Annotated in this window: 181 protein-coding genes, 2 tRNA genes, 1 other RNA gene and 9 pseudogenes (1 of these 193 cut by a window edge); 109 read left to right on the top strand and 84 right to left on the bottom strand. The window is 56.7% G+C overall.

Annotated elements, in window-relative coordinates:
• The 4 genes from ASD70_RS04680 to ASD70_RS04665 all read left to right on the top strand — a co-directional run.
• A protein-coding gene (locus ASD70_RS04680) for a DUF4879 domain-containing protein (protein ID WP_056845809.1) crosses the window boundary here: on the top strand, nucleotides 1-378 show its 3' portion. It extends 69 nt beyond the left edge of the window; the window shows 378 of its 447 coding nt (coding positions 70-447); the start codon falls outside the window, past its left edge; the stop codon is at nucleotides 376-378.
• 97 nt (nucleotides 379-475) lie between these two features.
• Nucleotides 476-1,000, top strand: coding sequence for a (2Fe-2S)-binding protein (locus tag ASD70_RS04675; protein WP_043048475.1), 525 nt, complete (start codon nucleotides 476-478; stop codon nucleotides 998-1,000).
• A complete protein-coding gene (locus tag ASD70_RS04670; protein WP_056845786.1) occupies nucleotides 997-1,986 on the top strand; it encodes an FAD binding domain-containing protein in 990 nt (329 codons plus the stop codon). The genes ASD70_RS04675 and ASD70_RS04670 overlap by 4 nt, the downstream gene beginning before the upstream one ends.
• On the top strand, nucleotides 1,983-4,166 hold the full coding sequence (locus tag ASD70_RS04665) for a xanthine dehydrogenase family protein molybdopterin-binding subunit (protein WP_056845785.1): 2,184 nt from the start codon (nucleotides 1,983-1,985) through the stop codon (nucleotides 4,164-4,166). The genes ASD70_RS04670 and ASD70_RS04665 overlap by 4 nt, the downstream gene beginning before the upstream one ends.
• A gap of 112 nt (nucleotides 4,167-4,278) precedes the next feature.
• Here the strand turns inward: ASD70_RS04665 and ASD70_RS04660 are convergent, their stop codons facing one another.
• Entirely contained in the window at nucleotides 4,279-5,529 is a 1,251-nt protein-coding gene (locus ASD70_RS04660) for an MFS transporter (protein WP_046069606.1), read from the bottom strand.
• Between the two features lie 317 nt (nucleotides 5,530-5,846).
• Here ASD70_RS04660 and ASD70_RS04655 point away from each other — a divergent pair, with 317 nt between their 5' ends.
• From ASD70_RS04655 to ASD70_RS28130, 3 genes are read left to right on the top strand one after another with little or no spacing between them, the layout of a single operon-like run.
• A complete protein-coding gene (locus ASD70_RS04655; protein ID WP_046069605.1) occupies nucleotides 5,847-7,286 on the top strand; it encodes a cytochrome ubiquinol oxidase subunit I in 1,440 nt (479 codons plus the stop codon).
• 1 nt (nucleotide 7,287) lies between these two features.
• A complete protein-coding gene (gene cydB / locus ASD70_RS04650; protein ID WP_046069604.1) occupies nucleotides 7,288-8,295 on the top strand; it encodes a cytochrome d ubiquinol oxidase subunit II in 1,008 nt (335 codons plus the stop codon).
• A gap of 12 nt (nucleotides 8,296-8,307) precedes the next feature.
• Nucleotides 8,308-8,475: a DUF2474 domain-containing protein gene (locus ASD70_RS28130; protein WP_068965453.1), complete on the top strand. Its 168-nt coding sequence runs from the start codon at nucleotides 8,308-8,310 to the stop codon at nucleotides 8,473-8,475.
• 83 nt (nucleotides 8,476-8,558) lie between these two features.
• Here the strand turns inward: ASD70_RS28130 and ASD70_RS04645 are convergent, their stop codons facing one another.
• Nucleotides 8,559-9,683 carry a methyltransferase gene (locus ASD70_RS04645; protein WP_046069603.1) on the bottom strand — a complete coding sequence of 375 codons (1,125 nt, stop codon included), beginning with the start codon at nucleotides 9,681-9,683 and terminating at the stop codon, nucleotides 8,559-8,561.
• Between the two features lie 141 nt (nucleotides 9,684-9,824).
• The gene (locus ASD70_RS04640; protein WP_046069602.1) at nucleotides 9,825-10,535 is read right to left on the bottom strand and encodes a LuxR family transcriptional regulator; all 711 of its coding nucleotides are present in this window, start codon (nucleotides 10,533-10,535) and stop codon (nucleotides 9,825-9,827) included.
• Between the two features lie 448 nt (nucleotides 10,536-10,983).
• Between ASD70_RS04640 and ASD70_RS04635 the strand changes: the two genes are divergently transcribed.
• The gene (locus tag ASD70_RS04635; RefSeq protein WP_046069601.1) at nucleotides 10,984-11,760 is read left to right on the top strand and encodes a ferredoxin--NADP reductase; all 777 of its coding nucleotides are present in this window, start codon (nucleotides 10,984-10,986) and stop codon (nucleotides 11,758-11,760) included.
• 43 nt (nucleotides 11,761-11,803) lie between these two features.
• Here ASD70_RS04635 and mscL read toward each other — a convergent pair whose 3' ends face one another.
• Nucleotides 11,804-12,220, bottom strand: a complete 417-nt coding sequence (gene mscL / locus ASD70_RS04630; protein WP_043048461.1) for a large-conductance mechanosensitive channel protein MscL — start codon at nucleotides 12,218-12,220, stop codon at nucleotides 11,804-11,806.
• 286 nt (nucleotides 12,221-12,506) lie between these two features.
• Here mscL and ASD70_RS04625 point away from each other — a divergent pair, with 286 nt between their 5' ends.
• Genes ASD70_RS04625 through radA form a run of 3 tightly spaced genes read left to right on the top strand, consistent with a single transcriptional unit; the run spans nucleotide 12,507 to nucleotide 16,049 of the window.
• Nucleotides 12,507-14,048: a catalase gene (locus ASD70_RS04625; protein ID WP_056845784.1), complete on the top strand. Its 1,542-nt coding sequence runs from the start codon at nucleotides 12,507-12,509 to the stop codon at nucleotides 14,046-14,048.
• 58 nt (nucleotides 14,049-14,106) lie between these two features.
• Nucleotides 14,107-14,646: an ankyrin repeat domain-containing protein gene (locus ASD70_RS04620; protein WP_046069599.1), complete on the top strand. Its 540-nt coding sequence runs from the start codon at nucleotides 14,107-14,109 to the stop codon at nucleotides 14,644-14,646.
• Nucleotides 14,647-14,681: 35 nt separating this feature from the next.
• Nucleotides 14,682-16,049, top strand: a complete 1,368-nt coding sequence (radA, locus tag ASD70_RS04615; RefSeq protein WP_046069598.1) for a DNA repair protein RadA — start codon at nucleotides 14,682-14,684, stop codon at nucleotides 16,047-16,049.
• Nucleotides 16,050-16,117: 68 nt separating this feature from the next.
• Here radA and ASD70_RS04610 read toward each other — a convergent pair whose 3' ends face one another.
• Nucleotides 16,118-16,486 (bottom strand): PilZ domain-containing protein, encoded by a 369-nt coding sequence (locus ASD70_RS04610; protein ID WP_046069597.1) that lies wholly within the window; start codon nucleotides 16,484-16,486, stop codon nucleotides 16,118-16,120.
• A gap of 175 nt (nucleotides 16,487-16,661) precedes the next feature.
• Here ASD70_RS04610 and ASD70_RS04605 point away from each other — a divergent pair, with 175 nt between their 5' ends.
• From ASD70_RS04605 to yjiA, 3 genes are all read left to right on the top strand, one after another.
• A complete protein-coding gene (locus ASD70_RS04605) occupies nucleotides 16,662-18,728 on the top strand; it encodes a carbon starvation CstA family protein (RefSeq protein WP_043048455.1) in 2,067 nt (688 codons plus the stop codon).
• 15 nt (nucleotides 18,729-18,743) lie between these two features.
• Nucleotides 18,744-18,941, top strand: coding sequence for a YbdD/YjiX family protein (locus tag ASD70_RS04600; protein WP_003194308.1), 198 nt, complete (start codon nucleotides 18,744-18,746; stop codon nucleotides 18,939-18,941).
• A gap of 154 nt (nucleotides 18,942-19,095) precedes the next feature.
• Nucleotides 19,096-20,055, top strand: a complete 960-nt coding sequence (gene yjiA, locus ASD70_RS04595; RefSeq protein ID WP_056845783.1) for a GTPase — start codon at nucleotides 19,096-19,098, stop codon at nucleotides 20,053-20,055.
• Nucleotides 20,056-20,181: 126 nt separating this feature from the next.
• Here yjiA and glyA read toward each other — a convergent pair whose 3' ends face one another.
• Together glyA and ASD70_RS04585 are read right to left on the bottom strand one after the other, a co-directional pair.
• On the bottom strand, nucleotides 20,182-21,435 hold the full coding sequence (gene glyA, locus ASD70_RS04590; RefSeq protein WP_056845782.1) for a serine hydroxymethyltransferase: 1,254 nt from the start codon (nucleotides 21,433-21,435) through the stop codon (nucleotides 20,182-20,184).
• Nucleotides 21,436-21,665: 230 nt separating this feature from the next.
• Entirely contained in the window at nucleotides 21,666-25,517 is a 3,852-nt protein-coding gene (locus tag ASD70_RS04585; RefSeq protein WP_056845808.1) for a sensor domain-containing protein, read from the bottom strand.
• 283 nt (nucleotides 25,518-25,800) lie between these two features.
• Between ASD70_RS04585 and ettA the strand changes: the two genes are divergently transcribed.
• Nucleotides 25,801-27,465 (top strand): energy-dependent translational throttle protein EttA, encoded by a 1,665-nt coding sequence (gene ettA / locus ASD70_RS04580; protein ID WP_046069594.1) that lies wholly within the window; start codon nucleotides 25,801-25,803, stop codon nucleotides 27,463-27,465.
• Between the two features lie 288 nt (nucleotides 27,466-27,753).
• A complete protein-coding gene (gene gdhA / locus ASD70_RS04575; RefSeq protein ID WP_046069593.1) occupies nucleotides 27,754-29,091 on the top strand; it encodes an NADP-specific glutamate dehydrogenase in 1,338 nt (445 codons plus the stop codon).
• Here gdhA and ASD70_RS04570 read toward each other — a convergent pair.
• The 6 genes from ASD70_RS04570 to ASD70_RS04545 all read right to left on the bottom strand — a co-directional run bounded on the left by ASD70_RS04570 (nucleotide 29,088) and on the right by ASD70_RS04545 (nucleotide 34,473).
• Entirely contained in the window at nucleotides 29,088-29,585 is a 498-nt protein-coding gene (locus tag ASD70_RS04570; protein ID WP_056845781.1) for a GreA/GreB family elongation factor, read from the bottom strand. The two genes, gdhA and ASD70_RS04570, sit on opposite strands and share 4 nt — an antisense overlap.
• A gap of 70 nt (nucleotides 29,586-29,655) precedes the next feature.
• On the bottom strand, nucleotides 29,656-30,012 hold the full coding sequence (locus ASD70_RS04565) for a hypothetical protein (protein ID WP_005791596.1): 357 nt from the start codon (nucleotides 30,010-30,012) through the stop codon (nucleotides 29,656-29,658).
• 241 nt (nucleotides 30,013-30,253) lie between these two features.
• Complete coding sequence (locus ASD70_RS04560) at nucleotides 30,254-31,339, bottom strand: type I restriction endonuclease (RefSeq protein WP_056845780.1); 1,086 nt, start codon at nucleotides 31,337-31,339, stop codon at nucleotides 30,254-30,256.
• Nucleotides 31,340-31,575: 236 nt separating this feature from the next.
• Nucleotides 31,576-31,887, bottom strand: coding sequence for a chorismate mutase (locus ASD70_RS04555; protein WP_056845779.1), 312 nt, complete (start codon nucleotides 31,885-31,887; stop codon nucleotides 31,576-31,578).
• 151 nt (nucleotides 31,888-32,038) lie between these two features.
• Nucleotides 32,039-33,892, bottom strand: coding sequence for an Lnb N-terminal periplasmic domain-containing protein (locus ASD70_RS04550; RefSeq protein ID WP_056845778.1), 1,854 nt, complete (start codon nucleotides 33,890-33,892; stop codon nucleotides 32,039-32,041).
• Nucleotides 33,893-33,984: 92 nt separating this feature from the next.
• Nucleotides 33,985-34,473 carry a DUF3015 domain-containing protein gene (locus ASD70_RS04545; protein WP_003194274.1) on the bottom strand — a complete coding sequence of 163 codons (489 nt, stop codon included), beginning with the start codon at nucleotides 34,471-34,473 and terminating at the stop codon, nucleotides 33,985-33,987.
• A gap of 265 nt (nucleotides 34,474-34,738) precedes the next feature.
• On the opposite strand from ASD70_RS04545, the gene ASD70_RS04540 reads away from it, so the two are divergent.
• Together ASD70_RS04540 and ASD70_RS04535 are read left to right on the top strand one after the other, a co-directional pair.
• On the top strand, nucleotides 34,739-37,177 hold the full coding sequence (locus ASD70_RS04540) for a Lon protease family protein (RefSeq protein WP_046069590.1): 2,439 nt from the start codon (nucleotides 34,739-34,741) through the stop codon (nucleotides 37,175-37,177).
• Nucleotides 37,178-37,474: 297 nt separating this feature from the next.
• Complete coding sequence (locus ASD70_RS04535; protein WP_046069589.1) at nucleotides 37,475-37,792, top strand: PA4575 family protein; 318 nt, start codon at nucleotides 37,475-37,477, stop codon at nucleotides 37,790-37,792.
• Nucleotides 37,793-37,798: 6 nt separating this feature from the next.
• Here the strand turns inward: ASD70_RS04535 and ASD70_RS04530 are convergent, their stop codons facing one another.
• The gene (locus tag ASD70_RS04530) at nucleotides 37,799-39,622 is read right to left on the bottom strand and encodes a hypothetical protein (protein ID WP_080944667.1); all 1,824 of its coding nucleotides are present in this window, start codon (nucleotides 39,620-39,622) and stop codon (nucleotides 37,799-37,801) included.
• Between the two features lie 162 nt (nucleotides 39,623-39,784).
• Between ASD70_RS04530 and ASD70_RS04525 the strand changes: the two genes are divergently transcribed.
• On the top strand, nucleotides 39,785-40,273 hold the full coding sequence (locus ASD70_RS04525; RefSeq protein ID WP_005791582.1) for a TIGR00645 family protein: 489 nt from the start codon (nucleotides 39,785-39,787) through the stop codon (nucleotides 40,271-40,273).
• Between the two features lie 15 nt (nucleotides 40,274-40,288).
• Here ASD70_RS04525 and ASD70_RS04520 read toward each other — a convergent pair whose 3' ends face one another.
• The 4 genes from ASD70_RS04520 to ASD70_RS04505 all read right to left on the bottom strand — a co-directional run bounded on the left by ASD70_RS04520 (nucleotide 40,289) and on the right by ASD70_RS04505 (nucleotide 44,086).
• Entirely contained in the window at nucleotides 40,289-41,722 is a 1,434-nt protein-coding gene (locus tag ASD70_RS04520; protein WP_056845777.1) for an ArnT family glycosyltransferase, read from the bottom strand.
• A gap of 116 nt (nucleotides 41,723-41,838) precedes the next feature.
• Nucleotides 41,839-42,864, bottom strand: coding sequence for a hypothetical protein (locus ASD70_RS04515; RefSeq protein WP_056845776.1), 1,026 nt, complete (start codon nucleotides 42,862-42,864; stop codon nucleotides 41,839-41,841).
• 106 nt (nucleotides 42,865-42,970) lie between these two features.
• Complete coding sequence (locus ASD70_RS04510) at nucleotides 42,971-43,225, bottom strand: DUF6124 family protein (protein WP_046069586.1); 255 nt, start codon at nucleotides 43,223-43,225, stop codon at nucleotides 42,971-42,973.
• A gap of 342 nt (nucleotides 43,226-43,567) precedes the next feature.
• Nucleotides 43,568-44,086, bottom strand: a complete 519-nt coding sequence (locus ASD70_RS04505; protein ID WP_056845775.1) for a cysteine hydrolase family protein — start codon at nucleotides 44,084-44,086, stop codon at nucleotides 43,568-43,570.
• 313 nt (nucleotides 44,087-44,399) lie between these two features.
• On the opposite strand from ASD70_RS04505, the gene ASD70_RS04500 reads away from it, so the two are divergent.
• Nucleotides 44,400-45,323, top strand: coding sequence for a phytanoyl-CoA dioxygenase family protein (locus ASD70_RS04500; protein ID WP_056845774.1), 924 nt, complete (start codon nucleotides 44,400-44,402; stop codon nucleotides 45,321-45,323).
• A 34-nt stretch (nucleotides 45,324-45,357) separates the two neighbouring features.
• Complete coding sequence (locus ASD70_RS04495) at nucleotides 45,358-46,317, top strand: DMT family transporter (RefSeq protein ID WP_056845773.1); 960 nt, start codon at nucleotides 45,358-45,360, stop codon at nucleotides 46,315-46,317.
• A gap of 55 nt (nucleotides 46,318-46,372) precedes the next feature.
• Here the strand turns inward: ASD70_RS04495 and ASD70_RS04490 are convergent, their stop codons facing one another.
• On the bottom strand, nucleotides 46,373-46,690 hold the full coding sequence (locus tag ASD70_RS04490) for a hypothetical protein (protein WP_056845772.1): 318 nt from the start codon (nucleotides 46,688-46,690) through the stop codon (nucleotides 46,373-46,375).
• Between the two features lie 1,126 nt (nucleotides 46,691-47,816).
• Here ASD70_RS04490 and ASD70_RS04485 point away from each other — a divergent pair.
• Nucleotides 47,817-48,554 (top strand): hypothetical protein, encoded by a 738-nt coding sequence (locus ASD70_RS04485; protein ID WP_148666880.1) that lies wholly within the window; start codon nucleotides 47,817-47,819, stop codon nucleotides 48,552-48,554.
• A 228-nt stretch (nucleotides 48,555-48,782) separates the two neighbouring features.
• Nucleotides 48,783-49,853 (top strand): hypothetical protein, encoded by a 1,071-nt coding sequence (locus tag ASD70_RS04480; RefSeq protein ID WP_056845771.1) that lies wholly within the window; start codon nucleotides 48,783-48,785, stop codon nucleotides 49,851-49,853.
• Between the two features lie 567 nt (nucleotides 49,854-50,420).
• Here ASD70_RS04480 and ASD70_RS29250 read toward each other — a convergent pair.
• Nucleotides 50,421-51,095 (bottom strand): TIR domain-containing protein, encoded by a 675-nt coding sequence (locus ASD70_RS29250; RefSeq protein ID WP_236708685.1) that lies wholly within the window; start codon nucleotides 51,093-51,095, stop codon nucleotides 50,421-50,423.
• On the opposite strand from ASD70_RS29250, the pseudogene ASD70_RS04465 reads away from it, so the two are divergent.
• The 3 genes and pseudogenes from ASD70_RS04465 (at nucleotide 51,094) to ASD70_RS28120 (ending at nucleotide 53,092) form a co-directional block, all read left to right on the top strand.
• Nucleotides 51,094-51,916, top strand: a pseudogene (locus ASD70_RS04465) (aldehyde dehydrogenase family protein). The gene ASD70_RS29250 and the pseudogene ASD70_RS04465 sit on opposite strands and share 2 nt — an antisense overlap.
• A gap of 419 nt (nucleotides 51,917-52,335) precedes the next feature.
• Nucleotides 52,336-52,401 carry a hypothetical protein gene (locus ASD70_RS29905; protein ID WP_236648095.1) on the top strand — a complete coding sequence of 22 codons (66 nt, stop codon included), beginning with the start codon at nucleotides 52,336-52,338 and terminating at the stop codon, nucleotides 52,399-52,401.
• Between the two features lie 241 nt (nucleotides 52,402-52,642).
• Complete coding sequence (locus ASD70_RS28120) at nucleotides 52,643-53,092, top strand: GNAT family N-acetyltransferase (RefSeq protein ID WP_082561403.1); 450 nt, start codon at nucleotides 52,643-52,645, stop codon at nucleotides 53,090-53,092.
• Nucleotides 53,093-53,809: 717 nt separating this feature from the next.
• On the opposite strand, the gene ASD70_RS04455 is transcribed toward ASD70_RS28120, so the two are convergent.
• Both ASD70_RS04455 and ASD70_RS04450 read right to left on the bottom strand, forming a co-directional pair.
• A complete protein-coding gene (locus tag ASD70_RS04455) occupies nucleotides 53,810-54,772 on the bottom strand; it encodes an AEC family transporter (RefSeq protein WP_056845769.1) in 963 nt (320 codons plus the stop codon).
• The gene (locus tag ASD70_RS04450; RefSeq protein WP_056845768.1) at nucleotides 54,733-55,506 is read right to left on the bottom strand and encodes an aminotransferase class I/II-fold pyridoxal phosphate-dependent enzyme; all 774 of its coding nucleotides are present in this window, start codon (nucleotides 55,504-55,506) and stop codon (nucleotides 54,733-54,735) included. Before ASD70_RS04450 ends, ASD70_RS04455 begins: the two co-directional genes overlap by 40 nt.
• Before the next feature lie 139 nt (nucleotides 55,507-55,645).
• Between ASD70_RS04450 and ASD70_RS28115 the strand changes: the two are divergent.
• A pseudogene (locus tag ASD70_RS28115) lies at nucleotides 55,646-55,972 on the top strand (hypothetical protein); the annotation flags it as partial.
• Between the two features lie 204 nt (nucleotides 55,973-56,176).
• On the opposite strand, the gene ASD70_RS04445 reads toward ASD70_RS28115, so the two are convergent.
• The 6 genes and pseudogenes from ASD70_RS04445 to ASD70_RS04430 all read right to left on the bottom strand — a co-directional run bounded on the left by ASD70_RS04445 (nucleotide 56,177) and on the right by ASD70_RS04430 (nucleotide 60,118).
• On the bottom strand, nucleotides 56,177-56,746 hold the full coding sequence (locus ASD70_RS04445; protein ID WP_056845767.1) for a GNAT family N-acetyltransferase: 570 nt from the start codon (nucleotides 56,744-56,746) through the stop codon (nucleotides 56,177-56,179).
• A 189-nt stretch (nucleotides 56,747-56,935) separates the two neighbouring features.
• Complete coding sequence (thiD, locus tag ASD70_RS04440) at nucleotides 56,936-57,733, bottom strand: bifunctional hydroxymethylpyrimidine kinase/phosphomethylpyrimidine kinase (protein WP_056845766.1); 798 nt, start codon at nucleotides 57,731-57,733, stop codon at nucleotides 56,936-56,938.
• A 636-nt stretch (nucleotides 57,734-58,369) separates the two neighbouring features.
• Entirely contained in the window at nucleotides 58,370-58,807 is a 438-nt protein-coding gene (locus ASD70_RS04435) for a GNAT family N-acetyltransferase (protein WP_032879426.1), read from the bottom strand.
• Between the two features lie 305 nt (nucleotides 58,808-59,112).
• Nucleotides 59,113-59,205, bottom strand: a pseudogene (locus ASD70_RS29900) (IS5/IS1182 family transposase); the annotation flags it as partial.
• A 24-nt stretch (nucleotides 59,206-59,229) separates the two neighbouring features.
• Nucleotides 59,230-59,421, bottom strand: a pseudogene (locus tag ASD70_RS29245) (phosphotransferase); the annotation flags it as partial.
• A 148-nt stretch (nucleotides 59,422-59,569) separates the two neighbouring features.
• Nucleotides 59,570-60,118 (bottom strand): GNAT family N-acetyltransferase, encoded by a 549-nt coding sequence (locus ASD70_RS04430; protein ID WP_032879428.1) that lies wholly within the window; start codon nucleotides 60,116-60,118, stop codon nucleotides 59,570-59,572.
• 157 nt (nucleotides 60,119-60,275) lie between these two features.
• On the opposite strand from ASD70_RS04430, the gene ASD70_RS04425 reads away from it, so the two are divergent.
• Entirely contained in the window at nucleotides 60,276-61,130 is an 855-nt protein-coding gene (locus tag ASD70_RS04425) for a helix-turn-helix domain-containing protein (RefSeq protein ID WP_056845765.1), read from the top strand.
• A gap of 98 nt (nucleotides 61,131-61,228) precedes the next feature.
• Here ASD70_RS04425 and ASD70_RS04420 read toward each other — a convergent pair whose 3' ends face one another.
• On the bottom strand, nucleotides 61,229-62,095 hold the full coding sequence (locus tag ASD70_RS04420; protein WP_032879430.1) for a LysR family transcriptional regulator: 867 nt from the start codon (nucleotides 62,093-62,095) through the stop codon (nucleotides 61,229-61,231).
• A 182-nt stretch (nucleotides 62,096-62,277) separates the two neighbouring features.
• Here ASD70_RS04420 and ASD70_RS04415 point away from each other — a divergent pair, with 182 nt between their 5' ends.
• Entirely contained in the window at nucleotides 62,278-62,994 is a 717-nt protein-coding gene (locus ASD70_RS04415; RefSeq protein ID WP_056845764.1) for an AzlC family ABC transporter permease, read from the top strand.
• Nucleotides 62,984-63,292, top strand: a complete 309-nt coding sequence (locus ASD70_RS04410) for an AzlD family protein (RefSeq protein WP_032879432.1) — start codon at nucleotides 62,984-62,986, stop codon at nucleotides 63,290-63,292. The genes ASD70_RS04415 and ASD70_RS04410 overlap by 11 nt, the downstream gene beginning before the upstream one ends.
• A gap of 201 nt (nucleotides 63,293-63,493) precedes the next feature.
• Here ASD70_RS04410 and ASD70_RS04405 read toward each other — a convergent pair whose 3' ends face one another.
• Both ASD70_RS04405 and ASD70_RS04400 read right to left on the bottom strand, forming a co-directional pair.
• Nucleotides 63,494-64,000: a tyrosine-type recombinase/integrase gene (locus tag ASD70_RS04405; protein ID WP_056845763.1), complete on the bottom strand. Its 507-nt coding sequence runs from the start codon at nucleotides 63,998-64,000 to the stop codon at nucleotides 63,494-63,496.
• Nucleotides 63,997-64,194, bottom strand: coding sequence for a hypothetical protein (locus ASD70_RS04400; protein WP_056845762.1), 198 nt, complete (start codon nucleotides 64,192-64,194; stop codon nucleotides 63,997-63,999). The genes ASD70_RS04405 and ASD70_RS04400 overlap by 4 nt, the downstream gene beginning before the upstream one ends.
• A 561-nt stretch (nucleotides 64,195-64,755) precedes the next feature.
• Here ASD70_RS04400 and mobI point away from each other — a divergent pair.
• Nucleotides 64,756-65,217 (top strand): conjugative transfer protein MobI(A/C), encoded by a 462-nt coding sequence (gene mobI, locus ASD70_RS04395; protein ID WP_056845761.1) that lies wholly within the window; start codon nucleotides 64,756-64,758, stop codon nucleotides 65,215-65,217.
• Nucleotides 65,218-65,596: 379 nt separating this feature from the next.
• Here the strand turns inward: mobI and ASD70_RS04390 are convergent, their stop codons facing one another.
• Nucleotides 65,597-65,962 carry a hypothetical protein gene (locus tag ASD70_RS04390; protein WP_056845760.1) on the bottom strand — a complete coding sequence of 122 codons (366 nt, stop codon included), beginning with the start codon at nucleotides 65,960-65,962 and terminating at the stop codon, nucleotides 65,597-65,599.
• Between the two features lie 541 nt (nucleotides 65,963-66,503).
• The gene (locus ASD70_RS04385; RefSeq protein ID WP_056845759.1) at nucleotides 66,504-67,472 is read right to left on the bottom strand and encodes a hypothetical protein; all 969 of its coding nucleotides are present in this window, start codon (nucleotides 67,470-67,472) and stop codon (nucleotides 66,504-66,506) included.
• Nucleotides 67,473-67,698: 226 nt separating this feature from the next.
• On the opposite strand from ASD70_RS04385, the pseudogene ASD70_RS29895 reads away from it, so the two are divergent.
• Both ASD70_RS29895 and ASD70_RS04375 read left to right on the top strand, forming a co-directional pair.
• Nucleotides 67,699-68,321, top strand: a pseudogene (locus ASD70_RS29895) (recombinase family protein).
• 247 nt (nucleotides 68,322-68,568) lie between these two features.
• On the top strand, nucleotides 68,569-72,927 hold the full coding sequence (locus tag ASD70_RS04375) for an NACHT domain-containing protein (protein ID WP_056845758.1): 4,359 nt from the start codon (nucleotides 68,569-68,571) through the stop codon (nucleotides 72,925-72,927).
• A gap of 162 nt (nucleotides 72,928-73,089) precedes the next feature.
• Here ASD70_RS04375 and ASD70_RS04370 read toward each other — a convergent pair whose 3' ends face one another.
• From ASD70_RS04370 to ASD70_RS04355, 4 genes are all read right to left on the bottom strand, one after another.
• The gene (locus ASD70_RS04370; RefSeq protein WP_056845757.1) at nucleotides 73,090-74,145 is read right to left on the bottom strand and encodes an AAA family ATPase; all 1,056 of its coding nucleotides are present in this window, start codon (nucleotides 74,143-74,145) and stop codon (nucleotides 73,090-73,092) included.
• A complete protein-coding gene (locus ASD70_RS04365; protein ID WP_056845756.1) occupies nucleotides 74,145-74,360 on the bottom strand; it encodes a helix-turn-helix transcriptional regulator in 216 nt (71 codons plus the stop codon). Before ASD70_RS04365 ends, ASD70_RS04370 begins: the two co-directional genes overlap by 1 nt.
• A 465-nt stretch (nucleotides 74,361-74,825) precedes the next feature.
• Nucleotides 74,826-76,031 carry a tyrosine-type recombinase/integrase gene (locus tag ASD70_RS04360; protein WP_056845755.1) on the bottom strand — a complete coding sequence of 402 codons (1,206 nt, stop codon included), beginning with the start codon at nucleotides 76,029-76,031 and terminating at the stop codon, nucleotides 74,826-74,828.
• 1,023 nt (nucleotides 76,032-77,054) lie between these two features.
• Nucleotides 77,055-77,924: a hypothetical protein gene (locus ASD70_RS04355; protein ID WP_056845754.1), complete on the bottom strand. Its 870-nt coding sequence runs from the start codon at nucleotides 77,922-77,924 to the stop codon at nucleotides 77,055-77,057.
• Between the two features lie 913 nt (nucleotides 77,925-78,837).
• Here ASD70_RS04355 and ASD70_RS04350 point away from each other — a divergent pair.
• The 12 genes from ASD70_RS04350 to ASD70_RS04295 all read left to right on the top strand — a co-directional run bounded on the left by ASD70_RS04350 (nucleotide 78,838) and on the right by ASD70_RS04295 (nucleotide 99,764).
• A complete protein-coding gene (locus ASD70_RS04350; protein WP_056845753.1) occupies nucleotides 78,838-79,494 on the top strand; it encodes an inovirus Gp2 family protein in 657 nt (218 codons plus the stop codon).
• A gap of 435 nt (nucleotides 79,495-79,929) precedes the next feature.
• On the top strand, nucleotides 79,930-80,130 hold the full coding sequence (locus ASD70_RS04345; protein ID WP_056845752.1) for a helix-turn-helix transcriptional regulator: 201 nt from the start codon (nucleotides 79,930-79,932) through the stop codon (nucleotides 80,128-80,130).
• Between the two features lie 456 nt (nucleotides 80,131-80,586).
• Nucleotides 80,587-82,779 (top strand): type I Zorya anti-phage system protein ZorA1, encoded by a 2,193-nt coding sequence (gene zorA1 / locus ASD70_RS04340; protein WP_056845751.1) that lies wholly within the window; start codon nucleotides 80,587-80,589, stop codon nucleotides 82,777-82,779.
• 13 nt (nucleotides 82,780-82,792) lie between these two features.
• Nucleotides 82,793-83,536, top strand: a complete 744-nt coding sequence (gene zorB1 / locus ASD70_RS04335; protein ID WP_056845750.1) for a type I Zorya anti-phage system protein ZorB1 — start codon at nucleotides 82,793-82,795, stop codon at nucleotides 83,534-83,536.
• Nucleotides 83,533-85,161, top strand: coding sequence for a type I Zorya anti-phage system protein ZorC (gene zorC / locus ASD70_RS04330; RefSeq protein WP_056845749.1), 1,629 nt, complete (start codon nucleotides 83,533-83,535; stop codon nucleotides 85,159-85,161). Before zorB1 ends, zorC begins: the two co-directional genes overlap by 4 nt.
• On the top strand, nucleotides 85,161-88,409 hold the full coding sequence (gene zorD, locus ASD70_RS04325) for a type I Zorya anti-phage system protein ZorD (protein WP_056845748.1): 3,249 nt from the start codon (nucleotides 85,161-85,163) through the stop codon (nucleotides 88,407-88,409). The genes zorC and zorD overlap by 1 nt, the downstream gene beginning before the upstream one ends.
• A gap of 457 nt (nucleotides 88,410-88,866) precedes the next feature.
• The gene (locus ASD70_RS04320; RefSeq protein WP_056845747.1) at nucleotides 88,867-91,350 is read left to right on the top strand and encodes an HsdM family class I SAM-dependent methyltransferase; all 2,484 of its coding nucleotides are present in this window, start codon (nucleotides 88,867-88,869) and stop codon (nucleotides 91,348-91,350) included.
• The gene (locus ASD70_RS04315) at nucleotides 91,341-92,504 is read left to right on the top strand and encodes a restriction endonuclease subunit S (RefSeq protein WP_056845746.1); all 1,164 of its coding nucleotides are present in this window, start codon (nucleotides 91,341-91,343) and stop codon (nucleotides 92,502-92,504) included. The genes ASD70_RS04320 and ASD70_RS04315 overlap by 10 nt, the downstream gene beginning before the upstream one ends.
• An 11-nt stretch (nucleotides 92,505-92,515) precedes the next feature.
• Nucleotides 92,516-93,910 carry a DUF262 domain-containing protein gene (locus ASD70_RS04310; RefSeq protein WP_236708684.1) on the top strand — a complete coding sequence of 465 codons (1,395 nt, stop codon included), beginning with the start codon at nucleotides 92,516-92,518 and terminating at the stop codon, nucleotides 93,908-93,910.
• Nucleotides 93,903-95,876 (top strand): DUF262 domain-containing protein, encoded by a 1,974-nt coding sequence (locus ASD70_RS04305; RefSeq protein WP_056845744.1) that lies wholly within the window; start codon nucleotides 93,903-93,905, stop codon nucleotides 95,874-95,876. The genes ASD70_RS04310 and ASD70_RS04305 overlap by 8 nt, the downstream gene beginning before the upstream one ends.
• A 19-nt stretch (nucleotides 95,877-95,895) precedes the next feature.
• Nucleotides 95,896-99,048: a type I restriction endonuclease subunit R gene (locus ASD70_RS04300; protein ID WP_056845743.1), complete on the top strand. Its 3,153-nt coding sequence runs from the start codon at nucleotides 95,896-95,898 to the stop codon at nucleotides 99,046-99,048.
• The gene (locus tag ASD70_RS04295) at nucleotides 99,048-99,764 is read left to right on the top strand and encodes a M48 family metallopeptidase (protein WP_056845742.1); all 717 of its coding nucleotides are present in this window, start codon (nucleotides 99,048-99,050) and stop codon (nucleotides 99,762-99,764) included. Before ASD70_RS04300 ends, ASD70_RS04295 begins: the two co-directional genes overlap by 1 nt.
• A 183-nt stretch (nucleotides 99,765-99,947) precedes the next feature.
• Here the strand turns inward: ASD70_RS04295 and radC are convergent, their stop codons facing one another.
• The 5 genes from radC to ASD70_RS28100 all read right to left on the bottom strand — a co-directional run bounded on the left by radC (nucleotide 99,948) and on the right by ASD70_RS28100 (nucleotide 103,978).
• Nucleotides 99,948-100,445 carry a RadC family protein gene (gene radC / locus ASD70_RS04290; RefSeq protein ID WP_056845741.1) on the bottom strand — a complete coding sequence of 166 codons (498 nt, stop codon included), beginning with the start codon at nucleotides 100,443-100,445 and terminating at the stop codon, nucleotides 99,948-99,950.
• A 52-nt stretch (nucleotides 100,446-100,497) separates the two neighbouring features.
• Nucleotides 100,498-101,418 (bottom strand): recombination directionality factor, encoded by a 921-nt coding sequence (locus ASD70_RS04285; protein ID WP_056845740.1) that lies wholly within the window; start codon nucleotides 101,416-101,418, stop codon nucleotides 100,498-100,500.
• Nucleotides 101,419-101,493: 75 nt separating this feature from the next.
• Entirely contained in the window at nucleotides 101,494-102,498 is a 1,005-nt protein-coding gene (locus ASD70_RS04280; protein WP_056845739.1) for a YqaJ viral recombinase family nuclease, read from the bottom strand.
• Between the two features lie 110 nt (nucleotides 102,499-102,608).
• The gene (locus tag ASD70_RS04275; protein ID WP_056845738.1) at nucleotides 102,609-103,577 is read right to left on the bottom strand and encodes a DUF932 domain-containing protein; all 969 of its coding nucleotides are present in this window, start codon (nucleotides 103,575-103,577) and stop codon (nucleotides 102,609-102,611) included.
• A gap of 71 nt (nucleotides 103,578-103,648) precedes the next feature.
• Nucleotides 103,649-103,978 (bottom strand): hypothetical protein, encoded by a 330-nt coding sequence (locus tag ASD70_RS28100; RefSeq protein WP_017528834.1) that lies wholly within the window; start codon nucleotides 103,976-103,978, stop codon nucleotides 103,649-103,651.
• A 249-nt stretch (nucleotides 103,979-104,227) separates the two neighbouring features.
• On the opposite strand from ASD70_RS28100, the pseudogene ASD70_RS29240 reads away from it, so the two are divergent.
• The 4 genes and pseudogenes from ASD70_RS29240 to recD form a co-directional block, all read left to right on the top strand.
• A pseudogene (locus ASD70_RS29240) lies at nucleotides 104,228-104,467 on the top strand (ATP-binding domain-containing protein); the annotation flags it as partial.
• 458 nt (nucleotides 104,468-104,925) lie between these two features.
• Nucleotides 104,926-108,396, top strand: a complete 3,471-nt coding sequence (gene recC / locus ASD70_RS04265) for an exodeoxyribonuclease V subunit gamma (protein WP_056845736.1) — start codon at nucleotides 104,926-104,928, stop codon at nucleotides 108,394-108,396.
• Entirely contained in the window at nucleotides 108,393-112,064 is a 3,672-nt protein-coding gene (gene recB, locus ASD70_RS04260) for an exodeoxyribonuclease V subunit beta (RefSeq protein WP_017528832.1), read from the top strand. The genes recC and recB overlap by 4 nt, the downstream gene beginning before the upstream one ends.
• Entirely contained in the window at nucleotides 112,061-114,154 is a 2,094-nt protein-coding gene (gene recD, locus ASD70_RS04255) for an exodeoxyribonuclease V subunit alpha (RefSeq protein WP_056845735.1), read from the top strand. The genes recB and recD overlap by 4 nt, the downstream gene beginning before the upstream one ends.
• Here the strand turns inward: recD and ASD70_RS29110 are convergent.
• The 3 genes from ASD70_RS29110 to ASD70_RS04245 form a co-directional block, all read right to left on the bottom strand.
• Nucleotides 114,142-114,306 (bottom strand): hypothetical protein, encoded by a 165-nt coding sequence (locus ASD70_RS29110; protein ID WP_017528830.1) that lies wholly within the window; start codon nucleotides 114,304-114,306, stop codon nucleotides 114,142-114,144. The two genes, recD and ASD70_RS29110, sit on opposite strands and share 13 nt — an antisense overlap.
• A 25-nt stretch (nucleotides 114,307-114,331) precedes the next feature.
• Nucleotides 114,332-115,006 (bottom strand): hypothetical protein, encoded by a 675-nt coding sequence (locus tag ASD70_RS04250; protein ID WP_017528829.1) that lies wholly within the window; start codon nucleotides 115,004-115,006, stop codon nucleotides 114,332-114,334.
• 145 nt (nucleotides 115,007-115,151) lie between these two features.
• Nucleotides 115,152-116,027, bottom strand: a complete 876-nt coding sequence (locus tag ASD70_RS04245) for a helix-turn-helix transcriptional regulator (protein ID WP_017528828.1) — start codon at nucleotides 116,025-116,027, stop codon at nucleotides 115,152-115,154.
• 102 nt (nucleotides 116,028-116,129) lie between these two features.
• Between ASD70_RS04245 and ASD70_RS04240 the strand changes: the two genes are divergently transcribed.
• The 6 genes from ASD70_RS04240 to ASD70_RS04215 all read left to right on the top strand — a co-directional run bounded on the left by ASD70_RS04240 (nucleotide 116,130) and on the right by ASD70_RS04215 (nucleotide 122,439).
• Entirely contained in the window at nucleotides 116,130-116,405 is a 276-nt protein-coding gene (locus ASD70_RS04240; protein WP_017528827.1) for a hypothetical protein, read from the top strand.
• 73 nt (nucleotides 116,406-116,478) lie between these two features.
• Entirely contained in the window at nucleotides 116,479-117,309 is an 831-nt protein-coding gene (locus tag ASD70_RS04235; RefSeq protein WP_017528826.1) for an HNH endonuclease, read from the top strand.
• A 155-nt stretch (nucleotides 117,310-117,464) separates the two neighbouring features.
• Entirely contained in the window at nucleotides 117,465-119,729 is a 2,265-nt protein-coding gene (locus tag ASD70_RS04230) for an McrB family protein (RefSeq protein ID WP_017528825.1), read from the top strand.
• A 3-nt stretch (nucleotides 119,730-119,732) separates the two neighbouring features.
• Nucleotides 119,733-121,331 (top strand): nuclease domain-containing protein, encoded by a 1,599-nt coding sequence (locus tag ASD70_RS04225; protein WP_056845734.1) that lies wholly within the window; start codon nucleotides 119,733-119,735, stop codon nucleotides 121,329-121,331.
• Between the two features lie 35 nt (nucleotides 121,332-121,366).
• The gene (locus tag ASD70_RS04220; RefSeq protein WP_056845733.1) at nucleotides 121,367-121,882 is read left to right on the top strand and encodes a hypothetical protein; all 516 of its coding nucleotides are present in this window, start codon (nucleotides 121,367-121,369) and stop codon (nucleotides 121,880-121,882) included.
• On the top strand, nucleotides 121,879-122,439 hold the full coding sequence (locus ASD70_RS04215) for a hypothetical protein (RefSeq protein ID WP_017528822.1): 561 nt from the start codon (nucleotides 121,879-121,881) through the stop codon (nucleotides 122,437-122,439). Before ASD70_RS04220 ends, ASD70_RS04215 begins: the two co-directional genes overlap by 4 nt.
• A gap of 550 nt (nucleotides 122,440-122,989) precedes the next feature.
• On the opposite strand, the gene ASD70_RS28850 is transcribed toward ASD70_RS04215, so the two are convergent.
• Nucleotides 122,990-123,157: a hypothetical protein gene (locus ASD70_RS28850; protein ID WP_017528820.1), complete on the bottom strand. Its 168-nt coding sequence runs from the start codon at nucleotides 123,155-123,157 to the stop codon at nucleotides 122,990-122,992.
• A 338-nt stretch (nucleotides 123,158-123,495) separates the two neighbouring features.
• Here ASD70_RS28850 and ASD70_RS04210 point away from each other — a divergent pair, with 338 nt between their 5' ends.
• Nucleotides 123,496-125,316, top strand: a complete 1,821-nt coding sequence (locus ASD70_RS04210) for a cold shock domain-containing protein (RefSeq protein WP_056845732.1) — start codon at nucleotides 123,496-123,498, stop codon at nucleotides 125,314-125,316.
• Between the two features lie 344 nt (nucleotides 125,317-125,660).
• On the opposite strand, the gene ASD70_RS04205 is transcribed toward ASD70_RS04210, so the two are convergent.
• The 5 genes from ASD70_RS04205 to ASD70_RS04185 all read right to left on the bottom strand — a co-directional run bounded on the left by ASD70_RS04205 (nucleotide 125,661) and on the right by ASD70_RS04185 (nucleotide 132,950).
• The gene (locus tag ASD70_RS04205) at nucleotides 125,661-126,692 is read right to left on the bottom strand and encodes a helix-turn-helix transcriptional regulator (protein ID WP_032883475.1); all 1,032 of its coding nucleotides are present in this window, start codon (nucleotides 126,690-126,692) and stop codon (nucleotides 125,661-125,663) included.
• Nucleotides 126,693-126,968: 276 nt separating this feature from the next.
• Entirely contained in the window at nucleotides 126,969-127,598 is a 630-nt protein-coding gene (locus ASD70_RS04200) for a hypothetical protein (RefSeq protein ID WP_056845731.1), read from the bottom strand.
• On the bottom strand, nucleotides 127,598-129,487 hold the full coding sequence (locus ASD70_RS04195) for a dynamin family protein (RefSeq protein WP_056845730.1): 1,890 nt from the start codon (nucleotides 129,485-129,487) through the stop codon (nucleotides 127,598-127,600). Before ASD70_RS04195 ends, ASD70_RS04200 begins: the two co-directional genes overlap by 1 nt.
• Complete coding sequence (locus tag ASD70_RS04190; RefSeq protein ID WP_056845729.1) at nucleotides 129,480-131,570, bottom strand: hypothetical protein; 2,091 nt, start codon at nucleotides 131,568-131,570, stop codon at nucleotides 129,480-129,482. Before ASD70_RS04190 ends, ASD70_RS04195 begins: the two co-directional genes overlap by 8 nt.
• 102 nt (nucleotides 131,571-131,672) lie before the next feature.
• Nucleotides 131,673-132,950 (bottom strand): DUF445 domain-containing protein, encoded by a 1,278-nt coding sequence (locus ASD70_RS04185; protein WP_056845728.1) that lies wholly within the window; start codon nucleotides 132,948-132,950, stop codon nucleotides 131,673-131,675.
• A gap of 187 nt (nucleotides 132,951-133,137) precedes the next feature.
• On the opposite strand from ASD70_RS04185, the gene ASD70_RS04180 reads away from it, so the two are divergent.
• Nucleotides 133,138-133,788 (top strand): HEPN domain-containing protein, encoded by a 651-nt coding sequence (locus ASD70_RS04180; RefSeq protein WP_017528813.1) that lies wholly within the window; start codon nucleotides 133,138-133,140, stop codon nucleotides 133,786-133,788.
• A 399-nt stretch (nucleotides 133,789-134,187) separates the two neighbouring features.
• Here the strand turns inward: ASD70_RS04180 and ASD70_RS04175 are convergent.
• The 4 genes and pseudogenes from ASD70_RS04175 to ASD70_RS04160 form a co-directional block, all read right to left on the bottom strand.
• Nucleotides 134,188-134,493, bottom strand: a pseudogene (locus ASD70_RS04175) (tyrosine-type recombinase/integrase); the annotation flags it as partial.
• A 44-nt stretch (nucleotides 134,494-134,537) separates the two neighbouring features.
• Complete coding sequence (locus ASD70_RS04170; protein ID WP_039615185.1) at nucleotides 134,538-136,076, bottom strand: IS3 family transposase; 1,539 nt, start codon at nucleotides 136,074-136,076, stop codon at nucleotides 134,538-134,540.
• A 46-nt stretch (nucleotides 136,077-136,122) separates the two neighbouring features.
• Nucleotides 136,123-136,482, bottom strand: a complete 360-nt coding sequence (locus ASD70_RS04165; protein WP_177342310.1) for a hypothetical protein — start codon at nucleotides 136,480-136,482, stop codon at nucleotides 136,123-136,125.
• A 255-nt stretch (nucleotides 136,483-136,737) separates the two neighbouring features.
• Nucleotides 136,738-137,808 carry a helix-turn-helix transcriptional regulator gene (locus ASD70_RS04160; RefSeq protein WP_056845726.1) on the bottom strand — a complete coding sequence of 357 codons (1,071 nt, stop codon included), beginning with the start codon at nucleotides 137,806-137,808 and terminating at the stop codon, nucleotides 136,738-136,740.
• 156 nt (nucleotides 137,809-137,964) lie between these two features.
• Between ASD70_RS04160 and ASD70_RS29105 the strand changes: the two genes are divergently transcribed.
• Complete coding sequence (locus ASD70_RS29105; RefSeq protein ID WP_056845725.1) at nucleotides 137,965-139,323, top strand: hypothetical protein; 1,359 nt, start codon at nucleotides 137,965-137,967, stop codon at nucleotides 139,321-139,323.
• Nucleotides 139,324-139,434: 111 nt separating this feature from the next.
• On the top strand, nucleotides 139,435-139,728 hold the full coding sequence (locus tag ASD70_RS04150) for a hypothetical protein (RefSeq protein ID WP_056845724.1): 294 nt from the start codon (nucleotides 139,435-139,437) through the stop codon (nucleotides 139,726-139,728).
• Between the two features lie 159 nt (nucleotides 139,729-139,887).
• On the opposite strand, the pseudogene ASD70_RS29235 reads toward ASD70_RS04150, so the two are convergent.
• Nucleotides 139,888-140,136, bottom strand: a pseudogene (locus ASD70_RS29235) (integrase); the annotation flags it as partial.
• Nucleotides 140,137-140,332: 196 nt separating this feature from the next.
• Nucleotides 140,333-141,208, bottom strand: coding sequence for a WYL domain-containing protein (locus ASD70_RS04145; protein WP_056845723.1), 876 nt, complete (start codon nucleotides 141,206-141,208; stop codon nucleotides 140,333-140,335).
• Nucleotides 141,209-141,327: 119 nt separating this feature from the next.
• On the opposite strand from ASD70_RS04145, the gene ASD70_RS04140 reads away from it, so the two are divergent.
• The 8 genes from ASD70_RS04140 to ASD70_RS04100 all read left to right on the top strand — a co-directional run bounded on the left by ASD70_RS04140 (nucleotide 141,328) and on the right by ASD70_RS04100 (nucleotide 152,846).
• A complete protein-coding gene (locus tag ASD70_RS04140; RefSeq protein WP_056845722.1) occupies nucleotides 141,328-141,585 on the top strand; it encodes a hypothetical protein in 258 nt (85 codons plus the stop codon).
• Between the two features lie 9 nt (nucleotides 141,586-141,594).
• A complete protein-coding gene (locus ASD70_RS04135) occupies nucleotides 141,595-142,647 on the top strand; it encodes an ADP-ribosylglycohydrolase family protein (protein WP_056845721.1) in 1,053 nt (350 codons plus the stop codon).
• Nucleotides 142,648-143,168: 521 nt separating this feature from the next.
• Nucleotides 143,169-145,364: a hypothetical protein gene (locus ASD70_RS04130; RefSeq protein ID WP_056845720.1), complete on the top strand. Its 2,196-nt coding sequence runs from the start codon at nucleotides 143,169-143,171 to the stop codon at nucleotides 145,362-145,364.
• 1 nt (nucleotide 145,365) lies between these two features.
• A complete protein-coding gene (locus ASD70_RS04125; protein WP_056845719.1) occupies nucleotides 145,366-147,318 on the top strand; it encodes a hypothetical protein in 1,953 nt (650 codons plus the stop codon).
• Between the two features lie 364 nt (nucleotides 147,319-147,682).
• Nucleotides 147,683-148,765, top strand: a 1,083-nt coding sequence (locus tag ASD70_RS04115; RefSeq protein ID WP_236708683.1) for a hypothetical protein, incomplete at its 5' end; no start/stop codon positions are given.
• Between the two features lie 215 nt (nucleotides 148,766-148,980).
• Nucleotides 148,981-149,931, top strand: coding sequence for a HamA C-terminal domain-containing protein (locus ASD70_RS04110; RefSeq protein WP_056845716.1), 951 nt, complete (start codon nucleotides 148,981-148,983; stop codon nucleotides 149,929-149,931).
• Nucleotides 149,928-152,528, top strand: a complete 2,601-nt coding sequence (locus ASD70_RS04105; RefSeq protein ID WP_056845715.1) for a DEAD/DEAH box helicase — start codon at nucleotides 149,928-149,930, stop codon at nucleotides 152,526-152,528. The genes ASD70_RS04110 and ASD70_RS04105 overlap by 4 nt, the downstream gene beginning before the upstream one ends.
• Before the next feature lie 21 nt (nucleotides 152,529-152,549).
• The gene (locus ASD70_RS04100) at nucleotides 152,550-152,846 is read left to right on the top strand and encodes a DCL family protein (RefSeq protein WP_056845714.1); all 297 of its coding nucleotides are present in this window, start codon (nucleotides 152,550-152,552) and stop codon (nucleotides 152,844-152,846) included.
• A 60-nt stretch (nucleotides 152,847-152,906) separates the two neighbouring features.
• Here the strand turns inward: ASD70_RS04100 and ASD70_RS04095 are convergent, their stop codons facing one another.
• From ASD70_RS04095 to ASD70_RS04080, 5 genes are all read right to left on the bottom strand, one after another.
• Nucleotides 152,907-154,163 (bottom strand): integrase domain-containing protein, encoded by a 1,257-nt coding sequence (locus tag ASD70_RS04095; protein WP_056845713.1) that lies wholly within the window; start codon nucleotides 154,161-154,163, stop codon nucleotides 152,907-152,909.
• Nucleotides 154,164-154,348: 185 nt separating this feature from the next.
• Nucleotides 154,349-154,746: a transfer-messenger RNA gene (ssrA, locus tag ASD70_RS28070) on the bottom strand.
• A 94-nt stretch (nucleotides 154,747-154,840) separates the two neighbouring features.
• The gene (locus tag ASD70_RS04090; RefSeq protein ID WP_046069562.1) at nucleotides 154,841-155,119 is read right to left on the bottom strand and encodes a hypothetical protein; all 279 of its coding nucleotides are present in this window, start codon (nucleotides 155,117-155,119) and stop codon (nucleotides 154,841-154,843) included.
• A gap of 136 nt (nucleotides 155,120-155,255) precedes the next feature.
• Nucleotides 155,256-158,066 carry an FAD-binding and (Fe-S)-binding domain-containing protein gene (locus ASD70_RS04085; RefSeq protein WP_056845712.1) on the bottom strand — a complete coding sequence of 937 codons (2,811 nt, stop codon included), beginning with the start codon at nucleotides 158,064-158,066 and terminating at the stop codon, nucleotides 155,256-155,258.
• Between the two features lie 70 nt (nucleotides 158,067-158,136).
• The gene (locus ASD70_RS04080) at nucleotides 158,137-159,831 is read right to left on the bottom strand and encodes a lactate permease LctP family transporter (RefSeq protein WP_056845711.1); all 1,695 of its coding nucleotides are present in this window, start codon (nucleotides 159,829-159,831) and stop codon (nucleotides 158,137-158,139) included.
• A 252-nt stretch (nucleotides 159,832-160,083) separates the two neighbouring features.
• Here ASD70_RS04080 and ASD70_RS04075 point away from each other — a divergent pair, with 252 nt between their 5' ends.
• Nucleotides 160,084-160,851: a GntR family transcriptional regulator gene (locus tag ASD70_RS04075; protein WP_034117836.1), complete on the top strand. Its 768-nt coding sequence runs from the start codon at nucleotides 160,084-160,086 to the stop codon at nucleotides 160,849-160,851.
• A 38-nt stretch (nucleotides 160,852-160,889) separates the two neighbouring features.
• Here the strand turns inward: ASD70_RS04075 and smpB are convergent, their stop codons facing one another.
• Entirely contained in the window at nucleotides 160,890-161,372 is a 483-nt protein-coding gene (smpB, locus tag ASD70_RS04070) for an SsrA-binding protein SmpB (RefSeq protein ID WP_014719962.1), read from the bottom strand.
• 168 nt (nucleotides 161,373-161,540) lie between these two features.
• Between smpB and ASD70_RS04065 the strand changes: the two genes are divergently transcribed.
• Together ASD70_RS04065 and ASD70_RS04060 are read left to right on the top strand one after the other, a co-directional pair.
• A complete protein-coding gene (locus ASD70_RS04065; RefSeq protein WP_005791512.1) occupies nucleotides 161,541-161,975 on the top strand; it encodes a type II toxin-antitoxin system RatA family toxin in 435 nt (144 codons plus the stop codon).
• Nucleotides 161,968-162,270, top strand: coding sequence for an RnfH family protein (locus ASD70_RS04060; RefSeq protein ID WP_046069559.1), 303 nt, complete (start codon nucleotides 161,968-161,970; stop codon nucleotides 162,268-162,270). Before ASD70_RS04065 ends, ASD70_RS04060 begins: the two co-directional genes overlap by 8 nt.
• 63 nt (nucleotides 162,271-162,333) lie before the next feature.
• Here ASD70_RS04060 and ASD70_RS04055 read toward each other — a convergent pair whose 3' ends face one another.
• Nucleotides 162,334-162,861, bottom strand: a complete 528-nt coding sequence (locus ASD70_RS04055) for an outer membrane protein assembly factor BamE (RefSeq protein WP_043048396.1) — start codon at nucleotides 162,859-162,861, stop codon at nucleotides 162,334-162,336.
• Nucleotides 162,862-162,959: 98 nt separating this feature from the next.
• On the opposite strand from ASD70_RS04055, the gene fur reads away from it, so the two are divergent.
• Complete coding sequence (fur, locus tag ASD70_RS04050) at nucleotides 162,960-163,364, top strand: ferric iron uptake transcriptional regulator (RefSeq protein ID WP_003194220.1); 405 nt, start codon at nucleotides 162,960-162,962, stop codon at nucleotides 163,362-163,364.
• Nucleotides 163,365-163,449: 85 nt separating this feature from the next.
• On the opposite strand, the gene recN is transcribed toward fur, so the two are convergent.
• A complete protein-coding gene (gene recN, locus ASD70_RS04045) occupies nucleotides 163,450-165,123 on the bottom strand; it encodes a DNA repair protein RecN (RefSeq protein WP_056845710.1) in 1,674 nt (557 codons plus the stop codon).
• Between the two features lie 254 nt (nucleotides 165,124-165,377).
• On the opposite strand from recN, the gene grpE reads away from it, so the two are divergent.
• From grpE to ASD70_RS04005, 8 genes are all read left to right on the top strand, one after another.
• A complete protein-coding gene (gene grpE / locus ASD70_RS04040) occupies nucleotides 165,378-165,947 on the top strand; it encodes a nucleotide exchange factor GrpE (RefSeq protein WP_056845709.1) in 570 nt (189 codons plus the stop codon).
• Nucleotides 165,948-166,049: 102 nt separating this feature from the next.
• Nucleotides 166,050-167,966, top strand: coding sequence for a molecular chaperone DnaK (gene dnaK, locus ASD70_RS04035; protein WP_046069556.1), 1,917 nt, complete (start codon nucleotides 166,050-166,052; stop codon nucleotides 167,964-167,966).
• 317 nt (nucleotides 167,967-168,283) lie between these two features.
• Nucleotides 168,284-169,408, top strand: coding sequence for a molecular chaperone DnaJ (gene dnaJ / locus ASD70_RS04030; RefSeq protein WP_056845708.1), 1,125 nt, complete (start codon nucleotides 168,284-168,286; stop codon nucleotides 169,406-169,408).
• Nucleotides 169,409-169,417: 9 nt separating this feature from the next.
• A complete protein-coding gene (gene dapB, locus ASD70_RS04025; protein ID WP_056845707.1) occupies nucleotides 169,418-170,224 on the top strand; it encodes a 4-hydroxy-tetrahydrodipicolinate reductase in 807 nt (268 codons plus the stop codon).
• A gap of 259 nt (nucleotides 170,225-170,483) precedes the next feature.
• Nucleotides 170,484-171,620 (top strand): glutamine-hydrolyzing carbamoyl-phosphate synthase small subunit, encoded by a 1,137-nt coding sequence (gene carA / locus ASD70_RS04020; RefSeq protein ID WP_003235052.1) that lies wholly within the window; start codon nucleotides 170,484-170,486, stop codon nucleotides 171,618-171,620.
• Nucleotides 171,621-171,725: 105 nt separating this feature from the next.
• Nucleotides 171,726-174,947, top strand: a complete 3,222-nt coding sequence (gene carB / locus ASD70_RS04015; RefSeq protein ID WP_043048389.1) for a carbamoyl-phosphate synthase large subunit — start codon at nucleotides 171,726-171,728, stop codon at nucleotides 174,945-174,947.
• Between the two features lie 2 nt (nucleotides 174,948-174,949).
• A complete protein-coding gene (gene greA / locus ASD70_RS04010; protein WP_043048492.1) occupies nucleotides 174,950-175,426 on the top strand; it encodes a transcription elongation factor GreA in 477 nt (158 codons plus the stop codon).
• Between the two features lie 28 nt (nucleotides 175,427-175,454).
• Nucleotides 175,455-175,859 (top strand): hypothetical protein, encoded by a 405-nt coding sequence (locus ASD70_RS04005; protein WP_043048387.1) that lies wholly within the window; start codon nucleotides 175,455-175,457, stop codon nucleotides 175,857-175,859.
• Between the two features lie 9 nt (nucleotides 175,860-175,868).
• Here ASD70_RS04005 and yhbY read toward each other — a convergent pair whose 3' ends face one another.
• Nucleotides 175,869-176,177, bottom strand: a complete 309-nt coding sequence (gene yhbY, locus ASD70_RS04000) for a ribosome assembly RNA-binding protein YhbY (RefSeq protein ID WP_043048386.1) — start codon at nucleotides 176,175-176,177, stop codon at nucleotides 175,869-175,871.
• Nucleotides 176,178-176,283: 106 nt separating this feature from the next.
• Here yhbY and rlmE point away from each other — a divergent pair, with 106 nt between their 5' ends.
• The 16 genes from rlmE to ASD70_RS03920 all read left to right on the top strand — a co-directional run bounded on the left by rlmE (nucleotide 176,284) and on the right by ASD70_RS03920 (nucleotide 192,499).
• Nucleotides 176,284-176,934, top strand: coding sequence for a 23S rRNA (uridine(2552)-2'-O)-methyltransferase RlmE (gene rlmE / locus ASD70_RS03995; RefSeq protein WP_034117848.1), 651 nt, complete (start codon nucleotides 176,284-176,286; stop codon nucleotides 176,932-176,934).
• A gap of 200 nt (nucleotides 176,935-177,134) precedes the next feature.
• Complete coding sequence (gene ftsH / locus ASD70_RS03990) at nucleotides 177,135-179,045, top strand: ATP-dependent zinc metalloprotease FtsH (protein WP_046069552.1); 1,911 nt, start codon at nucleotides 177,135-177,137, stop codon at nucleotides 179,043-179,045.
• An 8-nt stretch (nucleotides 179,046-179,053) separates the two neighbouring features.
• On the top strand, nucleotides 179,054-179,905 hold the full coding sequence (gene folP / locus ASD70_RS03985; RefSeq protein ID WP_046069551.1) for a dihydropteroate synthase: 852 nt from the start codon (nucleotides 179,054-179,056) through the stop codon (nucleotides 179,903-179,905).
• Between the two features lie 16 nt (nucleotides 179,906-179,921).
• Nucleotides 179,922-181,259 (top strand): phosphoglucosamine mutase, encoded by a 1,338-nt coding sequence (glmM, locus tag ASD70_RS03980; protein ID WP_043051840.1) that lies wholly within the window; start codon nucleotides 179,922-179,924, stop codon nucleotides 181,257-181,259.
• A gap of 66 nt (nucleotides 181,260-181,325) precedes the next feature.
• Nucleotides 181,326-182,081 carry a triose-phosphate isomerase gene (tpiA, locus tag ASD70_RS03975; RefSeq protein ID WP_056845706.1) on the top strand — a complete coding sequence of 252 codons (756 nt, stop codon included), beginning with the start codon at nucleotides 181,326-181,328 and terminating at the stop codon, nucleotides 182,079-182,081.
• A gap of 4 nt (nucleotides 182,082-182,085) precedes the next feature.
• Nucleotides 182,086-182,469 (top strand): preprotein translocase subunit SecG, encoded by a 384-nt coding sequence (gene secG / locus ASD70_RS03970; RefSeq protein ID WP_003194191.1) that lies wholly within the window; start codon nucleotides 182,086-182,088, stop codon nucleotides 182,467-182,469.
• A gap of 21 nt (nucleotides 182,470-182,490) precedes the next feature.
• Nucleotides 182,491-182,576 (top strand) — tRNA-Leu (locus tag ASD70_RS03965).
• Between the two features lie 96 nt (nucleotides 182,577-182,672).
• Nucleotides 182,673-182,749: transfer RNA gene (locus ASD70_RS03960), tRNA-Met, on the top strand.
• 140 nt (nucleotides 182,750-182,889) lie between these two features.
• The gene (rimP, locus tag ASD70_RS03955; RefSeq protein ID WP_032867412.1) at nucleotides 182,890-183,348 is read left to right on the top strand and encodes a ribosome maturation factor RimP; all 459 of its coding nucleotides are present in this window, start codon (nucleotides 182,890-182,892) and stop codon (nucleotides 183,346-183,348) included.
• 47 nt (nucleotides 183,349-183,395) lie between these two features.
• Nucleotides 183,396-184,877 carry a transcription termination factor NusA gene (nusA, locus tag ASD70_RS03950; RefSeq protein ID WP_043051766.1) on the top strand — a complete coding sequence of 494 codons (1,482 nt, stop codon included), beginning with the start codon at nucleotides 183,396-183,398 and terminating at the stop codon, nucleotides 184,875-184,877.
• A 27-nt stretch (nucleotides 184,878-184,904) separates the two neighbouring features.
• Nucleotides 184,905-187,421 (top strand): translation initiation factor IF-2, encoded by a 2,517-nt coding sequence (gene infB / locus ASD70_RS03945; protein WP_046069550.1) that lies wholly within the window; start codon nucleotides 184,905-184,907, stop codon nucleotides 187,419-187,421.
• A 159-nt stretch (nucleotides 187,422-187,580) separates the two neighbouring features.
• Nucleotides 187,581-187,976: a 30S ribosome-binding factor RbfA gene (rbfA, locus tag ASD70_RS03940; RefSeq protein ID WP_003176137.1), complete on the top strand. Its 396-nt coding sequence runs from the start codon at nucleotides 187,581-187,583 to the stop codon at nucleotides 187,974-187,976.
• Between the two features lie 3 nt (nucleotides 187,977-187,979).
• Entirely contained in the window at nucleotides 187,980-188,897 is a 918-nt protein-coding gene (truB, locus tag ASD70_RS03935) for a tRNA pseudouridine(55) synthase TruB (RefSeq protein ID WP_034117853.1), read from the top strand.
• A gap of 114 nt (nucleotides 188,898-189,011) precedes the next feature.
• On the top strand, nucleotides 189,012-189,281 hold the full coding sequence (rpsO, locus tag ASD70_RS03930; protein WP_003176135.1) for a 30S ribosomal protein S15: 270 nt from the start codon (nucleotides 189,012-189,014) through the stop codon (nucleotides 189,279-189,281).
• Nucleotides 189,282-189,477: 196 nt separating this feature from the next.
• Nucleotides 189,478-191,583 carry a polyribonucleotide nucleotidyltransferase gene (pnp, locus tag ASD70_RS03925; protein ID WP_005791474.1) on the top strand — a complete coding sequence of 702 codons (2,106 nt, stop codon included), beginning with the start codon at nucleotides 189,478-189,480 and terminating at the stop codon, nucleotides 191,581-191,583.
• A 295-nt stretch (nucleotides 191,584-191,878) separates the two neighbouring features.
• Nucleotides 191,879-192,499 (top strand): BON domain-containing protein, encoded by a 621-nt coding sequence (locus ASD70_RS03920; protein WP_043051762.1) that lies wholly within the window; start codon nucleotides 191,879-191,881, stop codon nucleotides 192,497-192,499.
• A 288-nt stretch (nucleotides 192,500-192,787) separates the two neighbouring features.
• Here the strand turns inward: ASD70_RS03920 and ASD70_RS03915 are convergent, their stop codons facing one another.
• The 14 genes from ASD70_RS03915 to dksA all read right to left on the bottom strand — a co-directional run bounded on the left by ASD70_RS03915 (nucleotide 192,788) and on the right by dksA (nucleotide 212,313).
• Nucleotides 192,788-195,721 carry a DUF748 domain-containing protein gene (locus tag ASD70_RS03915; protein WP_056845705.1) on the bottom strand — a complete coding sequence of 978 codons (2,934 nt, stop codon included), beginning with the start codon at nucleotides 195,719-195,721 and terminating at the stop codon, nucleotides 192,788-192,790.
• Nucleotides 195,722-195,808: 87 nt separating this feature from the next.
• Nucleotides 195,809-196,825 carry a class I SAM-dependent rRNA methyltransferase gene (locus ASD70_RS03910; protein ID WP_056845704.1) on the bottom strand — a complete coding sequence of 339 codons (1,017 nt, stop codon included), beginning with the start codon at nucleotides 196,823-196,825 and terminating at the stop codon, nucleotides 195,809-195,811.
• 68 nt (nucleotides 196,826-196,893) lie between these two features.
• Entirely contained in the window at nucleotides 196,894-197,763 is an 870-nt protein-coding gene (locus ASD70_RS03905; RefSeq protein ID WP_046069547.1) for an oxygenase MpaB family protein, read from the bottom strand.
• A gap of 16 nt (nucleotides 197,764-197,779) precedes the next feature.
• Nucleotides 197,780-199,717, bottom strand: a complete 1,938-nt coding sequence (gene acs / locus ASD70_RS03900) for an acetate--CoA ligase (RefSeq protein WP_056845703.1) — start codon at nucleotides 199,715-199,717, stop codon at nucleotides 197,780-197,782.
• A 103-nt stretch (nucleotides 199,718-199,820) separates the two neighbouring features.
• Complete coding sequence (gene pgi, locus ASD70_RS03895) at nucleotides 199,821-201,485, bottom strand: glucose-6-phosphate isomerase (protein WP_046069545.1); 1,665 nt, start codon at nucleotides 201,483-201,485, stop codon at nucleotides 199,821-199,823.
• A 226-nt stretch (nucleotides 201,486-201,711) separates the two neighbouring features.
• Nucleotides 201,712-202,563, bottom strand: coding sequence for a pantoate--beta-alanine ligase (gene panC / locus ASD70_RS03890; RefSeq protein ID WP_056845702.1), 852 nt, complete (start codon nucleotides 202,561-202,563; stop codon nucleotides 201,712-201,714).
• Nucleotides 202,560-203,360, bottom strand: a complete 801-nt coding sequence (panB, locus tag ASD70_RS03885; RefSeq protein WP_046069543.1) for a 3-methyl-2-oxobutanoate hydroxymethyltransferase — start codon at nucleotides 203,358-203,360, stop codon at nucleotides 202,560-202,562. The genes panC and panB overlap by 4 nt, the downstream gene beginning before the upstream one ends.
• Nucleotides 203,361-203,682: 322 nt before the next feature.
• Nucleotides 203,683-204,165: a 2-amino-4-hydroxy-6-hydroxymethyldihydropteridine diphosphokinase gene (gene folK / locus ASD70_RS03880; RefSeq protein ID WP_056845701.1), complete on the bottom strand. Its 483-nt coding sequence runs from the start codon at nucleotides 204,163-204,165 to the stop codon at nucleotides 203,683-203,685.
• Nucleotides 204,166-204,167: 2 nt separating this feature from the next.
• Nucleotides 204,168-205,571 carry a polynucleotide adenylyltransferase PcnB gene (locus tag ASD70_RS03875; RefSeq protein WP_056845700.1) on the bottom strand — a complete coding sequence of 468 codons (1,404 nt, stop codon included), beginning with the start codon at nucleotides 205,569-205,571 and terminating at the stop codon, nucleotides 204,168-204,170.
• 697 nt (nucleotides 205,572-206,268) lie between these two features.
• Nucleotides 206,269-207,708, bottom strand: coding sequence for a sigma-54-dependent transcriptional regulator (locus tag ASD70_RS03870; RefSeq protein WP_043050608.1), 1,440 nt, complete (start codon nucleotides 207,706-207,708; stop codon nucleotides 206,269-206,271).
• 22 nt (nucleotides 207,709-207,730) lie between these two features.
• On the bottom strand, nucleotides 207,731-210,685 hold the full coding sequence (locus ASD70_RS03865; protein WP_162252747.1) for a sensor histidine kinase: 2,955 nt from the start codon (nucleotides 210,683-210,685) through the stop codon (nucleotides 207,731-207,733).
• Entirely contained in the window at nucleotides 210,669-210,845 is a 177-nt protein-coding gene (locus ASD70_RS28845; protein ID WP_003176118.1) for a hypothetical protein, read from the bottom strand. The genes ASD70_RS03865 and ASD70_RS28845 overlap by 17 nt, the downstream gene beginning before the upstream one ends.
• 62 nt (nucleotides 210,846-210,907) lie before the next feature.
• Nucleotides 210,908-211,795: a tRNA glutamyl-Q(34) synthetase GluQRS gene (gene gluQRS, locus ASD70_RS03855; protein WP_056845698.1), complete on the bottom strand. Its 888-nt coding sequence runs from the start codon at nucleotides 211,793-211,795 to the stop codon at nucleotides 210,908-210,910.
• Nucleotides 211,796-211,878: 83 nt separating this feature from the next.
• Complete coding sequence (gene dksA, locus ASD70_RS03850; protein WP_005791430.1) at nucleotides 211,879-212,313, bottom strand: RNA polymerase-binding protein DksA; 435 nt, start codon at nucleotides 212,311-212,313, stop codon at nucleotides 211,879-211,881.
• A 320-nt stretch (nucleotides 212,314-212,633) separates the two neighbouring features.
• Between dksA and ASD70_RS03845 the strand changes: the two genes are divergently transcribed.
• Both ASD70_RS03845 and sfsA read left to right on the top strand, forming a co-directional pair.
• Nucleotides 212,634-213,806 (top strand): pyridoxal phosphate-dependent aminotransferase, encoded by a 1,173-nt coding sequence (locus ASD70_RS03845; protein WP_056845697.1) that lies wholly within the window; start codon nucleotides 212,634-212,636, stop codon nucleotides 213,804-213,806.
• Nucleotides 213,806-214,519: a DNA/RNA nuclease SfsA gene (sfsA, locus tag ASD70_RS03840; protein ID WP_056845696.1), complete on the top strand. Its 714-nt coding sequence runs from the start codon at nucleotides 213,806-213,808 to the stop codon at nucleotides 214,517-214,519. Before ASD70_RS03845 ends, sfsA begins: the two co-directional genes overlap by 1 nt.
• Here sfsA and ASD70_RS03835 read toward each other — a convergent pair.
• Nucleotides 214,516-214,833, bottom strand: coding sequence for a Rieske (2Fe-2S) protein (locus ASD70_RS03835; protein ID WP_056845695.1), 318 nt, complete (start codon nucleotides 214,831-214,833; stop codon nucleotides 214,516-214,518). The genes sfsA and ASD70_RS03835 overlap by 4 nt on opposite strands.
• A 155-nt stretch (nucleotides 214,834-214,988) precedes the next feature.
• Here ASD70_RS03835 and ASD70_RS03830 point away from each other — a divergent pair, with 155 nt between their 5' ends.
• The 3 genes and pseudogenes from ASD70_RS03830 to ASD70_RS03820 all read left to right on the top strand — a co-directional run.
• A complete protein-coding gene (locus ASD70_RS03830; RefSeq protein ID WP_056845694.1) occupies nucleotides 214,989-215,867 on the top strand; it encodes a heme/hemin ABC transporter substrate-binding protein in 879 nt (292 codons plus the stop codon).
• Complete coding sequence (locus ASD70_RS03825) at nucleotides 215,864-216,901, top strand: FecCD family ABC transporter permease (protein WP_046069535.1); 1,038 nt, start codon at nucleotides 215,864-215,866, stop codon at nucleotides 216,899-216,901. The genes ASD70_RS03830 and ASD70_RS03825 overlap by 4 nt, the downstream gene beginning before the upstream one ends.
• Nucleotides 216,902-216,948: 47 nt before the next feature.
• Nucleotides 216,949-217,668 (top strand): annotated as a pseudogene (locus ASD70_RS03820) (heme ABC transporter ATP-binding protein); the annotation flags it as partial.
• Between the two features lie 243 nt (nucleotides 217,669-217,911).
• Here ASD70_RS03820 and ASD70_RS03815 read toward each other — a convergent pair.
• The 3 genes from ASD70_RS03815 to ASD70_RS03805 all read right to left on the bottom strand — a co-directional run bounded on the left by ASD70_RS03815 (nucleotide 217,912) and on the right by ASD70_RS03805 (nucleotide 220,380).
• Nucleotides 217,912-218,184, bottom strand: coding sequence for a TfoX/Sxy family protein (locus ASD70_RS03815; RefSeq protein ID WP_046069533.1), 273 nt, complete (start codon nucleotides 218,182-218,184; stop codon nucleotides 217,912-217,914).
• A 202-nt stretch (nucleotides 218,185-218,386) separates the two neighbouring features.
• The gene (locus ASD70_RS03810; RefSeq protein WP_046069532.1) at nucleotides 218,387-218,731 is read right to left on the bottom strand and encodes a pentapeptide repeat-containing protein; all 345 of its coding nucleotides are present in this window, start codon (nucleotides 218,729-218,731) and stop codon (nucleotides 218,387-218,389) included.
• A gap of 92 nt (nucleotides 218,732-218,823) precedes the next feature.
• Nucleotides 218,824-220,380 carry a bifunctional aminoglycoside phosphotransferase/ATP-binding protein gene (locus ASD70_RS03805; RefSeq protein ID WP_056845692.1) on the bottom strand — a complete coding sequence of 519 codons (1,557 nt, stop codon included), beginning with the start codon at nucleotides 220,378-220,380 and terminating at the stop codon, nucleotides 218,824-218,826.
• A 118-nt stretch (nucleotides 220,381-220,498) separates the two neighbouring features.
• On the opposite strand from ASD70_RS03805, the gene mrcB reads away from it, so the two are divergent.
• From mrcB to msrQ, 9 genes are all read left to right on the top strand, one after another.
• Nucleotides 220,499-222,823 carry a penicillin-binding protein 1B gene (mrcB, locus tag ASD70_RS03800; RefSeq protein WP_056845691.1) on the top strand — a complete coding sequence of 775 codons (2,325 nt, stop codon included), beginning with the start codon at nucleotides 220,499-220,501 and terminating at the stop codon, nucleotides 222,821-222,823.
• A 16-nt stretch (nucleotides 222,824-222,839) separates the two neighbouring features.
• The gene (locus tag ASD70_RS03795) at nucleotides 222,840-223,574 is read left to right on the top strand and encodes a tetratricopeptide repeat protein (protein WP_056845690.1); all 735 of its coding nucleotides are present in this window, start codon (nucleotides 222,840-222,842) and stop codon (nucleotides 223,572-223,574) included.
• Nucleotides 223,574-223,903 (top strand): YqcC family protein, encoded by a 330-nt coding sequence (locus ASD70_RS03790; protein ID WP_056845689.1) that lies wholly within the window; start codon nucleotides 223,574-223,576, stop codon nucleotides 223,901-223,903. Before ASD70_RS03795 ends, ASD70_RS03790 begins: the two co-directional genes overlap by 1 nt.
• A gap of 431 nt (nucleotides 223,904-224,334) precedes the next feature.
• The gene (locus ASD70_RS03785; protein WP_056845807.1) at nucleotides 224,335-226,059 is read left to right on the top strand and encodes an acetolactate synthase 3 large subunit; all 1,725 of its coding nucleotides are present in this window, start codon (nucleotides 224,335-224,337) and stop codon (nucleotides 226,057-226,059) included.
• Between the two features lie 2 nt (nucleotides 226,060-226,061).
• Nucleotides 226,062-226,553: an acetolactate synthase small subunit gene (gene ilvN, locus ASD70_RS03780; RefSeq protein WP_003176102.1), complete on the top strand. Its 492-nt coding sequence runs from the start codon at nucleotides 226,062-226,064 to the stop codon at nucleotides 226,551-226,553.
• Between the two features lie 47 nt (nucleotides 226,554-226,600).
• On the top strand, nucleotides 226,601-227,617 hold the full coding sequence (gene ilvC / locus ASD70_RS03775; protein WP_003176099.1) for a ketol-acid reductoisomerase: 1,017 nt from the start codon (nucleotides 226,601-226,603) through the stop codon (nucleotides 227,615-227,617).
• Between the two features lie 145 nt (nucleotides 227,618-227,762).
• The gene (gene pssA, locus ASD70_RS03770; protein ID WP_043050593.1) at nucleotides 227,763-228,620 is read left to right on the top strand and encodes a CDP-diacylglycerol--serine O-phosphatidyltransferase; all 858 of its coding nucleotides are present in this window, start codon (nucleotides 227,763-227,765) and stop codon (nucleotides 228,618-228,620) included.
• Nucleotides 228,621-228,683: 63 nt separating this feature from the next.
• Nucleotides 228,684-229,697, top strand: a complete 1,014-nt coding sequence (gene msrP / locus ASD70_RS03765; RefSeq protein ID WP_046069527.1) for a protein-methionine-sulfoxide reductase catalytic subunit MsrP — start codon at nucleotides 228,684-228,686, stop codon at nucleotides 229,695-229,697.
• Nucleotides 229,697-230,317: a protein-methionine-sulfoxide reductase heme-binding subunit MsrQ gene (gene msrQ, locus ASD70_RS03760; protein WP_046069526.1), complete on the top strand. Its 621-nt coding sequence runs from the start codon at nucleotides 229,697-229,699 to the stop codon at nucleotides 230,315-230,317. The genes msrP and msrQ overlap by 1 nt, the downstream gene beginning before the upstream one ends.
• Nucleotides 230,318-230,686 lie beyond the last annotated feature (369 nt).

The following is a 230,686-nucleotide window of genomic DNA, read 5'->3' as shown; positions in this document are numbered from 1 at the left end:
GCGTGGGGCGCGGCTGCACCGGCCTTGAGCGAGGTGCGGGTGTTCAAGGTGGAATCGGCCAAGTGCAGCGAAGCGATCCCGGAACGGGTCAACACCACCCAGATGTGCGAGCACCGCGGGCCCACCAAGGTTTCGGTCATGGAAGTCGGCCTGGGCAACAGCCCGATGGGGCGCTTCAACGGCGCAGAGTTGAACGGGCAACGCACGGCGGTGTGCCAGGTCGGCAACATCAGTGAGGCCTGCAACGGCGTGGGCACATTGATGGGCTACATCTATGTGTTCGACCTGAATGTGCAGGCCCAGGGCTGGTTCGAATTCACCAACACCTCGATCAACCCGCCGCAAAACACCTTGAAAGCCCAGCTCAATATCCGCTGATCAATCATCTTGAACGCTCAAAACCCCGGGAAGTCGTACCCCTGAGACGGCGATTTTCCTGAACGCCGCGGATGTACACCAACCCGTGAGGTGTTTTATGAGCGCGACCCCTAATGGCGCGGCGGCCCAACCGTTCGTCGCCCACTCGATTCGATTGACCCTCAATGGCCAGGATCGCCAATTGGACGTGCTGCCCTGGACCACCTTGCTGGACCTGTTGCGCGAACAACTGGACCTGGTTGGCAGCAAAAAAGGCTGCGACCACGGCCAATGTGGCGCCTGCACGGTATTACGCGATGGCAAGCGCGTGAATGCCTGCCTGACCCTCGCCGTGATGTGCGATGGCGCCGAGCTGACCACCATCGAAGGCTTGGCCGAAGGCGACCAACTGCACCCCATGCAGCAAGCCTTTATCAAACACGATGCCTTCCAGTGCGGCTACTGCACCCCCGGGCAGATCTGTTCCGCCGTGGGCCTGGCCAATGAAGGCCGCGCCCATGACAGTGCCCAGATCCAGGAATTGATGAGCGGCAACCTCTGCCGTTGCGGCGCCTACACCAATATCCGTGATGCCATCGAAGAGGCGCTGCCAGCGTGCCGCACCACGGGAGGTGAGCAATGAACCCTTTCCAGTACAGCAAACCTGCCGATGTGCACGAAGCGGTGCAGTCGAGCAGTGCGGTATCGCGCTTCATTGCTGGCGGCACCAACCTGTTGGATTTGATGAAAGAAAACATCAGCCGCCCCGAGCACCTGATCGATATCACTGGCCTGCCACTGCATGGGATTGAAGAAACTGCCGAGGGCGGTGTGCGTATCGGCGCGCTGGTGAGCAATGCCGACCTGGCCTGGCACCCGCTGATTGAACAGCGCTACCCGTTGCTGTCCCAGGCGATCCTGGCCGGGGCTTCGCCGCAACTGCGCAACATGGCCAGTACCGGCGGCAACCTGTTGCAGCGCACCCGTTGCTACTATTTCTATGACGCGACGGTGCCGTGCAACAAGCGCGAGCCCGGCAGCGGTTGCCCGGCGCGCAGCGGTTTGAATCGCATCCATGCGATCCTGGGCGCCAGCGAGCACTGCGTGGCCACCCATCCTTCGGACATGTGCGTGGCCCTGGCGGCGCTGGAGGCGCGGGTACATGTCGAGGGGCGCGGCGGTGCGCGAGTCATCGAGTTTGCCGACTTCCACCGCCTGCCCGGTGATGCGCCGCAGCGCGATAACCAGTTGGCCGACGACGAGTTGATCACCGCCATCGAGTTGCCCGCCGACCATCTGGCCCGGCACAGCCATTACCTGAAAATCCGCGATCGGGCGTCCTACGCTTTTGCTTTGGTGTCGGTCGCCGCAGCCCTTGAGCTTGATGGCGAGACCATCATCGATGCGCGCCTGGCCCTGGGTGGTGTGGCGCACAAACCCTGGCGTGACCGTGCGGTAGAAACTTCATTGATCGGCCAGGTCGTCAGCCGCGAAACCTTCAGCAACGCCGCCGACGCCCTGCTGCAAGATGCCGAGCCGCTTGAACACAACGGCTTCAAGGTCAAGTTGGCGCGTCGCGCAATCATTCGTGCCCTGAGCGATGCAGCGGTCGCAGGAGAACAGCCATGAGTGCCATCGGTAAACCCCTGGACCGTGTCGACGGCCTGCTTAAAGTCACTGGACAAGCGCGTTATGCCGGTGAGTTTCCCGAACATGGCCTGCTGCATGGCAGCGTGGTCTCCAGCACGATCGCCAAGGGCCGGGTCGTCAGCATTGATACTGCCAAGGCCCTGGCGTTGCCGGGCGTGGTGGCGGTGATCCATCACCTCAATCGACCGAAGATCGCCAGTTACGACGATGCCTTTGCCGATGACGATGCCGCCGATGGCTCGCCGTTTCGCCCGCTCTACAACGATCGTGTGCTCTACAGCGGCCAGCCCCTGGCCCTGGTGATCGCCGATAACCTGGAACTGGCGCGGCATGCCGGCTCACTGGTGCAGATCGAGTACGAACGCGAAAGCTTCGAGACGGATTTGCTCACCCAACAGGAGCAGGCCCACCCCTCGCCACAGACGCCGCCCAAGCCACGCGGCAACTTCCAGGCCGAATGGGCGGGCGCCGCGGTCAGCCTCGACTTGCACTACAGCACCCCCATCGAGCACCACAACCCGATGGAACCCCATGCCAGCACCGTGCTGTATCAGCCGGACGGCACTTTGCATATCCACGACAAGACCCAGGGCCCGCAGAACTGCCAGGCCTATGTGCAAAAAGTCTTCGGCCTGGATAAAACCCAGGTGCGCATTTTCGCTGCGTTCGTAGGTGGCGCCTTTGGTTCGGGCCTGCGTCCGCAGTATCAATTGCCACTGGCCGTCATGGCATCCCTGGCACTCAAGCGTTCAGTGCGCGTCACCCTGACTCGCCAGCAGATGTTCACCTTCGGCTATCGCCCGCGCACTTTGCAGCGTTTGCAGATGGGCGCCGCCGCCAACGGGCGCTTGCTGGCCCTGGGGCATACCGCGATTGGCCAGACTTCGCGCTTCGACGATTTCAGCGAGCACGTGGTGGAATGGAGCGGCATGCTCTACCACTGCGACAACGTGCAACTGACCTACAAGTTGGCGCCGCTGGATGTGTTCACGCCTTTGGATATGCGTGCCCCCGGCGCCGCGTTAGGCGTGATCGGCCTGGAATGCGCCATGGATGAACTGGCCTGCGCCCTGGCTATCGATCCGGTGCAACTGCGCCTGATCAACTACGCCGAGCGCAACCAGAACGAAGACAAGCCCTGGTCGAGCAAGGCTCTGCGTGAGTGTTACAGCGAGGGCGCCGAACGCTTCGGATGGAGCCAGCGCAACCCGGAACCGCGTAGCATGCGCGACGGCCGCCAGTTGATCGGCTGGGGCATGGCCGGCGGCGTGTGGGAAGCCATGCAGATGAAGGCCAGCGCCAAGGCGCGCATCGACGCCGATGGCAAGCTCACGGTCAGCAGCGCTACCACGGATATCGGCACGGGCACCTACACGGTGATGACCCAGATCGCGGCACAGGCCAGTGGCGTGGCGCTGGCCGATATCAATTTCCTGTTGGGTGATTCCTCCCTACCCACGGCGCCGCTGCAGGGTGGTTCGTTTACCGTGTCCTCCGTCGGCACCGCCGTGCAGCAAGCGTGCGAAGCGCTGAACGCCAAATTGCTGAAAATCGCCCGGCAGACTTATCCGGTGTTCAAGGATGTCGAATCCGTAAGGTTCGAGGACGGCAAGCTGCATGCCGGTGACGTGAGTGTGGCGTTGGCCCAGCTCGTCAAGGACAGTGGTGAGGACGTCCTGGAGGTGCAGGTCGACAGTGAGCCCGACAAGAAGCGCGAGGGTTATGCCACCGCCACCCACTCTGCGGTATTTGTCGAGGTGCAGGTGGATGAGGACCTGGGCACTATCAAGGTCAGCCGTGTCGTCAGCGCGATTGCCGCCGGGCGCGTGGTCAACCCGAAGATGGCCCGCAGCCAGATACTCGGCGGCGTGGTATGGGGCATCGGCATGGCCCTGCATGAAGAGACCCAGGTCGATCACCAACTGGGGCGCTACATGAACCACAGCCTGGCCGAGTACCACATCCCGGTGAATGCCGATATCGGCGAGATTGACGTGGTGTTTGTCGAAGAGCACGACGAGATCGTCAATGCCCTGGGGTCCAAGGGGGTGGGAGAGATCGGGATCGTCGGGGTGGCGGCGGCGGTAGCGAATGCGATTTACCACGCCACCGGCAAGCGGGTGCGGGAGTTTCCGATCACCCTGGACAAGGTGCTTTAAAAAAACACCTCATCACCCATGTAGGAGGGGGCTTGCCCCCGATGGCGTCAGGTCAGTCACGGCATCGTCGCCTGACACTCCGCTATCGGGGGCAAGCCCCCTCCCACATTAGCTATGCGGTAGTTTTTTGAATGGGCTCTTCCACCGGCACATGCATACGGTCGCGATTAGCCAGGGTCGGGAACAGCTTGATCCACACTCCAGTCACCACCAGCGTGCCGATACCACCCATGACCACCGCCGGCACAGTGCCGAACCAATGAGCAGTAATCCCGGATTCGAACTCGCCCAACTGGTTCGATGCGCCGATAAACAGGCCATTGACCGCACTGACCCGCCCGCGCATTTCATCCGGCGTTTCCAGCTGCACGAACGACGCGCGGATCACCATGCTGATCATGTCCGCCGCGCCGAGTACCACCAACACTGCCAGGGAGAACCAGAACGAGGTCGACAGACCGAAGGCGATGGTTGCCACGCCAAATACGCCGACGGCGGTAAACATCACGCGGCCGACCTGGCGGTCGACCGAGAACCGCGCCAACCACAATGACATCAACAACGCCCCCACCGCCGGTGCCGAACGCAGCAGGCCCAGGCCCCAGGCGCCGGTCAACAGGATGTCCTTGGCGAACACCGGCAACAGCGCGGTGGCGCCGCCTAGCAGTACGGCGAACAAATCCAGGGAAATGGCGCCGAGGATGTCCGGACGGCTGCGGATAAAACGAATGCCGGCCAGCAACGAATCCAGGGTGGCCTTGCCTTTGTTCAGCGGGGTCTGGCGGGCGGGCAGGTTCAGGGTCAGCACACAAGCGATCAGGTACAGCGCCACGGTCGGGCCGTACACCCACACACTGCCAAACGCATAGAGCAAACCGCCAAGGGCAGGGGCGACGATGGTCGCCAATTGCTGCGCCGATTGCGAGGAGGCCACGGCCCGCGGGAACAGGGCGCTGGGTACGATGCTCGGCAACAGCGCCTGGGTAGTAGGCATTTCAAATGAACGCGCCGCGCCCAGCAGGAACGCGAGAATAAAGATCATCTCGCGGGTCACGTTGCCGGTCAGGCCGCCGATGGCCAGGGACAAGGCAATCAGCGCCTGCAGGGTCTGGCAGATGGCGGCGACTTTGCGTCGCTCATAGCGATCAGCCACATGCCCGGTGTGCAGCATGAACAGCACACGCGGTACGAACTCCACCAGACCCACCAAGCCCAGGTCCAGCACATTGCCGGTCAGTTGGTAGAGGTTCCAGCCGATAGCCACGGTGAGCATCTGGAAGCCGCTGGCAGTAAAGATGCGCGCCAGCCAGAACGCGATGAAAGGGCGGTGGTGACGTAACAATAACGCGGGTTCACTGGGCATCGGGAACTCAGGTCAGGTTGTGGGAATGGCGAGATTAGCACCAAGCTGTAACAAATAGTTGCGAGAACAGGACTGAGGCAAGCTGTCACGCGGCAAAAGACCACACAGTCCTAACGCGAAAATGAGACTACTCTTTTGAGCAATGCTTGATCCAGATCAAAACCTGCCCCGGGATTGTTCTGGCGGTCGCAAGACCAGATTCCCCGCGAGATGGGTAAAAAAAGAAACGAATTGAAATTCGCCACACTCCATATCCGTGGGGGCAGTGGTTGCAGGCTCCCAGCCAGCGGCCGGTATTACCTGACAGAGGAAGACTTATGTTCGGTTTGGAGGCGCTAGATCTCGCCCGAATTCAATTCGCGTTCACCATCTCGTTTCACATCCTGTTCCCGGCGATCACCATCGGCCTGGCCAGTTACCTTGCGGTGCTGGAAGGCTTGTGGCTCAAGACCCACAACGACACCTACCGTGATCTCTACCATTTCTGGTCGAAGATCTTTGCGGTCAACTTCGGCATGGGTGTGGTCTCGGGCCTGGTCATGGCTTATCAGTTCGGCACCAACTGGAGTCGCTTCTCCGACTTCGCCGGCGCCGTCACCGGGCCGTTACTGACGTATGAAGTGCTCACGGCCTTCTTCCTCGAGGCCGGCTTCCTCGGCGTGATGCTGTTCGGCTGGAACAAGGTGGGGCGCAAGCTGCACTTTTTCTCCACGGTAATGGTGGCCGTCGGTACATTGATTTCCACCTTCTGGATTCTCTCGTCCAACAGCTGGATGCAGACGCCCCAGGGCTTTGAAATCATTGACGGTCGCGTGATTCCTACCGATTGGTTCGCGGTCGTCTTCAACCCTTCGTTCCCCTATCGCCTGGCGCACATGGCCACGGCGGCCTTCGTGGCGACCGCATTCTTTGTCGGCTCCTCGGCGGCCTGGCATTTGCTGCGTGGCAAAGACAACCCAGCTATTCGAAAAATGCTGTCGATGGCGATGTGGATGGCCCTGATCGTCGCGCCCATCCAGGCGGTGATCGGTGACTTCCATGGCCTCAATACTCTCAAGCATCAACCGGCAAAAATCGCCGCGATTGAAGGCCACTGGGAAAACATCGGCAACGAGCCGACGCCACTGATCCTGTTCGGCTGGCCGGACATGAAGGCCGAGAAAACCAAATACGCTGTCGAGATCCCGTACCTGGGCAGCTTGATCCTGACTCATTCCCTGGACAAGCAGGTGCCGGCCCTCAAGGAGTTCCCGCCTGAGGACCGCCCCAACTCGACCATTGTGTTCTGGTCGTTCCGGGTCATGGTCGGCCTGGGCTTCCTGATGATCTTCACCGGTCTGTTCAGCCTGTGGCTGCGCCGTGGCGACAAGATGTACACGTCCAGGCCGTTCCTGTACCTGGCGTTGTGGATGGGCCCATCCGGCCTGATTGCGATTCTCGCCGGCTGGTTCACCACCGAAATCGGTCGCCAGCCTTGGGTGGTCTACGGGCTGATGCGTACGGCAGATGCTTCGTCCGGGCATAGCCTGGCGCAAATGACCATTACCCTGGTGTTGTTCGTGGTGGTGTACTTCGCGTTGTTCGGGGCCGGTTTGGGCTACATGATGCGCCTGGTGCGCAAAGGGCCTCAGACTCACGAAGGTTCCGAGCCTACCCACGGTGGACCTGGGCAGAAACGCACCCCGGCGCGGCCGTTGTCTGCCGCCGACGATGGCAGCGATAACGACCACGACCACATCCAGCACAAGGGGAATTGAGATGGGTATTGATCTTCCGCTGATCTGGGCCGTGATCATCATCTTCGGCATCATGATGTACGTGGTCATGGACGGCTTCGACCTGGGTATCGGCATCCTTTTCCCGTTTATCCCGGGCAAGGTCGATCGCGACGTCATGATGAACACCGTTGCCCCAGTTTGGGACGGTAACGAAACATGGTTGGTACTCGGCGGCGCGGCGTTGTTTGGCGCGTTCCCGCTGGCGTATTCGGTGGTGTTGTCGGCGTTGTACCTGCCGTTGATCCTGATGCTGATCGGGTTGATCTTCCGTGGCGTGGCCTTCGAGTTCCGCTTCAAGGCCAAGGACCACAAGCGCCATCTGTGGGATAAGGCGTTTATCGGCGGCTCGCTGGCGGCGACCTTCTTTCAGGGCGTGGCGCTGGGCGCCTTCATCGACGGCATTCCGGTGGTCAACCGTCAGTTTGCCGGTGGCTCACTGGACTGGCTCACACCCTTCACGATGTTCTGCGGTGTGGCGTTGATCGTGGCCTATGCCTTGCTCGGCTGCACCTGGCTGATCATGAAGACCGAAGGCAAGTTGCAGGAGCAGATGCATAACCTGGCGCGGCCGTTGGCTTTCGTGGTGTTGGCGGTGATCGGTATCGTCAGCCTCTGGACGCCGTTGACCCACCCGGAAATCGCCTCGCGCTGGTTTACCCTGCCGAACCTGTTCTGGTTCCTGCCAGTGCCGATCCTGGTGCTGGTGACCATGTACGGGTTGTTTCGCGCCGTGGCCCGCCATGCGCACTACACGCCGTTCCTGCTGACGCTGGTGTTGATTTTCCTCGGCTACAGCGGCCTGGGTATCAGCCTGTGGCCGAATATCATCCCGCCGTCCGTGTCGATCTGGGATGCCGCCGCGCCGCCGCAAAGCCAGGGCTTCATGCTGGTGGGAACGTTATTCATCATCCCGTTCATCCTGGGCTACACCTTCTGGAGCTACTACGTGTTCCGTGGCAAGGTCACCCACGAAGACGGCTATCACTAGGAGGGTCGAAACATGTCCGGCAAACCTACGTTGCACGAGATTGAACAGGCCGAGAAGCAGCCGTTGTGGCGGCGCCTGGGTTGGCTGGCGATGATCTGGACCGCCAGCGTGGTGGCCCTGTTCATTGTGGCCAGCCTGATGCGCATGTTCATGAATGCCGCCGGCCTGACCACCCACTGACATCCCCATCCGGGCTTTGCAGCCCGCTGCCTGCTGACTTGAGGGGCAAGCCCTGCTTTTCTTTTTGGAAGGGCAGGGCTTTTTTATTTGCGTGCCTTGAGAATCACGAACTTCGGCGTGGCCGCCACTTGCTCGACACCGCGGAACAAACGCGCCAGCTTGCTGTGGTAGCCCAGGTGACGGTTACCGACGATATACAAGGCGCCGCCGACGACCAGGGCTTCTCGTGCCTGCTGGAACATGCGCCAGGCGAGGAAGTCACCGACAACCTGTTGCTGGTGGAACGGTGGGTTGCACAGCACCACGTCCAGCGATTGTGGCTCCTGGCCGGCCAGTCCATCGTCGGCGCGCACCTGCACGTCACGCGCGCCTAGGGCGGCTTGCCAGTTTTCAGCGGCGGACTGCACGGCCATGTAGGACTCATCTACCAGGGTGTAGTGAGCGTCGGGGTTTTGCAGGGCGCTGGCAATCGCCAGCACGCCATTGCCGCAGCCCAGGTCCGCCACGCGGGCACTGCCGAGGTCTTTGGGCAGGTGTGGCAGGAAGGCGCGAGTGCCGATGTCCAGGCCTTCGCGGCAGAACACGTTGGCGTGGTTGAGCAACTCAATGGCCGGTGCTTCCAGGGTGTAGCGGGTCGGGTAGGGAGAGACCGCCACGGGGCGTTCGGCAGCAGTGGCGATCAGTAACCGTGCCTTTTTTACCGCCAATGAGGCGTGCATCGGCCCGATGTAACGCTCCAGCAACTCGCCTGCCGCCCGTGGCAGATGCTTGACCATCGCAGCGGCGATCACTTCGGCGCCAGGCGCCAGTTGCCCCTGCAGGCGGATAAGTTGTTCCTCCAGCAGCGCCAGGGTTTTCGGGACACGCAGCAAGACGCGATCAAACGGCCCGGTCGCGACCTGGCTGGCCGGCATATACCTCACTGCATCAAAGGCCTTGCCGTTGCGCACGAGGTTTTTCTCCAGCCCCTGTGCGGCGAGGAATGAGTCACCGCTGGAGGTCACCTGCACCTGGCCCTCAAGGCTGGCTGCCAGGGCGCCGAAGCTGTCATTGAGGATCAACACGCGGGTGGCAGCAGGGGGCTGTTGTTCGGCAAGGTAGCTCAGCAGGTACTCGTCGGCGGCATCGAAGGCTTGCAGCGGATCATTATGCTGCTCTGGCTGGCGAATCAGATCGAGCTGGGCGAAGGGGCTGTCGAGCAGGGGCATGGCAGGGGAGGCTCTGGGTAATCGGCGGGCCGTCTGAGTGAACCGCGAAGCAATACCTGCAAGGGCTGCGTCAACACTCAGAATTGACCACAAATGTTACTTTTTTTTGAACCCGATGACATGCAGTGTTTCTTGCGCCGGTTAAAACAGCCCCGCTTTGGAGGCACTGAGTACGGCCGCAATCTTATTGTTGACCCCCAGTTTCTTGAACGTACTGCTGATATGAAAACCTACCGTGCGCTCCGACAGGCAGAGGATGGTGGCGATATCCGAGGCAGTCTTGCCCATGGCTGACCATTTGAGGATTTCCGTTTCCCGTGGAGTCAGTTTGCTCGGAGAATGCACGTCGGAGTTATCGGCATATTTTTGCGCTACCACCGCGTGTAGCGCATGACATAGCCACAAGGCCTGCCCTGCCTTTTCATATAATTCCTGCGGGGTGATTTCGCCAGTACTGCGGCCCAAGGTCAGCATGCTATAGACGCCCTGGAAGTCATGCACCGGTTGTGTCCAAGCCAGATGCACGCCGTAGGATTGGGCCATCGCCCACAACTCGGGTGCGGTTTCAAACGCTTTTTCCTCCCAGACGATAGGCAGTACGCAGCGCTTGCAGTGGGCCACAATCGGGTCTACGTCGAAGTAGTGCGCTCGTTGATAAAGCTTGCTCCATTCATTTGGGTAGTTATTCATCTGAACGGGTTTTGCTTGAGGGCTATGCGATTGACAGCCCATCGTGAATGAACAGTACTGGAAGCCTAGTTCATAGGTATGGTTGAGCACCATCTCAAAGACACTAGTGATCTCGTTTTCCCCTTCCAGTTTGGGGAGGCGAGTAGTGCGCCAGTTTTCCATCAGTGAATCTCCATGGTTTGCAGTTTTACCTGAGTACGTCCTGATCCCGGTGCTTGACGGAAATGAGTGTAGGACACTGCCTACGGATGCGCGTGAAAAGATGCTATATCCAGTTGGATCTAACGGTTGTTTGATTTTGTACAGGGGGGGTTATTTTGTATAAAAACCCTGGCGCAGACAGGTTTTTTTATTTGATTTAAGGGGTTATAAGTGCTGCCAGAGTGATGGCACCTTTAATGCGATGTGCTCGGCGGTAGTAGCTTGGCATTCGATTGATAGCGAAATATTTAGTTTGCGTTCAGTGGCCCCGAGCTTGTGCCGCCAACAGGTCCTTTTGTTCGGCAGGTGATCCAGGGGTTGGCGCCCTTGGCAATGCCAGTACAAATCAACGGTGTTTGCGCGGCCTGCTTTGAGGGACACTAGGCGCCTGTGCAAAACGGAGCCCCCCATGACGGCCAGTGCTGAGAAATTTACCCGCCAGACCTTGCTCGACGTGCAATCGCTGACACCCAGCCTCTTCACCCTGCGCACCACTCGCGACCCCGGTTTTCGTTTTACCGCGGGCCAGTTCGTGCGCCTGGGCGTAACCAAGGCAGACGGCAGCACGGTATGGCGCGCCTATTCCGTGGTGTCGTCGCCGTTCGACGATTACCTCGATTTCTTTTCCATTGTCGTCCCAGGCGGCGAGTTCACCAGTGAACTGAGCCGCCTGCAGGTGGGCGATACCTTGCTGGTGGAACGCCAAGCCACGGGTTTCCTGACCCTGAGCCGCTTCGTGGATGGGCGTGATCTGTGGCTGCTGGGTACCGGTACTGGCGTGGCACCGTTCCTGTCGATCCTGCAGGACTTCGAGGCCTGGGAGAAATTCGAGCGCATCATCCTCGTATACAGCGCACGGGAGGCCAAGGAGCTGGCCTACCAATCGCTGATTAAGGAGCTGGGGACACGTGAGTATCTTACGGAGTACGCCCACAAGCTCACCTATATCCCCATCGTTACCCGTGAGCAGCATCCGGGTGCGTTGAACGGGCGCATTACGGCCTTGATAGAGAACGGTGAGTTGGAGCGTACAGCCGGCGTCGAGCTGACGGCGGAGCACTCGCGCGTATTGATTTGCGGCAACCCGCAGATGGTCGATGACACCCGTCAGTTGCTCAAGCAACGGGACATGCAATTGAGCCTGAGTCGACGTCCGGGCCAGGTTGCAGTAGAAAACTACTGGTAGAAAAAAGGCGCCCTAAGAGGCGCCTTCTTTCTGCAGCCGCTGGTTACAGCGGCTTGTCATTCTGTGCCTTGAGCAGATCGCGGATCTCACCCAACAGCACTTCTTCCTTGCTCGGCGTCGGCGGCAAGCTCGGAGCCACGGCCTCTTCTCGCTTCAGGCGGTTGATGGCCTTTACACCCATGAAGATCGCAAACGCGACGATCACAAAGTCGATGATGCTCTGGATGAACTTGCCATAGGCCAGGACCACTGCGGGTACATCGCCTTGAGCGGCCTTGAGCGTTACTGCCAGGTCGCCAAAGTCCACTCCCCCGATCAGAAGGCCGATAGGCGGCATGATCACGTCGCCTACAAACGAGGAAACAATTTTGCCGAAAGCGGCGCCGATGATGATACCGACGGCCATGTCGACCACATTACCTTTGACCGCGAAGGCCTTGAATTCACTGATCACGCCCATAGGTTATTCCTTGTTACAGTTGAAAAGGGTGGAGGTCAGTGTAATTCAGTCGGTCAAGGCTTGCTCGACACAACTGTTAACACTGTCGATTTTAATCGACACATTAAATCGCAAATAGTTTGCAAAGTGCCACCAGTCGCGCGCGAATTACCCGTCATTTCAGCGAGTTACCAGATTATTTTCTTAATCGGGCCTGTGGTGTTTTTCTATTTATCTTCTGACTCCCAGGTCACTAGCCTCTGACAAGCACAATCGAATGTGCACTAAAAAACCAGAGGAAACCTCAATGAACACTTCACTCAGCCGCAGGCCGGTGTCAGCGCGCCATGCGCTGGCACTGGTAACCGCCAGCCTGCTTTCCCTCTCGGTGCAAGCCGCCAACCTGACCCGCGATAACGGCGCCGCCGTGGGTGATAACCAGAACTCGCAAACCGCCGGTGCCAACGGCCCGGTGTTGCTGCAGGACGTGCAACTGATCCAGAAGCTGCAACGCTTCGACCGCGAACGCATCCCAGAGCGCGTAGTACACGCCCGCGGCACTGGCGCCCATGGCTCGTTTACCGTTACCGACAACCTCAGTGACTTGACCAAGGCCAAGGTGTTCGCTGCTGGTGAAACCACCCCCGTGTTCGTGCGTTTTTCGGCGGTGGTCCACGGTAACCATTCCCCGGAAACCCTACGCGACCCACGGGGCTTCGCCACCAAGTTCTATACCGCCGAAGGTAACTGGGACTTGGTCGGCAATAACTTCCCGACTTTCTTTATCCGTGACGCCATTAAGTTTCCGGACATGGTTCACGCTTTCAAGCCGGACCCCCGCACTAACCTGGATGATGATTCACGCCGTTTCGACTTCTTCTCCCATGTTCCAGAGTCCACTCGTACACTGACCGAGTTGTATTCGGACTCCGGCACGCCAGCCAGCTACCGCGAAATGGACGGCAATGGCGTGCATGCCTACAAGTTGATTAACGCCAAAGGCGAAGTGCACTACGTCAAGTTCCACTGGAAGAGCCTGCAAGGCATCAAGAACCTTGATCCCAAGCAAGCCACCGAGGTTCAGGGTCGTGACTACAGCCATATGACCAATGACTTGGTAACGCACATTAACAAAGGCGACTTCCCTAAGTGGGACTTGTATGTGCAAGTGCTTAAGCCCGAAGACTTGGCCAAGTTCGATTTCGACCCACTGGACGCTACCAAGATCTGGCCGGATGTGCCGCAGCGTAAAGTCGGGCAAATGGTGCTGAACCGCAACCCGGCCAACGTCTTCCAGGAAACCGAGCAAGTCGCCATGGCCCCGGCCAACCTGGTACCGGGCATCGAACCGTCGGAAGATCGCCTGCTGCAAGGCCGGGTATTTTCCTACGCCGATACGCAGATGTACCGCCTGGGCGCCAACGCCCTGCAATTGCCGATCAACGCCCCACGAGTGACCGTCAACAACGGCAACCAGGACGGCGCGATGAACTTCGGCAAGACCACCACCGGCGTGAACTACCAGCCAAGCCGCCTATTGCCACGGGAAGAGCCGCAGACCGCGCGCTACAGCCAGTCGGCGCTGTCGGGCAACACCCAGCAGGCGAAGATCCAGCGTGAGCAAAACTTCAAGCAGGCCGGTGACCTGTACCGCTCCTACTCCAAGAAAGAGCGTCAGGACTTGATCGATAACTTCGGCGGCTCGTTGGCCACCACCGATGACGAGAGCAAGCACATCATCCTGTCGTTTCTCTACAAGGCTGATCCGGAATACGGCACCGGCGTGACCAAGGTCGCCAAGGGTGACCTGGCTCGCGTGAAGGCGCTGGCTGAAAAACTGACCGACTGATCCGTTGGTTGTGGTCGGCGCCCTGATGGGGCGCTGACCTTTTGCAGGAGAAACCCCTATGCGTATTTCTATCGGTTTGCTGATGGCCATGCTGGCCTTCGTCGCCCATGCCGAATCCCCCGACCCGATGGCGCTCAAGGCGCAGTTACAGGATTACTATTTCGATGCTGCCCGCCGTGGTGACCTCGACATGCTCAACACCTTCATCGAGTCTGGCTACGGCCTCAACACCCAGGACGATAAAGGCTACACCGCGCTGATCCTCGCCGCTTATCACGGCCAAGGCCCGTATGTAGAGCGTTTGCTCGGCGCGGGTGCCGACGCCTGTGTGCAAGACAAGCGCGGCAACACGGCGTTGATGGGCGCCATCTTCAAAGGCGAGCTGAAAATTGCCCAGCGTCTGCTGGCAGCCGACTGCAACCCCGATCAACGCAACGGCGCGGGGCAGACTGCCGCTATGTACGCCGGGCTCTTCAAGCGTGTCGAGCTGCTGAGCGAACTGCAAGCCAAAGGCGCCGACTTGAACGCCGAAGACCCCATCGGCAACAGCGCTTCACGTTTGGCTAACGGTGAAATCCGGACCCCGGCGTCGCGCTGAGCTATCATCGCGGTTTTTCGGTTGGAGGTTCTCATATGGCAAAGGCCAAGCGCATGTACGGCTGCACAGAGTGCGGCGCGACCTTTCCCAAATGGGCAGGCCAGTGCTCCGAGTGTGGTGCGTGGAACACCCTGACTGAAACCATGATCGAGAGCGGCGGGGCGGCAGCGCCTACTGGCCGCGCCGGCTGGACCGGGCAACAGGCCCAGATCAAGACCCTGGCCGAGGTCAGTGTCGAAGAGATCCCGCGTTTCTCCACCGCCTCCGGTGAGCTGGATCGCGTACTCGGCGGTGGCCTGGTGGACGGTTCGGTGGTGCTGATCGGCGGTGACCCGGGCATCGGCAAGTCGACCATCCTCTTGCAGACCCTGTGCAGCATCGCCAGCCGCATGCCGGCGCTGTATGTCACGGGCGAAGAGTCCCAGCAACAAGTGGCCATGCGCGCCCGGCGCCTGGGCTTGCCCCAGGACCAGCTGCGGGTCATGACCGAAACCTGCATCGAAAGCATCATTGCCACGGCGCGGATCGAAAAGCCCAAGGTCATGGTGATCGACTCGATCCAGACGATTTTTACCGAGCAATTACAATCGGCACCGGGTGGCGTGTCCCAGGTACGGGAAAGTGCGGCGCTGTTGGTGCGTTATGCCAAGCAGAGTGGCACGGCGATCTTCCTGGTGGGGCATGTGACCAAGGAAGGCGCGTTGGCCGGGCCAAGGGTGTTAGAGCACATGGTCGACACCGTGCTGTATTTCGAAGGTGAATCCGATGGTCGCCTGCGCTTGCTGCGGGCGGTGAAGAACCGTTTTGGCGCGGTGAACGAGCTGGGTGTGTTCGCCATGACCGACCGAGGGCTGAAAGAAGTCTCCAATCCATCGGCGATTTTTCTGACCCGCGCCCAAGAGGAAGTCCCGGGCAGTGTGGTGATGGCCACGTGGGAAGGCACCCGGCCGATGCTGGTGGAAGTCCAGGCGCTGGTGGATGACAGCCATCTGGCCAACCCGCGAAGGGTCACGCTCGGCCTGGACCAGAACCGCCTGGCGATGTTGCTGGCGGTATTGCACCGCCACGGCGGTATCCCGACCCACGACCAGGATGTGTTCCTCAACGTGGTCGGCGGGGTCAAGGTGTTGGAGACCGCCTCCGACCTGGCGCTGATGGCGGCGGTGATGTCCAGCCTGCGCAATCGGCCGTTGCCTCATGACCTGCTGGTGTTCGGTGAAGTGGGTTTGTCGGGTGAAGTGCGCCCGGTGCCCAGCGGGCAGGAGCGATTGAAGGAGGCAGCCAAGCATGGCTTCAAGCGTGCGATCGTGCCCAAGGGTAATGCGCCGAAGGAAATGCCCCAGGGGTTGCAGGTCATTGGGGTGACACGCCTGGAGCAGGCGTTGGATGCACTGTTCGAGTAGCCAGCGACACCGCAAAACCAATGTGGGAGGGGGCTTGCCCCCTCCCACATTCAGAGCTCTGTTGGCTTCTAGATTTCCAGCAATGCCGCCAGCTCTCTGTGTAGCTCATCCTCATCCCCCAGATTCAACTCAACCAGCCGCCGTAAATGGCTGATCGAATCCAGATCGATGTATTGGCACACGAAGCCCAGTTGCCCGGGATCTTCATGGGTCAACCGTACCTGCATCTTGATATGTGCCTTCGGATCCAGACGTATGTCGACGTCGAACGGCAGCGCTTTATTTCCCTTCCAACCCTCGGGGCGCTCTATCAGCAGGCCCTTTAACGAGAGATCTACCAACTTAACCGGCAATTCCCATCCGTTTTGCCGAAGTTCGGTCTTGGCGTCAAAAGCTATCCGGCGAAAATTGCGGCGGTCAGGCGCTTGCTCGATCATGGTGAGGCCCTCTTTGGATAGGAGCAGTGTAGCCCTGCGCCACCCTCCAGCGTTTATTTCCACTTTTTTTGGCCATGGCAAGGCTCTAGACCAACGTAGGGGGCTGGTCTTTGATGCCAGTAGCGCTAAACTCCGGATGGCTGTCCTTTCTGTCCACCCTGGCTGGAATATAAAAATGAAAAATAATAATAGCCTGCTACGCCACTTACCCTGGCTGGTGCTGGCAATCGTAGGAGCGTGCGCCCTGGGCGTAGTGGCCTTGCGCCGCGGCGAGGCGATCAACGCCTTGTGGATCGTGGTCGCTGCCGTGGCCATCTATCTGGTTGCGTACCGTTACTACAGTCTGTTCATCGCCAATAACGTGATGCAACTCGATCCGCGGCGGGCCACCCCCGCAGTGGTCAATAACGATGGTCTGGACTATGTGCCGACCAACAAACATATCCTGTTCGGTCACCACTTTGCGGCGATTGCCGGCGCGGGGCCCTTGGTAGGCCCGGTACTGGCGGCGCAAATGGGCTACCTGCCCGGCACCCTGTGGCTGATTGCCGGGGTGGTACTGGCCGGTGCGGTGCAGGACTTCATGATCCTGTTCCTGTCCACCCGCCGCAACGGTCGCTCCCTGGGCGACATGGTCCGCGAAGAGATGGGCCGCATTCCCGGGACTATCGCGCTGTTCGGCTGCTTCCTGATCATGATCATCATCCTCGCGGTGCTGGCGCTGATCGTGGTCAAGGCCCTGGCCGAGAGCCCGTGGGGCATCTTCACGGTGATGGCGACCATCCCGATTGCGATGTTCATGGGCATCTACATGCGCTACATCCGCCCGGGCCGCATCGGTGAAATTTCGATCATCGGCGTGCTGTTGCTGCTCGGTTCGATCTGGCTGGGCGGGCAGATTGCCGCCGATCCGTACTGGGCCAAGGCCTTTACCTTCACCGGGATCCAGATCACCTGGATGCTGATTGGCTACGGTTTCGTGGCTGCCGTGCTACCGGTCTGGCTGATCCTGGCGCCCCGTGACTACCTGTCGACCTTCCTGAAAATCGGCACCATCATCGCCCTGGCGATTGGCATCCTGGTCACCATGCCTGACCTGAAAATGCCGGCACTGACCCAGTTCATCGACGGCACCGGTCCGGTGTGGAAGGGCGGCCTGTTCCCGTTCCTGTTCATCACCATTGCCTGTGGCGCGGTCTCGGGTTTCCATGCGCTGATCTCCTCGGGTACAACGCCCAAGTTGCTGGCCAGTGAAAGCCACGCCCGTTACATCGGCTACGGCGGCATGCTGATGGAATCGTTCGTAGCCATCATGGCGATGGTTGCCGCTTCGGTGATTGAGCCAGGCGTGTACTTCGCCATGAACAGCCCGGCTGCAATCGTCGGCACCGACGTGGTCACCGTGGCGCAAACCGTCAGCAGCTGGGGCTTTGCAATTACCCCTGAGGCGCTGTCAGCCGTCGCCCACGATATCGGTGAAACCACCATCCTGGCCCGTGCCGGTGGTGCGCCGACATTGGCGGTGGGGATCGCGCAGATCCTGCACAGTGTACTGCCGGGTGAAAACACCATGGCGTTCTGGTACCACTTTGCGATCCTGTTCGAAGCGCTCTTCATCCTCACGGCCGTCGATGCCGGTACCCGTGCCGGTCGCTTCATGCTGCAGGACCTGCTGGGCTCCTTCGTGCCGGCGCTGAAACGCACCGAGTCGTGGACTGCCAACCTGATTGCTACCGCAGGCTGCGTGGCGATGTGGGGATACCTGCTGTACCAAGGCGTGATCGACCCGCTGGGTGGCATCAACACCTTGTGGCCGCTGTTCGGTATCTCCAACCAGATGCTGGCGGGTATCGCGCTGATGCTGGCCACCGTTGTGCTGATCAAGATGAAGCGCCAGCGCTACATCTGGGTAACCATGCTGCCGGCGGTCTGGCTGCTGATCTGCACCACCACCGCAGGCTTCATCAAGCTGTTCGACGCCAACCCGGCCATTGGCTTCCTGTCGCTTGCCAAGAAATACAGCGATGCCTTGGCTAATGGCCAGATCCTGGCCCCGGCCAAGAACATCGACCAGATGCAGCACGTGATCTGGAACGCCTATACCAACGCAACGCTGACGGCGCTGTTCCTGTTCGTGGTGTTCAGCATCCTGTTCTATGCGCTCAAGGTTGGCGTCGCCGCCTGGGGCAACAAAGAGCGTACGGATAAAGAAGCCCCGTTCCAGGCTGTACCGGACGCGTAAACGAGGATTGCAAACATGTTCAATGACATCAGTCGCCTCGGTAAATACCTCGGTCAGGCCGCACGCCTGATGGTCGGCATGCCCGACTACGACACCTACGTCGAGCATATGCAAACCAAGCACCCGGACAAGCCGGTGATGGACTACAAGGCGTTCTTCCGGGAACGCCAGGAGGCCCGTTACGGCGGCAAGGGTGGGCCCAAGTGCTGCTGACCCGTTAATTCGGGCTGGCAGTGGATCTACTGTGGGAGGGGGCTTGCTCCCGATAGCTTTGTGTCAGTGACCTATAAGTGCCTGACACACCGATATCGGGGGCAAGCCCCCTCCCACATTTGTTTTGTGTTCCTTCAGTTATAAGGAGATTTTTTTGTCCTCTCCCATCCCTGTCACCATCCTCAGCGGCTTCCTCGGTGCCGGCAAGACCACCTTGCTGCGCCATCTGCTCAAGGCCGAGCACGGCTTGAAAATCGCCGTGATCGAAAACGAATTCAGCGACGCCGGCATCGACACCCAGCTCTTGGGCGCAGAGCCGGTACAAGTCATGACCCTGTCCAACGGCTGCGTGTGCTGCACCATCCACACCGACCTGACCAAGGCCCTGTACCTGCTGCTCGAGCGCCTGGACAGTGGCGAAATCGCTTTCGACCGGTTGGTGATCGAGTGTACGGGCCTGGCGGATCCAGCCCCTGTCGCCCAGACGTTTTTCATCGACGAAGAACTGCGAGAGCGCTACATCCTCGACGGCATCATCACCCTGGTGGACGCGGCCCACGCCGAGCATCACCTGACCCAGACCATCGCCCAGGCCCAGATCGGCTTTGCCGACCGCCTGCTGGTGAGCAAGCGCGACCTGGTGGACGACGCCACATTCGACGCCCTGAGCCAGCGCCTGACCCGTATCAATCGCCGTGCGCCAATTCGTGTGGTCGATCACGGCCAGATTGACCTAGCCGAGTTGCTGGATGTGCGCGGCTTCAACCTCAATGCCGGCATGAGCCTGCGCCCAGTCAGCGCTGCGCCGCCGGTCGACCGTATTTCCAGCCTGGTGCTGCGCACAGAGCAGCCGCTGGATATCGACCGTCTCAGCGAGTTCATGAACGAGTTGCTTGAAGACCACGGCAAGCAACTGCTGCGCTACAAGGGCGTGCTGAATATTGCCGGGGAAGATCGGCGCATGGTGTTCCAGGGCGTGCTGAAACTCTACGGGTTCGATTGGGACACCGAATGGGCCGAGGGTGAGACGCGGGAGAGTGTGATTGTGTTTATTGCCGATGAATTACCCGAAGACAAAATCCGCGAGGGTTTTGAGCGGGTCTATCAGGCATAAAAAAGCCCATCTGTAGGAGCGAGCTTGCTCGCGAAGAACTCACAGGCAACGCGTGCACCCAAGATGCACGCGTTATCGTTGACGTTTTTCGCGAGCAAGCTCGCTCCTACAGTGGGCTTCTTTGTATTACGCGCCGTATACCGGCAGCTTCTTGCAGATGGCCTTGACCTTCTCACGTACCGCGTCGATCACGGCTTCGTTGTTCAGGTCTGCCAGGATGTCGCAGATCCAGCCGGCCAGTTCCTTGCACTCGGCTTCCTTGAAACCGCGAGTGGTCACTGCCGGGGTGCCAAAGCGCAGGCCGGAGGTGACGAATGGCGAACGTGGGTCGTTCGGCACGGAGTTCTTGTTCACGGTGATGAAGGCTTTGCCCAGGGCGGCGTCAGCATCTTTACCGGAAATGTCCTGCTTGATCAGCGACAGCAGGAACAGGTGGTTTTCAGTACCGCCGGACACCACGTCAAAACCGCGCTCGATGAACACAGCGGCCATGGCCTGGGCGTTCTTCACCACTTGTTGCTGGTAGGTCTTGAACTCAGGCTGCAGTGCTTCCTTGAAGCAGATCGCCTTGGCGGCAATCACGTGCTCCAGCGGGCCACCCTGGGCGCCCGGGAATACCGCGGAGTTGAGCTTCTTCTCGATCTCGGCGTTGGCGCGAGCCAGGATCAGGCCGCCACGTGGACCGCGCAGGGTCTTGTGGGTAGTGGTGGTCACCACGTCAGCGTAAGGCACCGGGTTCGGGTACACGCCCGCTGCTACCAGACCGGCCACGTGGGCCATGTCGACGAACAGGTAGGCACCGACCTTGTCGGCGATTTCACGGAAGCGTGGGAAATCCAGGATCTGCGAGTAGGCAGAGAAACCGGCCACGATCATTTTCGGCTTGTGCTCGACCGCCAGGCGCTCGACTTCGTCGTAGTCGATCAGGCCGTCGGCATTGATCCCGTACTGGACGGCGTTGTACAGCTTGCCGGAGGACGAGACGCTGGCACCGTGGGTCAGGTGGCCGCCGTGGGCCAGGCTCATGCCCAGGATGGTGTCGCCGCCTTGCAGCAGGGCCAGGTACACCGCGCTGTTGGCTTGGGAGCCGGCATGCGGCTGGACGTTGGCGTAGTCGGCGCCGAACAGTTGCTTGGCACGGTCGATAGCCAGCTGCTCAACCACGTCGACGTACTCGCAACCACCGTAGTAGCGCTTGCCTGGGTAGCCTTCGGCGTACTTGTTGGTCAGAACCGAACCTTGAGCCTCCATCACCGCAGGGCTGGTGTAGTTTTCCGAAGCGATCAGCTCAATGTGCTCTTCCTGGCGCACGGCTTCTTGCTCCATGGCGGCGAAGAGATCGGCGTCGTACTTGGCAATAGTCAAATCACGGCTGAACATGGCGGTCCTCAAGGATCGGGGGCAGAAAAGGAGGGCATTCTAACCCAATGGGTTTTGGATGGCATATGAAAGGACATCATGTCGCGGACAAGTGGGGCTCATCTGGAGATGAGTGGTGACTGTGCTGGCCCCATCGGGAGCAAGCCCCCTCCCACATTTTGAACTGTGAATACCTTCAAATGTGGGAGGGGGCTTGCTCCCGATGGGGCCATTAGCCTCACAACAGCAGCTCAGTCGAACATGAACAGCGCATCATTGCTGAACTGCGCCTCGAACCGATTCGCCGGCATCGGTCGCCCGAACAGGTAACCCTGTACCTCATCACAACCATGTTCGCGCAGAAAATCCAGCTGCTCATGGGTTTCCACACCTTCGGCAATCACCGCCAGGTTCAGGCTGTGGGCCATGGCAATGATCGCCCGGGCAATCTGCGCGTCCTGCTCACCCGAGGGCAGGCCATCGACGAACGTACGGTCGATCTTCAACACGTCGATGGGGAACTGCTTGAGGTAGTTGAGTGATGAATAGCCGGTGCCGAAGTCATCCACCGCGATGCTCAGGCCCAGGTTCTTGAGGCTGGCAAGGATCTGCATGGCTTCGTTGACTTCGCGCATCAGGATGCTTTCGGTCAGTTCCAGCTCCAGGCACGCCGGCGGCAAGCCGGTGTCCTTGAGAATGGTGGCGATGCGCGTGCCCAATTGGCCATCGGAGAACTGCCGCGCCGAGATGTTCACCGAGACTTTCGGCACCCGCACCTTGTTCTGGTGCCAGGTCTTGAGCTGGCGACAGGCTTCGCTGATCACCCAGTCGCCCACGTCCACCACCAGGCCCAACTCCTCCAGCACAGGAATGAAATCACCCGGCGGCACCAAGCCGCGACGCGGATGGCGCCAGCGCAGCAGGGCTTCGGCGCCGGTCAGGCGTTTGCCGTCGCCGCTGAACTGCGGCTGGTAATAGAGCACGAATTCGTTCTGGTCCAGGGCGTGGCGCAGGTCGCTTTCCAGCTCCAGGCGCTCCAGGGCGCTGGCGTTCATGTCGGCCTGGTAGAACTGGAAGTTGTTCTTGCCGCGTTCCTTGGCGTGATACATCGCGGTATCGGCGTTTTTCATCAGTTGGCTCAGCTCGTTGCCGTCTTGCGGGCTGAGGGCGATGCCGATACTGGCGGTGACGAAGAACTCGCGGCCTTCCAGTACAAACGGCTTCACCAGGCTGGCGAGAATCTGCTCGGCCACATGAATCGCGCGGTTCAACGCCATGTCGCGGCTGACCCGCGGTTGCAGGAGCAAGGTGAACTCGTCGCCGCCCATGCGCGCCACGGTGTCGTCCTCGGCCACGCAGCCGAGCAGGCGCGTGGCCATTTCCTTGAGCATGCGGTCGCCGGCGGCATGGCCGAGGGAGTCGTTGATCGGCTTGAAACGGTCTAGGTCGAGGAACATCAGTACCACCCACGACTTCTGCCGCTCGGCCGACTGCAACGCAGTGTGCAGGCGGTCCTGGAACAGTGTGCGGTTGGGTAGGTGGGTCAGGGCGTCGTAGTAGGCCAGGCGGTGGATGCGTTGTTCGCTGGCCTTGCGCTCGCTGATGTCGCTGAAGAAGCAGACGTAGCTGGCCAGGTCGCCTTCATCGTCGAACACCGCTGTAATACCGACCCAGGCCGGGTAATGCTCGCCATTGCGGCGCTTGAGCCACACCTCGCCTTCCCAGGTGCTGTGCTGGTGCAGTTGCTTGAGCACATAGCGCAAGTGGGCTTCCTGCTGCTCGTCGACCGTGAGCATGTTCGGCAGTTGGTCGAGCACATCGCTTACGGCATAGCCGCTGACCCGGCTGAACGCCTCGTTGGCCTGCACAATGTAGCCCGCCGGATCGGTGATCAGAATGGCCGAGGTGGAATGCTCGAAAACCGTGGCCGCCATGCGCAGGTCTTTCTCGGCGCGGCGTTGCTGGCTGATATCGCGGCCCACGCCGAGGATGCCTTCAAACGCCCCGTGTTCATCCCATACCAGTACCAGGCGCAGTTCGATCGGCACTTTGCGCCCATCGGCGCGCAGGCAGTCAAACAGGAACAACAGGGTCTGAACATCATCGCGCAGCGTGTTCAAGGCCTCTGGGTTGCCCAGAGCGCGGCTGACCTGTTCCATCAGGCTATAGATGCCGGTCAGCTGTTGTGGGTTGGCGATGATCGACTGCCAGCCATTCTTGAACACCCAGTCCACGTCATAGCCGAGCACGGCGTTGACCGATGGGCTGACGTAGTTGAGGGCCAGTTGGCTGTCGGTGGAGCAGATTACGTCGCTGATGCTTTCGGCCAGCATGCGGTAGCGCTGTTCACTGTCGCGCAGGGATTCGCTGGCCTCGATCTGGTCGGTAATGTCCTTGGCCACGCCGATGATCCGCGTGACCACCGCGGACGTGTCCCGGGCCAGGGCTTGTTCGCGGATATCGAAGCGGCGCCATTGGTTATTGCGGTGGCGAAAACGCAGCTGGCAGTGCAGTTGCGTTGTATAGCCGACCCGGCGCTGCTGTTGGCGCAAGTCGTGGTAATGCTCGGCGTCTTCGGGATGCAGCAGGATTTCCCAGAAGTACTCGCCCATTTGCTGCAGTTCGGCCTTGTTGTAGCCGAGGGTGTGGCCCAGGTGATGGTTGCTGAAAATCATGCGCTGGCTGATCACGTCCTGCACATACAGGTGGTCAGGCACGGTGCGCACCACGTCCGACCAGAAGCTCTCGCGTTCCACCAGTGACAGCTCGATCAGCTTGCGGCTGGTGATGTCGCTGATGCTGAGGATCACCGCCTTGAAGTCGTCCTGTTGCTCCGGCAGGCGCATCACCAGCCACAGGTATTGCTCGTTGCCGGCTACATCGTTGAGCTGGATTTCCAGCTCCAGCTGTTTCTGCTGGGCCAGTACCGCTTCCAGCACCGGGTAGCCGATGGCGGTGGCGTTGCGTGGGCAATCATCGATCAGGCGTTCCCAGGCTTGCTCACATGAGTTTACGTTCAACAGGCGTACCGCCACCTGGTTGACCTCGGTGACCCGCAGTTCCTTGAGCAGTTGCTGGCGTTCGCTGGGGTTGGCCTGCAACCAGGCATGCAGTTGCTCGCGGCTGTGCACTTTGGTTTTGTCGAAGAATGTCTTGAGCCCCGACAGGTCAAGCACGCACAAGGCCACGCCCGTGCCTTCGAAAATGTCCTGGTAGCGCCGCCGGCCCTCGTTCACCTGGCGCTGGCGGCGACGCATATTCAGCAGCACGATCACCGGTATCAGCGAGAACGCCAGCCCCAGCAGGCATTTGCCGATAAACGCCGGCAGCAGTTGTTCAAGCACTGCGCTGCGGTCGAACAGCCCGCGCAGTTGCCAGTCGCTTTTGCTCAAGGGCGTGACCAGCACGCTTTTGTTCAACTCCTCCGGGGTCAGGGCGCCGGCCCACTGCGCCGGCATGCCGCTGTCCCGGCTGACCACGCGGTGGTTCAGGCGGTTCTCGATCGCCCACATCGGGCGCTGGCCCTGGACATCCTGGCGTGTGAGGCCGGCCAGGTAGCTGGGTGCCAGGCGTAATGCCCAGTACACCTTGGAGCCACCGCTGGGCTGGTGCAGCAACAGATAGATGACGGTGCCGTCGTTGTCGTTGCTCAGGTAAAAGGACTGGGAGTGGCTGCGCTTGACCAGCTCTTCAAGCCAGGCGCTGTCGCGGCTGTCGTGGTCGGTGTCGCTGATCAGCGCGCCGCTGGGCGCCAGCAGGGCGAAGCTGCGCAGTTCTGGTAACGAACGCTGCAGGGTGCGCATCAAGGCCTGCTGCTGTTCGGCATTGCGCGGCGGTTCGACGATGGGCAGCAGGTTCAGGGCGATCTGCGCGCTCAGGGCCATGCTCTGGCTGATTTGCTCGGCCAGGTCGGCACTGTAGTCGATGGTGTATTGCTGCTGGTTTTTCTGGTTTTGCTGCAACTGGTCGAGCAGTTGCCAGAACAATAACGCGAGCAGCAGCAGGACAAGCGTCGCCAATGCGCCCTTCAAGGTGCCGTGCAGGGGCGCTCCCGGCGCAATATGAGCGGCGCGCAAGGGAGTTGGCGGCGTGACTTTGGACAAGCTGTGATCCTGCGGTTGGCTGGACTGGCGCGCGACGTGCACTATAAGCCGGACGCCCGGAGGGCGGCTAGCATGCCTTGAGTTGTGGCAAAGTGCCAGTCCTGCCTGGCTGGACTGCCCCAGCGCATTCAGGTAGCTTTGCCGGTTACGCGGGGGCGTTCCAGCCCCAGACACTCAGGCTCTTCCCCACGCAGGCATTGATCACCGTCAACGGCCCGCGCGGCGCATGGCCTGGCACGGGCTTCGCCCGCTTAATTCATCAGTCACTGACGCTAGGTTCACCATGGCTCAATACGTCTTCACCATGCATCGGCTGGGAAAAGTTGTTCCGCCGAAGCGGGAAATCCTGAAAAACATTTCATTGTCCTTCTTCCCCGGCGCCAAGATCGGCGTGCTCGGCCTCAACGGTTCGGGTAAGTCCACGCTGCTGAAAATCATGGCTGGCGTCGACACCGAGTTCGAGGGCGAAGCCCGTCCGATGCCGGACCTCAACATCGGCTACCTGCCGCAAGAGCCGATCCTGGACCCGACCAAGACCGTGCGCGAAGTGGTCGAAGAGGCCGTCAGCGTGATCAAGGACGCCCAGGCACGCCTGGACGAGGTCTACGCCGCCTACGCCGAACCGGATGCCGACTTCGACAAGCTGGCCGCCGAACAGGCCAAGCTCGAAGCGATCCTGCAGGCCGGCGACGGTCACAACCTGGAGCGCCAGCTGGAAGTCGCCGCCGATGCGCTGCGCCTGCCGGCGTGGGACGCCAAGGTCGAGCACCTGTCCGGTGGTGAGAAGCGTCGCGTGGCCCTGTGCCGCCTGCTGCTGTCGGCGCCCGACATGCTGCTGCTTGACGAACCGACCAACCACCTGGATGCCGATTCCGTCGCCTGGCTGGAGCACTTCCTGCACGATTTCCCGGGCACCGTGGTTGCGATCACGCACGACCGCTACTTCCTGGACAACGTTGCCGGCTGGATCCTCGAGCTCGACCGCGGCGCCGGTATCCCTTACGAGGGCAACTACTCCGGTTGGCTGGAAGCCAAGTCCGACCGTCTGGCTGCCGAATCCAAGCAGCAATCGGCCCACGAAAAAGCCATGAAGGAAGAACTGGAGTGGGTGCGCAAAGGCGCCAAGGCCCGCCAGTCCAAATCCAAGGCACGCCTGCAACGCTTTGAAGAAATGCAGTCGCAGGAATTCCAGAAGCGCAGCGAAACCAACGAAATCTACATCCCGGCCGGCCCGCGCCTGGGTGACAAGGTCATCGAGTTCAAGAACGTCTGCAAAGGCTATGGCGACCGCGTGCTGATCGACAACCTGTCGTTCTCCATGCCAAAAGGCGCGATCGTCGGCGTCATTGGTGGTAACGGCGCGGGTAAATCCACGCTGTTCCGTATGCTGATGGGCAAGGAAACCCCGGACTCCGGCAGCATCGAGATCGGCGACACCGTGCAGCTGGCATGCGTGGACCAGAGCCGCGAAGACCTCGACGGCAGCAAGACGGTGTTCCAGCAGATTTCTGACGGTTCCGACCAGATCCGTATCGGCAACTATGAAATTCCGTCGCGCACCTATGTCGGCCGTTTCAACTTCAAGGGCGGCGACCAGCAGAAGTTCGTCAAGGACTTGTCCGGTGGTGAGCGTGGTCGCTTGCACCTGGCCCTGACCCTGAAAGAGGGCGGCAACGTGTTGCTGCTCGACGAACCGTCCAACGACCTCGACGTGGAAACCCTGCGTTCCCTGGAAGAAGCCCTGCTGGACTTCCCGGGCGCCGCCATTGTGATCTCTCACGATCGGTGGTTCCTTGACCGCGTCGCGACCCACATCCTGGCGTACGAAGACGACTCTCAAGCGGTGTTCTTCGAAGGTAACTACACCGAGTACGAAGCAGACCGTAAAAAGCGCCTGGGCGAAGCCGCTGCCCAGCCGCACCGTGTGCGTCACAAGAAACTGGCCTGATTCAGGTTGGTTTGAAAAAAACGGAGCCTTCGGGCTCCGTTTTTTGTGTTTTTAATGCGGTCGAATGTGGGAGGGGGCTTGCCTCCGATAGCGGTTTACCTGCTGGTGCACTCCCTTGATTTGAAATCCTCTTTTAAGTGCATAAAGCCCGGTAAAACTGGATACAGTTATATCCAATGCACCATTTAATTTCACAAAGGCGACATTTTGCCCTGTCACGGTGCGAAACGAATTGATAAAGTCCGGCTCAATCTCTGTTTAACAACAATCAATTTGCCGAGACTTTTCATGATCGAATCCGTCGAATCCTTCCTGGCCCGCCTCAAGAAACGCGACCCGGACCAACCGGAATTCCACCAGGCCGTAGAAGAAGTCCTGCGCAGCCTGTGGCCTTTTCTTGAAGCCAACCCCCATTACCTGACCTCGGGCATCCTGGAACGCATTTGCGAACCGGAACGCGCGATTACCTTCCGGGTGTCGTGGGTGGATGATCATGGCAAGGTCCAGGTCAATCGCGGCTTTCGTATCCAGATGAACAGCGCCATCGGGCCCTACAAAGGCGGTCTGCGCTTCCACCCGTCAGTGAACCTGGGTGTGCTGAAATTCCTCGCCTTCGAGCAGACCTTCAAGAACTCCCTGACCTCGTTGCCCATGGGCGGCGGCAAAGGCGGCTCGGACTTCGACCCCAAGGGCAAGAGCGACGCCGAAGTGATGCGCTTCTGCCAGGCGTTCATGAGCGAGTTGTACCGCCACATTGGTGCGGACGTCGACGTACCGGCCGGTGATATCGGCGTGGGCGCACGGGAAATCGGCTTCCTGTTTGGCCAGTACAAACGCCTCAGCAACCAATTCACCTCAGTGCTCACCGGCAAAGGCATGACCTATGGCGGCAGCCTGATCCGCCCGGAGGCTACCGGTTTCGGCTGCGTCTATTTCGCCGAGGAAATGCTCAAGCGCCAAGGCCAGCGCGTTGAAGGCAAGCGCGTGGCGGTGTCCGGTTCCGGCAACGTGGCGCAATACGCGGCGCGCAAGGTGATGGACCTGGGCGGCAAGGTGATTTCCCTGTCGGACTCCGAAGGCACCTTGTACGCCGAGAGTGGTTTGACCGAGGCGCAATGGTCAGCCCTGCTGGAGCTGAAAAACGTGCAGCGCGGGCGCATCAGTGAGTTGGCCGAACGCTTCGGCCTGGAGTTCCGTAAAGGCAAGACGCCTTGGGAGCTGGCCTGCGATATCGCCCTGCCATGCGCGACCCAGAACGAACTCGACGCCGACGCCGCCCGCACCCTGCTGCACAACGGCTGTATTTGCGTGGCCGAAGGCGCCAACATGCCGACCACCCTTGAGGCTGTGGATATCTTTATCGACGCGGGCATTCTGTTCGCGCCGGGCAAGGCATCCAATGCCGGCGGCGTGGCCGTTAGTGGCCTGGAAATGTCGCAGAACGCTATGCGCCTGCTGTGGACCGCAGGGGAAGTGGACAGCAAGCTGCACAACATCATGCAATCGATCCACCATGCCTGCGTGCACTACGGTGAGGAAAACGGCCGGGTCAACTACGTCAAGGGCGCCAACATTGCAGGTTTCGTAAAAGTGGCTGACGCGATGCTGGCTCAGGGCATCGTTTAAACCTCAGGTTCGATGCTTAACACTTCGATCAACTGATCGCCGACGGGGCGCTTCCACAGCACCTCGTCACCCACCTGGGCACTCAGCAGGGCGCGGCCAAGGGGCGAGCCCCAGTTGATCAGTCCGGCGTTGGCGTCGGCCTGGTCTTCACCGACCAACTGGATGCGCTGCTGCTCGTCCTGCTCGTTGGCGAACGTGACCCAGCTGCCGATCTGCACCTTGTCGGTGGACGTGGCAGGCGGCACAACCTGGGCGCTTTGCACTCGCTGGTTGAAGTAGCGCAGATCCCGCTCAAGATCGGCTTGCCGCTGTTTATCGGCCTTGTCGCCCTTGGCGGACTCGGCGCTGTACTCAAGCTGCAATTGCGCAACCTTGGCTTGCAACTGCGCCAACCCTTGCGCGGTCAGGCGGTTGGGCTGTTCGCTGACCTGACGCTCCACCGGCTGATCGGCCTGGGCGGCAGCATTGTCTTCATTTACAAAAGCTCGGCTCATGGCGTTCTCCCTCTATGGCGTTTGGGCCATATTCGCCGTGCTTTAGTTTCGATGGATGTCTGCAAACGACCTATTGCGAGCGATAGGCCTTGGCCGCATCGCGGTCTTTTTCTTGCTGCCACTCGTGCTCGCGGTCGTTGTTGCGGTTGTCCTGGTAGTCGCGCAGTTCTTCGCTCTCGCGCATAGCCTTGCACTGACGGAAACCATCCTCCCAGCCCTCGGCGTAGTGCTTTTCTTTCAGGTAACGCGGCACGTTCTTGCGAAACTCCCCGGTGATCACCCCAGCAGCCTGGCGACCACTGCTGCAACCGTCGTCAAAACCATCGGCAAAGGCAGGTGGATAACCCTTGGCCAATAAATCCTGATGGGTTGTTTGGCAACCCGCCAGCCACACCACTGCACACAGCATTAGCGCATACCGCCACATGGCGTACTCCCTGGCCGGTTCACGGTTGTTAAGGAGAGTCTAGAAGGGGTTTTGTCAGCTGTATGTGAAAGTGGTGTCAGAGGGATGTGCAGGACTTTTGGCCAAGTACAAAACCAAGTGTGGGAGGGGGCTTGCCCCCGATGGCAGAGTGTCAGTCAGTCTATTTGTTCCTGACCCACCGCTATCGGGGGCAGCCCCCTCCCACAGTTTTATCCACAACTCCCGTCTCCCGCTGCAGGCTTTATTCGTAGTAACCCACTGTCTTTTTTAGCTGATCGGCGTATTCGTAAATTTCGTCAATGGATGAAATGGCGTGCCGGGTCTCATTCTTTTCCTCGTCGAATATCCCGAGGTACTTTTGGCTACGATTGAAGTGGAGCCGGCAGATGGGCTTACGATTGTTGTCGTCCAGTAATATTCCAAAATAGCTTTGGGTATCTCGTTGAACGATTCGTTTGGCATCGACTACGGAGCGAACGACAGCGCGGACGATGTGATAACCCTCCATTTCCTCAAGGGTCGTCAGAATTTTATCTTCTGCCTCTTCTCGATCCTGCAAGTCTGCATTCGCGCTATTCGCGATAGTCAATGATGTCATCGTCGGCTGAATTGCACCGCTCATAGCAGACTTAAGTCGCTCATTAATTTGGTCATTCAAAAATTGAGCTAACGCTTTTCGGGTTAGTTCAAAAAATTGCTCACGGACTCTTTGCGTGATCACTCCTTCATAAACGCGGGATGCGAAGAATTTCACGAAGTCGTCTTCTGGTTTACTGACTTGAGCGCCAATGAGTTTCTTGAGTTGGCTAACGTATTTCAATTCTCCCGCTGCGCTGATGATTGAGTCCACATCGAAGGCCGACTTGGTAAGTTTTATCAGCTCTGGTACGGAGTATTCATCAATGTCCAGTAGATCCAGTTCTAAAAATGGCTTTTCATCCATTTTATTAGGGGCGTCCAGATCAGTAAAAAATCTGTAGACCTGGCCGTTGGTAAGAATTGAGATTCTTGCACTTGTAACGTGAAAGTACCGAAAGAGCTGCGACGCGTGATTAATGCTCAACGACTCGCCAATCTTTTTGCATTCAATGAGTATCTGAACTTCGCCATCTTTCATGATTGCGTAGTCGATTTTTTCACCCTTTTTCGTCCCTACATCGCAGACAAATTCGGGCGTCACCTCCTGCGGGTCAAACACGTCATAACCCAACACGGTGTTGATAAAAGGCATTACAAAAGCATTTTTTGTAGCTTCTTCTGTTTGGATGGCGGGGCCTTGCAGGCGAACTTTTGCTGCCAAACTGGTGAGTTTTTCAAGAAATTCCATATAAGCCTCTTACCCTATTCGGATCCGTGTATAGAAGTGGTGGCAAATTGATGCCCTTCGATACTAGACACAAAACCTCACAAAGAGAATGAAGTGAGAGACGGTTTATTTCGTCTGAAAAAAGCTAAAAAGTCGTCTGAAATTTCCTGTCTATTTTTCAATGGGTTGCAAGGGTGCTATGGATTTGTGCTTGCAGGCAAAAGGCTGACAAATTCTGAGTAGGTAAGATGGAGGGATCAGGCTCGTGGTTTGTCAGCTTTGTCCAGCGCAGCATATTCAGCCATTTCTTGTCTGATAAACGCCGTAATCATCGCGCGGTACACCTGCTCAGTGACCTCAGGATTGGCGCCGACCACCTGCGATAAGCCCCGCACCTTGGCAATCACCTGTTCAACCCGTTGTGGCGCCTTGACGCCATCGGTGTTTTTTTTGAAGCGTGCGGCTTGGGATACGTAGTGGCCGCGTTCGGCCATCAGAGCGACGATTTGCTGGTCAAGGACGTCGATTTTATTGCGGACTTCTTCGAGGGTAGTGCAGTGAACGGCCATATAAGTGGGCTCCTGTTTATGTGAACAATGCTAACAAAATGTGGGAGGGGGCTTGCTCCCGATTGCGGTGGGTCAGTCAAAAATACTGAGACTGACACTCTGCTATCGGGAGCAAGCCCCCTCCCACATTTTGAGTTTCACCAGGCTTTAGTTAGTAGTGATACCACTTCACTTCGAGCATCACTTCATTTACCGGCGTGGACAAGTGGCTGTATTCGCGCTGCGCACTCAGGCGCAGGCCCAGGTTGCGCGACAGTTCCCACTGCTGGTTGAGGCTGATGCTGCGCCGCACTTCGCCGTTGGTGAAGAAATCGCCCTTGGCTTCCAGGCTCAGGTTGCCCAGCGGGTTCTTCCATAGCACGCCGGTGTTGAAACCGGCGGCGGGGGAGATGGCTTCGCTGAAGTCGTTGTTGTGCTCAACGCGCACGGTGCCGAGGGCGAAGCCGAGCATGTCGTCGCTCAACTGCCAGGTACCGCCCGCGCCGCCGTTGACGTGGGCGACCAGGGTCTCGTCGTCGTGCTTGCCCGGCACGCGCTCCAGGCCGCCGGTGACTTGCCATGACCAGGGTTGCAGCAGTGCATTGCGCGGGGTCAGGGAGCGGATGGTGGCCAGGTCCAGTTGCTGCAGTTGCCAGTGGTTACCTTCGTACTGGCGCAGTTTCATTTGCAGGATTTCGATCTGGGCGCCCAGGGGGAAGCCTTCGGCGTTGTCGTTGAGGTCGTGATAGGCCATGCGCAGGCCGTATTCGCCGAAGGCTTTGTCGCCTCGGGTGCCGATGCCGGCTTGCCAGGTGCGTGATTGGTGGCCGTTCTCGGGCAAGCCTGGGGGCGTGATCTTGAGGTCGGGCGCAGGGTTCTGGTTGATCGCTCGCAGCAGCTCGAAGCTGCGCTGGGAGCGTGCACTGTCGCGCTCCAAACCGTTGGCGCGATAGCGGCCCAGACGGTAGGCGGCGTCGATGATCAGGGCCTGGCGCTCACGGGGCAGGACCTTGAAGTCTGGTTCCTGCAGTTGTTTCTGGTCATCGCTGATTTTCAATACCCACTGTTGCTCATCGCCATCCAACGGCTTGGCGCGTTCCAGCAGTTCGCGCTCACGGGAGGGCCGATAGTCGATCTTCTCCACCAGGCCCGCGTCCTTCACGGCCTTGACCGTGTCGGTAGGGATCGCCGTCAGCGGGAATTGCTCGGTCAGGCGCAGGCCGGGGCGGGCCACCTGCAGCAGCTCCAGCAGGCGATAGGAGCAGTTTTCATCGAAGAAGAAATAGTCGAACTGGATCTGCTTGAGTTCCCACACGTGCTCGACCATGCGCTTGGTCTCGACTTCGGTGAGGTTCAGGCGGTATTCCCACAGGTCGCGGTTTTCCAGGCTACGGTATTCGGAGAGTTTCTCCTGGTAGGGCACCAAGGCGAACAGACCAGGGTAGCCCCCCATCAGGCCCTTCCAGGCGTAGAGGATGCTGTTATCGGAGCCTTCGATGTAGGCGCCGAAGTTGATCGCATAGCTGAGCAACGCGGTGTTGTTGCTTTGCACATCGGCCTGGTCGATGCGCAGCAGGGTGTGGCCGAACATCGACGACGGGCTGTTGAGATAGGCCGCCGGGAAAATCATCACCGCGCTATGGGGGGCGACGTCCTTGAACCATTGGGTGAATTCTTTGCAGTCCAGAGCGGGCAGGTCGGTCAGGTGCAACTGATCCTTGAGCCAGCGGGTGCGTGCAGGGTAGACGCATTGGGCGTGTTTTTCACCCAGGCTGGCCGGTTCGTACAGCGCATCGACGGTGGCCTTTAGTTCGGCATCCGGATGGTGGGCGCCATCGGCGGCAAGGAAGAACTTCTTGTCGCTGACATAGCTGCGCCAGCCGCTGATCTTGCCGGCTTCGTAATGCCCAAGCGAAAGCCAGAACGGGTCATTGGCCAGTTGCTGCAAACGTTGATCGTCGAGGTGCGGGGCCGCATGCAGCGGGGCGCAGGCGAAGAGAGCCAGGCAAGCGAGGCGTTTGAGCATGGGGGCTACTTAAGTCGGACTGAAAAAAAGACCCAAGGGGGGCAGGTCGAAAAAATAAAACCCGCGCCTCGAAAGACGCGGGCGGGTCGAGCTTAAGCCTGGGTTGCGTATTTCGCCAGACGGGCATCACTTTTCAGTACTGCGATGGTGTTGTTGTGCACGTCGTCAGCGGTCACGTCAGCCTTGCTGAAGATCTGCTGGAAGTGCTCGTGGGTCACGGCCGCGAAGTGATCGCGATCTTCCGGGGCAACACCCAGTACCACCGCGTAGGTGGTCAGTGCTTCGCCGTTGCCTTTGGCCATGTCTTCGGACAGCTCGTTCATCATGCCATTCATGGCAATCCAGGACTTGCCGCCGTAGGTCAGGGCGCTGTTGGTGCTGCAACCGTTGGTGCCCGAGGTCATGCCGAATGTGGCGTTACCCGAGGTGCCGTTGGTGGTGGAGGCCAGGAAGTGGGCCGGAGTGCCGCGCTGGCCTTCGAACAACATGTTGCCCCAACCGCAGTTCGGGCCACCTGGTGCTTCTGCCATTGCATTGAGGGAGACGACGGTGAAGAGAGTACCAAGAAGGATCCGTTTCATAGCTTTGTTCTCTTTGTGTGCAAACCAATGGACAAGGGTTCAGGCGCTTCGCAACGCCCTAGGGGCCAGTTATTAGTCCAACCCGCGCAATTTGGAGTTTAGGCACGTTCCCGGGGTTCCGTGTTTTTTTATAAACATTCAATCTCTGGCGATTTTTTTGTAGGACGCGTGCGGTGGCTATGCTTTCCCGAAAGCGCGCCTTGCCAGAGCGCTCAACCGGGAGCCAGAATGCGCCCATCTGCCCCGCCTGATGTAAGGAAGCCCGATGCCTGATCCTGTTGCTGCCAGCTTGCGTCTAGCGCCCGAAGCGCTGACTCGCCCTTTCTCCGCTGAACAGTTCAGCTTCTCGACCACCAATGATTTGGAGCCCTTTCGCGGTGTGCTTGGCCAGGAACGTGCGGTTGAAGCCTTGCAGTTCGGCGTGGCCATGCCACGCCCCGGTTACAACGTGTTTGTCATGGGCGAGCCGGGCACCGGTCGCTTTTCGTTCGTCAAACGCTACCTGAAAGCCGAAGGCAAGCGCCTGCAGACCCCGGCAGATTGGGTCTATGTGAATAATTTCGATGAACCGCGCGAACCCCGCGCCCTGGAATTACCGGGGGGCGGCGCTGCGGCGTTTATCGCCGATATCAACGGCTTGGTCGACAACCTGGTCGCGACCTTCCCGGCAGTGTTTGAACACCCGACTTATCAACAGCGCAAAAGCGCCATCGACCGGGCGTTCAACCAGCGCTACGACAAGGCGCTTGATGTGATCGAGCGCCTGGCCCTGGAAAAGGACGTGGCGCTGTATCGCGACAGCTCCAACATCGCCTTCACGCCGATGCTCGATGGCAAGGCGCTGGACGAAGCCGAGTTCTCGCAACTGCCTGAGGCCGATCGGGAGCGTTTCCACACCGATATCTCCGAGTTGGAAGAACGTCTCAACGAAGAACTCGCCAGCCTGCCGCAGTGGAAGCGTGAGTCCAACAACCAGCTGCGCCAGTTCAACGAAGAAACCATCACACTGGCCCTGCAGCCTTTGCTGGCGCCGCTGTCGGAAAAATACGCAGAAAACGCCGGCGTCTGCGGCTACCTGCAAGCCATGCAGGTGTACCTGCTCAAAACCGTGGTCGAGCAATTGGTGGATGACGCCAAGACCGATGCCCAGGCGCGCAAGCTGCTCGAAGAGCAGTACTGCCCGAGCCTGGTGGTGGGCCATCCGCTCAACGGTGGCGCGCCAGTGGTGTTTGAACCGCACCCTACCTACGACAACCTGTTTGGCCGCATCGAATACAGCACCGACCAGGGCGCGCTCTACACCACTTATCGCCAACTGCGCCCGGGCGCCTTGCACCGCGCCAATGGCGGCTTCCTGATTCTTGAAGCCGAGAAAATGCTCAGTGAGCCGTTCGTTTGGGATGCGCTCAAGCGTTCCCTGCAATCGCGCAAGCTGAAGATGGAATCGCCCCTGGGCGAGCTGGGCCGCCTGGCTACCGTGACCCTCAACCCGCAAATGATCCCGTTGCAGGTCAAGGTGATCATCATCGGCTCGCGCCAGCTGTACTACGCATTGCAAGACGCCGATCCGGACTTCCAGGAAATGTTCCGTGTACTGGTGGATTTCGACGAAGACATCCCGATGGTCGACGAAAGCCTGGAGCAGTTCGCCCAGTTGCTGAAAACCCGCACCTCGGAAGAAGGCATGGCGCCACTGACCTCGGACGCGGTAGCGCGCCTGGCGACCTACAGTGCCCGCCTGGCGGAACACCAGGGCCGGTTGTCGGCGCGGATTGGCGATTTGTTCCAGTTGGTCAGCGAGGCGGATTTCATTCGTCACCTGGCCGGCGACGAGATGACCGATGCCGGGCATATCGAGCGCGCCCTCAAGGCCAAGGCCACGCGTACCGGCCGCGTGTCGGCGCGGATTCTTGACGACATGCTCGCCGGCGTCATTTTGATCGACACGGCTGGCGCCGCCGTGGGCAAGTGCAATGGGCTGACGGTGCTGGAGGTCGGCGACTCGGCATTCGGTGTCCCGGCGCGGATTTCCGCCACGGTATACCCGGGCGGCAGCGGGATTGTCGACATCGAGCGCGAAGTTAATCTCGGCCAGCCGATCCACTCCAAGGGCGTGATGATCCTCACCGGTTACCTGGGCAGTCGCTATGCTCAGGAATTCCCGTTGGCCATCTCCGCTAGCATCGCCCTGGAGCAATCCTACGGTTATGTGGACGGCGACAGTGCTTCCTTGGGCGAGGCCTGCACCTTGATCTCGGCCTTGTCGAAGACGCCGCTCAAGCAGTGCTTCGCCATCACCGGCTCGATCAACCAGTTTGGTGAAGTGCAGGCGGTGGGTGGGGTCAACGAGAAAATCGAAGGTTTCTTCCGTCTGTGTGAAGCACGCGGCTTGACCGGTGAGCAAGGCGCGATCATCCCCCAGGCCAACGTGGCCACGCTGATGCTCGACGAGAAGGTGTTGCAGGCCGTGCGCAACGGGCAGTTCCATATCTATGCAGTACGCCAGGCGGATGAAGCCTTGAGCCTGTTGGTGGGTGAGGATGCCGGTGAGCCGGATGCCGAGGGGCAATTCCCGGAAGGCACCGTGAATGCGCGGGTGGTTGAGCGTTTGCGGGCGATTGCCGAGATGATCAGCGAGGAAGATCTTAAGGAGGCGGAGAAAGAGCTGGCGCAGCAGGCGTTGGCAGAAGCCAAACCAACCTGATCCCTCAAGCTCGATGGAGATCAAAATGTGGGAGGGGGCTTGCTCCCGATAGCAGTGGGTCAGTCAAAATTGCTTAGACTGGCACGCTGCAATCGGGAGCAAGCCCCCTCCCACATTTGCTCCTGCGTATGTCATTAAATTGACAGTTGTCCCGGGAAAACGTCCGTTGGTCCCTACGACCTTGGTTTGGCGCGTTTTTCTTCTATTCTCAATTCAGGGATATCCACAGGAGTCGCAGGATAGAGACAGCCTCGCCTCGCGCTGGGGCTGAACACCGATCTACCGAGGGTCGCCGCCATGTCGCGCAACCTTTGCCTTACCCGCCAGTGCCTGGGCCTGGTCACCCGTATTGAATGCTCCATTCGCCCACTCGCCGGGGACAACGGACTGTGGACGTTATTGTTTGCCGCTGGAATGTCGGGCGAACAGCCTTCCACCGTCAAGTCCGAGGGCCCGTTTAACGGGCCCTGGGTGGCTGAAACAATGCTGGGCTCCATCGTCGATAACCTGACCTTGCATGGCTATGAGCAGATGGACGAACCGCAGATCTGGTGCCTGCACCTGCAAGCCCATCTGCGCCACCTCAATGGCAGTCAAGAGCGGCTGGCCCTGTAGCGCCGGCTATTTGCTCTCAGGCTTGTCCAGCTTTACCTCGAAGCCGTATTGCACGGTGCTGAGGTCGGTGCGCTGGTAACTTTCCAGCGTAGTCGGCTGGCCGTAGAAATAATGCACGTCAAACAACGCCGTGCCGTATTCCTCGGCACGGTGGCTGACGCTGAGGACCTCCTTGAGGTACTTGCCGCTGGCGTCCTTGGCATAGAAGCGCCAGCTATCGGATGGGAAATCCTTCTGGTCGACGATCAGTGCGTTGTCCTTGAGCGACAGGCCCTTGGGCAGCTTGGCCACGTCAATCGTGGTTTTTTCAATGCTCGCCAGGAAGAGCGGTACGGAGCCCACTACAAACGCCGGAGTCTCAGGGAACAGGTTGAGGTCGTAGGTGAGCGTGCCGCTGGCGGCGTTCAGCTCAAACGCCTCGGTCGGCAACTCGATAGGCTCGCCGCGTTCGCCCTTGTCGTCGGCGGTGAAGAAGGTGATAGGCGCATCGCTGTTGTTACGCTCGGCGCCGACCAGGTCATCATTGAACGTATAGGGGTGATCAAACACGATTTTCGCCGCACTGGCGTCTTCGGTCGATTGGCTGATGGTGACGCTGCGTTTGAGTTGGTCTTCGCTCATCGAGGCATCTTTTAGCCAACTGGCGGCGCTGTCGTCATACACCGTGACCGGCATCGGCAGAGCCTGAACGGTTTGCTGCAGGCTGTTTCTGTCGAAGCGCAGCACCGGCAGATTCAGGTCTTTGTGGGTGACCGTAGCTGTAGAAAAATCCAGCACATTGACCTGCAGATTGTCGATCAGCCCATTGAAATACACTTTGGCGTAATGGCTGCTCTGCTTGTGTTCGAAGGCTTTTTGCTCGTCGGTAAGCTGTTTCTCGAGGGCCTCGGACCAGGTCTTTTGTTTCTGCATTTCAGCCAATTGTTTCTCATAGAACGCCACCTGCGCGGCGCTCTCGTTGATCGAGCCTGAGCGCGTGAGAAATTGCCCGGTGCTGTCCCGTGCCTGCACCAGCAGCGGGTTCGGCGACTCGTCGCCCAGTTCGGCGGCGAGGGGGGCGCTGTTGGTCAGTTCGATCTCGGCGTAGTTCTTTTCCAGCACCAGCAGGTTGAGGGTGATATTGCCCTCGGTGCGTTTATGGCCGACGTCTTTTTTCGTCAGATCGAAAGTCAGCACCTTGCCCGGGGTGACCACTTCGACTGCGCCTTTGAGGCTGACTGGCTGTGGTTGGCTTTTGTTTTCCGTCTCGATGCCCTCGATAAACGGATACGTGACCGTCAGGTCGTCGGGATTGGTCAGGTTGGAGCTGCTCGGGCTCAGTTGGATGCCAGGGTCGGTTTCCGACCACTCCGGCTGGAAAGGAATGACTTTATTGTTGCTCAGGGTGACCGATTGCCATTCCAGGCCATGGGGGAAGGGGAACTGGTCGGGGGCGTTGAAGTTGAAAGGGAAGACCGGCTGCAAATCCGTCAGGTAGTCCGAATGGGAGGTCTTGCGCAGCACGAACAGGCCGTTGATATAGGTGTCCACCAGGGCCTGCGGGGTAGGGTAGTGCTTGAGCAGGGCCAGGCTGTCTTCGCCGTACTCGGCTTCGATGGGCTTGCTGGCAAGCTTGAGGCGCGCACGCTCCAGCAACAGCAGCGAGCCGCCGAGGTCGGCGATGGCGTCGCGCAGCTTGGGGTCTTGGATGTCGTCCAGAGACTGTTCGAATTGGGCGGTTTTCTCTTCGAGGGTGGCCTGCTTCTGCTCTTCTTTGGGGGAGCAGCCGCTGGCCATCAGCAACGCCGCGCACAGGCCGAGAGTGGCCAAAGGGGATCGCACATCCATCATCTGAGTTTTCCTGTCCGACATCATCGAGCCGAGTTAATGGTCTCGACACTAGCAGAAAAACTCTCTTACAGATGCCACTTGGGTCAGTTTTCTAGCGGTGACAGGGGCCGGGTGGCGGCTGGTATACTCGGCGCCATTTTTAGCCAAGCTGTGTGAGATTCAATGGAACGCTTTATCGAAAATACGATGTACGCCTCGCGTTGGCTGCTGGCGCCGATCTATCTGGGGCTGTCCCTGGGCTTGCTGATCCTGGCGCTGAAATTCTTCCAGGAAATCATTCACGTGATTCCCAACATCTTCACCATGTTGGAAGCGGAAGTGATCCTGTTGCTGCTGTCGCTGATCGACATGGCCCTGGTGGGCGGCCTGCTGGTGATGGTGATGATTTCCGGCTACGAGAACTTCGTCTCGCAGCTGGATATCGATGAAAACAAGGAAAAACTCAATTGGCTGGGCACCATGGACTCTTCGTCGCTGAAGATGAAAGTGGCGGCCTCCATCGTGGCGATTTCCTCCATCCACTTGCTGCGCATCTTCATGGACGCCAAGAACGTCGATCCGCAACACCTGATGTGGTATGTGATCATCCACATGACCTTCGTGGTCTCGGCGTTTGCCATGGGCTATCTGGACAAGCTCACCAAGCACTGATGCCCCGCGCCGGCCTTACTGCTCGACGAAGTAGTAAGGCTGGCGGTTGATCGCCATCTGCTTGATCACCGTGACCTTCTCGTTCAGCCGGTCGGTGTGATCCATCAGCGCAACATTGCCGGGCTTGGCAGTGAGGAATGCGCGCAGCTCGGCTTCGGTCTTAAGGATCGGCAGGTAGGCTTGCAGGTAGAACACGCTGGCGCCGGCGATCCGCTCGTTGGGCTGGAACATCGCCACCGCTTTCCCTTCGTCCTGCAGCGTCTGGATCTGACTCATCACCGGTACGAATGAGTGGCGCACGTCGGCTTTAGGTGCGAACCAGAATGCCGCGCTCAGGTAACAGGCGATGGCCAGGCTGAAAACCCCGGCGATGATGCGCCGGTGGTAACGGTACAGCGCCGGCTTGTGTGCCTTGGCCCACTCCAACAACACCCGTGCATATTCGGCGGCCAGCACGGCAGCCGCCGGGGTGAGTGCCATCAGGTAAACCGTGCGTTTGCTCGAAGCCAGGGTCAGCAAGGTGAACTGCGCCACCAGCCACACGCTGAAAAACAGACGGTAACGGTTGCGCACCAGGCTCTTACGGAAATGCCACAGGCCCAAGTACACCAGGATATTCCAAGGCAGGAAGGCCTCTGGCAGCTTGGCGATGTAATAGTAGAACGGCTCGTAGTGCCCGGCTTCGACAAACGAGCCGCTGAAGCGTCCGACGCTGTTGGTCCATAACACTTCCCCCACGGCCTGCATCCCGCCGCGTTGAAACAGAAACCCCAGCCAGATCAGCAAGGGCACCAAGGCCAACAGTGTGAACAATGCCGGCTTGAGCCAGTCGCCGATGCGCAGGCGTTTATCCATCAGGCTTGTGCTGAGCAGGTAGACGAAGATCACGATGCCCGGCATTGCCAGGCCCAACACGCCTTTACTCAGGGTGGCGATGACCATGCCGGCGGTAAACAACGCCCAGGCCCACGCACTGGAGCCTTCGCGCTCGGGCCGCACAGCCTGGTAAAACCCCAGCAATGCCATGGTCACGCCGAGGCTGAGCAACGAATCCTCACCCACCCCCCGCACATTGCCCCAGTAACTGGCCATGGTTGCCAGGATCAGCGCAGCACTGAATGCCAGCGTCTGCGGCCGCCCGAAGCGGCGCAGCATGCCGTACAGCAGCATCACGCTGAACAAACCGGCAAACGCCGACGCCAGGCGCACGGCCCCGGTGCTGGCGCCAAATAGGCGAATCGCGCCGGCATCCAGCCACAGGCTCAGGGGCGGTTTTTCCAGGAAAGGCTCGCGAAACAGGCGCGGCACCACCCAGTCATCGTCCAGGTGCATCGCCATGGCGATCCCGGACACCCGGGCCTCGGTGGAGCCTTGCAGCTCATGGTTGCCAAGGGCGAAGAAGAACAGCAGACCAGCAAGCAGGAGCAGCAGGGGAGCGGGACGCGTCATGGAATCTGGCTACCGGGGCATGAGACCGATCGGGCGACCGGTCATGGGTAGTCAGGGAGTATACGAGCGCGATTCTTAACCTTTGGTGAACGACAATAGGGTTTTATCAGCCTGGTTCAGGGTAGTTTCAAGCTGGGCAATGCCGCTTTGCCTTGTTCGGTCAGCACCGGTTCCAACTGCTCCCAGGTGAAGCTCAAGTCGTTGTCGCAACCGTCACCATTGGCCGGTGTCGAGAGTTGCAGGCCCTGGGTGTTGAAGCTGAGGTGAAAGTTGGAGTAATCGGTGATCGCGGGGCAGCCCTCGTCGGTAGTGGTTTGCTTGGCCAGCCAAGTGCTGAAGGCGGCGGGTAGCTTCAAATGGCCGGAATAGGCGTCATGCCATTGCTGATGGCCGCCGAGCCAGGTCCATGGGTCCACACTGTCACCGGTTTGCAGGTTCCAGGAGTGCAGGCCCCAACTGATGCCCATGGCGCCTTGGCCTGCGGCCCAGCGGTAGAACCGCACGGTGAGAAATTGCGATGACCAATAGGCAGGTTCAACCTCGATTTCACTGGTATAGGCCGAGCCGTTTCGACCCAGGTATTCACGCCGTTCATAAAAATAGTCGGTTAGATCTTCGTCATTGACGGCCAGGGCGGCGAGTTGCTGGTTGATCTTCTGCACTGCCGGGCTGTCACCTTCCAGCTTGAGCGTGACGCGGGGGCCTTGGGTCTTGAGCTGGTAGGTGTGGTTTTGGAAAGTTTTCTTCTCAGTCTTGATCGGCAGCGGCGCGGCTTCCATAGGCGCGTTGTAGGCATCGCTGCCGCAGCCGTCCGCGCCAATGCGGCGCAGGGCCAGTGGCAGCGGCGTGCCGCCATCTGTTTTGCTCCAAGCACCAGAAAGGGTATCGCCCTGGGGCTTTTGCAGGGCCCAGAAACCGGTATTACCTTCCTCTACCCAAGGGGCGTTGTCGTTGGCCTGGGTCAACTGGATAGGGGTACGGATGCGCTGGTAGTAATAACTGCCATGCTCCCCGTCGGCGCCATTGAAACAGACGGTAATAGCGGACTTGCCCAAAGTACCTTGCCAAACCCCGTCCAGCTCGGCAGCGGTTGCGAATGAAGGGATGAAGGCGAGGGCGATGACGGCAAAGGGCTTGAACACGGGTATCTGACTTCCGGTTGTCTGATAAAGGCCGTCAGGGTAATGGGAAGTGTGAGGGGATGCCAGCGGGCGAGGTGCGGTGAGGCGTCTCGCCCTTTTTCGTGTTTTAGGGCTGTGGTGTCTGGCTAGTGAATGGCTGGGTGTTCAGGACTCGTTCTACGAGTAACTCACCCAGAACGATCAATTGCTGAGCGGCCAGCAACTTGTGGCGGTGCGCGCCTTCAAGCTCGAAAGCCAAGTCGGTAGTCATGGCGTTGAGAGAGGCGAGGGTTTCGCTGGCTTGGATTAGCAGGGTTTCGGGGTGGATGTCTTCGGCGAGGATGAAGAGGGTGGTTGGGGGATTGGGGGTGATTTTTTTCATGATGAAGCTCCCACACTGTTTAAGGAGCTGCCTCTCCCTGCTGTCAAACAGGAATGGGTGGCAGCTGTACGCGGGTTGACAGACCGGAAGTGTAGGAACCCGGCGCACCCGAAGATGCCCCACGCACAGCCGCCATGAACGGGGCGGAATGCGTAAGCATGCCGCCTTATCACGGGGTGTGAAAGGTTACACTTTTCGGCCTGTCAAAGCCGGTCGCTGATCATCAGCGACGCAAAGAAGTTAGCGTTGTGAGGTGGCTTGCGCTAGTTCACCAACAGCGCGGCAACTTGCGGGAAAATTCCGAAGCTCGGCCCTGTTGGCGTCCCCCGTCGTCAGGCTCTGTTAAAAGCTCCAATCCTCAGCCTGAACCAACTGGCAGAACGGCCCATTGAGCGTGGCATTGTGATGAGCCACGATGGCCTCGGCTTTCATCAAGGGCGTATCAGAACAGGTATGACCGTCGGCGATAAGTACCGCATCGAAGCCAAGATCACGTGCGGCGCGGCAGGTGCTGTCGACGCAGTATTGCGTTTTCATCCCAGTGACTACCACGCCGGTGGCGCCGCTGGAGCGCAAATTATCAGCAAGGTCTGTCATCGCAAAAGCGTTGGGCCGCCGCTTTTCGAACACCACTTCTCCACCTAGCAACTTCAGTTCCTCTGCAACCAGCGTAAGCGGGCTACCCGATTCGATTGGCGAGCCAGCGGGGCCGATGTGACGGGCGAGAAAAATCGGCGCGCCTGCGCTGCGGGCCTTATCCATCAGGGTATTGAGCGTTTCCAACAGATCGTCGCAGCGCCAGGGTTTTTCCGGGCCGTGGATGAGTCCAACTTGGATATCGAGTATCAACAGGGCGTACATAGGTGCATCTCCTTGCGTGTGAACCAGCGACACAAGGGCATAAAAAAAGGCCCTGTCCATCGCTGGCGGGCCTTTGAAGTTCGTTGGCTAATGGCTCACGACACCTCGCACGCTCCGCTTTCGGCGGTCGTGGTGGTGGTTGTCGAGGTGAGGCCATAGGTAGTCATGACCTGACACTAGCAATATCGCCGACGACTGGCAACCCAGCATCCAATGTCGCCTCAGTGCGCAAAACAGTCGTCTAGGTTCAAGTCACCAGCGCCCACCTATTGCATGCTTGAGTTCAAACGCTGGCATAAAGGAGGCCACGCTGATGCAATCACAAGAAAAGGACCTGTCTCTTGTTAACAACCTCTCGTTCAGCAGCGATGAAATCGAAGCATTTCGTCGCCAGGGGTTTATCAAACTCAAAGACTTCTTATCTGAGCACGCCATTCAATCCTTGAAGCAGGCGGCGCGTTCAAAAGTGATCTCAGCTCGGGAGTCGCAGTCCGCCTATGGGGATTCTTTCAGCCGGTTGACCTACGATCTGGGGACAACCGACGCGGTGAAAAACATCTACTCCTCAATCGCTTTCAGGACGGCCTTGGTGACGTTAATCGGGCATCCGCTGATCATGACCGAGTCCCAGAGTTTCGAGCTTACCCCGCATAAAGAAGGTTTTGCCTGGCACTACGATTCCCTGAGTTTCAGGTACATCCGCCCTCAGGACGCCGCCTTCAGCGTGTGGATCCCGTTGGACCCTATCGACAATTCAGGCCAGCGCGGGGGCATGGCTTATTTAGCCGAAGACATCTATAGCGCAAAAGCGAATTTCCAGATGGCCAGCCTGATTTCCAAAAGGATGGATGCCGGCGTTGCCGTGGAGGATTTTTCCGCGCATTTGAGAGCGGTGTTCCAAACCCCCAGCCTGCTCACCGACCTGTTTGAAACGTATAAAACCCAGGACGATTTTGCATTGGGCGACGTACTGCTGTTCACCAAATCGATGTGGCACCGCTCTGAACCGCTCTTGCCAGGACCGCTCGCGACTCGCCTGGCGGTGACCATGCGTTTTCTCGATTGGCGTTCACGATTGGGCAAAACGATGTTCGAAGGCGAGTCTGAAAGCGGTGGCGGCGTAGGGATGGGGGTCAACTGGGGCAGGCCGACCCAGACCGCCTATGGTTCGCAATTTACCGACATCAATGACGGCGAGGAAATTCGCACTTCCACGTATTGCGGCCCTGTCATCTGATGTTCTCGGAAAAATCGCCTGCTGAGGAGCGCTAATGTCCAGATCCTACGTGCTGGGGGTGGCAGCTGCGGTATTTGCTACTTTCAGCTGGGCGCTTAATTTTCTGTCGCCCTACATGATGGGCGCGCTCGGTCCGATTGACTTCATCACTCTGCGGTTCATCGTATCCGGCGGCATCGGCCTGGTAATGCTGCGCATCTATTGGCCTGGCGACCCCGTTTTAACCAGGCGCTCAATCCTCAACGCCGGGCTGCTGGGCGTGCTTGGCTACGCGGTGTACATCGGTTGCATCATGGGCAGCGTGCTCAATGGCGGCGCTATCATCGCCCCGGCATTCCTGAGCGCTACACCGGTCATCATCGCGGTGGCGGGCAATATGATCGAGCGCACCACCACCTGGAGCAGCCTCGCTGTTCCCATCATGCTGGCGGTTTGCGGGTTGGTCGCGGCGAACTATGGCACCTTGGTCGGGGTTTTAGACAATGACCTGACCTCCTACCTGGCCGCAGTCAGCTACGCCGTGGGGGCGGTGCTGACTTGGCTGATGTTCAGCATACTCAACCAGAAGATGCTGGCGAAAATCCCCAGGGTACACGCAGGCCTATGGACCGGCCTGATGATGGTCGGCGCCGGTCTGAGCGTGGTTGTGTTCGTGCCGTTCGGGCTGGTACTGGACCTGTACACCTATCCGCACCTGGACCTGCACTTGGGCAACACCCTGCCGGTGCTGGCTGCCGCAGCGGCGCTGGCCTGTGTTGCCTCCGTTGGCGGCGCATGGGCCTGGAACTTTGCCAGCCAGCGGCTACCGATGGCCCTGTCCGGGCAGCTTATTTCAGTGGAAACCATATTCGCAGTCGCCTTTGGGCTGATCGCCGAGCAGCGCTTGCCTACCGGCCTTGAGGTTCTGGGCATCGTTGGGCTGCTGGCAGGTGCTTCGATTGCGGTAAGGGTGATGGCTCAAGGTAATCGCGAAGGGGTGAAGGTGCAGACTTGAGTGATCGAGCTGGCGGGTGCGGCGGGGTATGGCGATAGCTGAACAACAGCGTTGATCAGAATTTAATCAACCTGAAACGATAGGCCACGACCAGCACCGTTGGCCAGAACAGTGTATTGACAATGTCATGGAGGCTCGCGCCCCACCGCCAGTATCCCAAGCTCGCCTTATCATCCATAAGATCGAACAACTCGATGAGGCTCGCCCCCGCCAACACCACCAACCAACTGCTGAGTGAGCCCAAGGATTTTCGAGTGATGCAGCTGGTAGCGATCAGCAAACCCAGACCTACATAGATATGCAGGGCGTCCCTCGAGAGACCGGTGGCTGAGATGATGCCAAGCTTGAGTGATTGCAGTGTGGAAGGGTCCATTGAGTGTTTCCTCGTTTACCGGGGCTTAGGTCCATGATAGTTACCCGTGGTTTGATGGGTTGTCACGTTCAATAGCCGGACATGAAAGCCCATTCGTTTCAGGGCCACGTTGGCTGTCTGGCTTACGATGGGCTGGGGGGGGGTGGGCATTGCTTTCGTTTGGCTGGACGCCGTAGAGGGTGTTGCTGAAAAGCGGCTGAGTCTTGCGAGAGTCCGCGTCAACCGATACCCACTTGTCATGCTTCAGATGCAGAAAAACCCGCACTGGGCGGGCTTCTCTGGTGTGTCGATTGGTGGAGCCGGGGGGATTAAAGATTTATACATAAGATATTGTTTTAAATGGATTTATTTAAAAGTTCATTATTAAATGCCCCCATAAGTGCCCCCGTGCATATATTTCCGATGAGCGGCTATTTAAGGAGTTGAACTGGCGTCCTGAATCTCGTTAGCGACCGGGCGAGGCCAGTCAACCACCGGGAGCATTTAATAGAGTCGGTCGTGTACAGCACAACCTCGGTTAGCTGGCCAGAAGGGTTTGATGCCCAGCTCAGACCGGTTGCTGGGTAGATGTCAGGTCACGCAGATGGGTTTTTTCAGCGGCAGCGCACCATGGGCTCATCTAAGACGATTTGAGCTGAGGTGCGGTATGAGACACTCGATGGTTACCTGCCACAACTGTGGCAAAGCGATGGTTCCGAGAGCGTCATATAGCCGTGGTTTCTGGGGGTATTCGCCTTCGTTCAATCATTGCCCCTTTTGCCTGAGTGAGAACTGGCACGGCGGAAATCCAGCGTTAGGGGCTCGACTGTTCGCGTTGGTAGGCCTAGCTCTTGGTGTTCTGGCCTGCGTATTGGTGGGGGCTCTTCTGTTCAAGGTGCAGTGGTGGCTTGGTGTCGAAGGACAGTGGTCTCTATTGACGCTTGGCACATGTGCTGTGTCGGTTACCGCGGGATACCATTTTTACAACTGGTTTGTTGATTGCTGACCGGTGATCGTGCTGTGGAAGGCAGCAATCGGCCAAAAGAGGACGGTGGACACATTGATGGCAAATGGCTAGCCTGAGGCAAAAGAGGACAGATTTATTTTCTCTCCCCTACCTTTTTCTCCTTGGAAATTAAGAAACATCATGCCATCTACAGAAAATCATCCAAGTTTTCCCCTGACTATAGACAGAAATCAAAAAATTTGGCGATACATGGATTTCACGAAATTCATGCATCTTTTAACCACGCGGAGCTTGTGGTTCAATCGAAGTGATAAATTCGAAGATCCATTTGAAGGAAGATACCCATTAAAAAACCTACAACAAATGCGGGGGAGTTCGTGGGGAATTATGGAGAAATTAATTAATCATATGAGGCAGTTCACATATGTAAACTGCTGGTACATATCAAATCATGAATCCGCCGCCATGTGGAAGCTCTATGCGCAGACGAATGAGGCTATAGCAATTCAAACAACTTACGAAAAACTACACATGTTAATGCCGAACGAATGCTTTATCGGCGAGTTGAATTATATCGATTACAAAAACGATGTGATTGATTTGTATAACGCATTCAACCCTCACATGATAAAGAGAAATTCATTCTCACATGAGAGGGAACTTAGGGCTCTAATCCAAGATAACAAAGCCTCCAGTAAGGCCACCCCTGATGGCAAGGGTAGCATGCACGATTACTCAGCGATAAACGAAAAGTTTGGGATTCCCGTCGAGGTAAACCCTACGGACCTCATCCATAGCATATGTGTTGCGCCAATGTCGCCAAAATGGTTCAAGCAGCTAGTAAAGGAAATATGCATTAATCACGGCTTTGATGAGAAATCAATTATTGTCTCCGAGCTAGAAGATGAACCCTATTAATCTAACTATGCGCTAGGCAGATCGAAGCTAACCCTGGGGCTGCTCACTAGCTTAATTTCAAACTTCCTCTATGGGGCGTTTACAGCCGGTCACCTCAGGCAGAAAACGACCAAAAGCGGGCATAGCCTCATAGCGTTTTGCAAACCTGTCGAAACATTTGATCACAAAAATACCAAGCCTAACTAGAACTTAAACGCCAACCAAAATTTACTCATTTGGAGAAACCTCTTGGAGACACATGACTACGCCAACCAAATAAGGGAAAACATTGAATATCAAATAAAAAAACTTTCAATGTTCTGGAGCTTAAGAGAGAAGACAATCAGAAGGCTTCTGGAAGAGGTCGCAAATAAAAAATCACCAGATATTGAAAATATAAACATCAATCAGGCATTAACCGACTCGATCATGAACTCGATGGCGTCTTTGATTGACTATTACTACATTTACTGTTTTTTGAAAATGGGAATAACCGAACACCACATTACAAAAGTTCAGTACAGACCGCTGAACAATTACAATCTTCGGAAAACCTACCCTTCGAAAGGGAAAAACGAAAAAATAGCTTCGATGGAGCACATTAGAAACGACACAAGAGTCAGGATCATAGAAGTCAGCCAACAAGACCCAAGCAAATTAACTGGAAATGATTACTGGCCAATATTTTTCGGAAACGCAATCGCCAGCCATCTGAAAGATACAGGAATGATGGATAGAACACAAAATTTCAACTTTGATTATTGCGATGATTCCTTCTCAATTCCAAGCCTGGCGCTGAAATATCATGAATATATGTATCGATTTTATTGCAACGAACACTTCTCTCACGGTGTGAAGTACAATATTTTTCTGGATATAAACAACTGCCTAAAACACAACATAATTCCTTACGTGAAACCAAAAATAGAGAAGCTCGCGGGCGAGCTTAGAGGTTTTTTGTATTTCAAATTCACGAATGCAAGCAAAATTTTTTTAAAGCCTGGAATATTAAAAAGCGTTGTAGAAATGGACTTTGAAAGACTCAGAAAAAACCTAAAGGTGCTTCACACAGATAAAAAAAACTACACATTCGAAATCGAAAAAGAACTTGGGATCGATAAGGTTATCACTACCGACTCAGAAAACGGCTACATTAGTGATGGGGAACTTTGTTTTTACATTGACAATGTTTTAATGAGGAAAAGTCACGATGCCACTTATATTGAAGCTGGTATCAACCTGAAGCTGGTGTTAGGCAGGCTCATCACTGACATTGAACAGGGAATCCGTCTAAAATTCAGCGAACTTGAATTATCCTAGACACCATTTAAAGTACACCAGTGAAATAAAAGCTGGTACCTACCCTGAGTTGGCACCAGCAATCTATTACAGGTAGAAATTTCCTATGCAGAAAAACTCATTACCCGGCGTTGCGCATCATGATGCACTTACCATCGGCACATTCATGCCACCTATTTTCGGTAGCTTATAAGCGAAGTGCATTGATAAACTGCTAACCACATACCTATGTGCCATTCGGATTTTTGTGAACTCCGGTATATCCAAGGGATTGCCACATATTCACTCCATTGAGCTTTGGTATGTCTACACATATGGGGGCTAGAACCAAGCCACATCCAAAGAGAACGCCTGCACGGAGCGTACGAAGTCTTCACTACTGTGTCTAGGTTGACTTCGAGTTGTTTTCTCCAGTCGTGAAGGTCCGCTTTTGGCCGTAAGCGGTCACCAAACAGGTTTGCTTGCCGCTCATCAATGGAAGGCTGACAAGGAAGAAATTAGAAGCTGGCTTACCCCCGCATGACCTTGTTCCAATCGATCTCATGACCGGCGGCTTCAAGCTCACGGCCCAAGGCTTGTTTCCAGCTATTACCTTCCATGGGCTCCCACACCAGCAAAATCACTAGGAATCTCCAGAGTGCCGCGTTTCAACGCACAGACCTTGGCGCGGCCTAAACGGCCCAGAAAATAGCCCAACTCCAGCAGGACGTTCTGCCGGGCTCGCGGCTCCGGCTTGCCTCCTTTGGCACAACCCTCGTCGTCCGGCGTCAGCAGCACCACGGCAAAATCCACTTGTCCATGTGCTTCGACCTTCTCCATGACCGTACGGCCCTGATTGGCTTGCTCGTGCAAAATGATCGGCTCAAAGCCCAGCTGCATCAAAAATCGAGCCACGGTCTCACGTGCGCCTTCATCATGGCCAAGGGCCTGTTCGAGTTCTTCGATGAGTGAGTTCATGATTTCGGCGGCTAGCAGTAGTTGATGGATCAGCCCTGCACATTGCCCCGCTTCCACTTTGCCGTCGCTGACATCGCCGTCGAATGAGGCTTGCTTCAAACTGGCAGAAGCCAGCAGTGAAGCGTCGGCGTCGGGCGCAGCCTGTGGCATGCCGTCGCGCTCGGCCTGTTCAACTCGTTCGGTAAAAGCGTTGCGCACGCTGCGTACCGGTAACGCTCCACGTCCGACCAGGACGGTGTCGCCAGTGTCGGCGTCGAGTACTTTTTGCTTATAGGCAGGATGCAGGAACGCTTCCTCGGACAGCATGAAACGTGTGCCTAACCCTGCTTACGTCTCCGATTACCAGATCAGGTCCCCGATTATCCGTAGGGTGTCCTTCACCGGCTCGACGGCCATAGGCCGACAGCTTGGTGCTCTGGCTGCGTCTCACTTGAAATTGACAACGATGGAGTTAGGGGGGCATGCACCGTTTATCGTGTGTGAGGATGCCGATATTGAGGGCGCTGCCACTTTGGCTTTTTCGCAACGCCGGGCAGGTATGTGCCTCGCCCTCGCGTTTCTACGTGCATGAAACAGTATTCGCCGCTTTCGCTCAAAGATTTACCGAGTTAGCAGACCAGCTCAAGATAGGTGACGGATTCGCTCCAACCAGTCAGATGAGACCGTTGGCCAACGCTCGGTGTTTGATGATGGTTCAGGAGTTGCTGGCTGACGCAGCAGAGCTGGGGGGGGGAACGTTAACGGGAGGGAAGCGCATTGGTGACAAGGGCCATTTTTTCGAACCGACAGTATTGGTCGATGTACCGCAACAGGCACGACTCCTCAACGAGCAGCCTTTCGGTCCTGTGGCACCGTTACTGCGCTTCACTGATCTGGATAGCGTCATTGCCCAAGCTAACAGCCTGGAGTATGGGCTGGCAGCGTTCGGGTTCACCAAGTCGTTGAAAACGGCGACCGAGTTGGGTAATCGCTTACAGGCACGAATGGTCTCGATCAACCACTTTGGCCTAGCCTTGCCGGAAACTCCGTTTGGTGGAGTCAGGGCGAGTGGTCATGGTAGCGGAGGTGGAACAGAAGGCCTTGAGGCTTACTTGACGACGAAGTTGATCAGTCAGATAGGCATTTGAAGACAGCCCAAGACCGCTCAGTCCACGAAAGTTGGGTGGTTTTGAGTTTTCAAATTCTTCATGGGTGTTACTTGTTGAGACGACGGTGTAGCGCTGAGATGAATATGGGGAAAGGAATTACATTTTTCTCCGAAAGTCTTCAACCCACCTCAGTGAACAATAAGATATTTGGTGTCGGAGCTATCGGAACAGAAGTGTTTGTGACTTGTGGCTCAGCACTTGCAGTGATCTGTGGTTATTTTGCGGCTTCTGCGTTTTTTTGTTGCTTGACTGTGCTTGAGTTTATTATGCAGTTAGACTAAGTAGTCAATCTAATTAACACGGCGCAAATCTACACCTGCTTCTGGGGAGAGGAGATGAGAAAGGTTGATTCTGAGTAGCATCAGGCAAAGCTGCGCCATATCCTCGAAGCTGCCGTCATGTGCTTTTCCGAAAAAGGCTTTCGCGGCACGTCGACCAATGAGATCTGTGCCGCTGAAGGATGAGTCCTGGCAACCTGTTTCATTATTTTCCCAATAAACAGGCAATGATTGAGGCCATTGCGGAGCACGATCGGCGCGAAATGAGTGAGCGTTTCGCCCAGCTTGCCGATGAGCCCGATGCCATGGTAGTTGTTGAGCGATTAGCAAAGGACATCTTGAAGCAATGCACCATACTATCGTGCGATGAAGGCGAAGCACGGAGATCTTGTCTTTTATTCCCGTAAATCTTTGAGAGAGTAAAGCTATGACAAAAATACGTCTCTATCAGTTAAGTGACTTTGATGAGTGCCTGCGTCTGTTTGATGGCAACACACCAGATTTCTTCGACGCAACAGAGCGCACAGCATTCTGTGATTTTCTGCGCACTTCGAGTCAAACATTCTACGTCGTTGAGCGGTGCGAGAAGATCCTCGCTTGTGGGGGGTATGCTCTTGGGCACGGCGATGGTGTGGCTAGTCTTTGCTGGGGAATGGTCGACCAAAAACTACATGGCCAAGGTTTGGGGCGCGCATTGATTGAGGCCCGACTCTCGGCAATACGAGCTCTGCCGTCAATCAAAATGGTGTGTATAAGTACGAGTCAACACACACAACGCTTCTATGGCAGATTCGGTTTCGTTCCTGTAAAGGTCACGCCTGATGGTCATGGACCAGGCATGGATTGTTGGGATATGACCCTGCAGTTGCGTCAATAGATAGGTATGGGGCCGGCAAGGGCCCGTACTACAAATTTTCGCGGATGTTTCTTTGCGAGGCGAGAGTCGTACGAAAACAAGGACGCTAGTGAGCGTTTGAAGGAGTGGCTCAAAGCCTCGATTTTGTAAGCGCAGCATAAACACCGTTCAGGCTCTTCAATTCCGTATGCGTTCTTGTTCTTAACGACGCGACCACGCTGCAGAACAACGACTTAATCTGCATATCAAATGGTGGACGTCTCAGCATCTTAACCATTCGACGAACACATCTTGCGTTATCAAGCGGATGCGCACCTAAGCGTAATCCTCTAGTCAGCAAAATTTTTAACAATTATTTCTAGCACTTTTCAAACTAAACATCACCTTCTGGTAAGTGCTCCACGGGCTGTCAGCCGAGGGCTTTATAGAAGCCACTCGCTTGGCTAGTCTCTGCTTTATCCATTAGCCCGCCCCCCAACCCGCGCCCCTCGAATTCAGGTAGAACGTAAACGTCCAGTGAACACAATTTTGCTGCTCTGGCATCCGAGAGGGTGGTATCAGTCTGTGTTGAGTAGGCTTTTTTCCGTTCAATGTCAGGATGCCGATGCCATTAGCAAATGGCTATCTCTTCACCGCGACCACTCCGACTCATGCGTACAAATTTATAGGGCGCGTTAAATTTGTAGACGAGTTTTCGCATCAAATCCAGCCTTCCCGACTGATGATGGATCATGATCATCAAATCCAAGGAATCAAAACGATCACTGCTATTGGTAGTGCCAGTGCTGCAAGTAAGGTTTGACTGGCAATTATCCCCGCCATAAGAGGTGCGTCCCCGCCTAACTGTCGCGCCATGATGTAGGACGAAGAAGCTGTAGGCAGTGCCTGGAAAAGCAACGCCGCGATTGCTGCTCTGCCGTCCAATCCAAATAAATGACATGCACACAGCGTGGTCAGCGGCATAATCATGAACTTGACCACCGATGAATACGCCACGGGGCGAATCCAACTCTGCACTGAGCCCAGCTCAAGGGCTGCCCCTACGCAAAGCAGGCCCAGTGGTAAGGACGCTTGCCCTAATGCCTTGATAACCGGCTCGATGCCAGCAGGCAGGCCTAATCCTAGAGTCTGAAGCAGTATTCCCCCGAAGCAAGCGAGTACCAAAGGGTTAAGTGCCAACAGCTTGGCAACCTTGCCCGCAGACATCTTGCCTCCTGTGCCGTAGCGCGCGAACACCAGGACACACAAAATATTCACTGTCGGCACTATGGCCGCATTGGCTACGGCAGCCAGAGCGATCCCCTGGGCACCGAACAAGCCGGCCACCACCGAGACACCCACATAATTGTTATACCGCAGCCCTTCTTGGAAGACGGAAGTGAACGCCGCGTCGTTACCTTTAATAATCCTACGGGCGCCGACCATCAGCACTGCGACCATGACCGTCGAGAGTACAAGCGCCATGATCATCCCTTGGACTGGCACGTTGTCCAACTTGGCGGTCGCCAGACCATGCAAAAACAGCGCGGGCAGGAGAACGTAGTAGCCTAGGCGTTCTGCCTGTGCCCAGAAGGTGTCTTCAAAAAACTGACTGCGCTTGAGCCCGGCGCCCATGACAATCAGCAGGGCAATAGGCGTGAGTGCAATCAAAAGTTCGGCAGTCACGAGTACGCCTCTAGCGCACGAACCAACCGCGTACATCCTTCAACTAAGGTAGCTTCGTCGGTGGCGAAGGAAAGGCGCAGATGCCTAGGCAGACCAAAAGCACTTCCGGCAACCGTTGCAACACCGACTTCGAGCAGATCAAGTGCGAGCGATTGATCGTCAATACTCGTTTTGATCTGAGGAAGTAGATAGAACGCACCCTCCGGGCGCGATACTTCCATTTTATCGCTCGCCTGGAGAACATGAAGTGCGGCATCTCGGCGCTGACGATAGATCGCATTGCGCTCAGCAAGAAAATCTCGTGGCCCCTCAAGCGCAGCGACCGCAGCGAGCTGGCTCAAGGTACTGGTCTGCGTACAGTTTTGAGATTGCACTGTAGTCATTGCCGAAATCAGCGATCTCGACCCGCAACCCCATCCTACGCGCCAACCTGTCATGGCGTATGCTTTGGATACACCGTCGACGATAAGGATACGTTCTGCTAGGTCTGGTGCTACCGACGCTAATGTCTGATAAGGCTCTTGATTGAATCGGATTTCTGCGTAGATATCGTCAGACAGTATCATCACCTCTGGGTACTGGCGCAGAACTTCAGCCAATGCTTGCAAATCGGTTTCGGAGTACAGTGAACCGGACGGATTACCAGGTGCATTGAGAATCACCCACTTGGGCGATTTTGCCAGGCGGAAACCTGCTGCCAAGTGCTCCGCTGTCAATCGGAATCCTTCCGAAGCGGCGGTCGGAAGGATGATCGGTTGGGCACCGCACATCTTAATCATCCCTGGATAGCTGGCCCAGTAAAGGGCCGGGACAATACCCGAGGCAGGAGCCGTATGCGGTAGTTCCGCATGTACGGATCTGTGCGGGGGGGGCGGCAGGTAACTGCCGTCCCTACCGCGACCGTTGTAACAGCTTCAGTTCAGCTTGCTATTTGCGACAGTAGCTTTCGCGATGATGGCTACCGCAAGAATCATGAAGCGACTGATTACCTGCTGGGGAATCCTGAACACGCTGCGGATGGGAATGGGGTGTCTGCTGGCAGGAGCGCTCTTGCACTGCGTGGGCGAAGTTCTGGTGCCGACTTCGGTACTGGGCTTTATTCCCCCAATGTGGCTCGCGGGGGTTGGTATCGCAACTGCCGTCTCGGTGACACCTAATGGTGCGTTTCAAGGTTTCGATCATATCGCCGGGATCGCAACGGCAGTCTACTTTTTCCTGGGCGACCTTGAGTGCGGCTTCGCACTCGATGATGAGGTGGCGAGGCCAAGTAGGCAATGCAGCAGCGCGCTCACTTGCTCGCCAAACAGGGGCTGGCCGAGAGCCGAGGGCAGCGCATGATGCTGGCGCGCTACGCGATGCTGGATTACGGCATGGGGTTCAGTCTGGAGTCGTACGCGGCAGTTGATCACGCACACAGACTTCGGTGGGTTGGCTGATATTTCATACTTCAAGGCAATAACATATGCCCATCTCAAGTTTTCCAGATGGTGTTTCCTCAAGCTGTGGCTCGCTGACTTGAGAGAATCCAGCTTTGATAAGGCTTTTCTCTGATGCAGGGTTTTCTCTAACAGTGCGAGCGCGCAGTTTTTTTAAACCCAAAATGCGCGCAATCTCTGTGCTCAGAATGAGAGCTCGCCTGGATACACCATGACCTCTATGCGTAGGTGCAACCCAATAGCCAATCTCTGCTTCATCCTTCTTTATATCAAAGATTACTAAACTCCCAAGAAAGGAGTCTGATCGTGTGTCGGCGATCGCTAAAACTGCCAGTGTTCTATCGCGCAACCCGTCCGCGATTACGCCTCGGATCATGTCGCGAACAACCTGTGGTGTATATTTTCCCAGCGGAAGGTGAGCGAAACGCTTGACTAGAGCGTCGTCTGCTCCGGTTGCATAGGCATCTGCATCGAGATTGGACATAAGCCGGATAGTCACTACTCCATCAGAGATAGGGACGGCTGTTGTAAAGTCTTTCTCAAGGGTTTTAACAAATTTATTTTGCTCGATCATTTCTACTTCTCGCGACAATTGGGCTACACATGACTCTTAGCGCCATTCGAATCGGCCGATCAGGTGAGCGAGTCGGCCAAAGAGCTATCTCAAGTGAACTCCTGGTGGCAGTAGAGTGTATACGGGCGTTATGTATCACTGCTATGCGGGTGGGAGTGTGCTACCGAGCTATCTGGGCTACGGAACCATCTACTTCCAAATTGCATGGAAGTGATGAACTGGCCCATGGCCGGTCCCAATTTGCAACCGGTCGGCTGCCGCCAGTGCATGCGTTAGGTAATTCTTTGCCAGTTTCACTGCGCACAGCATATCCATTGATGGTAGAAACGCCGTGATCGCAGCAGATAGAGTGCAGCCGGTACCATGTGAATTGCATGTAAGCACTCGCGGTGCGGCCAAGGTGCAGGTTTCTCCATTACCGTGGAGTAGATCAATACTGTGTTGACCGTCTAAATGGCCGCCCTTGAGTAATACCCAGCTTGAACCCAACTGATGAAGCCCCTCCAACGTCGTATGCATCTCTTCTATAGATGTGGGGTGGGGTGAGTCGAGTAGGTCGCCTGCTTCGAGCAAGTTGGGGGTGATCAACGTGCAAAGTGGAATCAGCCGTTCACGAACGATAGAAACTGCATCTGGAGGAAGCAGGCGGTGTCCACTGGTGGCGACCATGACGGGATCCAAGACTATGGGGCAGTTAGCATGTCGCTCTAGTCGGGTAGCGATCGCGTCGGCAATGGCTGCGTTGGCAATCATGCCGATTTTGACCGCGTCCACCCGCACGTCGTCGAACACAGCCTCGATTTGGTCGGCTACGAATTCTGGCTCCAGTGCAACGAAGCTACGAACTCCTTGCGTGTTCTGCGACACAACTGCAGTTATTACGCTCATTCCGTAGGCGCCAAGCGCAGAAAACGTCTTCAAGTCAGCTTGAATGCCTGCGCCGCCGGTTGGGTCCGTACCCGCGATGCTCAGAACGTTGGGAATCATTGAGTTTCCTCCGCCGCTAATGCTTTTATCCTCGCAGCGTCGGGCGAATCTTCTGCAGAAAATCCGCTTTGAAGAGTCCCGTGTGTCGAGGGAGAATGAGTATGGCTTCGGAGTATCCGTGTGCACTTTGCATATTCCTCCGCCCCAAGCAGGTCCTAAGGAGCGACTATCACGGCTTTAATTTAATGCCATAGTCGGTCGAGTAGTGGTTACTTCCAGTGCAAGTCATTCTTCCTTGGTCATTCGACTGATATGCTCGGTTCTGTAATCTCCAAGAATTTATTTCCTCAGTGAGTTGATTGAGGAGCCCGAGTTTTTCTTGTGCTTTGAAGGACCTCTCGTTACTCGCGAACTATTCGCCCCAAAGAGCACGGATTCCGAGAATCTCATATGATCCTCCAGGCTGCAATGGAGTAAAGACCAGGGCGATGCGCAAGTTGCAAGCCGGGCGGCCCGATCGCCTAACAGCTGCGGCCTCGAGTTGCGCCGCAGCTGATGTTAAAATTTGAAGATATCGGGGCATTGTTCAGGACGACAATAGCCTGCAAACGATGCCAGAAGGCTCGCACTTCTGAATTCAGGGAGAGCTGAAGGTAATTAGAGCTATTGTGCAGCTCGGGTTGTATTTGGCGAAGTTCAAATTATGATCCTCGCCAGCATATCTTCGCCGTCTGCATCCATGCCAACCTCGACAAACCCGAAACTGGAATAAAACCCTTTAGCTACGACGTTGTTGGGATTATAGCAAATTTCAATTTCTTTCAAGTTTTTGATCTGTTTTATTTCACGTAGGGCGAGACCCAGCGCGACTCTACCGATGGATTTCTGCTGATGTTCTTTGTCCACCATAAAGCGCCAGATAGAGACTTTTTCTTCGGATTCCTGCACCCACATAAAAAAACCTACTGGCTCTTCATCTGCAATGATGGCGCGTGTGAAGTAACCCGGGTTGTATGCAGCCTCAACGAGCGACCAAGTATTACTGGACACGTAGTCCTCCTGCTCTTCAGTGACCTCCAGCTCGCAAATTGCCTCATAGTTTTGTTGCGTTATTTGGGTGAGTGAGATTTCCATAGAGTATCCTGCATTTTGGTGATGATCGGGCTCAATTTACTGTTATGGGTGTTTATTGGTGTGTAGAGTGCCTGAGTTGCGACTGACTGCTGGAAGTATTGAATGGTAACTGGCTGGAGCTATCAAGAAATGCTTTGTGAAAGTTTGTTCGAGGGGACAGACTATGAAATAACTTCCACCCTGAAGAACGTCGCTCTTATGTGTTTGTGAATTCTGTAGGGGTGCGGCGTTTCTGAAACAAATGGAGTGTGGCCTTTAACACTAAAGGCCAGCAGAGAAAACCAGCGTCAAGCCACCGGTGACAGTTTCCCGGCGCCGGAAGAGGCTCGGGTTGCGTTTACCGCGGTGGAGTCGACCATCCAGGTGTCCAGATCGATCAACTGCTCGAAATACACACGCTTCGCAGACTGGTCGGGCTCGCCAAGCCCCCGAAGAAAGTTGTTTGCTGCATTGTCCGAAATATCTTCGCGCAGGTTTCGATGAGCAAACGCGATGTCCAGCCAGCGATCCGCGATACCGCCCCGCCCCAGATCGATGAAATGCAACTGGTCATGGGCGTCAACGAAGACATTGGTGTCACATAGGTCTCCATGAGCCGTTGTAGTTCGCGGCAGTGCTACGGCGGAAGGGAAATCCGGCTAGTTCTCCGTACAGCCCCAAGTAAGGTTTGCACCCCTCTCCGGCGTTCGTGCGGTATACATTGTAACCAGACTGCGTCCGCCGGTCGCTGCCTCCTCATGCCGGTATGTTTACTTTGCGCCCTTACTCTTTCGTATGTTCCAGCCATTCTTGGTAGGTGATGCGGCTGATGTGTTCTGTCCGATAGTCTTCGAGGAACTGGTTATATTTGTTTTCTTCGGTGTGATGAAATCGAAAGCCACACTTCGATTGAGCAGCATGGGATTGGATGTTGTCGGCGAAGTAACCACACCAAAGTGCTTTGAGGTTCAGGTTTTCAAAAGCGTGTCGCATCACTTCACGCACTGCTTCCGGAATCAGGCCTTTGCCCCAGTAAGGCACGCCGATCCAGTAGGCTATTTCCCCTTCCTGCTCACTGATTTCAAAATTGCTGTTGCTACCTATGAGAATGCCCACACAACCAACAGCACGGCGATTTTCCTTCAATTCGACCGCGTACACCTCTGGGTGATTGAAGACTGTGCGGATGATGTCGGCACTGTTCTCCACACTGGTGTGCGGGGGCCAGCCAGCGATGGGACCAACTCGGGCGTCTTTGGCATATTCGTATAGATCGGCGGCGTCTGTGTCCAGCCAGGGGCGCAGCGAGAGTCGTTCTGTTACAAGTGTCATATCCTGTACTCGTAGTGGATTGGTGCGTTCGAGATAGAGTATTGGGAGACAGATCATCGGTACACGCCAGTACCTCGGCTTCTTCGGTACTTTTAGAAACAATCGCGCCAAGCGGTGATACGATGGTGGCCTTTGGTTGTTGTAGAGCTGGGGCACTATGCATCACATTCCGAAACTTCTTGTTCCTGACGATTCGATGCGGATGGGAGAAACCACGCTCGCGCAAGGGCTAGGTTTACCGCTCTCCTTCGGTCATGCTTACTTGACGCTGCTGGTATGCCTCTGCGGTAGTGCCCACTTCACTCTAAACTTCAAAGAGCATGCGGTCAGGCGCGGTGGTGTGATGCTGCTGGCTGAAGACACGATTGCCTTGCTCAAACGTCGCTCGCGCCGCTTCAAGGTGTTTTTCTGCCTTATGCCGAAAAACTTTGCAGCGGAGGTTGCCTACCCACTGCCAAATACCTTGTTCGTATTTCTGCATGACCATCCTCATTGCGTCCCATCCAAGGACGACATGCCGCTGATAGAGGGGTGGGTGACGCAGATGCGGAACATTGCGCAGACCTGCCCCACCTACCAACGCATCATGTTGCGTAATCAACTGCAGAACCTCTTTTTAAAAATAGCCGAGCAACTTCCAGCCTACCAAATAGAGAACAAGGGATTCAGCAGGAAGGAAATGCTCAGTTGGCGCTTCTGGGAATTGATAGGCAAACACTGCATCCGCCACCGAGATGTGAAGTTCTACGCCGACGCACTGAGTATCACGCCGTTCTACCTGTCGCAGTTGACCAAAGCGTTTTTCAATGACACTCCCAAGGGCCTGATAGATCGGCAGGTAACCTTGGAAATCAAGGCTCTCCTTTCATACAGTGACTTGGCTATTGGCCGTGTGGCCGACGAACTGAACTTCGCCGACGCATCTTACTTGTGTCGCTATTTCAAGCGCCAAACGGGGATTTCGCTTTCCCGTTATCGTAAGCACAAGAGGGAGAAGGCGGAAAATGACTGACCTGCGGTAGAAATAGAGGAGGAAAGGCGCACTAACCATGCACCGCAGCAGAACCTGCTTGCTATCGCCTACCTGTTCAACGGCTAGTGTCCAAATATTCAAGTTGCCGAGATTCTCAGCGTCTTGATCAGCATGCTGTACAGACTATCGACCGGCTTGGACGCCAACGAGGCACGGCTGCGATAGACGGAGACCTCCATCGGCTCAAGCGGGCCGAGCCCGTGTTCGGCGCCTAGAATTTCAAGATGATCTGGTGCACTGCATCGAGTCAAAACGGCGACGGCCAAGCCGCTTTCAACTGCAGCCAATTGGCCAGCCAGGCTTGAACTATTGTAAATCACCTTGTACTGACGCCCTTGCAAAGCCAAGGAGTTGATAGCGCTGCGCCTGGCTAGACTGGTCTCCTCGTATGTCGCGATAGGGAGTGGATCGCGCCTCCATATATCGAACTGCGGTGATCCCACCCAGACCATTGGTTCATGGAACAACAAGGTTCCTCGTCGAGAGTGGTCTCGTGATATCAGCGCTAGGTCGAGATCACCTTTTTCAACTCGGGGGATCAGTGAAGTGGATTGCTCGCAATCGAGTTCAATCTCAACTGCGCCATGGCGGGGCGCAAAACGCTTGAGCACAGGCGTCAGGTACTTGGCTGCATAGTCGTCCGGAACTCCCAGGCGAATTCGCCCGGCCAGTTCGTTCTTGCTAAAAGCTGTCTGGGCATCTGCGTGCAGGTCCAGTATCCGCCGTGCATACCCAAGAAAGACCTGGCCATCGGATGTCAGATGAAGGTGGTGGGCGTTTCGCACTAATAATTGCCGACCGACCGCAGCTTCAAGCTTTTTGAGTTGCATGCTCACTGCCGATTGGGAGCGATAAACCTCTGGTGCCGCGTTGGAAAGTGAGCCGGTATCGACAACCGCGATGAGACATTTGAGCCAATCAATCTGAAGATTCTGCGGATTCATAGAGAACTCTGTATTCGATTAGCGGATACGACTTATGAGGATTATGCGCTTTTCGGGCTTTTAGGTCCGGGCGATAGTACTCGCAGAGTGCTGATACCAGGAAGGCTATAGAAAAGGCTTCAGCACATCCTGTGTGCTTGCTCGGGTATTGCGCGCACGCCACGCACAACGGAGGTTATGTTTTGTCATCGGCAGAAAGGTTGTTATCTAGACTTGAGTCCACCGACGTCTGGGAGGGCTTCAAAACGTTGTTGCCCATCTCTTCCTTTGTCGTTGTTTTTGGGGTGGCCTTTGGTCTTGCTGCAGTGCAGACGGGGCTTGGCGAAATTTCAATTGTTGCCATGAGCACGTTGGTATTTGCCGGGGCCGCGCAGTTTGCGGTGCTTAAATTGTGGGGTGAGCACGTGCCCCTGATTCCTCTCATCATCACTGTATTTGCCATCAACGCTAGGCACCTTTTGATGGGCGCCACTCTGTATCCGTGGCTACGCGAACTGCCTCGCGCGAAACGCTATGGGGTGATGCTGGTTGTGTCCGATGCGAACTGGGCAATGTCGATGCAAGCATTTAGCCGCGGTGAGCCAGGACTAGGTCTTCTGTTCGGCGGAGGTATTGCGCTTTGGTCGTCATGGTCGCTGGGAAGTTGGATGGGCATCTATTTCGGTAGCGCGATTCATGATCCGGTCAGTTGGGGGCTGGACATGGTGATGGGGTGCTTCCTGCTCGCCATGGTTGTCGGCGGGCAGAAAAGCCTGCGTATGTTGATTATCTGGATTGTCGCTGCATGTTCCTCGCTTTGGGCGTATTGGTGTCTGCCTGAAAACAGTCATGTGGTAGTCGGAGCCCTGGCGGGCGGTGTGTTAGGTGCAGTGTGGATAGAGAAAAAAAATGAACATTGAAACCACAGATTACGGCACCCTGATCATTGTGTTGTTAATGGCAGTGGTCACTCTCGCAACGCGCTGGGGCGGCGTTTTCGTAATGTCTTTCGTACCCATCAACTACCGCGTGCAACTATTTATCAGCGCTATGTCGGGGTCTGTTTTGGTGGCACTGCTTGCACCCTTGGCAATTGCAGGTGATAACGGTGCACGGTGGGCTCTTCTTACAACAGCAGTCGTCATGCTAATTATCAAAAAGCCTTTGCCAGCTATTGCTGCTGGCATCGTCGCAGCCGCCTTGGTTCGGCAACTGTGAATTCGTTGATTGGTTTCCGGAGCATCCGCTATTGGTCGAGGCTAAATAAAAAGTTTTAGAACAGGTTTGGCGGCCGGAGGGATGGTGCCAGGACGCGTCGCTCGCGTGGGTGGGGCTATTGCCAGTCCGATGGATTCTTTAGATGTGGTTGTCAGCGACACTGAAAATGATCCAGACCGAGGGAGTTCCACCGCTCGACGATTAAAGCGATACTGATTTTGGTAGTGGAAGGTACCGGGTCGATATTAGTTTGAGACCCCTTGTCCCCTGGACGGCTGAGATCGACAAGCTCCCGGTAGCCGCATGCTGAATATGCTCGCTCCACCAAGTCATCATTGGGCGTCTTCTCTCAATGTAGTCCGCACGATTGTAGGCGCCACGTACTTCGTCTTTGTCCACATGTACAAGTGCTACCTCGATCAGTTCAGGATCCCATCCCTGTTCGTTAAGGATGGTGCTGGCCATGGAGCGCATACCATGACTCACTAATCGACCCTCAAAGCCCATCCGTTTCAAGGCCATATTTGCCGTCTGGCTGTTGCAGTGAGTTCGTGGGTTTCTATCTGCTGGGAATACAAACTCTCGATGACCACTGTAGGGGTTTATTGTCTCGCCACGGTAGAAGCTGACGTAGCTCCCTGACTTGGCGGTTGACTTCGACACGCGGTGCCATCGGCCGGCGTTGTCTTTGATTCGGTGCGTGGTCATGGGGTGACTCCTTTGGCCAGGACGGCGCGTGCCTCAACAACCGGCGCCATGTCTCGCTCATAAAGGCGGCGAGTTACTGGGTGCATGTCTTCGAGTTTCTGGCCGCCATGCTTGCAGATGACTTCTGCGGCCAACTCTTCAGCGCAACTATCAAGAGCCACGCGCAGTGATTTGTACTCGGCCAGCAGTTCCAAGTGAATCGCCCCTGATTTCCTAGACGCCTTTGACTGGCTCCTTTTGGCCGATTGTGTTGAAAAAGTCGGTCCTTCCAGGCTGCGTATGTACTGACTGCTGAAAATGCCTTTTTTGCGCGCATCTACGCGAAATCTGAACTCGAAACCCTCTGTTCAAAGCAAAGATTCAAGCTCAGACACGTACTTTTCTACCGTGGAAACGATGGCCGACTGTTTTCAACAGAATCGGCCGATTTCTGCCTGTCTTAACTGGCAAAAACCGGCCAGTTAAGACAGGCAGGGATACGCGCGCGCTCGCTATCATGTGCTTCTAACATGTTGATCTTGTTCCGCTCAGGGTCAAGGCTGCCGTCGTCATCTATTGTGCATCCTTTGCACGTTATGTTTTTCTGCGACTGACATGTCGTCATCCGTTGATCATCTGGCGCGAGGTAGGGTGACAGCCTGAGCCAGACTACCCACTTTCGGTAGATTTCCGACGGTAGAACGGTCTGAAATCGAATTCCGGGTGCTCAGAGATCGGTCACCATTTTGGCTCTTACAGCGAGGAGAGCCTTGGCCATGAGTAAAGAAGCACAAACGATAGTCACCCTGCTGGATCAGCAGTACGAGCAGCTGCTTGCGGACGCGAGATGCTTGGTAGCAAGCTATGTGGATGCGTCCATGAAACTGTACAAAAAGACCGGGGTCAAATCTGTTGTGGCCGGCGTATCAATCAAGCAGGTGAGCCCGAATGCGTATTCGATCTACTGGTGCAAACTGGTGCCGCTGCAGGGACAAAAAAACAAATTCGCGCCCCTGACTATTGCCAAGGGGAATGGCAAACATAAATACCCGGCTTCCTCGTTTGAGTTTGTTGAATACCCATACCGGCACCTCGTTCTGCAAGTTGAGGGGCGGCTTGCTGAGATTCGCAGAGTTGCGAGCGAGAATCGTCAGCTACGTCGGACGTTGGTCGCTTATGAGAAGAAGCTGTCTAGATACCAAGCGCTTAATCATGGCGACCTCTATTCGGCAGGGTAGCGGCTGAGTACCTATAAGCAGTGCCGAAAAGATTTGACCCGATTGTAAATCCCGAAAGCCCCGTGCAGCTTGGTCTGGCGGGGCTTTCTCGTATCAGCAGTGAACTATGGCGAGATATATTGCTGCGCTTGATCATGGAAGGCGACGGGTTCGGGCTATAAGCAGTGTAGGGCGCTAAATCTACTCGTTGTCAGCCAGCAGGCCCATGCAGGCGGGGGCGGAGGCCGTATTTGCTATTAGCAGTGACGCTTACGACCAAGTCAGCCGGCCAGCTTTCGTTTGTATTAGTAGTGAAAGGCTTCACTTTCATAAAATAAACATTGGTAGGTGCCGTTCCAGCTGGTACCTGTGTCGCGTAGCGGGTGGTGGCGGTAACGCGCTATCTCTCACTGCCACGCTGCTGCTCGAATGCAATGCGGTTAATTACGCATATGGGGATGGGGTAGCCCTGGATGTGTGTCGTGAGGGCCTCATTGCCTGCGATCACCATGATGCAGGATAGGCCTCTGCGGAAGCGCATTCCTCGTCCCGAGTAATTGCGCGGGATGATCTCCCATGATTCGTCGTCGTAGTAACAACCAACGATTTCTGACCAGCGTAATTGGATGCCCGCGCCCATGATGCCTACTGGGGCCAGGCAGAAAATTTCTACCTGGGTTTCCTGCCCAAGAGGTACAGCGTAAATCCGACCGTTTGGTGCAATAGGTGGGAAGTACTGCCCGTTACCAAGGTGACGAAATTCCATGGTGCTGCTCCGGTTAGATGAGGTCGCTAAACACTCTCCGGTAGCTTTCGGAAAACCCAAGATGAGATGCTGCCCATGAGTCCGCGCACGGGTTTTAGCGTACTCGGCAAGCTAGCTCGCCACACGGAGGGCGTGCATGTCGCTGATCTAAACGCCTCGGCGCTCCGGTCACTTTCGCTTTGGTGCGGAGATTAACAGCCCTTCCGAAGTCATCCCATGACTTCATAGGCTTGAGGAAATACTGCTTATCGCCGCGGTAGGGGTCTTGTCGATGGATTGGGTAAGCGCCCGCTGCCAAGGGGCAGCGGGCAGTTTGTTGCAGGTATCTGGTCGCTCCGCTGAAGGCTCAATCGTCGCTGTGCTTCTTGTCCAGGTACGCTGCGACCATATAGCCAATTACACCTGCGATCGTCAGTGCACTGATGACGGCAAGCACGGCATATACAAGCAATTCAAAACGATCCATACCCTGACTCCTTTGTTTCGAGGTCTGCCAAGGTTAAGGGCGTCTGATCTAAACCCAAATCTGCTGTGTGATGGCTTAGCGATTGGTACCGGCGGCTTCCTTCCTCAGGTTGGATCGGGCACCGACGTACGCATCAGTTTCCCAGACACGCATATTCCCGAGCTCGTAGGCGACGTGATTCCGGGCCTCCAGATCCTCATCGTGGGGAGCTTTTCCCTCTAGAATCGGGGCGTGGTGACCAGACAATCGCCGGTAGAGCTCGCAGGCATATGCCGCGCGACAATCATCAATATTTAGTCCGTGAGAAAGTAAAAGCTCTTGCGCGGCAGGTAGGTTCTTTAATTTCCATGTACGCCAAGCTGCTGGTGTCGCGTGACTGCTGCCCTGAAGTTTTTGAAATGCCGCGGCCTTCTCCAAAATTACAATTTGCTCAGGGGCAGAAATATTAATGATCCGATGCTCATGTTTATCTTTGCTGAACACATAAAAGATGCTTTCTTCTTCGGCGTCCTTGTGAGCATCTTCTGCGTCGAAGAAAAAAGCCTCAAGCAATGACATGCCAAGGTATCGAACTGACCTGATTAATGTTGCTAGCTGCTCTGAGTAGAGAGCCTGAATATCCACCATCGCGGCTTCAAACTTAGTTCGGTCAAGACTGCGCGGTACGGTAATCCGTGCATGGCTTGGAAAGCCAAGACGGCTACCGACGTTAGCCGCTGCGCCTTTCCAGCGCCCATTAGTTGCGAAGCCCATCACTGCATATACAGTCTCAAGCAGGCCTGACACGCTTTCCAGCGGGAGATTTCCTTGGTATGCCTGGATATATAGCTCTTCCCCGTACTCCCTCACCAATTTTTTATTGACGAATTCCAGGATATCTACCTCATGAGACTCGTTGGCATAAACACTAAACTGCGCCCATTGCTGGTCGTGGATCATGGCCTCGTGCTGACTGAGAAGCCCGCGTCGGACTGCCTCCCTGAGAATTGCCGAGCCGGCCTTGGTCAAGTCCCGATCAAAATGTCCGTGGAAACTCTGCTTCATGGTCATTCCTCCATTCAGCTCAGGTGCTGAGCTGCTGAAGGAAATGTTGAGCGAGGAAAAATATTCTGGGGTTCGTTTTCGGTCGCTTTCAGCGTCTGAAATTGACGAGCGCATCCGTCCCGTAAACGGTCGTTTATGGCACACCTATTCCAGACGAACTTCTGGGCTTGGGATTTCCCGCTTTCCTGTCACTTTTCTCGTACCGAAATCAGTGTGAGAAAAACGTATGGGAAAGCGGATTGGGTACGCCCGAGTGTCGACTGATGATCAGAATCTCGACCTGCAGCGAGATGCACTTGCCCTGGCTGGGTGCTCCGTGGTTTACGAAGAGACAATGAGCGGCAAGTCAGCGGACAGGCCGGAGCTGGGGCATTGCCTCAAGGCTTTGCGCAGCGGAGATACTTTGGTCGTGTGGCGACTGGATCGTCTCGGGCGTTCTCTGCCTGACCTGGTTGGGATTGTAAGTCGTTTGGAGCAGGAGGGCGCGGCCTTCGAGTCCATCAACGAACGAATCGAAACTACCAGCGCTGCCGGCAAGCTGATTTTTCATGTATTCGCTGCGCTGGCAGAGTTCGAGCGCAACCTCATTTTTTTCATGTATTCGCTGCGCTGGCAGAGTTCGAGCGCAACCTCATTCGCGAGCGGACCCGCGCAGGACTGGCTGCAGCCCGTGCCCGTGGAAGGAAAGGTGGGCGCAAGCCGGCTCTGGCTGAGTTGCAGGTCCGTGAAATTAAGGCCTTGCTAAAGGATCCAGAAATTCAAGTTGCTAATGTGGCAATACGGTACGGGGTTTCGAGGACAACGTTGTATCGTTACCTGCGGAAAAGCATTCACGATAGTTTTCCGTGACTGATTTTTCGGATACGCCCGGTCATTTCTTAGAACGTACACTGATCCATAGCCCCAAGCGGTCAGGCCACTGTAGGCTGAGATGCAGAGGCGACTTCAGCAAAAAGTGTTCGATGGACGCAGAAGTGGCCGTTTGTTAGCTTCGGTAGTCGACTCAGGTCCAGCAGCAGGCGAAGGCATCTTAACGGCCTACAGCTTTGAATAGCCTTGCTGCTCAATCTCGGGAAACAGTTTTAAAAGGACTTCCATGACTGCCCCTCTAGACGAATACATCCCGCTCGATCGGACTTTCCATGAGCTAGCACTCGAGTCGGGCGCGAACGACGATGTCGATCTGACTCGCCGTCTGGGGCAGCGCGAAAGCCTTCGTTGGCCCAATCTTTTAAGCGAGTATCGCGTAATTCTGCTGTCGGAGGCTGGCTCGGGTAAAACGGAGGAAATCCGCAATACCGCCCGCAAGCTTCGACAAGAAGGAAAGCCTGCTTTCTTTGTTCGGATTGAGCACGTTAGTCAGGATTTCGAGGATGCCTTCGAAGAAGGCAGTTTCGAAGAGTTCAGTGCTTGGGCGGCGTCAGGAGAAGAAGGGTGGTTGCTTCTCGACTCGGTGGACGAAGCCAGGTTGCGCGATCCCAAAGACTTTGAACGTGCAATCAGGAAGCTCGGCCGGTTGCTCGCACCAGTATCACAGCAGGCACATATCGTCATCACGGGACGAACGACAGCATGGCGAGCGAAGACCGATTTGCTGCTGTGCAGTAACTCGCTTCCCTATCGCTCAGGCGAGAATGCTGCTGATGAGAACGCGTCAGCGGAGGAGGAGCGGGATATCGCCACCCACACAGTGGCGGTCGATACAAACCTTACTGCCCCATTTAAAATCGTCGCGCTCGATGATCTTCACGGTGCACAGATCGACACTTTTTTGCATGGCAAGAATGTGGAGAACGTCAAGGCTTTCCGCGATGCTCTGGATCGAAAGGATGCTTGGTCGCTGACCACCCGCCCGCAGGATCTGGCCGAACTCGTTGAGTTTTGGAATGACCATCAGCGGATCGGTTCACGGTTTGAGCTTATGCAGAGCAGTATTGCTCGCCGCTTAGCGGAGCGTGACCAAGATCGTTCTGAGGCGCGTCCGATCTCGAGCGATAGGTTGCGTCTCGGAGCGCGCTTGGTGGCAGCGGCGACTACGCTAACCCAGGAGTCGGCGATTCGAGTCCCTGATGGGGTCAACAACGCGAAGGGTATCGCTATCCGGGAGGTTCTTACCGATTGGAACGACACCGATTGCGCGACTTTACTCAGCCGGCCAATATTTGACGAGGGCATCTACGGTACGGTTCGTTTTCATCACCGATCGGTGCGCGAATGTCTCACTGCCGAGTGGCTACATACGCTTATCGTCGACGAAGGCTCGCGTGAGCGGATTGAGAGTTTGTTCTTCCGGTCGCAGTATGGCATCGAGGTGATCGTCCCTACGATGCGGCCGGTACTGCCCTGGCTCGCCATCCTAGACGGACGTATCCTCGCCCGAGTCCGTCGTCTCGCACCTGAAATTCTCTTCGAGGGTGGTGATCCGAGCCAACTGCCGCGCGAAACGCGGAGCGATATCCTGCTTCAAGCCTGCGAGCAACTGGCACAGCCTGCGCATGGCCGATCACTTACTGATTACTCAGCAGTTCAGCGCTTTGCGAATATCGATCTCACTGACGATATCAAGGCGCTGCTCGTCCAATATGCTGAGGACGATGATATCTCCTCGTTCTTGCTCCGTATGGTCTGGCAAGGGGAGATCAGGGGGGCCGCCTACGAAGCCAAGAGTTTCGCTCTGGTTTCGCGTAACAAATACACGCGAATCGCGGCTTTTCGCGCGCTGGCGGCAGTCGGATCAGCCGCTGATCATGATGAGGTACGGTGCGCCTTACTTCACGAGAGCGAAGAGATTAGACGCGATTGGCTCGTCGAGCTGATTTCCGGGCTTCCCGAGAGCGATAACTCCGTCGAATGGCTGCTCGCGGCGCTGGAGCGCACGCCAGCCAAGGAACAGTTCTCAGTTGACAGCCTGATGCGCTCTTTGTCGCAACTGGCCACTGAGTGGCCGTTGCTGCTTCTCCCCAGACTGCTTGCCGGCTTCCATGCCCTCCTGAAAAGGCCGCCGGTCATCGAGCAGCGCTTTTGCGAGATATCGACGCGATACAGCTGGCTGGCGCAAGCCGCAGCTCAGACTGTTCGCCGCCTTATAGACGCTCGTGATCTGAGTGCACTCGAGCCCGCTGCGTTGTCGATCCTGCGCACGCTACCTATTGCCCAGGGATATGGCGAATACGAGTTTCGCGACTTAAGTAGTGATCTTTCGAAACGTGTCGTCGAATGGCCCGAACTCAATCATGCGCTGTTCTGGCACGATGTTGCCGAAACACGCGCTGCCCTTGAGGTTAAGAAAGACGAACGTCTCATCGATTATTGGCAGGTCGGCATATTTGGTCATCTCTGGATGGTAGGTGCCGACAGCTTCGATACCGTGTGTGATGACATCGCTACCCGGACACTGTTAGACGACAAACTTGTCGCACTCACTTTAGCCTTTTCTATCTACCGAGAGAGTGGTCGTCCCGCTGCGTGGCGAGCTCGCTTGAAAGACCTTGCCAAGTGCGAGGACGAGCTGAGGTCAACACTGGACGCGTTACTACGTCCACCGGCCCATGGCCGGCAAATCTGGAAGCAGCGCGAGGCGCGCTGGAAGAAGCAGGCGGCGAAGGACGTAGCGAACCGAGAAACGAATAAGCGCAAATGGAAGGAGCATCTCGACGCTAATATCGAGGCGCTGCGCGATCCAGGCGCTCAGGGGGTTATCACTAACGCCCAATATTATCTGCACCAGCGAATGCGCGAGAACACCGATAGTTCCAACCAATGGAGTGAGGGAGACTGGCGCTCGCTCATCCCAGAGTTCGGTCAGTCGATTGCGCGAGCGTTCCGCGACGGTGCGGTTAACTTTTGGCGCTGCCATCGTCCGACATTACTTTCCGAGGGGGCTAAGCCTAATGTCACCCCCTTCAGCGTCATCTTTGGGCTTACAGGTTTGTCGATCGAGACACGAGAGCACCCTGGCTGGCTCAAGGACATCTCTATCGCGGAAGCAAATATTGCAACCCGCTTCGCGCTCCACGAGCTCAACGGTTTTCCTAGCTGGTTGCCGGGCCTCTATGTGGCCTATCCCGAAGCAGTCATCGATGTTGTGATCACCGAGATTGACTATGAGCTCACAACAGAGAGTTCTGATAGCTCAAGCCACTATGTGCTCTATGACGCTAGCTGGAGCGGCAGTTGGATGTGGGATCGGCTCGCACCACTAATAATCGCTCGGTTACGCAAGCAGCCGAAGAATATCGGCAACCTGCGCTATATGCTCAGCGTCGTGCAAGGTTCATCGGTCGACGATGTGGCTATCGCGAAACTCGCAGCACAAAAGGCTAAAACGACCAAAAACCTTAGAGCTGCGCCGCTTTGGTTTGCGATGTGGGTGGGAGTTGATCCAGGGGTTGCTATTCCGGCGCTCGCTGCGCGGCTTGCCGAGATTAAGGGTACCGATAACCAAACACTTTTTGCGATGTGTTTTATCACGGCGCTAATTGGTGATCGCCGTCAAAACAGTAGTACCCGCCAAGCCTTCCGCACGGTCGAGCACATGAAAGCGCTTTACCTCCTGACGCACAACTATGTGCGTCAGGAGGATGACATCGAGCGCGCAGGAAATGGTGTGTACTCACCGGGCCTGCGCGATGATGCTCAGGATGCACGCGATGCGCTATTTTCGTTTATTAGGGAGACTCCAGGCAAAGAGGCTTTTCTTGCATTGATGGATATTTCACGCGCGCATCCCGCCGAAAAATCGCGCCCTTGGATGGCGTTTTATGCCAAGGCCAAAGCGACTCTTGATGCAGATGCTCATGCTTGGTCGCCACTGCAAGTACGCGACTTCCACGATCGGCTGGAACGTACACCGACCAATCATCGTGATCTCTGGAGTCTTGCCGTCGATCGTATGCTTGATCTCAAGCATGATCTTGAGGAAGGCGATGCGAGCATCGCATCAATCCTGCAGCCAGTAGATCGGGAAACGGAGATCCGAAAATATATCGGAAACTGGTGCCGAGAGCGCTCAGGTGGCCGATATGTGATTCCCCAAGAGGAGGAGCTCGCCGACGCCAAAAGGCCTGACCTGCGCTTTCATGGCGTTGGTTTCGATGGGCCGGTGCCGGTAGAGCTCAAGCTCGGCGACAAATGGACCGGGCCGCATCTCTTTGAGCGCCTTGAGGTACAACTTTGTGGCGACTATCTTCGAGATCGGCGATCTAGCCGCGGGATATTTGCGCTCGTTTTTCATGGAGTCAAGGCCAGTTGGGATCTGCCGAATGGTAAACGTGCTGAGAGTTTCGGTGCCCTGATAGAAGCGCTTCAAAACCATTGGACTATCCTCGCGCCACAGTTCCCAGGTGTCGAAGAAATTAAGGTGATTGGGGTCGATCTGACCAAGCGCGGCGTGGATACGAAAGCAGCGTCAAAAAAGGTCGCTAGGAAGCGAGGAAAAGGGACTGATATAGGCTAGGCCATCGCAGTATTAAAGTCAGAAGCGTCTGCTAGGCAGACGTGAGGTTCATAAGGCCATGAACCGTCCTCGGATGATCTGTGAGGTATCGGAAAGCGAAGGCGTTCAAAAATACGAAGGTGCTCAATATTCTTTGAGCACCTTCGAGTGAAGTGAGCATCTTCAGGTAGAGGCGGGCAGCTCCCATGCCCATCCGCCCTGCATACCTGTTTTGTGTGAACGTATACCTAGCTGTTTCTGCGCTCTACGAATTGATGCCCAAGAGATGCATGACTCCTCAGCTAAAGACTGTAGCGCAGTGATCGAGACAGGGCCTGCTTGCAGCGTGGCTTCAAGAAAGCTGCAAGCTTCCTGAGTCGCTGATGCTGGTCTCGCTCTACCCGTTCGCTCGATATCCGCCAAAATAGTTTCAGCACTTCCTTCGACGGCCTCTCCCCACCGGATGCAGGTTGTTTCCAGCTGCTCGTCTATCACCATGGGCTCAACGAAATACTCTATCCCGCCTATATCGATCGAAACGTTCGACTTGGCCCGGACAAGCACCCGAGCTTCAGAATTATTAGCTTTCCCGGCCACCAGTACCGTGCGAGCCAGTGCTGAGAATGCCTGGCTGCCGATGACTCGATCAGCTACAGAGGACTGAGAGGCGCTTTTGCTGAGGTGAGATATACCGAGCACAGAGCAGCAATGCTGTTCGGCAAAATCCACCACCATCTGTAGTCCCTGCCGAACTTCGTTGGCTCGGTGCATGTCCCCACGAATGAGATTGATCAGTGGGTCGAAAATCAGCAACGAAACGCCGTCAATCTGTGCGGCTGCCTCATTCAAAAGGGCAAAGTTGGCTGCAGGGTCAAACTGTCGCCTGTTCCCACGCTGATCACTGAGCCCCTCGATGATATGCACGCGGGTTAGGTCGGCATCTGCAGCCGTAAGGCGAGGAATGATCGTGTCAGCTATACCATCCTCGCCGCTCCAGATTACGATGTTGCCTGCAGCCTCACATTTGCTGCCGTCCGGCCAGTCGCCACCTCTGCTGAGCGTTGCGGCCAGCCAGATCGCCAGCGTGGTTTTACCACATCCACCAGCGCCGGCAAGAATTGACAGCTTTGCCCTTGGCAGCCAGCCTGGCCAAATCCATTGGATTTTTTCCACTGGAATATCGATCGCTGCTGTGAGTTCTACCATCCAGCCCGGCTGTTGAGGTGTTCGGCGCTGCATTACAGCGCCTCCCTTTGCCGAATCCAAGCCTGGACTTCGCTGTTACGCCAACCGACGCTGGAGCCGCACAAAAGGCGCTGTCGCGGGAAAATGCCTTCCGATATTTTCCGATAGATCGTTGAACGTTTAAGGCCGACGATTGCTTCGACATCGCGCAAACGAAGAATTTTGTCATCGTCGCCGACGTCATCAAAGTTGCTAACGTGCATTGCCATAGGTTTTGAGTCCTAGGTTCTGAAGCGTGGGGCAGCGTCCTCCGGCACTACTGCTAAAAGGGTAAAAGACGGATATCGGCTGGCTATATAGCGAGCCGGGGCATTTGCCACGCGCATAGGTATATGCGCGTTTCCGAGATTAATGTTCGGTAGCGTCGGAGGTCGTCGTTGTGGGCTACAGAAGTTCTAGGGCCCTAAGGCTCCTGGTGGCAGAACGAGCTGGGAGTGTTCTGGCCAGATACGCAAATCAACCAATGGCAGCTGATGCGGCCCGTTCAGCGGATGCGAACGAGGCGAAAGTTTTTGACGTCGTTACCAGGGCGACGTGGCGGACCGTTGCGGATCGATAGGGATCGCTTGGGACGAACGATTTTTAACATGCGAGCATGTTCGATAGCAACTCGCATGTTCCTCTCCTTGGTTGGGTAGGTATTGGCCCGACCGAGGGCACAGTTGACTGAGCATTTAGCTCTTTATCGAGTCCAAATAGTCGGCCCATGTCTGCATCATTTCACGGCGCTCCGGCAAAAAGGTGGTTCGATCGTACGCACGTCCCAGCGGATTTTTTACCGTGTGGGCAAGCTGATGCTCCAGGAGATCTGGGCGAAACCCCAGCACCTCAGCACCTATTGTTCTCGCGGTCGCACGAAAGCCGTGCCCAGTCATTTCGTCGCCGCTGATGTCCATGCGGCGTAACGCGCTGAGAACGGCATTGTTGGACATCGGTCGGTCGCCTCCTCGGGCCGAGGGGAAGGTATACCGATGCCTGCCGGTGAGCGGTTTCAGTTCGCGTAGAACAGCGACTGCTTGTTGGCTGAGGGGAACCAGGTGATCTGGGCGATCCTGTTTGGTAGCAGTTAGCCCTTTCATCTTGTGACCAGGAATCAACCACTCGCCAGCATCCAGATTGATCTCCGACCATTCCATATGTCGAAGGTCTCCGGGCCGGCAGAACAGCAACGGGGCCAGTTTTAAGGCACAACAGACAGGCATTGTTCCGCTGTAGCTATCCAGTGCTTTGAGCAGTGCGCCGAGTTTTTCAGGATCGGTCACGGCAGCAAAATGTTTCACCCGCTTGGCGGGGAGCGTACGTGAGAGATTGCCAATCTGGTTGGGTGAGGTGATACCGGCAGCTTCGGCGAACTCGAAAATCTGTTTGTAGATTTGGGCTACACGACGTGCTGTCTCGCGAGCACCGCGCTTGATGATGCGCTGGAGGTTTTCGACCAGCATGGGCGTGCTGATGCTGCTGACTGGTAGCTTTCCCAGCCAGGGGTAGGCATTGAGCTCTAGGCGCTGCCGTACAGTGCGGGTGTACTCCGGATCCCAGGATGACTCGCGAATAGTGAGCCATTGCTTAGCGACCGATTCAAAGGTGTGCTGGTGATCAAGCTGGCTGACCACCTTGGCCATGCGTCTTTGCAGCGAAGGGTCTTGGCCACCTGCAAGCTGGACACGAGCATCGTCACGTTTGCGCCGGGCCTCCTGCAAGCCGACCTCTGGATAAACACCAAGCGCCAGGCGTTTTTCCTTTCCCAGAAAACGGTACTTCAAGCGCCAGTAACGGCCTCCGTTGGGCTGCACTTCCAGGTACAAGCCCTGTTCGTCATACAGGCGGTACGGCTTGTCCTGTGGCTTGGCGTTGCGGCAGTTGGTGTCTTTCAAGGGCATTGGGGGCACATCCTCTCCGAGCGAGCTGATGAGCGTTTTATGCCCCCATATATGCCCCCGTCAACCGTGGGATGCCTTGGGATTAGGTGGGAAAACGCGGGCAATAAAAAAGCCATAAAGCTTTGATTTCTCTAGGCTTTACGGCTTTTCTGAGTCTTCCTGGGAAGACAAAATGGTGGAGCCGGGGTAATCTGAACTGTTTATGTAAGCTACTGATTTAATATAATAATATCAGTTGCATTTTTATTGTGGAATACCATTTGGAATACCGTTTTTCCTGGCATGGCCCGGTCGGTGGCCTACGACTAAACGGGTCTGATTATGGCCCTTGCCTTGATCGTGTAGGATTCGAACCTGCGACCCGTAGCGGATGCAGGCCTAAGGGGCACGGCTACTAAATTGATGCCGGGGCATCATGGCGTCGCCATGAGTTCAATTGGACATTGTATCGAAGCGCTTTGCGTGAGGGCATGTTCAGTTGCATGCTATCGCATCGAGCTGATTTGGCTGTGTACTTGTACTGACGCGTCAGTCCCAGGGCAAGCACTGGCGGATCAGTTCGTTGCTATTTCTCGTGACTGTAGCGCTGTCATGGGCTGTGCGGCTCACAAAAAGAGATCGCCACTTTGACCATATCGGCATGCTGGGTGCTCCTAACCAATGTGCCTGAGCGTGGCCTACGGGCCATTTTCCTTGGCGCAAGCAGATAACAGCTCCTTTATGAAGCGAGAGCGTAGATCGCAGTGCAGATCGTCTTGCGGCTGCCAATGAGCTTTTGCTTGATTAGCTTGGCTTTTCAAGCGTGGGAAAACTTTTGGCGTGGTTTGGTGTTGGTCTCGGAGCACTGCGCAGTAAGTTGAACTGATTAAATTTTTCTGACGAATATCAGGCCGCTGAAAGCGTTTTGTCGGCTGATATTATTTTGTCATTACTCACTCGGTTTAAGTTCTAAAGGAGAACGGGAGTATGAAGAATAGAGCATTGGCAAGAATGCGTTATTCTCGTTGTGACGGTGGCGCTGAGTTAAAATCCGTCTTTTAGTCGTTTCAGCATTTCTGGAATGTAGAGATTTTTCTCGGCTTCCATTTTTAACAGTATGTCTAAAATTCTGGCGCGGCTTAATTCATGATCGTCGGCAAATTTGTCTAGGCGTTGTATTGCTTTATCTGAAAGGATGAAGTTGTATTGCGCTTTGCCAGTTAAGCTTTGGCGATATTTCTGCTGGCTCCAGGCCTTTTTTATTTTGTCTATATACAGGGTTTTTTGATCTTTCGTGCAGCGGTCGAAAAAAATCAAGAGATCTTCGTAAGTTTCAAGAGAGCTATTTGTTGTTGCTGGCATGGCCAGTATAAAAAGCCCGTCAATATTGTTATTTAACCACTTTCCAGCTAGCGAGCATTTTTGTTCGTCTTCTTTTTGTTCGTTGTTTTTGAACCATTGGAACGGTTTGTCTCCTTTTTTGTGTGCGGTCCAGGAGTGCATTAGATGATTTAGAAGTAATTCTTTTTGTATGAGTTCGGCATTCCATAGGTCAATGCTTGCGATTAGCCAGTCTTTGCCGGATAGAGTTGATAACTGCATGAGAAAATTAGTGTCTATGCGCTCTTCTATTTTTGAGATTAGCCATTCAATTTGTCGTTTCCCTTCGTCTATCCAATCAAAGTGTTTTGCTGGAAGGAGCTGTTCGCTTTTGTTGTTATTGATGAATTTGGCAAGGTCGGGATCCCTGTGGGTGATGTTTCTCATTATGGCTCGCATTCCCGGGTTATTAAATTCGCCGAGTGATTGAGCGTGATTATTTGTTAGTTGATACCAAAGCCAAATGTCATCTCTGCGATTGTCGCTTGTGTCATCGAGTATGCGAGCTAAATAATCGTTGGAATTTACTGTCATGCCGCCTCCATTCTCTAGAGGTGTTCTATAGCATTTTTTGAGTGATTTTAGAAGTGTTCAATGATGTTTCTAGTTTGTATTTTAGTATCTCTCTAGTAGGTGGTTTTTATGATAGTTCTCGGTTGTTAAGGGTTTTGTATAGATTTCACGACCGGTATGGCGCGAAGGGGCGTTGATCTTGGGGGGGAAGCAGGCGAGCGGGTGCTCAGATCGAGGCCGCGCTTGTCCGCCAAAACGGCCGCTGATTAATCCTTGGAGTCTCATGTGCGTAGACGGGGCGAAGCGCGTCCGAATTAGGTCCAAAGGCTAGAGGGGAGTAGATGAGGCAGGTTAAATTTTACCGCGCTGACCATGCTTAGAATGAAGAATGAATAAGAAAAGCCTGATGCATTAGAGCTGTCCACCGCTAGGGCAGTCATTGACTTGATTGGGCTATCTCAATCAGCCAGTTACGAATCCATATCGAAGGATGTTATTCAATTCGATACCGTTCGCCGGCGGGCGTGCAGGATGACTGGGGTGTCGGAGTCAGAAATAGGTATGGGCGTTAATGGTTTTTTGCCAGAGCATTAATTCTCTTAACTCCGATGTGTTGTAGGTGATTCCCTTGGGTGTTTCAGAGGCGTAAAGGTGGCAGGCTTTTCGGTATTGGTAATATGCTTTATGTGTATACAGTTTGTGAAAGGCTCTAAAATCTATTGCTAATGTATCTATAGGTAATACATTCATTTGAGTGGCTGCTTCTTGTTGTATTGACTGAATTTCAGTATTGGCTGGTATCAGTGTATGGCGAGGTGGAAAGGAAGAAGGGCGAAGGGTTGGTGTCGTGTAGCTATAGGGCTATGTCTAAGCGGGGTAATAAAAGTGTACTGGGTGCTCCAATGGTATGAACCGAAATGCCTGGAGCACCAACATGAGCAGACATCCAAAGAATACTAATCTAACCCTTCATACAGAAAGTACTTATCAAGGCTTGGCTGTGCAGGTGGATAAAGGTCCTTTTATCAGTGAGTACCTATGTCGCCTTCATCAGACGATGGGGATAGCACTTGCCCAATACCCTCGTGTATTTGCATTCAGATTTGATCTGCGACTTCCCGCGGATACTCAGTTGCCCGATTACGTTGTTACGAACGCGGTGATTGATCGTTTTATCGAATCGTTCAAGGCTAAGATTAAGCATAACCGTAGTCAGGCCCGGCAGTTGAATAAACACGCTCATGATAGCAGGGTCCGCTACGTGTGGACACGGGAGCTGGGGCAGCATGGTAAGCCCCACTATCACCTAGCAATTATGCTTAATCGGGATGCCTTCACGGCTTTGGGTAAGTTCGAGGTTGGCAGGGACAATATGTTCAATCGCCTCGTAGAGGCTTGGGCCAGTGCCTTAGGGCTGCCTGTGGAGACGGTCAGCGGCTTGCTCGAGATTCCCGCCAACTCGTTCTATTACCTGAATAGCGGGGAGCAGGAGGGGCAGGCTGCGTTCTTTTACAGAGCGAGCTATCTCTGTAAATCTGCGACCAAGGTTTTTGGCGATGGTGCCCACGGTTTTGGTTGCAGCCGGAGCTGAGTACTACAGAGGGTCATTGCCAAACACGTGAAAGCTCACCATGCCGATAGGCTGCCCTGGTTCACGCCGGGGCGGTCTATTGAGCAGTGAAAGCCTGGGAGCTATACGGCCAATGGCACGCTGCTTTTATGGCCCTGGATCAAATGATCCTCATTAGTGTGCCGAACATGTTGAGGGGGCTTTTGAGTGGATGTATCCAACACGCGATTTGCTTGGCTGGGCTCTCTGATTCGTCAGATGGCTGGCGTAGCTGTTAAGTCATTGAGCAATCCACTGGGGAGGGAGATACCTCCACCGTACTTTTCCGCGAGGTAGGTCTCTCCTGAGGATCGATACCGCGTTGGCTTGCTGATCCGCCAAGCAGCGAGGTGACGGTCAGGTAGGTACTTCTTTACCAGCAAGCCAATCCTCTGAACGGATAAGAGGAGCCAGTTCATGAGGATCATTCGCTTGAAAGATGTCAAACACTCCACAGGCCTCGGTCGGTCCACGATCTACAAGTACATCAGCCAGGGGAGCTTTCCGAAGCCAGTGTCATTGGGCGACAGGGCCGTCGGTTGGGTTGAAAGCGAAGTTAAGGGCTGGGTCATGGCGAGGATCGAGGCGCGTGATGTTCACGAGTCTCTTACTGCGTGATCAGCCGATTGGCCGAGGTTATTCAAGTCATGCGGTCGGCAGCTGCTGCTGACCGTGTGGCCCCGATCTGCGATTTACTTCCCAGCATCAAATCTGGAAGCGTAAATGTCTCCGTCAAAAACTCCTACTGTTGGCGCCAACGCCGAATTGACCCAGTTGCCGAGATCTCGCTGACCCAGCCTGATTCCTCGTGAGTCATTGTCTTTGCTGGGCTTTTGCCGATTTGGAGGTGGGGCAGCCTTGCGTCAGCACTTGGGGCAATTCGGCATCAGCGTCACTCGAGCAGAACGACGTAGGCATGCCCCCCGGTGTCAGGATAGTTGTGCCCCGGGGAAAGTTTGACTAGCAAGGTGCTATCATCGATCGCCAGCGGGATTGGCGATTGACGCGTCAATGTGGGGGTTGCGGGTGCGGCCATGCCGAATGTCAAGAATGGGTTAATTGAAGGCGGAAAGTATGGATTTTTCGACGCTGTTGCATCTATGGGGTGCAGCAAGCTCCGAGCAGCTGATCGCACCAAAAATCGTAGTTGGCTTCGTTTTCGTTTTATGCGCCTGGTACTTTGTCCGATATTTTTTTAGGTCTTTTAGACTTAGCCGCCAGCTGAAACGCCTGACTAAAAGCTTGCAGAGCGTGAAAGTTCTCGCTCCACCTCTCCGGCGCTCTGAACTGGAACGTCTGTTCAATGGCAGCAAACTGGAACATTCCTGGCACGAGTACGCTGAAACGCTGCACGACCAGTTTGAGTTTCAAGAAGGCGAACAGGTTCTTGTCCGGTCGCGCGCCACCGCCGGAGCCGCGCATTTTTTCTCACCTCAAAGCGTGGTTGATACCCCGCTGGGAACCGAGTTTTATAAACACCTGCCTGGTATTTTGACCGGTATCGGTATTGTCGGAACCTTCTTCGGCTTGATGCTAGGCCTACAGCATTTTGATCCAAGCACCCCTGAGCAGGTAAATGCCAGCGTCGATAAGCTGCTCAAGGACGTGTTGTTTGCGTTCATCGGCTCCTTTGTTTCAATCATGGCCTCGATAGCCGTCACGATTACTGAAAAGTGGCGTCTGGGCCAATGCTACAGGCTTCTTGAAGCGTTCAACGAAACCATCGACGGGCTTTTCGACAGCGGTGTCGGTGAGGAATATCTAGCGGAGCTTGTGCGCTCGAGTGCTGAAAGCTCCGTGCAAACCCGCCAGCTCAAGGACAGCCTGGTAACCGATCTGCGGGAAATGCTGCAGAACCTCGTTGATACCCAAGTCCGCGAAAGCCTCAAATTAGCGGATACCTTGTCAACGACTTACCGTGACTCTGGGCAATTGTTGGCCGATCAGGTAAGCAGTGCGATTGAGAACAGTCTCAAATCCCCCCTTGAAGCTATCGCGGGTGCGGTTCAGGCCGCCAGTGGCGATCAGTCAGGGCAAGTACAGAACCTTCTTCAGGATGTTCTAGTTGCCTTCATGAACAAGCTGGAAGGTACGTTCGGCCAACAGTTTAACGGTCTACACGAACTGATGGGGCAGTCCGTTGCCGCCATGCAGTCGATGCAGCAAGGATTTTCGACGCTGATCCAAGATATGCGTTCGGCTAGCGAGTCCTCGACCCAAAACAGCTCGACTATGATCGCTCAGTTACTCTCCGATATGCAGGCCGGACAAAACGCCATGCAAGCGGGGATGAACGAGATGCTCGCCAATCTCCAGGCTTCGGTTGCCCGTATCGGCAACGAAGGGGAGGGGGCAGGTGCTCGAATGGCCGAGCAGTTGGAGAAGTTGTTTGCTCAAAGCGAGGCTCGCCAACAGGCAATGGCTGAGAATCTCCAGGCTTTTGTTGAGTCGATCAAGCAGAACATCGGCCAAGGTCAACAGGAAACCATGGCGAAAATTGCGGGCACCGTTGAGGTGCTGGGTGAGCAACTCTCGGCAGTCTTCAAGCAATTGGAGCACGGCCAGCAGCAGATGGATCAAACCACCCGCGCTGCGCAGGCTGACCTGCATCAAGGTACCCGTGACTTGGTGGGCGGTCTTGACGAACAGGTCAAGGCGTTGCTGCAAACAGTGTCAGAGCAACAGAAATCTGCACAGGACACCGTTAAGGCATTGAGTGCCCAAACAGAGCAGCATTTGCAGAGCATGCAGCTAGGCGCAGACAAGATGAGGGCGGCTGCTGAGCGGTTTGAAACGGCCGGACAAAGTGTTGCGCGAGCCAGTGAGTCTACTGCGGGTCTGATGGGAACAATCCAGGGCGCAGGTTCTGAGCTTGCACAGGCATCACGTGAGCTGAACACCGTGGTCGCGGACTATCGAAACAATCGTGAAGCGCTGGCGAAAACTCTCGCGGTCATCGAAGGGGTTGTCGCAAGTGCACAAGGGGAGGCCAGCGGTCGTAGCCAGTATCTCCAGGACCTGAAGGTTCAAAGCGAGCGGATGCAGGCGCTTAACCGAGAAGTGTATGAATACCTGGAAAACATCAGTGGTGTGCTTGGTAACGGCTTCAAAGAGTTCGGTGATGGCATGGATCGGGTTTTGAGACAAACCCTGGGTAGCCTGGATGCCGAGCTCGATAAGGCAGTCAAGAGCCTCGCTGGCGGTGTAGAAGGGGTCAAGGAAAGTCTCGAAGACTTCGGCGACATCATGGAACGAATCAGGCAGTAACGGAGGCTAGTCGATGTTTGGTAAGCAAATGCCTTCGGTTGCCCGTTCAAAAGACGAGGGAGAGAAGCCTTTTTGGATATCCTTCGCTGATTTAATGACCGCGATGATGATTCTCTTTCTCGTGGTCATGGTGGCGGCTTTGAGTTCTGTGACGCAGCGTATTAACCAAGCGGAGCAAGGAGAGAAGCAGCGTAATAGAGACATTAGTCAGATCTGCGAGCACCTGAGTCTTAAGGCAAAGACTGCCAGTAAAACCATCGTCGTAGACTGCAAGGACAACCGGATTAGCTTCGGCGATGCTGGCCGCTTTGGGCATAACCAGTACGCGCTGAGCAACGATGGCCAGTCGGCACTTCAAGAGGTTGTGCCGATGATTCTGGACGCGGCTAACAGTGAAGAAGGCCGTAAATGGTTCAAACAGGTTGTGATCGAGGGATCGACAGACACCGACGGCTCTTATCTTTATAACCTGCACCTTTCACTGCAACGTTCAGAGTGGGTGATGTGTAGTCTGCTCGATAGTCGCAGTCCGCTCCAAGTCGGATTGTCGCCGGAGCACCAACAGCAAATCAGATCGATGTTCCTGGCGGGCGGTGTGTCGTTCAACAATGCAAAGGACACTAAGGAAGAAAGCCGGCGAGTGGAGTTGCGCATGCAGTTCTTTGGCTTGAAGGAAAAGGAAGACAACCTCAAGCCAGAGGTCCCGGTTTTCAACAACACTGATATGGAAAAGTGTCAGTTGGCGATGAACCGATGACCAGCCCAATCGCGAGGCTTTCTGCCTCTATTAACCTGAGCCTTACCGCGCGTCGAACGGGGCCGGCACCTGAGCCGTTGGCGCGATTCCCCCGTCTGGGGGCTGCGGGAATTGATCTTTACGAAAGATTCGAACGCGCTGAAAAGGCGTTGCCGCCACCTCAGGAAAAGCGTCGCGCTGCGATAAGCAAATTCCGCAATGTACTCCCACTCAACGCCTCTGAATGGCGCTTGGTTTTCGCTGGTCTCTCGGACAAGAGTGAGCGAGTCGGACCGATACTGGACGATGACCAGCTTTTTGACCGAGTGCACAAAGAAATCCATCACCGTATCGAAAAGCGGAGGCTGAGCCGCCGAGACTGGTTGGCGCTGTGCTTTAGCTACTTCGGGTACGAGGCCGCCACGCCGGACCAGAACGCCAATTGGTGTCTGTTGCGTGAAGACGTTCAGCTTGGCTTCGACTGCGTCAGAGGCCAGCAAAAACGCGAGAAGGAATGGGTGCATATCGTCCAGCAGCATCAGGAGCTTTTCTCCGAGCAGGCAGGTGCCAGGCTGGGTGACCAGATGTTCAAGGGAGAGATCAGCGACCTTTCGGCATTGCAGACGATTGCGCAGATCCCTGACAGCAGTTGGCTGTGGCGAAGGATCTTTAACGTACTTATCTCTCGTATTTTTATGTTGGATGACGCCGAGTTTTCTCAGCGCTTAGCCGACCTTGTCGACATCGGCCGGCAGCATCCGCGGTACATGAACGACATTATGAGTGCATGCCTGTCGCGTTATCACTTGGCAGCATATCGAGAGAAACCGTCGTCGCTGCTCAAACAGGTCGCCCTCGACAACTGGGGCAGCCCTCAGATCCGTTCCAGACAAAACAGCTGGCTGCAGTACGTTGAAAAAGATGTCTGTGCAATGGTCGTTGCGTGGTTCGCGAAGGAAGATCTTGAGCACTTCTTCAACCTGTTGAAGGGAGACTCCGAGGTCGATCAATCGCGTCTGCATTATTGGCTGCGATTTGCCAACCAAATGAGCTACACCCGAATTGTTATGGGGGCGGATGCGTGGAATGACCGCGGGCGGGACTTCGTCCATTTCCGTGAGAAGAATAAAGGGCGCTTGAGCAAGCTGGTAGGCGGTCCTGGGCACAACAATGCTGTAGTGATGCAGATTGGGAACTACTTTTTCGTGGAGTTCTCCGGCACAGGCAATGCCTGCTATGTGTACAAAGCAGATGATTCGCCATTCAACCCAGACAAATCCCAGCTTGAGCTTACTGCCGAGCTGAAGCAGGCAAATCGTGCGCTGGATCGAATGCGGCACTCACCTGCACCTAGCCGCCCAAACCGTATTGAGGGGTGGCTCAGTAAGTTCGATGACGCTCTCGAGAAATTGGGTATTCGCGTGCAGAGTCAGACCGCAGCGCCTGGGTCACCCAAACCAATGGCTTTCGAAGATCAGGTCCGTGATGCCCTGAAGTCGGTCAAGTACAAAGTCTACGACCAACGCGCGCGCGGTGGCGCATTTCAGGTCCAGCTGGTTGACGAGGATCGGGCGGCCGTTGCAGCGCTCCAACGCCTGGGCTTCAAGCCCGTAAATCACCAGCCACTCAGGTTCTGGAGGCAGTAATGCTAAAGCGTTTCCTCAAAGGCATAGGCCTGCAGTCGAGCACCAAGGCGGAAAGCTACGCACCTGCTTTTTCCATTGAGGAGCAGGGCCTTTGCTACCCCCTGAGCTTGGCAGATAACGCGGAATCCTGGCCGCTGGCAAGCTATCTGGATCAGTTGGAAGAGGAGGAGTTCGTCTCCCAGCTCAGCGATCGCTGGTTGCTGACGTGGGATGAGCTCTATCGGCTTCTTGATGACCCGGATCACTTAACAAGTCTGCCGCTATTGGGATTGCCTCCCGAGACAGATCTCATCCCTCAATTGAGCAGCCAAGGTAGTCTCGCTTCTGACGACTTCAAGGTCGCTATCAGTGGTTGGCGTGACCCTCGGTCAAATGCCAGCGTGCAGGTACAACGTACGGGTGCCATCGTCCTATACGACGGAACAATGGAGACTCTGCCTGAGTCTTCCTGGAAGCTGACCGGTGCTGTACGGCAACTTTATCTGGCTCAACAAAATGAGCCAGGTGAAGTGACTAACCAGATCGGCTGGGCCAGCATCAGGAAGTTGGCGCGCACAGCGGGTGCAGGTATGGATGGCTTCTTGAATAAGACCGTCGTTATCAAACCTGAAAGCCTGCGCCTCAACCCGCGAAAATCGACAGTGGGGAATACGCCGGTTATCGAGTTGGAACCAAGCTTTGAAGGTCAGCCTGCAAACTGGCTTGAGAGTTTCGATGGTGCCAATCAGGTCCAGGATCGATATCGGGTGACTGGTGATGATGGATCGCTGACACACGTCCTGATTGATCCCGAAGTCAAATCTGTATTGGATTACGTGCGCTCGTTGCCCGGGCGTCGGGTCGCAGGCGACGATGCTCTTTCTTTCGTCCGCAATCCGTACAGCGCACTCGGTGAAAGTGCCGCGCAAGTGTTGGATGCCGAGACCTATGAAGACGACCTGGCCGAGGCTGGGATTTTCTTTCATCGGTTTCATCTGGAGCCCACGCTGGATGAAGTGGGACATCGCATTGAGCGGGTAAAGCTGACACTCGAACCGATCTCGCCAACACCGCAAGCGCCCATCGAAATTGAGTTCGATGCGGCCCATGAGCTCGCGCCGTTCGTGCATGAACTGCAGTTGAAATTGGCGGCGGGCATGTCTGCCGGCTTCTGGCAGGGCTACGAGCTGGAACTCAGCGATTTTGATTTACGCCAATTGGCGGGAATCAGCGACTTGCTTAAGCGTTGGCAAAACGAAGCCGCCGGTGCTGAGTTCGACTCGGTCCTGGACCTGTCACTCTACGGCGACCGAGTGACAGGTATCGGGGAAGCGGAGCGTATTACCTCACCTTTCCTCGTCAAAGAGGCGACAGAGAACTGGTTGCCGAAGGATGTTGCGGCGCTTGGCATTGACGCAGAAATCCTTGGCCGTTGGGATCCTTCCGACCGCGGTCAGTTCGAAGCTTTTGAGCAGAGGCTGGACGAAGCCCGCGCAGCCGGTGATGAAACGGTTTGCTTGCCGGAGTCCGAAACACCGCTCTCGATTGCCGCTGCCGAGCAACTTTTTGATGCATGGTCGAAGAAGATTGCCCCCGTAGAGACCGGCCTGGTCAAACCGATCGAAAAGGTTGGCCGCGCCGTACTGCAAATTGGGCACAACATCGACGAACCCACCTACGTCCAGATTCGTCAGGCCGCATTACGTGCCGCTTTGGACGCAACGCCAGAGTTGCCCAGCTTGCTCAAGCCAGAAGTCGTCTTGCGTGAGCACCAACTTCAAGGCGTCGCGTGGTTGCAGCACTTGTACCGCTTGTCCCCTTCAGACGTGTCAGGTTGTTTGCTCGCGGATGACATGGGGCTTGGGAAAACGATCCAGTTGCTCACCTTCCTTGTCTGGTACCTGGAAAAGTATCCACAAGACAAACCGACACTGATCGTCGCCCCAGTTTCATTGCTTGATAACTGGGAGCGAGAGCTTCATCGGTTCTTCTTCGCTGATGCGCTGCCAGTGCTGAAGTTGTATGGCTCAGCCTTGAGCGCAGTTAAGTTCAAGAAGGAAGAAATTCCTGCCGACTTGAAAGCAAAAGGCATCAAGAATCTTCTGCGCCCGGGTTGGATGGGCGGCGCCCGAATCGTCCTGACGACTTACGAGACACTTCGCGATCAGGAGTTCTCCCTGGCGCGCCAGCAGTGGTCGATCGTCGTGTGCGATGAAGCACAGAAGCTGAAGAACCCCGCAGCACTGGTTACTCAGGCGATTAAAGCCATTCCCGCACAGTTTCGAGTGGCATGTACCGGTACGCCTGTCGAGAACACCCTGATAGATCTCTGGTGCCTCTTCGACTTCATTCAGCCAGGTTTTCTGGGCGGTTTGAACCAGTTCGGTCGCGAGTATCAGCGCCCAATCGAAGCCGCGTTGGAGCGTGACACGGTTGCCCTGGAGCGCCTTCGAGGGCTTATCGATCCGCAGTCCTTGCGTCGAACCAAGCAGGACATTGCAAAAGACCTGCCTGCCAAAATCGAAGACATAACATGCCGTTCATTGAGCATGCATGCCTTGCAGCGCAATCTGTACCTGTCCGAAATATCCGCGTACAGCCAGAAGCAGCAGATCGAAGAACAGCTCGATCAAAAGACCTCCGGCATGCTCGGGTTGCTGCACAAGCTCAAGCTCATTTGTGCTCACCCGTACAGCGTTCAACCTGATACGCGACTGCGCGACAACTCGCCGAAGCTGCAGTGGTTGATGCGGACGCTTGAGTCGATCAAAAAAGCCGGGAACGGCGACAAGGTCATCGTCTTTACCGAGTTGCGAGATATCCAGCGGGAATTGCAGCACTCGATCCAGGAGCATTTCGGGTTTCGGGCGACTGTCATCAACGGGGATACCAGTACCAGCAGCCAGAGCGCCAATAGCAGACAAAAACTGATTGACCAATTTCAGGAGCAGCCCGGTTTCGCAGTAATCATCTTGTCCACTATCGCAGTCGGGTTTGGGGTGAACGTGCAGGCGGCTAACCACGTTATTCACTTTACTCGTTGCTGGAACCCGGCCAAGGAAGATCAAGCTACGGATCGGGCTTATCGGATTGGGCAGGAGAAGGATGTGTATGTGTACTACCCAACGGTTCGGGATGCGGCGATGCCGACGTTTGAGGCGACGCTGGATGAGTTGCTGAGTAAGAGACGGGCTTTGGCGCGGGATATGTTGAGTGGGGCATCGGACATCCAGGCTTCGGATTTTGAGGCGTTGCTGAAACCACGGTGAGGGCCGATTTGGTAGAAATTAATGCTCGGTGATATGTCAATTATGGGTGGAGGTGTGTTTATCCCCGAGTTTGAAAATACGCTAAAACCAGCGAGCTGGCGCTTGTCTAGCGCAGTAGCGTCAGTAACATCTGAGTGGATTATTTACCTGTGCGCACGTCCAGTATTGGCGCCGAAAGCTCAGCGATTTACTGTGCGCGGCATTCAGGGCGACCGTTCACCGTCTACGACATCATGGGTGATTCACTTGTGATGTTGGAGAGGGACAAAAAATGGGGACGATATGCTGGCCCGATGAAACCGAAGTAGATAAGGTTCGCTAGTTCACCGCAGGTAAAGCTCCTGCTTCGCTACAGATATTTGTCGACCCCCTGTCTGGCGCTGGCGCCATGGGCATTTCCCGAGCGCGCGACAGACGACGCCTGTGCACTTACTTTTTACCCCAGCTAGGATTGCCAATGGCTATCAAGAAATCCGATCTTTACTCCTCCCTCTGGGCCTCGTGTGACGAGCTGCGCGGTGGGATGGATGCCAGCCAGTACAAGGACTACGTCCTGTTCATGCTGTTTATTAAGTACGTCTCCGACAAATACGGCAACTCAGATAACTTCGCGCCACCGGTGACCATCCCGTTTGGTGCGAGCTTCAAGGACATGGTTGCCCTCAAGGGTAAAGCCGATATCGGCGACAAGATCAATAAGCAGATCATCCAGCCGTTGATCGATGCCAACGCCCGGCTTGCTCGCAGCGATTTCCCCGATTTCAACGACCCGAGTAAACTCGGCGAAGGGAACGATATGGTGGAAAGGCTCACTAACCTGGTGGCGATATTCGAGAAGCCCGAGCTGGATTTCTCAAACAACCGCGCCGACAACGACGACATTCTCGGTGACGCCTACGAATACTTGATGCGCCACTTCGCAAGCCTAAGCGGCAAGAGCAAGGGACAGTTCTACACCCCGTCCGAGGTCAGCCGAATTATCGCCAAGGTCATCGGAATCAACCCGACGAATGCCGTGGCAGCCACGACTGTGTATGACCCTACCTGCGGCTCAGGCTCGTTGTTGCTAAAAGTGGCCGACCAGGCCGGTAAGCACATTACCCTGGAAGGGCAGGAGATGGACGTGACCACCGCCGGTCTCGCTCGCATGAACATGATCCTGCATGACTTCCCGACCGCCAACATTCAGCAGGGCAACACGCTGTCCATGCCCAAGTTTAGGGACGGCGAGCAACTCCGTACTTATGACTACGTAGTGGCCAACCCACCGTTCTCGGTCAAGACCTGGAGCGTCGGCCTGACACCAGCTAAAGATCCCTATCAGCGCTTTTCCTGGGGCGTGCCGCCGGCCAAGCAGGGCGACTTCGCCTTTTTGCTGCACATCATCCGTTCGCTGAAAGGCACCGGCAAAGGTGCCTGCATTCTGCCGCATGGCGTGTTGTTCCGCGGCAATGCTGAGTCGCCAATCCGCGAGCAGCTGGTGCGCTCTGGCTACCTCAAGGCTATTGTCGGCCTGCCGGCCAACCTATTTTTCGGCACTGGTATTCCTGCCTGCATCCTGGTGCTGGATAAGGAAAATGCCTCTGCTCGTAAAGGCATTTTCATGATTGATGCCTCCAAGGGTTTTATAAAGGACGGCCCAAAGAATCGCTTGCGCGATCAGGACGTACATAAAATTGTCGATACCTTTACCCGAATGGCAAACGTGCCGCGTTATGCGCGCATGGTCTCTTTTGACGAAATCAGCGATCCGAAGAACGACTTCAACCTGAACCTGGCGCGCTACATTGACAGTAGCGAGCCAGAAGATATTCAGGACATCGATGGTCACTTACGCGGCGGCATTCCCAAGCGTGATATCGATGCCTTCGATAGTTACTGGCAGGTCATGCCTGCCCTGCGCGCGGACCTGTTCAAGCCGGCCAGCCACCCCGGTTACTTTGAGCTGGTCAGCCGCGAAGTGAAGCCGGTTATCTTTACTCACCCGCAGTTCACCGCCTTCAAGGCGGGTGTGGATACGCTGTTCAACCAGTGGCTGGCCAGTAGCACCCCGCAACTGAAAAGCTTTGCTGCCGATGAGGCCGGTAGCCACCCCAAGACGTTGATCGCCACACTGTCCGAAGACCTGCTCAACGCCTTTGCCAAAGCTCCCTTGCTCGACTATTACGATATCTACCAGCACCTCATGGACTACTGGACCGAGACCATGCAGGACGACTGCTACCTGATTAGCGCCGACGGCTGGAAGGCCGGCGCTAAAGTGCGTGAAATCCTCAAGGTAAAGGATAAGAACAACAAGCTGGTCTGGGCCGAGAAGCAAGACTACTGTCAAGGCAAGCGCCGCTTTAAGTCCGACCTGATTCCGGTCGAGATTCTGATTGACCGCTATTTCATGGCCGAGCGCAGCGCTATTGAAGGTCTTGAAGCCCAGCTTGCGAGCATCGAGCAAAGCATGAGCGAAATGCTCCAAGAGCACAGCGGTGAGGATGGCTCGCTTAGCGAAGTGATCGACGGAGAGGGTGACAAGCAGAAGGTCATGGCCAAAGCCATCAAGGCACGCCAACGTGAGATTTGCGAAGATCCGGATTATGAAGATGAACTAAAGGTATTGAACGAATACGCAGCTTTGATCGATCAGCAAAGCATCCTTAAGGCCAAACTCAAGAAGGCCGAGGAAGGCCTCGACGACAAGATCCACGCTAAATACCCGCAGCTTAGTGAAGCCGAGATTAAAACTCTGGTCGTGGACGATAAATGGCTGGCTACCCTAGCCGTCGCGGTACAGGGTGAGCTGGATCGTGTTTCACAAACCCTGACTGGACGCATCCGTGAGCTCAGTGAGCGCTACTCCACCCCGTTGCCGAAGCTCATTGATGAAGTCGCCACCCTTGCCAGTCGCGTGGAAGAGCATCTGAAAAAAATGGGGGCTGTATGGCAGTGAAGCCCGGCTACAAGCAGTCGGAGGTTGGGGTTATCCCGGTAGATTGGGACGTGAAACGTCTCGGTGATCTAGCGACGGTCAGAGATGGAACGCATCAAACCCCAAAGTATGTCGCCGCCGGTGTACCTTTTTTCAGTGTCGAACATGTTACGAGTGGAGACTTCGCGAACACCAAGTTCATTTCGGAGAAGGAACATCGCTTCCTTACTCGGTCATTTAAGATCGAGAATGGGGACGTACTCATGACTCGTATCGGCTCAATTGGAGACTGCAAGCTCATTGACTGGGACGTAAGAGCAAGCTTCTATGTCAGCCTTGCACTGCTGAAAATCCATGGAGCCTCTGCTGCATTCGTCGCGCAATATTCAAATTCAGCGGCTTTTAAAACGGAGATTGAGCTTCATTCCCTGCAATCGGCCATACCGAAGAAAATCAATCTCGGTCCGATCTCGGATGTCAGAATTTCAGTTCCACCACTCTCCGAACAACATGCCATCGCGACGGCGTTGGGGGATGTGGATGCGCTGTTGAGCGCGCTGGAGCGACTTATCGCCAAGCGGCGTGACCTCAAACAGGCCGCTCTCCAACAACTCCTCACCGGCCAAACTCGCCTCCCTGGCTTCCGTGGCGAGTGGGAGGTGAAGAGTTTGTCAGCATTCTGTTCCATGAAAAGCGGAGAAGGGATTACGAGTGCCAGCATCGACGAGTTTTCAAAATACCCGTGTTATGGTGGTAACGGGGTTCGTGGTTTTACGTCGCGGTTTACGCACGAGGGTAGTTATGGCCTGGTTGGGCGCCAAGGTGCGCTTTGTGGAAATGTCTTCAGCGTAGAAGGGCAGTTTTTCGCGTCTGAGCATGCAATCGTAGTCACCCCGTCTGCCACAACGGATATTCGATGGCTCACCTACGTTTTGGGAAGAATGAATCTCAACCAGTATTCGGAGTCTTCCGCTCAACCTGGATTGTCTGTCTCAAAGCTTCTAATACTCGACGTAATGGCTCCGCCGACGAAAGCCGAACAAACTGCCATAGCCGCCGTACTATCCGATATGGACGCAGAGCTTGCCGTTCTTGAGCAGCGCCTGGCCAAAACCCGCGCTCTTAAGCAAGGCATGATGCAGGAACTGCTAACCGGAAGGATTCGCTTGCTATGACAAGCGCGAGCATGGAAGCGACTCCAGTGCCGCACACTGCGGAACTGTCCAGCAAGATCATCAGCGTTTACGAACTGCTCATGGATTCTGCGCTGGATATCCCCCAGTACCAGCGCCCTTACAAGTGGACCGGCAAGAACATCAACCAACTGTTCTCCGATATTGCCATCCATAAGGACAAGTCGGCCTATCGCTTGGGCACCATCGTGTTTCACCAGGACGGTGATACAAAGAACATCGTCGATGGCCAGCAGCGGACCATTAGTCTGCTGCTGGCGGCCCGTGCGTTGATCCAGCGGAACAAGGAAATAAAGCTCGAACGCAAAGACTTGCGGGAACGCCTGCTCGAGCTTGAGAAAGCCATGGTGAATCCCGGTTTTACCAGCGAGATATCGCAGAAGAACATCCATAGCAATTATCTTGAGGTGGCCCGCATCGTTTCCCGTGCGGGCTTTACCGAGGCACATATCGACTTCTTCCTGAACAAGTGTCAGGTCGTGGCTGTTGCCTTGAACGATGTGTCGGAAGCCTTCCAGTTCTTCGACTCGCAGAATGCGCGGGGCCGGGACCTGGAGCCTCATGACTTGCTCAAGGCTTACCATCTGCGTGAGTTCAGCCCGCGTGACGAGCAGTTGAAGGCGGCCACGGTGGCGCATTGGGAAAACAGTGACACCGAGGCGTTGGCCACACTGTTCTCCCAGTACCTGTACCGCATCCGTAGTTGGTCGAAAGGGGTTTCTGCGCGTTACTTCAGCAAGGATGACAGCGACTTATTCAAGGGCGTGAATATCGATACGGTGGCCAGCTACCCCTATGTGGAGCAGCTGCGTATCGCCCACCATTTTGTCGATAATTACAATGGGCAATACGAGCGCAGGATCGACTCGCGTGAGCGTGGTTTTCCCTTCCACCTGGATCAGATCATCATCAATGGCCGGCGCTTTTTTGAGCTGATCAGCCACTATCAGGGCAAGGTGGCGCGGATCAGCGCCGAGTCCTGGAGCGGGCATGAACTGGTGGGCTCTGAAGGACTCGATGGCTATGCGAAAACCATCATGAAAACCCTCAATAGCTACCCGGCAAGAACCCGCACCGGCGATTGCTACGTACGGGCTATGTTCGATTGCCTGCTGATTTACTACATCGACAAGTTCGGTCACGCAGATATCTCCCGGGCCATCGAGAAGATTTTCATCTGGGCCTACAGCCTGCGCCTGAAGATGCAGGTGGTGCAGCTGGCCAGCATGGATAACCACGTGTTGGAGAACAATCTTTTCAGGTTGATCAAGGAAGCCACACGTCCTGCTGACTTTATTAATTGCAGCCTGCCGGTATTGAGCGGCCAGAAGTCAACCAGAACCGATGAGATCGAAGCTCTGTTCAAGGCGATGAAATACTATGAGTAGGGAAATCAGTCAGCTCTCCATCAAGGCGCTGCTCAGCGGTCGGGATGAGTACGTCATCCCGATGTATCAGCGCAATTACGCCTGGGAGGAGGGCGAAATCACGCAGCTGATTCAGGACGTGATCGATTACCTGCCGAAGAAGGGCGAAAACGCGCGCAATTATTACATTGGCACCTTGGTGGTGTATGAGCGCCCGGATAGCAAAACACCGGTGTTTGAAACCATTGACGGCCAACAGCGGCTGACGACCCTGTCGTTGCTGACGTCGTATCTGAAAAACACCAAGGCTGTCGAGCTTGCCTGGTATTCAAACCTGAGTATCCACTTCGATAGCCGCGAGCATTCGCGCGCAACCTTTGCGGCTATCTTCGAGAAGAAGTTCAATGACGACCCCGCAGAGGTTTTGACTAAGAAGCAGATCAATACCGGCATCCTCAATGGCTACCGCCTTATCCACAAAGTCTTGCCGCAGAAGCTGAATGAGAACGGAGTTTCACCTCAGCAATTCGCCGACTACTTGTTTGGCTACGTGCAAATCATGCGGGTGAAAGTGCCGGCGGATACGGACCTGAACCATTACTTCGAGATCATGAATAATCGCGGTGAGCAGTTGGAAAAGCACGAGGTGCTCAAGGCGCGGATGATGGAGCAGTTGCAGGGCTGCGAGCAGAGTCAGAATTGCCTGCATGCAGTATGGGAAGCCTGCGCGAACATGGAGCGCTATGTGCAAATGGGCTTCACGCCTGGCCAACGTGGCAACATTTTTGGCGAAGGGGACTGGGGACAGTTTCAACTCGCTGACTTCGATTCGCTTCGGGCTGCACTGCACAAAACTCAGGAGGTGACTGCCCGGCAGGACACTCGCATGACTCTTGATCAGATCATTGCCAAGGTCCCGGTCGCTGCGAAGCAGGGTGAGTCAGGTGAGGAGGCGCCAGATCGCTTCAACACGGTGATTAATTTTCCCAACTTTCTGTTGCATGTACTGCGTGTCGAAACGCGAGCGGACATCCCATTGGATGACAAACGCCTGCTCGATACCTTTGAGGCTCATGTGCTCAAGCAGCCAGACCCTGTTGCGGCAGTGAAGCGTTTTACCTTTAGCCTGCTGCGTTGCAAGTATCTGTTTGACCAATATGTGATCAAGCGCGAGTTCATCAAGGGCTCGGATGGTTGGAGTCTCAAACGCTTCAAGTGGAACAAAGGTGGCGATCACAGCAGCGCCGGACGGGGGAGTTATGTGAATACCTTCGGCGAAGAGGACGGCAATGAAGGCATCAACCGCCGCATCCTGATGTTGCTGTCAGCATTTCATGTTTCTACGCCAACGCTGGTTTACAAGCACTGGCTGAATGCGGCGCTGTTTCACCTGTTTTACGCTGAGCAGATTGAGGCTCAGGTTTATCTGCGGCACATGGAGTCGGTAGCAAAGGCGTTTGTCTTTGATCGCTTTCTGGCCCAAGAGGCAGGCCTGGATTACTTTGCGATGATCTATACCAATCGGGGCGCCTGTCAGACACGCCGCGAAAGCATTGCGGCAGAGACTGTGGAGTCTCGGTTGACGTTCGGCAATATCGAAAACAACCTGATTTTCAACTTCCTGGACTATCTGCTTTGGCTTGAGCTCGGGACGAATGACAAGGTTAAATCCTATGAATTCACCTTCCGTAGTTCGGTGGAGCATTACTACCCTCAGCATCCGCTAGACGGACAGGTGCAGCTCGATGCCGACACGCTCAATTCGTTCGGCAATCTATGCCTGATCAGCCACAGCAAGAATTCTCGGCTGAGCAATTTCATGCCCGCGGCCAAGAAAGAGTTTTATAAGAACAACACCATCGATAGCGTTAAACAGTATTTGATGATGGAAACAGAATCTTGGGATGCCGACGCCATACGCGCCCACTCCGAAAAAATGAATAACGTGTTGCTCAACAGCCTCGTCAGCAAACACGAATCCGAGTAAACCCTGCAGGATGCACCTGATGATTCAACAACCTCGCTCCGAACGTCGCACCCAGAATCGTGTTTTGGCTTTGTTTACGGACAAGTCGCGGCCTGATTGTCTTGACTACAACTACCTGGGTGAGTGGAGCAAGCGTGGGCAAAATCGCAACATTGAAGTCGAGCTGTTGCAGGCAAACCTGAAGCAGCGGGGCTACTCCGATGCGCAAATATCAGCAGCGTTGCAAAGGCTGATGACTGCGGCTGATTCCACTGGCATCACGCTGTATCAGGCGAATTTGCGTACCTACCAACTGCTGCGTTACGGCGTACCGGTACAGGTAGCCGTTGGGCAGGCCCACGAAACGGTGCATCTGATTGATTGGGAGCACCCTGAACACAATGACTTCGCCATTGCCGAGGAAGTGACCTTGCGCGGTGGCTATGAGCGCCGCCCTGATTTGGTGGTTTATCTGAACGGTATCGCCATCGGCGTGATTGAGCTCAAGCGCAGTTCGGTAGAGGTGGCCGATGGTATTAACCAACTGATCACCAACCAGGAGGAAATCTTCAACAAGGGTTTCTTCAGTACAGTGCAGTTGGTCTTCGCTGGCAGTGACTCTCAGGGCTTGCGCTACGGCACCGCGACTACTCGCGCCGAGTTTTTTGTCGAGTGGAAGGCGTCTTCCCTGAACGCTGGGCCTGAAGAGCTGAATACCCTGCAGGAGATGCCTGCTCGCTACCAAGTGCTACCGGGTGCAGAAGTGCCTCAGTCTGGTTACTTGCTGGACGATCCGCTGGCGCAGATGTGCGAGAAGTCTCGTTTACTCGATCTGATTCGCAACTTCATCATCTTCGATGCGGGTATCAAGAAGGTGCCGCGCCCTCATCAATACGCTGCAGTGAAGGCCGCGCAGGAGCGGGTTCAGCGTAAAGAGGGTGGGGTTATTTGGCATACCCAGGGCAGTGGCAAGAGCATTCTGATGGTGCTGATCGCCAAGTGGTTGCTGGAGCATGATCCTGAGGCGCGCATTCTGGTCATCACGGATCGCGATGAGCTGGACAAGCAAATATCCGGTGTAATGCGTAATGCCGGGGTAATCGGTAACGACTCGCCCTCGCCACGAATTACCTCTCGTGCCGATCTTGTGCAGAAGCTCTCGGCTGCCGCACCACGCCTGCTTTGTGCCTTGCTGCACAAGTTCGAGCCTGATTTGAGCGTACCGCCACCACCCATGCATGGGCGTTTCTATGTATTCGTGGATGAATGTCATCGCACCCAAGGCGGTGACATGAACAAGCAAATGAAGCAGTGGCTGGCCAATGCCCTGTTTATTGGCTTTACCGGTACACCGTTGCTGCGTAAGGACAAGCAGACTACGCGCGATGTGTTCGGCAGCAACATCCATACCTACAAATTCCACGAAGCTGTCGCGGACAAGGTGGTGCTGGACCTTAAGTACGAGGCGCGCGACGTACCGCAGCGTTTGGCTTCGCAAGAGGCTATCGATAACTGGTTCGAAGGGGCAACCAAAGGGTTGAACAACTACCAGAAATCGATCCTGCGTAAGCGTTGGGCAACTATGGAGGGGCTGATGAGTGCCGGTGAGCGCAAGCAGCGCATCATCGCCAGCATCATTGAGGACTTCAGTCTGAAACCACGGCTGAACAATGACCGGGGCACAGCCATCCTGGTGGCGGCCAGTATTTACGATGCCTGCCACTACTTTCGCCTGTTTCAGAACACCTCGTTCGGCACTTACTGCGGGATCGTCACCTCCTATGAGCCGAACCACAACACGATCTCCCGGGAACCGTCGAAAAGCGATGAGCGTTACAAATTCGATACCTATACGAAGCACGTCTTGAAGCATGGGCAGACTACGACTGCCTATGAAGAAGAGACCAAGCGTCTCTTCATTGAGGAGCCGGCCAACCTGAAGCTACTCATCGTGGTCAGCAAATTGCTCACCGGCTTCGATGCGCCCAGTTGCTCATATATCTATCTGGACAACGAGCTGCGGGACCATAACCTGTTCCAGGCAATTTGCCGCACCAACCGGCTCGACGGTGATGACAAGGACTATGGCTATATCGTCGATTTCAAAGAGCTGTTCGGCGACGTGCAAGACGTCATTTCGGTGTACACCTCTGATGAATTGGATGACGAGGCGGGCAGTAGTGGTAGCAACAACGTCGAACTGAAGAACTGGCTGGTTGAGGGCAAGAAACAGCTGGACGCCGCCCGAGAGGCATTGAGTTACTTGTGCGCCCCCGTGGCACCGCCGCGCGAGATTGAACAGTTTATCCATTACTTCTGTGGTGCTGCTGCTAACGCCAATGGGCTGGATGAGACTGAAGCATTGCGGGTGTCCTTCTATAAAACGGTGGCTTCATTTGTGCGGGCGTTTGCCGAGTTGGCGCAGCACCTCACTGAAGCCGGTTACTCGGATGCTGAAGGGGGGAGGCTGCAGACTGAAGTGCAGTTCTACGCTGACCTGCGTGAGGCGATAAAGAAACATTCCGGCGAAGAGCTGGATATTAAACCCTACGAATCGGACATGCGGCATCTGCTCAATACTTATATTCAGGCAGACCACGCCGACCCGATGAGCACGGTCGATAATTTTTCGCTGGTTGAACTGATCGTTCAGACTGGCGTTCACGATGCCATCGCCAAAAAGCTCAACGCCAAGGGCAACCTGTCCAAGGGGGCGATTGCCGAAGGCATTATCAACAACGTGCGCAAGACCATCATTCGTGAACAACTGACTGACCCGAAGTTCTACGAGGGCATGTCGAGGTTGCTTGAGGATCTGATCAAACAGAGTCGTGAGGATGCTGCCGCTTACGAGGAGTTTTTGCGCAAGGCCGAGGCGTTGGTCAGACAGCTGGGGCAGAAAGGACCAGGTAACTCTCCGGCTGCACTTAACGGTCACCGGGAAGCCACTGTTCTTTTTAACAACCTCGACAGCATTGCAACGACCACCTTCCAGTGCCCGAAAGACGAAGGGGCAAAGGTGAAACTAGCTTTGGATATTGATCTAGCCATGCGCGGATCGGCCCCTGCATCCTGGCGAGGAGACCCTGCACGGGAAGCGCAGGTTCTTAATGCGCTCTTCCCTCTGATGGGGCGTGACCGTGTAGCGACTTCGGCAATATTCGAGATCATCATGAACCAACAGGGCTATTGATGAACGAGCTTATTGTGCTGGGCGATATTTCAATTTCGGTGACCAGAAAAGACATCAAGAATGTCCACCTGAGTGTGCACCCGCCCGAGGGGCGGGTAACGTTAGTCGCCCCAACAAGCACGCGGCTTGAAGTCGCTCGGGCTTATGCTATTTCCAGGCTGGGTTGGATTCGCGAGCAACAGAGCAAACTGGAAGCGCAGGCGCGTGAGGCGCCGCGTCAGTTTGTGGAAAGAGAAAGCCACTATGTCTGGGGGCGACGCTACCTGATGGTGGTTAACCACCGGGACGCTAAGCCATCGGTGGTGCTCGACCACAAACGCATCGCCTTAACTGTTCGCCCCGGCAGCGATGCGCATAAGCGCGCCGCAGTGATGCACGAATGGCAGAAGCGGCAATTGCACGCCGTGGTGCCGGTGTTGATCAAGAAGTGGGAGCGCAAGCTGAAGGTGAGGGTGGCTGGCTATTACCTGCAGCGGATGAAAACCAAATGGGGCAGCTGTAACCATCAAGCAGGGAACATTCGACTGAACACTGAGTTGGTGAAGAAGCCGAAAGACCTGCTTGAGTACGTGATCGTTCACGAGATGGTTCACCTGCTCGAACCCACCCACAATGAGCGCTTTATCTCCATCCTCGGGGAGCATTTTCCAACCTGGCGCGAGGCCCGCGCCGAGTTGAATGAGTTGCCGCTGGCTGCTGAGGTTTGGAAAGAGTGAGGCTGCTCAAGCCATCACAGAACTATTTACCTGTGGACGTCAATTACTGAGGCCATTGGTGATGGTGTCGGTAGCAACTGACGCTGAGCAATAGCGCTTAATGCAAAAAAAAAGTGGCTGGGAGGGGGATGACTGCCCTGGCATTAGCCAAGGGCAGTCTATCGGACGGTGTGAGCCTTAGAGTTACAGGTAACCTCGTTCAGCCAGCGACACGCAGCCTTCATGACCTACAACCACATGATCCAATATTCGGGTACCAACCAAGTTCAGCGCGTTCTTGAGGGTCGTGGTTAGCGTGCGATCGGCTTGGCTGGGTTCTGGGTCACCGGAAGGATGGTTGTGGACCAAAATCACGGCTGCCGCATTGTGCTCTAGGGCTATCTTGACCACTTCCCTTGGATACACGTTGGCACCATCCAACGTGCCTCGGAACAGCTCCCTGAAGCCAATAACCCGGTGTTTGGTATCGAGCAGCAGTAGCGCAAAGACTTCGTGCTCGTGGTACTGCAGTAGTGTCTGCAGATGATTGAAAACGTGCTTAGGTTCAGTCAATGCCCGGCCTTTAGAAAGACGACTCATCGCCAGTTGTTGCGCCATCTGTAGGATGTCCGCCTCAGTGACCGGTGATTCCATGACAAAGGTACCGGTGGTTTCACCGGCTATGAGCTTGTGATATTTCATGCGGATATTCCTGTACGAATGCGTGAAAACGGAGGGGGATTGAGTAACCTGGTTACTGAGCGCTGGGCTTGCTGTTTTGCCGGGTGACTTGCGACTCAAGCTTTTGGGCGAGTGAGCATTTGGCTGGCGTTGCTAGTTGGGTTTGGGGCTCTACATGGATGGGCTGATTTACAATGGTGGGGAAGAACTCCTCGATGATGATGCCGGTATCTTCCTCACTGTCTTCAAACGCGCCGTTGTTAAAGCCCTGCCGAGCGGCGTGATCCAGGGAGGTTTGGTCAAAGCCCGAGGCTTGTCGGGTTGCATCCAGGCGCTTGGCTTCCTGTAAGGCGTCTTCCATGCTCATACCACTGCGTAGCGTGATATCGACGTAGAAAATTGGTGTGCCATGGCTCTGCCGAGTGGACTTACCGCGTAGGCGTAACTCCAGCGGCAGACAGGCCAGGCGATTGCCGGAGATGGCTTGGAAGTACTGCAAGCGTACCGCCAGGGTACGGATGCTGTTGAACCCGGTGGTACGGAAGACAAAACTGCCCAGTGGATCATCATCGCCAATCACCACGTTCAGCCGACCATAGGGCTTGCAGGCATGGCCTTGAGCCAGTGAACAGCCATCGGGCGAAGGACACGGCAGGGTCTTGATCCCGTCCTCACATTGGCGCTTACAGGTGTCTCCATTGCCGACGCACAGCGGCCGGCCGGTATTACGGTCGAACAAGCTGTAGTCCGCACGAAAATTCAGATCCGGCTCGTTGAACATTAAACGGATCGGAATGCTGCGCAGCTTGCCGTCCTGGCCGTTGCGTAATTCCTCATTTAGCGGGTGCGGCAACCAGCCATCGCGGCTTTGTACCTGGGAGGTGAGGGTGAACTGATCGTCTTTCTCCGGCAGGCGCTTGCCGTTTTTCTCGACGACCTTGCCGATGGAAATGCGCCCGAGCACGGGCGGGGTGATGGCTAAACCTTTGAGCATGATGGTTCTCCTGCATCGGAAAATCAAAAAGCCACCGGGACGTGAGCGGTCCGGGTGGCTTGAGTGAGGGGGGCTTCAGGCAATCAGAAAACGGCGACTTCCTTCGCGGGTCTTGCTGTAGCGGGCCTGCAGGTAGGGTTTGTCCTTGAGCATCTGTTCGACATCCAGACCAATGCTGTCCTTGGACTTCTTCCAGCTGATGCAGCCCTCGGCAAACTCCGCACGGGTGGCTGCACCCATGGCCTGTTGCAGGACTTGCTTGAGCTGCGCCTCACGCGTTTCCTGCTGGGCAATGCTCTGGCGAACAGCCTTGAGCTCCAGGTAGATGGTGGCCAGCTCTGGGTGCTGGCTAAAGTCTAGAGTCTGGCCGTTGTCCTCGGGGTAGAGGCAGCGCAACGCCGCTTCCGCTGAGGCCGTACCATCGGCCGGTGGTGGGGTATCACTGACCACGTAATCCCAGAACAGCCGCTCCAGATCAATCAGCCGAGCAATCATCGACTCGTCCCGTTCGATGCGGTGAATCTCCAGGTGCTGGCCACCTAGCAGTACTGCGACGTCCGCCGCCTGTTTGCCAGTTACGGCTAACTGATGCATGACCTGCAACTGCACATATTCGGGCACACCCTCCTTCCATAGGCGAGCGCCGTTGATGCCGGCGGTTTTGCATTCAAGAATCTGTACATCGTCGGAGCCGATCACCTCGCGGTCGATGTTGGCCAGCATCCAGGGCAGTTTTGGATCGGGATGCTGCAGCACGGCATTGATTCGCCGCACTCGATTGCTACTGCGCTTGCTGTAATGCCAGGCGACGATGGGTTCGAGGACGTTGCCCCAGTACGCCGGACTCTCCTCGTCCTGAGGATCGATCTTGGGCAAGGAGGCATCGCGTCCGGTTTTTTCCAGCCACAGCTCCAACTGGGACTTATAAGGGTTGAGGCCGACAGCGGCGGCTGCATCCGAGCTGCCGATGCCGCCTTTACGTACCGCCAGCCAATCTTCACGCGGCAGTTGTTTGGTGCCAACCAGGCGTAACGCTGGCCGGGTTTTTACGATGGTTTTTGGTAGTGTTTGAGAGGTCATGAGTATTTCCTAATGCATAAAAAACGCCTGACCAGCAGCAAGCTGATCAGGCGTTCTAATAGGTGAGAGGAACGGGACGTACGAGCCGAAAGTAACCGCGAGTAGCCCCCCTAGGCGGCGAGCTGAAGGGCTGCGCTCAGGGCACGTTGTTTGATCACTGCCCCTTGGCCGAACCAGGCCGAGTCCATGCGGTACTCATTACTCCGAGCCCGTCGTTCATGGTCGACGTACTCGGTGACGGCGTTGAGCAAGCCCCAAGCCGTTCCGCGAGATGATTCCAGCGTTGCGCCGCGACCTTGACCTTCATACAGTTCTTGGACTTTACGCAGCGCCCGTTCGTTGGGGAGGACTTCCGGTAACGTGCTGTGTGGGGAGACGTCACACAACACGTTCATGAAGAAACCCATTGCCTCATGCCACTGCACTTTGCGTTCAGCCAAATTCCGCATCCGGTACATAAACTCATCCCATTGCGAAACGGCGATGCCCAACTGCTTTTTCACCACTTGCGGATCAAAGCGGGTGTTATGAGGCACTTTGATCGCACGGGTCGTACCATCAAGAGCGATGGTCAGGGTGTTGTTGCAGACCACCCGAACCGTGGTTGGCGTCGCTGTGGTGGCTAGGGTTCCATCGCAGGAGGTGGCCAATAATAGGTAGCCGTTTACCTGGTCATGGCCTTTCAATTCGGCCGTTTGTCCGGTACGTGCCAACGCCCAAAACTTGCGACCACCTTTCAGCACGCCCGCCGTTTCCAGCTCGTAGCCGGATACTTCAGTTAGATCTCGGTAGAACTCCAGGACCTCACGCGGTTGTACGATTTGGTACCGGTTGGACACGACGGAGAGCGGTGCCTTGGTATCGGAGCGGTAAAGCACTTTTTGTTCCGGGAACGAGTGGATGGTTCCCAATGGGCCGATGCTGTCAGCCTTGAAGTGAACTGGGCTTTCTTGAATCTTCCAATCCATGCCGGCTTCGCGTTGCCAGATTTCCAGCGGTTGCTTCTCGGAAAGGCGACTGCCCAGACCATGCCAGGGAGTAGCGCCGACGTAAGCCATTTGTTCGATCAGGTGTGCCATGGGAATGTTTCCTTGCGAATAAAGGGGAGACGGCGCCTTTTCAGTGAGGCACGGCGCCTGTTCACAACGACTTAACGGTTGACGCTGAAGCTGTAACCGCACTCTAGGCACTGGAAGTTGTTCAGTACCTTGTCATCCATTTGTTCACCCAGCGTGGCGCCGGCAATCCCACCGGCGACCCCGCCGACCAGACCACCCAAAATCGCTCCAGCAAGACTGCCAATAGTGATCCCGACCGGCCCACCGACCACACCGATTACCGCACCGGCTTCCGCCGCCGACAAGGCTCCGGCGGCTCCACTGGCTGCACCGCCGGCGACCCCAATTAATCCACCCGCTTGTTTACCGATATTTTTCGTGACGACACGTCCAGAGTTGCAGCTAGGGCAGGGGGCATACATACGCAAATCCTCCAATGATGAGCGTGCTCAGCCAAAAGCAGGCACGCCAAATTCCCTGCCGCAATCAATACGGTAGGGTGTTCATCGAGGTGATATAGGTTTGAAATTTTTTTGAACTGAATTCAGATCGAATTAGGGAGCGTCTCGTCTCGAAAAAACTGTCTTGGAGCAAGTGATTTGGTTTTTTCTAAGTCGAATCGCCCATGCCGATGAAGAATTTGGTATCACGCGACAACCTGTCTGCAGGTTGCGATGAGGGTGCACAAGTCTCAAAGCTCGGAATTCAGCCATACCGCGTTGGAATTGCCTGATGTGCTGAATCCCGTGCTGACCAAGTAGCTTTTATACACCGTAATCACACGAGCCAAGGGCTGGTTCAGCCTGGTCGAGGCCAGGCCGAGGGAAGGTGCCGTGAGTCACAATGTGCAGCGTATCGGCGGGCTGGCGCCGCAATTGCAGGCTGAGCTGGAGAAGCGTCAGCGAACCTGAGTGGGGGCTTTGAAGCAATTGTAACCGGCATACTGCGCTTCGGTAGTGACCTTGGCCAGCCATGGTCGAGCTCACTGCTTGTACGGTAATGGTGAAGTTGGCTTGAGGGCCGGCGGTAGTAACTACACGTTGCATGAAGGTTAGGTAGGTTTTCATGGGGGCAGGCTCAAGTGAGTGGTGATGAACTCCGTGGACTGTCAACAAACAGCACAGATTTTTACGCCTTTTCATTTATTTCTAACTGTCGTCTCAGCAGAAACGGTTGGGGATGTGCGTGAGTAGTTGACCTGTGCAAACCCCCAGCATTTGTTCTCCTCCTTGGGCAACCTATGCTCGGCCCCTGTAGATGGTTGTGTTGACCTTCTTCGGGCTGGTGGCGTGTAACAATATCGTTTTAAAGTGATGGCCTTTTGCCGCTCTGTACCACAGAGCTGCGTATTCAGATCTGAGGGTGGCGTATGCAGGATGCGGACTCGTTGAAGCCCGGCTTCATGATTATTCACGGCAATCGCTTGGACGATTTGCGTGAGCTAGCGGTGAGCTGGATGCAGCGCTACCCGTTGGCCCCTCTGGAAAACGAAGTCGTGCTGGTGCACAGCAACGGCATTGCTCAATGGTTGAAGCTGGCGCTGGCTGAAGATCCGGATAACGGTGGCTGCGGTATCGCAGCAGCGTTGGATGTGCAACTTCCTGCGCGTTTCCTGTGGCAGGCTTACCGGTCTGTCTTGGGGGCCGAGACAACCCCCGAGTCTTCGCCGCTGGACAAGACTGCACTGAGTTGGCGTCTGATGCGCTTGCTGCCTCAATTGCTCAACAAAACCCATTTCAGCAGCTTGCAGCGTTTCCTTCAGGACGATGACGATCAGCGCAAGCGCCATCAACTATCCGAACGTCTGGCGGACCTGTTTGACCAATATCAGGTCTATCGCGCCGATTGGCTGGAGGACTGGGCGGCCGGGCGTGATCAGCTAAAGCACATCAAAGGCGGTGTGAAACCGCTGGATCCCGACAACCTGTGGCAGGCGGAGCTGTGGCGTGAAGTATTGGCGGATGTAGGCGAGGGCGCTCTTGAGCAGAGCCGTGCCGGTGTTCACAAGCGTTTTGTCGCACGCCTGCGTGAAGCAGGGCAGCCCCCGAATGGTTTACCTCGGCGTGTGGTGGTGTTTGGCATTTCATCTATGCCTGCACAGGTTTTGGAAGCCTTGGCCATACTCTCGCGCTACAGCCAGGTGTTGCTGTGCGTGCACAACCCTTGTCGCCATCACTGGGGCGATATCGTCGCTGACAAAGACTTGTTGGGCCATGCCTATCGCCGTCAGCCAAACAGAAGTGCCTCTATGGCGACGAGCCAACATGGCCAGCCTTTGCTCGCCGCGTGGGGTAGGCAAGGTCGCGACTACATCAATTTGCTCGACCACTATGACGAGCCGGCGAGTTATCGACACCTTTTCGAGGGCCTAAACGGCGGGCGTATCGATCTGTTCAATGACGAGCCACCTTCCAGCCTGCTGGGCCAATTGCAAAGCGACATTCTTGAATTGCGTCCGCTGGCTGAAACCCTCGAATTATGGGGCCCTGTCGATGTTGCACAGGATCGCTCGGTACGCTTTCACGTGGTCCATAGTGCGCAGCGTGAAGTGGAAGTGCTGCACGATCAGTTGCTCGCCCGCTTCAGCGCCAATCCCCAGCTAAGCCCGCGGGATGTGATTGTGATGGTTCCGGACATTAATGCGTATGCGCCGCATATCGAGGCCGTGTTCGGCCAGGTGCCACGTCATGACCCTCGTTATCTGCCGTTTACCTTGGCCGACCAGGGACAGCGTGGGCGCCAGCCATTGCTGATCGCCCTCGAACACTTGCTCAAACTGCCCCATAGCCGTTTCGCCGTCAGCGATATTCTCGACCTGCTGGATGTGCCGGCGGTGCGGGCGCGCTTCGGCATCAAGGAAGCGGATGTGCCGATCCTGCAGCGCTGGATCGATGGTGCCGGTGTGCGCTGGGGACTCAATGCGCAACAGCGCGAGAGCCTGGACATGCCCGCAGGCCTTGAGCAAAACACCTGGCGTTTCGGGATGCGCCGCATGCTGCTGGGTTACGCAGCCGGCCAAGGGCCCGAGCTGAATGGCATCGAGCCTTACGATGAAGTGTCCGGGCTGGAGGCGGCATTGGCAGGGCCTTTGTTGACCCTGCTCGATCACCTGGAAGTCGCCCGCGAAGATCTGCAGCAGCCAGCGACACCGGTGCTCTGGGTCGAGCGCCTGCAATCGCTGTTGAAGGTGTTCTTCCGTCCGGTGGGGGATGTCGAAGAATTACTGGTCAACCAGTTGCTCAGACTGCTCGATGACTGGCTGCGCACCTGTGAGTCCGCGCAATTCAACGAGCCTTTGCCGCTGAGCGTGATGCATGAAACCTGGCTATCCGGCATCGAGGATGGCGGCTTGTCGCAACGTTTTCTCGCCGGTGCGGTGAACTTCTGCACGTTGATGCCGATGCGTGCGATCCCTTTCAAAGTGGTGTGCCTGCTGGGCATGAACGATGGCGATTATCCGCGCCAACAGTCGCCAGTCGATTTCGACCTGATGCGTAACGATTACCGTCCCGGCGATCGCTCGCGCCGCGAGGATGACCGCTACCTGTTACTGGAGGCCTTGTTGTCGGCCCGGGAACAGCTGTATGTCAGTTGGGTTGGCCGCAACATCCGCGACAACAGTGAGCGCGTACCTTCGGTACTGGTCGGGCAACTGCGTGATCACCTGTCCAGCGGCTGGCGCTTGGCGCAGCCTGGCAAATTGCTGCATGCCTTGACCCAGGAACATCCGCTACAGCCTTTCAGCGCCGCCTACTTTGCCGACAAGCCGGGGCCGGACGGGCTGTTCACTTACTCGCACGAATGGCGTGAGGTGCATGATTCGCCAGATCAGCAGCCATCGGAAAACCTGTTGCCAGCGCTCGCCCAAGACACGCCTTTAACCCTGCGCCAACTGGCCGGGTTTGTGCGCGACCCCGTCGGGGCGTTCTTCCAGCAACGGCTCAAGGTCAACTTCGACAATGACGAATTGACCAGCCGCGACGACGAAACCTTTCAGCTCGACGGCCTTGAGAACTGGCAGCACCAGGACCGGCTCAGCCAGGCGCTCAAGCGTTGGGTTGAAGAGGATTATCAGCCTGAAGGCGCCGGGGCTGAGCTTGATCTGCACCTTCAGCGTTTGCAGCGCGAAGGCAAGTTGCCGTTGGGTGGCTTCGGCACGTTGAGCGCATCGGCCCTGGCCGAGCCGCTGCCGGATATGCTCGAGCGTTACCACGTGCAGTTGCAGGCGTGGCCGGAGGTCGAGGAGGGCCAAACCGCCGCAACGATCGCCGCTCATGAATCGGCCCCGGGATTGAGTGACTGGCTGGGCGGTATTCGCCGCAATGCCCAAGGTGAGCGTGCCTACTTGCAGCTGGACAGCAAGAAGCTGTGCAACGACGACAGTTGGCGCTGGCACAACCTGGTTCGACCCTGGGTGCGCCATCTGGCGTTGCAGCTGAGTGAGCCGGGCTGCACCTCGATTCTGGTCAGTTTGAATGGGGACGTGGTGTTCCGGCCAATGGCCCCGCAAGAGGCGCAGAAGCAGTTGAAATCGCTGCTCGAGGCCTGGGTAGCGGGCATGCGTGAACCGCTACCGATCGCCTGTAAAAGCGCATTCGCCTGGCTCGAAGAAGCGAAGGAGGGCGGGGAAGACAACGACTCGGCGTCCGAAAAGGCCCGCGAGACGTTCGAGGGCGGGTACATGCGCTCTGGCGAGGCAGACAGCTCCTTCGCCTTGCACCGTGCGTACGCGGATTTCGACCAACTGTGCGCCTCCGGTCATTTCACCTCATGGGCCAAGCGCCTGTATGGCGGCCTGTTCAATCATCTTTCTTCGAGCCGCGCAGGGAGCGACCAATGAATCCGCTGAATCTGAACCCCCTCGACTTTCCTTTGCATGGCAGCCGACTGATCGAAGCGAGTGCCGGAACCGGCAAAACCTTCACCATCGCCTTGTTGTACGTGCGCCTTGTGCTGGGTCATGGAGGCGAGGCCGCCTTCAAGGATCAGCTGACACCTCCGCAGATTCTGGTCGTAACCTTTACTGATGCCGCGACCCAGGAACTGCGCGACCGTATTCGTGCGCGCTTGACCGAAGCGGCGCTGTGCTTCCTGGAGCCTGATCACGAACACGACAATTTGCTGGAGCAACTGCGTGCCGATTACCCGCCGCAGGAATGGCCCAATTGCGCGCGCCGGTTGCAACTGGCAGGTGAGTGGATGGACGAGGCGGCGGTCTCGACCATTCATGGCTGGTGCTATCGGATGTTGCGTGAGCACGCCTTCGACAGTGGCAGCCTGTTTACTCAAACACTGGAAACCGACCAGAGCGAGCTGCTGGCGGAGGTGGTCAGGGATTATTGGCGTCGGCATTTCTATGCCTTGTCACCGGCGCTCTCCAAGGTGGTGGCCGATTGCTTCAAAACCCCGACTGATCTACAGAAGGCGCTCAGTCCTCTGCTATCGCGGGCAGACGCGGAGTTCCGGCAGGCAGGGGCATCGATCAGCGCTCCGGCACGATTGGATGCGCTTCTGCAGTCCCCTATCGATTGGGAGCAGCGATGTGTTGCGCTTGAGGACCGTGCCAGAGCTGAGTGGTCGCGAGATGTCGCCGGGATAAATACGCTGCTGCGTGATGTACGAACGAAGTTGAGCGGAAAATCCTATCCAACCAAGACTCCCGAAACTTTCGAGCAGATGCTTGGTGAAATCGCGAAATGGAGCCTGGGAGACGAAGCCTGTGCTCATGTTCGCAAGTGTGGGCAAACCCGGTTCAGTGTGAACAAAGGCGGCGTTGTCAGCGTGCACCCCGCTTTTCAGGCCATCGATACGTGGGTCGATCATCTGGAGTCAAAAACCGAGGTGCGCGCGCAACTGCTGCTGCATGCACTGCGTGAGGTGCAATGTTCGTTCAATGCCGAGAAAGTGCGCAGGGCGCAAATCGGTTTCGACGACCTGCTCAATCGCCTTGACCAGGCCTTGCAAGGCCCGTCGGGCCCGCGTCTGGCCGAGACCATTCGCAAGCAGTATCCGGTCGCCCTGATCGACGAATTCCAGGACACCGACCCGGTTCAGTACCGGATTTTCGAAACCATTTACCGCATTCCCGACAACCTGGATGACTGCGGCCTGTTCATGATCGGCGACCCGAAACAGGCGATCTATTCCTTTCGCGGTGCGGATATTTACACCTACCTCCAGGCGCGAAAAGCCACGGCTGGCCGTCACTACACACTGGGGACCAACTATCGTTCCACCAAGGCGATGGTCGAGGCGGCCAACCATTGCTTCCGCTACGCTGAAGCCCAGCCTCGGGGCGCGTTTCGGTTTGCCACGCAAGATCAGGACAACCCTGTACCGTTCATCAGCGTCCATGCCAATGGGCGCGACGATGTGCTGCAGGTCATCGGTACGAATCAACAGGCCCTCACGTTCTGGCAGCTGAAAACCGAGGGTGTGATCAATAGCGCCACCTACTTGCGTAAAGCCGCTGAAGCTTCGGCGTCGGCGATTCAGGCCTGGCTTGATCCCGCTGCAACCCAGCGTTCCGGTTTACTGAAGGGCAACGGTGAATTCGTTGCTCTGCGGCCCGCCGATATCGCCATTCTGGTGCGCAATCGCAAGGAGGCCGAAGCCATCCGTAAAGCCCTGGCCCATCGGCAACTGGCCAGCGTCTATCTCTCCGACAGAGACTCGGTCTTTGAAAGCGAAGAGGCCAAGGACCTTTTGTATATCTTGCGTGCGTGCGCTCAACCCACCAGCGATCGGCTGCTGCGAGCGGCAATGGCGACCCGCAGCGTCGGGCTGACATGGCAGACCCTGGAGCAATTGAATCAGGATGAGCTGTTCTGGGAACAACAGGTTCTGCTGTTCAGGGATTTTCGCGTGTTGTGGCAGCAACAGGGCGTGCTGCCGATGCTGCGAAAACTGCTTGCCACGTTCAAGGTCCCGGCCCGTTTGCTTCTGGAAGACCAGGGGGAGCGTCGCCTGACCAACCTGTTGCACCTGGCCGAGTGGTTGCAGCGCAGCGCCGCCGAACTCGATGGCGAGCATGCGCTGATCCGTCATCTGGCCGAGCAGATGGATGGCCAGAGCGAAGAAGAAATTCTGCGCCTGGAAAGCGATTCGGACCTGATCAAGGTCATCACCGTGCACAAATCCAAAGGCCTGGAATACCCCTTGGTGCTGCTGCCGTTCGCCTGTAGCGCAAGGGAGATCGATGGCAAAAGCACAACACCGCCGATGTTTCACGACAACATGGATCTGGTCATCGAGCTGGCCAAAGGTAAACAGGCCGAGACGGCACAAGGGTGTGCCAACGATGAGCGCATGGGCGAAGAAATGCGCCTGCTTTACGTTGCCCTGACCCGAGCCCGTTACGCCACCTGGATCTGCGTAGCGCCCAAGGGATTCAAGACCGGAGGAAAATCGACAGATCTGCATAAGGCAGGCCTGGGTTACATGCTGGCGGGGGAGAAGCCGATAGCCCCAGAGAGTCTGCCCGGCGTGGTCGAGGCACTGGCCAGTGGCTGCCCGGACATTGAGGTGTGCGCAGCGCCAGCACCATCGGAAAATGTTCACACGGCACCCACTCCACCACCGGTGGGGCCAGCCTTGCGGCCCTTGCACAAGCTCGCGGCAAATTGGTGGATTGCCAGTTACTCGGCCTTGGCCATTGCCGACGGATATGTCCTGATGGGGGCGGAGCCGGGTATCAGCCTGGAGCCGGCGACCGCGCTGGAAGCCAACTTGCAGGAAGAGGACGAAGCTGAAGCCTTGCCGGCAGGGGCCGGGATTCACGGTTTCCCTCGGGGCGCAGGACCTGGCACCTTTCTCCATGGACTGTTCGAATGGGCCGGTCGCGAAGGTTTTGCCAAGACCGCTGGAGATCCAATAACCCTCCATAACACCGTTGCCCGACGCTGCAACCTGCGCGACTGGGAAACCTGGATCGAGCCACTGTCCGCCTGGCTGGGCAGCTATCTGAATGCACCGCTGCGGTTCAACGGTACCCAATGCAAACTCTCGACCCTGAGCACCTATCAGGTGGAGATGGAGTTCTGGTTTTCCAGCCGGTCGGTGAACGTTCAGCGCCTTGATGCACTGGTGCGCCAATACACGTTGGGTGGTGCACCGCGTCCAGTACTGGCCGCCAATGAGTTGAACGGCATGTTCAAAGGCTTCATCGACCTGACCTTTGAGCATCAAGGTCGCTACTACGTGGCGGACTACAAGTCCAACTGGCTGGGCGGTAACGATCAGGCCTACGACGCCGAGGCGATGGCCGAGACCATGCTGAACAAACGTTACGACCTGCAGTTGTGCCTCTACCTGCTGGCGTTGCATCGTCAGCTCAAGCTGCGCCTTGCGGGATATGACTACGAAGAGCACATGGGCGGGGCGGTATACCTGTTCGTTCGTGGGCACCAGGCGCCCACCCATGGTGTGCATTTCGAACGACCGCCACGGCAGTTGATTGAACAACTGGACCAACTCTTCATGGGCCAACACGCGGAGGTCAGCGCATGAGCCAGACCCTTAAGCAACTGAGCAACAGTCAGCGCAACGTTGATCACCCGCCGTTGTTCGTTGGCGATGCCGACAGCAGTGAGCTGCTGCATCAACTCGACAATTGGGTGAGCCGAGGCTGGTTGCGCGCACTGGATCGCTCATTCGCCACCTTCATACTTGAACAGGATCCCCAGGCCCAGGCCAGTGTGTTGCTGGCTGCCGCGATGACCAGTCATCAACTGGGTCGCGGGCATTCCTGCCTGGATCTGGTCGCTACCCTGCAAGCGCCTGACTTTGTGTTGTCGTTACCTCCTGAAGGGGAGGAGGGCGGCCAATTACCATCGCAATGGTTGCTGGGCCTGGATGTCGCGCAATGGCGCCGGGCGTTGTGCTTGAGCACGATGGTGGAGGATCGGGACGAGCCGCAGCGATTCCCGGAGCGGCCGCTGGTGTTGACCGGACAGCGCCTGTACCTGCGTCGTTACTGGAACTATGAGCGCAGCATTGCCCAGGCGCTGAGCGCTCGTTTGAGCGTGAACGCGGTAACACCGGAAAAACTTTCCAATCGGCTCGATGCCCTGTTCCCTGATACCTTCGAAGTTAACGGTGAACGCCGCAGCGACTGGCAAAAAATTGCCTGTGCACTGGCGACGCGAGGCAATTTCAGTGTCATCACCGGTGGCCCCGGCACCGGCAAGACCACTTCGGTCGTGCGCTTGCTGGGGCTGCTGCAAACACCGGCCGTGGAGGAAGGAAAACCGCTGCGCATTCGCCTCGCCGCCCCCACCGGCAAGGCAGCAGCACGCTTGTCCGAATCCATCGGCAAGGCGGTCCGTGAATTGCCTGTGAGCGTCCCGGTGCGTGAGGCGATTCCGACCGATGTTTCTACTTTGCACCGATTGCTGGGCAGTCGACCGGATTCGCGCAACTTCATTCACCACCGGGATAAGCCACTGGAGCTGGATGTATTGGTGGTCGATGAAGCGTCAATGATTGACCTGGAAATGATGGCTTGCCTGCTCGATGCCTTGCCTCGGCAGGCGCGCTTGATCCTGTTGGGTGACAAGGATCAGCTGGCATCGGTGGATGCAGGCTCCGTGTTGGGCGACCTTTGTCGCAACGCTGAAGCCGGCGGCTATAGCGAGCAAACAGTGGCCTGGCTGGAAGCCCACAGTGGCGAGTCGGTCAGCGCTCCGGGGTTGCAAACGGCAGTCGGTGCTGGCGATCCGCTGGCCCAGCAAACCGTCATGCTGCGCTACTCCCGACGCTTCGACGCCCAGCAGGGCATTGGGCGTCTGGCCAAACTGGTCAATGAGAAAAATGCCGCCGAAGCACGAGGCCTGCTTGATCAGCAATTGCCTCAGCTGTTCAACCTCAAGTTGCGAGGCGAGCATGATGCCGCACTCACCGAGTTGATTATCAACGGCAAAGGCGATGCTCCTGGTTATCGCCATTACCTTGAGCAGCTACGAGACCAGCGTCCTGCGAAAGACACTCCCTGGGACAGTGCCCTCTGGGCCGGTTGGGCTGGCAAAGTATTGGGCGCGTTTGATGAGTTCCGTCTGCTCTGTGCGCTGCGTCGCGGGCCTTGGGGTGTCGAGGGACTGAATCAACGAGTGGCCGCCGAACTGCGCCGCTGTGAGTTGTTGTCGGGGGACCAGGGTTGGTACGAAGGGCGACCGGTACTGGTCACCCGCAATGATTACAGCCTGAGCTTGATGAATGGTGACATCGGCATTGCTCTCTGGGTACCGGGTCCCTCTGCAGTACGGGTTCTACGTGTAGCCTTCCCGCGAAACGATGGCAGCGGCGGCGTACGTTTCGTGATGCCGAGTCGGCTAGTGGAGGTTGAGACCGTTTTCGCCATGACGGTGCACAAGTCCCAGGGGTCGGAGTTCAACCATACGGCTCTGGTATTGCCCGATGCGCTGAACCCTGTGCTGACCAAGGAGCTGTTGTACACCGCCATCACCCGTGCCAAGCAATGGTTCAGCCTGGTCGAAGCCAGTCCGGGCGTATTTGAAGGGGCGGTCAGTCGCAATGTGCAGCGAACCAGTGGGCTGGCGCTGCAACTGCAAGATGAGCTGGCAAAACTTCAACGCACCTGAGTGGGTGCGTTCAGGCATTTGTAGCCTGGGTACTGGGCTTCAGCGGTGACCTTTGCCATGGCAGAGGTCACCGCTTGAACCGTGATGGTGAAGTTGGCTTGGGGGCCGGCGGTGGCAACTACACGTTGCATAAAGGCTTTGTAGGTTTTCATGGCGCTGTCCTCGATGGCGGTGGGATTACGCTGCTTCGCCGTTACCACGCTTGCTGGTGATCTTTACCGCTCGACCGAGCGCAAAGAGCAGCATGTCGATGTTTACTACGAATCCCGGTTCCGAATCCTGACGCACTTTAAAGTGCTTCGAGAGCCAGCCTTTGTAGCGTTCGATGCAGGCGACATCGTTGTCCCAGTTGATCTTCTTGCGAATGGTCTTGATCTTGGAAAAGTCTGGGTCGTTGATCTGCTCATAGAGTTCGAAGGCACGAAGCACGTGCTGATCGACAATGGATTCCGAGCGATCAGCCAGGTGCCGACCGAACTGTCTGAATACCTGGCCTGGGCCGTTAGTCAGCGATGTTGGTCTGACATCGGCTGCACCTTTGATGATGTGCGCCACCTTTTGCAGGTCGCCATTTTTCCAGACTAGGGCGAAGAGCAGCTTTTCCAGAGGTGTTTCCAGTTTGGCGCTGAGGTCCGCATGCAAGCGAAGATCGTTGCCAACCTTAGTCATGAGGGAACTGATGTCGTGGTCCGTCAACTTCAACTGCAATTCTGGGTATTTGTTGCGGTCCATCTGCCATTTTTCCAGCAGGGGATCGGACGTCAGTATCTTTTTCAGGTCGGACACTTTGTCGGCGTTCAGTATCTCGGTGAACGTGGTTTCCACCAGCTCCAGGGCTTCCAGATTATTCAATATCGTGTTCTCTCGTGGGGTCTGATACAGAGCTTGATTCACTCGTGCGACAGATCATGTCGCACTGCGTCAGGGCTCGGTATTTTTTGGAGTCGAGTGCCAGCGGCAAGGTTGTCGCGAACAGGGCAGTCGAAAGGGACCGGTATCAGTCATACAGCCAGGGTTTCAACTCCTTCAGGTTCTCCACCACGATCTGTTGCGCCTCTGGTTTCGGGTCCATGTTCTTTGGATCAATCTGATAGCGCTGCAATACATACTTGACCAACGCCTGGCGACAGGGAATCTGCAGTCGCCCATCGACCATCCCGAAATCCTCCTGGATTATCGCTTTTTGCATCACCGTCAGACGCTCATCGGGTTTGATGATGACGTTGACTTCGCTATTCCACTGGTCGTCGTCCGAGAGGCCATTCTCGGTTTCGCCGTCCATCAACTCAGGGACCCCGCGTAGTCGGCTCAGTACAAAGTCCCGGTACTCGCGGTTTTTTTCGCAGTAGGCGCGCACATGCCAGCGCATGCCTGTGTAAACCAGCGTATGCGGTGCGATGGTTCGCCCTTCAGGTTCGGGGCTGTTGAGCGAAACGTAGTCGATGTCCAGACGCAGATGCTCCCGGCAAGCCTTGAGCAGTGGGCGCAGTATCTCGGCCTTGATCGAGCGATCCGGCACCTCCAGCACTTTGGTATGGGCGTAGGCCAACGCCAGCCCCTCAACGTGTGGCGCTCGGGCATTGTTCTGGTAAAGCAGGTGCAGGTAGGCGCTGGCACTGTCGTCGATGAACAGGGGCTTGAACTGTTTGCCCGGCACGTACCCCTTGATCTGTCGATCATATGTAAGGTTTTTGGGCGCATGCTCGGTGATGTACGTATTGATGTCCTTTGACGCCTGCTGGCGGCTGATGCCGAAGCTCTGCATCAAGTGCACCGTGGTCAGCCGGCCTTCCCACCAGGCGACGGTTTCAATCAGACGATAGCGAAGGGCGAGGTCCCAACGGACCTGCTCGATGGTTTGCTTGCGTTTCATGTCGCCTCCATGTGAGTGAATACTTTACCTGTATAAGTCTACATTCTAGACGTGTCGTTTAACACTACATATCGTGACTCTGGCAGGTTTGGAGTTTACGACATGAGGGACATGTTTATGGATGGTTGGGATTGGACGGCGTCGGTAGCGATGCTGATGCTGTTGATGATCCTGCTGATGCTTTTGGTGCAGTATCTGCAGACTAACAAAGCCTGGAGATTGCTCGAGCATTGGCATGCGACCACGAAGGAGCGCCAGCAGCGGCTGAGCTGGCACGCCGAAGAGAATCGCGAGTTGAAATCGGCACTTCGGGCTGAGAAGGCTCATGTGGAGCAGTTGCAGCGCAAGGTGGAGATTCTGCAGGCTTTACTGCCCTAGGTGTGAGGCACGAGTGCCTTGATTCAAGGTCCTCGTGATTGGCGCCGATACGGTATTAACATCAGGAGGGCGCATGCTCGATTCGCTGGAAATTTGCAGGCTTCTGGAAGGCCATGGTTGCAGCTTGAAGTACAAAGAAAAGGCCTACGCTAGAGGCTATGAGCACCCTGCGCTTGAGTACCCGCTATTCGTCAAGCATAAAGCTATCGGCGCCGTCGGACTCCAACCATTGGTTTTGCACCCGGCATACCGCAAGTCAGTGCATTGGGAGCAAATCAAGGCATTGACGCAGGGCGCTCCCAATGAGAACTATAAAAGCACCAGCCTGGAAGTATTTCCGCGCGCGCTCGACTCAACCAGCAATACAGGTATTGCGGTCAATTGTGCGGATGATGAAGACTTGCGCAGCCTGTTCGCAGTGCTTACCGGCGAATCGACGGCCTTCGAGCAAGGTTTGGAAGATGAATTCAGCCTGATTGAGATATTCGAGCAATCATCATTTGGGCAGCAAATTGAGAGTACCGAGCGCGAAGCCATTATTCGAGCGCGGGTAGGACAAAGCGTTTATCGCCAAGCTCTGCTTAAGCATTGGCAAGGTTGCGCCGTTAGCGGTATAGCGCTTGCTTCCATGTTGCGTGCTTCTCACATCAAGCCTTGGCGTGACGCGACGCATCTGGAGCGCCTCGATCCCTTTAACGGACTGCTTCTGACGCCCAACCTGGATCAAGCCTTTGACCAGGGGCTGATCAGCTTCACCGACGAGGGCGATATTATTATTGCGCAAACCTTGAGCGCTGAACTGCAACGGGCACTTGGTATTACCCCGCAATGCCGATTGCGTAGCCTTCATGACCGTCATTTGAACTACTTGGCCTGGCATCGCGAGCACGTATTCAGTGGCTAGTGGCTCGTGTTAATCGTTTGCCTGAAAGGTGATGGGCCAGGAACCAGTGTCAGAGGCTGGATTCTCCTGGGAGGCGGTGTAACTCCGCATGTAAATAATTAGCAGAGACGCTATATGGGCGCGGTCGCCCAACAAGACAATAAGGGGCATGATTGGTGGCGGTAGATCTGAGGGACAACACAAATCTGAAGGCAGCCTGCGAGGCGGTATTGGCGCACAATCGCGAATTGCCCTGGTATCAGAACTGGCTGAAAAAACTGTCGGAGTTCCTTCGTAAGGTACAAGACGCTGATCAGGAGGAGTTTTGTAGTCCAGCGTTTCAAGAGCTGCTGTGGGAAAGTGAGGTTATTACTACAACGGGCATGGGCACGGTCAATGTGTCAGAGGTGATTGCCGATCCTAGAGTCGCCGAATGCCTTTGGAATCTTCGGGCATCGCTAAAAACTGTTGACGCTCACCTTCATGATCAGGTGCTCAACGAAGGCTGGCGCGAGTTGAATCAACTCGTCGCTCCACCCGCTGTGCGGCGTAACCCTCGGCTCAAAAAGTATCGTCTCTTCGCCGCGTTGTGCCCAACAGAACTGACCACACTCGCTCACTATCCCAAATTGCGTACTTTGGCGTCGTTGATAGGCGTCGGAGGTTCGGAGCGTGATCTTTCTCTGCACCAGGGCGTACTTGAACGCTTGAACGATGTTTTGGGTAATCGGGAAGAAGGGCTATCAACACCGTCGCTGGAGCGTATGACCCTACCTTGGCTGCTCTATATGAAATTCGTCCAGGAGCAGGAAGCCGAAGCCACGGAAATCGCTGACCCCAGCACGGGCCAGGAGCGTCTAAATCCTTTACCTGCTGAGCGCCGACGCCGCGGCATGCTAGCCATTGGTGGTGGTATCGCGACCATCCGGGCGATCATTGAGTTCGCCAAAGAGGGGTGCAAACGAGAGGACCTGGTGGAGCACATGCGCTCGATCAACCCAAGTCACGCGACCTCAAGCATCCGAACGCAACTCAACTCACTCATTGCCGAATGGGGCGTGCTGCGGGCTCAAGGCGAGGAGATCCATCTGACACCGCGAGGTGAGGGTCTGCTGGAGACAGGCGAGCCTGATGAAGTATCGGACTGGCTGCTGACTCGGGTGCTCGGTGTTGATCATATGCTCTTTGCATTGCGCAACGGCCCAATGTCCGTCAGTGCGATGAATGAGGTGTTGAGAAAGGTGAACCCCGGGTGGACCAGCGACCGAGCATTGACCAGCCTGACCTTTTGGCTGCGTGCCCTGCAACTGGTCGAAACCAGAGCAGACAAACTGCAGCACTTGACCGAGCTTGGCGAAACCTGGGCAGCGCAAATCTACTGGGAACCCCAATCGCTTGCTCCGGAGGCGGGGAGCGTTGCAGCCAGCTTAGTGCCATCCAGTGAAGAGGCAGCGCCATTCGAGCGCCCCTCGCTGGAAACCATCCTGCGTAGTTTCCCGGAAGATATCGCCTTTCCGATCAGCCTGGTTGCCCGCCTTGATGCCGGACTGTGGAGTCATCAGCGCCGTCACTTCGCGGTGCTCACCGGGCTCAGCGGTGCCGGTAAGACGGTACTGGCGCGGGGGTACGCGCTTGCGTTGCACGAGGGGCAAACCCACCCCGCAGAGGGACTGCTGACGGTTCCCGTGCAGCCTGGTTGGCATGATCCCTCTTGCCTGCTGGGTTACGTCAATCCATTGAATAGCGAAAGCTACGTACGCACGGCATTCGTCGATTTCCTGCTGAGAGCCAGTGCCGACTCCGAGCGTCCATACACGGTTGTGCTGGACGAAATGAACCTGTCGCACCCGGAGCAATATTTGGCGCCGCTGCTTTCTGCCATGGAGACAGGTGATCACATTGAGCTCCATGCTCAGGACAATGATATCAGCGGTGTGCCGGCGACCATCATGTACCCGAGCAATCTGGTGATCATCGGCACCGTCAATATGGATGAAACGACACATGGTCTGAGCGACAAGGTGCTCGATCGGGCGGCAGTGATCGAGTTCTGGGATATCGATGTTGAAGCGTTCCCTGGCTGGAAAACCAGCGCGTTGGCCGAGGAACAAGTTGTTAGAGTGCGCGACACGCTCAAAGGGTTGGTCAAGGCCTTGCGCCCGGCACGCCTGCATTTTGGCTGGCGGACGATCCATGATGTTATCGGCTATATCGAGCAGGCCGAACGCGGTGGTGTGATTGACTTCGATACAGCATTGGATCAAGCCATCTACGCCAAAGTCCTGCCCAAACTTCGCGGTGAAGACACGCCGCGGGTCCAGGCCGCCTTCGCGGACACCAGCACCTTGTTGCGGGATATGAGGCTGGCGGACTCGGCAGCCAAAGTCGCCGAGTTGCAGGATGATTTGCGCTCTATGGGTTCCGCCCGGTTCTGGCGCTGAAAAATGGCGATTATCCGATGCATCGATAAACAAGGCAACACGTTCACGGTCAACCCCGAAGCGTTGGCTTCGGGGTTCATGGAGCGCGGCACTTATTATTTCGAGATTGTCCCCGAGTCGCGCTTGTTTGTTGATGATGAGCCGTTGGAGGCCTCGCGCCATGAGGCATTTGACGCGTGGCGATGGGAGCCGGGTTTTTATGCGGGCAAAGTCATCGCTGAGTTGGTTGATACCGGCGGCAAAGTCTTGGCGACCTACCACTTTGATGTGGCTCCAGATCAAAACAAGCTCGGCGAGACGTCGTTTGCCGCGATGCTCGACGAACTCCTTGCCTTCGATACACGGTTGCTGTTGGGCAATGAGTACGCCCAATTGGAGGTGGGTCGTGAGGGACGAACCAGCAACCCGCACCTGCAATATGCACGGCTGAAACGTTATGGTCCGGCGTTGATATCGGCGTTTACCGAGGTCTTGCGCAAGCCGCTTACACGGTTGCACCGAGAGCGCACATTACGGCCAGCGCACCAAATGCGTCGTATTGATCGCCAGACTTTGTGTCGTGCCTTGCAAGACCCTGCGGCGACGGCGTTGCTCTATAACCTCGAACAGGCCAATGCCAGTGATGAGGTGTTGCACTTTGATGTGCCCACTGTGTTCGAAGACCTGGATAATCCAGCCAATCAGGCGTTGGCTGTTGTCCTTGGCGAAACCCTGCGACGTAGCCGTCACGTCATTGCCGCGTTGCAGAAGATCATTGAGGGGGAGGGCAACACGGGTGCTCGCTCCGCGTTGACCCCTCGGCTTGGACGGCGGATTGAGTTCCTCGAAGGCTTGCACAGTGACCTTCGTAGGATTCAACGCAAGGAACCGTTCTGTTCCCTCCTTCAGCCTCGAATTTCTGCAGCCGGGCTCAACGCGATTTCCGCTCATCCCGCTTACGCTCGGGCTTATCGCCATGGATGGTACGTGCTGCGTCCTGGTATTGACGGCAGTAGCGAGGGAGAGCGCTTGTGGATCAGCCCGACGTGGGAGATATATGAGCGTTGGTGCTACCTCCAGGTGGTGGCCATGATGAAGTCGATTTATCCAGACCTGCAGTGGCGTGATCTTTGGCCCGGTTCACGCATGGACGTCGTACGTTGTGAAGGACGGAGTACCGACACACAGGTCAATGTCTTACTACAGGTACGTTGCCCAGCGTTCGACCAGCCAGCCAGCAACGGTTTTTCCAGCATTTCCGGGGAGCGCTACCCCGACATTGTTGTCACCGTGGAAAGCCCGGCGGGGAGCTCGTTCATTGTGATGGACGCCAAGTATCGGGTTGAGCGCAAGTGGGTGCTGGAGGGCATGGTGTCTGCGCACTTGTACCGCGACTGCTTGCGCTGGAAGGGATGCAAACCGGATTTATCGATCTTGCTGGTGCCTCGCGCCGGAGGTGCTCCGTTGTTGGAGACGATGACATACCAGAAAGCCAATGGTGTTGGCGTCGCGGTGCTGAGCGTTGAACACAATGGATTGCAGGCGGTGTTAAAACCCTTTGTAAGGGGCTGCACAGATTCAGAGTCAGCGGAGCTTCCTATGGCCGCAATCCTGAGCAACTGAACTGAAATTTACGTAACACTGAAAAAGGAAGCGCGATGACGAAAATCATTTCAATGGCTGAAGCGGAGTTTGAGCTTGCACTCATGCAAGCCGAAAGTGATTCCATGGCCAGCAGCGATCTTTATATCTGGTTGCGTGAATGCGGTCTGTCGCCCGAAATCGCTGTAAGACTCAAAGAGCTGGTGAACGTGACTCAGCGTATAGGTAACAAGGTTGTCTCCATCGGCAAGCTGATCGTGATGAAGTTGCGCGAATTCATCACGGCGCATAAGGGCTTGGCCATTGGCACCGTATTGGGTGCGGCTATTGCTTCGCTGGTTGCCGCGATTCCGTTGCTCGGTTCGATATTGGCGCCCTTGGGTGCACTGCTTGGCCTGACTATCGCGGTCTCCGGTCATCAAAGCGATAAGCAACCGACCGGGAACGGTTCAGGTGTGAATCTACTGGAGCTTCCACTGAACCTGATCGAAATCGCTCGGACGTACTTTGATCTGTTCATTGAGACTCTCCAGCTTGTCATGGCTGAACTGGCATCGGCGAAAGCATCATGAGTCGGCAGCCGAAGGTCAGCAAAAAGCAGCTACTCAAGGTCATCGATGAGCTTGAACGGTCACCCCACGACCGTGTACGCATCCTGGGCGAGGTGGGCATTAGCACGCTCGGTATCGGCCTCGGTGCCGCTGCAGCAGGCACTGTGGCAAGTATCGCGGGAGCGACCAGTATTCCGGTCCTCACCACGGCCGCCGGTTGGGTAGGTGTCACTGCCGTGGCTGCGACACCACTTGGCTGGGCACTAGGCGCTGCGGCAGCCGGTGGCGTTCTGGCCTACGGCGTCTCGCGCTGGATTCGCGGAGGTGCGATGTCAGAGGGCCGCAAGCAGGAGTTGTTGCTGGTCTATCAGGAGCGGTTGGCTGAGATGGAAGCCAAGGAGCGCATGGGGGCTGTCACGCTGTTGGATAAGTCCGGGTTTATTTCGTCACTTCGCGAGGTGATCGAGAAAGATGTCATCAGTGCAGATAAGGCGCTGCGGCTGATCGAGGCGGTCGAAGGCGGGAAGATGGCGTTGCCTGAGGCTTATCGATTGGTAAAAGCGCTCTTGCAGGAGTAGGGCGGCAGGGGGCAGTAGTCAGCAAAACACAGACGGATCATCCGATCACGACACGTCTTGTCGCGCTGCTCCCTCATGCTCGCCTCATCAGCCAATCATAAGGGACCGCAGCATGAAAAATCTGTTCGCAATTATTGGCGTCATCGTCGTTGTAAAAAAGGGCTTTGAGTTCTTTCGTGAATACAGCGAGATGAAACAGGAACTGGACAAGCGCGCCGGTGATTCGGCCTGACACAGTACGGTGTCCACTACTCCATTAAATGCAAGACTAACAGGTTATCTCTATGCCCTGGCCGCCCCATCCCTTCACATTCACTTGCCCTCAATGCCACTGGCATAAAACAACGGTGCCACCCAGCGATGCGCTGCGTGAGGGCAAAGATTGGTTCTCGGCTTGCCCTTCATGCCAGCACGTCGACCTGGATGTCCGGCCTGCGACGGGGCTGGAGATTTTTAAAGCCAAGCTGGTGCAACCATTCAACTGAAGCCCCATCTAGTTGCGAGGTTCGCGATGCGTAACGATGAAACTGACAGTCACCCGGATGACCGATCACTCGCGGAGGTTGAAGCTGAGGCAGTGGTCGAGTACAGCGAAGAATTCGCCGCCATGATCCTTGATCAGGATACGAATGGCCGGTTCCAGGAAATTGATGTCGACGACATGCTCGCACTGCTTGACCACATGATTCTCGAGGCTCGGGGCTTGGGCAGTGTGCATTAGATGCCTGCTCGGCCGTACAGGTGCGCCTTTATCGATGAGGGGGCGCCGTGAACGCGTTGGCAACAAGACGGTGTCACCGCAGGCAGAGCTTTAACTCTTGGTCAGAATTGGGTAATTGCACAGACTTGCCCACCCATTTGCATTCGGCCTGACCAGTCATTTGCATCGGATTTGACCAGCATACTTCGCGGACACGACCGGGAGAGAGCGCCCCATAGCTGCCAGTCATTTGTGTCTACAGAATCAAGGGCAATTCAGCCCCCCTCTTGTGTGGCGTGGCGTTGAGAGGAATAGTGGAGCATACGCAGTAACCGGCGGGACTTCGGAGTAAAGCAATGTCAGCAAGCGCGGGAGTTGTGAAATGGTTTGGTGGTTACAATAAAGCCAAAGACGCTGAGAACAAATTTGGTTTTTTGGAGGGCGTATCCGGTAGAGATGTGTTCCTTCATCAAAGTCAATGGCTTGGTCATGGCAAGCCTGTCGAGAGTCAGCTTGTTTATTTTGAGCTGGAAGAGCACAAAGGCAAATGGTCCGCCAATAACGCCAATGCCTTGACTGACGTGCCCCGCGATAAGCAACTTGAACTGCTTGAAAAAATCACTAGTGGACCCAAAACGTCCGTCGCAGAAGCAATAAGTGAATTCATAACATCAAGGATCAGTGCTGATTTAAGCTCCGCCACAGGCCCTAACGCTCAAGAACTCATAGATAGGGTTGGCCTGAAGAAACTGCTGACCATACTTCGTTGGAAACGCGAGTGGCGGCAGAATATCGAGTTCCTTGAAGCTAAAGGCCTCATAAAACCGTTATGGGACATCGAGTGGTCGTCACTACCGACACCGTACATCGGCCAGCACGCTGAGCAAATGGCAAACCATCTGCAGGCCCTTGAGCAAGCGGAGGCTGTGCGCCTTGTACAAAACACCGCCGGAAATTTCCCACCAGACCTTAGAATGTTTTGTCTGCTGGCTGGCTACATTGAAGATGTGGACGAAGATGGTAGCTTTTCAGAGAGCATGCGAGCCTCAATGGATTCGTATGTAAACAAAATATACTCCCAATCCGTGAAGCTACCGGAATACCTGACGCAGTATATTAAAAATAAAACGCTTCCCAGTGGCGGTATTATGAAGCATCCGCTTATCGGATCGATCTTCAGCTACTACCAATTCAAGAAGTATCTGCACGAAAAGGATCTGAAATTTATAAGTCTGTACGACACCAATGAGCACCTGCAATCGAAACTTGGCAGTTTCGTACTGAAAGAAATATTCAGCCTGATCTTGGCCGGCAACCCGCTGGATAACGTTTACAGCCTGTTTATGGGACGTTTGTGGGAGGCAATTTCATCCGGAAAAATTGACCCTTCGCAGCAGGTCAGCGAAATCCTTGAGTTGTTCCCTGCATGTGGCACGATCAACCAATCGCTTTCCTGTGAAGCAGTTTATTGGGAAAAACAAGAGATGTTTCTTTGCCGGGGGCGTGAGTGCACACGCCCTAAAGTGGTTGGCCTTACAGAGCCAAAAAACTATTGTGACTTCACCATTTATGACTGGTTCTCTCATTACGGCATCAACTATCTGACCGAAAAAAAGCCGACAACCCGTGATTTCCCCATCAAACTTGCTGGCTACCTCAATCGACTGAGAGAGATTTTTAAGGCTCTTCATTGTCGTCAGTGCTCATCCTTAATGCTTCCAGACTTGCAATACGCTCGAGTTGAATATACCGCAATAGAAAATGGCAGACTGGTAAAAAAGAATATGGCACCGGCGTATCGTCTGACGGTCTTCAGATGCTCAAATGCGGCTTGTCTAGAACATCAGGTTGGTCACTATATAAATCACTGCATGGGCTACGACTGCTACCACATTATTGACTCGCGAGACTGTAAAACAAAGTGCAGTAGCGGCCGCTACATTTGCAAAGGCTGTGGTAGCTGCTGCTCGGATCACGCCAAAAGCAATCCAGTCGGGCTTTGTCCCGACTGCGGATCACCACTCAAGTTATTTGAATCACAAGAGTATGATTCCTACAAAAGAAAGAATAAGCGCTATGCCAAGTGCGAAAATCAGCAATGTAATTTCAGCATTATTCCCGATAAATTATCCAAGCGCTTCTATCTCGACAGTTGCGGACCTGTAAATAGGAAGTGAGTGGTCCGGGCTCTTGTAGATACTCGATGACCGTTTTTTGCCGTTCTCTGCCGGTCATGGTTAGAAAGCGTACTAGTCAAATCCGATGCAGTCGATGGTCAAAACGAATGCAAATGACTGGTGAGGCCGAATGCAAACGGGTGGTCAAGTGGAGTTCAATTCCGCAAGAATTAACGAGTGGTCAAACTTGAGGGGTGATACCTGGCCGTCCATGCTTCAATCATCGCAGGAGTGGATACCGCCGCGCACCGCTTTGCCTTAGTCGTCACATACGGCGATTGCAGCGCTCTACAGCAATGCCTTTGGTGCTTCGCTAAGTGGGTCCAGGCAACTGGGCTGATGGATTACACAGAGCTCACCTTGTCTTCTTCGTGCCCATACGCTGCTGCCGCCCGCCGCAATGTGTCTCTCATCTGCTGGCGCAACTCTGCCGGTTCCTGCACCACCAACGAATCACCCAGCGACAAAATCCACCAGTGCAGTTGCCACGTATTGTTTAGGGTCGCCCGCACCTGAAAACCGTCCGACAGCGCTTCCAGCACCATGTCCGTGCTTAATGGTGTCTCTCTAATCAATCGCGCCTGGTGTTCGCTCAGCCAAGCCTTGAAACGAATCTTCTCCGGTTTGCCAAATTGCAAAGCGTCAGTGGCAAGGTATGTTTTCAGCTCAAACAACTCCAGCCCTTGGCATGGCGTATCGAGCCCCGTTACTGCTCGAAAGCGATGCACTGCGAACTGACGTACATCAGTGTATGGCGCGGCGGTAGCAATGAGATAGGTTACGAGGCCACGCTGGACAATGGCCAGGGGGTTGAGGGTCAGTTCACTGAGTTTGTTGTTGTGCGCCGAGTAGTATTGGCAGCGCACCTGCTGCTCGCTGATTAGGGCGTGCTGCAGTGCCTCCAGTGTCTCTGCCCGAATTTCCGGGGCTCGAAGGTTGAAATCCGGCCGAACGCTGGCGACCTTGTCAGGCCAGCGGGCTGCGGGGTTGCCATCTTTGAGGCCTTTGAGTCTTTGCCGAGCGTGCTCGAAGCGCGGTTCCAGAACGCTCAGCATACTGCCCGGAAGCAGCGGGCGGACGGCATCTTCGACTAGCGAAAGACTTACGGCTTCGGTCAGGGTGATGCCCTGCAATTCGACGCTCACGCCTGGCTTCCAGTACCAACCGAATGGCGTACCGCTATCGTTGCACTGCAGTGGAAATACTGTGGATAGGTCGCGCAAGTCGCGTTCGATGCTGCGGCGGCTGATAGAGTAACCAGCAGCAACTAAACGGGTCAGCAATTCACTGACTGTAATACCCGGGGCGCGTTTGGGGAGCTGTTGCAACAGCTCCCACTGACGACTAAGGGCGCTGTGAGTCTTTGCTGAAGGCAAAAGGGTCATCCTCGTAGAGTTAAAGCTGGCCTTTGGCTGGCGAGTAAGCTTCTTAGCTGTCTATCGGCGTGAATCCACCTACCTTTGGTGTGGTCAATGCGTGAACCCTCATAGACCGCTGCTGCCCGGTGGATTTCAGTCGAAACTTGGCCAGCGATGCTCCTGCCAGCTCGTTGGCACTAGCGAACGGCTGAAACGCCCTAAACGCGCTTTATGGGGCGATGCGTGTAATCCGGTGGTTGAACTGCTCGCCTTGAAACCCCTGCAGGCAAGTAGTCAACCAAGAAACAGTTTGAGCAGCACGGAAGAGGTACCAACACCTGTTAGCAGTAACAGCCCTAACAGGGTTTTAAACCTAGAGCGTTGTTCCTGTAGCGTCCGCTGGAAGTCTTCACGCTCGGCGCAGAGAATTTCCTTCACCCCCGCCAGTTCCTGCGAGACGCTGGCGATGGCCTGGCTGTACTCCGCCTGTTGAGTATTCAGCAGTACCGTCATGGCTTTGAATGAGGTGGCGTTGTGGTGCAGTTGCGCCTGCATCAACCGGGTCAGGCGCTCTTCACTGGACGCGAGCCCGGCATCGAGGCTGTTCAGTAACTGCTCCATACCTTCCAGGCGCAGTTGGGTACTCTGTGCCGCCTGGAGGACGTCGTTACCGATTTTCGAAACGGCTGACCGCACCTTATCGACTGCGTCCCCAAGGTCATCATTCGTCGCGGTGAAGCCGGTATCGATTTGTCGCCGCAGGCCACCTCCCTGGGCTTGAATATCACTTTTCAACTGGTCGAGGTTGTCGCTTGCAAGACGCCGGGCCTCCTCAACCAAAGGTTGATTTATCAAGTCGTCGAGCAAACGACCAAGCTCTTCGCGTGCCTGCTGGATCTCGGGGTCGAGGGTTGTACGGTCCATCACTTTTCATCTCCTTTAAGCATTTTGTCGAGCTCGCACGGCAGCAGCAGCCCATAAAAGGCATCACACAGTTGCTCGACGCTGTTCCTGGGTCGGGCAATCGCACTGCGCACGGTGCTCAGCTCCGTCCTGAATGCCTCAAAGATGTACTGTTTGAATTTAACGGCGTGCACCAGGCTTAGTGCCATTCGCTCATTGAAGAGGGCATGTTGCTGTTCGGCGTTCAGCAGCAGCCCTTCAGTTTCCTTAAGGTTGAGCTCACGGCGCAGCACTTCCAGTTTCATTGCCTTGAGAATTGTTTCACTGTTGCGCATTTGCTCAACAGCGTGGTTCCGTGTGGTTTTGAGTCGCGCCCCCAGCGCCTGATTGGCCGCCTCGGCATAGGTGTAACCCACCATGCCTGCCTGGTTTCGAAGCACTGAAACATCGGTCTGAAAGTTACTGCTCAGCAAGTAACTGTCGGTCCAGTATCCGTCCAGCCTGGCCTCGAACGCGCGCAACGCTATGGTAGAGGGCGGGCTCATATCACCCACAGCCAGTTTGGCGGAAGAGTCCTTCAACCCGTCCCAGAGGTCGCTCCAATGGCGGCGAATACGCAGCTGAAACGCATTCAGTGCTTGCCGGAGCACGGGCACGGTTTCACCGGGGGCGAGTTCGACGTCGAAGGTAAAGTAGCGCTTCAATCGCGGCACATAGGCATCCCGATTGAAATGCCTCAGACGCCGTTCATGACGACGGTACCGCCGTTCCGCGCTCAGGTGTTCGTCTGCTGCATCGCTTAACTGTGTCTGCGCTTCAATCACACGATCCTGTGCCCGGGAGATAGCGCACTCCAGATGGGGCCGCCGGTTGTTGAATTCATCGTTTTCGCGCTGGACCTTGGCTTCGATGAATTCTCCCACCCGAAACGCAGACCACAGTCGGGCATACGGACTGGCCGCGTCCGTGACGCTGGCCAACAAATCACGGCGTAATGCCTCAATTACATGACTTGCACGCTCGAAGTACGCTTGCGAATGGTTGCGCATACTCTCGAGAGAATCACCAAACTCGAGCGGGTAAATATGCTTGAGCACCTCCGCAGGTGGGCGTTCATCGTGGGTGCACATTTCATCGTAATGGTGCTGCTGGATATCGCGCACTGTAAGGGGGCTCGCGTCCTCGGCCTTGCAGAACCAGGTCTGGAAACTTGCCGGCGAAAACGTGTAGGTCAACACAACGCGAAACCGGCTGGGTTGCAACATCCAGTCGTTGAGTGCCTCAAAATCGAGGGCATTGGGTTGGAAAAAACCCAGGTTGTCCGCGCGCGCTACCAACAGGATCAAATCAGCCGATGCGACATATCGCTCGGCGATTCGCCTGACTTCGATTTGTTCATGCTCATTGATCGCATTGATCCCCGGGATGTCGATCAGCCGCAGGTCCAGGCTTAGCGCCCCCTCTGCTTCATGCTGGAAGAACAGACCCGGGATACGGACATTCAAGAGGGGCGAGGAGCAGGTGGTCCCATTCATCACCTGCTCGCGAATTTCACCGAAGCGTTCCGCTGCGTCGTCATTGCTCAAGCCCGTCGCGTCCTCCCCCAAATACCAAAGATCGTCAGGGGAGCGGCCATAGCGAATTGGTGTGGCGGTAGACGATTTTCCCAGCCGTTGCCCGCCTCGCAATACCTCGGAAACGTCGGGCAACGCATCCTTGCGAATGCCGAGCAGATCCAGAATCAGCGTGGTTTTGCCAACCTGAGTCGTACCGTAGACCACCACAGTAATGTGCTCCGAGCGGGTGAAATCCCCGACCAGCTCGGGGTCCACCTCGGCGACGAAGCGATCATAGGCTTGCTGGGCCCAATCGTTGCGCTGGCGAAACTTTCTCAGCCACACATCAGCCACGATCCAGCGCCTTGATGACGTTGGTGCGAGCCACGTCCATGCGGTGCAGGTTGCGGGTCAACGAATCGTGCTTGGTCAACTCACTCCCCAGCCCATAAGCCAGGCGCAGGTTCCTGGTCATCCGGTCATCGAGGTTTTCCATCAGATCATCGTAGAGTTCGAGGCTTTTCTGGATGTGCGATTCGGCAAAGTGCATCAAGCTTTCCCGAATGAAGCCTTTTTTCGCGGCGTCGTACGCCTGGACCTGATTGGCCGTTTTGTAAGCGATAAAGCCAAACGCGATGGCTCCCGCTGCCGCCATCGAAAGCGTGCCGCCGAGGCCAGCCGCCGCGCCCCCACCGGTCATCGTGTTCAAAACATCGAATTGCCCATCAATGGCAACATCTACCGCCATGATGGCGGCAATCGACTTGATCAGCGGTCCGAAGGTTTTTTGAGCCTGTGGCAGCTCGGTTTCGATTTCCGTTCGCAGCGCGTTGAAATCAAAATTCGCCAGCTCTTTGTTGAGTAGCTCTGGATTGCGCAGCGCAATGGCCTGATTGATCCGAACGTATTCCATCGTCATCGCAGGCAGCTGTCGCAATACCTCTTCGAGCTGCTCACCCTTGAACAGTTTCAGCTCGCTGCTGTCCTCGTCTTTCAGGTTTTGCCCCATCAACAGGCGCAAGTCTTGGCGAAGCGTGAGGAGTTTTTCGTCTGGGATTTGCTCCATGGTTGTCCCGTGGCCGATCAGGTTTTGCAGCGGCTGGGCTGACAGTGCCAGCGTCCCTTCTTCGGGCGGCTCAATATCAAGTTCCTTGCGGGACATGTCGGTGATGGCGCGATAGTCACTGATCAACGGTGACCGGGTGTCATCGTCCGCACCGTTCCAGCAGTCGACAATGCGCTCCTGAAAACGCTGTTCATGCTCACCCGACTGGAACGTCAGAAAATTACCGGCCTGACGCAGCTTGGCCTTCAGCCCTTCCTCTTCCTCGATGTACTTGGAAGTCGCAACCTTGATCGTGTGACTGGCGTAGTCGACCATGTTGTTTCGCAGTTCTTTCGCGTATCCGCGCCGATAGCGATCGGATGCTTTGCGGAACGCGGCACGAACTTTCTCGACCTGGCGCTCCTTCAAGTGCTCGTTGATACCTTCGCCTGCGGCTTCGTCGCGAAGCGCCGCAGAAACATTGTCCAGCTCATCATTGATGATGCGTTCCAGCTCTTCGATCCGAACGGTTTCCGAGCCCGCAGAAGACAAGGCGTACTTGCCTACCACGTCTATGATGTTGCGGGTCCATTTCCTTCGGTAATCGTCATCTCCCACGCCGGTGCAGACTATTCGATCAAGTTCGTGCCCCGGTACTTCGAACACATCGGCAACCGTCGCCGTCAGGTCCTCGATCTGCTGGCCTTCCAGCGCTTCTGTTTTGGTAACGGCGATAACCGGTTTGCGGTCGGGGAAGTATCTGGATTTCAGGTCAGCCAGAATTTTGATCTGGGCGTTATCGGCAATTCGAGTGCGGTCGGTTACCAGTACGCTACCCAGCGAGTGGATCAGCGTATGGCGCATCAACCCCTGCCATTCGGCATTCTCGCGGTTGAGCATCTCGTAACCGGGTAACAGGACCAGACCGAAACTCTGCGCCGAAAAATACCGTTTCGGCACATACAGCTTGGTGAACAGGTAATCGTCGTTGACGTCGTAGGCGCTGATAATGCGGCGGAAATCTTCCTTGTTGAGAGTCTCTTCCTCACGGCCATCAGCGCCGGGCTTGTAACGAACTCCGACGGCATAAGGTGCCGTGACGTCTTTCTCGAGGATAAAAACCGGCACTCGTTCACCACGGCCCTGATTATCAACCAGCCACTCGTCTTCACCGTTGAGGTTGTAAAGCTCCCTGACCAGGCGCGTCTTGCCCGCACTCTGGCTGCCGGCAACGCAGATGTAATACAGCGAGGAGAGTTCGCGGGTAATGCGCAATTTGCGCAAAACCGACTTCAGCGTGGCGCGGTGGGCCGAACGGCTATCGAGGCCGGCTACTACATCCAGGACGCCAGCAACGGCGTGTTCAAGATTTTTGATCAGATCTGGGGTCACTTAATCATCCTTTTTGGTTGACCGGCGATGCTTTTCAGGCGAGTCCGAAGGTTATCGGCGGGCCACTAATGAGCTTTAAGTTCTGCGCATGCATCGCGGTAATCACCCAGGTACGAAAACCTGTGCCCCTACATGGATCAGCACACCCACCAACCCACCCACCAGCGTTCCGTTGATCCGGATAAACTGCAAGTCCCTGCCCATGTGCGCCTCCAGTTGCTCCACCAACTCCTCCTCATTCCACTGTTCGATTCGTTCGCGGATGTAGTCACCGATCTGCGCTCGATAACGTTCGACCATAGGCCCGGCGAGGGCGAGGACTTGTTCGTTGATCCAGCTTTGCATGGCAGCGTCTTCGCTCAGGGCTTCGCCCAGCTTGAGCACGCCGGCGTTCAGCTGTTGCCGCAGGGTGGACTGGTCGCTGTGGATGTCGGCTTCGAACCAGTCGACCACGCTGTCGACCAGGCCGGTGAGGTAGCTGTGCAGTGCCGGATGCAGGATGAGCTGTGCGCGTAGTTGGCTGGCGCGCAGGCGAAAAGCCGGGTCATCCTTGAGCTTGGCGACAAGCGCGAGCAGTTGCTCGTCGAAGTGTTTGCGCAGTTCGTGCTCGGGGTCTTCATTGACTTCACTGATCACGGTGGAAATACGCTTGACCAGTTTGTCGGAAGTCCAGGTGCCGGCCACGCCGCTGAAGGATATTTCCTTGCCAAAAATGTTGAAGCGCAGGATGTCTAGTTCTGCGGCGATCAGGTCGGCGATGCGCTTTTGCGTGGCTTCGCTTTGCATCATGAGATCGATCTGATCAAGCACGCCTTCAAGCACCTCTTGCGCTCTGCCGTCGTCGGTCAGTACTTCAAGTAGCTGGCCGCTGATACACGCCAGGTCGACTTGTTCCAGGCGTGCGAGGGCAGTGCTACGCACAAACTGGCTGACGCGCTCGTCGCGCAGAGCACCGACGCTGTGACCCGCCAGGCGCAGGGAGAGGTTGGAAAAGGCGGTGGCGTGGGCGGGATTCGAGAGCCACTCGGCAAGACGCTTGGCGGTGTCGAATTCGCCGACTTTGGCGAGTACCTGCTCGCGAGAGAGGAAGTGCGTGCAGATGAATTCGCCCAGGTTGGCACCGATGCGCGCCTTGTTGCGCGGAATGATTGCGGTGTGCGGGATAGGCAACCCGACTGGACGTCGGAACAGGGCTGTGACCGCGAACCAGTCGGCAATGGCGCCAACCATCGCTGCTTCCGAAAACGCCTTGAGGTAGCCGGCGAATACCGGTTGCGCATGGGCAAGTTCAAGCGCCGTCACGTAGAGAGCAGCCGCCATCAACAACAATCCGGAGGCAACTGCTTTCATCCGGGCTAGCGGCGTGTGGAGTTTGAACATTAACGAGTCCTTGGTGGGGTTGGCGTAACTGCAAAAAATCTCCAGGGCTAGCCGCCTATGGATCCAAATCCTGAATGAGTGGTAGCTTAAAGCCATCCGCGGCAAGATGTGTCGCATTCGGTGTGCGAAATCCACAAAATTCGCCTTATCACTGCTTTCTCTCACCAGCCTCAAGGAACATCCTGGAATGGATTACCAGACGCTCAAAACCCGCCATCGTATCGAACGCGATGCTCATCACCCGAATTTAGCTTTACGTGTGCACCGGGCTCTGAGCTGGTTGAACCGTGCCGAGCAGGCTGAGGATGTGGACGGGCGTTTTATTTTTTTATGGATTGCCTTTAATGCGGCCTATGCCACGGATATTGATGAGCAGTATCGGTTGTCCGAGCAGGAGTCATTCAAGGGCTTTTTGCAAAAACTCTGCACGCTGGATACCGGGAACCTGATCGAAAAGCTTGTTTGGTCGGAGTTCGCCGGGAGTATCCGTGCGCTGTTGGATAACCCATATGTGTTCCAGAGCTTCTGGGACTTCCAGAACGGCAAGATCACTGAGGTGGAGTGGGAGGAGCGTCTGCGGAGCGGCAAGCGCAGTGCACAGTCGGCGCTGGCCAACCGTGATACGGCGAAGGTGTTGGGGGTGATGTTTAACCGCATTTACACCCTACGCAATCAGTTGATTCATGGTGGTGCGACTTGGGAGGGCAGCGTTAACCGGGCGCAATTGCGCGATTGTGCGAACTTGCTCGGCAAACTGGTGCCGCTGGTGATCCTGTTGATGCTCGATAACCCACACACGCTCTGGGGCGATGCCTGTTACCCGGTGGTCAAGACCTAGTACTTCTTTTTTTGAACATTTTTCTCACTGGAACATGTTCCGCGCCTAGATATCTACCCATGTCTTGCGCCGTATCACGGTTTAAATTGGGCCCCGCTTGCGTGAGCGGCCACTGGGTTGTCTCCCGCCATTCGTACCGTCAGCATGAGCGGCCTGTGCTTCCAGATGCCCAAATAAGTCAGCCCGTTGCTCCATCATCTTGGCGGGATCTGCCAGATACTAAGCGTGGTTATAAAAGCGCCTGACGGCATAGAGCTCTGCGTGGGGTAACCGTCGCACTTTCTACGTTAACTGTATACAATTCAATAGGTTATGATTGTTATTGGGCTTTATTACCGCTCTGGCAGCGCGCTTGCGGCATTTTTCCGTCATTGAGTTGCGCTGCCTTTGTTCGAGGTTCTAACGCATCGATACTACTTTCATGCCTCTTGTTCCCTGAACGGCTGCGACTGACAAGCTGCCAGTGGCGGCTTGCTGGATGTGTTCACTCCACCAGATCATCATGGGGCGTCTGCGTTCAATGTAGTCCGCCCGGTTGTAGGCGCTGCGAACCTCGTCCTTATCCACATGAGCAAGCGCGACCTCGATCAGCTCGGGGTCCCATCCCTGCTCGTTCAGGATGGTGCTGGCGATGGAGCGCATGCCGTGACTCACCAATCGCCCTTCAAAGCCCATACGTTTTAGGGCCATGTTTGTTGCTGCTGACCGAAAACTGACCCAGTGGGGATGCGGACAAAAACTTGGACTGGTTATGCCGCTAAGCCCAGGCTTTCACGATACTCAATGGGACTGAGCGCGCCGAGGGAAATCTTTATACGTTTTTCGTTGTACCAGCGAATGTATGAATCCAAGGCCTGAATGAACTGCTCGATGCTCGTTGACTGCCAGTTGCGAGGATAGAACAGTTCCGTTTTCAGTCGGCCGAAGAAACCTTCACAAGCCGCGTTGTCTGGTGAGCAGCCTTTGCGCGACATCGAACGAATCAGCTTCGCATCAGCGATGCGCGATAACCAGCCGGGCCAGCGGTAGTGAGCGCCACGATCGGAGTGAACAACAGGCCGTTTATCGTTACTGGCCACCGTTTCGATAGCTGCATCCAGCATCGTGTTCACAAGCTCGGCGTCGGGACGCGTGCCGATCGACCAACTGATTACCTTCCCATCGAAGCAGTCGATCATGGGGGACAGGTACACCTTGCCTGCCGGGATCTGGAACTCCGAGATGTCGGTCAGCCATTTCTCATTCGGAGCTAGGGCCGTGAAGTCGCGGTTGAGGAGGTTTTCCGGCGCCGGACTGATCTCCCCGAGGTAGGAACCGTATCGACGCCGTTTCGGCTTGGCGACGACTAGGCACTCCTGCTTCATCAAGCGCTGCACCACCTTCTCTGAAAGGCGCACACGCTGCCTGCTCAACGAAGCTCGCATCCGACGGTAGCCATAGCAACGATGATTGCGCTCGAATATGTCCGCCATGGCACGACGCACTTCGGTGTACTTTTCCGCGACCTGCATTCGGGCTCGATGATAGAAATAGGAGCTTCGGGCCAAGCCCAACGCGTCAAGCAGCTCTAGCAAGGAGTACCTATGCCTAAGGGCATCAGCCAGCAATGTCTTCTCCCGATTGGTCAGGACTTGCCGGTTGATGCCCGTCTCTTTTTTTATGAGTTCATTCGCCCTCATCAACAGGTCATGTTCAAGCTGCAAACGGCGAACATCGAGCTGGAGAGATTCGAGTTGCCGCTGCAACTCCTCTCGTTCCGGTGACGATGAGGGTTCAAGTCGACACTTCATGGATGGGGATACCTCTGGGCCGAGTAGCTGGTTTTTCCAGTTGTACAAGGTCGGCCTGCACACGCCCAGCTTTTGAGCCAGGGCTTTCGCACTTTCTTTTCGCGTGCACAGCGCGATGACCGCTGCCTGCTTCACCGCTGGCGGCCGGGCTAACCCGTCTGATCGACTGACAACACGCGTATGCAACTCGGGGTGCATTTCGTAAATCCAGGCACGCAAAGAATCCCGCGCGGGGTAGCCCAACGCCTTGATGGTAGCGGCGATGTTGCGACCGTATTCGAGATAGTGCTCGACAGCCTTTTCCCTTTGGGCCGGTGAGTACTTCGACTTCGAGTTCTCGTAGCAACGCGGCAGGTCGAGGCATCGCTCATACTCTGCGTGCCAGCTCTTCAAAGAGTTCTTCGTCGGGTAGCCCAACTGACGAATAGTTGCCCCGGTTCGCTTGCCCAGTTTGATGTAGAGCTTGACCGCTCGGATACGGTCTTCGTATGAATAAATGAACTACCTCCAGGTAGTCCAAGATTTCCGCCGCATCCCCGGTGGGTCAATTTTCCATCAGCGCCAACAGTCTGACATCTGCTGCACCCTTGATGATGTGCGCCACTTTCTGCAGGTCGCCGTTTTTCCAGGCGAGGGCGTAGAGCAGTTTTTCCAAGGGGGTTTCAAGTCGGACGCTGAGGTCAGCATGCAGGCGCAGATCCTCGTCAAGCTTGTCAGCCATCAGAGAAGCGATGTCCTTGACCGTCAACTCAAGCTGCAGTTCAGGATACTTGCTGCGGTCCATTTGCCATTTTTTCAGCGTTGGATTGGTGGTCAGCATGTCCTTTAGTGCCGACACGTCGTGGGCCTTCAGGATCTCGATGAACGTGGTTTCCACTAGATTCAGGGCTTCCGATTTGTTCAATATCGCGTTCTCTATTGGGGACTGGTACACAGCCTAATTGCATAGCGCGACATATTTTGTCGCCCGACGCTATGGTTCGCCCTTAGTCGATGTCCAGGTATAGATGTCCCCGGCAAGGCATCATGATTGGCGCGGATAGGCGCTCTAACGTTACTCACCGGCGGCCGCAAGAAAGCGTGGCGCCAGAGGCTAACCTGCGTCGGAGAGTTTCCAAAACATTGCATAATCCGGTAGCTCAGAAGCGACACTCTCGATTTAGCTGTCGAAACCATACGCCCGAGCCATTTCCCTGACACATCCCCCAATCCGCTCCCGCAAGCGAATCGGCTCTAATACTTCGATTGCTGCCCCATGGCCCAGAATCCACCACACCAGACCCTGGGTGTACTCGTAATCGCATTCCAGTATCCAGTCCCCGTTCTCAAGCGGAGTAAACACCTGATGTTCCGCCAACGGCGTCTCCGACTCATCCAGGCGCTCTCGTAAGGCCTCATTTACTCTCATCTTCAATCGGATAGTGTCGCTTTCCAAGCGAATCTTCTGCACATGTTCAGCCGCCACGAAGTGCTCAGGTACCGAGACTTGACGAGACTCGAGCACCTGAACAGCATCGAAACGTTGAAGTGGGAGTTTGCGAATAATGGAGTCGCCATCGTATTGGCAGATCAAGTAGATACTCGAATCCTGGTAAGCCAAGGCGAACGGATGAACGGTCTTGGCTTTGGATTCTTTGCTGCGACGAGATCGGTACTGAACAACAATCTGGGTGCCTTCCAGAACGGCACTCTGGACTGTGTGCAATACTGTGCTTGAGACTTTGGCCTGGCACAGTTGGACCTGCTGAGTGCCATTCACGACCTTGCCGACCCAGCCGTGTTCCAGCGAGTAGTTCTTGCTCAATATGTTCTTGGAGCGCTGGTAGATTGGCGTAAGGTCAGCAAGCGCCGCGGGGTGTAGGAGGTGCTGAGCGTGCTCGTAAAGCGTAACGATACCCAGTGCTACGCGGCTGGATTTCAGCTGCGAGGGTGAAAGCTCACGGGTATCGGCGGGTGTAGGGGCTTCAGCAAATACTAGGTCAATGGGGCTATCGTCATGCAGAAACCACTGCGGCGTTTCCTGCTTGCCGCGTGATCTCACCTTGAGCACCCCTGCCGCGGCCATGACTTCTAGGTCACGTTGGATCGTACGGATGTCCACGCCACTGGTATCGCTGGCATACAACGCTGTAGAGGTAATGCCCTTTCCCTGGGAAGTTGCCACATTGCGTAGCAGTTCAAATCGCCGCTTCAAGGTCTTGATCGATTTTGGCAAGTCTTGTTTGGTCACATTTCATTCCTATGTTGGCCAATATGTTGCGTGATAGCCAAAACGCCACTACTGGCGCCCCTGTTTAGATAGACTATCCACAGAGGTGCGACAGATTATGTCGCACCTCTGTGGAAACTAGCGCAAATCAAGACGGGCTTACCAAGGAAGCGGGACATGCATCGCGATCAGTACCTCGGCAACATCTCGCCCACTACGACCAGTCACACCGTTCGCGACTTTGTCGTCTGGCTGGCTGAAAACCTGGGCAACCCATCTCTTTTCACCCATGAGTACACCGACCGTCGCAGCGGAACTGCGTGGCAGTGTCAGGGGCTAAAGGACGCTTGTGCGAAGTATCAATGGAGCCACAAAGGTGTCCGCGGTGTGTTGCCAGGTACAAACCTTGAAAGCAACAATGCGGCACTCAGTGCATTGGGTAACGCGCTGCACGACAGCCTCAGTCCGGCAAACGATCCAGCGGCATTTACTGCAGCGGCGGATGTTATGAAATGGGGCGGAGTTCAAGCCGGAAATGTTCGCTGGCTGAGCATTAATACTGATCAGCTTGCCTCGCTGCTGAAGTCGACAGCTACTGCGTTTACCAACGGAAATCTGTCGGACCCACTCCTCTTAAACAAAGACCTGCGTTTCAACGCCGGCATGACCAAGGTCTACTCGCTGCTGGTCGAGGACTTCATTATCTACGACAGTCGCGTCGGGGCGGCCTTGGGCTGGATCGTGGCCAAGTACTGCGAGGAGAAAAAACTGCCGGGTGTTCCAGCTGAAATTGCCTTCCCCTGGGCTCCGTCGAAAGAGGCGCCCAACGCAAAATCACCCAAAAATCGCAATCCTGGCCGGGGTGCTTTTTGCTTTCCGCGGCTGGTCGCCGGCCCGCAGCATGCCCACTGGAACCTCAAGGCCAGCTGGATTCTGGCCGAGGTGCTGGCGCTGGCGGGCGCCGACGGTTTCGCTGGCCCCAAAACGGTCGCGCCTCTGCGCCGGCTGGAAGCTGCATTGTTCATGATCGGATATGACCTACCCAAATACGGGAGCGGTATGACCGAAACGATGACAGCCCCTTCGAATGCCCCAAATTCACTTGAAGGCGGGATCGAATGCTACACAGCTGTGCATCGCAATCAGTTTTATTACCACATTGATGAAAGCGGCATTCGGCTTGAAGATGGCCGCTACTACCCGATTGCGGTCATCAACAAGATGTTGACTGCATTGTGGGAGGTATTTGGTACAGCACCGTTTCCACTGGCCAACAGCGCAACCAAGGTTCGTGCTGACGAAGGTCCTTTCGGCCTCGGTAAAGCCTATTACGAAGCCTGCGAGCGCAAAGGCAACCCGCCTGACAGCAGCGCACTGGCGGCCACGCTACAAGATATCGGCGTACTCACGTTTACTCCTGGCAAGAAAGCCAACTGGTCGATCAATGCCAGCGAGTTCTCGTTGGTGAGAGTGGGTAGTCCAATCGACATTACCCCGTTGATCAAACGGGAATTAGAACTGCGCGAGATCCTGTAAAAGCTCAGCAATCAACCTGGAGCGGACTTAGTCCACTCCAGATTTTTACCCATGCATCAATTCAAAAAGGAGATTGCCATGTCAGCCAGGAAATGATCCGGAGATATAAATATGGCACGCACCTATCGCCGGCAAGGCTGCCGGTATGACTATGTCTTTGCACTTTGGGACATCGACCTAGACCTGTTTTCGTCGCAAACCCCCGCAGTGCGCAAGCGCTTGGCACGCTTTCACAGCGACGGCTTTCCAAGCCAGCGCGAGCCACCACCGAAACGTTTCCGCAACGTCATTGATCGTTCGTTGCGCTCGAAAAACTTGATGGCTCTTGCGCGCTGGGCCAAGTACCGGGACTTCGATCTGCTCTTTTACGATTTCCGCCGCTGCCGTGCGTGGTTACCGATGTGAACTCTTCCGGGAGGCTTGAGAAATATAAGTAGTCGTGGAATATCCCACTGGACGTGGTAAAAAATTTCATTGGGATGGCGACTAAGAACAACCCCCACCGCGCAGCGGTACCGTTTACAGTATCTTCTGTCATTGAGTTTAGGTGCTTTTGTCGAGGCTCTAGGGTATTGAGATTACGATCATGTCTCTGGTTTCCTGAATGGCTGAAACTGACGGGCTGCCAGTGGCGGCCTGCTGAATATGTTCGCTCCACCAAGTCATCACAGGCCTGTTTCTCTCGATGTAATCCGCACGATTGTAGGCGCAGCGCACCTCGTCTTTGTCAACATGCGCAAGTGCAACTTCGATAAGTTCCGGTTCTCAGCCCTGCTCATTCAAGATGGTGCTGGCCATGGAGCGCATGCCGTAACCAGCCCATAATCGTATCGCTGTACCAGTGTGAGTCGAACCTATTTGAGAGGCTGTAGAACGGTGCAGATAGCAGGCTGGTCAAGCTAATCAAACGGCGCAATATAAATGTTGCTGCCGTGGCCTAGGCCAACAACACGGCCAGGATTGTCTGGGCTTTATTGGCCCACAAAAGCGAGTTCCAGGGGACTCAGAATTAGTCGTGCATGAGCCAGGGTCTCAGCTCCTTGAGGTTGGTTGCCACGATTTGCTGTGCCTCGGGGTTAGTGGCCTGGTTTCTCGGATCGATCTGATAGCGTTGCAATACATACTTCACCAACGCTCTGCGACTGGGCACCACAAGCTGGCCATCAATCATGCCGAAGTCGGTTTCGATGATTGACTTCTGCGCCGCGTTCAATCGCCCATCGGCTGCAAAGATGACGGGGATCTCGGTATTCCAGTCTTCATCCCGCTCACGAGTATTCTGCGATTCGTCGAGCAAATCCGGCTGACCGCGCAGGCGGCTGAGCACAAAGTCGCGGTACTCGCCATTCTTCTCGCAGTAAGCCCGTACATGCCATCGCATACCGGTGTAGACCAAGGTGTGAGGGGCTATGAGGCGAATCTCCACGTTCGGAGTATTGAGCGACACGTACTCGGTTTCGAGGCGCAGGCCATCGCGACAAGCCTTGAGCAATGGGCGCAGGACTTCCGGCCGAATCGGACGATCCGGAACTTCCAGCACCTTGGTATGGGCGTAGGCCAGGGCGAGTCCATCGATGTGCGGGGCGCGTTCGTTGTTCTGATAAAGCAGGTGCAAATAGGCGCTTGCGCTGTCGTCGATGAACAGCGGCGTGAACGTCTTGCTGGGCACGTAGCCTTTTATTTTTTTGTCATATGTAAGATTTTTAGGCGCATGTTCTGTGATGTAGGTGTTGATGTCCTTGGACGCCTGCTGACGGCTGATGCCGAAGCTCTGCATCAAGTGTCCCGTGGTCAACCGGCCCTCCCACCAGGCAACTGTCTCAATCAAACGATAGCGAAGTGCCAGATCCCAGCGGACCTGTTCGATGGACTGCTTGCGTTTCATACCCTCTCCTTGTGCGCGAATACTTTACCTGTATAAGTCTACATTCTAGACCTGTCGTTCAACACTACATATCGTGTGTCTGTCTTCGAAATGAATTGAAGTCACGAAAGGAAGTGGACATGAGTATGTCGGAAGCGGTTTCGACAGGTGCATTGCTGATGATGGGAGCAATCCTGTTGGTGTTACTGCATCAGTGTCTGAGATTGGGTGATCTCTGGCAGATGGCCAGGGGCTGCCAAAAAAATGTGCGCTGGGCGCGGATCTGGGAAATGGAAAACCGCGAACTGCGTTCGGCGTTGCGAGCCGAGAAAGAGCACGTCCAGCAGTTGCAAAGAAAGCTGGTGATTCTGCAGGAATTGATCCCCGCAGAGGGATGAGGAAAGGACATGAACAGACTTGAACGGATCAAGGGTTGCCTGCTCGGCGGCGCCGTCGGTGATGCGCTAGGCGCCCCAGTGGAGTTTCTCGAATGGTCAGCTATTGAAGCTAAGTTCGGTCCACAAGGTATCGTTGATTTTGCCCCCGCATTCGGTACCACCGGCGCCATCACCGACGACACGCAGATGATGCTTTTCACCGCGGAAGGCTTGCTGCGGGCTTATGTGTGCGGCAGCTCACGAGGGACTTGCCACGTCCCCAGCATTATTCATCATGCGTTGCTGCGCTGGCTGATAACCCAGGACTACCCTACGGCGATGCCGATCGGAGTGGACGGCTGGCTGATCAAGCAATCGGAGCTCTGGTCTCGGCGCGGCCCTGGCACTACTTGCCTGGGTGCACTCAAGGCCAGTCCGCGGCTGGGTGCAGTTGCTGAGAACAACAGCAAAGGCTGTGGCGCCTTGATGCGCGTTGCGCCCTGCGCCTTCTTTGCAAACGCCTTTGACTACGCTGTCCAGTCAGGGCGCCTGACTCACGGACACCCTACGGGCTACCTGGCGGCCGGGTTGTTTGCCGATATTCTCCAGCGCATTGTCGATCGGCAAGACAGCCTGGAACACGCAGTCACTCAGAGCCTGGCCCAATATGGACAAGTGCCCGGTATGGAAGAAATACGGAGCCTCATTGAGCGCGTACTTTTCTTCTTTTACGAGGGCTACCAGCCCACTCCGCAACGAATAGGCGAGCTCGGTGGCGGATGGGTCGCCGAAGAAACGCTGGCTATCGGATTGTGGTGTGCCCTGGCAGCGCCTTCGTTCGAAGAAGGCGTAATCACGGCGGTGAATCACAGTGGCGATAGCGACAGTACCGGGCTCATCGCCGGGCACTTGTTAGGTGTTCAGTATGGTGCTGCAGCGATTCCTGCTCGGTGGTTCGAGCAATTGGAGCTGCGCGAAGTGATTGTGCAAGTCGCCGAGGACATGGAGCGCATTCCGCGTGAGTACTGTGGATTTGGTGGAGTGTTCGATCAGCAGATCGAGCTGGCGTATCCCGCTGGCTGAGAGCGCTGATGGAGACGACTATGGATAATTTTCAGGAGAGCTGCGATGCCTATAAAGCCCATTCAATTACCGAATCCTTGGTTTCGTTATCGCCTACGTTTGTGAAGGGACGCTTACAGTGCGCCCGTTGTTCCTACATGCGCAGCTCCCCCACGTGCGAGCGAGGTTGTGTCCGCTAAAAGCGGGCATCCCGACGAGCGGGAAAAATGGGGCGTGCATGCCCCCCCATCAAATGACCTTACGACATAAAAGTCAGCAACTCACCCGCTCCCCCATCTGCTCATGACGATTTTCTTTCCACCATTTGCCATTTAGAGATGCGTCATTGCGCCGATAAAGATAGCTATACGGTGTGCCAGCCTCCGAATGGAAGGCTCTGGAAAGGGCCTTCCACGCCTGTGTGGTCATTCATCGACGGCGTTTCAGCTTGCGTCCAGCACGCAGCATGCCGCGTGCGGAATGGACGCTTCGCGGTAGCACCCTTGGCATATCAATTTCGATGATCGAACGAGGAAAACCCTGTGGCCCTGCAGTCTCCCGAAGTCTTGCTTGAAAACCTTAATAGCGCCTTGCGCCACCTGCGCGGTGCCTGTACTGACCTGGGTAACGAGGAAATCGACGAGAAGCTCCTGGAAGTCATGCGCCGGCTGTTGCTCGCCGAGGTGCTTGGGAATACCTGGATCGTGGCCGTCGGTGGCTCCCAGGGGGCAGGCAAGACTACGTTGATGGCGTGCTTGTACGGCTTGCGTGGTGACGGGCCTCAGTGGCTTGAGGGCAATGAAGGGCGAGGCGAGAAAATGCCCGTGCTGGTGCTGGAAGACGATGGAGTTCCGCACTCCCAAGGCTATGTGCGCAGGTTAGTGCAAGATGCGGTTACCAGAGGCTACACGCTGCAGGATGTCCAGGTTGAAGTAAGTGAATTTCAACGGGCCGTATCTGACCCTGCCACTGGTGATCTGCTACCCGTGCTGCGGGTTCCGCGGCGTTATTTCAAGCGCGATAGCCAGGCTTGGCTGCTGCTGCCGGGCTATGAAAAGCAGGATCGCGACAATCGTGGGTGGCAGGAGTTAATGCGCCAAGCCATGGTTGCTGCGGGTGGCTGTATTGTGGTGACGGATGGTACGCGTACGGCCAGCCAACAGCATGAGATGGTTAAAGACATGTTAGAAGGCGAGCTGCAGGGCGTCCGGCCTTACATTGTGGTCTCGAAGACTGAAGATACCCGCAATGATCCGCAAGCACAGGCGCAGCTGCGCGCCAGTGCGCAGGCCATGTTCAAGGTGGATGCGGATGCTGTCGAGAAGCAGATTATTCTGACAGGTACCGATGACCCGGAATACGTGGCGCAATGGATGCCGCATGTGCAGCGCGCTATCAACGATCTGAATTTTACGGGTCAATCAAACCGGCACCTCCAAATGAGCCACCTTTCCGAGCTTATCGGGAAGGACCTGACGCGCGTGCTAAACCTTATTCGAAGCAAGGCTCGACTTTTTTTCAACAGCGGTGAAGAAGGTGTGGGTGACGGTGCTCAAGCACTGGCTTCCATGCTTGAAACATTCGATATCGCGGTTGAAGAACTACGCGCTGATCATAGCGAGTTGGTGAATGGGCTTGCGAACCAAGCTTTCGTGGCAGCGGCGAAGGAGTTGACCGATAAGCTGGCCAGCGACCACGAAGGGTTTATGAACTGGATGTCCAGTGCCTTCGATACCACCAGTGAAACTAAAAATAAGATGCAGGGTGTGGTGCAGAGCGCTTGGCGGGGGGAGGCGTCGCAGCTTTTTGCGAATTATTCAGGAGGTCTAGCCCAACTGACAGGTCGCAAGCTGGGCCGCTCTGATGAGACAGTCGTGGCTGCGAACGCCACGCCAAACATCATTCATGAAAAGTCGCGCGCTCTGATCCGGGCGGGGTATATGAACGCGTCCGGGCAACTGGTCAAGTTTCAAAAGTTGACGCCTGAAAATGTCGGTGACATCCGTCTTCTGCTTGGCCACAACACCACAGAAGAGGCTGTTGCGCACAAGGAATCCAGTAAGCAGTTAGGAATTAGTGTCGGGCTAGTGCCGGCTGTCGCACTTGAATATACCCGCCTCTTCTATGCGATGCCGGAAGTTGTGGGGCTCAAGGAGGGATTCATCCCCGCAAGCGACGCATCGGTCAGCAACGTGATGCAGGATGGCGTTCAAAGCCTCCAGGCCGGTGTTCAACTTGGAAAAACCGCTATTCGCTCACTCGCTGCGGTAATGGCTGTGGATGTTGTCAGCGATGGAGATTCAGACATCCTGGGCACCATTTTTGGAAAAACAGAGCCCTCCGATGGCACTTCATTGCCCCCGGTACCTACAACCCTGCACCCGGCAGCGGTCGCGGCAACGGCCGTCGTAGCAGCCGCGTATCTCACGACAGTTGCAGTAACGCGCCTGCGTACATTTGAAAAGGCTGCGAGTACTCAAGCGCATGCGATGCTCGGTAGCGTCCATGATCATCACGTTGAACACCTTAAAAAACAGTTTGATAAAACGATGGCTGCGGCACGTGCCAGGATTGTCGAGGGGATGCGTGCGCGTTACAAAATGGATGAAGCGCTGATGCGTAAAGATCGCTTGGCAAGAACGATGGCCGAAGTGATCTCCCTGACAGGTGACCTTCGCCATGAACTCAGTGTGTCGGCTGCAGGCCTCAATGTGTTCGCCGCGGGGCGTGGTGTTTGACATGTTGGTGAATCCAGTAGCGGAATACTGGCACAACCTGCAAGCGCAGCGACCGGAGTGGGCATTGCGCGCCTATGCGCGTTTGTTGAAAACGCTGAGCAAGGATGTACAGGAACGCTTGCAGTCCAAGGAGGAGGGGGCCGAGCCTTATGTCGCGGTATTTGGGAAGACGCAAGTTGGCAAGACCACGCTTTTGCTCGACTTGATGGGTATCGCACCTGCGCATATGGCAGGAATTTCCCTAGTACTGCGTGGTGGGCGAGAGGCCGGGAGGTCCGCCACGGCCACCACCATGGAATACCGCCGTTCGGAGAACAGTAATTGGGGGCTGTGCGTGCAAGGCAAAACCCAATACCTGAAGGGAGATGACGAAATGACCCGGGCGCTGGGCGCGATCCGGGAGAAGATGGAGAGTGGCCGTCTGGTTGCAGATTCCCCCTGCGTGGTGCATATCCCGCAAGGCTACTTCAGCGGAGGCAAAGCTGCGCTTGGAGTGCGAATGTTAGACCTTCCGGGAGATAACCCCACTAACGAGCAAGAGCAACGCCATGTACATCTGATGGCGAAAACCTACTTACCCTTTGCAGACCTGATTTTGCTGGTCGGCAAAGGCGATGACCTAGGCTTCTTGAAGCCTGGAGTAATTACGCTTCCGGGCATTGAAGACTGGCAGTCCATGCCGTATCGCTTTCGCATTGTTACCACTTATTCTTACTCGTCGCAGTCCGTCAAGGACATTCTGCGCAAGGAGCAAGGTGTCGACGCCACCCGGGTGCGCCAGCGGCTGATTGAGCAGATCGAGCGCTTTGGCGATCTAAGCGAGACAGCTCGCCAAGAAAGCCTGTTCTTCCCTCTGGAGTTCGGCAATAGCTGGGGCCATGCGAAAAAGTCTGAGCCGGAGCTCTATTCACGCATGGAGCCTATTATCGCAGAGCTGCGCGCGGAACTGCTGTCGCAAATTTCCAGCAGTACTACGCCTATGGGCCGCTTACGCAGCACGCTCAATACGCATGTCAGCGTCCTGTACATACAGAAGAAAAAAAACGAGGCTATTACAACTGAGATCACCGCGCTCGGACGTAAAAAAGAAGGTGTGGCTAATGACTTAAAAACGTGGGAGCGCCTTGTAAAGGACGCCCAGCGCATTGTAAACGCGCTGTCCGAACTTTTGGCTGCTAACCCTAAAGCACTGGGTAAAGAGGCTATCGACAACGCAGGGAAGACCCTGCTGGCCGCCCCACCCAGACGTTACATACCTGAAGAGGGAAGCGTCAAAGACGACTGCGAGACCCTGAAAGCATTGATGCGAAACTATTGCCGAGCTCTCGGCGGTATGCACCTTGAGGTCAGTGCCGGAAAATGCCCGCCCGCGTATTGGCGGCACGTTCACAACTCGCTTGAGGAGCTCAAGTCAAGTGTGATCGAGGATGTCCTGGACGACGCATTCTGGTCAATCCGTAGCAAGCTCAACGACTATTTCATCGATACTTATCTTTCGTCCTCCAACTACCAGGCGGATCGAGATAGCGTGCGTTGTGCTGGCCGAACGGCGCTGGTCGCTTTGACCGAACTTTGGCAAGGCAAGTGGCTATCGGCCCTTAGCCGTGCCGATACCGCTGTTCGGCGTGAGCTCGAACAAGCGCGTGCCACACTCAATGTGCATCAGGACGAAGAGCGCAAGACACGAGGCGAGCACCATTTGATCAAGCAGCAAATCGCCACTCTGGAGGTGGAGCGCAAACGCGTTGCACTCAGTTCGAAAGAAGATCTAGAGCGCTGTGAGCACTTCATTGACTTGCTTAAGCAAGAATACGCTGCAGAGCTTGATGAGCGGTACACCGCCGCTATGCATGTGCCAGACGATAGTGATGCACTGTTGCATCTGCTCTCGTGTGTAGCGTTGGGGTATCAGTACCAGGAGTTTATAGCGCTCATTGAGCAGTCTGCTAGCTAGAGAACTTCATTCACCCTCGACATCCTATATTCAATGCTTCAGGGAAAGATCATGAGTTTTCAACCGACGGAAAAAGAGAAAAGCCTGGCCGAGTTAATGGCGAGAGTCCTGAAGGAGCCCCTTAAGCCGCTGGACAAATCAATGGCCGACTTGAACGGGGAACTGTCGGAAATCAAACAGCTGGCTGACGACAGCGCGGGCACGCTTTCACTGTGCTTGGAGAATGCCGAAGGCGCTTTCAAGCAAAGCAAAGAAGCAGCCAAACTATCGAGAAGCCTGCAAGATGAACATTTGCCGGCACTCAAGAGCAGCATCGCTCAGCATGTCCAGGACGGGGCCGAGGCAGTTCAAGCACAATTGAGCNTTCAAGCAAAGCAAAGAAGCAGCCAAACTATCGAGAAGCCTGCAAGATGAACATTTGCCGGCACTCAAGAGCAGCATCGCTCAGCATGTCCAGGACGGGGCCGAGGCAGTTCAAGCACAATTGAGCGCCTACGCCGATCGTAGCGCTTCAGCGCTGGAGGCTGTGGCTAAGGATGTGTTGTCCGCCCTGGACGGTGTCAATCAGGAGCAACGCAGTACCGCTCAAACGATTGAAGCGTTGCCGGCCCATCTAAGCCATGTGAGCGGGGAGCTGTCGGATATCAAACAGCTGGCTGACGACAGCGCGGGCACGCTTTCACTGTGCTTGGAGAATGCCGAAGGCGCTTTCAAGCAAAGCAAAGAAGCAGCCAAACTATCGAGAAGCCTGCAAGATGAACATTTGCCGGCACTCAAGAGCAGCATCGCTCAGCATGTCCAGGACGGGGCCGAGGCAGTTCAAGCACAATTGAGCTCCTACGCCGATCGTAGCGCTTCAGCGCTGGAGCTTGTGGCTAAGGATGTGTTGTCCGCCCTGGACGGTGTCAATCAGGAGCAACGCAGTACCGCTCAAACGATTGAAGCGTTGCCGGCCCACATAAGCCAGGAGTTGGGTATCACCAATGCCAGCTTAGAAGATCTCGGCCAAACGTTGCAGGACCAGATTCGCCAAAGCCAAGCGCTCGTAGATGCAGCCATCGCGCGGGCGCAGGCGCAATTGGAGTCGACCAGTTCGGCAATTGCCTTGGGTCTGAAGAGCACTACCGGCCGAATATCCCAACTTGTAATGCATCAGCAACGTACGGCCCAAGCCGCGCATCAGGCTATGTTCAGCGAGATGAGGGATGCTGCTACTCAGGCACAGGCCGCGACTGAAGAGAACGTGCAAACAGGCCAGGCCCTAAATGAGTCACTCAGCGCCCGTCACGACGAGCTAGTTGCGGCGTTTGCCAACCATACTGAAGCACTGAACGCTCGCCTTGATCAGAGCCAGGCCAAGGTCAGGAACTTGACAATCACCACCGGCGTTCTTCTCGTGTTGATGGCGGTCTACGTGGCGTATGGCTTGCTGGGGCACTTGAGCTGACGCTGCGATTGCCGCCTGCCGTTTTAGTGGACTAGCGACAGCGGCACACGCGCACGACCCAATGATAGTCCTATCCCTTGAGCCACAAGAGTTCGATTACGAACGCTCTCTAATATCCTCCTAAAAGTGGCGTATTCACTCCTGCGGGGAATGCGGTTACATTGTTATCTCGTTATGCCATCTAGGCAGGCGGTAATTTATGGAATGGAGTCCGTTTGTCGATTATCACTCACGCAGATCTTGAGTCAGCTCTCACTGGAAATCCGGAAGCACTTGATGTCCACCTTACGCTTGTGGAGCGAGACGTTCTTGTTGATGGACATTTGGTAAAAATTCACTGCCACTGTCTTTCAGTGGATGGAAATGGCCGAGTGCAGCCGAATCGGCTGGCCGAATTTATGCGGAACGCGGTTGTGGACTACGCTATTCCGCGCTCGAAACTCACTGACGCCAAGGCGCGCGATAACAGATTCAACAGCACTGAAGCCGTAGCCGAGCTAGTCGAACGAGCTAAGCGTTCGTTCACCGACTTGGCAAACACCGGTGAGGGCGGGGAGATGTTGCTTTTTCTGCTGGCGGAGCGATTCCTAAAGTTGCCACAGATTCTTTGCAAGATGGATCTCAAAACGGACTCCCGAATGCACTATCACGGTGCTGATGGAGTGTATGCTGGGGTAACTGCAGAAGGAACTTTAAAACTATATTGGGGTGAATCAAAAGTTTATGGGGATGCGAGTGCTGCGATTCGCGATTGCCTCAGCTCTCTCTCCCCTTTTTTGATCGAGGCTGATCACGAGGAGTCTGGAAGGGAGCGCGACCTAATGCTTCTTAGCGATAAGGCCGATCTTAGCGATCCAGTGCTTACCGACGCGCTCAAAAAATATTTTGATAAGTCCTCAGTCATGTCTAAACGAGTTCAGTACTGTGGTGTAGCTCTTGTAGCCTTCGACGCCCCGTTTTACCCGAAAGACAATGCGAAATCTGTTGCCGAAGAGATCGTTGAAGCTTCACGTACCGCACTAATAGGTTGGAGCAACCGTGTTGGCGAACGACTCAAATTGGAGAAGCTCGACCAGATTGAAATCGAGCTGTTCTGTATTCCTCTGCCGTCCGCAGAAGGTTTCCGTGCTGCATTCCTTAAAGCAATGGGGATTAAGCAAGAATGAGCCTCGCCGACCTACAATCGTGGCTCCGCCTGGAAGGCATACGAGAAGACCTCGATGCGATTACTCTGCTTACTGTGCGTAACGAACTCGACAATCTGGCAGCTGATACGTCGAGATCCTCAGCCGAGCCTTTTGATTGGCCCAGATTATTGCTTGCTGGCAGTATCCTCGCACGATCAGATCAAAGGAGCGATCAAGAAGCTGCTCTTCGAATTGCAACAGCTGCTATCTCTCTAACGAAGGATCAAACGCTTCAAGACGCGGGCGCCGTGTTAATGAGCAAGCTCTCCAATTTCCGAGCTATTGTGCTAGCCACGGATAGAAACCTATTGAAAGCTGATCTGGGCGGTCGACTGGGTGTTGCATTGCACCTCGAGGCGCAGCGTCGCGAGATGGACAGTTCCATTCTCGTTCAATCGAGCGGTATCTGGTTGCAGGTGAACGATTTTCAGAAACGTTTCTGGACGAGTGCAACCGGTGATGGGTGGCTTTCGGCATCCGCGCCTACTGCCTCTGGCAAGACATTCCTCGTACTTCAATGGTTGATCGACCAGTTAATTGCGGGCGAGACACGTGTGGCGGTTTACCTCGCCCCAACCCGCGCGCTAGTTTCCGAGATAGAAACCAATCTCAAGGCACTCATCGGTGATACCGGTTTAGTTGAGGTGTCTTCACTTCCTCTTCCTGATAAGTACAAAGTTGCTCGTGCTGGCGGCACGCGGCTGATTCTCGTATTCACTCAAGAACGTCTACATCTTCTCGCCAACGTTCTCCACGATGAATTCTCGGTTGATCTGCTCATCGTGGACGAAGCACACAAGATCGGTGACAACCAGCGCGGTGTGATTTTGCAGGATGCGATAGAGCGAGCCACACGCACGAATCCAAAGATGAAAGCTGTGTTTATCAGTCCGGCAACCCAAAACCCGGGCGAATTACTCACAGATGCTCCTCTCGGTGTAGAGACCATCACTGTCGATAGCGACTCCTCCACAGTACTTCAGAACCTCATAGTAGCAACTCAAGTACCTCGGAAGTCGAAGCTGTGGGCCCTTACTCTTCGACAGCCTGGTTCAGCACTCCCACTAGGTACTCTTCAACTCGCGAGTACTCCGGCAGGGCTTAAGAAGCGCCTCGCGTTTATCGCTGCAGCTGTCGGTCAAAGAGGTGGCACCCTCGTTTACGCGAACGGTGCAGGGGAGGCAGAGGAGGTGGCTGATTTGATCAGCCAGCTCTTACCTAAGCTTGACACTGTCGACCCTGAGCTTTCACAGCTCGCTGAACTTGCTAGAAAAGGAGTGCATCAAGACTTTCGGTTGGGACCACTCGTTGAGCTGGGAGTGGCATTCCATTATGGGAACATGCCGTCATTAATCCGACTGGAGATAGAACGACTATTCCGGTTGGGCAAGATTCGTTTCCTGATCTGCACTTCTACTTTGATCGAGGGTGTAAATCTGTCTTGTCGTACGATTGTGGTGCGTGGGCCGCGTAAAGGAAAAGGTCATCCAATGGAGCCTCACGATTTCTGGAACCTGGCTGGTCGCGCAGGTCGATGGGGTGACGAGTTTCAAGGAAACATTATCTGTATTGATCCAGAAGACTCGACGGCTTGGCCTACTGGCGTGCCTAATCGTTCACGGTATCCTATTAAGCGCGAAAGTGATGCTGTCCTGGAGCTCGGTGACGGCATGGCAGATTATCTTGCCAGACGAGGACTAATAAACGCCTCTAATCTTGAGGATGCAGATAAGTTCGAGCAGGTGGGTGCTTACTTGCTGACTACTTTTATGCGGCTCGGCTCCATATCAGCGGCTAGCCTTGCGAAACGCCATGATGCGGCGTCGATTGCAAAGCTCGATCAAGCGTTGGCGATACTAGCAAAGCAGATTGAAATCGATGTCGAGTTGGCCGCTCGGCACCCAGGGGTAAATGCAATTGGCCTTCAACACCTTCTTGACGCTTTTCGTGCTTACCCTGGTAATGTTGAAAACCTGCTCCCTGCTGAAGTCGCGAGTAACGATAGCTATGACCGGTTCGTCACGATCATGCAGCGAGTCAACGAACACTTGTTTCTTGCGTTCACCCCCGAGTCCCGCGTTAAGTTACATGCACTAATCATCGTCAAATGGCTACAGGGGTACTCGCTAGCCAGGATTATCAGCGATAGTATCGAATGGCACCAAAACGTGGGTAGAGCTTTCAAACTGCCTGAGCTGATCCGAGGAACTATGGAGTTGGTGGAGCAAATCGCTCGATTCAAGGCGCCAAAATACCTTTCAGCCTACATGGACGTATTGCACTTAGATCTCAACGAAATTGGCCGAAAGGATCTTATTGACGATAGTTTGGATATCGGAACACAGCTTGAATTTGGTGTTTCTTCTATGACACTCCTCTCGCTGATGGAGCTCGGCCTCTCTCGTATGAGCGCTGTTGCTTTGTACGAGAAAATTGCTCGAGACGACCTAAGTAGAGAGGGGTGCATGGAATGGATCGCCGAGCGTATAGATAAATTCCAGGCAATAGGTATTCCAGGCATCATCATTCGCGAAGTACGCGAATGCCTCAGGCTGTCTGATAAAGAAAATAAATAACCAAGGAATTGGAGGTTACATATGCCCGCAAAACCCATCACTCTCGGTCCCATGCATTTTGAAAAGAAGGGAGATGCTGTCGCATATTTGAAGGACATTCTCCGTAGGTATGATCTGGGTGACCGAGTTAGTGCTGAAGACTCAGTGATTCTGCATGCCGCGTTGGAGCATCATCCAAATGCTGCGGTAAAAATTGGGTCAGGTGTTACCAGTTTCAGTGTTCGCTCTGCTGACTTCGGCACCAAGTGCTTCTGGGTGAATCGTACAGACGGAACTACCGAAAAGTTCTCTATTACAGGTTCCATTCACGGTAGCTAATCAACATCTCATTTTGTCCGTTGGACTGCGCACTTCAAGCTAATGCGAACCAAAAGGTTATCAGCGTATCGAAACGATTTGTTTATCTCGGTTCTCTCTGACAGCTGACACAGACAGGTTGCCGGTAGCGGCTTCCTGAATGTGATCGCTCCACCAGGCCATCATCGGGCGTCTGCGCTCGATGTAGTCCGCTCGGTTATAGGCGCTGCGAACCTCGTCTTTATCGACGTGGGCAAGCGCTACCTCGATCAGCTCTGGGTCCCATCCCTGTTCGTTCAGGATGGTACTGGCCATGGAGCGCATGCCATGGCTCACCAATCGACCTTCAAAACCCATACGTTTCAGGGCCATGTTTGCTGTCTGGCTGTTGCAATGATCCCGTGGGTCTCTGTCTGCCGGGAACACGTACTCTCTGTGGCCGCTGTAGGGCTTGATCGTCTCTAGTAGAGCAAGCGCGTGTTCGGTCAGTGGTATGACATGAGCACGTCGCTTCTTCATGCGTTCCGCTGGGATCGTCCAGGTTTTCCTGTCTAGATCGATGTCAGCCCAGGATGTCGTAGCGGCTTCCGCTGGGCGGGTCATGGTGTGAAGTTGCCATTCGATCAGGCAGCGCGTTGTTCTTTTTATGCTTGCATTGGCGATGGCGACCATAAGTTCTGGCAGTTCTTCAGGACGGAGGGCTGCCATGTTCTGCTTTTTCGGCTTCTTGAAAACGGCCCGGATGCCGCTGAGGGGATTGGCAAAGATCATTCCTGAGTTCACGCCGTAGGTCATGATCTCGTTGAGTCGTTGGGTCAGTCGCTTCACTGTTTCCAGGCTGCCTTTGGTTTCCAAAGGGCGCAGCAGCTCGATGACCATCGGGGCATTGATCTGCGAGATAGGTGTTGTTTCCAACGATGGAAAGACATGCAGCGTGAGCGAGCGCCAGATGTCCTCGGCATAAGCCTGAGTTACAGAATCCTTTTTCAGTTCAAACCAGGCAGACGCCACGTTCTCGAATGTGTGCTCGGTTGCCTGCCTTTTTGTTTGCGCCAGCTCGCTACGTTGTTCTTTCGGGTCGATGCCATGAGCGAGAAGTTCTCTGGCTTCGACCGTTTTCTTCCTAGCTTGAGCGAGCGAGAGTTCTGGGTAGGTGCCGAGGCCCATATTGATGCGGTTTTTGGTAATCGGCTGCCGGTAGTTGAAGTTCCATAGCGTAGAGCCATTGACCCTCACACGCAGCTGTAGACCGTCTCCATCACTGAGGACGTAGTCCTTGTCTTTCGGCTTTACCGCTTTGAGTTGGCGGTCAGAGAGGCGGGTGGCTTGGGCGCACATGAGGTGTTCCATGACATCAATTGGTATTCCAAAAATTACCACTGAAGGGCTTGGAATACCATCTGGAATACCAGATGTCGTGGATTGTGCCGGACGTCCATGGACGCCGGTAGACCCTAAAGCCTTGATTTTGTTAGGTTTCAGGCACAAAAAAAGACGTCCGTGGACGTCTTTAGATGTAAAGTTGGTGGAGCCGGGGGGATTTGAACCCCCGTCCGCCAGTACTCCGCTGTCGGTACTACATGCGTAGCCGTTTCTATTAAGTTAACCCTCAGCGACCCGAAGGGCAGGGTGCTTTGGGCGAGTTGTGTAAGTTTTAGCCGCTTCGTCCACAACGTACTGCACGGCGATTCTGTTCTATATGACAATCACTTTGGGTTTACAGACATCCCCTGGTGATTGCTGGACCCGAAGGTACCAGAAGCTCAGGATCTAAGGCTGCTTACGCAGCGAAAGAGAGTTCCTGGCCGTAGTTTTCGTCATTGGCAACTATAAGAAGTTGCAACAGTGGATTTACGAGTTCTGTTACCAACTCGGCATGCACCTAAAGTTTCGCAACCGGCGTCGAATCCTAAACGGCCCCGTGCTTGTAACTCGTTGTTTCTTAGTGAGTGACAAGCCTGTGCAGTGTACGCCAAAAGGTCAGCGAAGGCCAACCCGAAGGTTGGCCCTATCGCTTACTGGCCGCCTTTGTCGCTGTTTTGCAGGTCCTGCAGGGCCTTGGAGGTGATTTCGATGCACTTCTTCTCATCACCGGCCGCGAGGGCGGCCTTGGCCTGGGAAACGGCGGTGTCGATTTCGCCGCTTTTGCCGCTGGTGTCGGTGGCCAGCAGGGCCTTGCCGTTGTTGATTTTGTCCAGGTTGATCTGGCACAGGTCTTTGTCACCGGCAGCGAAAGCAGGGGAGGCGAGCATCGCAGCGGTAATAAACAAGCCAGCAAGAGCGGAACGCTTCATAGGGTATCTCCTTGCGCAAAAGGGCTCGACGCTGCTGGCGTTTAACCGCTGCCAGCGACATCACTGATGAGCCTCGTTCGTCGAGGCCTATGCAGATGACTGCGCTGGCGCGCCAGGGTTCTGTTTTTTTGCAGGGTTAGTGAGCGCGTGCGCGGGTGACCCGGTCCACCAGGTAGACCAAACCGTGGTAATCAATGCCGCCATGCTGGCTCAGGCCGATCTCGCAGGTGCGGCTGGTGGAGATGCCTTCGCTGCAATGTTGCACGGCGTCCTTGAGCGAACGCAGGGAGTGGGCGTTGAGTTCCGGCGTGGTAAAGCCTTTGTCGCCGGCAAAGCCGCAGCAATGAATGCCTTTGGGGATTACCACGGTTTTTGCGCAGCGCCGGGCCAGTTCGATCAGCGCCTGGCTTTCGCCCAGGTGTTGGGTACTGCAGGTGACGTGTACGGCGATGGGCGCTTCCTGGGGGGTGAAGTCGAGGCGGTCCATGAGGTGGGTGCGGATGAAGCGCACCGGGTCGTAGAGGTCCAGGCGAGTTTCGCCCAGGTCTTGCACCAGTCGCAGTGTGCATGGGCTGGTGTCACAGTAGATCGGGTCAAGGCCGCCACGGCTGGCGTGGAGCAGGGCGCCGATCAGTTCCTGGCGCTTGTGTTCAGCCTGCTCGGCGTAACCTTTGGAGGCGAAGGGTTGGCCGCAGCACAGGCTGTCTTGGTTGTCGGGGAAGACGACTTGGTAACCGGCTTTTTCCAATAAATTGCGGGTTTTATCGTACAGCGACATCTGCTCTTTATCCCCGGCTGCCGGACCCATGGCGCGTGAGACGCAGGCGGCCAGATACACCACTCGCGGGCGCTCGTCCGACACCGCTGGGCTGAAGCGAATGGCTTTTTCCGGTTGAGGCATGGCGTTGGTCCACTGCGGAACCTGGCCTTTGGACAATTTGGTCACCGTGGCCGACCACTTCGCCAGGCGCGGTGCTCCCAGCAGCATGCGTGCGCCATTGGCGACGTGCAGGGTAAAGCGTGCGCCTTGCAGCGCCATGGAGAAATGGCTGGCAAGCCATTCGGCGGTTTTCGTACGGTCGGCCTCGCGGCTGCGCAGCTTTTTCACCAGGTCACCGGTGTTGATACCGACAGGGCAGCGTTGGGCGCAGAGCCCGGTCGCGGCACAGGTCTCGATGCCTTGGTAGTGGTAGGCCGCTTCCAGCTCGGTGGTGTCGACCCCCGCGCGTTGCTTGGCCTGAATATCGCGCCAGATCACGATGCGTTGGCGTGGGCTCAACGTAAGGCCCTTTGACGGGCACACCGGCTCGCAGAACCCACACTCGATGCACTTATCCACAAGCTCATCGGCGGCAGGCAAGGGCTTGAGGTGTTTGAGGTGAATCTGCGGATCGTCGCTGAGTACTACATCCGGGTTGAGAATACCGTTGGGGTCGAGCAGGCGCTTGAGTTGCCACATCAGCTGGTAGGCGTCGCTGCCCCATTCCAGCTCGACGAACGGTGCCATGTTGCGGCCGGTGCCGTGTTCGGCTTTCAGCGAGCCACCAAATTCAACCGCCACCAACTGCGCGACATCATCCATGAACGCTTGATAGCGTGTGACTTCTTCGCGGCTGTTGAAGCCCTGGGTGAACACAAAGTGCAGATTGCCTTCCAGGGCGTGTCCGAAAAGGATGGCTTCGTCGTAGTGATGTTTGTCGAACAGTTCGATCAAGCGGTTCACGCCAATCGCCAGTTGCTCTACGGGGAAGGTGACGTCTTCGATGATCACGGTGGTGCCGGTCTTGCGCACGGCGCCTACGGCGGGGAAGGTGTCTTTGCGGATCGCCCACAAGCGAGCGTTTTCCACGGGGTCTTCGGTGAAATCGACCTGTTTCTCTACGGGAAACGCCGCCAGGGAAGCCATGATCAGTGTCAGTTGTTCGTGCAGTAATGCGGGCGAGGCGGCCCGGGATTCGATCAGCAGTGCGCAGGCGTTTTCCGATAAGTGTTGTACGAATGCGGGCATGCCCGGCTTGTTCTGCACCGAGCGCATGCTGCGTCGATCCATCAGTTCAACCGCTGAGACCGGCTGGGTTTTCAGTACCGTTACCGCGTTGCAGCAGGTCTCGACATCCGGGAATACAATCAGCGCCGAGGCTTTGTTCGGGTGATCGACCACCGTGTCGTAGGTGACGGCACTGATAAACCCCAGGGTGCCCTCGGAGCCCACCAGCAGGTGGCTGAGAATATCCAGCGGGTCATCGAAATCCACCAGGGCATTGAGTGAAAGGCCGGTGGTATTTTTCAGACGGTATTTGTGGCGGATCTTTGCCGCAAGCTCAGTATTTTCCCGCGTCTCACGGCCTAATGTGGCCAGGCGCTCAAGCAACGCGCTGTGGGTTTGGCGGAAGGCTTGCACGCTGGCGGCGTCTTCCGTGTCCAGGCGGCTGCCATCGGCCAGTACCAGGCGGATGCCCGCCAGGGTGTGGTAGGTATTCTGCGCCGTGCCGCAGCACATGCCACTGGCATTGTTGGCGACGATACCGCCAATCTTGCAGGCATTGATCGACGCTGGGTCCGGCCCGATCTTGCGCCCGAATGGCGCGAGCCAGGCGTTGGCCTGGGCACCGATGACGCCCGGCTGCAGGCGTATCTGAGTGCCTTGCCCGCGGATTTCGCGATGGTTCCAGTTGTCTCCCAGCACGATCAGCACCGAGTCGCTGATGGCCTGCCCGGACAGGCTGGTGCCGGCGGCGCGAAAGGTGACCGGCGCGTGATCACGCTGGGCCAGTTGCAGCAGTGCGACCACTTCGTCTTCTGACTCCACGCGGATCACCAGCTGTGGGATCAGGCGGTAAAAGCTGGCGTCGGTGCCGAAGGCCAGGGTGGAAAGTGCGTCGTCGAAACGACGATCTTTCGGGATCAGTTGTGCGACGTCGCTGATAAAAGCAGCAGGCAGGCTCATCGGTCCTCCAGAAATAGCAGACGCCGGAATCGTTATCCGGCGTCGATTCTTACCCTATTACGTGCAGGTCTCAGTGCACCAGCATACCGGTGAACCAGTAGGCCTGCGCCAAGGTGATCAGCCCGACGATGGTGGCAAAAAACAGGCTGTGCTTGAGGGTAAAGCGGAACAGGTCGGATTCCTTGCCTACCAGGCCGGTGGCGGCGCAGGCCACGGCGATCGATTGCGGCGAGATCATTTTGCCGGTCACGCCGCCGCTGGTGTTCGCCGCTACCAGCAGGGTGTCATTGACACCGATCTGGTGGGCGGTGGTGGCTTGCAATGAGCTGAACAGGGCGTTGGATGAGGTATCGGAGCCTGTCAGGAAAACCCCCAGCCAGCCAAGGAATGGCGAAAAGAACGGGAAGGCTGCGCCGGTGCCGGCCAGCACCAGGGCCATGGTCGAGGACATGCCCGAATAGTTGGTCACGAAAGCAAACGCCAGCACCATGCCAATGGACAGGATCGGCCAACGCAGCTCAAAGAAAGTTTCTTTTAAAGTGGTAAGACCAGTTTTAACGTCAATTTTCAACACCAGCATGGAGACTAGTGCGGAGAAGAAAATCGCGGTGCCGGTGGCCGAAATCGGGTCGAGCTTGAATACGGCCGGGATGGCGGTCGGGTTGGTCACGATGGGGGCGACTTTGATCACCAGTTGATCCAGGTGAGGGATCGCAAAGTTGAAGACCCAGCTGTACATCGAACCGCCCGCGGCGAACATGGCCTTGAAGGGCTTGAGGGTCCAGATGGTTACCAGCACGGTCAGGATCAGGAACGGTGACCAGGCCTTGAAAATCTGCCCCAGGCTGTAGGGCGAAATCACTGTACTGCGTGGCAAACCGAAGCCGCCGATGCTGGAAGTGACCGCTACGCTGGAGGTGGCGCCGGCAATCTGTGCGCCTGCGGTGCGCTTAGGCTGCCAGACCTTCAGGAACAGCGTCAGGGCAATCAGGCTGGCGAGCGCCGAGGTGATGTCTGGCAGTTCCGGGCCAATGAAGTTGGAGGTGAAGTACTGGGTGATGGCAAAGCTCAAGCCAGCCACCAATGCCGCTGGCCAGGTTTCGCGAACACCGCGCAGGCCGTCCATCATGAACACCAGCCAGAAGGGTACGAACAGCGACAGCAAGGGCAATTGTCGGCCGGTCATGGCGCCGATCTTGAACGCATCAATGCCGGTGACCTGGCCTGCGACGATGATCGGAATGCCCAATGCACCGAAGGCCACTGGCGCGGTGTTGGCAATCAGGCACAGGCCGGCGGCGTACAGCGGGTTGAAACCCAGGCCGACCAGCAGCGCGGCGGTGATCGCCACGGGCGCACCGAAACCGGCGGCGCCTTCCAGGAAAGCACCAAAGCAAAAGCCGATCAGCAGTACCTGCAGGCGCTGGTCGTCGGTGATCGACAAGACCGAGCTGCGGATGATCTCGAACTGACCGCTCTTGACCGTCAATTTGTAGAGGAATACCGCCGCCACGATGATCCAGGCGATGGGCCACAAGCCGTAGGCAAAGCCATAACCGGCTGCAGCCAGGGCCATGTCTACTGGCATCTGGAAGGCGAAGATGGCGACCAGGATCGACAGCGCCAGGGTGATGCTGCCAGCCACATGACCTTTAAGGCGAAACACAGCCAGGGCCAGGAAGAAGAACACGATGGGAATGACGGCGGCCATTGCGGACAAGCCGAGGCTGCCGAGAGGGCTGTAGAGCTGTTGCCAGGTTTGCATATGGGGTGGCCCCTGATTTTGTTGTTGTTTGTGTGCTTGGATAATTGGTAATACCAATTTACACTCGCTGTGGGCTAGATTAAGAGGCATTGCAGGGGTGTGTCAATTTGCCGCTCGCGAAACTTTGGTCTTAGGGCGTGATGGGAGGTGCTCTGATCGGATGAATCAAAGGCGTTCTGATAGGTGCTGCAAGCGCAGCGATAGGCCAGAATAGAAGGCCCGGCGAGTGGTCGGGATCGTGGAGAGTGAGTTATGGGGTTTGATCAGGTGCGTCAGCGCCGTTTGTCTGATGACATTGTCGAGCAGCTTGAGGGCATGATCCTTGAGGGCACGTTGAAGTCAGGCGAGCGCTTGCCGGCCGAGCGCGCTTTGGCTGAACAGTTTGGTGTGTCGCGCCCGTCATTGCGTGAGGCGATCCAGAAACTGGCGGCCAAGGGGTTGCTGGTCAGTCGCCAGGGCGGTGGCAACTATGTGGTGGATTCCTTGGGGTCGACCTTCAGCGATCCGCTGCTGCATTTGTTGGAAAACAATCCCGAGGCACAGCGGGACCTTTTGGAGTTTCGCCAGACCCTGGAGGCTTCCTGTGCCTATTACGCGGCGTTGCGTGCCACGGAGGTCGACCGTGAACGACTGACGGCGGCTTTTGAGGCGCTGCAGGATTGTTATGCGCGAGCCGATGAGGTGAGCCGAGTGGAGGAGGGCGCCGCGGATGCAAGGTTTCACTTGGCGATTGCCGAGGCCAGCCATAACGCCGTATTGCTGCACACCATTCGCGGCTTGTTCGACCTGCTCAAGCGGAACGTGGTGACCAACATCGGCGGCATGTACCAACAGCGTACAGAGACCCGCGACATGCTGATCAGTCAGCATCGGGATTTGTACCTGGCAATCATTGAGGGGCGAGCCGAGCAGGCGCGCGAAGTTTCGACACGTCACCTGTTGTATGTGCAGGAAGTGCTGGAGGAAGTACGTCAGGAGGTTCAGCGTGTAGCGCGGGCGGAACGACGCAAGGGCATGTAGCCCCGGGCAAGGTGCCCGAGGCTACATCGTCGCAAGGGTTATTCTTCCTTACCCTTGTTGCGCACGGCGCGATGCAGTTCACGATTGGAATCGCGCTCGCGTTCGGTATCGCGCTTGTCGTATTCCTTCTTGCCCTTGCCCAGTGCGATTTCGCACTTGACCAGGTGCTTGCTCCAGTACCACGACAAGCAAACGCAGGCGTAACCTTTTTGCTGCACAGCCGCGGCGAGCTTTTCCAGTTCGCGGGCGTTAAGCAATAGCTTGCGCGTGCGCACCGGGTCGGCAATCACGTGGGTGCTCGCGGTGGTCAGCGGGGTGATATGACTGCCGAGCAGCCATGCCTCGCCATCCTTGAGCAGCACATAACTGTCGACCAGCTGCAGTTTGCTGGCACGCAGACTCTTTACTTCCCAGCCGGCCAGGACCAGACCAGCCTCGAACCGATGTTCGATGAAGTAATCGTGTCGCGCCTTTTTATTTTGCGCGATGGTCCCTGTGGGGTGTTTCTTTTGTTTAGCCATAGGGGCGGCATTATAGGGAGTTGCGAGCGTGTCGGCTACGGTCAACCTGCGTGCTTGAGCGTGTTGGACGAATCCCGGACAATACGGGCAGTTCTTAGGTTTTTTTCTCTCGCGGATCGGGCTGTACTTTCGCGATGTTTGCCGCTCAGCAGTGGAAGTAACGCTCACATGACGACGCATATTCAACGTTCGGCCCTGTTGCCCTATCCAGCGCAGGCGCTCTATGACCTGGTCAACGACGTGGCGCGTTACCCGGAATTCCTGCCTTGGTGCTCGACTGCCGAGGTCTTGGAGAGCAGTGACGAGCACATGGTTGCCAGTGTCGGGGTCGCCAAGGGCGGTCTTAGCCAGCATTTTGTGACGCGCAATGTGCTGGTGCCTGGCAAATCCATCGAAATGAATCTGCAGGAGGGGCCTTTCACTCAGTTGCATGGGGTGTGGGTATTCAAGGCGCTGACGGATAAAGCCTGCAAGATCAGCCTGGATTTGTCTTTTGATTATGCCGGGCCCATTGTGCGTGCCACGCTGGGGCCTTTGTTCAATCAGGCCGCTAATACGCTGGTGGACGCGTTCTGCCAGCGGGCCAAGCAACTGCATGGTTGAGATTGAAGTGGTGTATGCGGCGGTGGATCGCCAGGTTCTGTTGGCGGTGACAATGCCCGTGGGCACCAGCTTGAGGGCGGCGGTCCTGGCGTCGGGAATAGCCGAGCACTTTCCTCAATTGATGTTGGCTGACTGCCCGCTGGGAATCTTCGGTAAGGTGGTGGCGGACGCTGATGTGCGTGCTGTGCAGCCCGGTGATCGAATTGAAATCTACCGACCATTGCTGGCGGACCCCAAGGAAGTACGCAGGCTGCGTGCGGCTAAAGCTGCGATGAGCAGACAGCAAAATTTATAAGCCGGCCAAATGGCAGACAACAAAAAGCCCGGCATGCCGGGCTTTTTATCGAGCGCCGCAAAATTACTGCGGGTCGGTGTCCAGAGGTTGTGGCGTCGGGACGGGAACAGTTTCCACGCCGTCGACGTCTTTCTGGATCTGGTCCAGCAGCGAGCCTGGCTTGGCCGGCACCTCGGATTTCGGCTTTTCAGCTTCCTGCACAGGTGCGGTCACGTTGGTGCCGCTGTCTTTGCCCAGCAGCGCTTCATCGCGGCTCACGCCAGGCATGAAGTCACCGGACAGGCTGACAAGCTGGTCATTGCCGTTGAAGACGACACTGACGCGCTCCTGTTGGCGTTCACCGCCACCTGGCTGGAGGCTATAGAGATAATCCCAGCGATCGGCATGGAAAGTGTCGGTCAGCAGGGGGTTGCCCATGATAAACCGTACTTGCCGTCGGGTCATTCCCGGGCGTAACTGGTCTATCATGTCCTGCGTGACGACATTGCCCTGCTGGATGTCGATTTTGTAAACCCCGGGGAATGAACAACCGGCGAGTGCGAGCAGTCCCACAAAGGTGAAACTGGTTAGCAAGAGCTTGGTGTTTTGCATCGGTGGGCGACTTCCACTATCTTGGCTGGGACAACGTAAACGCCGATCATACCCGTATTAAGAGAAGCTGCGAAGCAGCATCCGCGAGAAAGCTAACCATGGTTGAAAATAGCGAACTACGCAAAGCCGGTCTCAAAGTGACTCTGCCACGAGTCAAGATTCTACAAATGCTCGATTCTGCTGAGCAGCGCCACATGAGTGCCGAGGATGTCTACAAGGCGCTGATGGAGTCTAACGAGGACGTCGGCTTGGCCACGGTTTACCGTGTGCTGACCCAGTTTGAAGCCGCAGGGCTGGTGGTTCGTCATAATTTCGACGGCGGTCATGCGGTGTTCGAATTGGCCGACGGTGGTCACCATGACCACATGGTTGACCTGGATACCAATGAGGTTATCGAGTTCACCAGTCCTGAAATCGAGGCGCTGCAGCATAAGATTGCTGAGGAGCATGGGTTCGATTTGGTCGATCATAATCTGGTGTTGTACATCCGTAAGAAAAAGTAAAAATCGACGCAGATTTGCTCTGTGAAACGATTGAAGGCGACCCCAGGGTCGCCTTCGTGCTTTCTATAAGAAGGGAAATATCAGTTCAGGCCTTCGCCGCCACGACCATTTTTTTCGCGTGAGCCAAGGACTCCTTGGTCAAGTCGATACCGCCGAGCATCCGCGCGACCTCTTCTACCCGCTCCGATTTGTTCAGCTTGGAGACGGCCGTATGCGTCGCGTCATTGCCTCGCACCTTGTGCACAAATAAATGCTGATGACCCTGGGCGGCCACTTGCGGCAAGTGAGTCACCGTAAGCACCTGTCCACGATCCCCCAGGCGGCGCAACAACTGGCCGACAATCTCAGCGGTCGGCCCGCCAATGCCAACGTCTACCTCGTCGAATACCAGCGTCGGCACTCGTGAGGTTTGGGCGGTAATCACTTGGATCGCCAGGCTGATTCGCGACAGCTCGCCGCCGGACGCGACTTTGGCCAGGGCTTTGAGTGGTTGCCCGGGGTTGGCGCTGACCAGCAGTTCTACTTGCTCCAGCCCATGGGGTTGCAGTTCGTGACTGGCGTTTGCGCGTAGTTCGATGGTGAAGCGCCCGCCTGGCATGCCCAGGCGCTGGATTTCTTGCTCAACGGCGCTGGCCAGGCTGGTGGCTGCTTGATGGCGCAGGTCGCTCAATTCCCGGGCCTTTTCTTGATAATGGCGGGCAAACGAAGCGAGTTCCTCGCCCAGTCGCTCGATGGATTCGTCGTTCGCGTTCAGCGTCTCGATTTCATCCAGCAGTTTCTGCTGCATGGCGGCGACTTCAGTGGGCTGGATTCGATGCTTGCGTGCCAGGGTATAGATAGTATCCAGGCGCTCTTCTATTTCCTGCAGGCGCGCTGGATCGGCATCGAAATGGTCCAGGAAACGATTCAGTTCGCCGACCGCCTCCTCAACCTGGATCTGTGCGCTGGTCAGCAGGGTGGTGGCTTCACTCAGCGAACCGGAAGCGTTGTTCACACTGGACAGGCGATTGAGGCTGGCGGTCAGTGCGTTGAGTACATTGCCGGAATCGCTCTCACTGCATTGCTCGACCACCTGGCGGCATATACCTAGCAGGGTCTCGGCATTGGTCAGGTTCTTGTGTTCCTGCTCAAGCTGCTCCAGCTCGTTCTCACCCAGGCCCAGGCTTTCGAGCTCTTCCAGCTGATAGCTGAGCAACTGGTGGCGGGCACGTTGTTCATCGCCGGAGTTGGAGAGGCGTTCCAGCTCCTGGCGCGTCTGGCGCCAGCGTTGGGCCGCGAGTTGAACTTGACGGGCAAGATCGGTGGCGCCGGCGTATTCATCGAGCAGGCGGCGGTGGGTATCGGTTTTCAGCAGGGATTGGTGCTCATGCTGGCTGTGGATATCAATAAGCAGCTCCCCCAGCGCTTTCAAGTCGCCCAGGGGGCAAGGGGTGCCGTTGATATAGCCGCGGGAGCGCCCTTCGGCAGTGATCACCCGACGCAGAATGCAGGGCCCTTCATTATTGAGGTCACGCTCGGCCAGCCATGCCTCGGCTTCAGGAATATCCGCAAGGTCGAAGGTGGCCAGGATATCGGCTTTGTCAGAGCCAGGGCGTACCACGCCACTGTCGGCGCGGTCGCCGAGGGTCAGGCCCAGAGCGTCGAGCATGATCGACTTGCCGGCGCCGGTCTCGCCTGTGATTACGCTCATCCCGCGATCCAGTTCAAGGTCCAGGTGTTCAACAATGGCGTAGTTGTGTACAGACAGGTGCACCAGCATGACGGCCGCTCCCAGGCTTTAGGTCTGGTTATTTATACAGTGTTTTATTCTGGGCTGACAATCCCGATGCTTAGCTCGATTTGCTTGATCAATGCGTTTTTTTAGCGCAATGCGGAATGAACGCGCAGGAAATGATCCAGAACATGCGAAAGACTTTTGGTAACGCCTGCGCCCTTGAACCTGGAAATTGTGGCCCCATATACCGGAACAGAAGCGCGAGTTGAGTTCGCGCATGATTTTGAAAGGAGAGATCTATGGCTGACGAACAGACGCAGGATACGCAAACTCCAGACGCCAACGCGGCTGCCGGTGATGAGCTGGCGACACGCGTGCAAGTGCTCGAAGAGCAATTGTCCGCTGCGCAGGATCAATCTTTGCGTGTTGCCGCCGATCTGCAGAACGTCCGCCGCCGTGCCGAGCAGGACGTAGAGAAGGCTCATAAATTCGCGCTGGAAAAATTCGCCGGTGATCTGTTGCCGATCATCGACAGCCTGGAGCGTGGTCTTGAGCTGTCCAACCCGGACGACGAAAACATCCGCCCAATGCGCGAAGGCATCGAGCTGACCCTGAAAATGTTCCAGGACACCCTGAAGCGTTATCAGCTGGAAGCTATCGATCCGCAAGGCGGTGAGCCTTTCAACGCTGAGCACCACCAGGCCATGGCCATGCAGGAAAGTCACGACCTGGAGCCTAATAGCGTGATGAAGGTGTTCCAGAAGGGCTACCAACTCAACGGTCGCTTGATGCGCCCGGCAATGGTGGTGGTGAGCAAGGCTCCTGCCGCCGATGCACCTCCTGCACCTTCTATTGATGAGCAGGCTTGAAATCCGCCGCAAGGCCCCCATCTATAAGTCAAGCGTTTAAGTACTACCGCGGTTAGCCACCACTGCTGCGGCAAAAAAATTAAAGTTTCGGGAGAGTAAATCATGGGCAAAATTATCGGTATTGACCTGGGGACCACCAACTCCTGCGTCTCCGTGCTGGAAAACGGCGTTGCAAAGGTTATCGAAAACGCCGAAGGCGCACGTACCACTCCGTCGATCATTGCTTACGCGAACGACGGTGAAATCCTCGTCGGCCAGTCGGCCAAGCGTCAGGCTGTAACTAACCCGCATAACACCCTGTACGCGGTAAAGCGTCTGATCGGTCGTAAGTTCGACGAAGAAGTTGTACAGAAAGACATCAAGATGGTGCCTTACAAAATCGCCAAGGCCGACAACGGTGACGCCTGGGTTGAAGTAAACGGCCAGAAAATGTCGCCGCCGCAAATCTCGGCTGAAATCTTGAAGAAGATGAAGAAGACTGCCGAAGACTACCTCGGTGAAGCCGTGACTGAAGCGGTGATCACCGTTCCGGCCTACTTCAACGACAGCCAGCGCCAGGCAACCAAAGACGCCGGCCGCATCGCGGGCCTCGACGTAAAACGCATCATCAACGAACCTACCGCAGCCGCACTGGCTTACGGCATGGACAAGGCCAAGGGCGATCACACTGTGATCGTTTATGACCTGGGTGGCGGTACCTTCGACGTTTCCGTGATCGAGATCGCTGAAGTTGACGGCGAGCACCAGTTCGAAGTGTTGGCCACCAACGGCGATACCTTCCTGGGTGGTGAAGACTTTGACATTCGTCTGATCGACTACCTCGTTGATGAATTCAAGAAAGAAAGCGGCATGAACCTCAAGGGTGACCCGCTGGCCATGCAGCGCCTGAAAGAAGCCGCTGAGAAAGCCAAGATCGAGCTGTCTTCCGCTCAGTCGACCGACGTCAACCTGCCGTACATCACTGCAGACGCAACCGGTCCTAAGCACTTGAACGTGAAGATCTCGCGCTCCAAGCTCGAAGCGCTGGTTGAAGACCTGGTTCAGCGCACTATCGAACCTTGCCGTATTGCGCTGAAAGACTCCGGCATCGATGTTGGCTCGATCAACGACGTGATCCTGGTTGGCGGCCAGACCCGTATGCCTTTGGTGCAAAAGCTGGTAACCGAGTTCTTCGGCAAAGAAGCACGTAAAGACGTCAACCCTGACGAAGCCGTTGCCATGGGTGCTGCGATCCAGGGTGCGGTACTGGCTGGTGACGTGAAAGACGTACTGCTGCTGGACGTAAGCCCGCTGACCCTGGGTATCGAAACCATGGGTGGCGTGATGACTGCGCTGATCGAGAAAAACACCACGATTCCTACCAAGAAATCCCAAGTGTTCTCGACTGCTGATGACAACCAGGGCGCCGTGACTATTCACGTGCTGCAAGGTGAGCGTAAGCAAGCCGCCCAGAACAAGTCCCTGGGCAAGTTCGACCTGGCTGAGATTCCACCAGCACCACGTGGCGTGCCACAGATCGAAGTGACCTTCGACATCGACGCCAACGGCATCCTGCACGTTGGCGCGAAGGACAAGGCTACCGGCAAAGAGCAGAAAATCACCATCAAGGCCAACTCCGGCCTGTCTGATGAAGAAATTCAACAGATGATCCGTGATGCCGAAACCAATGCTGAAGCGGACAAGAAGTTCGAAGAGTTGGCCGGTGCTCGCAACCAGGGTGATGCGCTGGTTCACTCGACTCGCAAGATGATCGCTGATGCTGGCGACAAAGTGACTGCCGAAGAGAAAACTGCAATCGAAGCAGCAGTGGTTGCCCTGGAAGCTGCCATCAAGGGCGACGACAAGGCCGCCATCGAGGCGAAGGTTGAGGAACTGTCGAAAGTCTCCGCGCCGGTCGCTCAGAAAATGTACGCCGAACAAGCTCAGCCGGCTGACGGTGCTGCGCAACAAGCAGAGCCTGAAGCCAAGCACGATGATGTTGTCGATGCCGAGTTCGAAGAAGTTAAAGACAACAAGTAAGTTGGTTGTCCGGTTGACCGCTGACAAGCGGTGACTGGTAGGATGTCGCCGCGCGGGAGCTAGCTCCCGCGTTGGCGTGTCTGGGGTATGCGAATTTTTACAGCATGCGACAACGCTCGGATGCTGGCGGTGTGACCGGGAATGCTCCTGCTTTCCGAATGACAATCACCGCGTTTTTGGCCGGGTCCCTGGCTGAAAGCAGTAATGACCAGGATCGTTGAATTGACGTGAGTTGGGTCCGGGCCTGTATTGGGGCTCAACGAGTTTGGCAGGGTTCAGGAGGGCCAGGCCGGACGTCCTTAAGAGTGCAAAGACTTATGGCAAAGCGTGACTATTACGAAGTATTGGGTGTGGAGCGCGGGGCCAGCGAGGCGGACCTGAAAAAGGCCTACCGCCGCCTGGCGATGAAGCACCACCCGGACCGTAATCCGGATAACAAAGAATCCGAAGAGATGTTCAAGGAGGCCAACGAGGCCTACGAATGCCTGTGTGATCCCAATAAGCGTGCGGCTTACGACCAGTATGGGCATGCCGGCGTCGACCCGAGCATGGGCGGCGGCGGTGCCGGTTTTGGTGGCCAGAACTTCTCCGATATTTTTGGCGACGTGTTCAGCGACTTCTTTGGTGGTGGTCGCGGTGGTCAGCGTGGCGGTGCCCAGCGTGGCAGTGACCTGCGCTACACCCTGGAACTGAACCTGGAAGAGGCCGTACGCGGTACCAGCGTCAATATCCGTGTACCGACGCTGGTCAATTGCAAGCCGTGCGACGGTTCGGGTGCGAAGAAAGGCTCCTCGCCGATTACTTGCCCGACCTGTGGTGGTATCGGTCAGGTGCGCATGCAGCAGGGCTTCTTCTCGGTGCAGCAAACCTGCCCGCGTTGCCATGGTCAGGGCAAGATCATTTCTGATCCGTGCGACTCCTGCCACGGCGAAGGCCGCGTCGAAGAGTACAAGACCCTCTCGGTGAAAGTGCCGGCAGGTGTGGATACCGGTGATCGTATTCGCCTGTCGGGCGAAGGCGAGGCGGGTACCCAAGGCGGTCCGACGGGCGATCTGTACGTGGTGATCAATGTGCGCGAGCATTCGATCTTCCAGCGCGATGGCAAGCATTTGTTCTGCGAAGTGCCGATCAGCTTTGTCGATGCAGCCTTGGGTGGCGAGCTGGAAATTCCGACCCTTGATGGTAGGGTCAAGCTCAAGATTCCTGAAGGTACTCAAACCGGAAAGCAGTTCCGCATTCGTGGTAAAGGCGTTGCGCCGGTACGCGGTGGTGCTGCTGGCGACCTGATGTGCCGCGTAGCGGTGGAAACCCCCGTTAACCTGGGGCGTCGTCAGCGCGAATTGCTCGAAGAATTCCGTAGTTCGCTGGAGGGTGACGATTCCCACTCGCCGAAAACCACTGGCTTTTTCGATGGCGTGAAGCGCTTCTTCGGCGACCTGTAAGGAAGTGATATGCGACGTATAGCCGTAATGGGCGCTGCCGGGCGCATGGGCAAGACACTGGTCGAAGCGGTGCAACAGCGTTCGCCGGCCTCTGGGCTGACCGCGGCGATTGTTCGCCCAGGCAGCACGTTGATCGGTGCTGATGCCGGTGAATTGGCTTCTTTGGGGCGCATCGGTGTTTCGTTGTCGGGCAGTCTTGGGCAGGTGGCTGACGAGTTCGATGTATTGATCGACTTCACCTTGCCGGATGTGATGCTGAAAAACCTGGCGTTCTGCCGCAAGGCGGGCAAAGCCATGGTGATTGGCACGACAGGCTTGAGTGCTGAGCAGAAGCAGTTGCTGGTGGAGGCGGGCAAGGACATCCCTATCGTCTTTGCCGCCAACTTCAGCGTGGGTGTGAACCTGTCGCTGAAACTGCTGGATCTGGCGGCGCGTGTGCTGGGTGATGAGGCGGATATCGAAATAATCGAGACCCATCACCGTTACAAGATCGACGCGCCCTCCGGTACTGCACTGCGCATGGGTGAAGCCATAGCCGATGCGTTGGGTCGCGATCTGTCGAAAGTGGCTGTGTACGGGCGCGAAGGTCATACAGGTGAGCGTGCGCGCGACACCATTGGCTTTGCGACCGTGCGCGGTGGTGATGTAGTGGGCGATCACACAGTGCTGTTCGCCACCGAAGGCGAACGCCTGGAGATCACGCATAAGGCCTCCAGTCGCATGACGTTTGCCAAGGGGGCGGTACGTGCTGCGCTCTGGTTGGAGGGGCGCGAGCCTGGCTTGTACGACATGCGCGATGTGCTGGATCTGCACTAATCAGTAGCTAAAACTGGGGCCCACGATTATCCTGAGGCCCCGTTTTTACCCGCTAAGCGACGTCCTGTCGCATTCCCCTGCCTTTAAGGCTCATTAGCGGTGGACCAAAAAAGCCTTTTTCTGTAAGCTACAGCTTTAGTGTGTCCACTAAAAGCGCGCAGAATAATTCAGTGAAGAAGCGGGGTGACGTGTCCATACGTCACTCCGCTTTTTTACAACCTGCGATCGCCCTTTCAGGCTTTATTTACGGGAGGTCTTCTTGACTAAGCCAGCCATACTCGCCCTTGCTGATGGCAGCATTTTTCGCGGCGAAGCCATTGGAGCCGACGGTCAAACCGTTGGAGAGGTAGTGTTTAACACTGCCATGACCGGCTATCAGGAAATCCTTACCGATCCTTCCTACGCCCAACAGATCGTTACCCTGACCTATCCGCACATCGGCAACACCGGTACTACACCGGAAGACGTCGAGTCTGATCGTGTCTGGTCGGCGGGTCTGGTAATTCGTGACCTGCCACTGGTTGCGAGCAACTGGCGTAACACGATGTCGCTGTCCGATTACCTGAAAGCCAACAATGTTGTGGCGATCGCCGGTATCGACACGCGCCGCCTGACGCGCATCCTGCGTGAGAAAGGCTCGCAGAACGGCTGCATCATGGTCGGTGACAATATTTCCGAAGAGGCGGCGATTGCCGCAGCACAAGGTTTCCCTGGCCTGAAGGGCATGGACCTGGCGAAAGTCGTCAGTGTCAAAGAAAAGTACGAGTGGCGCTCCACTGTCTGGGATTTGAAGACTGACAGCCATGCGACCATCGATGCTGCCGAGTTGCCTTACCACGTGGTCGCCTACGACTACGGCGTCAAGTACAACATCCTGCGCATGCTGGTCGAGCGCGGTTGCCGCGTGACCGTGGTGCCGGCACAGACCCCGGCCAGCGACGTGCTCGCCCTGCAACCCGATGGTGTGTTCCTGTCCAACGGCCCGGGTGACCCCGAGCCATGCGACTACGCCATCCAGGCCATCAAGGACGTGCTGGAAACCGAGATCCCGGTATTCGGCATCTGCCTGGGCCACCAGTTGCTGGCCCTGGCCTCCGGCGCCAAGACCCTGAAAATGGGGCACGGCCACCATGGTGCAAACCACCCGGTACAAGACCTGGATACCGGCATTGTGATGATCACCAGCCAGAACCACGGTTTTGCGGTAGATGAAGCCACCTTGCCAAGCAACGTGCGCGCCATTCACAAGTCGCTGTTCGACGGTTCCCTGCAGGGCATCGAGCGCACCGACAAGAGCGCGTTCAGCTTCCAGGGCCACCCTGAAGCCAGCCCGGGCCCGAACGACGTAGCGCCGCTGTTCGACCGTTTCATTAATGAGATGGCCAAGCGACGCTGACTGACTGGCCTGCGGGCGGCCCCGAGCTTCGGTGGCCCCCGCAGGCTTTTCAAAGATTGTTCATGACGGCTTGCCGACTGACCTGCGGATTTGAGTGACAAACCCATGCCAAAACGTACAGACATAAAAAGCATCCTGATTCTCGGCGCTGGCCCGATCGTGATCGGCCAGGCCTGCGAATTCGACTACTCCGGAGCCCAGGCCTGTAAAGCCCTGCGCGAGGAGGGCTACCGCGTCATCCTGGTGAACTCCAACCCGGCCACGATCATGACCGACCCGGCCATGGCCGACGCCACCTACATCGAACCGATCAAGTGGCAGACCGTGGCCAAGATCATCGAGAAAGAGCGTCCGGACGCGCTGCTGCCGACCATGGGTGGCCAGACGGCGTTGAACTGCGCCCTGGACCTGGAGCGCGAAGGTGTCCTGGAGAAGTTCGGCGTGGAGATGATCGGTGCCAATGCCGACACCATCGACAAGGCTGAAGACCGTTCGCGCTTCGACAAGGCCATGAAGTCCATCGGCCTTGACTGCCCGCGCTCCGGTATTGCCCACAGCATGGAAGAGGCCAACGCGGTTCTCGAAAAGCTGGGCTTCCCATGCATCATCCGCCCGTCCTTCACCATGGGTGGCACCGGTGGTGGCATTGCTTACAACCGTGAAGAGTTCGAAGAAATCTGTGCCCGTGGCCTGGACCTGTCTCCGACCAAGGAGCTGTTGATCGACGAATCCCTGATCGGCTGGAAAGAGTATGAGATGGAGGTTGTCCGCGATAAGAAGGACAACTGCATCATCGTTTGCTCCATCGAAAACTTCGACCCGATGGGTGTGCACACCGGTGACTCGATCACTGTTGCTCCGGCGCAGACCCTGACGGATAAGGAATACCAGATCATGCGCAACGCCTCGTTGGCGGTATTGCGTGAGATCGGCGTTGAAACCGGTGGTTCCAACGTTCAGTTCGGTATCTGCCCGGACACAGGCCGCATGGTCGTGATCGAGATGAACCCGCGTGTATCGCGTTCTTCGGCACTGGCTTCGAAAGCTACCGGTTTCCCGATTGCGCGTATCGCTGCCAAGCTGGCGATCGGTTACACCCTGGACGAGCTGCAAAACGAAATCACGGGCGGCGCTATGCCGGCGTCTTTCGAGCCGTCTATCGACTACGTCGTGACCAAGCTGCCGCGCTTTGCCTTCGAGAAGTTCGCCAAGGCTGATGCGCGCCTGACCACCCAGATGAAGTCTGTCGGTGAAGTCATGGCGATCGGTCGCACTTTCCAGGAGTCCCTGCAGAAAGCCCTGCGTGGCCTGGAAGTCGGTGTTTGCGGCCTGGACGAGAAGCTCGACCTGAGCAATCCGGAAAGCATGAGCATCCTCAAGCGCGAGCTGACCGTGCCGGGCGCCGAGCGTATCTGGTATGTGGCTGACGCCTTCCGTGCCGGCCTGAGCGTCGAAGATATCTTCGGCATGAACATGATCGACCCGTGGTTCCTTGTGCAGATCGAAGATCTGATCAAGGAAGAAGAGAAGGTCAAGACCCTCGGTCTGTCGTCTATCGACCGCGACTTGATGTTCCGTCTCAAGCGCAAAGGCTTCTCCGACCAGCGCCTGGCCAAGCTGCTGGGTGTGACCGAGAAGAACCTGCGCACCCATCGCCACAAGCTGGAGATCTTCCCGGTCTACAAGCGCGTTGATACCTGCGCAGCCGAATTCGCCACCGACACCGCCTACATGTACTCCACCTACGAGGAAGAGTGCGAAGCCGCGCCGTCGGACCGCGACAAGATCATCATTCTGGGTGGCGGTCCGAATCGTATCGGCCAGGGCATCGAGTTCGACTATTGCTGTGTACACGCCGCCCTTGCGCTGCGCGAAGACGGGTACGAGACCATCATGGTCAACTGCAACCCGGAAACTGTTTCCACTGACTACGACACTTCCGACCGTCTGTATTTCGAACCGGTAACGCTGGAAGACGTCCTGGAAATCTGTCGCGTCGAAAAGCCCAAAGGTGTAATCGTCCAGTACGGCGGGCAAACTCCGCTGAAGTTGGCGCGTGCCCTCGAAGCCGCCGGTGTGCCGATCATCGGCACCAGCCCGGACGCTATCGACCGTGCCGAAGATCGTGAGCGTTTCCAGCAGATGGTTGAGCGCCTTAACCTGCGTCAACCGCCAAACGCTACCGTGCGCAGCGAAGACGAAGCCATCCGTGCTGCCAGCAAGATCGGCTACCCGTTGGTGGTGCGTCCATCCTACGTACTGGGCGGGCGGGCGATGGAAATCGTCTACGAAGAAGACGAACTCAAGCGTTACCTGCGTGATGCGGTGAAAGTGTCCAACGACAGCCCGGTGCTGCTGGACCACTTCCTCAACTGCGCTATCGAAATGGACGTGGATGCGGTTTGCGATGGTACCGACGTGGTGATCGGCGCAATCATGCAGCATATCGAACAGGCGGGCGTTCACTCCGGTGACTCCGCATGCTCGCTGCCGCCGTACTCGCTGCCGGCGCACATCCAGGACGAGATGCGCGAGCAGGTCAAGAAAATGGCTCTGGAGCTGGGTGTGGTCGGCCTGATGAACGTACAGTTGGCGCTGCAAGGTGAAGACATCTACGTCATCGAAGTCAACCCGCGGGCTTCGCGTACCGTGCCGTTTGTTTCCAAGTGCATCGGTGTGTCCCTGGCCATGATCGCGGCCCGTGTGATGGCCGGTAAGACCTTGAAGGAAATCGGTTTCACCAAGGAAATCATTCCAAACTTCTACAGCGTGAAAGAGGCGGTATTCCCATTCGCCAAATTCCCTGGTGTGGACCCGATCCTGGGCCCGGAGATGAAGTCCACCGGTGAAGTGATGGGCGTGGGCGATACCTTCGGTGAAGCGTTCGCCAAGGCTCAGATGGGGGCCAGTGAAGTGCTTCCGACCGGCGGTACTGCGTTTATCAGCGTGCGTGATGACGACAAGCCACTGGTTGCAGGGGTTGCCCGTGATCTGATCAACTTGGGCTTTGAAGTCGTGGCTACCGCCGGGACCGCCAAGCTGATCGAAGCTGCCGGCCTGAAAGTACGTCGCGTGAACAAGGTGACGGAAGGCCGTCCGCACGTGGTCGACATGATCAAGAATGACGAAGTCACGCTGATCATCAACACCACCGAAGGTCGCCAGTCGATCGCGGACTCCTATTCCATTCGTCGTAATGCCTTGCAGCACAAGATCTACTGCACCACCACCATTGCTGCTGGCGAAGCCATCTGCGAAGCGCTCAAGTTCGGTCCGGAAAAGACCGTGCGTCGCTTGCAGGATTTACATGCGGGATTGAAGGCATGAGCATAACCAAATACCCAATGACCGTTCAGGGTGCCAAGGCCCTGGAAGAGGAGCACGCCCATCTCACCAAGGTCGTACGTCCAAAGCTGAGCCAGGACATCGGTACGGCCCGCGAGCTGGGTGACTTGAAGGAAAACGCCGAATACCACGCTGCCCGCGAGCAGCAGGGTATGGTCGAGGCGCGGATTCGTGACATCGAGGGGCGCATGCAGAATGCGGTGATTATCGATGTCACGACCATCCCGCATACTGGCAAGGTGATCTTTGGCACCACGGTGGAAATCGCCAACGTCGAGACCGATGAGAGCGTGACCTACCAGATCGTGGGAGAAGATGAGGCTGACTTCAAAAAAGGCAAGATCTCCGTCGGTTCGCCGATTGCTCGTGCCTTGATTGCCAAGGAAGAGGGCGACGTGGTTGCTGTGAAGACGCCGAGTGGCGTGATCGAGTACGAGATTGTCGAAGTTCGTCACATCTGAAAAAAAGCGCCCGCTTCGTGCGGGCGCCATGCTTTGGCAGCTCTCCCAGATGCTTTGGGTCGGCGGTCTGTGGCTGTTACATATTGGCGTGTTACCGGCGCTGGGCCTGATTGGCCTGGCACCGCTGCTGATCGACGAGGTCGACGGATTATTGAGTGCGCTGCTGGTAGGTTTTGCGGCGGCGTGCGTAATGCTTCAGGCGTTAGTGCTGATCAAGGCTGAAGGCTTGGGGAGTCTGTGGCGAGATATTCGTGGGCAACTGCTGTTGATGGCGCTGTATGCGTGCGCGATGTTTTGCGTGGTGCATGTATGGCTGCCGGAAGCGTTGCGCTGGCGGCTGTTCAGCTATCTTGTGCTAGGGTTCTCCGGCCTGGTGCTGGTGATGCAGCCAGTCCCGGGATGGAGTGGCAGGGCGCGCGAAGCACGCCCGTGACCCTTTTTGTTACTTGAAGCGGTGTACGTTCGACAGTTGCTTGTTGACGCTGAAGTTCTTGCGATACAGCAGCGCCATCTTGCCGATGACCTGGACCAGGTCCGCCTTGCCCGCCTTGCACAGTTCTGCAACGGCAGCCAGGCGCGCTTCGCGATCAAGGATATTGACCTTGATCTTGATCAGTTCGTGATCGTTCAGTGCGCGTTCAAATTCGGCTAACACACCTTCAGTCAACCCGTTGTCTGCCACAATCAGAACTGGTTTCAGATGGTGGCCAATGGATTTGTACTGTTTCTTCTGCTCTTGAGTGAGCGGCATAATCTGACCCCTGCGTCTGATCTTGTAAAAAGCGGCGGCCAGTTTACCCGAGCGAGTCCGGGACCGCCCAGTTAATCACGACCCGTTTTATTTTTCGAGGTGGCCCGTGGCCCGTTCCAAAACTAGCCTTAAGTGGCTGCAAGAACATTTCAACGATCCTTACGTCAAAAAGGCGCAGAAGGATGGGTATCGCTCCCGGGCCAGCTACAAGCTGCTGGAGATCCAGGACAAGGACAAGTTGATTCGTCCGGGCATGAGCGTTATCGACCTTGGTGCGGCCCCCGGTGGCTGGTCCCAAGTGACCAGTCGTCTGATTGGTGGGCAAGGTCGACTGATCGCTTCCGACATCCTTGAGATGGACAGCATCCCGGATGTCACCTTCGTCCACGGTGATTTTACCCAGGACGCGGTGCTGGCCGAGATTCTGGAGGCTGTAGGAAATTCGCAGGTAGACCTTGTGATTTCCGACATGGCCCCCAATATGAGTGGATTACCGGCTGTTGATATGCCGCGAGCCATGTTCCTGTGTGAATTGGCATTGGATCTGGCGGGGCGCGTATTGCGTCCAGGTGGTGATTTCCTGGTGAAAGTGTTTCAGGGTGAAGGTTTCGACGAGTACCACAAGAACATCCGCAAGTTGTTCGACAAGGTTCAGACGCGTAAGCCGGACTCCTCCCGGGACAGGTCCAGGGAGCAATACCTGTTGTGCCGCGGCTTCCGCGGCGTCGAAGGCGCGGCGAGCGAAGAGCGTTTTTGAGAATTTCGAGGAGGGCGATAGGTTTTTTTATATCGCTTTCGTCATGAGGCTTTACGAATATTGTGTGGTCAAAGTTTCACAAAGGGTTACAGACGGCGCCTGCCAGAGATGTAGGTAATGTAGTAAGTTAGGCCGGTGAATATCATGCGAAGCGCGCGCCAGTAGCGGAGCTTGCTTCAGAGGGTAGTTAATTGAACGATATGGCAAAGAATCTGATCCTGTGGTTGATCATCGCGGCTGTCCTGGTGACGGTGATGAACAACTTCTCCAGCCCTAACGAGCCGCAGACCCTCAACTATTCCGACTTCATCCAGCAAGTTAAGGATGGCAAGGTCGAGCGCGTAGCGGTTGATGGCTACGTGATTACCGGTAAGCGCATCGATGGCGACAGCTTCAAGACCATTCGTCCGGCAATTCAGGACAATGGGCTGATCGGCGACCTGGTGGATAACAAGGTCGTCGTGGAAGGCAAGCAGCCGGAGCAGCAGAGTATCTGGACCCAGCTCCTGGTAGCCAGCTTCCCGATCCTGGTGATTATCGCCGTGTTTATGTTCTTCATGCGCCAGATGCAGGGCGGGGCAGGAGGCAAGGGCGGGCCGATGAGCTTCGGCAAGAGCAAGGCGCGCCTGCTCTCCGAGGATCAGGTGAAGACCACCCTGGCTGACGTTGCCGGTTGCGACGAGGCCAAGGAAGAAGTCGGCGAGCTGGTTGAGTTCCTGCGCGATCCGGGCAAGTTCCAACGCCTGGGTGGTCGTATTCCTCGCGGTGTGTTGATGGTGGGTCCTCCGGGTACCGGTAAAACCTTGCTGGCCAAGGCGATTGCCGGTGAAGCCAAGGTGCCTTTCTTTACCATTTCCGGTTCTGACTTCGTCGAAATGTTCGTCGGCGTGGGTGCAAGCCGTGTTCGCGATATGTTCGAACAGGCCAAGAAGCACGCGCCGTGCATCATCTTTATCGACGAAATCGACGCCGTTGGTCGCCATCGTGGCGCCGGCATGGGTGGTGGTCACGATGAGCGTGAGCAGACCCTCAACCAGTTGCTGGTCGAGATGGATGGTTTCGAGATGAATGACGGCATTATCGTCATCGCCGCAACCAACCGTCCGGACGTGCTGGACCCTGCACTGCTGCGTCCGGGCCGTTTCGACCGTCAGGTCGTGGTTGGCCTGCCGGATATCCGTGGCCGTGAACAGATCCTGAAAGTACACATGCGCAAAGTGCCAATGGGTGACGACGTGGCACCGGCTGTGATTGCCCGTGGTACGCCTGGTTTCTCCGGTGCTGACCTGGCCAACCTGGTCAACGAGGCTTCTTTGTTCGCTGCCCGTACCGGCAAGCGCATTGTTGAAATGAAAGAGTTCGAGCTGGCCAAAGACAAGATCATGATGGGCGCCGAGCGCAAATCCATGGTCATGTCCGAGAAAGAGAAGCAGAACACCGCTTATCACGAGGCGGGTCACGCTATTGTCGGTCGCGTTGTGCCTGAGCATGACCCGGTCTACAAAGTGTCGATCATCCCGCGCGGTCGGGCCCTGGGTGTGACCATGTTCCTGCCGGAGGAGGACCGCTACAGTCTCTCCAAGCGGGCACTGATCAGCCAGATCTGTTCGCTGTACGGCGGCCGGATTGCGGAAGAAATGACCCTTGGTTTCGACGGTGTGACCACCGGCGCGTCCAACGACATCATGCGTGCCAGCCAGATTGCCCGGAACATGGTGACCAAGTGGGGCTTGTCGGAAAAACTGGGTCCCTTGATGTATGCCGAGGAAGAGGGTGAAGTGTTCCTGGGTCGTGGTGGTGGCGGTCAGAGCGCCAGCTTCTCGGGTGAGACAGCCAAGCTGATCGACTCCGAGGTTCGCAGCATCATTGACCAGTGCTACGGCACGGCCAAGCAGATCCTGACTGATAACCGCGACAAGCTTGACGCCATGGCTGATGCGCTGATGAAGTATGAGACCATCGATGCCGACCAGATCGACGACATCATGGCTGGCCGTACGCCGCGTGAGCCTCGTGATTGGGAAGGTGGTTCGGGTACCTCGGGCACCCCGCCCGTAGTTCAGAATGAACTCCCTGAAGCCCCGATCGGTGGCCCGGCGGCTGACCATTAAGGTTTGAAATGACTTCTGCGTTGTCCTCTACCCGGTTGCCTTGCGGCAACCGGGTTCTTGATTTGGCCCATACACATGTCATGGGCATTCTCAATGTAACCCCTGATTCCTTTTCCGATGGCGGCCGTTTCAGCCAGGTAGACGCTGCGTTGCGCCACGCCGAGGCGATGGTGGCCGCTGGCGCGACTTTGATTGATGTCGGTGGTGAATCGACCCGGCCTGGTGCTCGTGTTGTTTCGCCATTGGAAGAGTTGGAGCGAGTGGCGCCGGTTGTCGAGCGCATCGCCCGCGAGCTGGATGTGATTATCTCGGTGGACACTTCCACTCCGGCGGTGATGCGCGAAACTGCTCGTCTGGGGGCGGGACTTATCAACGACGTACGTTCGTTGCGACGTGATGGTGCCCTTGATGCCGCCGCAGCGACCGGCCTGCCTGTCTGTCTGATGCATATGCTGGGTGAGCCCGGCAATATGCAGGATAATCCGCACTACAACGACCTGATTGGCGAAGTAAGTGGGTTTCTTGCTGACAGGATGGCCCAGTGCGTGGCTGTGGGAATTGCACCTGAGAAGATCATCCTTGATCCGGGATTTGGCTTTGCCAAGACCCTGGAGCACAATTTGAGCCTGTTCAAGCACATGGATGCTCTGCATGCCCTTGGTCGCCCGCTGTTGGTGGGTGTCTCGCGCAAGAGCATGATCGGGCTCGCCTTGAATCGCCCGGTGGGCGAGCGCTTGTATGGCGGCCTGGCGCTTGCGGCGCTTGCCGTGACCAAGGGCGCACGTATTTTGCGTGTGCATGATGTCGCCGAAACGGTCGATGTGGTGCGCATGCTTGCTGCTGTAGAATCAGCCGAATAAGAATGATGGAGCACTTATGACTAAAAAATATTTTGGCACCGACGGTATTCGTGGTCGGGTCGGCGAATTTCCGATTACTCCTGATTTCATGCTCAAGCTGGGCTGGGCGGCAGGCATGGCGTTCCGCAGCATGGGCGCTTGTCGCATCCTGGTAGGCAAAGATACCCGTATCTCGGGTTACATGTTTGAGTCAGCGCTGGAGGCCGGCTTGTCGGCCGCCGGAGCCGATGTGATGCTGCTGGGGCCTATGCCCACACCGGCGATCGCATATCTGACGCGCACGTTCCACGCTGAGGCTGGGATTGTAATCAGTGCCTCTCATAACCCTCATGATGACAATGGCATCAAGTTCTTTTCCGGGCAGGGCACCAAATTGCCTGACGAGATCGAGCTGATGATCGAAGAGCTGCTGGATGCGCCGATGACGGTGGTTGAATCCAGCAAGCTAGGCAAGGTGTCGCGTATTAATGACGCATCCGGCCGTTATATTGAATTCTGCAAAAGCAGCGTTCCAAGCAGTACCAATTTTGCCGGGTTGAAGATCGTCGTCGATTGCGCCCATGGTGCGACCTACAAGGTAGCGCCGAGCGTCTTCAAGGAGTTGGGCGCGCAGGTCACGGTACTGTCCGCACAGCCTAATGGCTTGAACATCAACGATAATTGTGGCTCCACCCACATGGAGCAGCTGCAGGCGGCTGTGCTGGCCGAGCACGCAGACCTGGGCATCGCTTTCGACGGCGATGGGGACCGGGTCCTGATGGTGGATCACACCGGTATGATCGTGGATGGTGATGACCTGCTGTTCATCATTGCTCGTGACCTGCATGAGCGTAACAAGCTGCACGGTGGTGTCGTTGGTACCTTGATGAGTAACCTCGGGCTCGAACTGGCGCTGGCAGAACTGGGTATCCCCTTTATTCGTGCCAATGTTGGTGACCGTTATGTGATCGCCGAGTTGCTGGAACGTAATTGGCTGGTCGGTGGGGAGAATTCGGGGCATGTTGTTTGCTTCCAGCACACCACCACTGGCGACGCGATCATCGCCGCGTTGCAGGTTTTGCTGGCCTTGCGTCGTCGTGAAGAGAGCCTGGCCCAGGCACGCCAAGCCCTGCGCAAATGCCCGCAAGTGCTTCTGAATGTGCGTTTTGCCGGTGGCGAAAACCCAATCGAGCACCCGGCAGTCAAAGAGGCTTGCGAGCGTGTGACCCAGGCAATGGCTGGGCGTGGGCGTGTGTTATTGCGCAAGTCCGGCACAGAGCCTCTGGTGCGCGTCATGGTCGAAGGCGAAGACGAAACCCAGGTTCGCGGCCATGCCGAAGACCTGGCAAAACTGGTAACTGAAGTTTGCGCCTGAATTCGGCTTGCCAGTGATGATGTGGTTGGGTAACATCTGCGCCCACTTTGACCGACGAGGTACAGCATGCGTCGCACTATGGTAGCTGGTAACTGGAAGATGCACGGTACCCGCGCCAGTGTCGCTGAGCTGATCAACGGCCTTCGTCACTTGGCCTTGCCTAGCGGTGTTGATGTCGCGGTGTTCCCGCCTTGCTTGCATATCAACCAAGTGGTTGACGGCTTGAAAGGTAAGTCGATTCAGGTCGGCGCGCAGAACTCTGCGGTGGAGCCCATGCAAGGTGCGTTGACTGGCGAGATTTCGCCAAGTCAGTTGGTGGATGCGGGTTGTTCCTATGTGCTGGTCGGGCACTCCGAGCGTCGTCAGATGATGGGCGAGCGTGATGGGACACTCAACCGCAAGTTCGCAGCGGCACAGGCTTGTGGCTTGATTCCAGTGTTGTGCATAGGGGAGACCCTGGAGCAGCGCGAATCGGGCAAGACTCTTGAAGTTGTCTCGCGTCAGCTGGGCAGCATCATTGAGGAGCTGGGTGTTGGTGCGTTTGCAAAGTCAGTCATTGCTTACGAGCCGGTCTGGGCCATTGGTACCGGGCTGACTGCTACACCGCAACAAGCGCAGGATGTGCATGCAGCCATTCGCGCGCAGTTGGCGGCAGAGAATTCTGAGGTCGCACAAGGTGTGCGGCTTCTATACGGCGGCAGCGTGAAGGCGGCCAATGCGGTCGAACTGTTCGGCATGCCGGATATCGATGGGGGGCTCATTGGTGGAGCCTCCCTGAATGCAGATGAGTTCGGTGCGATCTGTCGCGCCGCGGGAAACTGAAAAAATGCTGGAAACAGTCGTAGTCGTTTTTCATCTGTTGGCTGCCCTGAGCGTAGTTGCTCTGGTTTTGTTGCAACAGGGTAAAGGTGCGGATGCTGGTGCGTCTTTCGGTGCAGGTGCTTCAAATACTGTGTTCGGAAGCCAAGGTTCCTCTACCTTTCTTAGTAAGTTTACTGCTATACTTGCCGCCGGTTTCTTCATAACCAGCTTGGGGTTAGGTTACTTTGCTAAAGAGAAGGCTCATGTGCTGACTCAAGTAGGTCTCCCAAACCCAGCAGTGTTGGAAGTACCAAAAGCAAAACCGGCTTCTGATGATGTCCCGGTGCTTCAAGAGCAAAAGTCGGCTACTCCAGCGACTGACGTGCCTCCAGCTCAAGAGCAGAAGTAAGAAGGTTGTAAACGCTGTATTGCCGAGGTGGTGGAATTGGTAGACACGCAACCTTGAGGTGGTTGTGCCCATAGGGTGTAGGGGTTCGAGTCCCCTTCTCGGTACCAATTATCAGGAGAGCCCGCTGTTGCGGGCTTTCTTGTAGGTGGAAGGTTACATTGACCCTGTAAGGGATCGGTCGTATACTTCCGCCCCAGCTTTGTCGCGGGGTGGAGCAGTCTGGTAGCTCGTCGGGCTCATAACCCGAAGGTCGTCGGTTCAAATCCGGCCCCCGCAACCAGTTTTAGCGGAGCCCCTTTTAAGGGGCTTTTTGTTAGCTGGACACTTTCAACGCCGCTGTTCGACGGCGTTTCAAGGATGGGCGTTTCGCCCATTTTTTTATTTTGCACAGCATGCACATACATGCACGAGGGGGTTCAGGTGTCGAGCAAGCTAGAAGAGTTGCAGGCCTTGCTGGCCCCGGTGGTCGTGGCCCTAGGCTATGAATGCTGGGGTATTGAGTTTTCGGCTCAAGGTCGCCACTCAATGTTGCGCGTTTATATCGATAAAGAGGGCGGCGTGCTGGTCGACGATTGTGCAATTGTCAGCCGTCAAATCAGCGGTGTGCTGGATGTTGAAGATCCCATCGCCGTTGAATACACCCTCGAAGTTTCCTCGCCAGGCATGGAACGCCCGCTGTTCACTATCGAGCAGTTTGCTAAATATGCCGGTGAACAAGTGAAGATCAAGCTGCGCTCCCCGTTCGAAGGGCGACGCAACTTTCAGGGCCTTCTGCGCGGTGTAGAAGAACAGGATGTCGTGGTGCAGGTAGAAGACCATGAGTTCCTGTTGCCGATCGATATGATCGACAAGGCCAACATTATTCCCAGTTTTGACTGAGACGCGGATCCCGCGGATCCAATGGCTTGCGAAAGGCGAGGCGTACGATGAGCAAAGAAGTACTGCTGGTTGTTGAGTCGGTATCCAATGAAAAGGGCGTACCGGCAAACGTGATTTTTGAAGCGCTGGAGCTGGCCCTGGCCACTGCTACCAAAAAGCGTTTTGAAGATGAAGTTGATCTGCGTGTGGAAATCAACCGCCACACCGGTGCCTATGAGACCTTCCGTCGCTGGACGGTCGTCGAAGAAGCCGATCTTGATGATCCGGCCATCGAAACCTGGCCGAGCAAGGTTGCGCAGACGCACCCTGGTGCCCAGGTCGGTGATGTCGTCGAAGAAAAGATCGAATCGATCGAGTTCGGCCGCATTGCTGCACAGACTGCCAAGCAGGTCATCGTGCAGAAGGTTCGCGAAGCCGAGCGCGCTCAAGTCGTTGACGCTTATCGCGAGCGCCTGGGGGAAATCATCTCCGGCACCGTGAAAAAAGTCACCCGCGACAACGTGATCGTCGACCTGGGTAACAACGCGGAAGCGTTGCTGGCCCGTGAAGACATCATCTCTCGCGAAACCTTCCGTGTTGGCGTGCGTCTGCGTGCGCTGCTCAAGGAAATCCGCACCGAGAACCGCGGCCCTCAGTTGATCCTGTCGCGTACCGCGCCGGAAATGCTGATCGAGCTGTTCCGCATCGAAGTGCCGGAAATCGCCGAAGGTCTGATCGAAGTCATGGCTGCATCCCGGGACCCGGGTTCGCGTGCCAAGATCGCGGTCCGCTCCAAGGACAAGCGCATCGACCCGCAAGGCGCCTGCATCGGTATGCGCGGTTCGCGCGTCCAGGCAGTGTCGGGCGAGTTGGGCGGCGAGCGTGTGGACATCGTCCTGTGGGACGATAACCCGGCGCAGTTTGTGATCAATGCGATGTCGCCGGCTGAAGTGGCGGCAATTATCGTTGACGAGGATGCCCATGCAATGGACATCGCCGTTGGCGCAGACAATCTGGCTCAGGCCATTGGTCGTGGTGGTCAGAACGTGCGTCTGGCCAGCCAACTGACCGGTTGGACCCTGAACGTGATGACCGAATCGGACATCCAGGCTAAGCAGCAAGCTGAAACCGGTGACATCCTGCGCAACTTCATCGAAGAGCTGGAAGTCGATGAAGACCTGGCGCAGGTGCTGGTAGATGAAGGCTTCACCAGCCTGGAAGAGATTGCCTACGTACCGTTGGAAGAAATGCTCAACATCGACGGCTTTGACGAAGACACCGTCAACGAGCTTCGCGCTCGGGCCAAGGATCGTTTGTTGACTAAAGCCATCGCTACTGAGGAAAAGCTGGCAGACGCCCATCCGGCCGAAGACCTGCTCTCGCTTGAGGGTATGGACAAGGATTTGGCGATGGAACTGGCGGTGCGCGGCGTAATTACCCGCGAAGACCTGGCCGAGCAGTCTATTGACGATCTGCTCGACATCGACGGCATTGACGATGATCGTGCCGGCAAGTTGATCATGGCCGCCCGAGCCCATTGGTTCGAGTAATTAGGCGCGGCCTGAGGAGAGAAGTGCATGACGCAAGTCACGGTGAAACAACTGGCCGATGAGGTCAAAACACCGGTAGAGCGCCTGTTGCAGCAGATGCGTGAGGCAGGTCTGCCGCACACCGCCGCCGATGAAGGTGTGAGCGATAGTGAGAAGCAGTCTTTGCTGACTCACTTGAAGAGCAGCCACAAGGCGAAAGTGGAAGAACCGCGCAAGATTACATTGCAGCGCAAAACCACCAGCACCCTGCGTGTTGCGGGTAGCAAGAGCATCAGCGTTGAAGTGCGCAAGAAGAAAGTCTTCGTACAGCGCAGCCCGGAAGAAATCGAAGCCGAGCGCAAACGCGAACTGGAAGAACGTCGCGCAGTAGAAAATGCTGCTCGTCAGAAGGCTGAAGAAGAAGCCAAGCGTCGCGCCGAAGAAGAAGCGCGTCGCCAGCCTGCTGCTGCGCAACCAGCTGCCACTGAAGCGGTCGCCGCCCCTGTTGAAGCTGTGCGTGAGGCCGCCCCGGTTGCCGCTGCACCTGCTCCTGCAGCAGATGCCCGCAAGCGCGACGAACCTCGTCGTCCAGACAAACCCCGTGCCGACGATAACAGTCGTCGCGGTGGTGGTGGCGATGGCGAGCGCAAAAACGCTCCGCATCGTGCTTCGGTCAAAGAGAAGGCGCCTGCTCCACGCGTTGCCCCACGTACTACCGACGAAGAAAGCGATGGCTTCCGTCGTGGTGGGCGCGGCAAGGCCAAGCTGAAAAAACGCAACGCCCACGGTTTCCAGAGCCCAACCGGCCCTGTCGTGCGTGAAGTGAAGATCGGCGAGACCATCACTGTGGGCGATCTGGCCCAGCAGATGTCGGTCAAGGCTGCTGAAATCATCAAGTTCATGTTCAAGCTGGGCACTCCGGCCACCATCAACCAGGTACTGGACCAGGAAACTGCCCAGCTTGTGGCTGAGGAATTGGGCCACAAAGTGACCCTGGTCAGCGACACCGCCCTGGAAGACTCCCTGGCCGAGTCCCTGAAGTTTGAAGGTGAGGCAGTCTCCCGTGCACCAGTCGTGACCGTAATGGGCCACGTTGACCACGGTAAGACTTCCCTGCTCGACTACATCCGTCGTGCCAAGGTAGCCGCTGGCGAAGCCGGTGGTATCACCCAGCACATCGGTGCGTACCACGTTGAAACCGAACGCGGTATGGTCACCTTCCTCGACACCCCGGGTCACGCCGCGTTTACCGCAATGCGTGCCCGTGGTGCCAAGGCGACCGACATCGTGATCCTGGTCGTTGCAGCGGACGACGGCGTAATGCCGCAGACCATTGAAGCGGTCCAGCACGCGAAGGCTGCCGGTGTTCCTCTGGTCGTTGCTGTGAACAAAATCGACAAGCCGGGCGCTGATCTCGATCGCATCCGTAGCGAACTGTCGGTTCACGGCGTGACTTCCGAGGAGTGGGGTGGCGAGACTCCATTCGTATCAGTCTCGGCGAAGATGGGTACCGGCGTTGACGAACTGCTCGAAGCGGTTCTGTTGCAAGCCGAAGTCCTGGAGTTGACTGCTACTCCATCGGCTCCTGGCCGTGGTGTCGTGGTTGAATCCCGTCTCGACAAGGGCCGTGGCCCGGTTGCAACCGTGCTGGTTCAAGACGGTACCCTGCGCCAAGGCGATATGGTGCTGGTCGGTTCGAACTACGGCCGTGTGCGTGCCATGCTCGACGAGAACGGCAAGCCAATCAAGGAAGCAGGTCCAGCTATCCCGGTCGAGATCCTCGGCCTGGACGGTACCCCGGACGCTGGCGACGAGATGAGTGTAGTTGCCGACGAGAAGAAAGCCCGTGAAGTGGCTCTGTTCCGTCAAGGCAAGTTCCGCGAAGTCAAGCTGGCCCGTGCTCACGCCGGCAAGCTGGAAAACATCTTCGAGAACATGGGCCAGGAAGAGAAGAAGACGCTTAACATCGTCCTCAAGTCTGACGTACGTGGCTCCCTCGAAGCGTTGAACGGTGCCTTGAACGGCCTGGGTAACGACGAAGTGCAAGTGCGCGTTGTCGGTGGCGGTGTCGGTGGTATCACCGAATCCGACGCCAACCTGGCACTGGCTTCCAACGCTGTACTGTTCGGCTTCAACGTGCGTGCCGATGCTGGCGCTCGCAAGATCGTCGAGCAGGAAGGCCTGGACATGCGTTACTACAACGTCATCTACGACATCATCGAAGACGTCAAGAAAGCCCTTACCGGCATGCTTGGCAGCGACGTTCGGGAGAATATCCTGGGTATCGCCGAGGTGCGTGACGTGTTCCGCTCGCCGAAGTTCGGCGCGATCGCCGGCTGCATGGTTGTCGAAGGCACTGTGTACCGTAACCGTCCGATCCGTGTACTGCGTGAAGACATCGTTATCTTCGAAGGCGAGCTGGAATCCCTGCGCCGCTTCAAGGATGACGCTGCCGAAGTGCGTGCCGGCATGGAATGCGGTATCGGCGTCAAGAGCTACAACGACGTCAAGGTTGGCGACAAGATCGAAGTCTTCGAGAAGGTTCAGGTTGCTCGCAGCCTCTAACTCGCGCACTTCAGGAGCCACGCAGCGTGTGGGCATGCAAATGCCCCGCGCAGCGTCAGGACTCTAAACGCAACGCCCGGTCTGGCTTTTGTCAGGCCGGGCGTTTGCCGCTTTCAGACCCCACGGGTTTCACCGTGTGGCAGTAACAGGTAACAAGACATGGCAAAAGAATACAGCCGTACCCAGCGTATCGGCGATCAGATGCAGCGTGAGCTGGCCCAACTGATCCGTCGCGAAGTCAAAGACCCTCGCGTTGGCCTGGTCACCATCACCGCCGTTGAAGTGAGCCGTGACGTAGGTCACGCCAAGATCTTCATCACCGTGATGGGGCAGGACAACAGCGAAGAAATCGCACAAAGCATCAAGGTGCTCAACTCGGCCGCAGGTTTCCTGCGCATGCAGTTGGCCCGTGAAATGAAGCTGCGTAGCGTCCCCCAGTTGCACTTCCACTACGACGAAAGCGTCGTGCGTGGGGCGCACCTGTCGGCATTGATCGAGCGCGCCGTTGCTGAAGACAGCCAGCACCCGTCCACACCTGAAGACGCCAAGGAGTAAGCGGTGGCTCAGGTCAAACGTATCCGTCGCAACGTCAGCGGCATCATTCTGCTCGACAAGCCCATTGGCTTTACCTCCAATGCCGCGCTGCAGAAGGTCCGTTGGTTGCTCAATGCCGAGAAGGCAGGGCACACCGGTAGCCTTGATCCGCTGGCCACCGGCGTGCTGCCGTTGTGCTTTGGCGAGGCCACCAAGTTCTCGCAATACCTGCTCGATTCCGACAAGGGCTATGAAACCCTGATGCAACTGGGCAAGACCACCACTACGGCCGACGCCGAAGGTGATGTTCTGCAGGTTCGCGACGTGACCGTTGGTCGTGCTGATATCGAAGCTGCTTTACCGGCTTTTCGTGGGGAAATCAGTCAGATACCACCGATGTACTCGGCCCTCAAGCGGGATGGACAGCCACTTTACAAGCTGGCACGTGCGGGCGAAGTAGTGGAGCGTGAACCGCGTTCTGTTACTATTGCGCGCTTGGAATTGCTCGCCTGTGAAGGCGACACTGCCCGTTTGGCCGTTGACTGCAGCAAAGGCACCTATATCCGTACCCTGGTGGAAGATATCGGTGAAAAGCTCGGTTGCGGCGCGTACGTTGCAGAACTGCGACGTACCCAAGCCGGCCCTTTCAGCCTGGCCCAGACGGTGACGCTGGAAGAGTTGGAAGCTGTGCATGCCGAAGGCGGCAACGAAGCGGTTGATCGCTTCCTGATGCCATCGGACAGCGGTTTGCTCGATTGGCCATTGCTGCACTTCTCGGAGCACAGCGCGTTCTACTGGCTCAACGGCCAGCCGGTACGCGCCCCGGATGCCCCGAAGTTCGGCATGGTGCGGGTACAGGATCATAACGGTCGCTTCATCGGTATCGGTGAAGTGAGCGAAGACGGGCGTATCGCGCCGCGTCGACTGATTCGGTCAGAATGACCGAACGAGGGTGGCTGTTAACAGGCATGGTCACTTCTCATTTTTAGATACAGGGATTTGTCCCTGGCCTGTTGAAACTACCCTTGGGTAGTTTCCTGAAAAAAGGATTGCCTCATGGCTCTCGACGTTCAAGAAAAAGCACAAATCGTAGCTGACTATCAGCAGGCTGTTGGTGACACTGGTTCGCCAGAAGTGCAGGTTGCACTGCTGACCCACAACATCAACAAGCTGCAAGGTCACTTCAAGGCCAACGGTAAAGATCACCACTCCCGTCGTGGTCTGATCCGCATGGTAAACCAGCGCCGTAAGCTGCTGGACTACCTGAAAGGCAAGGATCTGGGTCGTTATCAGGCTCTGATCGGTCGCCTGGGTCTGCGTCGCTAATCAGCGATTGCGCTAGAGGTTGGTTGTCTGCCGTGTGTCAGTGGGATTCCCGCTGGCCCATGGTAGGCTCCCAGCCTCAAGTTTTATCTGGATACACGTTTTACCCCTGGACAAGGGTTGGGCCGATTCCCGACATTGCCCAAGAATTTCGCAAGAAGACAAGTTCCCCCAAGAGCCACAAAGAAGGTAGGACACCGTGAACCCGGTTATCAAAAAATTCCAGTTCGGTCAGTCGACCGTTACCCTCGAGACAGGCCGTATCGCCCGTCAAGCCTCCGGCGCAGTGCTGGTTACCGTTGACGACGACGTTACCGTACTGGTGACCGTTGTTGGCGCCAAGACCGCTGACCCGAGCAAAGGCTTCTTCCCTCTGTCCGTTCACTACCAGGAAAAGACTTACGCTGCCGGTAAGATCCCTGGCGGTTTCTTCAAGCGCGAAGGCCGTCCTTCCGAGAAAGAAACCCTGACTTCCCGACTGATCGATCGCCCGATCCGTCCGCTGTTCCCAGAAGGCTTCATGAACGAAGTGCAGGTCGTCTGCACCGTGGTTTCCACCAGCAAGAAGACCGATCCGGACATCGCAGCGATGATCGGTACTTCGGCTGCGCTGGCTATCTCCGGTATTCCGTTTGATGGCCCTATCGGCGCCGCTCGCGTTGCTTTCCACGAAAGCACGGGCTACCTGCTGAACCCATCCTACGAGCAGCAGAAAGCTTCGAGCCTGGACATGGTCGTTGCCGGTACTTCCGAAGCCGTACTGATGGTTGAGTCGGAAGCCAAAGAGCTGACCGAAGACCAGATGCTGGGCGCCGTACTGTTTGCTCACGACGAGTTCCAGGTTGTGATCAACGCGGTCAAGGAATTGGCTGCCGAAGCTGCCAAGCCAACCTGGACCTGGGCTGCTGCCCCGGAAGCCACCGACCTGCTGGGGGCTATCCGCTCCGAGTTCGGCGCGGCTATCTCCGATGCCTACACCATCACCGTCAAGGCCGACCGTTACGCTCGCCTGGGCGAGTTGAAGGATCAGGTCGTTGCCAAGCTGTCCGGCGAAGAAGGCCAGCCTTCTGCCAGCGACGTCAAGGCTGCATTCGGTGAAATCGAATACCGCACCGTTCGCGAAAACATCGTTAACGGTAAGCCACGTATCGACGGTCGTGACACTCGCACCGTGCGCCCGCTGAACATCGAAGTTGGCGTGCTGCCGAAAACTCACGGTTCGGCGCTGTTCACCCGTGGCGAAACCCAGGCCCTGGTGGTTGCGACCCTGGGTACTGCCCGTGACGCACAGCTGCTGGACACCCTGGAAGGCGAGAAAAAAGACCCGTTCATGCTGCACTACAACTTCCCTCCGTTCTCGGTGGGCGAGTGTGGTCGTATGGGGGGGGCTGGTCGTCGTGAAATCGGTCACGGCCGCCTGGCCCGTCGTTCGATTGCAGCGATGTTGCCGGCTGCTGACGTGTTCCCGTACACCATCCGTGTTGTGTCGGAAATCACTGAATCCAACGGTTCCAGCTCGATGGCCTCCGTTTGTGGTGCTTCCCTGGCGCTGATGGACGCGGGTGTGCCGATGAAGGCACCGGTTGCCGGTATCGCCATGGGCCTGGTCAAAGAGGGCGAGAAGTTCGCCATCCTGACCGACATCCTGGGTGACGAAGACCACTTGGGCGACATGGACTTCAAAGTAGCCGGTACCGCTAAAGGTGTTACCGCGCTGCAGATGGACATCAAGATCAAGGGCATCACCGAAGAGATCATGGAAATCGCCCTGGGCCAAGCCCTGGAAGCGCGCCTGAACATCCTCGGCCAGATGAACCAGATCATTGGTCAGTCCCGTACCGAACTGTCGGAAAATGCTCCGACCATGATCGCGATGAAAATCGACACCGACAAAATCCGTGATGTTATCGGTAAAGGCGGCGCGACCATCCGTGCGATCTGTGAAGAGACCAAGGCCTCGATCGACATCGAAGACGACGGTTCGATCAAGATCTTCGGCGAAACCAAGGAAGCGGCTGAAGCTGCACGCCAGCGCGTCCTGGGTATCACCGCTGAGGCTGAGATCGGCAAGATCTACGTCGGCAAGGTTGAGCGCATCGTCGACTTCGGCGCATTCGTCAACATCCTTCCAGGCAAAGACGGTCTGGTTCACATCTCCATGCTGAGCGACGCTCGCGTTGAGAAAGTGACCGACATTCTGAAAGAAGGCCAGGAAGTTGAAGTGTTGGTACTGGACGTGGATAACCGCGGCCGTATCAAGCTGTCCATCAAAGACGTAGCAGCAGCCAAGGCTTCGGGCGTTTAATCGCTCGTAGCTCAGGCTGAAAAAAGGGACTCTTCGGAGTCCTTTTTTTATGGGTGATGGAAAATTAAGCAAAATCAGCCATTTAGCCCACTGCCAAAAACCGCAACTTGCATGCAGGTACAGGTGGTTTCATGCAAGTTGCACGATTTCGAAAATCGGATGTTTTTTTAACTGACTGATTTATAAGGGTTTATTCTGGTTTTTGGACTTGGCACGCCGTCTGCAATATTCCTGTTAACGCTGCAGCATCAAGGTCCACACGCCGCAGACTTTTAATAAAACAGGAGTTACTCGTATGAAGAAGTTCGCTCTCGCTACTGCTACCGCTCTGACACTGGCCATGGGTGCTAGCGTGGCCTTTGCTCAGACTTCCCAAGCCCCTATGACTCTGGCGGCTGGTGAAATGACCAAGGCCAAAGAGTCCACCTCGGATACCTGGATCACCACTAAAGTAAAAGCTGACCTGCTGACTGAAAAAGGCATTCCTGGTTCGGACATCAAGGTAGAAACCAACAAAGGCGTGGTTTCCCTTTCTTCCGATGTAGCTATCTCCGACTCGCAGAAAGCGACCGCTGTAGCCATTACCAAGAAAATCAAAGGTGTAACTGCTGTTTCTGCTGACGGCCTGCTGGCTGGCGGCGCTACCAAAGCTGACGGTATTGATAAAACCAAAGGTGCGGCTGCTGATGCCAAAGGCGCGACCAGCGACACTTGGATCACTACTAAAGTGAAGGCTGACCTGGTTACTGAGAAAGGTATTCCTGGTACCGATATCAAGGTAGAGACCAACAAAGGTGTGGTTTCCCTGTCGTCCGCGACTGCTGTAACTGCATCGCAGAAAGAAACCGCAGTCGCAATTGCCAAGAAAATCAAAGGCGTTAAAGCTGTATCGGCCGATGGCCTGAAAGCAGAGTAACGCGCCCTTTTCGTCTGAACTGGATGGCGGCGGCTTAGGGTGAGTTAGATATCCACCCGAGGCACCTCTGGAGTTCATGCGACCGACCACACGGATGTGGTCATTACAGGCCCCGGCACTTGTGTCGGGGCCTGTTCTATTCTGGGGCGTAATTGCTGGCCAAGCGAGGCATAAGAATATGGCAGGGGGCTTACCTTAATATCGCCCTCTGTAGGAGCGAGCAAGCTCGCTCCTACAAAAAGCATTAGGGCGTGCCCCTCCCACATTTAGAATTGCGCGAGCTTGAGGTTACTCGGCATCCAGATGCATTGGGGTAATGACACGACCATCTTTCTCGGCTTGCCCCAGCTGCGCATCAATGAAGTACACCCGGTCGTCTTCCAGCTGTCCCTTGTCCACCAGATAATCCTTGATCGTACTGGCGCGGTCCTGGCCCAGTTTGCGTAACAACACATCGCTGGCGCTCCAGAACTTGATCACGCCGTCCTTGAGCTTCGCCGAACGCTCATCGCTGCCCAGGTCTTTCCATTCGGCCGGTGGCTGCTGTTTCAAGCGGGTGCGATAAATGCCTTCCAGCAATGGGGCCTTTTCCTTCTCTGGCACCACCAGCAATGAGGCCTGGGCCGGGACTTTGTCGCCACGGCGCTGGAGGATCTTGTAGTAGTTGTATTGGTATTCACGTTCCAGCCGTTCTGCGGCCAGGAACGGCCCGTCGCTGCTTGCGGCAGCCGTACCTTCGATTTCCAGGCGCAGGGTAGGGCGCTCTTTCAACGCCTTGGCCAGGGTGTTCAAAGCGCCTTCGGCATCTTTGTTCAGCTCACTGGAGCCTGCGGCGAACGACACATTACCCAGGTCTTCCGAGCCGCCACCGGTCACCAGCCCACCGATAAACTTGAACGGCGCTGTTGCTGCCCGTACTACGAGGTTACGTAGGGTCTGCCACACAATCGGCATCACGCTGAATTGAGGGTTATTCAGGTCCCCGCTCACCGGCAATTCGATGGAGATCTTGCCATCGGAGTCCTTGAGCAGGGCAACCGCCAGGCGAATCGGCAAGTCCACCGCGTCGGAGCTGTCAACTTTTTCACCCAGTTGCAGTTGCTCGACCACCACTTTGTTTTCAGCCTTCAACTGGCCCTTGATGATCACGTAGTGCAAGTCGAGATTCAAACGGCCCTTGCGGATACGGAAACCTGCGAACTTGCCTGAGTAAGGCGTCAAGTTGGTCAACTCGACACGTTTGAAGCTGGTAGCGATATCCAGGGATGCCATCGGATCAAACGGGTTCACGCTGCCTTTAATGGTCACCGGCGCGTAGCGGTCCACCTTGCCCTTGATGTCGACGCTGGCCGGCTTGGCCTGGCGGCTGTCGATGGTGCCAATCTGGCCGTTGAGCTGTTGAATCGCCGTGGCGAAGTTGGGTGTGAGGCTGAAGTCGGCAAAGTTGGCCGAACCATCGTTGATCGCGATCTGCCCGATATGAATGCCCAGTGGCTTCTCGTTGCTGGCTGCGGGTTTGGCGGCCGCCTTATTGCCACTGTCTGCCGGCTGTGGAACCAGCAAGTCATCGATATTGGTGGTGCGATCGTCGTTGATCATGAAGCGCGCATACGGTTGCAGCAGGTTGACCTTGTCGATCGACAGACTTTGACCGTGCTGGTAGTTCACGCCTTCCAGCACCAGGCGCTGCCATTTGAGGAAGTCGCGGGTCTTGAGGGTGTCCAGGGTATGCAACTGATCAACCTGGGCGCGGCCAGTGACTTGGAGGGCCAGCGGCTCGGTGCTTTTAAGGTTCACATCCAGGTTGCTGCCCAGCATGCCGCTGCGCAGTTCCAGGCGAATAAACGGGCTGATATAGGACTGGGCAACCCGCAGATCGATGTCCTGGGTGTTCACTTTCAGCTTGGCACTGACGGGGTTGAGGTTAACCTCACCAGTCGCCTGGATCTTGCCTTGCTTGCCCAGGCCGGTGTCGACCTTCAAGGTAAAGGGGCTCTGGTTGAGGCTGTCGAAGTTCTGCACATCGACATTCAATGGGCCCAGCTCCAGCGCGACCGCAGGTTTGGCCTGGCGGTCGGCCAGGTGCACCTGATAGTTACGCAGTTGCACGTCCTTGAGCAACACTTGCCAGGGTTTGTTCGGGGCTGCAGGTTGCGCTTGAGGGGCGTCGGCAGTGGTCGGCGCAGTGGCCGGTTCCGGTGCCGTGGCTGGTTTGCTCGGCTGGCTGGCGAACAGTTTCTGCCAATCCAACTGCCCATCGGCTTCACGGGCCGCCCAGGTTTCCAGCTTGTTGCTGCGAATCTTGCCGATAACCACCTGCTGCTTGGCCAGGTCTACCGTGGTTTCGCTGACGTCCAGGCGCTCCAGGCGGGCCAATGGCCGGCCATCCGGCGCCTTGATTGCAAAGGGCGCGATGCTGGCGGCGGTGTTGGTCAGGTTCAGTTCGGTTTCTTTGGCCAGGCTGAATTTATAGTCAGTGCTGAAGTTAAGCACACCGTCTTCCAGCACCAAAGGCAAGGCGTCACGTACATAGGGCCACCAGGCTTTCATCTTGCCGTCGGTGACTTTCAATGTGCCTTCGGATGTGATCGGCACCAGGCTGAAATTACCTTTCCAGTCAATCTGCCCACCGTCAGGGCCCGCGGCGACCAAGGTCATGTCGGCGTTGTCTTCGGGCAAGGTGCTGAGGTTTTTCAGCTCGAAGTCGAGTTTGTCGTAGAGAAATTCGATGGGTTCGCTGGGGCGCAGGTCCTGGAAGTGCAGATTGCCGCCCGCCAGCTTGATGCTGTCGATACGCAGTGGGAACGGCTTGGCATCAGGATCGGCCGGGGTCGGCTCGCTCGGTGGCAGCTTGAACAACTGCGCCAGGTTAAGTTGGCCGGATTTGTCGAACAGCAGTTCGGTCTTGGGCTGGTCCAGTTGCACATCGGCCAGGTGCAGGGCGCGGGTCCAGAGACTGTCCACTTGCAGGTTGGCGTAGAAGCGCTCGAAACCCACTTGTTCTTTGCCCGGCTCACCGATCTTCAGGCCCCACAGTGTCAGTTCGAGGCTGAACGGGTTGAGCTCGATGCGCTCGATTCGCGCAGGCACCGTGGCGTAGTTGGCCAACTGTTGGTTGGCAATGCGAAGGGCGATGCCCGGTAAGATCAGAAAGCCCAGCAAGCTGTACAAAGCAAGGGCGGTCAACAAGGCGCCTGCGGCGCGAATCAATCCTTTGGGCATGGGTGACGCCATCTATGTCAAACGAGAGTGCCTTGGAGTATGGCACGGGAATTCGGTTCCGAAGAACCGTGGACACTGGGAAACTTCCTACAAATGCAGGATCAAGGTCTTCAATGGCGGTTGCTGGTCTCTGGATGGAAAGTCGGCTCCGGGTGTCATGATTTGCCAGTCACGCACAGGGCGGCCGGCTTTTTCTGCGCAACGCAGCACCTGCTCACGCCAGTCATCCATGCTGACCTTCGCCAGGTTGTTGCAGCAAATCAGCACGCCATTGTCGGCGGTGACCAGCAGCGCGGGCTTGAGCAGGCTCTGATAGTCGCGCAGCAAGTCGACGGTGCCGAAGGCGCTCTTGGCCCAGGCGGGAGGGTCGAGGAGTACCAGGTCATATTGGCGCTGTTCCAGGCGTGGATAACTCGGCAATTTCTGGCCGCGACGCTGGGTGATCGGCAGGCCCGCCAGTTGGCGAATCGCCGGGAAGTAATCGGACTGCACAAATTCCATGGTTGGCAATTGCGGGTTGAGCTCACCGTTTTCACGCCCAACCGCCAGGTTCCCCTCGGCAAAATCCAGGTTGCACACCTCGCGTGCGCCGCCGGCCGCCGCGCTCAAGCCCACACCGCAGGTGTAGGCGAACAGATTCAGCACGCTTTTACCGGCACTGTGGCCCTTGACCCAGCCACGGGTATTACGCAGGTCGAGGAACAGCAGGGGGTCTTGTCCGGCATGGCGCCCGCGCACACGATAGTTGAGGCCCCATTCGTGGCCGACCAGGTCTTCCAATGCCGCAGGCTCTGCGCGGTACACCATGTCTTCGCGGTCGATCCGTGAGTTACCGCGGGCGCGGTCGTTGTATACCAGCAGCAATTCCAGGCCCATGTGCTGGTTGATCATCTGGTGCAGGTCCAGCAGGTCTGCGCTTTCCAGGGACTGGTGGAAGCTCTGCACCAGCAATTGCGGACCGTAGCGGTCGATGGTCAGGCCACCGACACCTTCCTGACTGCCGTGGAACAACCGATAGCAGTCCGTACCCTGGGCGTGCAGTTGGTTGATCAGGTCTTGGCGATAATCGAGGGCGGCGCGCAGCGCCTGATTCAAGGGAGTCATGGAGCGCGCCTTGCTTGCGGTAAATGAGGGCATTGTGGGCGCGGAGTTTAACAGCTATGGGCCGCTACCTACATCAGCCCCATCCGCCGATGGGCGCGCTGCACCGAACCGTTGCGCATCGCCCAGCGCAGCAGTGGCGCACTGCGCTTGACCCCGGCGCGGATCATCTGGCGTTGCAGCGGGCTCTGCTGTTGGTCGAGCATCGCGCTTGCCCAGTCGGGCAGCAGGTCGATCCCGGCCTGCATCATCAGGCTGCCGAAGGGTTTGGCCAAAGTGCTCGGGGCAGGGGCCTCGAGCAGTAGGCGCAGCACCTCACGGCTGCGCTCGTCGCACAACAGTTGTGGGCGGATACGCACCAGATAATCCGAAATTTCCTGGCGTGAACGCGGCACATGCCGCGCGCCCAGGCGTTCGGCGACCAGGGCAATTTCGCTGTAGTAGCGATCCTGGTCGCGACCCGAAAGCCGGGGGTTGCGATAACGCAGGTGAGCGGCCAGAAAGTTGCTCACCTCGGCCACATGCACCCAGGTCAGCAGCTCGGGATCGCTGGCCGCATAAGGTCGGCCATCCGGCGCGTGGCCGACCACCTGCAGGTGAATGGTGCGCACTTTTTCGATCAGCCACTCTGCATCCTTGCGTGAGCCGAAGGTGGTGCCGGAAATGAACTGCGAGGTTCGTCGCAAGCGCCCTAGCATGTCCTGGCGGAAGTTCGAATGGTCCCATACGCCGGCCAGGGCCAGTGGGTGCAAGGCTTGCAGCATCAAGGCACTGATGCCGCCGATCAGCATGCTGCTGAAGTCGCCATGCACTTGCCAACTGACCGAGTCGGGCCCGAACAGTCCGGGATCGCCCTTGGGGTTCTCCAGGTCCAGTTGGCCCAGTGACAAACCCGTCAGGCTCATCAACTGGGTTTCGATACGGCTGCGGATAAATTCCATGGCGACTCGGGGGTTCCTATCGGTTCAGGCGCTTGTCGATCAAACCGTCTACGACGCTCGGGTCGGCCAGGGTCGAGGTATCTCCCAAGCTGTCCAGTTCGTTGCAGGCGATCTTGCGCAAGATGCGCCGCATGATCTTGCCGGAGCGGGTTTTCGGCAGGGCAGGCGCCCATTGGATCAGTTCTGGCTTGGCAAAGCTGCCGATTTCCTTGCTGACCAGGTCCAGCAGGTGTTTTCTCAACGCATCGCTGGGCTCGACACCGTTCATTGGGGTCACAAAGGCATAGATGCCCTGGCCTTTGACGTCGTGGGGGTAGCCGACCACAGCGGCTTCGGCGATTTGGTCATGCAGCACCAAGGCGCTCTCCACCTCGGCAGTGCCGATGCGATGGCCCGATACGTTGATCACATCGTCGATCCGCCCGGTGATCCAGTAGTCACCGTCCTCATCGCGCCGCGCGCCGTCGCCGGTGAAGTAGTAGCCGGGATAGGGTTTGAAGTAGGTGTCGATCATGCGTTGCGGGTCGCCATAGACGCTGCGAATCTGCCCCGGCCAGCTGGCCTTGATCGCCAGCACGCCACTGCCGGCGCCGCTGATTTCCTTGCCCTGCTCATCCAGCAGCACCGGCTGTACGCCGAACATTGGCTGGGTGGCGCAGCCCGGCTTGATGCGCTGGGCGCTGACCAGCGGGCTGAGCATGATGCCGCCGGTTTCGGTCTGCCACCACGTATCCACAATCGGGCAGCGCTGTTCGCCGACCGCGTTGAAATACCAGTCCCAGGCCTCCGGGTTGATCGGCTCACCGACGCTGCCGAGCAGGCGCAGGCTGGCGCGGGAGCTACTCTCCAACGGACTGTGGCCTTCACGCATCAGGGCGCGCAACGCGGTGGGTGCGGTATAGAAAATATTCACATGGTGCTTGTCGATCACCTGCCAGAACCGCGAGCTGTCCGGGTAACTTGGCACGCCTTCGAACATCAGCGAGGTCGCGCCATTGGCCAGCGGGCCATAGACAATGTAGCTGTGGCCGGTGACCCAGCCGACATCGGCGGTGCACCAGAACACTTCGCCTTCTCGGTAATCGAGCACGTACTTGAAGGTCATCGCCGCTTGCAGCAGGTAGCCGCCGGTGGTGTGCAGCACACCCTTGGGTTTGCCGGTGCTGCCGGAGGTATAGAGGATGAACAGTGGATCTTCGGCATCCATCGGCTCGGGCGGGCAGTTGTCGCTGGCGGCGTCCAGGGCCGCCTGATACTTGAGGTCGCGGCCCTCGTTCCAGTTCACGCTGGCCCCGGTGCGCTCCACCACCACTACAGTACTGACATCCGGGCAACTGGCCAGGGCTTTATCGACGTTCTGCTTCAAGGCCACGGGCTTGCCCCCGCGCACGCCTTCGTCGGCGGTAATCACCGTACGGCAATCGGCGTCGAGAATACGGTCACGCAGGGCGTCAGGTGAAAAGCCGCCAAACACTACCGAGTGCACCGCGCCAATTCGCGTACAGGCCAGCATGGCGTAGGCCGCTTCCGGAATCATGGGCATGTAGATGCACACGCGGTCGCCTTTTTTAACGCCACGGCTTTTTAGTACGTTGGCCAGGCGACTGACGTTTTGATGAAGCTGGCGGTAGGTGATTTTGCAGGACTTTGTCGGATCGTCGCCTTCCCAGATAAAGGCCGGCTGATCGGCGCGCTTTGCCAGGTGACGGTCGATGCAGTTGTAGCTGACATTCAGTTGGCCACCGGCAAACCATTGGGCGGCTCCGGTCTTGATGTCTGACTGCTGGACACTGTGCCATGGCGTTATCCAGTCGAGAAAGCCCTTGGCCTGTTCGGCCCAGAAGGTGTCCGGCTGTTCGATTGATTGGCGATAGAGGCGCTGGTAGTCCTCTTGACTGAGTTGCGCAGCCCGGCGGACGGCATCGGCGGCGGGGAACGTGCTGATATCGAACATGAGCGATCCTTATTCTTGTTTTTGCGACAAGTAATAAAGATGCACCCTGTGGCAGGAGGGTTCAAGGCCAACGTCCAAACGCACGTTGGCCTTGAGGCCAGCTTCAACCGCGGTGGCGACCGCGGAAGTAGTTGATCAGGCCCTGGGTCGAGGCATCATCTGCCAAGGTTTCTTCGGCGCCGGTCAGACGGTTGTAAACGCCTTTGCCCAGCTCCTTGCCAAGTTCCACGCCCCATTGGTCGAAGGCGTTGATGCCCCAGACAACGCTCTGCACGAACACCTTGTGCTCATACATCGCGACCAGCGCGCCGAGGCGACGAGGGCTGATGCGTTCGACCACGATGGTGTTGCTCGGACGGTTGCCCGGGATCACCTTGTGCGGTGCCAGCTTCTGCACCTCGGCTTCCGGCAGGCCCTTCTCACGCAGCTCGGCTTCGGCTTCGCTGCGGGTTTTGCCGAGCATCAGGGCCTGGCTCTGGGACAGGCAATTGGCGTACAGCCACTGATGGTGGTCGGATACCGGGTTGAAGCTGACAATCGGCACGATGAAGTCGGCCGGGATCAGTTGGGTCCCCTGGTGCAGCAACTGGTGGTAAGCGTGTTGCCCGTTGCAGCCTACGCCGCCCCAGATCACCGGACCGGTATCGGTGGACACCGGCGTGCCATCCTGGCGCACGCTCTTGCCATTGGATTCCATGTCCAGCTGTTGCAAATGCTTGGTGATGTTACGCAGGTAATGGTCGTACGGCAGGATCGCATGGCTCTGCGCCCCCCAGAAGTTGCCGTACCACACGCCGAGCAAGCCCAGTAGTACCGGCATGTTGTCTTCGAACGGAGCGTTCTGGAAATGCTGGTCCATGGTGTAGGCACCGGACAGCAGTTCCTTGAAGTTGGACATGCCGATGGCCAGGGCAATTGGCAAGCCGATGGCGGACCACAGCGAGTAACGCCCGCCGACCCAGTCCCACATCGGGAAGATGTTTTCTTCGCGAATCCCGAAGGCCACGGCCGCGGCGTTGTTGCTGGAAACGGCGATGAAGTGGCGATACAGCTCGGCCTCCGAGCCGCCCTGGGCCAGGTACCAGGCACGAGCAGCCTGGGCGTTCTTCAGGGTTTCGAGGGTGTTGAAGGATTTGGACGAGACGATGAACAGCGTGGTCTCGGCGCGCAGCTTCATGGTCAGCTCGTGGAACTCGCTGCCATCGATGTTCGCCAGGTAGTGGCAGCGCACGCCTTTATGGGCGTAGGACAGCAGGGCTTCGGAGACCAGCTCCGGGCCGAGGAACGAACCACCGATGCCGATGTTCACCACGTCGGTGATCGGCTTTTCGGTGTAGCCACGCCACAGGCCGTCGTGGATGCGGCCGACCAGGTCGGTGATCTGGTTCAGCACCTTGTGCACGTCCGGCATGATGTTCACACCGTTGACCGACAGCTTGTCGCCCACCGGGCGGCGCAGGGCAGTGTGCAGGGCAGGGCGGCCTTCGGAGGAGTTGACCGGCTCACCGGCGTACAACGCATCGATCGCGCCTTTGAGGTTCACTTCCTTGGCCAGGCCCACCAGCAGGTCGCGGGTTTCGCTGGTGATCAGGTTTTTCGAGTAATCGAGGAAAAGTCCGCAGCTGCTCAGGGTGAACTGGGAAAAACGCTGGGGATCGGCATTGAACGCGTCGCGCATGCTGAAATCCTGCATGGCTTGGCGATGTTGGGTAAGCGCTTGCCAGGCGGGCAGCGCGGTAACGTCATGAGGGGTGCGGTAGTACGCCATCGCTGCGGGTTTCCTTTTTATTACAGGGACTGCCTTTAGGACACTTCAAAGCCCGGAACATCCAGTCTTATATCAAGGATTGGGTTCCAGACAGCGCTAACCGTAGCGCAGGGCGATTACATTAAACCTAGCGTGTCGATATGTCTTGGCTTTGTCTGCGCTGTGGCCGGTACTTTTTTATACCGGCACGGCGGTGGGGGCAACAGGTTGTGGATTTAAAGAGGGGTCAGGCGAGGTTCAGGTGCAGGTTATCAATCAGGCGTGTCGTGCCTAAATAAGCAGCGACCAGGATCACCACATCACGGTCTTGCGCCGTGGCCGGGCGCAGATGCACACCTTGGCGTACTTCCAGATAATCCATGCGCAACCCGGCGTTCTCAATGTGCTGGATCTGTTCGGCGCGCAGCTTGGCGAAATCACGCTCTCCGCTTTTGATGGCCGTGGCTATCTGGTTGAGGGCGCGGTACAGCACTGGCGCGACGGCGCGTTGCTCTGCGGTGAGGTAACCATTGCGCGATGACAGCGCGAGACCGTCCTCTGCGCGTACGGTGGGCTCGCCGATGATCTGGATCGGCATGTTCAGGTCATGGACCATTGCACGTATCACCGCCAGTTGCTGGTAATCCTTCTGACCAAATACGGCGATGTCCGGCTGGACCATGTTGAACAGCTTGCTGACCACCGTGGCCACGCCTTCGAAATGCCCTGGGCGGCTGGCACCACACAAGCCTTCGGACAACTGTGGAACGCTGACGCGGGTCTGGCCGGTCATGCCACCTGGGTACATTTCCTCGACGGTAGGCGCGAACAGCAGGTTGCAGCCGGCTTGCAGGAGCTTTTCCTGATCGGCGGCCAGCGTGCGCGGGTATTTGTCCAGATCTTCGCCGGCACCGAATTGCAGTGGGTTGACGAAGATGCTCGCCACCACGAAATCCGCTTGCTGTGCGGCTTTGGTCACCAGGGTTGCGTGGCCGCTGTGCAGATTGCCCATGGTAGGCACAAAGCCGATGCGCTTGCCGGCACTGCGGGCGTGGGTAACCGCGGCGCGCAGTTCACGTAGGGTTTTAACGGTGTTCATGCCGAGAACCCGTGTTCGATGCCCGGGAAGGTGACGGCTTTGACCTCGCTGACGTAAGCGCTCAGCGCAGCGTGGATGCTGGTCTGGCCGGCCATGAAGTTCTTCACGAACTTCGGCACGTGGCCAGTCATCGACAGGCCGAGCATGTCGTGCAGTACCAGTACCTGGCCATCGGTGGCGGAACCGGCGCCGATGCCGATTACCGGCACTTTGACGGCCTGGGTGATTTCTGCGGCCAGTTCGCTGGGTACGCACTCCAGCACAATCATCGCGGCACCGGCTTGTTCCAGGGCAATGGCATCGGCGCGCATCTGGCGCGCCTGGGCTTCATTGCGGCCCTGAACCTTGTAGCCCCCGAGGATGTTCACTGACTGTGGTGTCAGGCCCATGTGCGCGCATACCGGTACGCCACGTTCAGCCAGCAGCCGGATCGACTCGGCCAACCACACTGCACCTTCGACTTTGATCATGTGAGCGCCGGCTTGCATGAGCTTGCCGGCGTTCTGGAAGGTTTGCTCCAGCGTGGCGTACCCCATGAACGGCAGGTCGGCGATGATCAAGGCGCCGTCGTTGCCACGCTTGACGCTGGCGGTGTGGTAGGCAAGTTCATCGGTGGTCACGGGCAGGGTGCTGTCATTCCCTTGAAGAACCATGCCCAGGGAATCGCCTACCAACAATACTTCAACCCCGGCCTGGCAACAGGCGTTGGCGAAGGTGGCGTCATAGCAAGTCAGCATGGTGATTTTTTCACCCTTGAGCTTGAGGCTCTGCAAGGTGGTCAGGGTAATGTCTGGCATGAAAAGGGTCCTCGTTCAGGCGCTTGGAAACAGCGAGTAACGCGCGTGAGTCTTCGTTTATACAGGCGCACTGTCTTGAAAGCAGTGCTTATAAGGCCTGGATTGCGCCCTGTAGTGCCGGGTTGGCGGCAGCGGGACGCCTATAGTCGTGAGGAGGACACGGGAAGTCAATTGGATGTGTTACCGCATTGTTACGATGGCGGTGTTACCGCTGTTACTGATGCGATTGTAGGAGCGAGCTTGCTCGCGAAGAACGCGTGGGCACCGCGTTTAAGCAGGCTGTGCACGTTAACGTTGGCGATTTTCGCGAGCAAGCTCGCTCCTACGAAGGTAAGCGTTCCAGGCCGACGAATGGGCAGGCTTCAAGCAGGCCGCTGAGGCTTTGCCCGTCAGGCAACTGCAGGTCGGCTGGCGCCAGCTCAGCCAGCGGATACAACACAAACGCCCGCACGTGCATCTGGTAGTGCGGCACCTTCAGGCGCGGCTCATCGATCAAGCGATCGCCAAACAGCAGGATATCCAGGTCCAGCGTGCGTGGGCCCCAACGCTCATGGCGCTCGCGGCCCTGATCCTCCTCGATGGTTTGCAGTGCATCGAGCAGGTCCAACGGGGCCATGTTGCTGTCCAGGGCCGCCACCGCGTTGGTGAAGCGCGGTTGGCCTGGAAGCAGGGAGTCACTTTGATAGAACGCGGAGACACCGGCGAGGGTGGTGTCTGGCAGTTGCGACAGGGCTGTGACCGCGCGGCGCAATTGCTGGTCCGGGGCAGCGAGGTTGCTGCCCATGCCGATGTAGATACGCTCCACGCTTATTCCCCTGCGGCGCCCGAGGCGTCGGCGGCGCTGCGTTTACGCTTGCTACCGCTGCGGCGCCGCTTCTTCGGTCCTTCACCGACACCATCGCCTTTACTGCCCAGCTCGCGAATCATTTCGCGGCGCTGGCTATCATTGGCGTCCTGATAGTCGGTCCACCATTCGCCCAGGCCGTCGGTTTGCTCGCCGGCGCTTTCGCGCAGCAGCAGGAAGTCGTAGCCGGCACGGAAGCGCGGGTTGTCGAGCAACAGGTCGGCGCGTTTGCCGCTGCGGCGCGGCAGGCGCTCCTGCATATCCCAGATCTCGCGGATCGGCATGGTGAAGCGTTTTGGGATGGCGATGCGTTGGCACTGTTCGGTGATCAGCTCGTGTGCCGCTTCTTGCATGGCCGGGATCGGCGGCATGCCACGGTCCTGCAGGCGCAGCACTCGCTTGGGCAGGGCTGGCCACAATAGCGCGGCGAAAAGGAACGCTGGGGTTACCGGTTTGTTCTGCTTGATGCGCAGGTCAGTGTTGACCAACGCTTCGCTGATCAGTGTGTGCGTGTACGTTGGGTTGTATTCCAAGGCCTCGGCGCTGGCCGGGAACAATGGATCGAATAACTGCAGGTCGACAAGCATTTCGAAGGTGTCGGCGGCATAGCCCGAGAGAAACAGCTTGAGCACTTCTTCGAACAGGCGCGCCGAGGGAATTTCCCGCAGCATTGGCGCCAGCTCGCGAATCGGCGCAGCGGTGTGCTTCTCGATACCAAAGTTGAGCTTGGCCGCGAAGCGCACGGCGCGCAGCATGCGCACCGGGTCTTCCTGGTAGCGCTGCGTTGGGTCGCCGATCAGGCGGATCAGGTTATTGCGGATGTCGTGTACGCCATTGGCGTAATCGAGGATGCGCTCGCTGACCGGGTCGTAATACAGGGCATTGATGGTGAAGTCGCGACGTTGCGCGTCTTCCTCCAGGGTGCCGTAGACATTGTCGCGCAGGATGCGCCCGCTTTCGTTGCGGGAAGACTGATTGGTGTCTTCCTCTTCGTCGTTTTGCGGGTGGCCGGCGCGGAAGGTGGCGACCTCGATGATTTCGCGTCCAAAGTGGATATGCACCAACTTGAAGCGCCGGCCGATGATGCGTGCATTACGAAACTCGGCACGTACCTGTTCAGGCGTGGCGCTGGTGGCGACGTCGAAATCCTTGGGCGTGATATTGAGCAGCATGTCGCGTACGCAACCACCCACCAGGTAAGCCTGGTAGCCGGCGTTCTGCAAACGTTCGACGATGTTCACTGCGTAACGGCTGAATTGAGCCCGTTGCAGCGAATGCTGGCTGCTATTGAGCACTTCAGGCGTGCTGCGTTTGTGTTGCGTTCGACGCAAGGGAGAACGGAATGACTGGAACAACTTCTTCAGCATGGGATGCACTGTTTGAAGGAATGTTCGGCCATAACGAAGAATGACCGCATGATGGGCCGGGATTCTAGCATTTAGTCGGGGGATGGTGTAGGAACAAGCTACAGGCATTGCGCCATAAGCTTCAGAACGTCAAATGCCGGAAACTACAAGGGGAGCCGAAGCTCCCCCAGAAGTAGTTGCGTGCTCTATTTTTATTATTGATTTTGGGCTTCTTGTTTTTGTTGATCGCCCTCGCCATGAAGCTTCACCTTCATGACACTCCCAATTGGGAGTCAAGAGCAAACGGATTGCTTTGGTCGCTGTGTTGCTGATCTACGATCCAACCAGTTCAGGCTCTGCCTTAGGGCAGTTTTTGTTGTTCTCGGCCTGGTTGCGGGGCAAGCCCCAAATGCAACGCCTCTCCAAAAGAATCAGTTAGCTGCGCCTCCGCCGTGTTGTTTTTGTTATGCGTGAGTCGATTCGTCTTATTTTTATTGTCTTGTACAAAGCTTGTTATTGTTTTTGTACTAAGCATATAGCAGGGTGCGTGCCAACTTTTGTGCCGGCCAGCAAAATCGGGGGGTTGAGGTGGTTTTGTGGTTTTCGGGGCCAAAAAAAAGCCGGGGCTTCGTTACCGTAAGCCCCGGCTTCTGTTACGTGAAAAGTCAGCGGTAACAGTTTTTTCACATCAGCAGGTGTTACCTGGTGGGGCGCACCCTCAGCTTTCGCTGGCGACTCCGGTCTTGCGCCGTGGAATGCCCAGGCGCTGACGCCGTTCCCACAGGCATTTGCGACTCACCCCCAGCTTGCGTGCCAGCTCGGTCTCGGTCATATGGTCCTGATGCTCGAGGACGAAATGCTGGAAATAGTCTTCCAGTGACAAATCTTCCGTCGGTTCATGGCTGGTATTGCTAGCGCCGCCCTGTTGCGGGGCCAAGCCAATGAAATCATCGTCGTCCAGGTCACTGAGCTCGATATCGATACCCAGCAACTCGGCGGAAATCTCCGGGCTCTCCGACAGAATCACCGCACGCTCGACCGCGTTCTCCAGTTCCCGCACGTTACCCGGCCACGAGTAATGCCGGATCGCCTGCTCGGCGTCTGCGGCAAATTTCAGGTCGGTACGGTTGATGCGCGCACTCTGGCGCAACAGGAATGCACTGGCGATCTCGTTGACGTCGGCGCCGCGCTCGCGCAGGGCCGGCAGCTTGAGGGCGATCACGTGCAGACGGTAATACAAGTCTTCACGGAACTGGCCGATCTTGGCCAGGCTCTTGAGGTCACGGTGTGTCGCAGCAATCAGTCGCACATCGACCTTTTGCGATTGCACCGAACCGACGCGTCGAATCTCGCCTTCCTGCAGCACCCGCAGCAAGCGGGCCTGGGCTTCCAGGGGCAACTCGCCGATCTCATCGAGGAACAAGGTGCCGCCGTCTGCGGCTTCCACCAACCCCGCGCGCCCGGCGCTGGCGCCAGTGAACGCGCCTTTTTCGTGGCCGAACAATTCGGACTCGATCAGGGATTCGGGGATCGCCGCGCAGTTCACCGAGATCATCGGTGCCTTGGCACGCTTGGACAGGTTGTGCAGGGCGCGGGCTACCAGTTCTTTACCGGTCCCCGACTCGCCCTGGATCAATACATTGGAGTCGGTCGGCGCTACTTTGCGGATCTTACTGTACAGATCCTGCATCGGTGGGCAGGAGCCGATGATGCCGATCTCGCCGTTGCTGTTGTCGACGCCTGGCTTGTCGGCGCCGTTGGTCGTTTTACCGGCTGGGCGCTGTTCGGCAGGCGCGCTGCTGGCCGACTGACGGTCACGCAGGATGCGGGCCACGGCCTGGAGCATTTCATCGTGGTCGAAAGGCTTGGCGATGTAGTCCACCGCGCCCATTTTCATCGAGTCCACCGCTGAGCGCAGGCTTGCGTAGCTGGTCATGATCAGCACGGGGGTGCCTTGGCCCAGCTTGATCAGCTCGGTGCCCGGGGCTCCGGGCAGGCGCAGGTCGCTGACAATCAGGTCGAACGTGGGAATGCTGAATCGCTCTTGGGCTTCCTGCACCGAGCCGGCTTCGCTGACCTGATACTGATTACGTTCAAGCAGGCGGCGCAAGGCAGAGCGGATAATGGTTTCGTCTTCGACGATCAAAATGTGCGGCATTGATTCAATTCTCTCGACGGTCTCAGTTCACAGCGGACGTCGCTTCGACATGACGCGGCAAGGTCACCCTGATACGGGTGCCGCGTTGGCTTTCTGTGTCAGCCGGGCTGTCGATGGTGATTTGTCCATAATGCTCTTCAACGATGGAATAGACCAGTGCAAGGCCCAGACCGGTACCTTCACCGGGGTCCTTGGTGGTGAAGAAAGGTTCGAACAATCGGTCCATGATGTTCTGTGGAATGCCGCTGCCTTCGTCTTCCACGATCAGGTCGACCGTATGCTCGAAAGCCTCGCTCTTGACGCGTACCGCGCTGCCGGCCGGCGACGCGTCGCGTGCATTGGACAGCAGGTTGATCAGCACTTGGGCCAGGCGTTGTGAGTCGCCATCGACCCAATGTTCCGGATCACACAGATTGAAGAACTGTACTTCGAAATTGCGTCGGTTCAAGGCCAGCAGCCCAATGGCATCCTGCGCCACTTCGGCCAGGCACACCGCTTCATCCTGATTCCGATGCGCGCCGGAGTGGGCGAAGCTCATCAGTGACTGCACGATGCGTGAGACGCGCTTGGTCTGCTCGAGGATTTGTCCGCTGATTTCGGTGATTTCACCGTCTTCTTCACGCTCTTCCCGCAGGTTCTGCGCAAGGCAGGCGATCCCGGTGATCGGGTTGCCGATTTCGTGGGCCACGCCCGCCGCCAGGCGGCCAATGCTGGCCAGGCGCTCGGAATGCACCAGCTTGTCTTCGAGCATTTGTGTGTCGGTCAGGTCTTCCACCAGCAATACCAGGCCGCTGTTACCAGGCGCAAGGGGCTCATCGATGGCAGCTTTGTGCAGGTTGAGCCAACGGGTCTGACCGTCGAGGGCCAGGTGTTGTTTATGCAGGTGCTCATCGGGCAGGTTGATAAAGCCCAGGAGCAGTTCTTTCCAGGGATCGCCCAGGGTATTAAGCCGCGAACCCACCACTCGTTGCGCGGCGATGCCGGTGAGTTCTTCCATAGCCTTGTTCCACATCAGGATCTCCTGGTCCTTGGCCAGGGAGCAGACGCCCATTGGCAGTTCCTGCAGGGTCTGGCGGTGGTAGCGGCGCAGGGCGTCGAGCTCGGCGGCCAGGCCGGTGAGGCGCGAATGGTAATCCTCCAGCCGGCTTTCGATGAAATGGATGTCTTCGGTGACGTAGTTTTCGCCGCCAGCCTTGTAGGGCAGGAATGTTTCGACCATGTCCTGGGACACGCTGGGGCCCATCAGCCCGGACAGGTTGGCCTCGATACGGTCGCGCAGACGACGCAGGGCGTAGGGGCGGCGCTCGTCAAACGGCAGGTAGAGGTCACGCAGTGCCTGCTCGACTTCCTTTTGCGCCGCCTTCGCGCCCAGAGGCTTGGCCAGCTGCGTGGCGAACTCCTGGGGCGAGGCAGCATGCAGCTCGCGGCGTTGCGGGCGGCGTACGTTGTCCACCGCGCAGGCTTCGGCAGCGCTGGTTTCTTCGGGGCTGGCGTTGGTGAACAGCGAGATAAGGGTAAACATCAGTACATTGGCGGCCAGCGAGGCAATGGCCGCCATGTGCCAACTGGTGTCGTCGAGCACGTAGATCATGTTCAGCAACGGGATGTAGAAACCCTGCAAATTGCCGACCAGCGGTAGCAGCATGGTGACAACCCACACCAGGATTCCCGCCAGTAGCCCGGCAATAAAGCCACGCCGATTGGCGGTTGGCCAGTACAGCACCGACAATACGCCCGGCAGGAACTGCAAGGTGGCGACAAACGCGACGATGCCGAGGTTGGCCAGGTCTTGCCCGGCGCCAAGCAGCAGGTAGAACCCGTAGCCAGCCATGATGATCGCGATGATCAGCGCACGGCGGGTCCATTTCAACCAGCGGTAGATATTGCCTTCGGCCGGCGGCTGGTACAGCGGCAGCACCAGATGGTTGAGCGCCATGCCCGAGAGCGCCAGCGTAGTGACAATGATCAACCCGCTGGCCGCCGACAAACCGCCGACATACGCCAGCAGCGCCAGGGCCGGGCTGTTGGCGGCAATGCCGATGCCCAGGGTGAAGTACTCAGGATTAGTGGTGGCCCCCAGTTTCAGGCCGGCCCACAGTATCAGCGGCACCGCCAGGCTCATCAGCAGCAGGAACAGCGGTAATCCCCAGCTGGCGCTGACCAGCGAACGGGGGTTGAGGTTTTCGGTGAAGGTCATGTGATACATGTGCGGCATTACGATCGCCGAGGCGAAGAACACCAGCAGCAGTGTGCGCCAGGGGCCTTCCTGCAAGGGAGTATGCAAGGCGGCGAGGGCGGTCTGGTTTTGCAGCAGCCAGAGTTCCAGCTGTTGCGGGCCGTCGAACACACCGTAAAGCGCATAAAGGCCGACGCCGCCGATGGCGATCAGCTTGATGACCGACTCAAAGGCAATCGCAAACACCAGGCCTTCGTGCTTCTCACGGGTGGCGATATGACGCGAGCCGAAGAAAATCGTAAACAGGCTGATCAGCGCGCAGAAAGCCAGGGCAACAAGGTGTTGTACTGGCTCGCGGGTCAGGATGCTGATGGAGTCGGCTACCGCCTGGATTTGCAAGGCCAGTAATGGCAGCACGCCGATCAGCATGAAAATCGTGGTCAGCGCGCCGGCCCAGGTGCTGCGAAAGCGAAAGGCGAATAGGTCCGCCAAGGACGACAACTGGTAGGTACGGGTGATTTTCAGGATCGGGTAGAGCAGCACTGGCGCCAGCAGGAAGGCGCCGGATACCCCGAGGTAGCTGGAGAGAAAGCCATAGCCGTACTGATAGGCCAGGCCTACCGTGCCATAGAACGCCCAGGCACTGGCGTACACGCCCAGGGACAAGGTGTAGGTCAGCGGATGGCGAATGATCGCCCGCGGAATCATCCCGCGCTCACTGATCCAGGCCACACCGAACAACGCAGCCAGGTAGGCGGCGCTGATCAGCAGCATCTGGGTGAGACTAAAGCTCATCGGCATCTTTTTGGCTCTGCAGGATGAAGGTCACGACGATCAGGATCAGCCACAGCAGATAGGGGCGGTACCAGGCGCCCGTGGCGTCGATCCACCAATCCATGATGGCGGGGGAAAACAGGTAGATCCCGACGACCAGCAGCAGGACCAATCGATAGATGTACATGTTGGCCTCTGATTGAAAATCTGCGGCGATGGTAACGGATGGCTGGCAACCTGCAAGCGCCTTCAGCTCAATTGCGCTTCGGCCAACGTGAGTGTGCGTGGGATGCGGGTGGCGTCCCAGTGTGCAATGCCCCAATTCAGCAGCTCCCGTGGGCTGGCGTGCAGCAGTTCATCGCCGGCTGGCTGGCCAAGGGCGCGCAGGGCCCGGAGCAGCAAAGGCGTGGCCTGGTCGGCCGTCAACGGCGGTGAACGGTAGGACTTGCCCAGCTTGTGGCCGTCCGGCTGTACGATCAGCGGCACATGCAGGTAACGCGGTTGGCGCAGGCCCAGTAGCTCTTGCAGGTACAGCTGGCGCGGGGTGGAGTCGAGCAGGTCGGCGCCGCGCACGATATCGGTAACCCCTTGCCATGCGTCGTCGAGGACCACGGCCAATTGGTAGGCGTAGAGGCCATCGCGGCGACGGATGATGAAGTCGCCAGCATCGCGACCCAAATGCTGTCGGAACTCGCCCTGTACGCGATCAGTAAAGTGGTATTCCAGTTCGGGCACGCGCAGACGGATGGCGGCATCTTGCTGATCGTGGCCGGCATTGCGGCACAGGCCGGGGTAAATCCCGTTATAGGGTTCCAGCTGTTTACGTGAGCATGTGCAGGCGTACGCCAGGCCGTGGCTGAACAAATCGTTCAGCACTTTGCCGTAGGCATCATGCCGCTCGCTCTGTCGGACCAGATCGCCATCCCATTCAAAGCCGTAGCTTTCCAGGGCATGCAGGATTGCTGCCTGGGCGCCGGGCTCTTCACGCGGTGGGTCGAGATCTTCCATGCGCATCAACCAGCGACCGTGGTGGGCGCGAGCGTCTAGGTAGGAGGCGAGGGCGGCTACCAGTGAGCCGAAGTGCAAATGGCCGCTGGGCGTGGGGGCGAAACGCCCGATATAGGTAGAGGCTGTCATGGGCCGGATACTACTGCAAAAGCGGTAAACGCCAGAAACAAAAATGGGGCGTTAGCACGCCCCATTCGTTCAGTTCGGCAGGGTTATTTGCCGACCTGTTTTTCCTTGATTTCAGCCAAGGTCTTGCAGTCTACGCACAGGTCCGCGGTTGGGCGGGCTTCCAGACGGCGAATACCGATCTCGACGCCGCAGGATTCGCACCAGCCATATTCCTCGTCTTCGATCAGTTGCAGGGTCTTGTCGATCTTCTTGATCAGTTTACGCTCGCGATCACGGGCGCGCAGTTCGAGGGCGAATTCCTCTTCCTGGCTGGCACGGTCGGCCGGGTCCGGGAAATTGGCTGCTTCGTCCTTCATATGGTCAACCGTGCGGTCGACTTCCTGCATCAAGTCCTGTTTCCACTGCTTCAGGATTTTGGAGAAGTGCTCGCGCATGGGCTTGCCCATGTATTCCTCGCCCTTCGACTCAACGTAGGGTTGGAAGCCGCTGATGCTCTGTTGCTTTGCTTGGGTGGACATGAATAGACCGCCTCTCACTCTTCTAATCCATTGCGCAGGATTGCAACGTCACCGACACCTGCCGGCCCTGCGGCTGCAAGCGGGCGAACTTACCAGATAGATTCAGGGTGCGCCACTCCCGGTTGTCGAGCTCCACCACAAAGGGGTTGCAAACTGCAACAGCCCGCCATGGCTGGGGATGTACCCGCTCGAATGTTGATTTTAGTCGTTTTACAGGCGCCTGCCGGGCTCATCTTGGATGGCCGAGCAGGCAATAGAGCATGTTTTACCGCGAGGGTTCGGTAGAATCCTGATTTTGTCCTCACCGTTAAGGAAGGCTAATGGCTCAGCCCTACAGTGCGCGCAGTCGCGCTATCGAACCTTTTCATGTCATGGCGTTACTGGCACGGGCCAATGAGCTGCAGGCCGCCGGCCATGATGTGATCCACCTGGAAATCGGCGAGCCGGATTTCACCACGGCCGAACCGATCATCCAGGCCGGCCAGGCCGCACTGGCGAACGGCAAGACCCGCTATACCGCCGCCCGTGGGTTGCCGGAATTGCGCGAGGCCATCAGCGGGTTTTATCAGCAGCGTTACGGTTTGAGCGTCGATCCCGAGCGCATTCTGATCACCCCCGGTGGCTCCGGCGCCTTGTTGTTAACGAGCAGTCTGCTGGTAGACCCAGGCAAGCACTGGTTGCTGGCGGACCCGGGGTATCCTTGCAACCGACATTTCCTGCGGTTGGTAGAAGGCGCGGCCCAGTTGGTGCCGGTGGGGCCGGAGGTGCGCTACCAATTGACCGCAGACTTGGTTGCCAGGCATTGGGACCAGGACAGTGTGGGTGCGCTGGTCGCGTCTCCGGCCAATCCCACCGGGACTATTCTTACGCGAGGCGAGTTGGCCGGGCTGTCCAGTGCGATCAAGGCGCGCAACGGTCATCTGGTGGTCGACGAGATCTACCACGGCCTGACCTATGGCACCGACGCGGTCAGCGTGCTGGAAGTCGACGATGACGCCTTTGTCCTGAATAGTTTTTCGAAGTATTTCGGTATGACGGGTTGGCGCCTGGGTTGGCTGGTAGCGCCCCCGGACGCGGTCAGTGAACTGGAGAAATTGGCGCAAAACCTCTACATCAGCGCGCCGAGCATGGCCCAATACGCAGCCTTGGCCTGTTTCACCCCGCAAACACTGGGCATTCTTGAAGAGCGCCGCGCTGAATTCGGTCGACGTCGCGACTTCTTGCTGCCTGCATTGCGCGAGTTGGGATTCGGCATTGCTGTAGAGCCGGAGGGTGCCTTCTACCTGTACGCCGATATCAGCGCGTTCGGGGGTGATGCCTTCGCGTTCTGCCGTCATTTTCTCGAAACCGAGCATGTGGCCTTTACGCCGGGGTTGGACTTTGGCCGCTATCAAGCCGGTCACCATGTGCGGTTTGCCTACACGCAAAACCTCGATCGGCTACAAGAGGCGGTGGAACGCATCGCCCGTGGTTTGCGGAGCTGGCAAGGCTGATGCGATTTGATCCCCCTCTCGAAGAAGCGCGGCTGATTCGTCGCTACAAGCGTTTTCTCACCGATATCGAAACCGTTACCGGCGAGTTGCTCACCATCCACTGCCCGAATACCGGCTCGATGCTCAATTGCATGGTCGAAGGTGGCCAGGTCTGGTTCAGTCGTTCCTCCGATCCCAAGCGCAAGTTGCCGGGCACTTGGGAAATTGCTGAAACGCCTCAGGGACGGCTGGCGTGTGTCAACACGGCACGCGCCAATCAGCTGGTGGAAGAAGCACTGCGTGCCGGTGTGATTACTGAACTCAATGGCTTCACGGCGTTGAAGCGTGAAGTACCTTATGGTCAGGAGAAGAGCCGGATCGATTTTCGCCTGGATTACCCGCAGGGTGCCGCGTTCGTCGAAGTCAAAAGCGTGACCTTGGGCTTTGACGACACCTCGGTGGCGGCCTTTCCTGATGCGGTGACGCAGCGCGGGGCCAAGCACCTGAGAGAGCTGGCTTACCTGTCACGAACAGGCGTGCGAGCGGTGCAATTGTATTGCGTGAATCTATCGGGAATCGATGCGGTGCGCCCCGCCGTGGAAATCGACGCTGCCTACGCTGGCGCTTTACGTGAGGCCAAGGTCGCGGGCGTCGAGGTGCTGGCGTATGGCGTACGGGTCACGCCGCAAGAGATTTACATCGAGCGTCCATTGCATGTGCTGCTTGGTAGCTAGAGTTCTACCCATAATCCCTGTGCGTCTTCCCGACCAGGCAAGGCCGTGAGGCTCTGGCCTGCACAGGGGCCGGCGATGCATTCGCCGCTTTCGATCAGGAACAGTGCGCCATGAGTGGCGCATTGGATCAGGCTGGCGCTGGCATCGAGGAAGCGGTCGGGCTGCCATTCCAGCGGGATACCGCGATGGGGGCAGCGGTTGAGATAGAAGTAGGCAATGCAGTCCCGGCGCACAGCCAGCAGCTTGCAGCCGTCGATCTCAAAACTGCGGCTGCTGTTGGGGGCGAGGTCGCCTGAGGCGCAGAGAAACTTCATTTCAATCCTTAAGTGCCTTGACGTTCAAATGCAAACAATTATCAAATGCCCGCTTCGCCCGTCAGTTGACTGGGTGCTCAATACGATGCCTGGCAGGGATCATCTGTCACATCGATGAGTGCTTGAGTGGCCCTGCCTAGGAAGGAAACCCTGTTATGCGTCTGAGTACCAGCGCAATTGCGCTTGTTGCCTCACTGCTGGTCAACCACGGGGCGCAAGCCTCTGAGCTGCCACAGCGCTGGGTCAGTGCCGGAGGGGCGCTATCGGAGTGGGTAGCGGCACTGGGCGGTGAATCGAAATTGGTCGGGGTGGATACCACCAGTCAGCATCCCGAATCGCTCAAGGCGTTGCCGAGCATTGGCTATCAACGGCAGTTGTCGGCCGAAGGTATTCTCAGCCTGCAACCGCAAATCCTCGTGGGCACCGAGGAAATGGGGCCACCACCGGTCCTGGCGCAGATTCGCAATGCTGGCGTGCAGGTGGATATGTTTTCGGCCCAGCCGGATCTGCCGACCTTGAAAGACAACCTTCAACACCTGGGGAAGTTGCTCGGCAGTGAGGCCAAGGCCAACACGTTGTTTGCCGGATATGAGCAGGCGCTTGAGCAGCAAAAGAATTGGGTGAACAAGGCCCAGGCCACACAAAAGGCGCCGGGTGTTCTGTTGCTGCTGGGCAATGCCGGTGGCAAGCCGCTGGTTGCTGGCAAGGACACGGCCGCCGATTGGCTGTTGCAGCAGGCCGGCGGGCGTAATCTGGCCACGCACACGGGTTACAAACCGTTTTCAGTGGAGTCGCTGGGAGGGTTGAGCCCGGATGTGCTGGTGTTTGCTGATCGCGCCCTCACCGGCGATGCGGCGCGGGCAGCCTTGTTCAAGGAAAATCCGATCCTTGCGTCTACACCTGCAGCCAAGAGCGGGCGAGTGTTTGAGCTGGATCCGACCCTACTGGTGGGTGGCCTGGGGCCGCGGTTGCCACAAAGCTTGGTGAAGCTGTCCGCCGGGTTTTATCCGTCCCAGGCCAAGCCTGCTCCATGACCACTCTGGTCAAGCCGAAAACACTGTTCATCGGGCTGTCGCTGTTATGTCTATTGGCGATCTGGCTCTCATTGGCCCTGGGCCCGGTCAGCCTGCCATTGGTGGACACGCTCAGGGCTGCTTTAAGACTGATGGGGGTGCCGATTGAAGCAGCAGGCTTGGAACAAGCCGAGTTGATCCTGGGGCAGATTCGCCTGCCACGAACTTTGCTGGGCCTTGCGGTCGGCGGGGTGCTTGCGTTGTCAGGGGTAGCGATGCAGGGATTGTTTCGCAACCCGCTGGCCGATCCTGGGTTGGTGGGGGTGTCCAGCGGCGCAGCATTGGGGGCGGCGGTGGCGATTGTCGGCGGTTCGTTTTTTGGCGGGCTGCCGGATGCCTTCGGGCCGTACCTGTTGTCGTTGTGCGCATTTCTCGGTGGCCTGGGCGTCACGGCGCTGGTCTATCGGCTGGGGCGTCGCAATGGCCAGACGAACGTTGCGACGATGCTGCTTGCCGGTATCGCGCTTACGGCGCTGGCCAGTTCGGCGGTCGGGCTGTTTACCTATTTGGCCGATGACGCCACTTTGCGCACCCTGACGTTCTGGAACCTCGGCAGCCTCAATGGTGCGAGCTATTCGCGGTTGTGGCCCTTGCTGTTGGTGAGCGCGGGCGTGGCGCTGTGGTTGCCGCGTCGGGCGAAGGCATTGAATGCGCTGTTGTTGGGAGAGTCTGAGGCCAATCATCTGGGCATCGATGTAGAGGGGCTCAAGCGTGAATTGGTGTTCTGCACGGCCTTGGGCGTTGGTGCGGCGGTGGCGGCGGCAGGGATGATTGGCTTTGTTGGCTTGGTGGTGCCGCACCTGGTACGGCTGCTGGCGGGGCCGGATCATCGGGTATTGCTACCGGCCTCGGTGCTGGCAGGGGCGAGTTTGTTGTTGTTTGCGGACCTGGTGGCACGCCTGGCGCTGGCGCCCGCGGAGCTGCCGATTGGTATTGTTACTGCATTTATCGGTGCGCCATTTTTCCTCTACCTGTTACTGCGGGGGCGCGCCTGATGCTGCGAGCTGAAGCGTTGCAGATACGGCGAGGGCGTAAAACCGTGCTGGCCGATGTCACCTTGAACCTGTTGCCGGGCGAAGTACTGGGCGTGCTGGGACCGAACGGCGCCGGCAAAAGTACCTTGCTGGGGGCGCTTTGCGGGGAGTTGCAGCCTGATCAGGGCAGAGTGTGGCTGGATCAGCAAGAGTTGAAGAGCCTGGGCGGCGCCCAGCGTGCCCAGCGCCTGGCGGTGTTACCGCAAAGCTCAACCCTGGATTTTGCTTTTCGTGTCGAAGAGGTGGTAGGCATGGGGCGCTTGCCCCATCAGACCGGGCGAGTGTGCGATGACGAAATCATCAATGCGGCGCTGCAAGCGGCGGATGTCGGCCACTTGAGTGGTCGCAGTTACCTGGCTTTGTCGGGAGGCGAACGGCAGCGTGTGCATCTCGCGCGGGTATTGGCGCAGTTATGGCCGGGTGAGGCGGGGCAGACGTTGTTGTTGGATGAGCCGACGTCGATGCTCGATCCTTTGCACCAGCACACCACGTTGCAGGCCATTCGCAGCTTCGCCGACAAAGGCGCTGCCGTGCTGGTGATCCTGCATGACTTGAACCTTTCCGCGCGTTACTGCGACCGCATCCTGTTGCTGAAAGACGGACGCCCTCATGCCTTGGATACGCCCTCTAAAGTCCTGCAATCTGAATCGCTCAAGGCCGTCTTTGGCTTGGAGGTTCTGGTACAGCCACATCCGGAGCGCGGGCACCCGCTGATCATTGCGCGCTGAGCTCAGTTATGTGCGGGCAAAAAAAGACCCGGCAAGAGCCGGGTCAAATAACCGTGATTAGCCTGATGAGGAGATAATCTGAGAGTCCGAACCAATGGTCTTTCAGTTATCGGCTGATCTCGCGACCAGTTGTGATAATCATAACGATTCTCATTTGAGAGTCAACATTTGTTTTTGCATGCTCATCGAGTTTTCTCAAACGCCCGTTTGTAATGCCCGTAAACATTGGGTCTGCATGCCAATCTAGTTTTTCTGACGCGTTGACATAGCATCCAGCTGACGGTTGAGCGCCTCCTTGCGCTCCGTGGGAATGTCGTTCCAGTGCACATCCATCAATGCGCCTTCAATTGCATACAGCAGGACTTTCGATGCTCGAAAGCCGCGAGTTCGCACGGCTCGGTAAGCATCGACCGCTCCCAGGCGACGCAAATCGGACGCGCTGTGGATGCCCACCGCATGCAGCCACTGCGCTGACGTCTTGCCTAGGTTTTTCAGGTGTTGCAGCTCATCGTTCATCAAGCCTCCTTGCGACGGCCGAATGGTGCGGTGGGTGTCGTAACCAGGCAGCCTGAAAATGAGTGTAGCGCTCAGTAGGAAAAGCGTGGTTCTTTGGTCAGAAGCGGGCGAAAAGCTTATAAGAATGGTGTGATGGCTTTAGCGACAGGCAGGCGGCAATCGCCCGGCGTGCCTGGGACTTAGCCGGGGTTCTGGGCGAAGGCTATTTGGTACGGTAGCGCAGGCGAGTGCCGAAATTGACTGACATCAGAATTTCGTCAGCCGTGAGCTCGGGTGGGAAATAGGTCCCCGAAATCTGCGCGTGGGCCAGGCTGGCGCCCTCCAGCGAGCAATCGCGTAAATCCAGGCCGCGCAGGTCGGCCGAACGGAAATAGGCGTCGGTGAAGTCAACATCCTTGGCGTTCAGGTCACGCAGGTCCAAGCCCCGGAAGTCGCCACCACGCATGTCGATGGGGCCACCCTCAGGGCGTTCCTGATTGAAGCCGCGGATGTCGTCCTTGTGCAGGAGCGCGTAGAGCGGGGTGTCGAGAAGCTTGGGCTGACTCATAATGGCGACTCCTGTTGGAATTATGACGCCATTATAGTGCCACTATTTCTGGGTCGTGCGTCGAAGTAGACGACACGACCAAGAAATATTTCTTACAGGCCCGGCAAGCGCTGACGGATATGAGCGACTAAAGCGTCGAGGGTCCCGCTTTCATTGGTCTCGACACGCTTGCTCAGCAACAGCTCCTGTGCTGTCAGCGGCTCACGACTGGCTTGCTGCTCTTCGATAACGCTCAGTGTTGCGTCGGACGGGTCGTTTTTATCCGCCTGACGTTGTGCCAGCCAACTGGCGATAACGGCTTGAGGCGCGTTGCAATCGAGGATCAGGAACGGCGCCCCGGTAGCTTCGGCGACTTGGGCAGCCGCGTCACGTTGAGCGCGTTTCAAGAAGGTCGCATCCAGCACCACCGGGTAACCGGCGCGCAGCACGGTGTCGGCCATTTCGTTCAGGCGTGCGTAGGTGGCAGCGCTGGCGTCATGGTTGTAGATACCGGCCTGTGGCGTGTTTTCGATCTGTTGCTCGCCAAACAGGCGCTTGCGTTCCACATCCGAGCGCAGGCGCACGGCGCCCAAGGCTTCGACCAGGCGCATGGCGACATGGCTCTTGCCCACGGCTGAAACGCCATGGGTGATTGCCAGGAAGCGAGACGGAATGGTGCTGTAGCTTTCTGCCAGGTTGGCGTAATTGCGGTACTGGCGCAGGGTGTTGGCGCGTTGCACCGGGCTTGCTTCGCTCGGCATGCTGAACAGCGCAACTTTGGCGCGAACCAGCGCACGGTAGGCTTTATAGAAGTTCAGTAGCTCCAGGCCCTGGTAGTCACCGGTCAGTTCCAGGTACTGGCTGATAAAACGCCGTGCCAGGCTTTTCAGGCCGCGATCTTCCAGGTCCATGGCCAAAAACGCGGTGTCTGCGTACACATCGGTAAAGCGGAAGGGCTCGTTGAACTCGATGCAATCGAAGATCACCACGTGACCATCAATGAGGGTTGCGTTGCCTAAGTGGATATCGCCGTGGCATTCGCGGGTATAGCCATTGAGCTTGCGCTGCTCCAGCAGGGGCTTGAGACGTTCAAAACTGCTTTCAGCCCAGGCTTGCAGGGCCTCCAGTTGAGTCAGGTCGGCCTTGTCGCTAAGAAACGGGCGGATCTGGTCGAAGTTCTGGCGCACCGGAGCCATCACTTCCTCCGGCGTGCCGGCCGGATGTTCTTGGGGAACCTTGGGGGCGGTGAGGTGGAAGTGCGCAATCTGCTGGGCCATCTCGTCGATGTGCGCGCAGGTCAGTTCGCCGTTGGCTTGCAGGGTGCTGAGCATCTGGCTTTGCGGGAACTGACGCATCTTCAGCGCGTACTCGATCACCGGGCCATCGCCGCCCAGTTGCGGTGCTTCGGCAGTGCCGGTAATCGGCAACACTTCAAGATACAAATCTGCGGTCAGGCGCTGATTGAGGCGCAGTTCCTCGCGACAGAAGTGGCCGCGGTCCTCCAGTTGGGTGAAGTCCAGGAAGCCGAAGTTCATCGGCTTCTTCAGTTTATATGCGTAAGCGCCTGTCAGTATCACCCAGGAAATATGGGTCTCGATGACTTGAAACGCTTCAACCGGATGAGGGTACAAAGCCGGGTTTTGCAGGGCAGCGATCAGGGACTGGCTCACGGGCGATCCTTCAAAGTCGGGGAGAAATCATGGTGGGCATTATGGCTGCTGATGCCAGTCGTGCAAACCGCTGTCCGGCTCATGTTGATCATCAATAAAGTGCGTATAATCCGCCGCCATGACTCGAACCCGATCTCCCCGTTCCCGTAAAAAACCTCCTTCCCGCAGCCTGCGCCCCTGGCTGGGCTGGGCGCTCAAGCTTGGCCTGGTTGGCCTTGTGGTGATCGCCGGCTTTGCGGTGTACCTCGATGCCGTGGTGCAGGAAAAGTTCTCCGGCAAGCGCTGGACCATTCCGGCCAAGGTGTACGCACGCCCGCTGGAGTTGTTCTCTGGCCAGAAGCTGAGCAAGGAAGACTTCCTGACCGAGCTCGACGCACTGGGCTACCGTCGCGAGCCCGTGAGCAATGGCCCGGGCGCGGCGGCCGTCAGCGGTAATACCGTCGACCTGAACACCCGTGGCTTCCAGTTCTACGAAGGCCTTGAAAAAGCTCAGCCTGTGCGTGTGCGTTTTTCCGGCGACTATGTGGCTGAGCTGTCGTCGCTCAATGGCTCCAAGCTGCCGGTGGTGCGCCTGGAACCCTTGATGATCGGCGGTATTTACCCGAAAAATCTTGAAGATCGCATCCTGATCAAACTCGATCAGGTTCCGCCGTACCTGCTGGAAACCCTGGTGGCTGTGGAAGACCGCGACTTCTACAGCCATTGGGGCGTCTCGCCGAAGTCGATTGCCCGCGCCATTTGGGTCAACACCTCCGGCGGCAAGATGACCCAGGGCGGCAGTACGCTCACGCAGCAACTGGTCAAGAACTTCTACCTGACCAACGAACGCAGCCTGACCCGTAAACTCACTGAAGCCATGATGGCAATGTTGCTGGAGCTGCATTACAGCAAGCAGGAAATCCTCGAGGCCTACCTCAACGAGGTATTCGTCGGTCAGGATGGCCAGCGCGCGGTGCACGGTTTCGGCTTGGCCAGCCAATTCTTCTTTGGGCAGCCATTGTCTGAGTTGAAGTTGCATCAAGTCGCGTTGCTGGTGGGGATGGTCAAGGGGCCGTCCTATTACAACCCGCGTCGCAACCCGGAGCGTGCGCTTGAGCGCCGTAACCTGGTACTCGATGTGCTGGAGCAGCAAGGTGTTGCCACGGCCGAGCAGGTGGCCGCGGCGAAGAAAATGCCACTGGGTGTGACCACCCGTGGCAAGCTGGCAGACAGCTCATTCCCCGGCTTTATCGACCTGGTCAAGCGTCAGCTGCGTGAAGACTACCGTGACGAAGACTTGACCGAAGAGGGCCTGCGGATCTTCACCAGCTTCGATCCGATCCTGCAAATGAAGGCCGAGGCGTCGGTCAACGACACCTTCAAGCGCCTGACCGGCCGCAAAGGCTCGGATGAAGTCGAGGCCGCCATGGTCGTGACCAACCCGGAGACCGGTGAAGTCCAGGCCATGATCGGTAGCCGCCAGGCCAGCTTCGCCGGCTTCAACCGTGCGCTGGATGCTGTGCGTCCGATAGGCTCGCTGGTCAAGCCGGCTGTCTATTTGAGCGCATTGGAAAAGCCCAGCAAGTACACGCTGACCAGTTGGCTGTCGGATGACCCGCTATCGGTCAAAGGCGCCGACGGCCAGGTCTGGACGCCCAAGAACTTCGATCGACGCTCCCACGGCACGGTGTTCCTGTATCAGGGGTTGGCACATTCCTACAACATCTCGACCTCACGCCTGGGGCTTGAGGTCGGTGTGCCGAATGTGCTGAAGACATTGGCGCGACTGGGGATCGAACGTGAATTCCCGGCGTTCCCGTCCATGCTACTGGGCGCTGCGGCCATGACTCCGATGGAAGTGGCCACCATGTACCAAACCCTGGCCAACGGCGGCTTCAATACGCCGATGCGCGGTATTCGCAGTGTGCTGACCGCCGATGGCGAGCCGCTCAAGCGTTATCCGTTCCAGATCCAGCAGCGTTTCGACGCGGGCTCTATCTATCTGATCCAGAACGCCATGCAGCGCGTGATGCGTGAGGGTACTGGGCGTTCGGTCTATAACGTGCTGCCGTCGAACCTGACCCTGGCCGGCAAGACCGGTACCAGTAACGATTCGCGTGACAGCTGGTTCGCGGGCTTTGGCCAGGATGTATTGGCCGTGGTGTGGCTGGGGCGTGACGATAACGGCAAGACGCCGTTTACCGGGGCCACCGGTGCGTTGCAGGTGTGGACCAGTTTCATGCGCAAGGCCGACCCGTTGCCGCTCAACATGCCGCAGCCGGACAATATCGTGCAGGCCTGGATCGACCCGCACACCGGCCAAGGCTCTGATGCCAACTGTCCGGGCGCGGTACAGATGCCGTATATTCGCGGCAGCGAACCACCACCCGGCGCCGCATGCGGTGGCAGTGCCCCTGCTGACGCGGAATCGGTGATGGATTGGGTCAAGGGCTGGATGAATTAAGCAAAGAGGGTTTCAAGTGAACAAGTTGTGGATTCCAGCGATTGCGGCTCTGGCTTTGCTCGGCGGTTGCTCCAGCGTGCAGCGCGGCTCAATTCCCGTGGTGGACTCAAGCACGGCCGTCTCCAATAACGACCGCATCTCGGTCAATGGTGGCTTTCGCCAGACCGTGGTCAAGCGTCCTGCCCAAGCTGCAACCCAAGCGATACCGCAGGATTCAGGCGTGGTTGTTATGGTGCCTGGTAGTGGTGCCGCGACCTCGGCGCGTATCAGTGCCGAGCCATGGACTCCAGGCCCCAGCACCTCCGGGCCGGTGGATTCCGCGCCGATTCAAACTGCGCCGGTCAACCAGGGCACTTACACCATGCCATCGACGCCAAGCGGGATTCCGTCGGCATCCAGCGCAGGCGGGCTGTCGGCTGATGAACAACTGGATGGCCCGGTGCTGGCGCTGCTCACCACCGCTCAACAGCAGCAGGCGGGGGGCGACTTGAATGGCGCATCGTCTAGCCTTGAACGTGCCCAGCGCGTGGCGCCTCGCGAGCCGCAAGTGCTGTATCGTCTGGCCCAGGTGCGCATGGCCCAGGGCGATGCACCCCAAGCGGAGCAATTCGCTCGCCGTGGCCTGTCCCTGTCCAATGGTCGCCCGGCCCTGCAAGCCAGCTTGTGGGCCTTGATCGGTGATGCGCGTGCTGCCCAGGGTGACGCCGCAGGTGCCGCCCAGGCACGGCAGAAAGCCAAGGTCAGCCTCTGATGGATGCGCGTTTTCCAGCGATTGCCGAACAGTTATTGCTGATTGAGCGCGAACTGCGCGTGCAGGGCTGGTGGGACGAAGTGCCCCCCAGCGCTGAAGCGCTCAGCAGTGTCGAGCCCTTTTCGGTCGATACCCTGGACTTCCACCAGTGGCTGCAATGGATCTTCCTCGTGCGCATGAAGCAGATCTTGGAGCAGGACATGCCATTGCCGAACGCGTCGGGAATCCTGGAAATGGCCGAGATGGTCTACGCCGACCGGCCGTTGGAGAGCCTTGGCTTACGTAACGCGCTGAAAAAGTTCGACCAATTGATCGTCGACGCTCGTTAATTGCCTGACTGCCGGTTTTTTCGGCAGTCTTGCGCAGATTTCTACCGCTTGACGACATTCAGGCGAGTTTTATCCCTCCTCAAAGCCATTTCTTCTACGTTCTCATGCGCTTAGTTGGAAAAAAGCGCAATTATTGCTTGACTTGAACGGCCTGAAACAGAAGAATCCAAAGTCCGCTGTATCGGGACTGCCAGAAGCAGGCCCGCTCAGCAGATCATGAGGCGCACATCCGCGCCGACCTGTAACACCCGCAACGCGTTACCTCGCGCTGGGTGGGAAAAGCCCGCAACACTTGGGACGATCCCAATACTTGCTCAGTCAGTGCTGACGTAGTCGGCGACCACCGTCGCTCATGCTCTGTTGAGAAGTAAACCTATTAAGACCCGTCGGTTTTTAACGGACGGTATTCTGGCGTTTTAGAGGTGAACAACGTGGAGCTTTTATCTGGCGGTGAGATGCTCGTCCGCTTTTTGCGTGACGAAGGCGTCGACTATATCTACGGGTACCCAGGTGGTGCTCTGCTGCATGTCTACGACGCGCTGTTCAAGGAACCGGCTGTTACCCACATCCTGGTTCGCCACGAACAGGCCGCGACCCATATGGCTGACGGTTACGCCCGTGCCACCGGTAAAGCCGGTGTGGTACTGGTAACGTCCGGTCCAGGCGCTACCAACGCTATTACCGGCATCGCGACTGCCTATATGGACTCCATCCCGATGGTGATCATTTCCGGCCAGGTCGCCAGCACCATGGTCGGTACCGATGCATTCCAGGAAACCGACATGATCGGTATTTCCCGCCCGATCGTGAAACACAGCTTCATGATCAAGCATGCGTCGGAAATCCCGGAGGTCATGAAGAAGGCGTTCTACCTCGCACAGTCCGGTCGCCCGGGCCCTGTAGTGGTTGATATCCCGAAAGACATGACCAACCCGGCCGAAAAGTTCGAATACATCTTCCCGAAGAAAGCCAAGCTGCGCTCCTACAGCCCGGCCGTGCGTGGGCACTCGGGGCAAATCCGCAAGGCGGCAGAAATGCTCCTGGCGGCCAAGCGTCCAGTGCTCTACTCCGGTGGTGGCGTGATTCTGGGCGGTGGTTCTGCTCCGCTGACCGAGCTGGCCAAGTTGCTCAACCTGCCGGTGACGAACACCCTGATGGGCCTCGGTGCATTCCCGGGTTCGGATCGTCAGTTCGTCGGCATGCTTGGCATGCACGGCAGCTACACCGCCAACCTGACCATGCACCACGCCGACGTGATCCTGGCCGTAGGCGCGCGGTTCGATGACCGTGTGATCAACGGCGCGAGCAAGTTCTGCCCGAATGCCAAGATCATCCACATCGACATCGACCCGGCGTCTATCTCCAAGACCATCAAGGCCGATGTGCCGATCGTGGGGCCGGTGGAAAGCGTGTTGACCGAAATGGTCGCTGCACTGAAGGACATTGGCGAGGCACCGAACAAGGAATCCGTTGCCAGTTGGTGGAAGCAGATCGACGAATGGCGTGGTGATCGTGGCCTGTTCCCTTACGACAAGGGCGACGGCAGCATCATCAAGCCACAAACCGTGATCGAAACCCTGTGCGAAGTGACCAAGGGCGACGCCTTTGTGACTTCCGACGTGGGCCAGCACCAGATGTTCGCAGCCCAGTACTACACGTTCGACAAGCCTAACCGCTGGATCAACTCCGGTGGCCTGGGCACGATGGGCTTTGGTTTCCCGGCAGCCATGGGCGTGAAGCTGAGCTTCCCGGATGCCGACGTGGCTTGTGTCACCGGTGAAGGCAGCATCCAGATGAACATCCAGGAACTGTCGACGTGCCTGCAATATGGTCTTCCGGTGAAGATCGTCTGCCTGAACAACGGTGTACTGGGCATGGTTCGCCAGTGGCAGGACATGAGCTACGGTAGCCGTCACTCCCATTCCTACATGGAATCGTTGCCGGATTTCGTCAAGTTGGTTGAAGCCTATGGCCACGTCGGCATTCGCATCACCGATCTGAAAGATCTGAAGCCGAAGATGGAACAGGCGTTCGCCATGAAGGACCGCCTGGTGTTCATCGATATTCAGGTGGATACCAGCGAGCACGTCTATCCGATGCAGATCAAAGACGGCTCTATGCGCGACATGTGGCTGAACAAGACGGAGCGTACTTAATCATGCGGCATATTATCTCCCTGCTTCTGGAGAACGAACCCGGCGCTCTGTCCCGTGTTGTCGGCCTGTTTTCGCAACGCAACTACAACATTGAAAGCCTGACCGTGGCCCCGACCGAAGATCCGACCCTGTCGCGCCTGACGTTGACCACCGTGGGCCACGATGAGGTGATCGAGCAGATCACCAAGAACCTCAACAAGCTGATCGAAGTGGTCAAGCTGGTCGACCTGTCGGAAAGTGCCCACATCGAGCGCGAACTGATGCTGGTCAAGGTCAAGGCCACGGGTGCCCAACGTGCCGAGATCAAACGGACTACCGATATTTATCGTGGGCAGATCGTCGATGTGAGCGCCAGCGTTTATACCGTTCAACTGACCGGTACAAGCGACAAGCTGGACAGCTTCATCCAGTCGATCGGGACGGCCTCGATTCTGGAAACCGTACGCAGTGGTGTCACCGGGATTGCCCGTGGCGACAAAGTACTCAGCATCTAACCCAAATTAGCGAATGGCCTTACGGCCTGGATATATAGAGGAACCTCATGAAAGTTTATTACGATAAAGATTGTGACCTGTCGATCATCCAGGGCAAGAAAGTCGCCATCATCGGCTACGGTTCCCAGGGCCACGCCCAAGCGTGCAACCTGAAAGATTCCGGCGTAGACGTCACTGTTGGCCTGCGCAAAGGCTCGGCCACCGTTGCCAAGGCCGAGGCCCATGGCCTGAAAGTGACAGACGTCGCTTCCGCCGTTGCAGCTGCCGACTTGGTCATGATCCTGACCCCGGACGAGTTCCAGTCCGCGCTGTACAAGAACGAAATCGAGCCGAACATCAAGAAAGGCGCCACCCTGGCCTTCTCCCACGGTTTCGCGATTCACTACAACCAGGTTGTGCCACGCGCTGACCTGGACGTGATCATGATCGCGCCGAAAGCCCCGGGCCACACCGTGCGTTCCGAGTTCGTCAAAGGCGGTGGTATCCCTGACCTGATCGCGATCTACCAGGACGCTTCGGGCAACGCCAAAAACGTTGCACTGTCCTACGCTGCTGGCGTTGGTGGTGGTCGCACCGGCATTATCGAAACCACGTTCAAGGACGAGACTGAAACCGATCTGTTCGGCGAACAAGCCGTTCTGTGCGGCGGTACCGTTGAGCTGGTCAAAGCCGGTTTCGAAACCCTGGTTGAAGCTGGCTACGCGCCGGAAATGGCCTACTTCGAATGCCTGCACGAACTGAAGCTGATCGTTGACCTCATGTACGAAGGCGGTATCGCCAACATGAACTATTCGATCTCCAACAACGCCGAGTACGGTGAGTACGTGACTGGTCCGGAAGTGATCAACGCCGAGTCCCGCCAAGCCATGCGCAACGCCCTGAAACGTATTCAGGACGGCGAATACGCCAAAATGTTCATCAGCGAAGGCGCGACCGGCTACCCTTCGATGACCGCCAAGCGTCGTAACAACGCCGCTCACGGCATCGAAGTCATCGGCGAGCAACTGCGCTCCATGATGCCGTGGATCGGTGCCAACAAGATCGTCGACAAAGCCAAGAACTAAGTCGTACGCATCAAGGGAAAACGCGGCTTAGGCCGCGTTTTTTCGTTTGAGGGGCCGGTTCTGGTATAAAGCTGCATCGTTTGCGGGCGAACACTCGCCGCAAGTATCTGTCGAATTTTTTTCACACCGTTGCAAGGTAAAGTCCATGAGCGAACGTCCCGAAGAGCCAAACCAGGCTTCCGACGCCGAAAGCATGCTGCCGATCGATGAACATGTCGAAGAAGGGCATGACGCCGAAGGCCGTAAGGTCCGGCATCGTGGCATCTATCTTCTGCCCAATCTGTTTACGACGGCGAACCTGTTTGCCGGCTTTTATTCCATCATCAACTCCATGAGTGCCCAAAGTGCACTGGCGGCAGGTGATGCGGCGAGTGCCAGCAAGTATTTTGGTTTTGCTGCCATCGCAATCTTCGTGGCCATGGTGCTCGACGGCTTGGATGGGCGCGTAGCGCGGATGACCAATACCCAGAGTGCCTTCGGCGCTGAATACGACTCGTTGTCGGACATGGTCGCCTTTGGTGTCGCACCTGCGTTGCTGGCGTTTGCCTGGGCATTGGGTGACATGGGCAAGGTCGGCTGGATGGTTGCCTTTATCTATGTTGCCGGTGCCGCATTGCGCCTGGCGCGCTTCAATACCCAGGTCGGGACCGCTGACAAGCGCTACTTCATCGGTCTGGCCAGTCCGGCAGCGGCGGGTGTTGTAGCCGGTATTGTGTGGGCATTCAGTGACTACGGTATTCAGGGCTCGAAAATGTCGTTCCTGGTCGCTTTGATGGTAGCGGCGGCCGGCATGCTGATGGTCAGCAATATCAAGTACAACAGCTTCAAGGAGCTGGATCTCAAGGGGCGCGTGCCTTTTGTGGCGATCCTAGTGGTGGTACTGGTGTTTGCGGTAGTGTTCAGCGATCCGCCGCGTATTCTGCTGTTGGCGTTCCTCGTCTACGCGGCTTCGGGGCCGATTCAGTACTTGCTGCATCTGCGTCGGGACAAAACATTGTCTTAATGTAATTTCCCCCATACTCCGCAGTCTATTGGTGCATCAGTTCTCCAATGCTGCGGAGTTGCCATGTTAATCAAATTGCCTAAAGCGTCCGATTGTCACGAATCGGATGTCACGCCTGAATCCTTCTATTTCTCTCGCCGCAGCTTGCTCGGTGGTGCGCTGGCCGGTATTGCCGCCAGTAGCTTGCCGCGTTGGGCCAGTGCGGACGATGCAGCGCGCTATGCCGATGTCGAGGCGGGCAGGGCGCCCAGTTGGTTTGCCGAGAAGCTTCCTGGAACGAAGTGGCAGGCGGTGACGGTCAAGGATGAGGCGATCACGCCGTTCAAGGACGCAACCAACTACAACAATTTTTATGAGTTCGGTACCGACAAGGGCGACCCGGCGGCGAATGCAGGTTCGCTCAAGACCGAGCCTTGGAGTGTTGTCATCGACGGTGAGGTGGCGAAGCCTGGGCGTTATGCCTTGGAAGACTTCATGAAGCCCTATGAGCTGGAAGAGCGCATCTATCGCCTGCGCTGCGTTGAAGCCTGGTCGATGGTAATCCCGTGGATCGGCTTTCCGATCTCGGCGTTGCTCAAGCAGGTTGAGCCGACCTCCAAAGCGAAGTACATCCGGTTCGAGACCCTTCAGGATCCGAAGAGCATGCCGGGGCAGCGCTCAAGTTTTGGCTTGATCGATTGGCCTTATGTAGAAGGGTTACGTCTGGATGAGGCGATGAATCCACTGGCGATCCTCGCTGTTGGCATGTATGGGCGCGAATTGCCTAACCAGAATGGTGCGCCGTTGCGCCTGGTTGTGCCGTGGAAGTATGGCTTCAAGAGTGTGAAATCCATCGTACGGATCAGCCTTGTCAGCGAACAGCCGAAAACCACCTGGCAAAGCATTGCGGCTGATGAATATGGGTTTTATGCGAACGTGAATCCCACGGTTGATCATCCGCGGTGGACCCAGGCGAGGGAGCGACGACTCCCCAGCGGCCTGTTCAGTCCGAATGTGCGCGACACGCAGATGTTCAATGGCTACTCCGATGAGGTCGCTTCTTTATATACAGGTCTCGACCTGCGGAAGAACTACTGATGCGCTTTCCAATCTGGCGCATTGGGGTCTTCATAGCTGCGGCGGTTTGGCCATTGCTCTGGCTATATGAAGCATGGAGTTTTGCCCTTGGGCCTGATCCGGGAAAAGTGCTGGTCGATCGCCTGGGTCTGGGTACGTTGATTCTGCTGCTGGTCACGCTCGGGATGACGCCGCTGCAGAAGTTGAGCGGTTGGGCGGGGTGGATCGCGGTACGCCGGCAATTGGGATTGTGGTGCTTTGCCTATGTTGTGTTGCATTTGGCGGCTTATTGCGTGTTCGTCCTTGGGCTCGATTGGTCCCAGCTCGGCGTGGAGCTGCGCAAGCGGCCTTACATAATTGTGGGGGCGTTGGGGTTTCTTGCTTTATTAGTGCTGGCTGTCACATCTAATCGCTACAGCCAGCGACGGTTGGGTAGTCGTTGGAAGAAGTTGCATCGCTTGGTCTATGTGATTCTCGGGCTTGGTCTGCTGCACATGCTCTGGATAGTTCGGGCTGATTTGAAGGAGTGGGCTGTCTACGCTTCCATCGGTGCGCTGCTTCTGCTGCTGCGGGTGCCTCCAGTTATGCGGCGAATCCCCCGCCTTATTGCTAAAAAAGCACCTTCTGCCACAAAAGTGTAATTAACCCTTGACGGCAGATTCCAGACGCCTATAATTCGCCCCACTTCCGGCGCAGTCGAAACGGAAAACTCCTTGGTAAACAATGAGTTATGAAGTTTTCGACGGCAAGTTGCTTCAGTTCATCNGCCTATAATTCGCCCCACTTCCGGCGCAGTCGAAACGGAAAACTCCTTGGTAAACAATGAGTTATGAAGTTTTCGACGGCAAGTTGCTTCAGTTCATCGAAGCCAAAAGGAAGTTGAAAAAGAGGTGTTGACAGCAGCGTGTAACGCTGTAGAATTCGCCTCCCGCTGATGAGAGATCAGAAGCGCAAGTGGTTGAAGTTGTTGAAGAAATCTTCGAAAGCTTCTGAAAATAATCACTTGACAG

It is taken from the genome of Pseudomonas sp. Root569, from assembly GCF_001427465.1.
In the GTDB taxonomy this organism is placed as follows: Bacteria; Pseudomonadota; Gammaproteobacteria; order Pseudomonadales; family Pseudomonadaceae; genus Aquipseudomonas; species Aquipseudomonas synxantha.
Note: the sequence above shows the minus strand (reverse complement) of the source record. Positions and strands in the feature narration are given on the sequence as shown.

Bases quoted from the DNA above. Each gene is read 5' to 3' on its own strand.
- ASD70_RS28845 (WP_003176118.1), bottom strand. From the start codon at position 210,845: ATGTACATCTATCGATTGGTCCTGCTGCTGGTCGTCGGGATCTACCTG.
- ASD70_RS04450 (WP_056845768.1), bottom strand. From the start codon at position 55,506: ATGTGCGGTGCCCAACCGATCATCCTTCCGACCGCCGCTTCGGAAGGA.
- ASD70_RS04655 (WP_046069605.1), top strand. From the start codon at position 5,847: ATGTTCGGTTTGGAGGCGCTAGATCTCGCCCGAATTCAATTCGCGTTC.
- panB (WP_046069543.1), bottom strand. From the start codon at position 203,360: ATGCCAGACATTACCCTGACCACCTTGCAGAGCCTCAAGCTCAAGGGT.
- recD (WP_056845735.1), top strand. From the start codon at position 112,061: ATGAGCCAGACCCTTAAGCAACTGAGCAACAGTCAGCGCAACGTTGAT.
- msrP (WP_046069527.1), top strand. From the start codon at position 228,684: ATGTTAATCAAATTGCCTAAAGCGTCCGATTGTCACGAATCGGATGTC.
- ASD70_RS04275 (WP_056845738.1), bottom strand. From the start codon at position 103,577: ATGGCACACCTGATCGAACAAATGGCTTACGTCGGCGCTACTCCCTGG.
- ASD70_RS03810 (WP_046069532.1), bottom strand. From the start codon at position 218,731: ATGAGTCAGCCCAAGCTTCTCGACACCCCGCTCTACGCGCTCCTGCAC.
- ASD70_RS04445 (WP_056845767.1), bottom strand. From the start codon at position 56,746: ATGATCGAGCAAAATAAATTTGTTAAAACCCTTGAGAAAGACTTTACA.
- ASD70_RS03920 (WP_043051762.1), top strand. From the start codon at position 191,879: ATGAAGAAGTTCGCTCTCGCTACTGCTACCGCTCTGACACTGGCCATG.
- ASD70_RS03830 (WP_056845694.1), top strand. From the start codon at position 214,989: ATGCGTCTGAGTACCAGCGCAATTGCGCTTGTTGCCTCACTGCTGGTC.
- zorD (WP_056845748.1), top strand. From the start codon at position 85,161: ATGCTAAAGCGTTTCCTCAAAGGCATAGGCCTGCAGTCGAGCACCAAG.
- ASD70_RS04500 (WP_056845774.1), top strand. From the start codon at position 44,400: ATGCAATCACAAGAAAAGGACCTGTCTCTTGTTAACAACCTCTCGTTC.
- ASD70_RS04670 (WP_056845786.1), top strand. From the start codon at position 997: ATGAACCCTTTCCAGTACAGCAAACCTGCCGATGTGCACGAAGCGGTG.
- ASD70_RS29250 (WP_236708685.1), bottom strand. From the start codon at position 51,095: ATGCTGTCCGAGGAAGCGTTCCTGCATCCTGCCTATAAGCAAAAAGTA.
- acs (WP_056845703.1), bottom strand. From the start codon at position 199,717: ATGTTCGATATCAGCACGTTCCCCGCCGCCGATGCCGTCCGCCGGGCT.
- ASD70_RS04635 (WP_046069601.1), top strand. From the start codon at position 10,984: ATGACGGCCAGTGCTGAGAAATTTACCCGCCAGACCTTGCTCGACGTG.
- ASD70_RS03815 (WP_046069533.1), bottom strand. From the start codon at position 218,184: ATGAACGATGAGCTGCAACACCTGAAAAACCTAGGCAAGACGTCAGCG.
- ASD70_RS04085 (WP_056845712.1), bottom strand. From the start codon at position 158,066: ATGAGCCTGCCTGCTGCTTTTATCAGCGACGTCGCACAACTGATCCCG.
- gdhA (WP_046069593.1), top strand. From the start codon at position 27,754: ATGATCGAATCCGTCGAATCCTTCCTGGCCCGCCTCAAGAAACGCGAC.
- msrQ (WP_046069526.1), top strand. From the start codon at position 229,697: ATGCGCTTTCCAATCTGGCGCATTGGGGTCTTCATAGCTGCGGCGGTT.
- ASD70_RS04620 (WP_046069599.1), top strand. From the start codon at position 14,107: ATGCGTATTTCTATCGGTTTGCTGATGGCCATGCTGGCCTTCGTCGCC.
- mobI (WP_056845761.1), top strand. From the start codon at position 64,756: ATGAGTAAAGAAGCACAAACGATAGTCACCCTGCTGGATCAGCAGTAC.
- ASD70_RS04125 (WP_056845719.1), top strand. From the start codon at position 145,366: ATGTTGGTGAATCCAGTAGCGGAATACTGGCACAACCTGCAAGCGCAG.
- ASD70_RS04605 (WP_043048455.1), top strand. From the start codon at position 16,662: ATGAAAAATAATAATAGCCTGCTACGCCACTTACCCTGGCTGGTGCTG.
- ASD70_RS04420 (WP_032879430.1), bottom strand. From the start codon at position 62,095: ATGAATCCGCAGAATCTTCAGATTGATTGGCTCAAATGTCTCATCGCG.
- ASD70_RS28850 (WP_017528820.1), bottom strand. From the start codon at position 123,157: ATGCACACTGCCCAAGCCCCGAGCCTCGAGAATCATGTGGTCAAGCAG.
- ASD70_RS29105 (WP_056845725.1), top strand. From the start codon at position 137,965: ATGCATCGCGATCAGTACCTCGGCAACATCTCGCCCACTACGACCAGT.
- ettA (WP_046069594.1), top strand. From the start codon at position 25,801: ATGGCTCAATACGTCTTCACCATGCATCGGCTGGGAAAAGTTGTTCCG.
- infB (WP_046069550.1), top strand. From the start codon at position 184,905: ATGACGCAAGTCACGGTGAAACAACTGGCCGATGAGGTCAAAACACCG.
- ASD70_RS04180 (WP_017528813.1), top strand. From the start codon at position 133,138: ATGGATTACCAGACGCTCAAAACCCGCCATCGTATCGAACGCGATGCT.
- ASD70_RS04675 (WP_043048475.1), top strand. From the start codon at position 476: ATGAGCGCGACCCCTAATGGCGCGGCGGCCCAACCGTTCGTCGCCCAC.
- ASD70_RS04240 (WP_017528827.1), top strand. From the start codon at position 116,130: ATGAGGGACATGTTTATGGATGGTTGGGATTGGACGGCGTCGGTAGCG.
- gluQRS (WP_056845698.1), bottom strand. From the start codon at position 211,795: ATGACAGCCTCTACCTATATCGGGCGTTTCGCCCCCACGCCCAGCGGC.
- ASD70_RS03835 (WP_056845695.1), bottom strand. From the start codon at position 214,833: ATGAAGTTTCTCTGCGCCTCAGGCGACCTCGCCCCCAACAGCAGCCGC.
- ASD70_RS04375 (WP_056845758.1), top strand. From the start codon at position 68,569: ATGACTGCCCCTCTAGACGAATACATCCCGCTCGATCGGACTTTCCAT.
- ASD70_RS28100 (WP_017528834.1), bottom strand. From the start codon at position 103,978: ATGTATGCCCCCTGCCCTAGCTGCAACTCTGGACGTGTCGTCACGAAA.
- ASD70_RS04140 (WP_056845722.1), top strand. From the start codon at position 141,328: ATGAGTATGTCGGAAGCGGTTTCGACAGGTGCATTGCTGATGATGGGA.
- ASD70_RS04315 (WP_056845746.1), top strand. From the start codon at position 91,341: ATGGCAGTGAAGCCCGGCTACAAGCAGTCGGAGGTTGGGGTTATCCCG.
- mrcB (WP_056845691.1), top strand. From the start codon at position 220,499: ATGACTCGAACCCGATCTCCCCGTTCCCGTAAAAAACCTCCTTCCCGC.
- ASD70_RS03825 (WP_046069535.1), top strand. From the start codon at position 215,864: ATGACCACTCTGGTCAAGCCGAAAACACTGTTCATCGGGCTGTCGCTG.
- ASD70_RS04535 (WP_046069589.1), top strand. From the start codon at position 37,475: ATGTCGCGCAACCTTTGCCTTACCCGCCAGTGCCTGGGCCTGGTCACC.
- ASD70_RS04080 (WP_056845711.1), bottom strand. From the start codon at position 159,831: ATGCAAACCTGGCAACAGCTCTACAGCCCTCTCGGCAGCCTCGGCTTG.
- dnaJ (WP_056845708.1), top strand. From the start codon at position 168,284: ATGGCAAAGCGTGACTATTACGAAGTATTGGGTGTGGAGCGCGGGGCC.
- ASD70_RS04545 (WP_003194274.1), bottom strand. From the start codon at position 34,473: ATGAAACGGATCCTTCTTGGTACTCTCTTCACCGTCGTCTCCCTCAAT.
- zorA1 (WP_056845751.1), top strand. From the start codon at position 80,587: ATGGATTTTTCGACGCTGTTGCATCTATGGGGTGCAGCAAGCTCCGAG.
- ASD70_RS04485 (WP_148666880.1), top strand. From the start codon at position 47,817: ATGCCATCTACAGAAAATCATCCAAGTTTTCCCCTGACTATAGACAGA.
- dnaK (WP_046069556.1), top strand. From the start codon at position 166,050: ATGGGCAAAATTATCGGTATTGACCTGGGGACCACCAACTCCTGCGTC.
- cydB (WP_046069604.1), top strand. From the start codon at position 7,288: ATGGGTATTGATCTTCCGCTGATCTGGGCCGTGATCATCATCTTCGGC.
- ASD70_RS04005 (WP_043048387.1), top strand. From the start codon at position 175,455: ATGCTTTGGCAGCTCTCCCAGATGCTTTGGGTCGGCGGTCTGTGGCTG.
- ASD70_RS04565 (WP_005791596.1), bottom strand. From the start codon at position 30,012: ATGTGGCGGTATGCGCTAATGCTGTGTGCAGTGGTGTGGCTGGCGGGT.
- ASD70_RS04220 (WP_056845733.1), top strand. From the start codon at position 121,367: ATGACGAAAATCATTTCAATGGCTGAAGCGGAGTTTGAGCTTGCACTC.
- ASD70_RS04105 (WP_056845715.1), top strand. From the start codon at position 149,928: ATGAGCCTCGCCGACCTACAATCGTGGCTCCGCCTGGAAGGCATACGA.
- ASD70_RS04660 (WP_046069606.1), bottom strand. From the start codon at position 5,529: ATGCCCAGTGAACCCGCGTTATTGTTACGTCACCACCGCCCTTTCATC.
- yhbY (WP_043048386.1), bottom strand. From the start codon at position 176,177: ATGCCGCTCACTCAAGAGCAGAAGAAACAGTACAAATCCATTGGCCAC.
- ASD70_RS04410 (WP_032879432.1), top strand. From the start codon at position 62,984: ATGAACATTGAAACCACAGATTACGGCACCCTGATCATTGTGTTGTTA.
- ASD70_RS04390 (WP_056845760.1), bottom strand. From the start codon at position 65,962: ATGGAATTTCGTCACCTTGGTAACGGGCAGTACTTCCCACCTATTGCA.
- ASD70_RS04225 (WP_056845734.1), top strand. From the start codon at position 119,733: ATGGCGATTATCCGATGCATCGATAAACAAGGCAACACGTTCACGGTC.
- ASD70_RS04520 (WP_056845777.1), bottom strand. From the start codon at position 41,722: ATGACGCGTCCCGCTCCCCTGCTGCTCCTGCTTGCTGGTCTGCTGTTC.
- ASD70_RS03905 (WP_046069547.1), bottom strand. From the start codon at position 197,763: ATGGAATTTATCCGCAGCCGTATCGAAACCCAGTTGATGAGCCTGACG.
- smpB (WP_014719962.1), bottom strand. From the start codon at position 161,372: ATGGCTAAACAAAAGAAACACCCCACAGGGACCATCGCGCAAAATAAA.
- ASD70_RS04310 (WP_236708684.1), top strand. From the start codon at position 92,516: ATGGAAGCGACTCCAGTGCCGCACACTGCGGAACTGTCCAGCAAGATC.
- ASD70_RS04280 (WP_056845739.1), bottom strand. From the start codon at position 102,498: ATGACCTCTCAAACACTACCAAAAACCATCGTAAAAACCCGGCCAGCG.
- grpE (WP_056845709.1), top strand. From the start codon at position 165,378: ATGGCTGACGAACAGACGCAGGATACGCAAACTCCAGACGCCAACGCG.
- ASD70_RS04215 (WP_017528822.1), top strand. From the start codon at position 121,879: ATGAGTCGGCAGCCGAAGGTCAGCAAAAAGCAGCTACTCAAGGTCATC.
- ASD70_RS04435 (WP_032879426.1), bottom strand. From the start codon at position 58,807: ATGGAAATCTCACTCACCCAAATAACGCAACAAAACTATGAGGCAATT.
- ASD70_RS29110 (WP_017528830.1), bottom strand. From the start codon at position 114,306: ATGAAAACCTACAAAGCCTTTATGCAACGTGTAGTTGCCACCGCCGGC.
- ASD70_RS04430 (WP_032879428.1), bottom strand. From the start codon at position 60,118: ATGACACTTGTAACAGAACGACTCTCGCTGCGCCCCTGGCTGGACACA.
- ASD70_RS04640 (WP_046069602.1), bottom strand. From the start codon at position 10,535: ATGGAAAACTGGCGCACTACTCGCCTCCCCAAACTGGAAGGGGAAAAC.
- sfsA (WP_056845696.1), top strand. From the start codon at position 213,806: ATGCGATTTGATCCCCCTCTCGAAGAAGCGCGGCTGATTCGTCGCTAC.
- radC (WP_056845741.1), bottom strand. From the start codon at position 100,445: ATGAAATATCACAAGCTCATAGCCGGTGAAACCACCGGTACCTTTGTC.
- ASD70_RS04525 (WP_005791582.1), top strand. From the start codon at position 39,785: ATGGAACGCTTTATCGAAAATACGATGTACGCCTCGCGTTGGCTGCTG.
- ASD70_RS04345 (WP_056845752.1), top strand. From the start codon at position 79,930: ATGAGGATCATTCGCTTGAAAGATGTCAAACACTCCACAGGCCTCGGT.
- mscL (WP_043048461.1), bottom strand. From the start codon at position 12,220: ATGGGCGTGATCAGTGAATTCAAGGCCTTCGCGGTCAAAGGTAATGTG.
- ASD70_RS04610 (WP_046069597.1), bottom strand. From the start codon at position 16,486: ATGATCGAGCAAGCGCCTGACCGCCGCAATTTTCGCCGGATAGCTTTT.
- glyA (WP_056845782.1), bottom strand. From the start codon at position 21,435: ATGTTCAGCCGTGATTTGACTATTGCCAAGTACGACGCCGATCTCTTC.
- thiD (WP_056845766.1), bottom strand. From the start codon at position 57,733: ATGATTCCCAACGTTCTGAGCATCGCGGGTACGGACCCAACCGGCGGC.
- ilvC (WP_003176099.1), top strand. From the start codon at position 226,601: ATGAAAGTTTATTACGATAAAGATTGTGACCTGTCGATCATCCAGGGC.
- secG (WP_003194191.1), top strand. From the start codon at position 182,086: ATGCTGGAAACAGTCGTAGTCGTTTTTCATCTGTTGGCTGCCCTGAGC.
- ASD70_RS03845 (WP_056845697.1), top strand. From the start codon at position 212,634: ATGGCTCAGCCCTACAGTGCGCGCAGTCGCGCTATCGAACCTTTTCAT.
- dapB (WP_056845707.1), top strand. From the start codon at position 169,418: ATGCGACGTATAGCCGTAATGGGCGCTGCCGGGCGCATGGGCAAGACA.
- ASD70_RS28130 (WP_068965453.1), top strand. From the start codon at position 8,308: ATGTCCGGCAAACCTACGTTGCACGAGATTGAACAGGCCGAGAAGCAG.
- ASD70_RS04320 (WP_056845747.1), top strand. From the start codon at position 88,867: ATGGCTATCAAGAAATCCGATCTTTACTCCTCCCTCTGGGCCTCGTGT.
- ASD70_RS28120 (WP_082561403.1), top strand. From the start codon at position 52,643: ATGACAAAAATACGTCTCTATCAGTTAAGTGACTTTGATGAGTGCCTG.
- ASD70_RS04300 (WP_056845743.1), top strand. From the start codon at position 95,896: ATGATTCAACAACCTCGCTCCGAACGTCGCACCCAGAATCGTGTTTTG.
- ASD70_RS04540 (WP_046069590.1), top strand. From the start codon at position 34,739: ATGCCTGATCCTGTTGCTGCCAGCTTGCGTCTAGCGCCCGAAGCGCTG.
- ASD70_RS04075 (WP_034117836.1), top strand. From the start codon at position 160,084: ATGGGGTTTGATCAGGTGCGTCAGCGCCGTTTGTCTGATGACATTGTC.
- rpsO (WP_003176135.1), top strand. From the start codon at position 189,012: ATGGCTCTCGACGTTCAAGAAAAAGCACAAATCGTAGCTGACTATCAG.
- ASD70_RS03790 (WP_056845689.1), top strand. From the start codon at position 223,574: ATGGATGCGCGTTTTCCAGCGATTGCCGAACAGTTATTGCTGATTGAG.
- ASD70_RS04550 (WP_056845778.1), bottom strand. From the start codon at position 33,892: ATGCTCAAACGCCTCGCTTGCCTGGCTCTCTTCGCCTGCGCCCCGCTG.
- panC (WP_056845702.1), bottom strand. From the start codon at position 202,563: ATGAACACCGTTAAAACCCTACGTGAACTGCGCGCCGCGGTTACCCAC.
- ASD70_RS04150 (WP_056845724.1), top strand. From the start codon at position 139,435: ATGGCACGCACCTATCGCCGGCAAGGCTGCCGGTATGACTATGTCTTT.
- ASD70_RS04060 (WP_046069559.1), top strand. From the start codon at position 161,968: ATGGTTGAGATTGAAGTGGTGTATGCGGCGGTGGATCGCCAGGTTCTG.
- ASD70_RS04560 (WP_056845780.1), bottom strand. From the start codon at position 31,339: ATGGAATTTCTTGAAAAACTCACCAGTTTGGCAGCAAAAGTTCGCCTG.
- ASD70_RS04360 (WP_056845755.1), bottom strand. From the start codon at position 76,031: ATGCCCTTGAAAGACACCAACTGCCGCAACGCCAAGCCACAGGACAAG.
- pssA (WP_043050593.1), top strand. From the start codon at position 227,763: ATGAGCGAACGTCCCGAAGAGCCAAACCAGGCTTCCGACGCCGAAAGC.
- ASD70_RS04490 (WP_056845772.1), bottom strand. From the start codon at position 46,690: ATGGACCCTTCCACACTGCAATCACTCAAGCTTGGCATCATCTCAGCC.
- ASD70_RS03865 (WP_162252747.1), bottom strand. From the start codon at position 210,685: ATGCCGATGAGCTTTAGTCTCACCCAGATGCTGCTGATCAGCGCCGCC.
- tpiA (WP_056845706.1), top strand. From the start codon at position 181,326: ATGCGTCGCACTATGGTAGCTGGTAACTGGAAGATGCACGGTACCCGC.
- ASD70_RS03915 (WP_056845705.1), bottom strand. From the start codon at position 195,721: ATGCCCAAAGGATTGATTCGCGCCGCAGGCGCCTTGTTGACCGCCCTT.
- ASD70_RS04405 (WP_056845763.1), bottom strand. From the start codon at position 64,000: ATGACCACGCACCGAATCAAAGACAACGCCGGCCGATGGCACCGCGTG.
- ASD70_RS04145 (WP_056845723.1), bottom strand. From the start codon at position 141,208: ATGAAACGCAAGCAGTCCATCGAACAGGTCCGCTGGGATCTGGCACTT.
- dksA (WP_005791430.1), bottom strand. From the start codon at position 212,313: ATGTCCACCCAAGCAAAGCAACAGAGCATCAGCGGCTTCCAACCCTAC.
- pgi (WP_046069545.1), bottom strand. From the start codon at position 201,485: ATGGCGTACTACCGCACCCCTCATGACGTTACCGCGCTGCCCGCCTGG.
- ASD70_RS04285 (WP_056845740.1), bottom strand. From the start codon at position 101,418: ATGCTCAAAGGTTTAGCCATCACCCCGCCCGTGCTCGGGCGCATTTCC.
- ASD70_RS03875 (WP_056845700.1), bottom strand. From the start codon at position 205,571: ATGCTGAAGAAGTTGTTCCAGTCATTCCGTTCTCCCTTGCGTCGAACG.
- ASD70_RS04185 (WP_056845728.1), bottom strand. From the start codon at position 132,950: ATGTTCAAACTCCACACGCCGCTAGCCCGGATGAAAGCAGTTGCCTCC.
- rbfA (WP_003176137.1), top strand. From the start codon at position 187,581: ATGGCAAAAGAATACAGCCGTACCCAGCGTATCGGCGATCAGATGCAG.
- ASD70_RS04350 (WP_056845753.1), top strand. From the start codon at position 78,838: ATGAGCAGACATCCAAAGAATACTAATCTAACCCTTCATACAGAAAGT.
- carB (WP_043048389.1), top strand. From the start codon at position 171,726: ATGCCAAAACGTACAGACATAAAAAGCATCCTGATTCTCGGCGCTGGC.
- zorB1 (WP_056845750.1), top strand. From the start codon at position 82,793: ATGTTTGGTAAGCAAATGCCTTCGGTTGCCCGTTCAAAAGACGAGGGA.
- ASD70_RS04600 (WP_003194308.1), top strand. From the start codon at position 18,744: ATGTTCAATGACATCAGTCGCCTCGGTAAATACCTCGGTCAGGCCGCA.
- ASD70_RS04570 (WP_056845781.1), bottom strand. From the start codon at position 29,585: ATGAGCCGAGCTTTTGTAAATGAAGACAATGCTGCCGCCCAGGCCGAT.
- ASD70_RS04100 (WP_056845714.1), top strand. From the start codon at position 152,550: ATGCCCGCAAAACCCATCACTCTCGGTCCCATGCATTTTGAAAAGAAG.
- ASD70_RS04425 (WP_056845765.1), top strand. From the start codon at position 60,276: ATGCATCACATTCCGAAACTTCTTGTTCCTGACGATTCGATGCGGATG.
- nusA (WP_043051766.1), top strand. From the start codon at position 183,396: ATGAGCAAAGAAGTACTGCTGGTTGTTGAGTCGGTATCCAATGAAAAG.
- ASD70_RS04065 (WP_005791512.1), top strand. From the start codon at position 161,541: ATGACGACGCATATTCAACGTTCGGCCCTGTTGCCCTATCCAGCGCAG.
- ASD70_RS04505 (WP_056845775.1), bottom strand. From the start codon at position 44,086: ATGTACGCCCTGTTGATACTCGATATCCAAGTTGGACTCATCCACGGC.
- ASD70_RS04090 (WP_046069562.1), bottom strand. From the start codon at position 155,119: ATGAAGCGTTCCGCTCTTGCTGGCTTGTTTATTACCGCTGCGATGCTC.
- ASD70_RS04495 (WP_056845773.1), top strand. From the start codon at position 45,358: ATGTCCAGATCCTACGTGCTGGGGGTGGCAGCTGCGGTATTTGCTACT.
- ASD70_RS04365 (WP_056845756.1), bottom strand. From the start codon at position 74,360: ATGGCAATGCACGTTAGCAACTTTGATGACGTCGGCGACGATGACAAA.
- ASD70_RS04355 (WP_056845754.1), bottom strand. From the start codon at position 77,924: ATGACAGTAAATTCCAACGATTATTTAGCTCGCATACTCGATGACACA.
- radA (WP_046069598.1), top strand. From the start codon at position 14,682: ATGGCAAAGGCCAAGCGCATGTACGGCTGCACAGAGTGCGGCGCGACC.
- ASD70_RS04370 (WP_056845757.1), bottom strand. From the start codon at position 74,145: ATGCAGCGCCGAACACCTCAACAGCCGGGCTGGATGGTAGAACTCACA.
- ASD70_RS04645 (WP_046069603.1), bottom strand. From the start codon at position 9,683: ATGCCCCTGCTCGACAGCCCCTTCGCCCAGCTCGATCTGATTCGCCAG.
- ASD70_RS03910 (WP_056845704.1), bottom strand. From the start codon at position 196,825: ATGACTCCCTTGAATCAGGCGCTGCGCGCCGCCCTCGATTATCGCCAA.
- ASD70_RS04665 (WP_056845785.1), top strand. From the start codon at position 1,983: ATGAGTGCCATCGGTAAACCCCTGGACCGTGTCGACGGCCTGCTTAAA.
- ASD70_RS04555 (WP_056845779.1), bottom strand. From the start codon at position 31,887: ATGGCCGTTCACTGCACTACCCTCGAAGAAGTCCGCAATAAAATCGAC.
- fur (WP_003194220.1), top strand. From the start codon at position 162,960: ATGGTTGAAAATAGCGAACTACGCAAAGCCGGTCTCAAAGTGACTCTG.
- ASD70_RS04530 (WP_080944667.1), bottom strand. From the start codon at position 39,622: ATGATGGATGTGCGATCCCCTTTGGCCACTCTCGGCCTGTGCGCGGCG.
- ASD70_RS04455 (WP_056845769.1), bottom strand. From the start codon at position 54,772: ATGTACGCGGTTGGTTCGTGCGCTAGAGGCGTACTCGTGACTGCCGAA.
- ftsH (WP_046069552.1), top strand. From the start codon at position 177,135: ATGGCAAAGAATCTGATCCTGTGGTTGATCATCGCGGCTGTCCTGGTG.
- recN (WP_056845710.1), bottom strand. From the start codon at position 165,123: ATGCTGGTGCACCTGTCTGTACACAACTACGCCATTGTTGAACACCTG.
- ASD70_RS04055 (WP_043048396.1), bottom strand. From the start codon at position 162,861: ATGCAAAACACCAAGCTCTTGCTAACCAGTTTCACCTTTGTGGGACTG.
- zorC (WP_056845749.1), top strand. From the start codon at position 83,533: ATGACCAGCCCAATCGCGAGGCTTTCTGCCTCTATTAACCTGAGCCTT.
- ASD70_RS04385 (WP_056845759.1), bottom strand. From the start codon at position 67,472: ATGAAGCAGAGTTTCCACGGACATTTTGATCGGGACTTGACCAAGGCC.
- ASD70_RS04510 (WP_046069586.1), bottom strand. From the start codon at position 43,225: ATGAAAAAAATCACCCCCAATCCCCCAACCACCCTCTTCATCCTCGCC.
- folP (WP_046069551.1), top strand. From the start codon at position 179,054: ATGACTTCTGCGTTGTCCTCTACCCGGTTGCCTTGCGGCAACCGGGTT.
- ilvN (WP_003176102.1), top strand. From the start codon at position 226,062: ATGCGGCATATTATCTCCCTGCTTCTGGAGAACGAACCCGGCGCTCTG.
- ASD70_RS04625 (WP_056845784.1), top strand. From the start codon at position 12,507: ATGAACACTTCACTCAGCCGCAGGCCGGTGTCAGCGCGCCATGCGCTG.
- ASD70_RS03870 (WP_043050608.1), bottom strand. From the start codon at position 207,708: ATGCCGCACATTTTGATCGTCGAAGACGAAACCATTATCCGCTCTGCC.
- ASD70_RS04210 (WP_056845732.1), top strand. From the start codon at position 123,496: ATGTCAGCAAGCGCGGGAGTTGTGAAATGGTTTGGTGGTTACAATAAA.
- ASD70_RS04095 (WP_056845713.1), bottom strand. From the start codon at position 154,163: ATGTGCGCCCAAGCCACCCGCCTCTCTGACCGCCAACTCAAAGCGGTA.
- ASD70_RS04200 (WP_056845731.1), bottom strand. From the start codon at position 127,598: ATGGACCGTACAACCCTCGACCCCGAGATCCAGCAGGCACGCGAAGAG.
- recC (WP_056845736.1), top strand. From the start codon at position 104,926: ATGCAGGATGCGGACTCGTTGAAGCCCGGCTTCATGATTATTCACGGC.
- ASD70_RS04305 (WP_056845744.1), top strand. From the start codon at position 93,903: ATGAGTAGGGAAATCAGTCAGCTCTCCATCAAGGCGCTGCTCAGCGGT.
- ASD70_RS04245 (WP_017528828.1), bottom strand. From the start codon at position 116,027: ATGAAACGCAAGCAAACCATCGAGCAGGTCCGTTGGGACCTCGCCCTT.
- ASD70_RS04235 (WP_017528826.1), top strand. From the start codon at position 116,479: ATGCTCGATTCGCTGGAAATTTGCAGGCTTCTGGAAGGCCATGGTTGC.
- ASD70_RS04135 (WP_056845721.1), top strand. From the start codon at position 141,595: ATGAACAGACTTGAACGGATCAAGGGTTGCCTGCTCGGCGGCGCCGTC.
- glmM (WP_043051840.1), top strand. From the start codon at position 179,922: ATGACTAAAAAATATTTTGGCACCGACGGTATTCGTGGTCGGGTCGGC.
- recB (WP_017528832.1), top strand. From the start codon at position 108,393: ATGAATCCGCTGAATCTGAACCCCCTCGACTTTCCTTTGCATGGCAGC.
- ASD70_RS04295 (WP_056845742.1), top strand. From the start codon at position 99,048: ATGAACGAGCTTATTGTGCTGGGCGATATTTCAATTTCGGTGACCAGA.